Source organism: Arthrobacter sp. NPDC058127, assembly GCF_042884555.1.
GTDB lineage: Bacteria > Actinomycetota > Actinomycetes > Actinomycetales > Micrococcaceae > Arthrobacter.
This window is the reverse complement of sequence record NZ_JBHVTT010000005.1, coordinates 113,398-298,583: the sequence shown is the minus strand read 5'-3', so window position 1 is coordinate 298,583 and position 185,186 is coordinate 113,398. Positions and strand designations below refer to the sequence as shown.

The following is a 185,186-nucleotide window of genomic DNA, read 5'->3' as shown; positions in this document are numbered from 1 at the left end:
GCCGCCAAGGCCGAGCGCCGCGGCTGGTCCGTGGGCTACGTGGGCAACGCCGCCGAAGTCTTCCCCGAACTCCTCGCCCGCCACAAGGCCGGGGAGATCAGCATCGACGTCGTGACCGACCAGACCTCCGCGCACGACCCGCTCTCCTACCTGCCCGAAGGCATCACCGTGGCCGAGTGGCACACCGAGGCCGAAGCGGACCCGGAAGGCTTCACGAAGAAAGCCCAGGCCTCCATGGCCCGGCACGTCCAGGCCATGGTCGAGTTCCAGGACGCCGGGGCCGAGGTCTTCGACTACGGCAACTCGATCCGCGACGAGGCCCGCAAGGGCGGCTACGGCCGGGCGTTCGAGTTCCCCGGCTTCGTCCCGGCCTACATCCGGCCCCTGTTCTGCGAAGGGCTGGGCCCGTTCCGCTGGGTCGCGCTCTCCGGTGACCCCGAGGACATCGCCGTGACCGACGCCGCGATCAAGGAACTGTTCCCGGAGAACACCCACCTGCACAAATGGCTCGACGCCGCCGCCGAACGCGTCGAGTTCGAAGGCCTCCCGGCCCGGATCTGCTGGCTGGGCTACGGCGAACGCGCCAAGGCCGGGCTGCTGTTCAACCAGCTCGTCGCCGAGGGCAAGGTCAAGGCCCCCATCGTGATCGGCCGGGACCACCTGGACTCCGGCTCCGTGGCCTCCCCCTACCGGGAGACCGAGTCCATGAAGGACGGCTCCGACGCGATCGCGGACTGGCCCCTGCTGAACGCCCTGACCGCCGCGTCCTCCGGCGCGACCTGGGTCTCCATCCACCACGGCGGCGGCGTGGGCATCGGCCGCTCCATCCACACCGGCCAGGTCTCCGTCGCCGACGGCACCGAGCTCGCAGCGCAGAAACTCGAACGCCTCCTCACCAACGACCCCGGCATGGGCGTCATCCGCCACGCCGACGCCGGCTACGACCGCGCCATCGAAGTCGCCCACGAACGCGGCGTCCGCATCCCCATGAACCCTTAAATACATTGATTGCTCCGTAACCGTCGTTTTGACCCACCAAAACGACACCTACGGAGCAATCGATGAGAAAGAATCACTCCCATGATCGAAATCGACGGCAACCGGCTGCACCTGAGCGACATCGCGGCCGTGGCGGGTGGCGGGACAAAGGTGACGCTGGCGCCGTCGGCCGTTGAACGGATGGCTGCATCCCAACGGTCCGCTCGTGCGACGGCGCTGTCCCGTCCCGTCTACGGGCGGTCCACCGGCGTCGGGGCCAACCGCTCGGTGGCGCTGGATGCCGGGGACAAGGACCTCAACGTTCACGGCTTGAACCTCCTGCGCAGCCACGCCGTCGACGCCGGACGGGTCCTTGACCGGGAAACCGTCAGGGCGATGCTTGTCATCAGGCTCTCCCAGCTTGCTGCGGGATCGTCCGGCATCAACCCGTCCGTGGCCGACGCAGTTGTGGACATGCTCAACGCCGACGCTTTGCCCGAGGTGCGCGAATTCGGCGGAATCGGCACCGCGGACCTGCCCGCGTTGGCGGGAACGGCGCTCACCCTCCTCGGCGAGCGCCCCACGATGGACGGCAGGCGGGTCCCCGCACCGCTGGAAACGTGGGCCACCGAAGATGCGCTTCCATTCATCAGCTCCAGCGCGCTCACGATCGCCCAGGCAGCACTCGCCCACCAAAGGCTCTCCACAATCGTGGAAAACCTGACCACGGCGAGTGCCCTGTCGTTCGCGGCAATGTCCGGGAATCCCGAGGCATTGAGCCCTGAAGTCGCCCGGGCAGCTGATTCGCCTGCAGTCACCGAGATGGCCGGGGTGCTTCGCGGCCTCGTGGAAGGAAGCGGTGAACCGGCGAGGATCCAGGACCCCTACTGCCTGCGCACCCTGCCGCAGGCCCTCGGCTCAGTGGTGGAGGAGCTGGATGCGCTCGGCACTCTTTTGGAGCGTTTGGTGGTGGCCGGTCATGAAAACCCGCTGGTGTACGGTTCCGCGGAGGATGGCAGCAATGGAGTAGCCCATCACGGCCTGTTCCAGATGACCAGCCTCGCCCGCCGCATGGATGCCCTGCAATTGGCCATCGGTGCGGCGTGCGCAACGAACCTTCGGAGGATCAGCCTGCTGTGCGATCCTGCGTACACCGGGCTCCACCGATTCCTTGCGGGCGACGACGCTGGCCAGTCCGGCGTCATGATGCTGGAATACGTGGCGGCGGCAGCGGTGGGCCGAATCCGAGCCAATGCACAGCCCGTGAGCCTGCAAACGGTGGTCCTCTCGCTGGGCGCCGAGGAAGATGCCAGTTTCGCGAGCGTGGCCAGCTCCCACATGGATTCCACCGTGCGGGCGCTTTCAACGGTGGTTGGCATCGAACTCCTTTGCGCGTCGCGGGCGCTCAGACTGCAGGGCAGGACACGGGAAGAGTTCGCGAGTCCACGGTTCCGAAAGGCCTTCGACGCCGGGCTTTCGTTGCCCGCCGACGTCCAGGACCGGGATCTGCGGCCCGATGTCGACGCCGCGGTCCACCTGACCGTGCTTCCCGAATTCGGGCGCTAAGCTTGCTTAGCTATGGACTGCCGCCCCGGACGGGCGTAGCTTAATATCCAAACACCGCACTGGGGAGGTGGAGTGTTTGGCCGGGTCTCTGGGGCGCCATGGCTTTTCCGTGGTACGCCCTGTCCTTCTTGCCGTTTTCGGCGCATTGGCATGGTCGCTTTGGCTCGCAGGTCCTTCGCAAGCCACAAACGTCCTGCCGGCGATCCCGGCCGCGCCCTCAGTTTCCACAGTTACGACCGTTCCGCTGTCGTCGGTTTCGCTGTCCCCGGCCCCCTTGCCCGATCCGATCGGGCCCGTGGCCCACAGCCTGTCGTCCGTCATTCCAAGTCCGACGCAGGTGACTGCCCTTCCCGGAACCGTGTTCAACCAGCTGTCGGGCTCTACGGTGGCTCCTCTTGTCACCGGGCTCACCGATCCCACGAGTTCCTTGGTTGATACGGCGGTCGGCACAATTCCGGCATTGCCCGGGCTGCCTTCGGTACCGCAACTGCCTTCAGTGCCGGCCTTGCCGCCGTTGCCGCCGTTGCCGCCATTGCCTGGTGTCCTGGACCCTCCGGGAATAGGCCTTCCAATCGGCGCAGTCCCGGCCGTTCCGTTGATGGCTCGGACCGGCGAACTCGCGGCGGCTGATCCCACATCCCTCCGTACCGGCACGCTTTCGCCGGCCGCCGGACGGGGAACGGCAACGAGCCCAAGCATCCCCGGATTCCTTCTGGCCGATCTTGTTGTCCTGCCCCCGGCAATGCTCGCGACGACGGAAATGTCGCCGGTTCCGGGAGGCCCTCCGCCCGGCAAACAGGTCCCTCCGGCCGCGCCCCAACAAGAGTCTGGCTCGACGCCGGAATCGCAGGGCGGCTCGGCCGCCTACGGCGCGGCAGACCTCCCGGAACAGCGTGCACTGGCACCGCCCTTCCACACCGCCCCCGTCCCCGATGGCGGGCAAGCCCCCGCAGCCGAACCTGCATTCGACCCGGGGTCAACTCCCGACTGAACAGGTCGCCCCTGCCTCATGGCAGGCACGACCACCTGCGCTAAACAGCGCAAGACCAAGTTTCAGTCAGGAGAAGACCATGCAAGACGCAATCTGTGCCACGAAGACATCAACCGGCCGAATCATCGGCAATTGGCCGGATCCTATGTAGAAGGGAGGTATCTATAGCAAGCATCGCGACAGGCGCTCAGCGCCCAAAGGGAACAACGACGCCGGCCGTACAGTCAGTCTGACTGCACGGCCGGCGTCGTTGTTCTGAAGGTATGGCCAAGTCCTTCTAGAACAGGCCGCCTACCACAGCCTGGGTGAGCTGGTGGAAGATGTCGGTGCGGGCGGGGATATCACTCTCGTCCTGGCCCTTGGTGTAGACCACGAACGCGTAGGAGTTGGTCCCGTTGGTGAGGATGCTGGCGTCGTGGAGTTCGTCGTCGAGCAGTCCGTACTTATGGAAAACAGTGATTCCGGCCGGCACTGCGGCGGGGATGAGTGATTCGTAGTTGGTGTTCTGCATGTAGGACAACAACTGCGCTGTGTCCTGTTGGTCCAAGAGCTTCCCGTTATAGAGGCCGGCCATGATGCTGGCCATTTCGCCTGGAGTCAGGGTGTTGTTCTCCGGGTCATAGCTGATCCCGATCGACGTGGCGTAAGCCTGCAACTCCGGGTGGCCTATGGTGTCCATGATCAAGGACCACGAATCGTTGTCGCTATCCTGGATCATTTCCTTTATTTGGAACCCGGAGGTGTAGTCCCCCAAGGGATCGTCAAGGGACGCTGCGCCTGTTTCGACCAGGTGGTAGTACGCAACAGCCGACAGGACCTTGGCAGTGCTTGCTGCCTCGAACGGCTCCTGAACCCCGTATTGGTGCGTCGATCCATCAGACAGATCAATCAGTGCGACGCCGATCTGGTACCCGTTGTTGGCGTCGATGATCGCATTGATTTGGGCATCAAGCGCGGGGGTCACAGTTCCTGCCGCCGTCGGGGCTGGTGCGGCGGCCACGGGGGTAGCAGGGGCCACCGGGGTAGCAGCGGTAGCCGGGGTGGGAGCGGCAGCCGCCGTCGTCGGGGTTGCCGCCGTCGTTGGCTCGGCCGCCGCCGGGCCATCCGCGGGAGCCGTCGGGGCCGAGACGAAATCGGAAGCGGAGCGGGCGTGCGCAGCTGAATAGACCGTGGCCGTCAGGGTCAGGGCCAGAATGGCCGCGAAGGCTGTCAGCAAGGCCGATCGACGTCGGCGGGGACTCCAGCGGTTCCACCGACTTCTCTTTCGTCCGGACCCTTGGCCGGGACGACGGGGCTCTTGCTCTTCCATAATGAAGCAACCGTAGCTACTGCAGCTATGTAAGAGCTATGAAAATCCTGTCCGTCAGCAACGTGTCGCCTGGGTGAATATCAGGCGTCGCGGATGGGTGAGCCCAATACTGTGAAGCGGGTGCCGCCCATCTCTCCGGACAGCATCGGCATTGCCTCAGCTATGGCGGCCCGGACGGTGTCCAGCTGCAGCGATCCTTGGTGCGCTTCAGCCGATTCCCAAAGCTCGCAGACAAAGACGGTGTCCGGTGATTCTTCGTTGACGCCCACCTCGTAGAGCAAGCAGCCCGCGCCCCGGAGCTCCGGTTTCGGTCTGAGCAGGATAGCGACGACGGCGTCGCGTTGGCCGGGTTTCGTGCCGAGACTTCCCACGTTTGCAAAGGTCATGCGCCCATTGTGCTTCATCCCTCCGACGTTATTGAGGAATGGAGTATCGGCGGACAAAGTTCTTGAGGATCTTCATCGGTTCGGTCGCCCTGAACTTGCGGGCATCCGCCATCAGCTGTTCCGCGGCATCTGGCGGGAAGTATCCTGCGTAGCGGTAGGTGTCGATCCGGGTGACGAGCCCCTCGGCGTCGAGCTCCGGATGGAACTGTGTGGCGTAAAGGTTCCTCTTGACCCGGAACATCTGTACCGGGCAGGCGGCCGAACCGGCGAGTAGCACCGCGTTCCCAGGCAGGACCGTGCAGGCTTCCTTATGGCCCGTAAAGGCGACAAAGCGCTCGGACATGCCTTGAAGGAGCGGGTCTTGGAGGCCCTCCGCTGTGAGTTTGATGGTTACCCCGCCGAGTCCTTCACCGTAGGTACGGTCGATAACCGCCCCCTGGTGAAGCCCCAGGGTTCCGACCCCATAGCAGGCCCCCAGAAAGGGAAAGTCGGCGGCAACAATCCTGTCCAGCAGCTGCGCGAGTTCCTTCTCCACCCGTTTCTGTACCAGGCTCTTGTGCTCTGGTGGATCGCTCGAAGTGAAGGGGCTGCCACCCACAATCACGCCTGAATAGTCGGAGAGCTCGAACGGCGGGAGAGGCGCCGCCTCCATTCGAATGCGTTGCAGCTCCTCGGGAGCAAGCCCTCCAAAACGAAGATACGCCTGGTACTCTTCCTCGGCGGCGGCGTCTTCGGCACGAGACGCGAGCAGGAGAAACGGCTTCACAGGCTAAGTGTGCGCGCGGAGGCCGTGACGCGCCAGCGTTCGGCTGAAACATCCCCTTTGCTTGCGGTGAGCCGCCGTTCACGTGGAAGAAATGTCCGGATTTCCGTCCGCGTGGAAGGTTTTCACCTTCTTCCACCATGGATTCCGCGGAATCACGGGGATCATGGGTGCCCGCTCCGGGCGGCCTCGCGGCCGTGCGGAGGCGGCGTTAACATTCCCGAAACACTCCCGTCATGCGTTCTTCACGCCAAGCCAAGTTATGTAACGTCCCCGCAATTTTTCCTCGCATTGCTTGAAACACGGGACCGGAAATATTGGGCGGGGGAAGAACGGGGCGACGCTGCGGCGGCCCTGCTACGGCATTCCGATCAGAAGGGAAGCGCACGTGAATATCACTGCGGAAAACGTTTGGGTGATGGTGTCGGCGGCACTTGCACTGCTCATGACCCCGGCACTCGGCCTCTTCTACAGTGGCATGACCCGGGCCAAGGCCTCCCTCAACATGATCATGATGAGCTTCATCTCCGCCGGCATCGTAGGCGCCGTGTGGATCCTGTGGGGCTACTCGATGATCAGCGGGAAGAGTGTCCTGGGGATATTCGGCAATCCGTTCAGCAGCTTCGGCTCGGCGGACCTGGTCGGTTCCACCGATCTCATCAAGCTCGGCTTCAGCGCTACCTTCGCTATCGTCACCGCGGCCCTGATCAGCGGCGCCATTGCCGATCGCGCCAAATTCACTTCCTGGGTCATCTTCGTCCCCATCTGGATCACCCTCGTGTACTGCCCCTTGGCTTTCATGGTCTGGGGCGGCGGCCTCCTGAGCCCCGGCGGAGCCATCAGTTCGGTCTTCGGCCAGGTGATCGACTTCGCCGGTGGCACAGTGGTGGAAATCAGCTCCGGCGCCGCCGCGTTTGTCCTGGCATTGATTCTGGGCAAGCGCCACGGCTTTGGAAAAGACCCGAACCACCGCCCGCACAACCTCCCCTTCATCATGCTTGGCGCCGGCCTCCTGTGGTTCGGCTGGTTCGGCTTCAACGCCGGCGCGGCCACGACGTCGGCGCAGGCCGGCTTGATCTGGGTCAACACCCTTGTTGCCCCAGCGGGGGCCATGCTCAGCTGGTTGGTCACCGAGAAGATCCGGCACGGCCACCCCACATCCTTGGGTGCCGCATCCGGCGTCGTTGCCGGCCTCGTGGCTATTACTCCGGCCTGTGCCAACGTGGCTCCCGCCGCAGCCCTTGGCCTGGGACTGGTGGCTGGAGCTGCCTGCGCCGTGTTTGTCGACCTGAAACACAAGTTCGGCTTCGACGACTCCCTCGACGTCGTGGGCGTCCACCTCGGTGGCGGGCTTGTCGGAACGCTCGCCCTCGGATTCATCGCGCTGCCGGTGAACGGCAAGGGTGGAGGATTGTTCTACGGCGGCGGACTCCAGCAGCTCGTGGCGCAGATCGTCGCCATTCTTGTCACCCTTGCAGTGTCCGGAATCATGACGGCAATCATTGGCCTGGTCATCCACAAGACCGTTGGTTTCCGGGTCAGCCACGAGGCGGAGCTCGCCGGGGTGGACTTGTCCGAGCACGCCGAGACGGCCTACGAATTCGGTGGCATGTCCCGGAGCCACTTCAACGCCCTCCCGCACGCCGCTGTCCTCCCCCACGTCAACATCCCGGTTGCCGCTGCGCCCGTCCCGGCTTCAGCCCGAGCCGCGGCCGCCGCTGCGGCCCCCGGGGCCACAGCCGCCGTCGAGCGCCAGCGCGAAAAGCAAGCGGACCCCGCTTAGCGGTAGCAGGCATTTCCGCGGCCGCGGGGGGCGCGTACGCTCAATTTGTGGATATCGTCGATTTCCTCTCTGACCGCCTGAATGAGGACGAGGCTGCGGCGCGGAAACTCCTGGGCGACCGTTCCGTCTCCGAAGCGGGCAAATGGTACGAGCGACGCCTTCTCCTGGAATGCGAATCCAAGAGAAGGCTGCTCAGCATCGTGGAATCCGCACGGCAGACGGCCCTGGCCACGATGGTTCGCGGCACGCTTGGGGATACCCCGCAGTGGATCCCGGAATCGATCGAATGGACCACGAAATCGTTGAATGCCCTCGCGCTGCCCTACTCGGACCATCCGGACTTCGAGCCGGAATGGCTCGCGGGGACGTAGCTGGTTGGCGTTTCCGCGATCCAATCTTCATGTAGAAATCGGCAGGATCTTGCCGAAACGGCGCTTAGGCTGTCCCATAGCAGCCTAAATCATCACTTTCGGCAGCATCTTGCCGATTTTGGCATATTGGTTCAGAATGGATCTAAGAAATAGCCAAATCGGCAACATCGTGCCGGATCATCGGAGACTCGTGGAAGACCTAGCGGCCATTGCGGCCACCATACGGAATGCACGCAAAGAGGCCGGAATCACGCAAGCAGACCTTGCCGACCTTGCCGGGACCTCCGAAAGGACCGTGCGGGCGATTGAGACGGCCACCGGAAATCCTTCGCTAGGGGCCGTCGTGGCAGTAGCGAACGCCGTAGGCCTGCACATGGCGGCGGGCTAATGGTCGAGGACTTTCAGGAGTTGAAGTTCGTCCGTGCAGCGGACGTTCACAAAGGCGGTGTCCTGGCGGGCCGGCTTGCCCGCACTGACCACGGCGGGGTCATTTTTTCCTACGTGGCGGAGTACCTGGCTTCCGGCCGGCCCGCCGTTGCCAGTTCCTTGCCCTTGACGGAGATTTCCGTGGAGACTCCCGCCGGCGCCCTTCCGCCGTTCTTCGCCGGCCTGCTCCCCGAGGGGCACCGGCTTAGCGTGCTCAGGGACGCCACCAAAACCAGCCTAGACGACGAACTCACCCTCCTGCTCGCAGTCGGAGCCGATGCCCCCGGGGACGTCCAAGTGGTCCCTGCCGGCGAAATTCCAGTGGAACCGGCACCCCTGGCCGACACGTCCAGGCCCGAGGAACTGGACTTCGCAGCACTTGCCAGCGCAGTGGACCGCCATGCCATCCCCGGCATCCAAGACAAGGCAAGCGCCTCCATGCTGACCACGCCGCTGTCACTCAGAGGTCAACGGTACCTACTCAAACTCGACCCGCCCAACCATGCACACTTGCTAGCGAATGAAGCGGTGCATCTCTCCGCCGCCAAGGACCTCAAGATCCCTGTAGCGAAGAGCCGCATCATCACCGACATGCACGGGTTGCCTGGGTTGCTAGTGGAACGCTTCGACCGTGTCCGGGACAAGGACCACATCTGGGTGCGCTTGCCCATGGAGGACGGAGCCCAGGTCATGGGCCTGCCACCGGCTTCCAAGTATTCGGTGACATCGGAGGACGTCTCTGCTGCGCTGGCCGGGCGGTGCAAAGCCCCACTCGTGGCGAGCCGCAATCTGTACCTGCAGTTTGTCTTTGCTTGGCTGACCGGGAACGGCGACCTCCATGCCAAGAATCTATCGATCCTCGCGGGCCGGCAGGGAAGATTCGTCATGGCCCCGATCTACGACATTCCATGCACCTTGCTGTACGGAGACGACTCGCTCGCGTTGCCGGTGTCCGGGAAAACCAAAAACCTCAAGGCGAAGCACTGGGCCGATTTTGCCGCGGCCCTCGGCTTGCCACAACGCGCTGCCACCGCCGCCAATGCATTGGCCCTGTCAGCTTCTGGAAAGGTCAAGTTGGAGGACCTCTCGTTCACCGGGTCGCCGCTCCGAGGTGCCCTGCGGGAATTACGGTTCCGGCGAGGTGAGCTGGAGGGCTGACTGGCGCCTCGGGAAGCATTGCCTACGCTGGCTTAGCCACGTGCAACCTAGCATGGGCCACCAGCTGAGTGGTCAGGGGCGAGGCGTCGTTCCGAAGCCAGACCAATACCGTGGGCACAGGATAGGACACTCCGGCAAACGGGCGCCACACGACGCCGGGCGGATCACCGGGCACCACCTGATGCGGCGTTTTTAAGGACACACCAAGCCCGGCAGCCACCAGGCTCATGCTGGTTGCAATACTTGGCGACCAGCGGTGTGGGCCAGGGATCATGCCGCCGTCCATCATCAAACCCAGTACATGCTCGCGAACGTCGGGGTCGCCGTCGCGCTGCAACCAGATCAATGCCTGGCCGTTTAGATCCGTGGGACTGATCGCCGTCAAGCTTGCCAGCGGGCTACCCGACGGAACAGCCACACCCATAGGTTCCGTCTCCAAGGTCAGCACCCCTAGGCGTTCATCTCGGGGTGGCACTGCATGAATGAAGACCGCATCAAATTCCCCGTCAAGAAGTTTCAAGACCCCTTCCCTCGCCGCCGCGGCTTTGATGTCTACTTCCGGCCCGGCCCCGTCCGTACCAAGACCGCTGAGCAGGGCTGCAAGCAGCGGGTATGCCACCCCTACGGCTACGCCCAGTTTGAGCGCGCCGCGCTGAGGACTGCGGATCTCTTCCATTGCTGTCAACGCGGCATCGTGAGCTTGAATGATGTGCTCCGCTTCCTCTTGAAGGCGGCGGCCGGCATCTGTGAGCGAAACGTGGTTGTGTGTTCGGTCGAGGAGCCTGAGCCCGAGCGATTTTTCCAAAGCCTTGAGTTCCTGGCTCAGCGCGGGCTGGGCGATGTGGAGCCTGACGGCGGCTTTGCCGAAGTGCAGTTCCTCGGCCAACACAAGGAATCGCCGGAGTTGGCGGATCTCCATGTCCCATCATAAAAATTTGTGATCGTCCGAGTCCATAGCCGTCTTGGACGCCGGAGGTCATCCGGGCGTCCAATGAAAGGGAAGGATAACAGCGATCGGAAGGGTGAAGACGATGCGCACCATTGAAGGGACAGCCTTGGTAGAGACCAACGGCACCACAATTCACGTTGAGGTATCAGGCCACGGGTCTCCAGTCCTCTTGGTTCCCGGCGCCGCCGGTGACGCCCGGCAGTACTCCGATCTGGCCCGGCTATTGGCCGAAAACCATAAGGTCATCTCCTATGACCGTCGGAACAATGCTCGCAGCCCCCGGCAAGAGGATTGGGAGAAGACCTCGGTTGAGCAGCACGCCGCCGACGTTGTTGCCCTACTGGAGGCGCTCGGGACCCAGCCATGCGTTGTGTTTGGAAACAGCACCGGGGCACTGATAACGCTGGCTGCCGTCCTGAAGGCTCCCAAGCTCTTTTCCGGGGCAGTCCTGCACGAACCAGCCCTCATGGGCGTTCTGGCCAACCCCAATGACGCCATGGCCACAGTGCAACCTGTTATTGCAGCCGGCACGGAAGACGGAGGGCTCGCCGGCGGAGCCGAGGCCTTCATCAGGTTCGCGGCAGGGGATGCCGCTGCCCTCCTGCCGCCAGACTTCTTCGAAGCACTCCGGAACAACGCCAGGGTCCTGCTTGAAGGGGAGTTCGGTGCCTTTGCGTCTTGGCGGCCCGAACCGGCAGCCTTGGCAGAACTGACCGTGCCACTGGCCGTGCTCAGTGCCGAGCAGACAGCACCTTTCTTCGTAGAAGCCGCCGAGTGGATAGCTTCCCATGCTGGCATCAGTCGCCGGACTGTGCCTGGCGGACACATGGGCTTCCTAGACCACACGCCGGAGCTGGCCAAGGCGATCGATGAGATGTTTTCGGCAGCTACTCAAAACGGCTAGGAGGGTGGCCGCCTCCGCTGTTTCGCTCACAGAAAGCCTCGCGCTTAGTGCGTCGTCCCGAACTTTGTGTTGTACCGGTACATGAACGCCGCCATCGCATCCCGATTGACAGCTAGATACGGACGATAGGTCTTGCTTCCATCGGACTCGGTCCAACCCGTGCTGATGCCGCTGTTTGCGAGCCAGGTGATCTGCTTGTAGAACGGGTTGTCAGTAGCGACGTCGGTGAATGGTGAAGTCGCCGGCGCTGTGAAGGCCGGGCTACCCGCGAGGCGGTACATGAAAGCTGCCATGGCGTCACGGTTGACCGCCAGATATGGCCGGTAGGTTTTGCTTCCGTTGGCTTCCGTCCAGCCGGTACTGATGCCGTTGTGTGCGAGCCAGGTGATCTGCTTGTAGAACGGATTGTTCGTGGCAACGTCCGTGAATGGCGATGTCGCCGGAGGGGCGAACGCCGGGCTGCCCATCAGGCGGTACATGAAGGCGGCCATTGCGTCCCGGGCTACCGCCGTCAGGGGGTTGTAGTTCCTGGACCCGTCGGTTTCGGTCCACCCAGTGGAGATGCCACGGGACCCGAGCCAGTTGATTTCAGTCGTGAACGGATCACCGGAAATATCCGAGAAGATGGGGCCCGGGTTGGTAGCGAAGTCGGCCAGCTGGGTGAGTGTGCCGTTGAAGACGTCCTGGTCGCCGGGAAAGATGCCTGAATCGGAGTTCTGCCACAAGGTGTAGTCCGGCCAACTGGCCGGTAGCGGTCCGGGGTCAGTCGCCCAGGACGAGAGATGCAGGGGGTGGTTCCCGAATCCGGCCGCGCCTCCGGTACAGTCAGTCCACCAACTGGTGGAAGTGTAAATGGCAGGCAGGCGCCCGGTCCGGGAGAGGATGGTCGTGGCGAAATCGGAGATCCAATTCACCATCTCACCTTGGCTCAATCCGTAGCATTCGCTTCCATAGGGATTGGGTTCCAAGTCCAGCAAGGCAGGGAGGGTCTTCCCGTCCGGGGTCCAAGCCGCGCCGCTCTGCAGAAAGTAGCTGGCTTGGTCCGCTCCGGACGACGAAGGGTCCGGCAGCGCGAAATGGTATGCGCCGTGCAGGAGTCCGGCGTTTGCGGATCCCGCATATTGGGTTGCGAAGTACGGGTTGGCGTAGCCAGTTCCCTCGCTCGCCTTGACATAGGCGAACTTGGCGCCATTCGTGGCCGCGGTGTGCCAATCCACATCGCCTTGGTGGCTGCTGACATCCATTCCCGGCACGCCGGAAGCTACCGAAGCGGGCGCTACGGCCTGGGCAGACATCCGCATTGGCGCGGTGGGCTCATGACTGCGGATCGTTGAACCCATCGCGTGGTCATTCGAGGTACTTGACGTCGCGGACGGGGATGGAGATGGGGTAGTCGTCGCGGAAGCGGCGCCTGCTCCAGGCGCGCCGAGAACGATGCCCGCCACGAGAAGAGCTACATACCCGGCCATGCCCTTCCGGATACCGCGCCGAACGGGATTCTGCCGCTTGGGAGCGCGCGGGATCGACGCGTTCATTGGAATTTCCTTCCGTTTTGGCAACGGAAGAGACCCGCGCCTGCCACCAAACGCCCGCAGGAGCGGACGTCACGGATACTATCAGCTCAAATCAAGACGAATGACAAACAGGCGGGGTCCGCCGTGCGGGTCCTGCCCTCTCAGACAACGACGACGGCGGCGCTCCCGACAGTGCCGGCCGGCACCAGGACTACCTGGCGAAAATGCGTGGGCCACTTCCCCTGTCAAAGAATTAATCCAGAATCTATTCTGTTGATGGACCGGTACATTTGCGGTCCATCAGGCCACCGGCAAGTCCCGGGAAGCCCATCCCGCTCCGGGGGCCGTCTCTATGAGGAGGCGTCCATGTCAACTCCCGATGTGCCGACCCGGGGGCCGGCAAGGCCCGGCCCGTATATTGCGGCCGGAATCCTGCTAGCAATCGCCATTCTGGTTCCGCTGTTCGTTCCGGCGTATTCGATTGATCAGCCCCGGTTAGCTGGCATGCCGTTCTTCTATTGGTACCAAATGCTCTGGGTTCCGATCACTGCGGGCATGGTGGGCGTCTCCTACCGGCTGGTGACCAAGGAGGACCGCCGTCGCCGCGAGGCAGCGCGGGGCGCACGCACTGAGGAGCAGGAACAATGAGCGCGCTCACCGTCCCGCTGGCGACCACAGCGGATCGGCCAGTCAACGGCGTTGCGCTCACCGTCGTCGTCGTCCTCTTTATCCTGGTGGCGGTGCTGGGCTTCTTCGCGGCGCGTTGGCGCGCTGGCAAGGAGACGGGCCTGCACAGTCTCGATGAGTGGGGCCTCGGGGGCCGCGGTTTTGGAACCTGGGTCACGTGGTTCCTCCTGGGCGGGGACCTCTACACGGCTTACACCTTCGTGGCCGTGCCGGCGGCAATGTGGGCAACCGGTGCCGTGAGCGGATTCTTCGCGGTGCCGTACACGATCGTGCTCTACCCGATCGTGTTCCTGTTGATGAGCCGTCTGTGGTCGGTCTCGCACCGTCATGGGTTCGTCACGCCGGCTGACTTCGTGGGCGGGCGCTACGGCAGCAGGGCACTGACGGTTGCGGTGGCCCTCACAGGCATTGTCGCGACCATGCCCTACATTGCGCTGCAACTGGTTGGCATCAAGGCGGTGCTCACCGTGCTGGGCCTCGGCAGCGCGGAGAATGTGCTGCTGACTGACTTGCCGCTGATCATCGCCTTCGTGGTCTTGGCCGCTTACACCTACACCTCGGGCCTTCGGGCGCCGGCGCTTATCGCCGTCGTGAAGGATCTGTTGATCTACCTCGCCGTCATCGTTGCTGTGATCTACCTGCCGATCAAGTTCGGCGGCTGGGACAACATCTTTGGTGCAGCCCAGACGAAACTCGACGCCATCAGTCCGGCCACAGGCAAGCCGGCCGGCGTCTTCATTCCGGGTGCCGCCAGCTATTCGGCGTACTGGACGCTGGCTCTTGGCTCGGCGATGGCGCTGTTCATGTACCCGCACTCGGTCACCGGAGTCCTGGCGACCAAGAGCAGGAACACCATCCGCAAGAACGCCGCGGTCCTTCCGCTGTACTCGCTCATGCTGGGATTCCTTGCCCTCCTGGGTTACGCGGCAATCTCTGCGGGCACCAAGCCCATTGACCTGAACGGTGCAGTCAATCCGCAATTGGTGGTTCCCCAGTTGTTCCTGGATAATTTCCCCGCATGGTTTGCAGGGATCGCTCTGGCGGCTATCGCAATCGGCGCCTTGGTCCCGGCCGCAATCATGTCGATCGCTGCCGCCAACCTGTTCACCCGCAATATCTACCGCGACCTGATTCGGCCCGACGCCGACCCGCGGCAGGAAGCGAAGGTCTCCAAAATCGCCTCGCTCGTAGTGAAGTTCGGGGCGCTGATCTTCGTGATCGCGATGGACCAGTCGGCCGCCATCAATATGCAGCTCCTCGGTGGTATCTGGATCCTGCAGACCTTCCCGGCGATCGTGGCAGGGCTCTACACCCGATGGTTCCACCGCTGGGCGCTCTTCGCAGGTTGGGTAGCCGGCATCATCTACGGAACCGTCGCGGCGTACAACGTGGTCAATCCAGTGACGAAGGCGAACTTCGGTGGTTCCATCGCCCCCATCCCAGGCACCAACGTGCAGGTCTACATCGCGGTCGTAGCGTTTGCCATCAACCTCATTGTTGCTGCCGTCCTGTCGCTGGTGTTCCGCGCAATGAAACTCCCCGACGGGAAGGACATCACCCGGAACTCGGACTACGGAGCTGACGAGGACGACCCCAAAGTTGCCCAACTCCAGCGCGAGTACCCGCTGGGCGAAACAGGAGGCGGCACGTTCTAGCTGGATCTGTGCACTAGCTGGATCTGTGCACTAGGGCTTCATCGACAACCTTGCCACGTCAGCGATATCCCGCGGCGTCGTCCGGCAGCACCCGCCAATGAGGCGGGCCCCGAGGTCGCGCCAGGCGCCAACCCCATCGGCGAGGCTCGACGGACCCCCGGCCCTTGCCCCGGCGACAGGTCCCCACGTCTTGGTGACGGCGTCGTAACTTTCGCCCGAGTTCGGGTACGCGAGCAGCGGCTTGTCCGTGGCATTGCGCAGGGCCTCAAGCGCCGGGGAGACCAAGTTCAACGGCACGCAATTCACGCCGATCGCCGCCACACGCGGCTGGGTTCCACAAAGCGCCGCCACCCGAGCAAGGGGCGTGCCGTCGCTGATGTGTCCGCCGTCCCGAAGCGTGAAGGAGAACCAGGATTCGACGTCGAACTCTTCCACGAGCGCCAAAAGGGCCTCAGCCTCCGCGAAGGACGGCAGCGTTTCACAGGCGAGCAGGTCCACCGAGGCCTCCACAAGCGCCGCAATGCGGGGCCGGTGGAACTCCTTGAACTCGCGCTGGGTGAGGACGTAGTCGCCCCGATATTCTGAACCGTCGGCGAGAAAGGCGCCATAGGGACCGATAGATCCGGCAATCAGCAAGGGCCCAGCCCCCGGGTTTTCCGCCAAGTGCTCGCTCCGAGCCTCGTCCGCCAAGCGAACGCTTAAGGCCACTAGCTCCAAGGCTTCCGCCTCGGCAATGCCGCGCCGGGCAAATCCCTGGGGCAGGGCTTGATAGCTCGACGTGATGGCGATTTCGGCGCCGGCGTCGAAATAGTCGCGATGTACCTGCTTGATCAGCTGAGGTTGTTCCAAAAGGACCTTGGCCGACCATAGCGGATCGTCCAAATCGCAGCCGCGTGCTTCAAGCTCGGTGGCAAGTGCGCCATCCACTGTCAGGTTTGCACCCGAATCAAGCATGCAGGACAAGCTGATGCTGTGGCTGCTCCTGCTGTCCATAGCTTGAGCCTACGATCCTTCCGGTGGGTTTGCGCAGGCCTAGGCTGACTGGCGTAGTTCGCGTTGGTGGCGCCCGCGAAACAGGTCCCCGAAATAGTGCGCAGCCATGACGGGCGGGTCTCCATTCACATGGGTTCCTGGCAGGGGTGGGGCTGTTGATCGGTAGGTGTGTCCGGTGGGGGTGCGGATGTCGAGGACATGCCGTGTGCCGGGGTGGGTTCGTGCTGTCCAGCCGGGGAGTTCCTTGGTGTGGTTGCAGGCTTCGCACAGGCCCGCGCCGTTGGCCAGGCTGGTGGGTCCTCCGTCGTGCCAGGGGATGATGTGGTCGAAGTGCCTGATCGGTGCGTCGCAGTAGGGGGTTCGGCAGGTGTCGTCGCGGGCTTGGATGAAGCGCCGCAAGCCGGCCGGGAAGAGCCGGGCCCGGGAATCGGCGGCGACAAGGTCTCCGGTTCCGGGGGCGGTGAAGAGACGCCGCAGCCAGACCTTGAAGGCCCGGTCCTGGCCGGACTGGCCGGGACGCGGTCCACCAAGTGCGGGCTGGCCGGGCGCGGCGTGCTCGTTCCCGAGCCGGCCGGGCGCGGCTGTGCCGTGGTTCCCGGTGAGGAGTTCCCTCGCCCAGCCGGCGGGCACGATCCCGTAGCCCGGCAGGCGGGCCGGTTCACTCTCGCCCTGGAGAAGGGTCCGGTCGGTCATGACGAGCTGGACTTCAACACCGCTGATCCCTGCGGTGGTGCCGGTGGTGCGTTCGACGAGGGCGTCGGCCATGATCTGTCCCCGGGTCCGGGCGTCCCCGCCGGAGCGCAGCGAGTCTGCATGCCGGGTCAGGGCCGCGTGCACGGCCACGCCCTGCGCGACCGGAAGAAGCGCGGTCAGATAGGTCATCGTGTCCGGTGCCGGGCGCAGGCTCACGTGCCGTTCGGTGGCGGCGTGGCTGGCGCGCTGGGTCACGGAACGGGGGTCCCGCCGGTAAGCCGCGGCCCGGGCCGCCGCGATGATGGCCTTGTCCCCCACCCCGTCGAAGGTTCCGGTGTCGGCGGCCAGTTCCTCGTCCACCGCGCAGCGGTCCTCGGCGGACAGGCAGGCTGTTTCCTTCACCAGCAGGGTCGCCCGCCATTCGGTGAACTGGCCGGTGTCCAGGGCGGCGAGGGTGTGTGGCATTTCGGTCACCAGCGCCTTCGCCAAGCCGAACAGCCGTGATCCGCGGGCGGGGGATTCCCTCCGGGCCAAAGCAATTTGAGCTCCGACGCCGCGGCCGCGTTCCTCGGCGGGCACACCTGCCGCCGCGTCGGCGCTGCGCTGGGCGGCATCGAACGCGACGGCAATCCGGGCCTGCGCAGCGGCGGCCGCGGACTTCAGGTCCTCAAGGGCACGCAACTGGTTGATAAATTCGGCGCTTTCAATACCGGGCCGAAGGGAGCTCACCACATCGATCAGGTCCCGCAGCCGGACATCCGGCACGGCAGCATCCGGAACTGTGCCGCCGCTTGGCGCGCCCGTCCAGATCAGCTGCGTTCCCTGATTGCCGTCCATAAGAAAAGCCTCGCAGGGACCACTGACATTATTAGGCTGGAGAACCGCGCCCAGGCGAAAATCTTGAGAAGCAGCCGGACTTTTTGGGGCGGGCCAGCCCCCGATAGCCCAGACCGCCGCCCAGCCAGAGGAGCCGCACTGTGGACACTCGAAAACTGAAGTACTTTCTAGCCGTCGTCGATCACGACGGGTTCAACCGCGCCGCCGAACACCTGCTGATCGCGCAACCTTCGCTTTCCCAGACCATAGCGAGCCTGGAGAAGGAACTCGGCGTTCCGCTGTTCCACCGCATCGGCCGCCGGGCAGTCCTCAGCGAAGCCGGCAAGGAGCTGATCGGCCCGGCCAGACTCGTCATGCGGGATCTCGACGCCGCACAATCAGCGGTCCAGTCACTCCAGGGGATCAGGAGCGGCCGACTCGACATCATCACCATGCCGTCCCCCGGCATCGAGCCGCTGACGTCCATGATCGCCGCCTTCACCAAGGTCTACCCCGCAGTCCGGCTCAACATCAGTGCCGCCTTCACTCCCGAAGAAGTGATCGAGTCAGTCCGGAACGGCAGCTCCGAGATTGGACTGGCCGGCTCGCCTACGCCGATCCTGGTCCCCGGCGTCCAGGTCCTCGAACTCGAAAAGCAACCGCTCATCTTGATCGTCAACCCGCGGGCCGACACCTTCGGCGCCGAGCAAACGGCAATCCAACGGGAGGATCTCGGAGGCCAGCGCATCATTGCCAGCCAGCGAGGCTCCCTCATGCGTTGGCTCGTCGATGATGCCCTGGCGCACGGCGTAGAGGTGGAGATCGTTGTCGAAGTCGCCCACCGGACCTCCATATTGCCCCTCGTTCTGGCGGGAGTCGGGCACGCGGTGATGCCGTCGTCGTGGGCTCCTACCGCGCATAAAGCGGGGCTGCGCACCCTGCTCATCGAACCGGTGAGCCATCTGGACGTCGCGGTCCTCAGCCGCAAAGACAACCTCACCCCCGCGGCCAAGGCGTTTTTGAAGGTCGCTGCGGAACACACCGAGCGCACCAACGGCCAAAATCAATAGGCGCTGCCTATCAGTCGTATCGAAACTAAGTCTTGGACGCCGCCTACCCGCCGCCCGTCTACTTGAAGAGGAAAGCAGTGTGACTCTGCTAACAAACTCAACGAGGAGGTAGGCATGAGCGCCACCCAGAAATTCAGCATCGCATCGATCCCCGCAGACGGCGTCGGCAAGGAAGTTGTCTCGGCAGGCCGCCGCGTCTTGGACGCCCTTGCTGCGAACTCGAACGGCAAGTTCGCCTTTGAATGGACCGAGTTCCCGTGGGGCTGCGGCTACTACGAGAAGACCGGCCAAATGATGGACCCCAAGGGCCTGGACGCCCTCAAGGACTTCGACGCCATCTACTTCGGAGCCGTCGGCTGGGAGAACGTCCCGGACCACATCAGCCTCTGGGGTTTGCGCCTGAACATCACCCAGAACTTCGACCAGTGGGCCAACATCCGCCCCGTCAAGTTCCTCCCCGGCATCGAGTCCCCGCTCCGCAAGGCTGACAACACCGAGCTCGACTGGATCGTTGTCCGCGAAAACAGCGAAGGCGAATACGCCGGACTCGGCGGTCGCAACCTGAGCGGTCGCGGCCCGGGCAACGAAGTGGCGCTGCAAACCGCGCTGTTCACCGAGAAGGGCTGCGAGCGCATCATGCGTTTCGCGTTCGAGCTCGCCCGGACCCGCACGGTCAAGAAGGTCTCGTCCGTCACCAAGTCCAACGCCCAGCAGTACGGCATGGTCCTCTGGGACGAAACCTTCAATCGCGTCGCCCTCGATTACCCGGACGTCCAAACTGAAAGCGTCCTGGTTGACGCAATGAGCGCCAAGTTCATCCTCCACCCGGAGGAACTGTCAGTGGTGGTCGCGTCCAACCTGAACGCCGATATCCTCTCGGACCTCGGTTCCGCCCTCGCCGGCAGCCTCGGCCTCGCCGCGAGCGCCAACCTGAACCCGGAGCGCCGCTTCCCCAGCATGTTCGAACCAGTCCACGGTTCCGCGCCGGACATCGCAGGCAAGGGCATCAGCAACCCGATCGGCGCCATCGCCAGCGCCGCCCTGATGCTGGACCACTTCGGCCTGCGCGAAGAAGCCCGCTTGGTCGAGGCGGCCATCGAGCAGACCACCGCCGCCGGGTACTTGACCCGCGACGTCGGCGGCGAAGCCAACACGGACGACGTCACCGAAGCGATCATCAAGGCACTTACGCACACCCTCGCCGCTGTCTAACGCGGAGGTCCCTTCCCAACGCTCGCAAGCTCGCGTCGGGGCCCTCGGGACGCCGCTTACCCTTTCAGCATTCTCCAGAGATTTTCCACAATGAGGTAGGAATCATGGGACACACATCAACCGCCGGTCATCCGACTCCGGCACCCAAAAAACGCTGGTACCGGCAACTGTATTTCTGGGTTCTGACCGCCATTCTCATTGGCGTCCTGCTCGGCTGGCTCGCGCCGACTGCGGGCATTGCCATGGAGCCGATCGGGACCACGTTCGTCAATGCGATGAGGATGCTCATCGGCCCGATCGTCTTCCTGACCATCGTCGGTGGGATCGCGAGCGTCGCGGACCTGAAGAAGGTCGGGATGACGGGCCTGAAGGCCCTCACCTACTTCCAGCTCGGCACCATTTGTGCTTTGGTGTTCGGCCTGGTGGCGATCAATATCTTCCGGCTCGGCGAGGGCGTCAACGCCACTGCCGGCACCATCAAGACCACCGATGCCGCCGCCAAACTCATCGACGCCGGGGCGCACCAGGAATGGTGGCAGTTCCTGACCAACATCATCCCCACGAGCATCGTCCAGCCTTTCATTGCGGGCGATATTCTCCAGATCATCTTCATCGCGGTAGTCTTCGGGATCGCGTTGAACGCGCTGGGCAAGCTCGGCGCGCCGGTGCTCGACGGCGTGCAGCGGCTCACCGGCGTGATGTTCAAGATCCTGGGCTTCATCATGAAGGCCGCGCCGCTGGGTGCCTTCGGTGCCATGGCGTTCGCGGTCGGCAAGTACGGTGTGTCCTCCTTGACCAGCATGGGCGGGCTGATCGCACTCTTCTATGTCACTTCGATCCTCTTTGTGGTGGTGGTCCTCGGCTCGGTCATGGCGTTCCTGAAGCTGAACATCTTCACGATGATCAGGCACTTCAAAGAGGAATACTTGATCATTCTGGGCACCTCGACCGCCGAACCTGCGCTGCCGGGCCTGATGCGCAAACTCGAGCACGCCGGCGTCAAGAAAGAGACTGTAGGGCTCGTTGTCCCCACCGGCTACAGCTTCAACCTCGACGGCGCAGCGATCTACCTTTCCCTGGCCGCCGTATATATCGCCCAAGCGACCAACACGCACCTGAGCATCGGCCAGCAGTTGGGCCTCATCGCCGTCATGCTGCTTACGTCCAAAGGTGCTGCGGGCGTCGCAGGCGGCGGCTTCATCGCCCTCACCGCAACGTTGGCCACCATCGGTACCATCCCGGCCGCCGGCATCATGCTCATCTTCGGCATCGACAAGTTCATGTCCGAATGCCGTGCCCTCGTCAACTTCACCGGCAACGCTGTCGCCACGCTGTTCATCGCCTGGTGGGACCGCACCCTCGACGCCGACCGCGTCCGCCGCGTCTTCGCGGGCGAAGTTATGGAGCCGATTCAGGTTCCTGAAGTTCCGCCGCACGCTGCCGCCGTCGAGCCTTTTCAGCCCGCTGAACGCCGCCCGGCTTACTCGGACTCCATCTGACATGGCGAACGCATCCGCCCCGAAGACCGTCCTCATCGCGCCCGACAAGTTCAAAGGCAGCCTCACCGCCAGCGAGGTGGCGGACGCCCTGGCAGTCGGGCTGCGTTCCGTCGGAGCGGTTCGGTGTGAGCTGCTACCGCTGGCGGACGGAGGTGACGGCAGCGTCGATGCCGCCGTCGCCTCCGGGTTCGCTCGCCACGCTTTCGTAGTCCCCGGCCCGACCGGACAGCCCGTGCAGGCGATCATCGCGTTCGACGGCGTCACTGCTGTTGTGGAAGTAGCGAACACTTGCGGTTTGGGGCTGTTGCCGGACGGACGTCTTTTGCCGCTCGATGCGTCGAGCCGCGGTTTTGGCGAGGCTGTTCTCTTTGCCCTCTCGTTCAGGCCGGCGCGGATCGTCCTGGCACTCGGAGGCAGCGCCAGCACCGACGGAGGAATGGGCATGCTCACCGCCCTGGGCTACCGCTTCCTAGATGCCTCCGGCTGTTCTTTGGAGGGCAACGGGCGGAATCTTGGCCTTGTTCATTCTGTGGATGCGCCTCCTGGGCTGATTGGTGTGGAGCTGATTGTCGCGAGCGATGTGCATAACCCGCTCTGCGGGCCGGACGGTGCGCCGGCCGTGTTCGGTCCGCAGAAGGGCGCATCGCTTGCGGATGTTGCAGCGCTCGACGCCGGTCTGACGCACTTTGTCTCTGTGCTCACTTCGGGCGGGTTTGAGAGTGCGGCTTCCCTTGCCGAGCATCCCGGCGCCGGAAGCGCCGGCGGGGTCGGCTTTGCGTGCATGTTGCTTGGCGCTTCTCAAGTTTCCGGGGCGGACTACTTCCTGGACCTCCTGGACTTCGACGCCCGGAAGGAAGGGTGCGACCTTGTGGTGACCGGCGAGGGCAGCATCGACGAGCAGACCCTCGCCGGAAAGCTGCCGGCCGCCGTCGCGCGCCGCTCGGGCACCCGGCCGATCATCGCCGTCGCGGGCCGCTCGTTGCTGCCGCGGGAGCGGTGGTCCGAGATGTCGCTCTCGCGTGTCTACACACTGACGGACTACACGGACCGGGACTCGTCGAAGGATCCTGGGTTTTCGGTGGAACTGCTGCGGCGGATCGGGCGGGAGATTGGGGAGGGGTTGGAGTGAGGTACTCCCCCCAACCACCTCTCGCCGTGCAATCCACTGCGCGATATGTTCGGAGGGTCTCGAACTGAGTTGTAAGAGCCTTGTCACCGGACTGGCCGAGCGAGGCTTGGTCTTCGTCCCTGCACGAAGGAGCACTCCATGACTGACACCAAACCGGTCCTCGTCGTCGGCGGCACTGGCCATGTCGGCGGCAAAGTGGTCGATGAACTGCTCGCAAGGGGAAAGAGCGTCCGGGCGTTGGTCCGGCCAGGATCGGACGCGAGCAAGCTCGAGGCCAAAGGTGTCGATATTGCCCGCGGCGACATGCTCGACCTTGACTCTCTCGTCGCCGCTATGACAGGGGCCGACGCCGTTATCACCTCTGCGGCCGGGTACACCCGCCGGGACAAACGGGCCTTGGAGATCGACACGACCGGCAACACCAACCTAGCCGTCGCTGCGAGCCGGACGGGTGTCAGGCGATTCATTCTGGTCAGCATTCTCACCTCGGACCAGACACCGGACGTCCCGCATTTCTGGCACAAGAAGCTCACGGAAGACAAGCTGGAGGAACTGGGTGTCCCGTTTGTCGCACTTCGCCCCGGCGCGTTTCTCGACCAGATCACCCAGATGGGAGGAGACCCCTTCGAGAAGAAGCGCCTCACGTGGTTCGGCACCAAGACCGTCCCGCTGACCTTCGTGCTCACCTCCGACCTCGCCTGCTACCTCGCAGCTGCTGTCGACGCGGACATCGCCGACGGCGAGCGGATCGACATCGGATGGGACCGAGCTGTCAGCATGCAGGATATCGCGGACCTCGCGTCGACTTTTGCGGGTGAGCAAGTCCGCGTGCGCTCGATGCCGGCCGGGTTGGTTCACGCGCTCGGCGCGCTAATGGGACCTTTCGTCCCTATGGTCAAGGACATGAGCTCCATGCTCGCATGGTTCGAGACCGGCAAATACGTCGCGGACACTTCGCGCCAAGCCGAAGTATTCGGACCGGTCCCGACGGCGGAAAACGCGGTCGCGCGGTTTGCTCGGAGTCTGGGGCACTAGGGGGAGCTACAAGTCTCTCAGCGAGGAATCCGCGTCGAGCCGAGCGAGTCTTGCGACGTGGCCGATGGCTCCAAGGCACAAGAACAAGGGCACGCAGAAGAGTGCTCCGAGCACGAGCAGCCAGTTGGGCATTGCCCACGCAGCCACCGGCAGAAGGTCGAGTTGCAGGCCGCTGAAGACCGCCGTTCCTACGATGGAGCAAAAGGTTCCCAGGAACGCCCCAACCAGGCCGATGATGAGACCCACTACTGCCAACTCGACCATATAAACCCCTGCTATCGAGGCCCCCGACCAGCCGATGGCCTTGAGAAGACCCACCTCGCGGGCCCTCTGCTTTATCCAGCTGCCACCAACGGACACTCCAACCCCGAGGCAGAAGATGATCAGGAACCCACCGATCACCCAACTGACAAGGGCGAGAAGCGCAAACAGTCCTGACAAGGACCGGATTTGGCCCGCAACGCTGTTCACCGAGTATCCGAGGGCTCGAACTTGGTTTTGCACGTTGATCACTTCGTCTGCTGAGTCAACGCGAACATATGCGCGGGGATAGGTTAACCCTTTGGCATTTGGCCGAGCGTTGGCGAGTGTTGACTTGAGTAACTCGCGAGATACGTACGCGGCCTGCGCGCCATCCGTGCCCGGCGACGAGTTGTCATAGATTCCTGACACGCGGAGAGAAACGGAAACGGGTTCTCCGTTGCCGGGGCCGATTTCCTTCGTGTACACGAAGCTCATTACCTTGCCGAGCAGCTGAGCGTACTTCTGACCCTGTCCCCTGTCGGGGAGCAGGATCTGGCCTACCCCAGGGCCGTCTCCGGGCACGTCTCCGAGCAGTACTTTTGGGGCGATGCCACTGATAAATGGCGTCCCCATGAATGCACCGGGGTTGTTCTGAGATGGCCAGTTCGCCGGATCCTCGATGGCGAGGTCAATTTGCGCCCAGCCGGAGGACCCCACCACGTGATCGATTTGGTCGAACCGGGACAACGAGTCGTCGGTGATCTCGCGAGCTGAGTCTGGACCGACCGATGTCACCTCAACGTAATTCAGGGCGGAGTTGGTGGTGATCTTGTTTGAGTATGAACTTATGCCGGCCCCGACGATGCTGTCGGCGAAAATGAATACCGCGATGCCAAGACTCATCAGGACCGCGAGTGGCCTCAATTTCGATAGAGAAAGCCGCACTGACCTCGCAGCAAGGATTCTATTTCTGTTCACGGAGCAACTCCTTCATAGGAAGCTGACGGTGGGCCACCTGCTGGAAGACTTGGTCGTGGGAAGCGACGAGGACACCGCACCCGCTGTTGGCGCCCGTTCGCATGGCCTCGAGGATGGCTCCAGTGTTTGGCGCGTCAAGACCCGAACTTGGTTCGTCCGCTAGTAGCAGCAATGGTTCGTTGATCAGTGCGCGGCAAAACGCGACTCTTTGTTGCTGCCCGCCGGAAAGCCTCTTCGCTTGCCGGTCGGCGACCGCCCCCAGACCGAAGCATTCCAACTGTTCCGTAACCGTTGCGCGTGTCATGGGCTGGCGGCTGGCAAGGAGGACATTTTCCAACGCCGTAAGTTCGGGCAGTAGGTTGCTGCTCTGAAAAACCATTCCAATTTCGTTCGCGCGAATGAGACTCGCCGTCCGCGACGACGCATTGGTTCTGTCGTCACCGTTAATCCACACTTTGCCGGCATCGGGGGTCGACAGAAGTCCGGAGATATTCAAGATCGTTGACTTCCCCGAACCTGACTCACCTCGCAGCCAGACGATTTCACCTGCCTCGACATTCAGGCTGATTCCAGGAAGGACTATTTGTCGATTCCCGCGTTCATCTGCAAAAGACTTGGCGATGTTCTCAAGACGCAGTACCGAGGTCACTTGTTCTCCCCGAAGTCGTAGGCACCCGGGACCGCGATCATGGCCGCCGAAATCGAGAGGCTACAAGGTGACGACTTGCCTGCTTCCATCCGATACAAGGACGGGAATTCTTTGCAGCCTTTCAGAGTCCGGAGTTTCTCGGCCGCCTTGTCGAAGTCGTTTGATCCAAGTCCGGAGCGACTTGCGTTCGTCATCGCGGTCAACGCCCGAAAATAGTTCAGGCCGTTTCCTTTGGGTGAATCGATGAGCTGCGGGAGGGCGGACTGGGCGGCCGGAAACATTGATCTCACTTCTTCACTGTTTGAGAAGTACATGGAGTTGGAGAGCGCCATCAGAGCGCCGGAGAGTAGGTCTTCAACTCCGGGGTCTGCATCGAACGCCTCCAGTCGCGCCAACTGGGCACTGGGCTCAAGCTGCACCAGCACATCCACCAAGTCGATGTACCCGCTGAGATTTGCCAATGTCACGACGGCCGGAAGCGCTGCCTTTCCCCGCTCTATGACCGGACCGTAACTTCCCCAGGACGAAGAGCCGGAGCGCTTCAGCGCCACAAGCGCCTTGAGCTGAGAGACGAGGTCGGTTTCGGACGCCTTCAGAACCCGTTCCAGCTCGTCTCGGGTTCGCTCACTTGCGACCGCTGAAAAGCTCGTGTCGAGCAGTCTCGCGGCAAGATACGTCCCATGGACCGACCCTTTGGCGAGAGTTGATGAACGGATAAGTCCGGTCTTCTGGTCGACCCTGGGCGCAATACGGTATTTGACAAGTCGCTGCGCCTCGCTGTGCGCGTTCAGCAATTCCAGGGAACGCAGCATTGACGCGATCAGCGCGTCATCATGCACCTGGTTTGAATCCAAAAGCCTAACGATATGGTCTCTAGCATCGCTGGGAGCGACCAGATCCTTTCTATGAGTTACTCTCGCTTCGAGAGCGGCTTGAAAGTCAAGGGTTGACTCATAGTCGCCAGGGAGCTTCATGGAATCCACGTTCTTCAACGCTCGTTCCAATTCGCTGGGCTTCTCCTTTTGCAGAGCCGAATAGGAATCGAAGAGACGCCACAAAAGATAGGGCTTGTTCGTGATCGAGTTGACGTCGATTGCGCCAAGCCGCACGAGCGCTTCTTCCACAAAGGACTTTCTAGCGATCGCGGACCAGCCTTGCATCCTACCGATATCGATCCAAAACCAGAGGGCGGCGATTTCCGCGCCTATATCCTGTTGTCTCGGAGGCATCGCGTCATTGGCCAATCTCTTCTCCAATTCGGCAGGCAAAGCTGCGCCGGCAGCCCTAATCAGCTTGAGCGCCGACCAGAGGGTCGGTAGGTCAGCTGTGGACTGCTCGCTGAGTACTTCACGGACAGTCCTATTGGCGTTGTCCGCGGCCAGCAGGTAGGAACCAAGGTCCTCGGAGTACAACGCAGTGGTGTACAGATCTCCACGCTCTTGGCCCTCCCCTTCGGGCATCCTTATGAGACCGTTGATTCCCTCGAGCTTCTTCAAGTCCTCTTGTATGGCAGACACATCGTTAGTCGGCGCGGAGAGACCGGCACTGCAGGCAGTCAGGCAAAGCATGGCCACGATTAGCGCCGACAACAGTTTGGCGCTTCGTGTGTGCTGCAACTTTTGACGGCATATACCTAGGCTTCTTGTCATGACTGCAGTGCCGATCTCTTCGTTATACGCGCGCGGAAGCAGTGCGCAAATTGCCGTAGTAGTAAGCGGTGGCCGCCACATCCGCACCTAGGTAGAAGGCCCCCCAACCCATGCAGACTGTGCCACTCAGATAGGATCCACGAGCACCGTTACTATTGGTCCACTGAAGTGTCGCCGGGTTGCTGGTTCCCGATCCCGATACGTTGACACCCTTGATACTGATGGACCCAACTCCGTACTGGTAGAACGATGTCGTATTGCGGATCCAATTTGGTGATACGTTCATCACCGCCGACGAGGAAAAACTCCCACAACCGCCATTTGAAACCGGCTGGATCCACATATTTGCCGTGATCGGCTGCCCGTTATCGAAATACGCCGTGCCCGATGCGCTAGTGGCCTGCGCTCCGGACGCGGCCCCAATTGCCAAAAGAGCCGTCAGTGCTCCTGCTGCCATTGCCTTCCTTGCATTCCTAACCATTTTCATTCGATTCCCCATTCTCAATTACCGGCCGGTCTTGGAATTCCGGCCGCTTTTCTGGTCAGACATGAATATCGAACATGTTCTCCGCCCTGAGTCGATCGCACGGAACGAGTCCGGGATCGCGGCTCGCGAGTCTTTTACTTCACGTACGGAGGAGCCCGTTGCCGGCCCCAGATCAGGCGCGCCACGAACATGACCACCGCGAGCCCCGGCGCGAGAACGAACAGCCTTCGCATCGCCGATGCCTAGAGACGACTGACGGATTTGTTTTCGGAGGCCTCCGCGTCGACGACGAGAGACATGGTTCCAAGACCGATCGCGCCGATTGTCCAAAGCCATATCGGAAGCGACCCGGGGAAGCCAACGGTCGCCGCTCCCGTGAAAACGCCACTACCCATCCCGCTGATCGCGAACAGAGCAGCATCGCGCTTCGGACTCGGCTTTGTTGTGAGCACTAGAACCAGGGCGAGCGCGCCAACAGCCAAGGAGGTCCAGGCAAGCGGTGGTGTCTTCGTTTCGTGGAGGAGCCCGACAATAGCGCTGCCAGCGACATACGTGAGCACGAAACCAGTGCCCGTCCTGCGGATAGCTGATGAAAAAATCATTTTCGGAACCTTTCTCGGAGTCTGGGGGCCGAGCGGGCGTAGCAAAGGGGGTAGCTGCGGCCCTTGGGGGCGACAGGGGGCAACTTAGGCTTCGCATGCGCGTTCGCTTCGTCTGTACGCTTCGAAAATGTCTTTTCGGGCCCAGGCAGCAACAAGGGCTGCGTGGCATACGAACTCGATGCAAACCACCGGGACGATAACCCAGCTCGACACGCCGGTTCTGGCGAGTGCACCGAACATCACGACGATGAGGACGGCACTAGCTAGGTTGAACCAGCGTCGACCGGGAGTTGCGTTCACTGCCGTCAGAAGTTCGTCTAGGTAATAGAGCATTTCGATCCATTCCGAAGGCCGCCGTCACCGGCAAGAACCGCTCGCGGAGCGGCACGCCGCAGCCCTGATCGCATCGGGCGCGATGATCGCAGTAGCACGGGCTGGCATTGCCGCGAGGACTTCCCGAGCAATCAAGACGCGCTTTTCCATGAATCCCCCAATGTCTTCTAAGGTTCGGATCCGAGTTCGAAACCCGTACACGAAGGCTAAGGGCGAAAATCGCGACTCAGTGCTGGAATCGGCAAATTAAGTGGTGCCGCTGACGAATCTAAGTGGTCAAACATGGCAACACGTAGACGGAAACGTGGCAACACGTAGACGGACACACAAGCCTTCCTTATGCTCAGGCCAACGTCCGTTTAACCTAACGCCCTCCACACCCGGTCGGGGAACACGATCTGGCCTTTCCCAGGGAAGTCTCCAAGGCAGCAGTCCCACTCCGCCGCCGCCCACCCCAACGTCGGGTCGAGCGTCAAACTGAAATCCCTCACGCCGCTGATACCCAATACCGCGCGTTCTCGGCTATGTTTTCATCGTCATGAAAGTCGGGCTGGTCAATCAGCGCCCGTGCCGCGGCAATCGATCCCTGGACACCGGGTGGGGGTCAAGTCCGAGGACTTAGGGCGTCCTAGTCCTTTTTCCGACGAGACTTAAGCCAGTGGCTCGCAAAGTCAGATAGGGCTACGAAGCCAAGCGAAAGGGCAAACGCAAGGGCGACCGTCAGTGCCTCCCGAATTACATTTCTGCCAGTCCACAAACTGTTGTTGACAAGCATCAAAATGATCGTCATGAGCCCAGCCTTTCCGAAGCGCGATCTCCACGCTTTTTCGTTCGGGCCTTTCGAGCCTTCCATCCGTTACCTCTTCGGACCGAGTTGAACAATGCCCCATGAAATTGCACCGGCAGGTTCGTTTTGGACCCGTTGCGCTAGGGGCTCGAGAAATGGAGGAAAGCAGAACTGATGCATCCGCCGACCGGTTCATGTACACGGCTTTGAGCGTCGGATTGCTTGCTTTGATGCACCAGGGTGATGGCTTCGTTAGGCACAGCCCTCCCAACGCCCCAAACGCCGCGCGCCAGAACAGATACAAGGGAGCAAAGGAAATCATCAATCGGCAGACGCTAGGGTTCGCTCTCTGTTTGGCGATACGCCGCTATGGCGTCTTTGCGGGCCCACCTGACAACAAGAGCGATGTCGAGGACGAAAGACGCGCAAAAGTAGGCAACAAAGACGGGAAATGGTGCTCCAGCGACGAACAGGGCGCCCGCGATCACGATGAAGACGACGCCGCTGATCAAGTTGTATCGACGCCGACCCGGAGTCGCATTCATCGCCGTCCTGAGCTCGTCTAGGTAGTAGAGCATGTCCCTCCTCTCCGATGGCCAACATCACCGGCAATATCCGCCGGTGTAACGGAAGGCCATCGCACCAATCGGGGCACGGGTGTCACTGCCCGTTTCTTTCGATCTTTGATGCCCTAGCATCACGCACGAACTTCCACAGCGAAAAAAGTGAAGCCGCCCCGAGGACTACTGCGGAAACGATGCTCCACGGTGAGTCGCCGCGAATGGTTGAAAATATGTATGCGGAGTAGAAACCAAAGACAAGCGCGAGTAGAAGCCAAATGATCGGGTTGCTTTTCACTGTGGATTCCTTAGCCCGTGGACGCCCGTAATCCCCCGGTCATCAGCTGCGGCCATAGTATGTTGCTCACCCAGCTTCATCCCCAACCCCCAATAAGTTGTGCGTCGCACTGATCTTCCAGAGAGGCCCTCCGATAATCGGTTGCTCGGGGACCGTCCTTGTGAAGCAGGCTAACGCCAGAAAGGCCGTCTCGGTGTAGAAAAAGGGGGAACTCAGTGCTGGGAGACCGGAATCTCAGTGTGAAATCGAGCAATCTCCGTGTGGTCGGTGACGCTTCTCCGTGTAAATCGAGGGTGAACACGGAGAGAGGTGTCGTCAGCCGGCCGGGATCGAGTCAGTTCAAGCTAGACCCAACCAAACCGGCTCACGTCCTCCGCACCATCGCACGCGTAGCTACCCCCTTGTACTCCAGCGCTGTGAAGCCGAGGGCTCGAAGAAACCGGACTTCCTTCGGCTTGCTGGCCACCGCAAGTATCGGCGTTCCCGGGGGGAGAGCCAACATGAGGGCCTTCCTGGCAAAGGGCACGCCTGAACCCCACGCAACGTCGTCGTGCTTCGTAAGGCATGCAACGTTGTAGGCCTGTTCGCTCGAGGAGGCATTCCATGCCTTCACAGCCGCATTAGCGCGGCGCATATTCCTCGACAAAAGGAAAGGGAGCGCGATGAACGCCGGAATCAGCCAGATCAACACAAGCACGACAAGAACCGAATATGCGATCATCCCGAATGTCGGAAAGATGCCCCTTAACACGCTGACGAGAGCCAAAGCGCCAAGGCCTCCCCACAGCACCGCGCCGGAAGAGCGAGCAGGGCGTCCAACAGGTATCACCAGGAGAAGTAGCTCAAGGTCGGCGTGCCAGACCTGGCCGGCTCGAACTAGCCGAACCATGCTGCTCCGGTAGCCGAAGAAACAGGCCGCAGCAAGCAATTCGCGAAGCGGCCCTTTCACCTGCGCTGCGCCAGCCCACGAAATGATCCCCGCCAACCACGACACGTCGGACCTCGTAGCCAATCGCGGCGTTCCAAGCCCCGCATCTTCGCGCAGCGAGCGCGCCTGATGTTCCGTCATCTGTATTCCCCCAATATTCATCAAGTAAGGCGCCAAGACCTCGCATCGCAAAGCATCCTAACCGTTGCAGCACGCCGGCAGCCCCCCTCCCAACCCACCCAACCCCGCCACTTGGTATCCCAAACCGCTCCCGCCGGAAGACCCCCTTGACTCCCACCCCCTCGTTCCCTAAACTTTTCATAAAGCAGAATCTAAATTCCACAAAGCGGAAATCAACGAAGGCGAACTAGCCCAAGAGAACAAGCCAAGCGGAAGATGGATCCCAAGCCCTCCCCCGGAAGGACACCTACGATGACGTACACAGTGAACTGCTCCATCCTCCTGACGGAGCTGCCCCTGCTCGAGCGCCCCGCGGCCGCGAAGGCTGCCGGCTTTGACGCCGTCGAATTCTGGTGGCCTTTTGAGACTTCCGTCCCGTCGGACGCCCAGGTCACCGAGTTCGAGAACGCCACCAAGGACGCTGGCGTTCAGCTCACAGGCCTGAACTTCAACGCCGGCAACATGCCGGGCGGCGACCGCGGCCTTGTTTCCTGGCCCGCCCGTTCCTCCGAATTCCTGGACAACATCGACGTCGTCGCGGGCATCGGCGAGCGGCTCGGCTGCAAGGCCTTCAACGCCCTCTACGGCAACCGCGTGGACGGCGAATCGGCCGAGAAGCAGGACGCCATCGGGGCCGAGAACCTGGCCAGTGCCGCGGAAGGCGTCGCACGCATCGGCGGCACCGTCCTCCTTGAACCGGTCAGCGGCGCCCCCAAGTACCCGCTCCTCAAGGCCGCCGACGCCCTCAATGTGATCGCCCGCGTCAAGGAAGAATCCGGCGCCACGAACGTCAAGCTCCTCGCCGACTTCTACCACCTGGCAGTCAACGGGGACGACGTCGCAGCCGTCATCGAAAACCACGCCAAGGACTTCGGCCACATCCAGATCGCCGACAACCCCGGCCGCGGGGCTCCCGGAACCGGCGAGCTTCCCCTCGGCGAATGGATCGCCCGCAGCCGCGAACTCGGCTACGAAGGCTACATCGGCCTCGAATACAAGGAACCGCAGGAAACGGCGTTCAGCTGGGCCATCCGCCAGCGCGCCACCTCCCACTAGTCCCCGCCCGCCCAACTGGGTAGCAATTGATGTCGTTTAGAGCCCTCAAAACGACATCAACTGCGAGCTAGTTGGGTCCAGCACACCTGAGCTAAAACAAAGACTTCAGTAAGGAAAATCATGAGCAACGTTGCAGTTATCGGACTCGGAATCATGGGCCTCCCCATGGCCATCAACTTGGTCAAGGCCGGCCACACCGTCACCGGTTTCAACCGCAGCCAGGACAAGATCGACAAGCTCGTCTCCGAAGGCGGCAAGGGTGCCACGAGCATCGCCGACGCCGTCAAGGACGCCGACGTCGTGATCACCATGGTGCCGGACTCCCCCGACGTCGAAGGCGTCGTGAGCGGCCCGGACGGTGTCTTCGCCAACGCGAAGCAGGGCACCCTCTGGATCGACGCGAGCAGCATCCGCCCGGACGTCGCCGCCCGCCTCTCGGCAGACGCCGTCGCAGCGGGCATCCGCCCGCTCGACGCACCGGTTTCCGGTGGCGAACAGGGCGCCATCGACGCCGTCCTGTCCATCATGGTCGGCGGCGACGCAGCCGACTTCGAAGCAGCACAGGATGTCCTCAACGCCGTCGGCAAGACCATCGTCCACGTCGGCCCCTCCGGCTCCGGCCAGACCGTCAAGGCAGCGAACCAGCTGATCGTGGCCGTCAACATCGAGGTCCTCGGCGAGGCTATCGCCTTCCTTGAGGCCTATGGCGTGGACACCGACGCAGCCCTCAAGGTCCTCGGCGGCGGCCTGGCCGGCTCCAAGGTCCTCGACCAGAAGGGCCAGAAGATGCTCGAGCGCAACTTCGACCCCGGCTTCCGCCTTGCCCTCCACCACAAGGACCTCGGCATCGTCACCTCAGCAGCCCGCGAAGCCAACGTCGCAATCCCGCTCGGCGCCGTCGTCGCACAGCTCGTCGCCGCCACTGTCAACCAGGGCGACGGCGGACTCGACCACTCCGGCCTCTTCAAGCAGGTCCTTCAGCTCAGCGGTCGCAAGTAAAGCCAAGCGCTAAGTAGGCCACCCGCCCCAAAGGGCGGAAACAAGCGAAAACCAGCAGCCGGCGTCGGGCACTTCCGACGCCGGCTCCCCCAGACACACCCAAAAATCCGCCCGTAGCGGGCACCAAAGCTTTCAAGGAGCACACCATGACGAAGATGCGCACTGTAGACGCAGCCGTCGCCATCTTGGCAAAGGAAGGCGCCATCGAGGCGTTCGGACTGCCAGGCGCGGCAATCAACCCCTTCTATTCCGCGATGCGGGCACACGGCGGCATCCGCCACACCCTGGCCCGCCACGTTGAAGGCGCCAGCCACATGGCTGACGGCTACTCCCGTGCAGCGGACGGAAACATCGGCATCTGCATCGGCACCTCGGGCCCCGCAGGAACGGACATGATCACCGGCCTGTACGCAGCCTGGGCAGATTCCATCCCAATGCTCTGCATCACCGGCCAGGCCCCGGTTGCCAAGCTGCACAAGGAAGACTTCCAGGCCGTGGACATCGAGTCCATTGCCAAGCCGGTCACCAAGATGGCCATGACCATCCTGGAACCGGGCCAGGTTCCAGGCGCCTTCCAGAAGGCTTTCCAGCTGATGCGTTCCGGACGTCCCGGCCCGGTCCTGCTGGACCTGCCGTTCGACGTGCAGATGGCCGAGATCGAGTTCGACATCGACGCTTACGAGCCCATCGCCGTCGAAAAGCCGAAGGCCAGCCGCAAGCAGCTGGAAAAGGCACTGGACATGCTCACTGCAGCCGAGCGCCCGCTGATCGTCGCCGGTGGCGGCATCATCAACGCCGGCGCCTCCGCACAGCTGGTTGAGCTGGCGGAGCTGCTGAACGTTCCGGTCATCCCCACCCTGATGGGCTGGGGAACCATCCCGGACGACCACGTGCTGATGGCAGGCATGGTGGGCCTGCAGACCTCGCACCGCTACGGCAACGAGACCATGCTGGCCTCGGACTTCGTCATCGGCATCGGCAACCGCTGGGCCAACCGTCACACGGGCGGCCTGGACACCTACACGGCCGGCCGCAAGTTCGTGCACATCGACATCGAGCCGACGCAGATCGGCCGCGTGTTCTCGCCGGACTTCGGTATCGCGTCCGACGCCGGTGCGGCGCTGGACGGGCTGATCGAGCTGGCACGCGAGCGCCAGGCCGCCAAGTCCCTGCCGGACTACTCCGCTTGGGTCGCCGAGTGCACCGCCCGCAAGGGTTCCCTGCAGCGCAAGACCCACTTCGAGAACGTCCCGATCAAGCCGCAGCGCGTGTACGAAGAGATGAACAAGGCCTTCGGCAAGGACACCACCTACGTGTCCACCATCGGCCTCTCGCAGATCGCCGGCGCACAGTTGCTGCACGTCTTCGGCCCGCGCAAGTGGATCAACGCCGGCCAGGCCGGTCCCTTGGGCTGGACCGCCCCGGCCGCCCTCGGCGTCGTTCGCGGCAAGCCGGACGAGACCGTTGTTGCCCTGTCCGGTGACTACGACTTCCAGTTCATGATCGAAGAGCTGGCCGTTGGCGCACAGTTCAACCTGCCGTACATCCACGTGGTGGTGAACAACTCGTACCTGGGCCTGATCCGCCAGTCGCAGCGCGGCTTCAACATGGAACAGAACGTGTCCCTGGCGTTCGAGAACATCAACTCCCCGGAAACCAACGGCTACGGCGTGGACCACGTCAAGGTTGCCGAAGGCCTGGGCTGCAAGGCGATCCGCGTGGAGAACCCGTCCGACCTGCCTGCCGCGTTCGACAAGGCCAAGGCACTCATGGACGAGTTCAAGGTTCCCGTTGTGGTCGAAGTGATCCTGGAAAAGGTCACCAACATCTCCATGGGTGTTGAAATCAACGGCGTGAACGAGTTCGAAGAGCTGGCCGAGCGCGGCGAAGACGCCCCCACTGCGATCATCGCCCTGCTGGACTAGTAAGTATTGAAGGAGGTACGGAATGCGTGTGGTCATAGCCCCGGACAAGTTCAAGGGATCGCTGTCAGCTCCCGAGGTCGCCAGCCGCTTGAGCGCCGGACTGCGGGCAGGTTTCGCCGCTGGCCGCGCAGCGGCGAGTTTGCCAGCCGAGGGCTTTGAAACCACGCTCATTCCAGTGGCCGACGGCGGCGAGGGGACTCTCGACGCCGCCGTCGGCTCCGGCTTCACCCGCCGCAGCGCCACGGTCACCGGCCCCACGGGCCACCCGATCACGGCCGAATTCGCAGTCCGCGGCGAGGAAGCCGTCATTGAAATGGCGGCGGCCTCCGGACTCGCGGTACTGCCGGGCTTCGGCGACGGCAGCGCCCCGAACACCGAAACGGCCAAGAGCTCCACCAGCCTGGGTACGGGCGAACTCATCCGCGCCGCCCTGGACCTCGGCTGCCGGCACATCATCCTCGGCGTCGGCGGCAGTGCCAATACCGACGGCGGCGCCGGCGTGCTGCAAGGCCTCGGCGCGGTCCTCCTCGACGCCGAAGGTAACGAACTCCCCGGCGGCGGCGCGGCACTGGCCCGCTTGGACCGGATCGACTTCTCGAACCTCGATGTCCGTTTGGAAGCCACCGAGGTCGTCCTGGCGTCCGACGTCGACAATCCCCTTTTGGGCCGCACCGGCGCCGCCGCGATCTTCGGACCGCAGAAGGGCGCGACGCCGGACGACGTCGCCTCGCTCGACGCGGCTCTGGCCCACTTCGTCCAAGTCCTCGCCACCGAGATCGGCCCCGAAGCGAAGGACGCCGCACAGGCACCGGGCGCGGGCGCGGCAGGCGGCGTCGGCTACATTGCCATCGCGGCGCTGGGCGCGGCACGCAGGCCGGGCATCGACGTCGTACTCGAATTCACTGAACTCGAGCAGCGGCTGGCAGGCGCCGACCTGGTAATCACTGGCGAAGGCAGCCTCGACGAACAAAGCCTGCTCGGCAAAACGCCCATGGGCGTGGCGCGGGCGGCGGCGCGTTCCGGGATCCCTGTGATTGCCGTCTGCGGCCGCAGTACGCTGAGCCCGGAACAACTTTCGGAGTCCGGTTTCGAGTCGGTCCACGCGTTGACCGAACTCGAATCCAATGTAGAGAAATGTATAGCTGAAGCAGGGCCGCTGCTTGAAGAATTGGGTAAGCACATCGGCGTGCGCCTCTCTGAAAAAGCGGTACCCACCCATGACGCAGCGCGAACCGAGACCAAGGAGCAACTCCATGTCTGAAGAAACCACCACGGCACACGGCCCGTTTGACCTGGTCATCCGCGGCCAGCGCATCCTCACCACCGCCGGCATCACCGCCCGCGAAGTCGGCGTCCGGGGCGGCAAGATCGTCGCGATTGAACCGCTGGGCAACGGGCTCTCCGGCACCGAGGTGATCGAGCTCGGCGACGACGAAACCCTCATCCCCGGCCTCGTGGACACCCACGTGCACGTCAACGAGCCCGGCCGCACCGAGTGGGAAGGCTTCGCCTCCGCCACCCGCGCCGCAGCAGCCGGCGGCGTCACCACCATCATCGACATGCCGCTGAACTCCATCCCGCCCACCACCAACGTGGAAGGCCTCAAGCTCAAGCGCGAAGTTGCCGAGGACCAGGCCTTCGTGGACGTCGGATTCTGGGGCGGCGCCATTCCGGGCAACAAGAAGGACCTCCGCCCGTTGCACGACGAGGGCGTCTTCGGCTTCAAGTGCTTCCTCCTCCACTCGGGCGTGGACGAGTTCCCGCATCTCGACGCGGACGAGATGGAAGAGGACATGGCCGAGCTCAAGTCCTTCGACTCCCTCATGATCGTCCACGCCGAGGACTCCCACGCGATCGACCACGCACCCCACCCCGGCGGCGCGCACTACTCCACGTTCCTTGCTTCCCGCCCCCGCGGCGCCGAGAACAAGGCGATCGCCGAAGTGATCGAACGCGCCCGCTGGACCGGCGCGCGCGCCCACATCCTGCACCTCTCGTCGTCTGACGCGCTGCCCATGATCGCTTCGGCAAAGCGCGACGGCGTGCACCTCACCGTGGAGACCTGCCCGCACTACCTCACGCTCATGGCCGAGGAAATCCCCGACGGCGCCACCGCCTACAAGTGCTGCCCTCCCATCCGCGAGGCCTCCAACCGCGAGCTCCTCTGGCAAGGCCTGCAGGACGGTACGATCGACTGCATTGTCTCGGACCACTCGCCGTCGACGCTTGACCTGAAGGACCTGGAAAATGGCGACTTCGCAGTGGCCTGGGGCGGCGTCTCCTCGTTGCAGCTCGGGCTCTCGCTGATCTGGACCGAGGCACGGCACCGCGGCATCTCCCTCGAGCAGGTGGTGTCCTGGATGTCCGAGAAGCCCGCAGCCTTGGCCCGCCTGCACAACAAAGGCCAGCTCGCACTCGGCTACGACGCCGATTTCTCCATCTTCGCGCCCGACGACGCGTTCGTCGTCGACGTCAAGAAGCTCAAGCACAAGAACCCGATCACGCCGTACGACGGCAAGGCGCTCTCCGGCGTCGTACGCAAAACGTACCTGCGTGGCAGCGAGATCGACGGCCGGACGCCCAGCGGCAAGCTGATTCGCCGCGGCGGCGTGTAAGGCCAAGCCATGGCCGTCAACGTCCATGCCCCGTACGGGCAACTGCCCGCACGGCTCAACGCCTCGCGGCACCAGCCCGCCCCCCGGCCTTCCGGGCTTCGGCCCGGACTGGTTCGGCCCGGGATGCTTCCGCGCGGCCTGGCCGTGTGGGTACAGCCCGGCGAAGGCCACGAGATCGATCCCGAGGTTTGGGCCCGGGCCGCGGAAGCGGTCCTGGCCCGGGCCCGCAAACTTGCTCCGGGGGCGGAAGTCCTCCTTTGGCCCGCCGCCGGAGCTGCAACGTCCGATGATTCTTCCGGCGTGTCCGACGGTGCGGAAGCGCCCGACGCCGGTTCGGCGTCGGAGGCGTCCGACGCCGGAAACCGCCCCGCCGCTGCCAACCCGCCGGTGTCCCTGGCCGGCCGACGCAGCACCGTGGCAGTGGACCTGGCCGCGAACACCGTCCTCCTCGATGGGGTCCCTGTCAGCTTCACGGCAATGGAACACAGCCTCCTCCGCTACCTCGTGGAAAACCTGTCCCGACCCATCCCACGTGAAGAATTGCAACGTTTTCTGGAGTCACTTGACTGTCCCGGCGCGGCATTTCGGTCCATCGACGTGTATGTTGGACGCGTCCGGCGCAAGCTGGGCTCAGCCCGCCATGTCATCGCCACAGTGCGTGGAGGCGGCTACCAGTTCGTGCCCGGACCAGGCTCTACAGTCCGCGGACCCGCGGAATACTGCATCTAGGCAGCCCGTTACACCTATAGATTGATCGCCGGCCACGGCGGTTGCCCGACAAGTCAAGGATCGCAACATGACCCAGAAACTCCTCGCCGGAACCCAGGCCCCCGATTTCGCGCTGCTTAACTCCGAAGGCCAGAAGGTCTCGCTGTCCGATTACCGCGGACGCAACGTCATCGTGTACTTCTACCCGGAAGCCGCCACCCCCGGCTGCACCACCGAGGCCTGCGACTTCCGCGACAGCCTGTCCAGCCTGCAGTCCTCCGGATACGAAGTCCTGGGCATCTCGCCCGATGCCCCGGAAAAGATCGCACACTTCGCCGGCGACTATTCCCTGACCTTCCCGCTCCTCTCCGACGAAGACCACGCCGTGGCCCTCGCCTACGGTGCCTGGGGCGAGAAGCTCGTGAACGGCGAAGTGGTAGACGGACTGGTCCGCTCCACCGTAGTGCTCGACGGCGAGGGCAAGGTCAAGCTGACCCAGTACCAAGTCAAGGCCCAAGGCCACGTAGCAGCCCTGAAGGCCGAACTCGGCCTGTAACGCTCGCTCACATATCGGGCCGTCCGGCGTGACGCCCGCTCACCTATAACGGCTCCCCGGCGGACGCCCGCCCACATATGACGACTCCCGGCCCGACGCTCGCTCACCTATGACGACTCCCGGGCGGACGCCCGCTCACAAGTAACGGCTCCCGGCCCGACGCCCGCTCACAAGTAACGGCTCCCGGCCCGACGCCCGCTCACAAGTAACGGCTCCCGGCCCGACGCCCGCTCACAAAAGTGGTCAAATAGTGAATCCTCCAGCAGCTCATCTGCTGGAGGATTCCGCTATTTTCCGGCCATATGTGAGCGAGCGTTTGGGATTTGGTCGTCATATGTGAGCGAGCGTCCGGATTAGCTACTGCCGGCAGTATTCCACGCCTCTTCGGACACGGGGATCCACCACTCGCGGGCCTTGCCTGTCCCGATGTATTCAGGCCAGCGGAAATCCGTCGGCGCGCTGAAATCGGCAGGAAGCAGCGGCGCCACGGCACCGCGGCGGCGCTTCTCGGCGTCGAACTCTGCCTTTGCCTTCGCCAGCACGTCCGGAGAAGTCAGCAGGTCCAGCACCATGCCGGCAATCATCTTGCCCGTCGCCGTGATGGTGGGGTCGATCGTCTCCGGCATTCCGCCCATCGCGGTCATGGCCCAGCCCGGGTATGGAGTACCTTTCTCATCCGGCGCCAAGGTGGGCCGCGCCGTATAGAAGCGGATGGTGGGTGCGTACCAGGTCATTTCAACGTAATCATCGCTGGTCCAGTTCTGCTGGGTTGCCGGGATGTGCCGGCGCAGCTCTGCTTCGGCGCCCTGCGGGGTGATGAGCTCGGCCGTTGCTGGATGGAACGGATTTTCCATGGGTTCCACTCCACACGAGGCTTGGATCTCTCGTCCGATCTTCCGGGCCCGCTCATCCAAAACCGGCGCGCCAACAGCGGCGATGTTCTCCCAGGCCACCTGCGCGACGGTGTGGTTCGCGATGCCCGGACGGTTGCGCGCCACCCAGCGCGAACTAACGCTGCAATGCGATGCAGCCGCGGCGAGTTCCGCGTTGCGATCCAACACGGCGAGCACGGAGTCGGCCTCGGCGAGGCCCGGGCAGCGCCAGGAGTACTGGATCTGGGCGAGTCCCGCAGGCTGGTTGTCCGCCGTCGCCTGCCCGGCGGTGAGGATCGCTTCCGACAACGACCAGCCACCCGCCTGCGGCAGCATCGAATCCTGCGTCGTCTTGGTCAGCGAGAACATCGTGAACAGCGCGGCGTCCGCTCCGGGAGCCCGGGCGGCGGAGTGCGACGACGGGATGGGACTGTCGCCGTAGGTGTTGTTCCAGCCCTCCGGGCTGTCGCACGTGAAAGTGTAGATCTTGCTGTAGTACGAACCGCAGTGAGTGTCCCAACGCGCGGTGTTGCACAGGGGCATCATGTAGAACGGGTGGTACGAGATGATGGCGTCCAGATTGTCGTAGTAGCCGCGGAGGCCGTGAACAACCTTGGATCCCTGGACCTTTTCGGCCGGCTCGCCCGTGTAGACCAAGGTGCCCGGAATGTCATGCCGCTCCATTGCATCTTTCGCCGCGAGGAAGCCCGCGAGCGTCGAGATGCCCAAGGCGGAATGCGGATCCGTATGGCCCGGGGCGAAGCGCGACATGCCCGTTCGTGGTTCCCTCTTAGTGGACGCCGCCTGGCAATTGCCCGGGATGGCATCGTATTCGGCATAGCCAAGGATCCGAGCGCCGGGACCGGCGGGGCTTGTCCACTCGGCGGCGAATGCGGTGGGCATGCCCCCGCTGCCTTCCTCCACGGTAAAGCCATGTTCTCGCAGCGTCCTGACGTACCAGGCGCAGGACTCGTACTCGCGCCAGGCTGGTTCGGCCAGTTCCCAAATATTCGTGTGCCAGGCGGAAAGCTGCTCTTTCTGCTGTTCCACCCACTCCCATGCAGTGCCCTTCAACTCAGCATTCTTGACCGTCTCGCTCATCGTGTTCCTTCCTAAAGTCATGCAGATCCAAAACCGTTCCGCCCCACGCGCTCGCCCCCGGGCGACCCTCGCTCACCTATAGGGGCTCGCTACCGGACGCTCGCTCACTTGCTTGAAGAAAGTGAGCGAGCATCCGCCCAAAGGGCGTCGTAAGTGAGCGAGCGTCGCAAGGGGGGGTGGGGGCGTTGCGGGGGCTAATCGATGCTCACGTGGATGAGGCTGGGCCCCTTGACGGCGAGCGCCTGGGTCACAATCCCAGCGAGCTCGTCGAGGGATTCCACGTTGAACGCCGTCAGACCGAAACCCTCAGCCAGCCGCACCCAGTCCGGCTGCGTCAGGTTCACGCCGACCGGAGCCAGGTCCCGGTCCTCCATGTTCTGCCGGATTTCGCCGTAGCCGCCGTTATTGACGCAAATGATGGGCAGGTCCACGCCCTGTTCCACAGCGGTGATGAACTCCTGTACGGCGAACATGAGCGCGCCGTCGCCGATCAACCCCACCACCGGACGATCCGGATCGGCCACCTTCGCGCCAATCGCGGCCGGCAGTCCATAACCCAACGTGGCGTACGCAGGCGTGTACAAGAGCTGATGCGGCTTCTGAACGGGGAAGAAGGACGTGGTTCCGAAATAGGTGACCTGCGAGGAATCGCCCGCAATAACGGTGTCGGCCGGCAGCGTGGCCGCGAGGATCTCGTTGATCCGTGCCAGCGCGGGCGCCATGGAACGGGCTTCCGTCCGCAGTTCGGCGCGCAAAGGGTCGAGTTCCGGGGCGGAGGCGGGCTCATGTCCGGCGAGCGCTTCGAGCAGTTGGGGTACGACGGCGGACGCGTTGCCAAGGAGCTCAACGTCCGGCGCAACGTTGCACTGCAGTTGGGCGGGGTCGATGTCGATCCGGATGCACGAACCCTGCGGCACGATCTTGCCGCCCCACAGCTCCGATTCGCCCACCTTGGAGCCGATCACCAGCAGCGCGTCGGAAGCGTTGCACAGGTCTTGCGCCGCTGCGAGCCGGATCTCCGAACCGAGGGACAAAGGGTGGGCTTCGGGAATAGCGCCCTTGCCATTGATCGTGGTCACCACGGGGGCTTGCAAGAGTTCTGCAAGTTCGAGCAACGCGCCGCCGGTTCCGAGCGAACCGCCCCCGGCCAGGATCACCGGGCTGAAAGCGCGCCGGAGGATGTCCGCGGCGGTGGCGACGGCGTCGTCGGCTGCTGTTTTCGGCGCACCCAAAGGGCGGGCCTCGAGCGCGGCGGGGTCGACGTCGGACGCCCCCTCCAGGACGTCCAACGGGATCTCGATGTGGACGGGACGCGGCCGCCCGTGCGCGAAGAAGGCAAAGGCTTCGTGGATCAGCTCCACGGCTTCGCTGCCGCTGGACACACGCGTGCTGCGCCCGATCAGGGCGCGGACGGCGCCGGTGGGGTCCTTGGTTTCGTGCAGCAGACCGATGTCCGAAAACTCGCTGCCGCGCGGCGCGCCCGGGGACAGAATGATCATGGGCCGGGACTCGCAATACGAGGTGGCCGCAGCGGACATCGCGTTCAGCAGTCCGGGCCCGGACGTGGTGATCACGACGCCGGGAAGCCCCTTGAGCTGGCTCCATCCGTCGGAGCCGTACCCGGCTCCTTGCTCGTGGCGGGTGGTGACGGGGCGGATGCCGAGCGGCTCAAGGTGCCGATAGAACTCGAGGTTGTGGGTGCCGGGGATCCCGAAGATCGCGTCGATCCCGTAGTTCCGCAGCGTGGTCATGACGGCGAGGCCGACGTTGTTGGTGGGGATGGAACTGGTCAAGGTTGGAGTCCTTAAATCGTGGCCTAGAGAACTTTGGAGAGGAACGCCTTTGTTCGCTCGTGCTGGGGGCGGGAAATGATCTCGTTGGGATCGCCGGCTTCGACAATGACACCGCCGTCCATGAACGCCACGACGTCCGCCACCTCGCGGGCAAAGCCCATCTCGTGGGTCACGACGATCATGGTCATGCCGTCGCGAGCCAGGGCTTTCATGACGTCCAGGACTTCGCCCACGAGTTCGGGGTCGAGTGCGGAGGTGGGCTCGTCGAAGAGCATGAGGTCGGGCTTCATGGACAGCGCCCGGGCAATCGCGACGCGCTGCTGCTGGCCGCCGGAGAGCTGGGCCGGATAGTGGCCCGTGCGGTCGGCGAGGCCCACTTTGGCCAGTAGTTCATGGGCTTCGGCCTCGGCTTGGGCCTTGGGTACCTTGAGGAGTTTGACGGGACCCATCATCACGTTTTCGAGGGCTGTCATGTGGCCGAAGAGGTTGAAGGACTGGAACACCATGCCAATACGGGAACGGCGCCTATTGATGTCCTTCTGGTGGGCCTCGATGAGCCTGTCGCCGTGGACTTCGTAGCCGATCATGCGGCCACCCACCAGGATGGTTCCTGAGCTGGTGGTTTCGAGGTGGTTGACGCAGCGGAGCAGGGTGGATTTGCCCGATCCGGAGGGGCCGATCAGGCACGCCACTTGTCCGGATTCGACCGTGAAGTTGATGCCTTTGAGGACCTCCATGCCGGAGAAATCCTTGTGCACGTTGAGGAACTGGACTTCAGACATTGCCGCTACGCCTTTCGTGCCTGGATGGTGTTGCCGCGGGAGTACCGCTTCTCAATGCGGGCCTGGACGAGCGAGAGGATGGTGGTGAGCAGGATGTACCAGAGGCTCGCCACGATCAGCAGGGGGATCTGCTGGAGGTTGCGGGCATAGATCTGCTGGGTGTTGTAGAGCAAGTCCCCGACGCCGATCACGATCACCAGCGACGTGGTCTTGAGCATGGAGATCGTCTCGTTGCCTACCGGCGGAAGGATGATCTTCATGGCCTGCGGGATGACCACGTGGCGCAGGGTTTCCATCCGGCTGAAGCCCATGGCGTGGGAGGCCTCGGACTGTCCCGCGGGAACACCCATCAGTCCTGCACGAACGATTTCGGCCATGTAGGCGCCTTCGTTCAAGCCCAAACCCAGGATGCCGGCCACGAACAGCGGCAGGACGTCGTTGGTGTTCCATTCCACCAGCATGGGACCGCCCGGGATCCCGATGCCGATGGTCGGAAAAAGCACCGCGGCGAAGCCCCAGAAGAGCATCTGCACCAGGAGCGGAGTGCCGCGGAAGAACCAGATGTAGGCGCCGGCCACGCCGCGGAGGAGCACGTTGTCGGACATCCGCATGACCGCGATCACCAGGCCGATCACGAGTCCCAGGACCATGGCAATGACCGTGAGTTCGATCGTGGTCAGGAGGCCGTCGAGGATGCGGACATCGAACAGGTACTTGGCCACGGTGGGCCAGCCGAAGCCGGGGTTGGTCACAATGACGTACGCGCCCATGAGTGCGAACAGTCCCACCACCACCATGGCGATCAGTTGCCCGGGCCGTTTGCGCTTGAGGACAGGCCGCGACGCCAGCTCCGCGAAGTCATGCCGTGCTTCGGCGGTGCTCGGCAGCTCAGACACGGTCATGACCCCACCGTCGGGTTGACCTCGGACTTGGTGATGATGCCGGACTTGAGGTTCCAGGCATCCATGATCTTGGCGTAGGTGCCGTCGTCCATGAGCGACTGGACCGCGGCCTGGAATGCCTTGGACAGGCCGCCGTCGTCCTTGGGGCTCACGACGCCGGACAGGGACGGTTCCACGAGGATGGAGTCCACGGAGGTGAAGGCGTCCGGCTGCAGCTGGGCGTAGTACCCGGTCAGCGCATTGTCGGCCACGAGTGCCTGGGCGCGGCCCGATGCCACGGCTTGGTTGACGTTGTCTTGCTGGGGCAACAGGAGGGAAACAGGCTTGTCCTTGCCGGCGTCGGCACACTTCTTATCAAAGGAGGGGAGCACGTTCAGGGCCTGGGTTGTCCCGGTCTGGGCAGCAACGGTCTTGCCGCAGAGGTCCAGCTCGGACTTGATGCCCAGCGGATTGCCCTTTTTGACCATGACGGACGTTCCTCCGCGCATGTAGCTGACCATGTTGACCTTGTCCTTGCGCTCCTCCGTGATGGAAAACGCTGCCCAGGAGGCGTCGTAGCGCCGGGCTTCGATACCGGCGAGGATGCCGTTGAAGTCGGCCTTTTCGATGTTGATCGAGACGCCCATCTTCTTCGCGACGGCCAAGGCCATGTCCGGCTCCAGTCCGACGATCTTGCCATTGTCGTCGGTGAAGTCGATCGGGGCGTAGGTGGGGTCCGTGACGAGGGTCAACGAGCCCTTGCTCTTGATCGCGGCCGGAAGGAGCGCCTGAACCTTGGAATCTGTTTGCACGGCCTGCGCGAGTTCCTGGCCGCTCTGGCTGCTTTGGCCGCTCGCCGATGCGTTGCCGGATACAGTAGCGGCCGCACCTTCGGTGTTGGAGCAAGCCGTTGTCAACGCCAGGAAACTGATGGCTGCCGCTGCAACGAGCGAGCTTTTCACGCCTTTGCGCATCATTTGTGAATCTCCGGTTCGAGTCGGGTTGAAATAACAATATGTTCAACTTATTGTGAGATGAGTAACAACGCGTGTCAAGGGACCATGGCAACATCGTGGAGAGATGACTACGGGCACCCACAAGGCGCCCCAACTGGACCAGCGCGACCAGACAAACGAAGGAGCAACGGCATGAGCGAGACAAACCCGGGCCGCCGCACGCGAAGCGTCACGGCGGAGGCCATGGCAGAACGCCGGCAGAGCATTCTGCAGCACGCCTCGCAGGTAATCTCCCGCGAGGGTGTGGAGGGCTGCTCCTTCGCCGAACTGTCGGAAGCTTCGGGTTTCAGCATCGGCATGATCCAGCACTATTTCCGGCACCGGGAACGGCTCATTGGCGCCGCGGTTGAGTACCGGATCGACGAATCCCTCGCCGAATGGCAGCGCATCTACGATCACGGCAGAAACGCCGTGGAACGCCTGCACGACCTCTTGACGTTCTCCATCCAGAGCGACACCCCGTTCGAAGAAGCCTGGGGCTTCTGGCTGCAGATATACGCCGCTGCCCACAAGAACTCAGAGATCAGGGAAAGCGTCGCAGCAGTCTGGACTTCATGGCGGGGCTTGTTCGTCCGGGCGCTCGAGGAGGCGGTGGACGAGAAACTGCTCCAACCGGCCCTCGATATCGACGAAGTGGCTACCTTGCTTCTGGCCACGATCGATGGCCTCGCGATCCAGTCCTTGAACGGGGTCCACAGCTTCTCACCTGCGGAGATGATCGAGACCCTGCACCGCTTTGCCGCCCGGGAGTTCGGCATCGACGCCGACGAATTCATCCATAAGAAGCGCTCCAAACTCGTGGACGCGCACTAAGACGCGCGCCAACTCGCGCCGGGAGAAGGTGCGCGAGTTGCGCACCGCAACGCGCGCCAACCCGCGCGCTGGAAAGGACCATCTGTGGGGGAACATCACGACGCCATGGCCGCCGAGGCCGTGGAGTTTTGCAGCACCTTGATCCGCATCGATTCCACCAACACCGGCGATCCCGCCACCATCGGCGACGGCGAATCGCGCTGCGCCGAATACGTCCAGTCGTTGCTCGCGGAATTCGGCCTCGAAGGCCAGGTCCTCGAAAAAGCTCCTGGCCGGGGCAACCTCGTAGTAAGGATGAAGGGCAGCGACCCGGAGGCGCCGGCCCTTCTGGTGCACGGCCATACCGACGTCGTCCCCGCCAACATTGCGGACTGGACCGTGGACCCGTTCTCCGGCGAGGTCAAGGACGATTTCGTGTGGGGTCGCGGTGCCGTGGACATGAAGGACATGGTTGCCATGACCGTGGCCGCCGTCCGCCAATTGCGCCGCGAAAACTTCGTGCCCCAGCGGGACATCGTCTTTGCGTTCGTGGCCGATGAGGAAATGGCCGGCGAGTTCGGTGCCCAGTTCCTGGTGGATGAGCACCCTGAACTGTTCCACGGCGTCACCGAGGCTATCGGCGAAATCGGCGGCTTCTCCCTTCAGCTTCGCGACGACCTGAGGCTCTACCTGCTCGGAGTCGCGGAAAAGGGGGTCGCTTGGGCGACGCTGACCGCGCACGGAAGCACAGGCCACGGTTCCATCGTGCCCAACGAAAGCAACGCCGTCGCGCGCCTTTCTTCTGCCCTGTCACGAATCTCGGAACACAAATGGCCGGTGGTCCGGAGCGCCTCGCTCTCCGCCTTGGTGGAGCAGTTGGGCGAGGCCCTCGGCCGGCCTTTGGATGGCGAAAGGCTCGACGACGAACTCGCCTCTCTCGGTTTGCTCGCCGCCATGCTCCTCCCGGGCTTGCGTACCAGCGCCGTCCCGACCCAGTTCCATGCCGGCTACAAGACCAACGTGGTTCCCGGGACTGCCACCGCCACGGTTGATTGCCGGATCGCCCCGGGCACCGATGACGAGTTCAAAGCGCAATTCATGGAGCTGTTGGGGCCCGGCATCGAGGTCAGCTGGGAAGAGGGGCGTTCGCTGGAATCACCCGCCCACGGCGCCCTTCTGGACGCGATGCGAGCGGCCATCACCGCCGTCGACCCCGCCGGGAAGGCCCTCCCGTTCGTCATGTCCGGAGCCACCGACGCCAAAGCTTTCTCCCAGCTGGGCATCAATTGCTACGGTTTCTCGCCATTACGGCTTCCCGAAGGCTTTGATTTCGCGGGCATGTTCCACGGCATCGACGAACGCGTCCCCGTCACGGCCATCCACGCAGGCACCCGTATCCTGCACCAGTTCCTCAGCGCACAGTAACCACCACGCAGTCCGGGGCCGCATCGAAGCGGCCACCCACCAACACCGAAGGACCACCATGACCCTCACCACAGAGCTGTCCCATACCGGCCGGATGGCCAAGCGTGCGGCCGGCTTCCAACCCTCCCCCGTCCGCGCAGTCTTCGATGTTTCCATGCAGCCGGGCATGATCTCCCTCGCGGGCGGCAACCCCTACCTGCCCGTCCTGCCGATGGAGCGCATCGCCGCCATGGCGTCCGACGTCGTCGCTCGCCGCGGACTGGAGGCCCTCCAGTACGGCTCGGGTGCGGGAACAGAGGAACTGCAGGCCCTGATCTGCCAAGTCATGGAACTCGAAGGCATCAACACGTCGCCGGAAAACGTGCAGGTCACCGCGGGCTCGCAAATGGCACTGGAACTCGTGACCAAGCTCTTCTGCGATCCCGGGGACGTGGTGATCGCGGAAGGACCGACATATGTGGGCGCGCTCGGCGTGTTCGAAGGCTTCCAGGCCGAAGTGGCCCACGTGGCGATGGACAACGACGGCGTCGATCCCGACCGCCTCCAGGACGTCATTTCCGGGCTCAAAGCCGCCGGCAAAGCCATCAAGTTCTTCTACACGGTCCCCAATTTCAACAACCCGAGCGGCATCAGCCTTTCCCTCGGGCGGCGGCAGCGCGTGGTGGACATTTGCCGGGCCGAAGGCGTGCTGATCGTCGAGGACAACCCCTACGGACTGCTGAGCTTCGACGGCACGCTCAAACCCGCCATGCACTCCCTCGACCCGGACAACGTGTTCTACCTCGGCTCGTTCTCCAAGATCTTCGCCCCCGGCCTGCGCGTCGGCTGGGTGGTGGCACCCCGAGAGGTGCGCGGCCGCCTCCAGATCGCCTCCGAAGCCACCACCATCTGCCCCTCGGTCCTGAGCCAACTGGTAGTGGAGCAGTACATCAGCAGCTTCGACTGGCGGGACCAGATAGCCGCTTACAGTGCCGTCTACGCCTCCCGCTGCAAAGCCACCCTGGACGCCTTGGCCGCCTACATGCCCGAGGGTACCCAGTGGACCAGCCCGAGCGGCGGATTCTTCACCTGGGTAACCCTGCCCGAGGGCATCGACACCGATCAAGTGCTCGCCGCGGCCATCGAGGCGGGAGTCGTGTTCGTGCCCGGTAGCGCCTTCTATGCCGACGGCGGTGGCAGCAACCAGCTCCGCATCGCCTTCTCCTACGCCCCGGAAGATCAGCTCACCGAGGGTGTCAAGCGCCTGGCTGAGGCTATCCGCCGGGCCTAAGCCCTGCCCACCCATTGTGAGGCACCCAACTGACTCGCAGTAAGTGTCGTTTTCAGCCCTGAAAACGACATTAAGTGCGAGCTAGTTGGGCCAGCCGTCAAGCAACACGAAACCCCGACGTCGGCACTCACCGTGAGTGCCGACGTCGGGGTTTATCTGTGGCTACTTAGCCCGCGTACACCCGCACGCCGTTGACCCAGGTCTCCAGAACCTCGATGCTGCTGATGTCACCTTCGTGCGCCTCAAGGGGGTCGGCGGCCAAGATCACGAAGTCGGCCAGCTTGTCCGGCTCGAGGGAACCAAGGTCCTTCTCGCGCCCCATGGCCCGCGCACCGTTGATGGTGTGTGCACGGAGGGCCTCGACGACGTCGATCTTAAGATCGTCCGAGCCCAACTGGACGCCGGAGCGGGTCTTGCGGGTCACGGACGTCTGGATGGCTTCGAGCGGACGGGGATCGGCCACGGGAGCGTCAGAGCTCATCGTCACGGGGACCGCTGCGGCCACGAATTCGCCGAGGGGGTTGAAGCGCTCGCCCGGGGACCCGATGGCATCTGTGACCCCCGGACCCCAGTTGTAGTAGTGCTGCGGCTGGTTGACGGGCATGATCCCGAGCTCCGCCATTTGGCCGATCTGCTCCAAGGTGGGCAGTCCGCAGTGCTCGATCCTGTGCCGGTGGTCGTCCCGCGGCGACACCGAAAGAGCCTCGCTGACGGCGTCGAGCACCAACTGAATGGCTGTGGGCGATTGGGCGTGGGTCGCCGTCTGCAGACCGGCACTGTGCGCCTTGGCGACGAGGGCGCGGTACTCTGCCGGCTCGTGGTAGAGCGAACCGGTGCGGCAAGGATCGTCGCGGTAGCCCTCCGGGAAGTACGCAGTCCAGCCGCCCAGGGTGCCATCGGCGTAGAGCTTGATCCCGGCGAAGGAAAGGAGGGAATCCCCGAACTTGTCCACGAGACCCAGTTCCAGGACCTCGTCGAGGAGGCTCGACAGGAAATACGCGTTGATGCGCGTCACGAGTTCGCCGCGCTCCACGAGATCCAGGTAGGCGCCAAATTCGCGCTTGGTCACCTGCGCGTCGCCGATGGTGGTCACGCCGTGGCTGAGGAACTCGCGTTGGGCGTGCAGCAGCTGGGCGCGGTGATGTTCCTTGCTGTCCCCGAGGTGGAAGTTCGGTCCGTGGTGCCCCAGCTTGACGCCTTCCACCCCTGTGAGGATGTCGCAGGCGGCATCGGAGAGTTCGCCCGTCAGCTCGCCGTCAGGGTCCCGGAAGAAAGTTCCGCCCGGCGGGTTGGGCGTGTCGCGGTCCACTCCCGCCTTCGCGAGCACGTACGAGTTCACCACTCCGCCGTGGCCGCTCGCGTTCATGACGTACACCTCGCGCGTGGTGGAAACGGTGTCGAATTCCTGCCGTGTGGGGTGGCGCTGCTCGGCAAGGTTGCGGTGCTCGTAGCCATAGCCCCTGATCGGGGTGTCCCCCGGATTGTCGTCCGCCGCCTTCGCCAGCAGTTCAAGCATGGTGGGGATGTCCGGCGCCGCCTCGGGACCGCAATCCACCCAGGACAGCAGTTGTCCGTACATCAGGGGATGCGCGTGCGGATCGATGAAGCCGGGCACCAACGTACGGCCACGGAGGTCGACGACGTCGGGCACCGCCGTCGTGAGCTTGAGCGCCGCGTCGCGGCACTCCTGTGGCGTTCCGACGGCGGCAACACGGTTGCCGATGACCAGCATCGCCTCCGCGATGGAGTTCAGGGAGTCAACGGTCCGGACGCGACCGCCGAAGAACAACGTTGCGGCGGGGGCTACGGGGGAAGTTTCATGGGATGCCAGGAATGACATGGGAATGACCTTTGCGTGTTGAAGTTTGCGGTACGGCCGGAACTCAGCGGGCGGGTGCCAGCTCGAACAACGGGGTGTCCGGGACTCCGCTGCGGGCTTGGGAAATGACGTTGTGCGCCTGGATCCTGACGTATTCGGCCAGCGTGTACTCCGAGAGGAAGCCGACATGGGGCGTCACGAGGATCCGCGGGTGGCCCATGAGCGGGTGGTCGGCAGGTGCCGGTTCGACGTCGAGCACGTCCAGCGCTGCTCCACGGATGTGGCCGGAGTCGACGACGGCACGCAGGGCTTCGTCGTCGATCAGCTGCCCGCGGCTCACGTTCACCAAGTAACTGCCCGGCCGCATCGCGGCGAGGCTTCCGGCGTTGATGATGTGCCGGGTTTCCTCCGTGAGCGGCATGTGCAAGGACACGACGGCGGATTCCGCCAGGACTTCTTCCAAGCCAGTCCGGCGGATGCCTGCCTTCGCGAGCATCTCCCTGGTAGCCGGAGTGTCCGGGAGGTAGGGATCGTAGCCGACCACCTCGCCGAAGACTCCGGAGGCGAGCTCTCCGAGGCGGCTGCCTATCCGCCCGAGTCCGATCAGCCCAAGCCGCTCCTGGCTGAGCCGGAACACTGTGCTGTCCGGGCGGGCGTTCCAGTCCCCCTCGGCCACGCGTTCCTGGAAGAACGGGATTTCTCGCGTGACGGCGAGGGCAAGCGCCAGCGCGTGCGAAGCGACTTCCTCGGTGGCCACACCGGGAAGGTTGCTGACCCAAATGCCCCGTTCCTTGGCTGCATCGAGGTCAACGTTGTCTGAGCCCATTGAGACCAAGGCGATGATCTTCAAGCCCGGAATGGCGTCCATGACCTCCGCGGTGACCGTCGCGTAGCCCACCAGGAGGGCTTCCGCGTCCTTCGCCTGCTCCGCGATGACCGCGGGATCCTGGGTGCCAAGGTACCGGACGTCGTAACCGTTTTCTTCCAGGAGCACGACGCCGGCGGAGTAATCGAGGTCTTCCATGTCCGTGTAGACGGCGAGGGGGCGATGCTTAGTGGACATGGCTCAAGAACTTCCTCGTGCGTTGGTGCTGGGGGTTGTCGAAGAACTCGTCCGGGGTGGCTTGTTCCACGATCACGCCGCTGTCGAACAGGGTCACTTCATCGGCCACGCGGCGCGCGAAACGGACTTCGTGGGTGACCACGATCATGGTCATGCCGTCGTTGGCCAGGCTCTCCATGACGTCCAGGACTTCGCCCACCAACTCGGGGTCCAGGGCGGACGTCGGTTCGTCGAAGAGGAGCACGTCCGGGTTCATCACCAGGGCGCGGGCGATGGCCACGCGTTGCTGCTGGCCGCCGGAGAGCTCCGAAGGGAAATGCCCGGCGCGATGCGAAAGACCCACGCGCTGGAGCATGGCCATGGCCTGTTCCTCGGCTTCCTTGTGATGGATGCCCTTGACGGAGGTCAGCCCGAGCATCACGTTGCGGCAAGCCGTCAGATGCGGGAACAGGTTGAACTTCTGGAAGACCATGCCAATGTTGCGGCGTTCCTTGGCGAGTTCGCGTTCGGGGAGGGCCACGGCTCCGCTTGCTTTCTCACGGACACCGATGCGCCGCCCGCGGAGCCGGATCTCGCCGTCGTCGGCTGGCTCGAGGAGCGCCATCAGGCGCAACATCGTGGACTTGCCGGAACCGGAGGGACCCAGCACTGCCTTGACTTGTCCCTGGCGGATATCGAACTCGACGCCGCGCAGGACGTTCTGGTCCTGGTAGCTCTTGTGGAGGTTCCGCACGCTCAGTACGGGGTCGTTGGTGGACCAGGTTTCCGGCATGGGTTCCGGGCCGCTGTGGGTCATGACTGCACTCCTTGGCCGACTGGTTCCAGGATGGAAGGCTTCTTGGATTTGGACCGTGACGTCCAGACGAATTTCTTTTCCACATAGCTTTGGAGAAGCGTCAAAAGGCTCACGATGATGAGGTAGTAGACGATTGCCGCGGCGTAGTACTCGGCGTAGCGGAACGTGATGTTCACTCCCACCTGCGCCGTGGTGAGGAGTTCCTGCAGGGAAATCACGGAGGCCAACGAGGAGAACTTCACGAGGCCGATGAACTCATTGCCCGTGGGAGGCAGGGCCGTGCGGATGGCCTGCGGGAGGACAACTTTGAGCATGACCTTAACCGGCGACATCCCAAGCGCCCTGCCGGCGAGGGCCTGCCCTTCGTCGATACTGAGCAACGCCGAACGGATGATTTCCGCCATGAAGGCCGCTTCCACGATGCCCAGGCCGATGAACGCGGCAATGAACGGGGAGAACCAATCCTGGCGCAGGACTGGGAAGAGCTGCGGCAAGGCGTTCCAGATGATGAGCAGCACCAGCAGTGCCGGGATGGCACGGAAGAACCAGGTGTAGATTCCTGCGACGCCCTGCGCGATCCGGCTGCGGGAGGTGCGTCCCAGGGCGACAGCGAAGCCGATGGCCGTAGCCAGGATAAGTGAAAGCACCGCGACGGCGACGGACAGGAAAGCCCCGGACAGGTAGCTCGGATTCACGAGTTGTTGGACGAAGATGTTGACGTCGAATTCCATCACCAACTCCTTTCGTGTGGGGCGGAGGCCGCAGGGCTGTTGCGGCCTCCGCGGGGAGGATGGCTAGGGGACGTCGACGATCGTGGGGTCGAGCTTGTTGTCCTTCGCGATCTTGCCGAGGGTGCCGTCCTGGTGGAGTTCCCTCAGCGCCTGCGCGATGGCTGGAGACAACGGATCGTTCTTGCGGGTGAACACGCCGAAGGTGGTGTCGGCCGGAAAGACTCCGGGGGCCACCGTGAGCTTGCCTTCGTTCTGGCTGGCCATGTAGGCGGCCGCCACATTCGTCTCGATCAGGGCCTCGGACTTGCCGTTGAGGACCGCCAGGACTGTTTCAGCGGTCTTGGGGTATTCGGTGAGCTTGGGCTCGTCCTTGCCGGCTTTCTTGCACTCATCCTTGAGCGCACTGATGCGGGCGGCGTTGGACGAAGCACTCTGCGCTGCCACCGAGTGACCGCACAAGTCCAGTGCTGTCTTGTAATTCCCGGCGCTGCCCGGGGCCGAGAGGATCGCGGGACCGGCGTTCATCACGGCTGAAGCGTCGGCGACATCCAGGCGGGCCTTGCTCATGTACAGGCCACCGAAAATGGCATCGCAGCGGCGGGTCTGGAGCCCCGGCATGAGTCCGTCGAATGTGGTCACCTCGAACTTGGCATCGACGCCCCAGTGCTTGGCGAGCGCGCGGGCGGCATCGGCGTCGAACCCTACGATGTCGCCGCTGGAACCGTTGGCGTAGTACTCCAGTGGCGCATATTCGGGGTCGATACACAGGGTGAGCTTGCCGCTCGTGGTGAGTCCCTTCGGCGCGGTGGCGGATGCTTGCCCCGTGGAACTGGGGGAAGCTGCGGCGGAGCAGCCGCTCAACAGCAGGGCCAACGCAGCGGCCGCCAAGGCGGGCTTCGTGAACTTGAGCATGTGCAGATCTCCAATTGAACTGTTGGGGTCGCGTGGGAACGCGAGTCGGAGTACGCCGATGTGGCGCTGATCACGATGCTAGCGAAAAAATCGATCAATTCAAGCGAATCAGTTGTTTAATACTGATATGACACAGTTTTTGTACTCACTTTGTGATTTTCTGATCCAAATCACTTGCCTATTGCTCGACTCGTGAAAGTATTGAGTACGACGGCGGCGCTCGGCTCGCCGGGGCGCCGCAGCTTCGCTAAGCACCCGCTGCCGCGGCCCAGAGACAAGGCGGTTATTGTGAAGACCATGCATGATCTGGACGACAGGCTGATCCGCCTGCTGCAGGCCGATGGCCGCGCCTCGTTCAGCGAGCTATCCAAGCAACTGGGCGTAACGCGCTCCGCTGTGACGGCCAAGGTCAATGAGCTAACGTCCTCCGGAGAACTGCGGATTGTCGCGGCAGTCCATCCGCGCCTGCTGGGCCTGACCGCCGTCGCGCACATCTCCATCCACCTAAACGGTTCCGCACGCTCGGCCTTGGAGAAGCTGAGCCAATTGGACGGCGCCGTCTTCGCCTCCCTGACCACGGGCAAATACGGCATCATCGCCGAACTCCGCCTGCCCACGGTGGAAAGGCTCTACGAAGACGTCGAGGCCATCCGCCTTTGCGAAGGTGTGGCTGGCGTCGATGTCCTCATGTACAAAGAGGTGGTCCGCAGCCTCTTCCTCGGCAAGGAGCCGCCGGACCCCCGTCTCGAGCTTGACCAGGCGGATCTGCTCCTCATGAGCGAACTGCAGGTGGACGGCCGACTCGGTTTCGAGGCCCTCGGCGAACGGATCGGCCTTTCGGCCAGCGCCGCCAGGATCCGGGTCCTTCGCCTGCTGGAAGCCCGGGTCATGCAGATCGGCCCCATCCGGAGCCGCTCCGGTTCTTCACGGTCCATGGCCTTTGGCTTCGGAATCTCGACAGCAGCCGGAACCGAGGAGGCAGTCGACTTCTTCTCGGCGACGCCAGGAGTGGAGTTCATCGCCAGCTGCCTCGGCAGGCACGACCTCGTGGCCACCGTGGGCGTCAGCTCGCTGGACGAAATGTACGACATCCTGGACAAAGTGCGTGCGATGGACTCGGTGGCAAGCGTGGAATGCTGGTTGCACTTGAAGATCGTCCAGGAACGATACGCCAAGCCCCTCGACAAGATGCTCGCAACCAAGGCCCAATCCAACGGCCACTAACCTCTCCCGACGCTCGCTCACAAACAAGACCGTTTGGTGTGACCCTCGCTCACGTCTAGCGTCTCCCGGGCCGACGCTCGCTCACATAGGCTTTCGCTATCGCTTCTTCCAGCGCGCCAAGGACGAGCTTGACCGATGCCCTGTTAGCGTTCGGACCCATCATGCCGATCCGCCAAACCGTCGAGGTAAACGCTCCCGCCCCGGAGCCGATTTCCATACTGAAGTTCTCCAGAAGGTAAGCGCGGACGGCAGCTGAGTCCACGCCGTCGGGCACTTTGACCGTGGTGAGGCTCGGCAATCTCGAACCCTCCGCGGCAAACAGCTCGAGACCCATCGCTTCGAGGCCGTCGCGCAACTCGGCCCCGGCCGCGCGGTGCCGCGCTTGAACAGCCGCGAGCCCCTCGGCCAAGATGCGGTCAAGTCCCGCCTCTAGCCCCGCGATCATGGTCACTGGCGCCGTATGGTGATACGTCCGGCTGCCACTCGCCGCGCCAACATACCCACCCAGAAGGCCGATATCCAGGTACCACGAACGCGGCTCCTTGATGCGCCGCTCGAAAGCGCGCTCGGACACCGTGAACGGGGACAAGCCAGGGGGCGCTCCCAAACACTTCTGCGTCCCGGCATACCCGACGTCGATCCCCCAGTCGTCAGCCAGAAGTTCCAGCCCGCCGATGGACGTCACCGCGTCCACGATCAATAGCGCGTCGCCCTTGCCAGCGCCAAGCGGCGCGACGTCGGACAGGACACCTGTGGAGGTTTCGGCATGGACGGCGGCAATCACCTTGGGATGGGGGTGCGCGGCGAGAACCCGCTCCGCATCCACGGGCTGGCCCCATTCATGGTCGACGCGAACTACCGTGGCCCCGCAGCGCCGGGCAACCTCACACATTCGCTCCCCGAAAAGCCCGTTGACCGCAATTACTGCCACGTCGCCGTCGGACACTGTATTAACAAAGGCAGCCTCCATGCCGCCGGAACCAGTAGCACTCAATGGCAGGGTGCGGGCGTTCCGGGTCCCCCACACCGACCGAAGCCCGGCGCACGTCCGGTCCAGTCGCTCTATGAACACCGGGTCCAGATGCCCGATCACCGGATACGCCAACGCCGCGGTCACTTCCGGATAGCAATTACTGGGACCCGGTCCGAACAGATACCGGGAAGTCAGGACCTCTGGCATGGCGGAACTCCTTTGGCTCGTTGCTGACATTGTCCACCAGACGGCAAACGTGAGCGAGCGTCTCGGTAGAAGCCACCAAACGTGAGCGAGCGTCTCGGTAGAAGCCACCAAACGTGAGCGAGCGTCTCGGTAGAAGCCACCAAACGTGAGCGAGCGTCGCAGGGGGCAGGGCGAGTCGGGAGGACCGGGGTGCGGTATTCTCTTGACACCACGGCAGTCATTGGATTCACTATTACGTATGCTGAAATAACAGTTCCATGATGTGGAAGACCTGGAGTGCGGAGGCGCACAGGTCCATCCGGCAGGAATCGCCGGAGTTCCGCATAGCCAACACCATGGATGCCAGCACTCGCACGAGGAATGAACAAGCATGCAGCTTGAAGTATTCAACAGCGTGGACCGTGCGGACGCCATCGACGTCCTCCGCCCATGCCTCGACATCCAGCGTTGGGTGGAGCACGTAGCAGATGCGCGCCCGTTCAGCGGCTTGGACTCCTTGCTCGATTTCGCCCGGGAAACCGCCGAGCCGTTCACGTCGGACGAAGTGGCGGCCGCGATGGCCCACCACCCTCGGATCGGCGAACGGCCCAAGGCACAGACCACCGAAGCCGCGATGTCCCGCTCCGAACAGGCCGGCGTCGACCCCGGCGATGACGGCGTCGTCACCGCCCTGGCCGAAGGCAACCGCGAGTACGAGGCCAAGTTCGGCCGCGTCTTCCTCATCCGCGCAGCAGGACGGACAGCCAACGACATCCTGGCCTCCCTCCACGAGCGCCTGAGCCATACCGCGGAAGAAGAAGACGTGATCGTGGCCGGACAATTGCGCGAAATCGCATTGCTGCGCCTTGCCGGCGTCATCAGCGAAGGAGTGCCCAGCAAATGAGCGTTTCCCAGATCACCACCCATATCCTGGACACCGGTTCCGGTCGCCCGGCGGCCGGCGTCGCCGTCGTTCTCTCCGTGCGCGACGGCGACAACTGGAGGCACGTGGCTAGCGGCACCACTGACGCGGACGGCCGGATCAAGGATCTGGGCCCTGAGCGGGTCGACGGCGGCAGTTACCGCCTGAACTTCGCGACCGGTCCGTATTACAAAGCACAGGGCGTGGACACCTTTTTCCCGGAAGTGGACTTGAGCTTCACGGTGTCCGACGCCGGCGAGCACTACCACGTGCCGCTCCTGCTCAGCCCCTTCGCGTTCTCCACATACCGGGGAAGCTAGCCCGTCGGTTGCTCCCCACCGGCCGGCGAGGAGGCCGGTGGGGAGCAATTGACGGGAACCTTCTAGTCGATCGGGGTGACGTACGCTCCCGAGATTCCGCCGTCAACCATGAAGGTCGAAGCGGTAATGAACGAGGCGTCGTCGCTTGCCAGGAAGGCGACCGCAGCGGCCAGTTCCTCGGGCTCCGCGAAACGGCCCAAGGGCACGTGGACCAAGCGCCGCGCGGCCCGCTCCGGATCGGAGGCGAAGAGTTCCTTCAGCAACGGGGTGTTGACCGGTCCTGGGCACAGCGCGTTGATTCGCACCCCCTTGCGCGCGAATTCGACGCCGAGCTCACGGGTCATGGCCAGCACGCCGCCTTTGGACGCGCTGTAGGAGATCTGCGAGGTTGCCGCACCCATCACAGCCACGAAGGACGCGGTGTTGATGATCGAGCCCTTGCCCTGCTCCAACATGTACGGCAGCGCGTATTTGCAGCAGTAATAGACGCTCGTCAGGTTGACCTCCTGGACCCGGCGCCAGGCGTCGATGCCGGTGTCGAGGATGGATGCATCGTCCGGCGGCGAAATGCCCGCGTTGTTGAACGCGATATCCACGCTGCCGTAATGGCTCTTGGCGGCGGCGAAGAGGTCGATGACTTCCTGCTCGTCTGTGACGTTGACCTTTACGAAGATGCCATCGACGGCGGCCGCGGCTGCTTCTCCGGCAGCCGGATCGATATCGGCGATGACCACGTTGGCACCCTCCGAGGCGAAACGCTTTGCCGTGGCCAAACCGATCCCGCTGCCGCCGCCGGTGATGACGGCAGTGCGGTCCTTGAGTCGGTTTGAAATGAATTCGGTCATGGTGATCTCTCCTTGAATCATGGGGCTTCCAAAGTTGGTGGGTTCAGTGCGCGATGAAGACGTTCTTCACTTCGCTGAATGAATCGAGGGCATCGGGACCCAGTTCGCGGCCCAGGCCCGATTGCTTGAAGCCGCCGAACGGCGTCGAATACCGGACTGAAGAGTGGGAATTCACCGAGAGGTTTCCGGCATCCACCCCGCGGGCCACGCGCAAGGCCCGCCCAATGTCTTGGGTCCAGATCGATCCAGAAAGGCCGTATTCGGTGTCATTGGCAATCCGTACCGCGTCCGCCTCGTCGTTGAAGGGAACGACGACGACGACAGGTCCGAAGATCTCCTCACGCACCGCCGGATCGTCGAAGGAGTCGGGTGCCAGGACGGTGGGCGGGAACCAGAATCCCGGCCCTTCGGGCACCTCGCCTTGGAAGGCTATGGGCGCTCCCGAAGGCACAAAGCCTGCGACGGTTTCCCGTTGCCGGGCGGAAATCAAGGGCCCCATGACCGTGCTCTCATCCGCCGGGTCGCCGACTTTGACACCCCGGACAGCAGGCTCCAGGAGCTCGAGGAAGGCATCGTAGGCCGATTTTTCCACCAGGATCCTGGATCTGGCGCAGCAGTCCTGGCCGGCGTTGTCGAACGCGCCGCCGGGTGCTGCGGCAGCAGCGGCGGGAAGGTCGGCGTCGGCGAACACGATGTTCGCGCTCTTCCCACCCAGTTCGAGGGTCACGCGCTTCACTTGGTCGGCACAACCGGCCATGATCTGCTTGCCGACCTCGGTGGACCCGGTAAAGACGACCTTTCGCACCGCGGGGTGGGTGACGAAGCGCGCCCCCACCACGGAGCCCTTCCCGGGGATGATCGTCAGCACGCCGTCGGGCAGGCCGGCCTCGCGCGCCAACTCGCCGAGCCTCATCGCGGTCAGCGGCGTAAGTTCCGCGGGTTTGAGTACCACCGTGTTGCCTGCCGCGAGTGCCGGAGCGAAGCCCCACGCCGCGATCGGCATGGGGAAATTCCACGGCACAATGATGCCGACCACGCCCAGCGGCTCGTGGAACGTCACATCGAGGCCTCCGGCAACGGGGATCTGCCGCCCGAAGTGCCGCTCGGGAGCCGCCGAGTAGTAGCTGATGACGTCGCGCGCATTGCCCGCTTCCCAGCGGGCGTTGCCGACCGTATGCCCCGCGTTGCGGACTTCCAGTTGCGCGAGGTTCTCCAGATCGGCGTCGACGGCGGCCGCGAACCGGCGCAGGAGCAGTGCACGGTCCGACGGCGACACTTTTCGCCAGGTCTCAAAGGCGGCGGCCGCGCGGGCAATCAGCGCGTCCGTTTCGGCGAGGGATGCCAGCTCAACGGTTTGAAGGAACTCTTCGGTGGCCGGATTGATGATGTCAAAAGTTGTGGCACTCACGCCCAGCTCTTTTCTGTCGCTTTGAATTCCGTCGATGGGTCGAGGCGCTCAGCGTAGAGTTCCCCGTCCCGGTACCTTCTGGCGGCCTCAATGAATCCTTCGAAGAGGCGCACGTCGGAAGGATTTTGTTCCGGATGAAACTGAACGCCCAACGCCCAACTTCCCTGGGTCGATTCGACGGCCTCGACCGTTCCATCCGCCGCACGCGCGGTGACGCAAAGGCCTTCGGCAACCCGGTCAAGAATCTGGTGGTGATAGACCGGAGCCGATGCCTTTTCGCCTAGTAGTTGCGCGCTGATGCTGCCCGGCTGCGTGCGGAACTCCACCTCCCCGTAGACTCCGGGAGCAGGTTGGTAGTTCGCCTCGGGCAGCACGTCCGGCACGTGCTGGATGAGGTTTCCGCCCAGGGCCACGTTGAGGATTTGCGCGCCGCGGCAGATCGCAAAGAGCGGAATGCCCTTCTCCAAGGCCGCCAACGTCAAGGCGATATCGTGCTCGTCCCGCTCGGGCTGGCTGCGAGTGCTCGGGTGGGGCTCGGCGTCGTAGTTTCCGGGGTCGACGTCGGCGCCCCCCACGACGATGAGGCCATCCACGAGGTCAAGGACCGAAGTGTCGGTGCCGATAGGCGGCAGCAGGAGAGGCGTTCCGCCGGCCGCTACGACGGCCTCCAAATATGTTGCCGGCAGCACGGCTGCCTGCGCGTCCCAAACCCCCCATTTCGCGTTCTGAAGATAGGTGGTCAACGCGATGCGGGGAGGCCGGTGTGAATCCGGTGCAGGAGCAGGTGTTTCGGTCTGAGTCATCGCCTACAGCCTTTCGAAGCCGCGGCGGAGCTCCCAGTCCGTGATGGCGGACTCAAAAGCTGCCAGTTCGACGTCGGCGTAGTTCACGTAGTGCCGCACCACTTCCTCACCGAACACTTCCTTGGCGATCACGGAGTTGGCGAACAGATCCCGGGCTTCCCGCATCGTCGTCGGAACGGTGGGAGCGCCCGAAATGTAGGCGTTGCCGGTGGTTGCCGGTTCGAGTTCGAGCTCATTTTCGATTCCGTAAAGGCCGCCGGCAAGCATGGCCGACAGTGCCAAGTACGGGTTGACATCGCCACCCGGCAGCCGGTTTTCCAGCCGTGCGCTCTGCCCATGCCCCACGAGGCGCACGGAACAGGTGCGGTTGTCGAGGCCCCAGGCCACCGCCGTCGGAGCGAACGAGCCTTTGACGAACCGTTTGTAGGAGTTGATGTTGGGAGCGTAGAAGAGCGTGAATTCCCGCATCGTGGCAAGCACGCCGGCGATGAAGTGGTCGTAGGTCTTGGTGCGGGCGCCGGTGGCCTTGTCCCAGAAGACCAGCTCGTCGTCGAGCCCGCGAAGGGACAGGTGGATGTGGCAGGAATTGCCCTCACGCTCGTTGGGCTTGGCCATGAAGGTAATGGATTGGCCCATGTCATGGGCGATGTCCTTGGCCGCGGTCTTGTAGACGGAATGGTTGTCCGCCGTAGTGACCACCTCGTCGTACTTGAAGGCGATCTCGTGCTGGCCGAAGTTGCATTCACCCTTTGCGGACTCCACTGTCATGCCGGCCGCGTACATCTCGTTCCGGATCCGGCGAAGCAGGGGTTCAACACGGCCGGATCCCAGGAGCGAGTAGTCCACGTTGTATTGGTTGGCAGGCGTGAGGTGCTTGTAGTCCAGGTCCCACGCTTGCTCGTAGGAGTCGTTGTAGACCACAAACTCAAGCTCGGTTCCTGCAAGTGCCTTCCAACCGCGCCCAGCCGCCTTGGCCGTCTGGCGCTTGAGCATGGCGCGGGGTGAAACTGAGACCGGGGTGCCGTCGGTCGTGGACAGATCGCACTGGATCAGCGCACTCCGCCCTCGCCAATCTGCGCCTTGAGTTGCTCAACGGTGAGCATACGGTCATTGCGAGGGTGAACTGTGGTATCTACAGTTTTCGAAATGTCGTTCGGATTGTCGTTCATCGTGGTGCTCATTTCAGTAGTCCCTTGAGTAGTGCGGCGGTGGATTCGCAATGCAATTCCATGACGCTTCGGGCCGCTGCAGGCTCGCCGTCGAGGATGGCCTGCACTATCAATCGATGTTCTTGGTTTGAATGTTCGATGTTCCGTTGCAGGAAAGGGATTTCCGCCAGGAATTCGTGGATCTTGGTCTGGATGGTGGTGCTGGCTTTGTTCAGTTCGGACGACCCCGCAACGGCTGAAAAGGCCAGGTGAAGGCGGGCGTCCGCTTGCCTGTATTCCACCGGTGAACCCGCGTTTTCAACCTCGGCCAGGGAATCAATCAGGAGCTGGCGCTGATCCTCGCTGAGCCGCATCGAGGCCGCCCGCTGGCAGGCCCCGGGTTCAATCACGGAACGGAAGATGAGGATGTCGCTGATTTCCCCCTGCCGGTCCTTGTTGTCGAGGCGCTCCGGCGGCCGCGCGTTGCCAACCGGTTCCACGATGGTTCCGCCGCCCCTCCCCCGGACAGTCGTGACGAAGCCCGCTGCGCGCAACGCACTGATCGCTTCCCGCAGGGTGGCCCTGGAGACCTGCATGCGCTCGGCCAAGTCGCGCTCGGGCGGGAGGCGCTCGCCGGTTTTGAAGATCCCCAACTGGATTGCCGATCCCAAGTGCTCGACACACGATTCGAAGGCCATGTGTCCGCGTACGGGAAGCAAGACCGTCTCCAGCAGGGGGGATTCAATCGGTTCGGCGAACAACATGGTGGCCTTCCTTGTTGGGAGGCCACCGGCGGAGAACCGCCGGCGGCCCGCGAGTGTTGCTAGTTGAGCAGCTTATCCGCGTCGATCGTCAGGTGCTCCTGCTCGGCACTCGTCATGAACGTCCGACGCCCCGTGGTGTACCACAGCACGGTGGCAAGGAGGAAGACGACCACGACGGCGATCGGCGCGTAGTTGAAGGTGTCGATGGTGATATCTGCGACGGGCGGAAGAACGAAAAGAATCACAATGATGGCGACCCACACAATCGCTACCCAGTTGATCATGGGACTCCATTTCCCGAGGTGCCACGGGCCCGGTACGAAGTCCTTGTTGAGCCTGCGGAGCAACACCGGGGTGATGTACGCGATGTAGAGGCCAATGACGGCCACGCTCGTCACGGCAAAATACGCGGTTGTATTGAACAGGGCGGGGGACGCGAGCACAATCGCGCAGCCAACGCAGAGCCAGATTGAATTTGTCGGGGTGCCACTCCGGGCGTTGACTTTGGCCCAGATGCGGGAGCCTGGCAATGCATTGTCGCGGGAGAAAGCGTAGGTCATGCGTGAGTTGGCGGTCACTGACGCCATGCCGCAGAAGAACTGTGCTCCCACCACGATGGCGAGGAGGAACTTCGCTACGCCGGGGTTGCCCAGCGCATCCAGGAAAATCTGTGCGGGCGGCAAGCCGGTCGGCGTAGCGCCAAGGGTGGTCAGGCCGTCCTCTGAGCCGTTCGGGATCGCCGCGACGAGTGAGTAGAGCAGAATCCAGCCACCAATGATGGAGATGACGACGCTCATGACAATCCCCTTCGGGGCCGCGATGGCTGCGTTCTTGGTCTCTTCGGCAACGTGGGCCGAGGCATCGTAGCCGGTGTAGGTGTACTGCGACATGAGCAGGCCCATGAGGAAGACATACGGCCCGAAGGTGAAGCCTGTTTCGTTGTGCCAGGCGGTCATCGTCCAGTCGAAGGACTGGTGGCTCGTGGGCATGATCCACAGTGCCGCCACGATGATTGCTACACCAACAATGTGCCACCAGGCGGAGACATTGGACAGGAAACTGACAATCTTGACGCCGAAGCTGTTGAGCAGGGCGTGGATGACCATGAGGACGACGAACAGCGCGAACGTACCGCCAGGGGTGGGCTCGACGCCGAAAGTCAGGGCCGCGAAAGCCATCATTGTGGTGGCGCAGCCGAAGTCGATCGCAGCCGTGACGGCCACTTCACCGAGGAAGTTGAACCAGCCGACGTACCAGGCCCAGGCCCTCTTGTTACGTTTGGCGAGCCTGCCCGCCCAGAAATACAGGCCACCGGCTGTGGGGTACCGGGAGCAAACCTCGGCCATGGAAAGGGCCACGCACAGGACCAAGAGACCGACGATGGGCCAACCCAGGTTGATGGCAGCCGGGCCGCCGGACTTGAGCGCAATGCTGAAGGAGGTGATGCAGCCAGCCAAAATCGAAATGATGGAAAACGAGACTGCGAAGTTGGAGAAGCCGGACATGCCGCGATGTAGCTCTTGCTTGTAGCCAAGCTCGGCGAGCGCCGCAGCATCTGCGTCTTGCACAGCCTGCACCTTCGCTGCCGTAGAACGATCACTCATGATTATTCTCTTTCTAAACGGAAGGGGGGGGAACGGGCCGACACCGCTCGCATCGATAGTGACCCACTTCACACCAATCTGTCAATGGTCTGACTTCAGACCACAAACCAACCTTCTCGAACGCTAAGCTGGAAGGCATGGTTTCTGAGGGTTCGAACGCCGACGGCACGTCACAAAACAGCACGTCACACAGCAGCACGGCACACAACGCCGCGCCACAGGACAGCGCCACCGCGGAACGCCGCGGGATCACGGTCCGCCGTGCGCCGAAGTTTGTTCCATTCATGGGACTCGGCGGGGTCCTCGGCATCATCGTCGCCGCATTCGTGGCCTACGGGATCCCGGGCGACGAGAGTTTCGACACCGGGGCGGTGTTCGGGTTCTTCCTTGTGAGCTTCGCCGCGGGTGGCGTGCTGCTGGGCGCCATCGCGGCCCTCGTCCTCGACAAGCTCAGCGTGCAGCGCTCCCGGCGTGCCGTCGTCGAGTCTGTACCCAACCCGACAGACGACGCCGAGGCATAGGATCCCGGTCACAATGTCGCGTGAGGGAAAGTACCACGCCAACATCATGCGACAATTGACCAGTGGCACGTGGCGACGGAAAACTTTCTCATGATCTTCTCCCCGACGAAAAAGGACCTCAGGACGCTTGTGGCGTCTTCGGGGTCTGGGCGCCGGGCGAAGAAGTAGCAAAACTCACCTATTACGGGCTGTATGCGTTGCAGCACCGCGGACAAGAATCGGCTGGTATTGCTACCAGTGACGGCAAACGCATCAATGTCTACAAGGACATGGGCCTCGTGTCCCAGGTCTTCGACGAGACAACCCTGAACACCCTCACCGGGCACCTTGCCGTCGGCCACTGCCGCTACTCCACCACCGGAGCAAGCCACTGGGCCAACGCACAGCCCACCTTGGGAGCAACGGCCACAGGCACCGTTGCCCTCGCGCACAACGGCAACCTGACCAACACCGCTGAGCTCCGGGAAATGATCCTCGAACTCAACGGCGGTCAGCTGACCGGAGAAATGAAGCAGGGCAACACCTCGGACACGGCCCTGGTCACCGCGCTCCTCGAAGGCGAAGAGGGCAAGACCCTCGAACAAACCGCGCTTGAACTGCTTCCCAAGATCCGGGGCGGCTTCTGCTTCGTGTTCATGGACGAAGGCACCCTCTACGCCGCCCGCGATACCTTCGGCATCCGCCCCTTGTGCCTTGGCCGCCTCGAGCGCGGCTGGGTTGTCGCCTCGGAGCAGTCCGCCCTCGCAACCGTCGGCGCGAGCTTCATCCGCGAGATCGAGCCCGGCGAGTTCATCGCCATTGACGAGAACGGCGTCCGTTCCCAGCGTTTCGCGGAAGCGACGCCGGCCGGTTGCGTATTCGAGTACGTCTACCTTGCGCGCCCCGACGCTGCGATTGCCGGGCGCTCCGTGTACGAGTCCCGCGTGGAGATGGGCCGCCAGCTGGCCCGCGAAAACACCCAGGTAGCGGACATCGTCATCCCGGTCCCCGAGTCCGGAACCCCGGCAGCGGTCGGCTACGCCGAGGAATCCGGCATCCCGTTCGCGCACGGCTTCGTCAAGAACTCCTACGTGGGCCGCACGTTCATCCAGCCCTCGCAGACCTTGCGCCAGCTCGGCATCCGGCTCAAGCTCAACGCCCTCGAATCCGTGATCCGCGGCAAGCGCGTGGTGGTGGTGGATGACTCGATCGTCCGCGGCAACACCCAGCGCGCCATCGTCAGGATGCTCCGCGAGGCCGGCGCCGCTGCCGTCCACGTCAAGATCTCCTCCCCGCCCGTCCAGTGGCCCTGCTTCTACGGCATCGACTTCGCGTCCCGCGCTGAACTGATCGCCAACGGTGCCACCATCGAGGAAATCTCCCAGGCCATCGGAGCCGATTCGCTGGCTTACATTTCCGAAGACGGCATGATCGGCGCCACCCAGCAGCCGCGCGAACGCCTCTGTACCGCCTGTTTCACCGGCCAGTACCCCATCGCACTTCCGGGTTCGGACAAACTGGGCAAGAACCTCCTGGAGCGCACCGACCTCGGCGGGCTGCCGACGTCGGGCATCTCCGCCGAAGCCGTAACCGCGGACTCGGACGACCCGGCCAACAAGCCCGGTGCCACGGGCTGTGATCCCGGACCCGACGCCGAGTTTGAGAACCTGCTGACCGACGCCGATAAGAAAGAGTCTGTATGACCTCCGCATCCTCCGCCGCTGAGAACACAACCGGCATCACCTACGCGTCCGCCGGCGTCGACGTCGAAGCGGGCGACCGCGCCGTCGAACTCATGAAGGACGCCGTCAAGGCGACCCACAACAGCTCGGTGCTCGGCGGCGTCGGCGGCTTCGCCGGCCTGTACGACGTCTCGAAGCTGCTCACGTACAAGAGGCCGCTGCTGGCCACGTCCACGGACGGCGTCGGCACTAAGGTTGCCATCGCCCAGGCCATGGACATCCACGACACCATCGGCTTCGACCTGGTCGGCATGGTGGTGGACGACATCGTGGTGGTGGGTGCAGAGCCGCTCTTCATGACCGACTACATCGCGTGCGGCAAGGTTGTCCCCGAGCGCATCGCGGACATCGTCCGCGGCATCGCCGCCGCTTGCTCCGTGGCGGGCACTGCCCTCGTGGGTGGCGAAACCGCTGAACACCCGGGCCTGCTAGGTGAGCACGAGTACGACGTCGCCGGTGCGGCTACCGGTGTTGTCGAAGCCGACGCCCTGCTTGGCCCGGACCGCGTCCGCGCCGGCGACGTCGTGATCGGCATGGCTTCCTCGGGCCTGCACTCCAACGGCTACTCCCTGGTCCGCCGCGTGATCAACCACGCCGGCTGGGCCCTGGACCGCCAAGTCTCCGAACTCGGCCGAACCCTGGGCGAAGAACTGCTGGAGCCCACCCGCGTCTACGCCGCCGACTGCCTGGACCTCGCCCGCGCGTTCCCGGTCAGCGGCCTGGCTACTGCGCCGGCCGTCCACGGCTTCAGCCACGTCACCGGCGGTGGCCTCGCAGCCAACCTGGCCCGCGTCCTGCCGCAGGGCCTCGTGGCCACGGTTGACCGCGCCACGTGGGAACTGCCGGCCATCTTCAAGCTGGTCTCCGAGCTCGGCAATGTGCCGCTGGCCGACCTTGAGCGCACGCTCAACCTCGGTGTCGGCATGGTGGCCATCGTGTCCCCCGAAATCGCCGACGCCGCCGTGGCCCGCCTCAACGAACGCGGCCTGCCGTCGTGGATCATGGGTACCGTCGAAGCGGACTCCGACTCGATCATCAAGAGCGGCCCGGACTACGTCCAGGGCGCCAAGGGTGTCGACGGCGGGGCCGTGCGCCTCGTGAACGCCTACGCCTAAAGGTTCTTAAGCCAAAGAGTGCCCACCCAATTGCCGATCCGGCAGTTGGGTGGGCACTCGCTTTTGCTTAGGAGCTTTCGCCGGCCATCACGCTGAAGGCCGCTCCGGCAGGATCGCCGAGAACCGCCATGCGGCCGATGCCGGGCACATCGAAGGCAGGCGCGAAGACCTGGGCTCCGAGTTCAACAGCCTTCGCCACGGACTCGTTGACGTCAGCCACATTGAAGTAGGTCATCCAGAACGGCGGCATACCCTCCACGGGCTGCTTCATGGCGCCGGCCACGGACTTCCCGTCCACAACAAGCTGGGTGTATTCCTGCAGGTCGCCGGCCGCGGCCGTCTCGCTGGAGCACCCCGTCACGGATTCGTAGAACGCCACGGCCTTGGCGACGTCGTTTGTTTGCAGCTCGCTCCAGACCACCGTGCCCGGTTCATTGACCAACCCGGCGCCGTGGTGGTTTCCTGCCTCCCAGAAACCAATCTGAGCACCCGTCGGATCGGCGGCGAAGAACATCCGCCCGCTCCCGTTGGGGACGCTGTCCGGCGGGAAGAGGATGTTGCCGCCTGCCGCCGTCGCGCGCTCAGCGGCTTCATCGACCGAGTCGACGGCGAGGTAGTTGGCCCAGAAGGACGGCGCCCCGGCCGCAGCCATGTCCGGCATCTGCTGCATCAGGCCCGCCACATAGCGGTCCTGCAGCTTGGCCATGTAGTAGGTCATGCCGTTGCCGGCATCCATCGCGTCCAATTCCCAGCCGAACAGATCACGGTAGAAGGCCTTGGAAGCCTCGATGTCCGACGACGACAGGTCCACCCAACACGGAGTTCCCTGCTTGTAGCTATCAACCTGCGGCATTGCTATCCCTTCGTTGAGTAGCCTTGAGCTTAGGCGTGAACTGCCCGGCCCGTGAAAGCGACCAAGCGCTCCAGGCTGGACGCCGTCTCGGCGACTTCCTGGGCCGGGGCGAAGCTCCCGCTGGCGCGGACCTGCTCGCTGATGGTGTTCTGCGAGAGGACCTCGACGTAGTCGGTGAGCTCATCCGCCACCGACACCTCGAGGCCCAAGGCCTTGGAGAAGTCCCAAGCGTGCACCAGGAACTCGAGGTTGAGGATGGAGGCGACTATCGTGGCCGGCAGTTGTGCGAAGCCCATGTCGACCGTGCCTTCGAGACCGCGGCGGTAGAAGGCTTCCAGCGTCGGTTGGGCGAGGTCGGCGATGCGAACCTCAGGCGACTTTCCGGCGTCGTCGGCTACTTCGGCGCCCAAGGCCTTGGCGATGTTGGCAATTGAGCCGGCAAGGTGGTCGAGCAACTGCGAGACGTTGAAATCGGCGCACGGAGTCTGGGTCCGCGCGTCGGCTTCCGTGACGCGCGCCAGCACTCGCTGCACGATGGCAAGCGTGGCGTCCGCGGAGGTGAGCTCATTGAGATCGGCAGGGGCAGCTGCCCATTCGTCGGCACCGGCGTCGCCCGTGGAGGCCTCGGCGAGGAGACGGTCGAGGTAGTGGTTCCAGCCCTCGGCGTGGCCTGCAAGAGCTTCCGGAGTCGGAAGGCCTTCGTGCACCAAGCGCACGGAGGTGCCGCCGTCGGCCGGCTCAAGGGTGATGGCTACCGTGGAGACGTTGTCCGCCGGCGCTTCGGGCTGCTCCCAGCCCCAGGTGAAGACGACGCGCTTGCCCGGCTCGATTTCGGTGAACGTTCCAGCCGCGTGGTGACCCGGGGTGATGGTCCAGCGGTACTCGCCGCCAACCTTCAGGTCGACGCGGGCGGCAACGGCCTGCCAGCGGCGGAGGCGTGCGGGCTGCGTGATGAGTTCGAACGCCTGGTCGACGTTGAGGGGAAGAAGAACGGTCTTGTCGTAAATCATGGTGATTCCTCTGTTGTTTGAAGGCGGTCGGTGGTGAAGTTTTGTGCGTCAGCGAGGAGCATGTCCAGCTCAGCGGTCCAGAACTGCTCAAAAAGCAGCCGGAGTTCCCTCATCCCGGCATTGTCCAAGCGGTAGAAGCGGTTGCGTCCCTCTTTGCGGGCAGCAACGAGGCCTACCTGCTCCAGCAACAACAAGTGCTGCGAGACGGCGGATCTGCTCACCGTGAATTCGCCGGCCAGCTCGGTCACGGTGCGCTCGCCCGCCGCAAGCAGGTGCAACAGACGCCGCCTATTCGGCTCCGCGGCAACTTCCAGTCGGTCGAGCATGATTAATACGTTAGCCATCACTAACGCATATTGTCAATCTTTTCCGAGAGCGCACTATCAACAACTACAGAACCGCGGACAAGAACGCCTTGGTCCGCTCGTGCTGCGGGTTGCCGATGACCTCTTCGGCGGGACCTTCCTCAATGATCCGGCCGCCGTGCATGAACACCACGCGGTCCGCCACGTCGCGGGCAAACCCCATTTCGTGCGTCACAACAATCATGGTCATTCCCGTCCGGGCCAGGTCCTTCATCACCCTGAGGACTTCGCCCACCAGCTCCGGATCCAGCGCCGACGTCGGCTCGTCAAACAGCATCAGCTTCGGCTGCATGCACAGGGCCCGGGCGATCGCCACCCGCTGCTGCTGCCCGCCCGAGAGGTGCCGCGGATAGGCCTCCGCCTTCTCCGACAGACCCACCTTCTCCAACAAATCCAACGCCCGACGGCGGACATCCGCCTTGCGCTGCTTGAGCACCCTGAGCGGGGCTTCCATCAGGTTCTCCAGCACAGTCATGTGCGGGAAGAGGTTGAAGTGCTGGAAGACCATCCCGATATCGGTGCGGTCCGCGCAGATTTCGTTGTGGGACTGTTCGTGGAGCTTGTCGCCTTTGATCCGGTAGCCCACGGCCCTGTCCGCTACCCACAACAGCCCGCCGTCGATCTTCTCCAGGTGGTTCACGCACCGCAGGAAGGTGCTCTTCCCGGAGCCCGAGGCTCCAATCAGGCAGACCACCTCGCCGCGTTGGACGTGGAGATCGATTCCCTTGAGGACCTCATTGTCGCCGAAACTCTTGCGCACGCCTTCCGCGCGCACCAGCGGAAGCGCTTCCGGCGCCTTCCGGCTTTCCTTCACGTCGATGGTCATGACTGGCCGCCCTTTCCTGAGCGTTGTTTTCCTGAACCCTGTTTTCCTGCGTCCTGCTTTCCGGTGCCCTGCGCGGAGTGGACCCTGAAGAATTTCCGCAACCGCTCGGCGGCGGTCGGCGGGACGGAACGGGACGTTCCTCGCGCGAAGTGCCGCTCCAGGTAGCCTTGGCCCACCGTGAACACCGTGGTGACGATGATGTACCAGATGCTGGCAACCAAGAGCAGGGGGACAACCTGGAGGTTCTTCGAGTAGATGATCTGGGCGGAGTACAGGAGCTCGGGGACAGCCAGGACACTGACCAGCGACGTCATCTTGAGCATGCCAATGAACTCGTTGCCCGTGGGCGGGATGATGACCCGCATGGCCTGGGGCAGGATCACCCTGGTGAGGGTCTGGATGCGGGACATGCCGAGGGCACCCGCGGCTTCGCCTTGACCTTGATCGATGGACTGGATTCCTGCCCGGACGATCTCCGACATGTAGGCAGCCTCGTTGAGGCCCAGGCCAAGGATCGCCGCGGCGAGGGGTGTGATGATCTGGTTGGCGTCGAGGCTGACGCCGGGGATACCAAAGGTGATCTCCGGATACAGCGCCGACAAGTTGAACCAGAACAACAGCTGGACCAGGACGGGGGTGCCTCGGAAGATCGTCACATAGGCGCTTGCCGAGGCCTTGACCACGGGGTTTGCCGAAAGCTGCATGACCGCAAGCACTACGCCAAGCCCCACCCCGACAGCCATGCAGACAACCGTCAGGAACAGGGTGATGCCGATCCCGTTGACTATGGCAACGTCACGGAAATACAGGGCCACCTTGTCCCAGCCGAAACGGGGATTGCTCACCGCGGAAACAAGCAACAGGATCACGACGGCGCCTACCGCAGTGCCAGCCACCCATCGCCAGGGGTGCCTGGCCGAGACCACGGTGAACTGTCCGCGGTCCGTTGTTCCCATCTTGGGGACGGTGATCACGGTGCTCATTTCGCACCACTCGCGTCCACGGCATCAGCGCTGATGGTCACCGAGTCCGGGATTCCGTACTTCGCATTGATCGCCTTGTACGTGTCGCCAGCGATCAGCGCCCTGACGGCCGCGACGATCGCCTTGGTCAGGGGCGAGCCCTTGGGCATGGCGATACCTACCGGCGTCGGTTCGAAGTCCTGGTTGCCGGCGAGCTCGAAGGCACCGCCGCAAAGCTTGCTTGCGTAACCCATGCCAACAAGGCCTGAGAGGACGCTGTCCACGCGGCCGGAGATGAGTGCCAGGTTGGCTTCGTTCTGGGAGGGAAACAACTGGATGTCGATCGGCGCTTTGCCAGCGACGACGCACTGCTTCGAAAACGCCGGAAGGGTCTCGATCCCTTGCGTGGTCCCCTTTTCGCCACCCACCTTCGTGCCGCACAGCTTCATCGCGTCGAGGGCCAGCTTCTTGGGGTTGCCGGCCTTGACGGCAAGGCCGGAGCCGCTGCTTTGGTAGGAGGCGAAATCGGCATTCATCTTACGCTCGGCCGTGACATTGAAACCCGAGATGCCGACGTCGTACTTGTTGGAGCTCACGCCCGGGAGGATGGTATCGAAGGTCGCGGGAACCATCTTGACTTCGAGCCCCAGCGTCTCGCCGACTGCTTTCGCAAAGTCCGCGTCCCAGCCGACAACCGTCTTGCTGTCAGCCGCGTAGAACTCATAAGGCGCGAAGGTGGGGTCGGTGCCGACCACCAATGTCCCCTTGGCCTTGACGTCCGGGGGCAAGAGATTCGCGGCGGACTTGTTGAAGGGCGCCGCCGGAATCGCAGCGTCCTTGCCGGGAATCGAACTGGCGGCGGCTTCCTTGCCGGCGTCGAGTGAAGCCGTGGTGCAGCCGCTGAGCCCGACGGCGGCGGCCAGCAGCAGAGCGGATGTGGAGATGTATCTAGGACGGTTCATGATTGCCTTTCTCATAGCTTGTTCCGTGGTCAACGGCGATGTTGACCACAGTGGTGCCGACATTGACGAGGGCGGGATGCCGAACGATTGCGACCACCCCGTCAATGGGTGCAAAGAAGTCTTTTGGTGGACGCTCGAGTTCTTCCACTGAGTGAACCCGGGCCACGAGGTCTCCGGCCACAACTTTCTGGCCAAGTTCGACCACCGGCTCGAGGATGCCTGCCATCGTGGAATGGACCGCGGACTGGGCAGTGAGTTCGACCCACTGGATCGGGGCTCCGGTCTCCGGAAGCCCGGCGACCTTGAGCACGCCCCAGTGGCCAAGCAGCGAACGTAGCCCCTTCCGGGCCCTGTTGAGGATCGCCAGGGACACGGTTCCCCTGCCGCCGAGTTCGGTCGAGATCATCGGCACGCCCGCCTGATCGGCCGCGCCGCTGATGGAGCCCGCCTTGAGCATGGGCTTCACCGCGACGGAATAAGGGGCATTGAACGCGGCCACCGCCGCCGTCTTCTCAGCCCACAGCTCCGGCGTCGGTCCTTGGTAGACGAACGCGGACGGAACATACTCCGAGGCAATTCCACCGGAGTGGATGTCCATCACAAAGTCAGCCATGGGGATGAGTTCTTCGGCCACAATCGAGGCGATCTGCAGGGCCGGTCCGCCGTCGGCACGGCCCGGGAGGGCACGGTTCAGATTGACCCGGTCCACGCTGGAAACACGTCTTCCTTCGCGGACAGCAGCGATGTTGAGGGCAGGCAGAATGATCAACCTCCCGGTCACCTCATCCGGGTTCAAGGTGCGGATGAGTTCCTGGAGCAGGATCTGGCCTTCATATTCGTCACCATGCGTACCGGCGATCAAGAGGACCGTGGGGCCGTCCCCACCGCTCAGGACCGCGATCGGCGAGGGGATGACAGCGGCGTCGTTCTCGTTGTCCGAGTGTTCGATCTCCAGGTAACCCAACCGCTTGCCGACGGCGGCAAAATCAATGCCGGGTATGCGTGGAATGTGCAGGCTCATAGGGCAACTTTCATCGGGGTTGGTAGGATTGGATTCACTGTATACAGTGAATCCTGTGATGTAAAGCACGTAGGATTGAGCAAGTTTTGATACCGAAAAGGGGATGAGGCGAATGGCCGCGCAAGCTGCCAAGGGGATGCGGCCACTGAGCGAGCACGTCTACGACAGGATCAGCAATGAGATCGTCAACGGCGTGGTCGAGCCTGGCGCTCCCCTGGTCCAGGAACAACTGGCCGAAGAATACGGCGTTTCCCGGACGCCTGTCCGCGACGCCCTGAACCGCTTGGTCCACGAAGGACTCGCCACTTTGGTCCCAGGCGCAGGATATTTTGCGACGACACTGACCCGCTCAGCTGTCGAGGAAGTCTACGAGGTGCGCAAGGCCCTCGAGATCATGGCCATCAGGCAGTGCGGGGCCAAATACACAAACCTGCAGCTCGCCCGGCTCGAACTGCTTATCGCCGAGGGTGCGGCAAGCGCGGACCCCGAGGAACTCTTTACCGCGACGCGGGCGTTCCATTTGGGCCTGGCCGCGCCTGCCCCCAACGGATTCCTGCTGAAAACGCTCGAATCCGTCTGGGACAACCCCGTTCAACGGCTCATCAGCCGCTCGTATCCCTTGGACGACGCCAAGCTTGAGCGCGTCGCGGACGCCCACCGGAAGATCCTGGCTGCAGCCCGCGCCAACGACCTCGAAACCCTGATCCCCTTGCTGGATCTGTGCCACGAGAAGGACTGACCGGCAGAAGGAGACGAAAAAGGCCCGTAGCGCACGCCGATTATGGCGCGCCCTACGGGCTAGATCGTTTTGGGTGGCATCCGGGGATGCCAAATGACTTCGTGTACGACGGCGGTACGCAACTCGATGCCGAAAGGCACCTGATTGTTGCTACAGCTATCCGATGCGGCGGGTGTCTACCTCGTCGTCATCGTCTTCCAAGTCCTGTGCGTACTTGTCCTCGTAAGCCGAGTAGTCCGGCTCCGGCGGATCATCCGCGAATCGGCTCGTCGCACGACTTGATGGCCCGGTCAGCTCGCGCTGAAGGGCAGAATAGTCAGTGTTCGGGGAGTAGTACTTGATGTCCCGAGCCTGCTTGGTAGCTTTTGCCTTTTGACGGCCGCGCCCCATGGCGTGACCCCCTTTTGTACTTGGACCGGAGGTGGTCACCTTGGCTATCGGTGAGGCCCCGGAATGTTTGGTCAATTTGTCGTATGTCTAGATTACATGCTTTCTGGAGCAACTGCTTGCCACGACCTTCGCGAAAGCGGCGTCACAGTTCCACCTGGCAGCATCACCGTTCATTGGCATGGAAAACTTGGGTAGAGTCGCCCTAATATCGGGCCGCACGCATGAAAGGCGCAATCTCAGACATGGGCCAGGACAACACCATCCCGGGCAACAACGGTACAGGCGACAACGAGTCGCCGGTAGACCCTGGTTCCCCCCTGCGGAGCGCCCTGGACGCCATAACGCGGTATCGGCTCATCATTGGCGGAATTGTGCTGGCCGTGCTGATCCTCATCGGCGTAGTGATCTGGATCCTCGTCGGGGCCTTGGCCAACCGCCCGGCGGCCGCGCCCGTCCCGGCACCGTCCACGTCCACCAGCCGCGGCCCCCTCCCGGCTGACATCGAGGCAAGGGATTACCAACTGGGCGATTGCTTCGCCGATTTCGACTCCAATGCAATCCACGCCAAGGTGGTGGACTGCACCACCGACCATTCGGCCCAGCTGGGCGCCATCTTCCGGTACAAGGCTGAGGACACCTTCCCCGGTGCCACTGCCTTGCGGGACAAAGGCCGCGAAATCTGCCGCGATGTGATGCTCAACGAGGCCTCCACCAAGTACGCACTCCTGCAGCAGAACGTGTACCCGAGCGCCACCAGCTGGGACAACGGCGACCGCCGCGTGGACTGCTTCATCGTGGTGAACTCGGGAAACACACTCAAGGAATCCGTGCTGCAGAAGTAGCTAGTCCTTCCGCCTCACCGTCAGGCCGCTACCCGCCGGAGCCCCGCCGTCGGGACCCGTCAAAGCTTCGAGCCCCTCGATGGTGAGTTCGTCGACGTCGGCCGCGGTGTCCACCATGACCGTGTCGCCGTCGGCGATCTGTCCGGCGAGGATCTCCTTGGCCAAGCGGTCGCCGATCTCGCGTTGAACCAGCCGGCGCAGCGGACGGGCACCGTAGGCCGGATCGTAACCGGACATCGCGAGCCAGGCCCGTGCGCCGTCGCTGACCTCAAGGGTGAGCCGACGGTCGTGCAGCCGCTTGGTCAGCTCGTCCACGTGCAGCTCGACGATCCTCGCGAGCTCGTCCACGGTGAGTGCATCAAACAGGACAATCTCATCGAGCCTATTGAGGAACTCGGGCTTGAAGGACGCGTTGACCACGGCCATGACCGCATTTCGCTTCGCCGTGGCGTCCAGGGTTGGATCCACGAGGAACTGGCTACCGTGGTTCGACGTCAGAACCAGGATGGTGTTCCGGAAGTCCACGGTGCGGCCCTGCCCGTCGGTGAGGCGACCGTCGTCGAGCACTTGCAGGAGGATGTCGAACACTTCCGGGTGGGCCTTCTCCACCTCGTCGAGCAGGATTACGGAGTACGGGCGACGGCGGACGGCTTCAGTAAGCTGGCCGCCTTCCTCGTAGCCCACGTATCCGGGAGGGGCGCCGACCAGCCGGGCCACGGAGTGCTTCTCCCCGTACTCGGACATGTCGATCCGCACCATGGCGCGTTCGTCGTCGAAAAGGAAATCGGCGAGTGCCTTGGCGAGCTCCGTCTTACCGACGCCGGTGGGGCCAAGGAACAGGAACGAACCCGTGGGTCGGTTGGGGTCGCTGATGCCCGCACGGGCGCGGCGGACGGCATCGGAGACGGCGGCCACGGCCTTGGACTGGCCGACCAGCCGCTTTCCGATCTCCTCTTCCATGTGCAGCAGCTTCTGGGATTCTCCCTGGAGCATGCGGCCGGCAGGGATGCCCGTCCAGGCCGAAATAACCTCGGCGATATCGTCCGCCGTGACTTCGTCCGCGACCATCAGGGCGGGCTTCGCTTCACCCCGCGCTTCCCGGGCGGACTCTTCCTCGGCTGCTGCGCTGAGCTCGCGCTCCAACGCGGGCAGTTCGCCGTAGAGAATACGCGAGGCAGCCTCAAGGTCGCCCTCGCGCTGGTACTTTTCGGCGGCCGAGCGCAATTCGTCGATCTTCGCCTTGAGGTCGCCAACACGGTTGAGCCCGGCCTTCTCGGATTCCCAACGGGCGTTCAGCGCCCCCAGGGCTTCCTTCTTGTCCGCCTTGTCCGCACGGAGCGCAGCGAGGCGTTCGATGGAGGCCGCATCAGTCTCGCGCTCGAGGGCCAATTCCTCCATCGTCAGACGGTCCACGGCACGGCGAAGCTGGTCGATTTCCTCGGGAGCCGAGTCGATTTCCATGCGCAGCCGTGACGCAGCCTCGTCCACGAGGTCGATCGCCTTGTCCGGCAACTGGCGGCCCGAGATGTAGCGGTTGGAGAGCGTGGCGGCGGCTACCAAGGCGGAGTCTGCGATGGCTACCTTGTGGTGGGCCTCGTAGCGTTCCTTGAGGCCGCGGAGGATACCGATGGTGTCCTCGACGCTCGGCTCACCCACGTAGACCTGCTGGAAGCGGCGTTCCAGGGCAGGGTCCTTCTCCACGTTCTCGCGATACTCGTCCAGGGTGGTGGCGCCGATAAGGCGCAGCTCGCCGCGGGCCAGCATCGGCTTGAGCATGTTGCCCGCATCCATGGCGCTCTCACCGGTGGCACCGGCACCCACCACCGTGTGGATTTCGTCGATGAAGGTGACGATCTGCCCGTTGGAGTTCTTGATCTCCTCCAGCACGGCCTTGAGCCGTTCCTCGAATTCGCCGCGGTACTTCGCGCCGGCCACCATGGACGCGAGGTCCAGCGCGATCAGGGTCTTGCCCCGCAGGCTTTCCGGGACGTCGCCGGCCACCATGCGTTGGGCGAGGCCTTCGACGACGGCGGTCTTGCCGACACCGGGTTCCCCGATGAGTACGGGGTTGTTCTTGGTGCGCCGGCTCAGGACCTGGACGACTCGCCGGATTTCGCTGTCCCGACCGATCACGGGATCCAGCTTGCCGGAGCGAGCGACGGCTGTGAGGTCCATGCCGTATTTCTCGAGCGCCTGGAAGGTGTTTTCCGGGTCTTGCGAGGTGACTTTCCGGTCGCCGCGGACACCCGGCAGGGCGGCGAGGAGCGCTTCATGGGAGGCACCGGCGTCGCGCAGTAGCTTCCCCACGGCATCGCTACCGGCAGAGAGCCCCAAGAGGAGGTGCTCTGTGGACACGAAGGAGTCTCCGAGTTTCTCGGACTCGTTCTGGGCGGCCTGGATGGCCTGCATGGAAGGACGCGAAAGCTGCGCTTGCTGCACGGAACTGCCCGACGACGACGGCAGGGCCTTGATGGCCGAACTCGCCTGCACGCTCACGGCATCCGGGTCCGCTCCAGTAGCGCGCAAAAGTGCTACCGCGACGCCCTCGCGCTGGTCCATGAGCGCTTTGAGCAAGTGGGCTGGCTCCAGCTGCGGATTTCCGGCGGTGGAGGCGTTCATGGCCGCCGCGGAAAGAGCCTCCTGGCTCTTGGTGGTGAATTTGACGTCCATGGAAGAGCTCCTCTCGGGAAAGACGACTATTTCTCAAAGTTGAGTCTACTATGCTCAACTTTGGCGAATTGTCCTTCCTGCTCCATGTTTGCCGACGGCGAAACTGCTGTCCATAGCCTTCTCCGCTTACCTTGAAAAGCCCCTCGCTGTTTGCGATCCCTAACCCTAGGATCAGGTGTGACCGGGTGGAACACCGCCTGGCGAGCATGAGGAAAAGGACACGCAATGAAGAAGTTCGTAGTTCTCTACAATGCACCGCAATCGGCGGAATCGATGATGGCTGACAGCACCCCTGAGGCAGCAGCAGAAGGCATGAAGCTGTGGATGGACTGGGCCGCGAAGGCTGGCGATGGGCTTGCCGATCTTGGCACACCCCTCGGTGGCGGCAAAGTGGTTGGGAACTCTGGAGTATCCGATGCAGAGACCGGCGTGGGCGGTTACAGCGTCCTCCAAGCCGAAGACATGGACGGAGCGCTGAAGCTCCTCGAAGGCCACCCGCATTTCCTCATGGCCCCCGAAGCCTCGATCACCGTCTACGAAGCGCTCGACGTCCCGGGCATGTAAGGCAGCACCCGCCGTCGAAATCGTGGGTCCGGGCCGCGCGCTGCGTGCCGGAACGCAGCACTCGGCCCGCGCCCACGATCCCGGCAAAGCGCCGTACGATATGCACATGGCACCCTTCACAGTCACTCGCAATGCGCTGATCCCCGCCGCACCCGCCGACGTCTTCCCCTTCGTCAACAACTTCCACGAGTGGACCAAGTGGTCTCCGTGGGAAGCCGTGGACCCCAAGCTGAACCGGAGCTATTCCGGCAACGAATCCGGCGTCGGAGCAAAGTATGCCTGGAGCGGCAACAACAAGGCCGGCACCGGAACCATGGAAATCGTCGGCTCGGAGGAGCCCGGCAAGATCGACATCCGCCTCGAGTTCACCAAGCCGATGAAGGCAGTCAATCCCACAGGGTTCACGTTCGTGCCCGAAGGGGACGGCACCCGCGTCACCTGGACCATGACCGGTGAGAACAAAGGCCTCGGCAAAATCTTCGCTTTGTTCATGAACATGGAGAAGATGGTGGGCGGCGACTTCGAAAAGGGTTTAACCGCTCTCTCTGCGGTAGCCACCCGGAAAAACTCCTAGTTCCCTGGCGCGGGCCATGGCCGTCTATGTTGATCCGCCGCTGTGGCCCGCGCACGGGACCGTGTTTTCCCACCTCGTCTCGGACACCTCGCTCGAGGAGTTGCATGCCTTCGCCGGGGCCGCGGGAATTCCCGGGCGTGCCTTCGATGGCGACCACTACGACGTCCCGGAACGCCGCTACCAGGATCTCCTCTCGGCAGGCGCCATCCCCGTGGAGGCGCGCATTCTTGTGCGGAAACTGATCGCGAGCGGTTTGCGGATCCCCGCCCGCCAACGCAGCAAGGCGCTCACCGTACCCTTGCTGGAGCGCTGGAATTCGGCTCTTCCAGGACATGAGGAGCTGGGTTTTGAGCTCCTCGAACGCTGGGGCGAGGACCATCGGAAATACCACAGCCGCACGCATTTGCTGGCGGTCCTGGAAGCCTTGGATCTCCTCACCGAACCCGGGCCGCCCGCGCGCTCAGTGACGTTGGCCGCCTGGTTCCATGACGCCGTCTACGAGGGAATCGCAGGGCAGGACGAAGAGCAATCGGCCCGGCTGGCCGAGGACCGCCTGGCTCTTGCGGGACTCCCGGAACCGACGATCCACGAAGTTGCCCGGCTGGTCAGGCTGACCTCCACCCACAGCCCCGAACCGGGAGACCGACTCGGCGCCCTCTTGTGCGACGCCGATCTCTCCATCCTCGGCGCGGAACCAACGGCTTACGCCCGCTACCTTGCTGCTGTCCGCGAGGACTACGCCCACGTCAGCGATGCCGACTTCGCTGCCGGCCGGGCCGCCGTCGTCCGCCATCTGCTCGCCTTGGATCCACTCTTCCACAGCGAACGCGCGCGGAGCCTGTGGCTGGATGCCGCCCGCCGCAACCTGGAGGCCGAACTGTCATGAGCGCGCCAGGGACGGTGCACCGGCAGCTTCCGTTCACCGTGAGGTTTGAATGGGGGCTCGACGGCGCCCGTGCGGTTGCGTCCGGAGCGGACCTCGCCGTCGTGGTTGACGTCCTCACCTTCACCACATGTGTCAGCGTCGCCGTCGACCGCGGTGCCATCGTGTTCCCCTACGCGTGGAAGGACGCCGGGGCCGAGGACTTCGCCGCCCACCACGACGCCCAGCTGGCTGGTCCGCGGGGTGGAGGCGGATTGAGCCTCTCGCCGTCGAGCCTGCGGGATGCGCGGTCGTTGAGCCGCGTCGTGCTGCCATCGCCCAACGGCTCTTCGATCGCTTATGAGCTCGCCCAGGAAGTCCCGCTCATCGCGGCCGTGTCTCTGCGGAACGCAGCCGCCACCGCCGAGTGGGTGGCCGCCGAACTCCCTCCGGATTTAGTGGTGACGGTGATCGCGGCCGGTGAACTGTGGCCAGGCGGCTCCCTCCGGCCCGCCCTGGAAGATCAGATCGGGGCCGGCGCCTTCATTGCCGGACTCACTGCCGCCGGGCGGGGCGGCTTCACGCCGGAAGACGGCAGGGAAGGTTTCTCGCCGGAGGCTGATGCGGCGATGGCTGTTTTCAACGCCGTCGAGCCGCGGCTCCATCACGCGTTGCGGGATTGCTCCAGCGGCCGGGAGTTGATCGGTACAGGGCACGCGGACGACGTCGAGATTGCCGCCGAACTTGACGCCGGGACCGCCGTGGCCCTCTTGAGGGACGGCGCGTTCCAGCAGCCCTGAGTGCACTTCGGTGCGGTTTCCGAAGGGGCTTGCGCTTCCACTACTTAGCGATACTATGTACCAGTAGCTAGTAACACTGAGTAGTGAAAGGAGGTGTCCGATGGGCAGGCAAATGACGGAGATGCTCAAAGGGACCCTCGAGGGCATCGTTCTCGCCCTCCTGACCGGGAATCCCGCGTACGGGTACGAAATCACGACGCTGCTCCGAGGCCAGGGCTTCACCGAGATCGCCGAGGGCACCGTGTATGCGCTGCTCGTCAGGATCGAGCAAAAAGGCCTTGTCGACGTCGAGAAACGGCCGTCCGAGAAGGGCCCGCCGCGCAAGGTCTATTCGCTCAACGAGCAGGGCGAAAAGGAACTGGACGAATTCTGGAATACGTGGAGTTTCCTGTCCGAGCGACTGGAACAGCTCCGAAAGGGAGGAAAGTGAACATGGCCGCAGGGTGGATCGAGCAGCTTACGGGATCGCTCGAACAGAAGAAGCAATACCGGCAAAACAAGGCACGCGTGGAGCAGCTTCCCGCGGACTATCGCGCGGCGGCGACCGCGCTGGAACGGTACCTGATGTACTTCGGTGCCATCACCAAGGGCGATGTGCTGCTGCGGATGCTCGGGGACCTCACCGATCTCTTCGAACAGAGCGCCGCAGACGGGACGCCGATCCGCGACATCGTTGGTGACGACCCCGTGGAGTTCGCTGAAACGTTCATACGCAACTACACGGGCGGGCAGTGGATCAACAAGGAGCGTGAACGCCTCGTCAAGGCAATCGACGCCGCTGCCGGGGACGATGGGAGGGAGGGGGAATCATGAGCAATGGCTCCACCACCCGCGAACCCGCGATCCGCGTGCAGGGCATGGAAAAGTCCTACAAAGAGCTGCACGTGCTGCGCGGCGTGGACTTCGACGTGGAACCGGGCAGCATCTTCGCCCTTCTCGGCTCCAACGGAGCGGGAAAAACCACGATGGTGAAAATCCTGTCCACACTGCTGAGTCCGGACGCCGGCACGGCCACCGTCAACGGATTCGACGTCGTAACCCAAGCGCTGCGGGTCCGGGAATCCATCAGCCTCACCGGACAATTCGCAGCAGTCGATGAAATCCTCTCCGGCCGGGAAAACCTGGTGCTTGTTGCCAGGTTGCGGCACCTGAAGGACCCCGGCCAAGCGGCGGATGATCTTCTGGCGCGCTTCAACCTCTCCGAGGCAGCATCCCGAAAAGTGTCCGCGTATTCGGGGGGCATGCGCCGTCGCCTTGACATCGCCATGAGCCTGATCGGCCAGCCCGAGGTGATCTTCCTCGATGAGCCGACCACCGGGCTCGACCCCGAAGCACGCATCGAAGTGTGGCAGGTAATCCAGGAGCTCGCGAATCAGGGCACCACTGTTCTGCTCACCACACAGTATCTCGACGAGGCCGAACAACTCGCGGACCGGATCGCCATCCTTCATCAAGGGCGCATCATCGCGAACGGGACTCTCGCCGAGCTCAAGCAACTACTCCCACCGGCTAAGGTCGAGTACGTCGAAAAGCAGCCCACCCTGGAGGATATCTTCCTTGCACTTGTGGGGAACCAGGGCAAGGTCGCGTCAAGTAAGGACCAGTCATGAGCACACACTTCTTTGGAGACACGTCCGTCTTGCTGGGCCGCTCCATGCGCCACATTTTCCGCAGCGCGGACACCATTATCACCACCGCGATCACGCCGATCGCCCTCATGCTGCTGTTCGTCTACGTGTTCGGCGGAGCCATCAAGACCGGCACCGAGAACTACGTCAATTACCTGCTGCCGGGAATCATGCTGATCGCGATCGCATCAGGCATCGCTTACACCGCCGTTCGCTTGTTCACCGACATGAAGAGCGGCATTTTCGAGCGGTTCCACTCCATGCCGATCGCACGATCATCCGTGCTGTGGGCACATGTGCTGACCTCCATGGTGGCCAACGGTCTCTCCCTCGTGATCATCGTGCTGGTGGCCTTCCTGATGGGATTCCGCACATCGGCAAGCCTGCTGGAGTGGCTCGCCATCATCGGAATCCTGGCACTGTTCACCCTCGCACTCACGTGGCTCGCCATCATCGCGGGCCTGACAGCGAAGTCCGTGGACGGCGCCGGCGGGTTCTCCTATCCGCTCATCTTCCTGCCGTTCATCAGTTCGGCTTTCGTCCCCACGGCCACCATGCCGGGTCCCGTGCGCGCCTTCGCCGAGAACCAGCCGGTCACGTCGATCGTCAACACGATCCAGGATCTGTTTGAACAACGGCCGATCGGAAGCGACATATGGGTAGCCCTCGCATGGTGCCTCGGCATCCTCGTTCTCGCGTACTTCTTCGCCGCAGCCGCCTACCGACGCAGGATCAGCTAAGCAACTGCGACGGCTGAAGGCGGATCTCGGAACCGTAACGGCTGGCCCCGCCGGTAGCGGTTCGGTTCAGAATATCTGGCGGATATTGGTCTTCGCGAGGTCGATGAGCTGGTCGCCGCGGCCGGAGAGTACCGTCCGGATCGCGTAGAGCGTGAAGCCCTTGACCTGCTCGGCACTGATCGCCGGCGGAATGGACAGTTCCTGCCGGGCCGTGCGGACATCGATGAGGGCCGGACCGTCGTGCGCGAAGGCTTCAGCCAGCCCCGCCTTCAACCCGGAGGAGTTGTCCACCCGGATTCCGCGGATGCCCAGCGATTCTGCCAGTTTGGCGAAGTCCGGATTCTCGAGCTCAGTGCCGAAATTGACGAATCCGGCGGCCTTCATTTCGAGCTCGACGAAGTTCAGCGAGGAGTTGTTGAAGACCACGACTTTGACGGGGAGCTTGTTCTGCACCAAGGTGATCAGCTCGCCGAGAAGCATGGTCAGGCCGCCGTCGCCGGCCAGGGCCACCACCTGGCGCCCGGGGTACGAGGCGGCCGCACCGATTCCGTGGGACAGGGCGTTGGCCATGGTTCCGTGGTTGAACGAGCCGAGCAGCCGGCGTCGGCCGTTCATGCTCAGGTACCGGGCGGCCCACACGGTGGGGGACCCGACGTCGCACGTGAAAACCGCATCCGGGGCCGCCACCTCATCCACGAGCCTGCCCACGAACTGCGGATGGATGGGCTGGCCGTCCTTCGCCGGAGAGGCCAGGTCGTCGAGTTTTGCACGGGACTTGGCGTAGTGCTTGAGGGAGGCTTGGAGGTGCGTTCGTCTTTTTTTGGGCTCGATCAAGGGCAGGAGCGAGGCCGCAGTGTCCTTAACCGTGCCCACAAGGCCAAGATCGATCCGGGAACGCCTGCCGAGTTGCTCGCCCCTGATATCCACCTGGATGATCTTGGCATTCTCCGGGTAGAACTGCTGGTACGGAAAATCGGTGCCCAGCATAAGCAGGGCTTCGCAGCTCTCCATCGCGCGGTAGCCGGAGCTGAACCCCAAGAGGCCCGTCATGCCGACGTCGAAGGGGTTGTCGTACTCGATGTGCTCCTTGCCGCGCATCGCGTGGACGATCGGCGCGCCCAGCGCGTCCGCCAGGGCCATGACCTCGGCGTGCGCACCCGCGGTGCCGGCACCGGCCAGGATAGTGACTTTGCCTGCCGCGTTGAGAATGTCAGCTGCTTCGGCGAGCTCCCGGGGGTTGGGCCGGATCTCCGGCCGGGCGGCCCGGATCACCGCTGTCCGGTTGCTCTGCGCCTCCGCGAGGGCGACATCGCCGGGAATCACGACGACGGCGACGCCCCGCTTCTCGACGGCCGTCCGCATGGCGATTTCCAAGACCCTGGGCATCTGGGAAGGATGGGCGACGTGCTCGACATAAACGCTGCACTCCTGGAACAACTCCTGGGGATGTGTCTCCTGGAAGTACTGGCTGCCGATCTCTTCGCTGGGAATGTGGGCGGCGATGGCCAGCACGGGGACCCTTGACTTGTTGGCATCGTAGAGGCCGTTGATCAGGTGCAGGTTGCCCGGGCCGCAGGATCCGGCGCACACCGCGAGTTCATCCGTGAGGCCCGCCTCGGCCGCGGCCGCCAACGCCGCGGCTTCTTCGTGCCGGACATGCACCCAACGGATGCTCTGTTCCTCCCTCAGCGCGTCCGTAAATCCGTTCAGCGAATCCCCGGGGATCCCGTAGACGCGCTGGACGTTGTTGGCTTTGAGGGTGGCGACGATGTTCTTGGCAACGGTGTTCCTGGCGGCGGACATGGACTGTTCCTTTCGAGGGGAGGCAGTGCAGACACGGCCTACGCTACTCCGGAACAGTCCATGGCGTCTGATACCCGACGCGGGGTTTCGGGTGGCCGGCGTTGCCGCGCTAGCGGTACGTGCTGACGAAGGGGCGGTTGCTAGGCACGATCTGCTTGCCCAGCGGCATGAGCGATACCGGAATGAGCTTCAGGTTGGCGATGGCCAGCGGGATCCCGATGATCGTGATGGCCATGGCGAACGCAGTGACTACGTGCCCGATCGCGATCCAAATGCCCGCAACCAGCAACCAGATGACGTTGCCCAGGAGCGTAAAGACGCCCCCGCTTCCCGGCTTGTCCACGACCATGCGGCCAAACGGCCACAGGGTGTACGAGGCAATCCGGAACGACGCGATGCCCCACGGGATGGTGACGATCAACAAGCAGCAGATAATTCCGGCCATGAAATAGCCCAAGGCAAGGACGAAGCCACCGAAGACGAGCCAGATGATGTTGAGCAGCGTTTTCATATTTCCCATTGTCCCTTGCGGGACGCGGGCGGGGCCTAGGGGTTCGCCCTGAAATCCCCCTGATTTATGGTTTCCCGGCGTCCAGGACCGCTGACAAATCGAACTTCACGGGTTCCTCAAGCTGCTCATAGGTGCACGACTCCGGATCCCTGTCCGGCCGCCACCGCACGAACTGCGTTGTGTGCCTGAACCGCTCCCCTTCCATATGGTCGTAAGCCACTTCCACAACGAGTTCTGGCCGCAGGGGCGTGAACGACAGGTCCTTCCCTGCGCTCCAGCGGCTCCCTTCGGCGTTGCGGGGTGTCCGGCTGCCTTCCTCCTGCTCGGCCGATGCCCAGGGATGCCCATCGAACCCAGTCACGAGGGGTTGGAGTTCGCCGAACAGTTCCTTGCGCCGCTGCATCGAGAAGGAACCCACCACGCCCACGTTGGAAAGCCGGCCGCCGTCGTCATAAAGCCCCAACAAGAGCGAACCAATAAGGTCGTCACCGGTCTTATGAACCCGGTAGCCGGCCACGACGCAGTCGGCGGTCCGCTGGTGTTTGACCTTGAACATCACGCGCTTGTCCGGTTGGTAGGTACCATCCAGCGGCTTGGCGAGCAGGCCGTCCAGGCCTGCGCCCTCGAACTGGCTGAACCACTGCTCCGCCGTTCCCTTGTCCCGGGTTGCCGCGGTGAGGTGGATGGGAGCGGCGGCGCCTGCGAGTGTTTTTTCAAGCGCTGCCCGCCGTTCGGCGAAGGGCCGTCCCGTGAAGTCCTCATCGCCAAGGGCGAGCAAGTCGAAGGCCACGAATTTCGCCGGCGTCTGCTCGGACAACAGCTTGACCCTGCTGGCTGCCGGATGGATTCGTTGCTGGAGGGCTTCAAAGTCCAAGCGGTCACCGGATCTGCCGACCAGGATGATCTCGCCGTCGAGGACGCAGCGTTCGGGCAGGTTTGCCTTCAACGCCTCGATGAGCTCCGGGAAGTACCGGTTCATGGGCTTCTCGTTGCGACTACCGATTTCGACGTCGTCACCGTCACGAAAAACGATGGAGCGGAAACCATCCCATTTAGGCTCGTAGCTCATGGCGCCGTCCGGGATGGCGCCAACCGCCTTGGCAAGCATGGGTGCGACAGGGGGCATGACTGGCAGCTGCATGAAGCCATTCTTGCCGCGGCACCGGGACCGCGCTACCTGTTCATTCGCTTAAGTGGATAAAGGATTACTTGCAGTTGGCGCTCAGCCAGGTCGTAACGGGAGCCATCGCTTTTTCGAACTTGCCGCTCGAGTAGACGGTTTGGTCCTTCAAGCCGGCGATCGCAGTGTCCTTGAGGTTGGTGAAATCAGCCTTGAGCGCTTCCGGGACCCGATCCGCCGTGGCGGTGAGCTCGGCCTTGTATTGCTCCAGCTCGGCCGTCTTTCCCTGCGCCGCAGACATTGGCAGCAAGGAAGCGCCAGTGGCTTCTTTGGAGATGGTGGAGCACATTTCGGCTGCCGAGGCGAAGCCCCCGAATGGCCCCGATGAGGGAGTCGGGCTTGCGCTTGCGGTTGCGGAGTCCCCGGCAGAAGAGGACGACGGCGTGCCCGCCGCGGTGGAGCCCCCTCCCTGTGTGGAGCAGCCGGACAGCGCCAGTGCGGTGAAGAGCGCGATTGTCAGGTATCGGATAGGGCCGTTAAAAGGTTTGGAAAGGATTTTCAAAAGGTCGCATTCTGCTTGATCGTCTGTCTCCGGAACCGTTCGGTCTCCAGAGCAATGGCATTCTGTCCCCGCCGTGGAGTGTAGCCCGAATGGGCACCGACCTTCCAAGTTGACTTCGGGCCCCTTTTGGACCGCTCCCCTATTCCCGCACCAACAAAGCGTCCAGTTTGGTGAACGAGGTGCCCCATCCGTCTCTGGTCATTTCCACCCATTCGTCGGAGTCGAAGGGGCCCTGGGTGAGATGAAGCCGCGTGCGGCCGCCATCCAGCACCTCAAACTCAAGGTGCATTTCCAGCAGAAGTGTGATCCCGGCGTCGGGCTCTGCCTTTTGGGTGGCGACCAGCAGGGCGGGCGGGTCGTATCCGGTGATGACCGCGTCGATGGGTGATTCCTTGGCGACGCCGTCCTCGTCCCAGGTCATGACGAGCTGCCAGGCTCCGCCCACCCGGGGGTCGACGGTTATCCGGTCGCGCGGCGAATCCACCCCGACCGGCCCGAACCATGCGGCGAGCTGATCGGGGTCCACGAAGGCTTGGAAGACGAGCTCGCGTGGGGCATCGAAATCGCGGGTCATGGTGAGGATGTGCTGTTCCGTGTTCATTGCTTGGCTCCTGGATCCTTCGAATCGTGCTGAATCTTGCGCAGGTGGGCGTCGAGGCGGATAAAACTGGCATCCCAGAAGCGCCTGTATTTGTCCATCCATTCGGTGGCTTCGCGCAGTGGTTCCGCTTCTAATTTGGAAGACCGCCATTGCGCATTCCGGCTCCGGCTGATGAGCCCTGCGTTTTCCAGGACCTTGAGATGCCGGGAGACGGCGGGCAGGCTGATGTCGAACGGTTCGGCAAGCTCGTTCACTGTGGCCTCACCCTCCGAAAGCCGGGCCAGAATGGCCCTTCGGGTGGGGTCGGCCAGTGCCGAGAAGATGAGACTGAGCCGGTCTGTGGACATCGCTAGCGCCTTCGTATTTAACACATCGACTAATTAGCCGATGTGTTAAATATGCGACCCCGGATGGCGGCTGTCAAGGGTTTCTTGCGACGCTCGCTCACCTTCGGGGGCAAAACCGCGGACCCTCGCTCACATCATCGGAGCGAGCGTTCGGGTGGGGGCGTCAGGCTTTTGCGGCTCGGACGAAGGCGCGCACGAGGTCGAGGTCCTTCACGCCACGCGAGGACTCCACGCCGCTGGACACGTCGACGCCCCAGGCCTCGGCTTCGAGCGCCGCGGCACCAACGTTGGACGGGGTCAATCCTCCAGCCAACAACCAGTGGCGTGCACCCAGGCCCAGATTCCGGACCGAGGAATAGTCCCACGCCTCGCCTGAACCTGGTACTGCGGCGTCGATCAGGAGAAGTTCCTCGCCCCACTCCTCGAACTCGTCCGGAGCGGCACCCATGGTGACGGCCCGGATGAGCCGCATGCCGGCGTCGTGCACGGTCTTAACGTCTTCCGGGGAGCGGCTTCCGTGCAGCTGGACCCATTCGAGGCCGGCCTCGCGCGCGGTTGCGACGGCATCGGTCGCTGCCTCGTGACGGAAGACTCCGACGGCGGTCACACCGTCCGGTACATGGACCAGCAAGTCTCGGGCACGGTCAGGCGATACTTCGCGTGGACTCTTCGTCAGCACGAAACCCACGGCGTCCGCGCCGGACTCGACGGCGGCCTGCACGGATTCAGGCGTGCTCAAACCGCACACTTTGACGAACATTCCGCGCCTCCAACCGTTTACCTCCCTACGACGTTAGCAAGGGCCCGCGGGATTGGTGAACCGCGTCAAGATTGCACCGATGTTACGCAAGCGCTCAGCCTGCCGACGGCGGGCTCGGGCTAGGCTGGAGCGCATGGAGATCATCCGCTTTGCCGAGCTCAAACCCGAACCATGGCGCAACGGAGGCGGGGTGACCCGCGAACTCGCCAGCCATCCGAAAGCAGCGTCCGCGCAAGACGGAGCGTGGGACTGGCGGGTCAGCATCGCCGACGTCGGATCGGCCGGCGATTTCTCGACGTTCCCTGGCATGGAGCGAGTCCTCACAGTGATCGACGGCGAATTGCTGCTGCTCACGGTGGATGGCGAAGAACACCCGCTGGAAAAGTATCGGCCTTTCCGGTTTTCAGGCGAAGCGGCTTCGGCCAGCGCACTCCCCACCGGCAACATCCGGGACCTCAACGTGATCGCCCGGGCCGGCGAATTCAAGGGCTACACGTCCATCATCGAGCTCTCCAAGAAGCGTGCACACCCGGTATTCGAAGGCCAGTTGGCAGTCCTTTTGGAGGGTAAGGCTTCGGTGAGTCCCGGCGCGGAGCCTGCGGAATCGGCTTTGTCCGCGGAGGTCTCGGACGGCTCCGAGGGTGGAACCGCCGCCGTCGCGCCTGCGGAGTCCGTGGAACTCGCCCGCTACGACGCAGTAGTGGGTTCCGACACCCGCAGCCCGGAAATCCTGGGCCGTGGATTCCTCGCAGTCATCTCCATCGACCGCGTGGAGCACGCGCACTCCTAGATCCCAGCACCGGACATGTCCCTTGGTGAGGCTCGCCACCAAAGCTGGCCACCCGGCGTCGGGCTTTGCTAGCCTCGAAGGAAGGCCCGCACAGGGACCTCCGGACGACGGTTCAGTACCCGGCACGCGACAAGACTGGCCAAAGGACCTGTCATGTCGTGGTTAATCCTCATTCTGTCCGGAGCGCTCGAGGCCGTCTGGGCGGCCGCACTCCACCGCTCCAAAGGCTTCCGCAAACCGCTGCCCTCCGCCGTCTTCCTCGTCACCGTGGTCGCGAGCACCGCAGGCCTGGCCTTCGCGATGCAAACCATTCCCACCGGAACCGCGTATGCGGTGTGGGTAGGAGTCGGCGTCGTTCTTACAGCGGCTTACGCGATGATCACCAAGGTTGAGCGCCCGACGGCGGCTCGGCTGCTCTTGCTCGCCGGGATCGGCGTGTGCGTGGTCGGCTTGAAGGTGGTGGCGTAGCGATGAACGCCAAGTTTGCATGGGCCGTTCTGCTGGCCTCCGCCGTGCTCGAAGCTGTGTGGGCGACGGCCCTCGGCCTGTCCGACGGATTCAGCCAAGCCGTCCCCACCGTGGTCTTCGCCGTCACCGCGACCCTCAGCATGATCGGCCTCGGCATCGCGGTGAAGTGGATTCCGCTGGGCACGGCCTACGCCGTCTGGGTCGGGATCGGCGCGGCGCTGACGGTCGGCTGGGCGATGGCCACCGGCGTCGAACCAGCCAGCCCGCTCAAGCTGCTATTCATCGCGGGAATCGTGGGTTGCGCAGCCGGGTTGAAGGCCCTTCCCACGGAGAAGCGTGAAGAAGTGGCCGAGCCCGCCCGGCGATGAGCGCGGAATACTCCCCCGCCCGACGGAGTTGCCAGCAGTGAGACGAACACTCGGCGAAGGAGAAGCACGATGAGCCCGGAAACCACGAATGTACAACTCGGCGACGGCCTGGCCGTGAGCCCCCTTGGTTTCGGCGGGATGGCATTGACCCCCGTGTATGGCGAAGTGGATCCCGCCGAATCCCTCAAGACGCTGCACCACGCCGTGGATGCCGGCATCAGCTTCATCGACACCGCGGATATTTACGGCGCGGGCGACAACGAGGAACTGATCGCAAAGCTGCTGAAGGACCGACGCGACGAGGTCCAGTTGGCCACCAAGTTCGGCATCGTGGGCAACCCGCGCGAGGGCTACACAGATGTCCGGGGAGACACCGCGTACGTGGCCCAGGCGGCGGAAGCAAGCCTCCGTCGCCTGGGCGCCGATGTCATCGACCTCTACTACATGCACCGCCGCGACCTCCGCGTTCCGATTGTGGAAACCGTGGAGGCCATGGCAGAGCTTGTCCGGGCAGGCAAAGTCCGGCACCTTGGCCTGTCTGAAGTGACAGCCGAGGAGCTGAGGGAAGCCAACGCCGTGCACCCGATAGCCGCCGTGCAGAGCGAGTGGTCAATCTGGAGCCGGGACGTTGAGCGCAACGTCGTCCCGACTGCGGCAGAGCTCGGTGTGGGCTTCGTGCCCTATTCGCCGCTTGGCCGGGGCTTCCTCACCGGAACCGTCAGCGCCGATCAACTCGGCGAGAACGATTTCCGGCACCGCATCCCCCGTTTTGCGGACGACGCACTCGACGCCAACCAGGCGGTTGTTGCCGCGGTGCGTGCCGTGGCCGCCGAGCTGTCCGAGAGCACCGGCCGGGATGCAACTCCCGCCCAGGTAGCTCTGGCTTGGCTTTTCGCCAAGGGCCGCCGCCTTGAGCTCAGCGTGGTCCCCATCCCCGGCACGCGCAAAGCGCAACGGATCGATGAGAACCTGGGTGCCTTGTCGCTCGAGTTGAGTGCCGCCCAACTGGACGTGCTCGACGGCGCCGCGGACGCCGTCGTCGGCTCACGGTCCGCGGATCCCACCTGGGTTTCGCAGGGCCGCGAGTAGTCGGTGAGCCGCAGGCGGCTTCCGTAGAGTGGACGAATGGACTCACTCATTCATTCACTGCGTGATATCACCATCCGGCGAATCTCGGTCAGCGAGATGAACAACAACGTGTACCTGCTCACCGCAAAGGCAAGCGGCGCGCAGCTCCTGATCGACGCCGCGGACGACCTTCCGGCGGTCCAAGCAATGCTTGCGGAGTCGGTCGCCGACGCCGCATCGCCGCCGAAACTGGCCCTCATCGCCACCACCCACCAGCATTGGGACCACGTCCGTGCGCTCCCCGGGTTGGTGGAAGCTACGGGCGCGAAGACCTCGGCCGGAGTGGACGACGCCGACGCGCTGCCTGTGCCCGTGGATGTTCCGCTGCACCATGGCGATGTGGGGAACTTCGACGGTTTCGACATCACCGCGGTGCACTTGCGCGGCCACACTCCGGGTTCGATCGCCTACGTGTACCTGGACCCGGAAGGGCCATGGAGATCCGACCACACTCGGTGCGGAGCGGCCACACCTTGCGGAATGGCGCGAGCGCGGGTGGTAACCTTAGCGGCCGCGGCGCTCGTTCGACGCGGGAGCCGAGGCACGGCGCGGGCCGCTGCGGGCCGGACGGCCGGAACCCGAGTTGCCTGAGCCAGAGCCGTACGAGCCGCCGGAGTTGCCGCCCGTGTTCGAGGACCACACAGCCTTGTTGCCACTGCTGCGCGTTGAGGTTGCGGACTCGGTGCGCGGAGCCGACGCCGAGCGGTTGCCAGCGGCAGCACGCTGACCTGTCGCCGGACGGCCGCTGCGACCACCCTGCGCACCTTGGCCACGAGCACCAGGAACGTCGTTGCGGTGACCGGCTGCTGCGTTGCCGCGTCCACGTGAGCTGCGGGCGACGTCGTCGTTCGCGGCTGCGCGGCGCTCGGCGCGGTTGATGTCGGTGCGTACGGGCTCGGCCGAAACCTTGCCGCGGCCACCGCGACCACCACGGCCACCCGCAGTGGGTGCAGCCTGTGTGGAGCGACGGGCGCGTTTGCGCTGGGCATTGGCACCTGTGGAGGTACCGCCGCCCGGCTGCTGGGTCTTCGCTGCGAGCAATGCCGCACGGGTGCGCGGGTCAACCTTGTCGGCGACCTCGCCCACGAGCTCGGCAACCAGCGGGGAGTTGGCCGTGACGCGTTCGAACGAAACGTCGACGCCGGCAGCCTTCATGAGCTTCTTGACGTCGGACTGCTGCTCGGGGAGCGTCAGCGTGACCACAGTGCCGTCGGAACCTGCGCGGGCCGTACGGCCGGAGCGGTGCAGATAAGCCTTGTGCTCTGTGGGCGGGTCAACGTGGATGACGAGTTCGACGTCGTCTACGTGCACGCCGCGGGCAGCGACGTCGGTGGCCACCAGGACCCGGACCTCACCGCTGGAAAACTCGGCGAGGTTGCGGTCACGGGCATTCTGCGACAGGTTGCCGTGAAGGTCGACAGCGGGGATACCGCAGTCGGTGAGGGTCTTGGCGAGCTTGCGTGCGTGGTGCTTGGTCCGCATGAAGAGGACGCGGCGGCCGGCGCCGGAGGCCAGCTCCACGATCAGCTGCTTCTTGACGGTCTGGTCGTTGACCACCAGGACGTGGTGCTCCATGGTGGTCACCGCGGCCTGCGGGTCGTCCACGGAGTGGGTCAGCGGGTTGGACAGGTAACGGTTGACCAGCTTGTCAACACCGTTGTCCAACGTCGCGGAGAAGAGCAGGCGCTGGCCCTGGGTGGGGGTCATGTCCATGAGCTTCTTGACCACCGGGAGGAAGCCGAGATCGGCCATGTGGTCGGCCTCGTCCAGCACGGTGATCTCGACGGCTTCGAGGGTCAGGATGCGCTGGCGGATGAGGTCCTCAAGGCGGCCCGGGCAGGCGATGACGATGTCGACGCCGGCGCGCAGCGCCTTTTCCTGGCGGGCCTGGGAGATGCCACCGTAGATGACCGTGGTGTTCAGGCCCATGGCCTTGGCCATCGGTTCGATGGTGGCGTTGATCTGTGTGGCCAGCTCGCGGGTCGGCGCGAGGACCAGTCCCATGGGGCGGCCGGGCTTGCGGAAGTGCTTGGCTTCGCGCTCGGCGAGACGTGCCACGAGCGGGATAGCGAAAGCGATGGTCTTGCCGGAGCCGGTGCGGCCACGGCCCAGGACGTCGCGGCCAGCGAGCGTATCCGGGAGGGTCTTGACCTGGATGGGGAAAGCCTCTTCGATGCCATCTGCAGCGAGGGACTCGGCGATGGCCTTGGGCGTGCCAAGGGCAGCAAAAGTAGTCATGTGTTTCGGGTCTTTCTGGCGGTGTCCAACGGACATCGTCCCCCGACGCCGGTTGGGCCAAGGGTTCGCCGAGGAAAAAGTCAGTGATCGACCGGTAGGCAATAAGCCGTGGCCGGGACCAGAGAAAACGCGTTCATCGACGCAGGATGTGCCTCTCACATGAAAAAAGCCCACTTCCCAAGTTTGGAACTACGCCAAATTCGGGGACTAAGCGGGCATCACTGCACATCAAGTAGATCCATTCTAGCATCCGCGAGCAGCCCACCCTTCCACAGGGGTCTTCTGGCCTGGCCGTTGCCTCGCGGCGCACGTCAGGGCAGGCTTGAGCCATGACGCACCAGCACGACGGCGGAGCCCACCTTCACAGCGAAATCCACGACAGCGGAGCCCACCTTCACAGCAACCCCGACCAGGACGCCGACCCGGCGCAGTTTTGGGACGAGGTCTACCGGGAGAAGGCGAAGAGGTGGAGCGGTAATCCCAATCCGCAGCTGATCGCCGAAGCCAAGCGACTGGCTCCCGGCACCGCCCTGGACCTGGGCTGCGGAGAGGGCGCGGACGCCATCTGGCTCGCCGAGCATGGCTGGTCGGTGACCGCGGTGGACGTCTCCGCCGTCGCGCTTGAACGGGCAGAAGCCCACGCCGAAGACGTCGGGCTACAGGGCCGGATCACGTGGCTGCAACGGAACTTCGGCTCGTGGCACCCTGAAGGGGGCTTCGACTTGGTGTCCTCCCAATTCCTACACTCTCCGCTTCTTCCGTGGCGCGATTCCCTTGCCTCTGCCGCGGCAGCGGTGGCTCCCGGCGGCGCTTTGCTGGTGGTCGGGCATCATCCGGATGGCCTGACTCCGTGGAGCGGGCACAAGGATATGAAGGACAAATTCTTCACTCCCGAGGACTTGGTGGAGGCGCTCACGCGCGGCCCGGGCTCGTGGAGGATCAATGTTGCCGATTCCAGGGAGCGCGGGGTGACGGGCCCTGAGGGCCAGCACGCCACCACCATCGACAGCGTGCTCCGGGCCACCCGGACGTCCGAGGCCCGCACGCCCTAGGCCCGCACGTCGTCCGCCTCCGCGGCGGGGTGGGCCTCCGCGTCCCCCACACGTTCAGCGCCCGAAGAGCGCCGAACGGCAACCCGCGGCGAAATGATGAGTCCGACTATGGCGATGCTCGACGTCAGTACGAACACCCCCGCGAACGAGCCCGCCGTCGTCGTCAGCGCACTGAAGACGAGACCCGTCACGGCGAGCGAGAGGGCGCCGCCGAGGGAATCGGCGATGGACATTGCAGAACTGTTGAAGCCTTGATCCACCGGCTTGGAGAGTGCCAGGGTCATGACGCTCAACCGCGGGTACATCAGGCCCATCCCGGCGCCCGCGAACAGCCAGCCCGCAATCGCCACTGCGGCGGGCCACGAAAACACCGTGGTCACGAGGACGATTGCCACCGAACCGAGCACCAGCGCAGACCCGATCTTGATTGCAAGGGCATTGCCAAGCCGGGAACCCATGCGGCCCTGGACGGCGGATGCCCCTGCCCAGGCGATCGCCGATCCCGTCAGCGCGAGTCCGGCAAATGCCGGAGAGAACGAGTATCGCTCCGTGAGAAGGTACGGCACGTAAACCTCGGTACCGAAGAAGGCTGCGGAAGCAACGCCTCGCATCAAAATGACGCTCGGCAATCCGCGGTGCGCGCCGAGCGTGCCGTGCGGAACCAGCGGCCGCACTGCCAGCATTGCGATGACGAGCGCGACGGCGGCAATCACCCAGCCGACGCCGGGCACCTGCCCGGAGAGGTTCAGGCCGAGAACCGCAAGGGCTGCGAGCGCGGCCCATCCCATGCGGCCGAATGCCCAGGGAACGTTGGCGCCCTCAGGCTTTGCCTCACCGGCGGCCTCCTTCGGGGAGTCCGCTTTCGGTGAGCCTGCCTCCCGTGGGTCCGGCGTGGAACGCATGCCCCGCATGGCGGGGAGGATCATTGCCAAGGCCGGAACAACGAGGCCCACGACGCCGAGGAACACCCAGTGCCAGCTGCTCAACTGGGCAACCACGCCGGCGGCGAAGGGACCAATCATCGAAGGAATGACCCAAGCCGCCGAGAACGCGGCAAAGACCTGGGCATGCAATCGGGCGGGGTACACCCGGGCGATCACCACATACAGCGCCACGGTCATCGCGCCTCCGCCGAGGCCTTGGACGAGCCTGCCGGCCACGAGCATCGGCATGGAAACCGCGGTACCGGCGATGAATAGCCCGGCCGCGAACAGCGCCACGGATGCGTACAGCGGGGCGGCCGGACCACGCCTGTCCGCCCAGTTTCCTGCGGCGACCATGCCGATCACACCCGTGGCGAGCGGCCCGGCGAACGCCAATGCATAGAGTCCGGCACCGTCCAGCTCGCGGCTCACTAGCGGCATGATGGTGGTGACGGCCATTGATTCGAAAGCTGCCAGGAAGACCAACGCGCAGGCACCTGCTGTCGCCAGGAGATAGGGGCGTTGCAGTATGCCGGCTGTCGCGTCGTGGCTTGTCATCATCCCAGCCTAGAACTACGGTCGCGTTTATACAGTCGTGTTTATTTTGTGTCCCGTCGGCGTCTTTGACAGCTCAATCGCCCATGCTGCTCGGTGTAGAACGCTGGCCAGCGTCGCCTGGAGACGGACCAGTCGCCTGCGGGTGCGTCCGGGTGGTCGTGGAGCGATAACGGGGGCATTGGGCAATGCGCTGAGTGCTTCATGGTTGATGGAGTTGACGACTACGCAAGCCATCATGAGGGAAAAATCCATGGTTCTCTTCTGTCGTTTGTTGCACCGAAATGCCCGTTCTTGCCTGGCATCTTTCGGGTCGCGGTTTCTTTCGGGTGGCGGTTAGTGGGTTTCTGGAGCGATTCATCCGGAAACCGGTTTCGTCGAGTCCCTGCAGACGACGTTATGCGGCGCCGGGAACCATGTCAGCAGCTGTGCCGCTCCCTGGTTTTCCTAGGACTGAGCGACCTACCTTCCCTATGGAAAGCCCGAATCCGGCGGCGGAGAATTGAAGGCATGGGTCAGAGTGCAGAGTTTGGAAAATTCCTGAAGGCAATGCGGTCACGGCTGACGCCCGAGCAGGCCGGAATCAGCGCCAGTTCCGGTGCCCGCAGGGTCCCGGGTCTGCGCCGTGAAGAGATCGCCCGGCTTGCTGATGTGAGTACCGACTATTACACAAGGCTGGAGCAGGGCCGCAACATCCACCCCTCCCGATCGGTGCTTGACTCCGTGGCGCGGGCGCTGCACTTGGATCCGGGCGAGCATGCGCACATGATGGACCTCTTGCAGAATTGCGCATTGTCCGAGCGTCCGCCCGTTTCCGGGCAGCGAGTACGGCCTGCCCTGCACCAGCTTCTCGACGCCGTGGGCAATGTGCCCGCCCTTATCCTCGGCCGACGCACTGATGTTCTGGCCGGAAACCGTCTCGCCATCCTCCTGCTTGCCGATTTCCCCGCGATGCCCCCAACGGAACGGAACCTGACCCGGTGGATCATGCTGGATCCGCTCGCACAATCGCTCTTCCGGGATTGGAAGACTGTGGCATCTGATGCAGTGGGGTCCCTTCGCGTGGACATCGGGCGCCACCCCAACGACGCGCAGGCAAGTCAACTCGTTGGCGAACTCGCGGTGTCCAGCGAGCACTTCCGCAAGTGGTGGGCAGGGCACCGGGTGGCAAAAGCATCGGCGAGCATTGTTCGGCTCCACCACCCCGTCGTCGGGGACTTGGAATTGAACGTCGAAGACCTCACACTGCCCGACGATCCGGATCAGACGCTAAGGGTGTATTCCGCCCCGCCGGGTTCCTCGTCAGCGGATTCACTCGCGTTGCTCGGCAGCTTCGGCGCCGGAACGGGCACTCCTGAAGCTGCACAAGCAGCCGAAGAAAGACGCGGGTCCGACGCCAGCAAAACCCCCTGAACAAACGCCTGCACATAAGCCCCGGGTCCGATGTCCCGCGCCCGATGTCCCCTCTCCATCTCCGTATCCAAGGGAAATTAGATTGATGAATTACAACCCCACGCAGGACCGCTATGCTTCGATGCCGTACCGAAGGGTGGGGCGAAGCGGTCTGAAACTTCCGGCGGTCTCACTGGGCCTCTGGCATAACTTCGGCGACGACAAGCCCTTTGAGACACAGCGTGCCATCCTTCGCCGCGCTTTCGACCTCGGAGTCACACACTTCGATCTCGCCAATAACTACGGTCCGCCCGGTGGCAGTGCCGAAACGAATTTCGGCCGGCACCTCAGAGACGACTTCAAGCCGTACCGCGACGAACTCGTCGTCTCGACCAAAGCTGGATACCACATGTGGCCCGGCCCGTACGGGGAATGGGGATCCAGGAAATACCTGCTCTCAAGCCTGGACCAGTCTCTCGAGCGCATGGGCCTGGACTACGTGGATATCTTCTACAGCCACCGCCCGGACCCCAACACTCCCCTTGAGGAGACCATGGGAGCGCTCGACACCGCGGTTCGATCTGGCAGGGCGCTGTACGCGGGCATTTCCTCATACTCCCCGGAGAAGACCCTCGAAGCAGCTGCCATCCTCCAGGACCTTGGAACACCATTGCTGATCCACCAGCCCTCGTACTCAATGCTCAACCGCTGGACCGAACACGGCTCCCCCAACTTGTTCGAAACCCTTGAGCAGGTGGGCGCAGGAGCCATCGCGTTCTCGCCCCTTGCGCAAGGATTGCTGACCTCCAGATACCTGCAGGGCGTCCCGGAGGACTCCCGCGCGGCCGCGGGCAAGTCGCTCGTGGACACCCAGCTCTCGGAGGAGAACCTGGCCCGGATACGGGGCCTCAATGAGATCGCGGCGCAGCGTGGGCAGACGCTCGCCCAGATGGCCATTGCCTGGGTGCTGCGCCCGCAGAACAAGGGAATCCCGGTCACATCGGCTCTGATCGGCGCCAGCAGTGTCCGGCAACTGGAGGACAATTTGGCGGCAACCTCAGGTCCCGACTTCACCAACGACGAGTTGGACAATATTGACCAATTCGCCGTCGAATCGGACATCAACCTTTGGGCCAAGGCCCTCCAGGCCTAGCTGTCCTACCCGGCACGGCGAGTCACGCCGTCGTCGTCCATTCGATCGCGGGGAGCAGTCCGCCGGCGGCGGTGGGTACGACGGCGCCCGTCGCCGTCGAGTCCGGGTTCAGCATCCACCCGACTCGCTTGGCCGTGCTCAGCATCACGACGCTTTCAACCAGTTCGATCCTCGGGATGCGCTGCTGGATGGCGAGTTCCATCTCCATGACCTCAGCCAGCGAGCGCAGCCACATGATGATCACAAAGTTGGTACTGCCAGTGGTGGAGGCCGTGAACCTGACGTTCCTGACGGCCCGTAGTTCGGCGGCCGCGGCCTCGTGCTGGCCTGCTGGAACGTTCGCGAACCACTGGCACGTCATGGGATAGCCCGAGAATTGCTGGGCGATTTCGCAGCGGAAGGACAGCATCCGGCTCGCGAGCACCCGGCCTAGCTGCCGCTGCACCGTGGCTGGGTGCCGTCCCAGGGCGCGAGCGATCTCCGCGGCGGAGGCCCTTCCGTCCCGGGCGAGGAACGGAAAGAGTGCCATATGGCTCTCCGGCAGCGGGGTGACCTGGGCGTAGGGGGCGGACGGATTGAGCGCTTCCGGCCCGGCGAGGGCGCGCAGCGCCTGCTGCTCCGCCCTGCTCAGGACGTTGAGCCGCCACGCATAGCCGCTCGTGTGGATCCGGGTGCAGAGCGAGGTCCGGTACTTGGTGAGCCCCCGGATTTCCTTGAGCTGGGGCAATAGCCGGCTGCTGAACTCCCCCAGGTCCTGGGTGATCACGGTCAGCATGAGGTCCCGGTTGCTGGCGGCCTCCTCAACCGTGATGATCTCCGGGATGGCAGCGAGCGCGGCCGTGACCTCGGGCCGGAGGTGCATTTCGCAGTCCACGTCCAACAGGGCAAGGCAGGCATGCTTGGGGTCCCCCATGAGGTGCGCCGTGGTCCAAGCGGCTCCGGATTCGCGCAAGCGGTCCCATCGGGAGGCCAACGTGGTGGCATGGACGCCCAGGACCTCAGCGGCGTCGGACCAACTGATCCGCGGCGAGATCTGGAGGGCGTTGATCAACCGGAGGTCCTCTTCACTGAGCTCCATCAGCGATCCCTTCCTAAATGATGCGTGATTCCTGTTAATTCTGGCACAATCGTGAATTTTTTCAGGGCTTTGGAAGATTGTGAGGCTAGTCACTCCACAATGGCTATGGATACCTACCAATCGTTCAGGAAACAGGAGAACAGATGTCGATCGCCTCAGACGCCAAAGAGATGCAGGGAGAAATCGCCCGGTTCCGCCACGAGCTCCATCAGGAACCGGAAATCGGCCTGGACCTCCCGCGCACCCAGGAAAAGGTGCTCAAGGCGCTCGACGGACTCCCGTACGAAATCACCCTTGGCGAGAGCACGACGTCGGTCACCGCGGTCTTGCGCGGCGGCGCGGCGCACGCTTCAGCGGACAAGCCAACTGTGTTGCTCCGCGCCGACATGGACGGCCTTCCCGTCCAGGAGCGCACCGGCGTCGAGTTCTCCTCGAAGATCGACGGCGCTATGCACGCCTGCGGCCACGACCTGCACACGTCCATGCTCGCCGGAGCGGCAACCCTCTTGGCCGAGCGACGCGATCAGTTGGCGGGCGACGTCGTCCTGATGTTCCAGCCGGGCGAAGAAGGCTTCGACGGCGCGGGCCACATGATCCGCGAAGGCGTCCTGGACGCCGCAGGCCGCCGTGTTGACGCCGCGTACGGCATGCATGTCTTCTCATCCTTGGAGCCGTACGGCCAGTTCTGCACCAAGCCGGGCGTCATGATGAGCGCCTCGGACGGACTCTTCGTCACGGTCCTCGGTGCCGGCGGCCATGGCTCGGCGCCGCATGCGGCAAAGGACCCCGTGACCGCGGCCGCGGAAATGGTGACGGCCCTGCAGGTCATGATCACGCGGCAGTTCAACATGTTCGATCCCGTAGTACTGACGGTTGGCGTGCTGCAGGCAGGTACCAAGCGCAATGTCATCCCCGAATCCGCGCGCTTCGAAGCCACCATCCGCACGTTCTCGGAAGCCTCCCGCAACCGGATGATGACCGCGATTCCGCAGCTTCTCAAGGGCATTGCCTCAGCGCACGGCCTGGAGGTGGACGTCGACTACCGCGGCGAATACCCCATGACCGTCACTGACGAGGACGAGACCCACACGGCCGAGAACGTCATCTCGGACATGTTCGGCGATTCCCGGCTCTCCCGCTGGGCCACGCCGATGAGCGGCTCGGAGGATTTCTCCCGGGTCCTGGCCGAGGTTCCGGGAACCTTCGTGGGCCTCAGCGCCGTGCCGCGGGGCGTGGACCACACCACCTCACCGTTCAACCACTCCCCTTACGCCACGTTCGACGACGGCGTCCTGTCCGATGGTGCGGCGCTCTACGCAGAGCTCGCGGTCTCCCGCATCGCCACCCTCGCCGCCGCCAACTAACCACCACCCCAAACCTTGGAGCAAGACATGACCGCAACCGTAGGCGCTTCAGCCACAGCCCAGGTTCACAAGTCCCATCTGCGAACCCTCGTCGGTACCGGCATCGGCAACGCCGTCGAATGGTACGACTGGGCCATCTACGCCACGTTCTCGCCCTTCATCGCCAGCGCGCTCTTCAGCAGTGCCGACCCCACCTCCGCGGTCCTCTCCACCCTGGCGATCTTCGCCGTCGGATTCGTGGCCCGGCCGTTCGGCGGCTTCGTCTTCGGCTGGATCGGCGACCGGATCGGCCGCAAGACGTCCATGACCATCGCCGTCGGCCTCGCGGCCGTCGGAAGCCTGTTGATCGGTATCGCCCCGACATTCCAGGCCGTTGGGGCCCTGGCATCCGTCATGCTCTTGGTGGCCCGCCTCATCCAGGGCCTCGCCCACGGTGGCGAGCTGCCGTCGTCGCAAACGTATCTGTCCGAAATGGCACCCAAGGAAAAACGCGGCTTCTGGGCGACCCTCATCTACACCTCCGGCACCGCGGGCATCCTCGCCGGGACCCTGCTGGGCGCCATCCTGACCGGTGTGCTGAGCAAGGCCGACATGAACGCGTGGGGCTGGCGCGTCCCGTTCCTGGTTGGCGGCGCCCTGGGCATCTATGCCTTGGTCATGCGGGCCAAGATGAAGGAGACCGAGGCGTTCGAAGCCGAAGCACCGAAGGAAAAGCGCGAGCCCATGTGGCCGCAAATCGTCAAGTACCGCAAGCAGGCCTTGCAGGTTATCGGGCTGACCGTCGGCCTCACCGTTGTCTACTACATCTGGGGCGTCGTGGCACCGAGCTACGCGGCCAGCACGCTCAAGATGGACCGCGGCGCAGCCTTGTGGGCCGGGGTCATCGGTAACGTCGCGTTCATCGCGTCGTTGCCGTTCTGGGGCAAGCTGTCCGACCGCATCGGCCGCAAGCCCGTGCTGATCGTGAGCTCTGCCGGTGCCGCATTGCTGCACTTCCCCATGACGTGGCTCCTGAAGGATTCGCCCTGGCAGCTGGCCGTTTCGATGTCTGTGATGTTGTTTTTCATTGCCGGCAGCGCCTCGATTGTCCCGGCCGTGTACGCCGAACTGTTCCCGACCAAGATCCGCACCGTCGGTGTCGGCGTCCCGTACTCCATTTGCGTTGCGGTCTTCGGCGGGACGGCCCCGTACCTCCAGACGTGGCTCGGCAGCATCGGCCAGGCCAACCTGTTCAACGTCTACGCCGTGATCCTGCTGGCCATCGGTATCGCGTTCGCCTTCATGATCCCGGAAACCAAGGGCAAGGACCTGACGCACTAACCGCCCGCGTTCTGACCCAACTGGCTCGCAGTTAATGTCGTTTAGAGGCCTGATAACGACAACAACTGCGAGCTAGTTGGGCTTGTGGGGACGAGTTAGGTGAGCTGCGCCGAGATCTGCCGGGAGGCGGCTTCGGCGAGGCGCTTCAGGAAGCCGTCGCCTTCGCCTACCACCTCGTCCACAGCATCATCTTCGAGGAGTGCGCGCGCTCCGATCCGTTGCCGCTCGCTCAGCTCGGCCGCCAGGGACGTGTCCCCGTGCACGATGATGCTGGCACCTTCCGGCGGCAGCGGCGCGAGCCAGGCGTTCTCGGCCGCCACCGTGCGGCGGGCAGCCGCAAGAGCGAGCGCGCCGCCACCGGTCCCCTCGCCGAGGAGCACGGCAACGCTTGGCACGGTCAGTCCGAGCATTCCCGCAATGCAATCGGCGATCCCGCCCGCGATCGCGGACTCCTCGGCCCGGACCGAAAGCTCGGCCCCAGGAGTATCCACCACCGTCACGAGCGGCAGACCCAGTTCCTCCGCGAGGCGCATTCCCCGCCGCACCTGCGCCAAACCCGCCGCGTCGAGGACGTTCCCCGCCCGCTGGGCTGCGCGGTCCTGGCCAACGACGACGACCGGCCGGCCCTCGAGTTCAGCCAGCACGACGGCGGTGCTCGCCGAAGCTGCCCCTCGGCCCGTGCCGTGCAAGCGGACGAGGCGGCCGAACCCGCCGTCGAGCAGTTCCACCAGCCCGGGACGCCCAGAGTCGCGTGTCCTCAGGACGGAATCCCAACTGGACATGTCCCCCGGGTTTGGGTCCCCAGTGGACATGTCCCCCGGTCTAGGCGCAAAACCGGCGCCTTCCCACGATCCCCGGGCAGCAAGAATCCCCAGCACCTCAGCGGCAAGGTTCCTGAATCCCGGTGCGTCCAACACGGCGTCGACAGTTCCACGAGCGAGAAGATGCTCGCTCCTCTGGACGCCCTCCGGGAACGCTTGTCCGGTGAGTCCGGCGTAGACCTTGGGACCCAGGAAGCCAACGAGCGCACCCGGTTCGGCCACTGTGACGTGACCCAACGATCCCCATGAGGCGAAGACGCCGCCTGTGGTCGGGTGCCGGAGGTACGCCAGATAGGGCAGTCCAAGACGCTTGTATGCCGTGAGGGCCTCCGTGATCCGCACCATTTGCAGGAACGCGAGGGTGCCTTCCTGCATGCGGGTACCCCCTGACGCGGTAGCGGCCACGAGCGGCAGACTGCGTCGGCCTGCTTCTTCAATTGCCGCGACGATCCGCTCGGCGGCGGACGTCCCGATCGAGCCGCCGAGGAAGGCGAACTCACTGGCCAGGACGGCTACAGGAATTCCATCCAGTGTCCCCTCGCCCGTGAGCACGGACTCGTCCGCACCGCTACGGTCGCGGGCCCGGGCCAGATCCGCGAGGTAGGCAGAATCAGCGCCCGGCGGTACAGGGACCGGCCGGTCCCAATGGCGGAAACTGCCGGCGTCGAGGAACTGTTCAACAAACTCCGTCCCGCCAAGGCGGCGTTGCCGGTGTCCCGCCGGGCTCGGTTCCGGGCGCGCGGCCTCCGCGAGCGCCGTCACGACGCCCTCGAAGCAAGCAACGCGCCGCCGGGCAATGCGTCGCCGGGCAATCCTGCGCCGTCAAGCCATGCCCGGACGGCGTCGTCGTGCTCTCCGAGCCTTGGGGGTGCGGAGTGCCGCAACCTCGTGGTCTCGGTGCCGTCCTGCTGGAAGAAGCGCAGCGGCGATCCCGGGACCTCGATACGTCCCAGCGTGGGGTGCTGGAGTTCAAGCGCCAAATGCTGGCTCCGCGTCTGTTCCCAAGCAAAGACTTCGTCCAGGGAGCGGACCCGGCCGCCCGGCACCCCGGCCGCTTCAAGCCGCGCGAGCAGCTCTTCGGCGTCGGACTCCGAGAACACGGCTTCGATGGCTTCGATCAGCTCGGCCCGGTGGGCTACGCGGGACTGATTGTCGCGCCAGCGTTCGTCGTCAACGGGAAGGCTGAACTCCCCCGCAAAGCGGCGCCACAAGCCTTCGGATCCCACGGCAATCTGCACAGCACCGCCTGCACAACGGAACAGCCCATACGGCGCGATCGAGGGATGGTGGTTGCCTTGGGCCTGCGGAACCTCGCCGCCCACCGTCCAACGCGTGCCTTGGAAAGCGAGCACGCTGACGATCGAAGACAGGAGCGAGGTGCGCACTATTTGGCCACGGCCCGTGCGCTCACGTTCCAGGAGGGCCGCCAACACACCGCAGGCGCCGTGGATTCCGGCCAGGACATCGCCGATAGGTACGCCAACGCGCTGCGGGTCGCCGGGCCCCGAACCCGTGAGGGACATCAGCCCCGCTTCGCCCTGGGCAATCTGGTCGTAACCGGCGCGGTGCCCCTCGGGACCGTCGTGGCCGAAGCCACTGATCGCGAGGACCACGAGCCTCGGATTCAACTTTTCGAGGCTCGCCGGGTCGAAGCCGAGGCGGTCCAGGGTTCCCGGGCGGAAGTTCTCCACGAGGACGTCTGCCCGCCGCAGCAGTTCGCGCAACGCGGCCTTGCCTTCTGCCGCCTTGAGGTCGAGCCGGATGGACTCCTTGTTCCGGTTACACGACAGGAAGTAAGTGGACTCGCGGCCCTCCGGAGTGTCCACGAACGGCGGCCCCCAACCGCGGGTGTCATCACCGCCGTCGGGATTTTCCACCTTGATGACGCGGGCGCCAAGGTCACCGAGCATCATGCCGGCGTGTGGACCGGCAAGGGCACGGGAGAGGTCGACGACGAGCTTCCCGGCGAGCGGTCCTTTGTGGTCTTGCTTGTGGCCGGGGTATTCGGGCTGCGTCATGCTTCGACTCCCACCGTGCTGTGTCCCTCAACCGCGCTGTGTCCCGGAACCGGGCGCTCGACGTCGTCCGCTCGCTCAGCCGGAACCTGCGGAAGGCGACGGCGGCGGATAAGCTCCGCGACCGCGAGCACCACAAGGTTCGGTGCGAGGGAAATGAGGCCCGAATCGACGCCGCCCGTGGGGATGTTGCCGAAGGTAATGACGGCTACCGTGAGCGTGCCCACGATGATGCCGAGGTTGACTGGAACGGCGCCGATGCGCACCTTGCGGCCGATCGCGATGGCGACGGCGGGAGCGAGCTGCGTGAGGCCACCGTAGGTGAGCAGGAGCAGCGCTCCGATGTCCGACTTCGCGAGCCCGAACGCCAGGGCCAGTCCGACGGCGAGGGCGACCACCACGTGGTTGATCCGGAACCGCAGCTTGGGGTTCTTCACGGACAGCAGGTTGTTCGAGACAAGCGAGGAAATGCCCATTGCGATCGCGCCCGCCGGAACCATGGCGGCGGCTGCGCCGCCGATGGCGATGATCGCGATCAATGGCTCGGGCAGGGTGTGCTGGGCGATGCCCAATAGGACAAAGTTGCTCTTGGTCTTCGGATCGAGGACCAGCGTGGCGGCGATTCCGGCTGTGATCGGGATGAGCAGCAGGAACTGGTAGACCGCAAGCCATTTGACGTTGTCCCGCAGCACGGCACCGCTTTTCGCGGCAAGGACCGGCGGCCACAAGTGCGGGAAGGTGTTGAGCCCTGCGCCGATGCTTGTCACGATAACGGAGGTTACCCAGAAGGTCGCGTCGAAGCCCGGGCGGCTGATGGTGAGGTAGCTCGGGGCGGTATCCATGACCTTGGCGAAGATATCCGGGATGCCGCCAATACCCGCCACCACACCGGCCAACACGATGACCAGGGCGGCGAGCATGGCGAAGTCCTTGAAGACAGCCACTTTGGCGAGTCCCCGGATACCCGCCCAGATCACGAAGACGACCACCAGCACGCTGGCCACGGCCATGCTGTAGCCACGCGCCGATTCGCTGCCCGTAGCGAGCTGGACGATCAAGCCGAGCCCGGTGATCTGCAGCTGCAGGTACGGGATGAGGAAGACGGCACCCACGAGGGCCACGGTCTTGCCCAGGGCCTTGCTATTGAACCGGTCCTGGAAGAAGTCCGCCATGGTCAGGTAGCCGCGGTTCGCGCCGAGCTCACGCTGGCGCGGAATCACGAAGTATTGGACGATGCAGTTGATGGTCAGGTAGGCGACGGCGAAGAGCGCGGCAACGCCGCCACCGAACGCGATTCCGGCGAGGCCGAGGAAGCTGAAGGTGGTCAGCGATTCGCCCGCTTGGAGGAACCAACTGGTCCAGCGGGGCAAGTCCCGCTTGCCGACAGTCCAACTGGAGAGTTCTGTCTGGCGTCGGCGGCCCGCGATACCGAGGGCGCCGATGCCGACAATTCCGATGATGATGGCGACTGTAAGCATCAGCGGGCCCTTCTTTCGGTGATCGGGGCAGGGCTGTTGGTTGCGGCGCTTGTTGAAGCGGCGTTTGCCAAGGCGCTTTGCTCGGCTTCAAGACGATCGAGTTCGGCACCGCCTTCGCGGAGGTACGTGTGCTCCACAATCTGGAGGGCGACGATCGTGGCGACGATCATGAGGCCCATCCAGACGATCGCCGACGGGAGGCCAAGCCATAGCGTCGGCGTGGAAACGAAGGGCAGGAACGGTGTGATGATCATGCCGACGATGGGGACTGAGGCAATGGTCAATCTCTTGGGGGATGCCAGGGTAGTGCTCATAGAACTGCAGCTCCTTGGGGGCGAACGGATGAGCAGGAAGAGATCTTCTCGAAGGCGGAAGCCAGGCGGAGGAGGCGGGCGTCGCTGCCGCGCGCTCCGACCATCTGGAGGCCGACGGGAAGTCCGGCGGGGGTGAACCCGGCCGGAACCGACAGGGCAGGGAGGCCCAGCGGGGTGAACAGGTACGGGGCACGCATCCAGTCGAGGTAGTTCTGGAGCTGTTGCCCGTCGATCTCGGTGGGGTATTCGAGATCGACGTCGAACGGGACAATCTGGGAGGCAGGCGCGATAACCAGGTCGTAACGCTCAAAGAATCCGGCCGCCTTGCGGATCAGGCGGGTCATTCCTTCCTCGGCGCGGACGACGTCGCGGCCACTGAGCCGGCCACCTTCACGGATGTTTCCGGCCAGGAAATGGTTGAAGGCATCGGGCTCCGCGGCAAGCTGCTCTCCCCACATCGAGTCGAAGGAGGCTGCGCGCAGTACGCGGAACACTTGCTCGGAACCGTCGAGGTCCGGGCAGTCCAGCTCCACGTGTGCGCCGAGGGCCGCGAGTGCCGCCGCCTGCGGTTCAATGACGTCGAGTACCTCGCGGCTCACCGGGATCCGGCCGCCGAGCGTAGGGGCGAAGGCAATGCGCAGACCGGAAAAATCGGCCGGGGACGGTTCGGCGGCAAGGCTTGCTGGGCTTGCCAGGCTGGGCGGGAAAACGGAATGGGGATCATCCGGGGAAGCGCCTGTCATGACGTCGAACAAGAGCGCGGCGTCAGCCGCCGTGCGGCCCATTGGTCCGGCCACGGCCAATGGGAAGAAGACGTTGTTGCCGTCGGTGTTGGGGACCATGCCTGGAGTGGGACGCAGGCCGACCACATTGCAGAACGACGCCGGGTTGCGGAGGGAGCCGCCCATGTCGCTTCCGTCGGCGATCGGCTGGAAGCCCCCTGCCAGGGCCGCCGCAGCACCGCCGCTGCTGCCCCCGGCGGACTTGCCGGGGTCGTACGGGTTGCGCGTTGCACCGAAGACTCGGTTGAAAGTGTGGGATCCAGCGGCGAACTCGGGGACATTGGTCTTGCCCACTCGAATGGCTCCGGCGTCGAGGATGCGCTGGACGTGCAGATCATTTTCCTCCGGAACGTGGTCCCGGAAATGCGGGTGCCCGAAAGTGGTGCGCATCCCCGCCGTATTCGCGGTGTCCTTGAAGCTGATGGGCAAGCCGTGGAGTGGCCCAATCGGCTCCCCGGCCATGATCTTGCGATCGGCTTCCGCTGCGGCCGCCCTGGCGCCCTCTTCGTCGAGGGTCACCACCGCGTTGATCAAGGGGTTGAGCTTGTCGATCTGTTCCAGGTGCGCGTCAAGAACCTCGGTGGCAGACACCTCCCGGGAACGCAGGAGCCCAGCGAGCTCCACTGCCCCACGGTAAATCAAGTCGTTTGTCATGATTCATATTGCCTTCATATAGTTTCCTTTTGAGTCACTTCTTTGTCTCAAGTGGAATTAATGAACCACAATAGTGGGACGAATCACATTTGGCTAGAGGTCTCCGTAAGGTTTTTTGATGCGCGGGGCATCCGGTTCAGGGCAGGAGTGAACCAAGGTGGGAGGATCGGGTTTCTAAATGATTCAGTCGAGGGCGGGCATGCGCACGCCACCGCGCTTGTACGCCCGCACCACGAGGGAACTGCGCACGGCCAGGGCACGTGCGGCCCATGGGGACGACGTGAGGAAATCGCGCAATTCGTCCAGGCTCGCGAGGGTGACGTCGGCCATGAGCTGGAATTCGCCCATTGCCATGACCGCATAGCGGACCCCGGGAGCTTCAGCGAGCAGCCGGCCAACCTCGACGGCGTCGGCCGGGGCAGTGCGGACCCAGACTACGGCTTCGATTGGAAGGCCGATATCCGCGGGCTCGACGATCGCCCGGACACTCAGCGTGCCCTCTTCGAGAAGGGTGTTGAGCCGTCGGCGCACGGCCGGGGCGGAAAGCCCCACGGCTTCCCCGAGCTCGGCGACCGGAACGCGGCCGTCAGCCACGAGGATCCGCACAAGGTGGGAGTCGACGTCGTCGAGCACTCCATTCACGCTCGGTCGGGACGGCGGAGGAGGCACTTCCTGGAGCGCGGCAGTTTCCTCTGCGGTGACCGGACCCGGGTGCCATTCAGCCACCGTGCGGAAGTACTCCATGACGGGCGACGCGCTCACCTGCACCACGCCGTCGAGGGCTGGGAGTTCCTCCAGCACAAGGCTCGAGAGGCGCCCCGGACGGGCCTGCACTTCGAACAGGAGACGAGTCGGCCCGGTGAGCGCATAGACGAAAATGGCGTCCGGGTCGCCCGAAAGCTCCTCCGCGATGGCGAGCAACCGGGAGGGCTCGCAATGAACTTCCACAAGGTGGGTGGGGCCAAGGGTCACCAGGCCGGCCACGCGCACGATGCTCGAATCCAGCAGTGCGATGCCGCGGCGGGTCACCGTGCTGAACGGCTCGCCCAGGACCTCGGCGATCCGCCGCCAGGAGGCACGGCCATTGACCTGGAGAGCGCCGACAATCCGCCGATCGAGCCCGTCCAGCTCGCGCGAGGGTGCCAGCATGACCATATACCCGATTATGCCGCCTCGCTGCGTTCCCTCCCCAACTGGCTCGCAGTTGTTGTCGTTTAGAGGCCTGATAACGACAACAAATGCGAGTTGGTTGGGTCAGCTGACGTAGCGGTTCCGGCCGGCGCGGAAGCCAAAGAAGCCCGCCAGGGATCCCACCACGAGGAACAGGATGCCGGCCGCCGCGAACCCACCGGTCGCTTGATGCAACTGGCCGACCATCAGGGTTCCCGTGGAACCCAGGCCATAGCCGACGCCCTGCATCATGCCGGAAAGATGCGCCGCGGTGTGGGAATCGCGGGTACGCAGCATGATCATGGTCAACGCCACGGCGGTGAGGCTCCCTTGCCCCAGTCCCAACAGCCCGGTCCACACCCAAATCAGGTCCGTGGGGCCGAAAATACTCAAGGCGAAGCCGCCGCCGGTCATGAGCGCCACCACGGTGTTGATGACGCGCTGGTCCTTGAACCTGGCCGCGAGCCCAGGAGCGATGAACGAACCAAGCATCTGCAGCACAATCGACACGGACACGATCAAACCGGCTGTCCCGCCGTCGATCCCGCGATCACGCAGGATCGGCGCCAACCAGGCGAACACGCTGAAGGACATCATCGCTTGCAACACCATGAAGATGGTGACTTGCCAGGCGACGGCGGAACGCCAGACGTTCGTACCGCCGTCGGCCGCGTTGTGCCGGACGGGATGCTGGCGGATCGCGAGCGGCAGGAAAAGCAAGAGTACGACGGCGGCGGGCAGCGCCCAGAACCACAGCGCCGAAGTCCAGTGTCCGGCCGCGGTAAAGACGGGATAGGTGAAACCGGCGCCAAGCGCGGCAGACGCGCAAATCGCCGTCGTATATAGCCCGCCCATGAGCCCAAGGCGATGCGGGAAGTCACGCTTGACCACGCCGGGCAGCAACACGTTGCAGAGGGCGATCGCGGCGCCGCACGCCGCAGTTCCGACGAGCAACGCGGGCAAGTGCCCGGCGCCGGCGAGGTCCACGGGACGGATCAGCAGCCCGGCTGTCAGCACAGCCATCGCGCCGAGCAAGACCCTCTCGGCACCGAAACGGCGGGCCAGGATCGGCGCCAGCGGCGCGAAGACACCGAGCAAGGTCACCGGCACAGTGGTGAGGACAACCACCGCCCAGCCCGGCAGCCCGGCGTCGGCGGTGACTTCCGGAAGGACCGCCGAAAAGCTCGAGAACACCGTCCGCAGGTTCAGCCCGATGAGCACAAGGCAGATCCCCAGGAAGACGAGTCCGCCGCGCGTCCTGACCTGGGTGGGCTCGGCGGCGGGAAGCTCGTCGATTTCGGCGTCGACGAGGATCTCGGGAACGGCGAAGTGTGGCTTGGTGTTCTTTGGGGCGCTTGAAGCGGGGGTCACCAACCCATTCTGGCAGTCACCCCCGTGCGCCGGCGCCTCGTGACGGGAGCGTACGCAGGTTCCGCGGCGGGGCTTTGACCGTGCAACTGTATTCTGGAGGAGATGAGTGAAACCCCAGAATCCCCTGAATCACCGCAGTCTTCGCGCCCCGTGACCCCAGGCAGCCAGGCCTCCTTCGGCACCTATGGCGGCCGGCCGGTCAGTTTCGTGCGCCGCGGGACGCGGCTTCAGGGTCGGCGCCAAGCGGCGTGGGAAGAGCACTCGGACCGCTGGGCCATCCAGGTTCCGCGGCATGTCGCCAACACGTCCGTGCACCCGGACTACGTGTTCGACGCCGAAGCGGAGTTCGGCCGCAAGGCACCGCTGATTGTTGAAATCGGTTCGGGACTCGGCGACGCCGTATGCCACGCGGCCGAAGAGAACCCGGACAAGGACTTCCTCGCCGTGGAGGTCTACACCCCGGGCCTGGCCAACACGATGATCAAGATCAACAGTCGCGGCCTCAGCAACGTCCGCGTCGTGGAAGCCAACGCCCCGGAGGTCCTGGCCACCATGCTGCCTGCGGGGTCAGTGAGCGAGCTCTGGGTCTTCTTCCCCGACCCCTGGCACAAATCTCGGCACCACAAACGCCGCCTTATCCAGCCCGCGTTCGCCGAACTCGCCGCGAGGTCCCTCAAAAAGGGCGGCTTGTGGCGGATCGCCACCGACTGGTCCAACTATGCCGTCCACGTCCGTGAGGTCCTGGCCGGTTCAACCGAGTTTGAAAACCTGCACGACGGCGAGCGGGCCGGCGCGGACAGCCCCCTCACCCAAGTGTGGGAATCGGGAGTCGAAGCCATGGTGGGCGGGGCCCCCGTCAAGGAAGGCCGGGCACCGGTCAGCACCGAGCACACCGGCCCCAACGAGGGAGTGGACCACGTGGGCGGATGGGCTCCGCGCTTCGACGGCCGCATCCGCACCAGCTTCGAAAACAAGGCCCACGAGGCCGGACGCATGATCTTCGACCTCAGTTATCGCAGGATCTAGCTTCATAGGTTCTTTGCGTGCCGCACGGGCACCGGATACCATGTGAGACGTGTCACCGAAAGGCGGCACATGCTTATGATCTGCGGCGGGAGAGCCCTGCCGGTACGTTTCAGCAGGCGCCGTAGGAGCAAATCCTCCCCAGGAATCTCTCAGGCCCATGTACCGCCGCGGCAAGGCAACTCTGGAAAGCAGCCCGGGAAACCGGACTCACCGACGGTGCAAGCGTCCAGCCGCGAGGCAGGACGCGGAAACTCTCAGGTCCAATACAGAGCGGGGAGGAACCGAATCATCGTGGTGCGTCCGCGCCACCTGAATTATGGAGTTCCTCATGACCCTGGCACCTGAAGGCCGTAAGCTGCTGCGCGTTGAACAGCGCAACAAAGCCGTCCCGGTCGAACGCAAGCCCGAGTGGATCAAGGCCAAGGTCCAGATGGGACCGGAATTCGTGGGCCTGAAGAACCTCGTGAAAAAAGAAGGCCTGCACACCGTCTGCGAGGAAGCCGGCTGCCCGAACATCTTCGAGTGCTGGGAAGACAAGGAAGCGACCTTCCTGATCGGCGGCTCCGAATGCACCCGCCGCTGCGACTTCTGCCAGATCGACACCGGCAAACCCTCCCCCGTGGACATGTTCGAACCCACCAAGGTCGCCCGCTCCGTCCAGGCCATGAACCTGCGCTACGCCACCGTCACCGGCGTCGCCCGCGACGACCTGGCAGACGAAGGCGTCTGGCTCTACGCCGAGACCGTCCGCAAGATCCACGAACTGAACCCCGGCACCGGCGTCGAACTGCTCATCCCCGACTTCTCCGGCAAACCCGAACACATCCAGGCGATCTGCGACTCCGCCCCCGAGGTCTTCGCGCACAACGTCGAAACCGTGCCCCGGATCTTCAAGCGCATCCGCCCCGCGTTCCGCTACGACCGCTCCCTGGACGTCATCACCCAGGGCCGGGCCCACGGGATGGTCACCAAATCCAACCTGATCCTGGGCATGGGCGAAACCCGGGAAGAGATCTCCGAAGCCCTTACCGACCTGCACGCCGCGGGCTGTGACCTGATCACCATCACCCAGTACCTGCGCCCCTCCGAACGGCACCTGCCCGTGGACCGCTGGGTCAAACCCCAGGAATTCGTCGAACTCGCCGCCGAAGCCGAGGAAATCGGCTTCCTCGGCGTCATGTCCGGCCCCCTGGTCCGCTCCTCCTACCGCGCCGGACGCCTCTGGGCCACCGCGATGCGCAAAAAAGGCCGCGAAATCCCCACGCACCTGGCCCACATCGCCGAAGGCATCCAGGACTCCGGCACCACCCGCCAGGAAGCCCGCACCCTCCTCGCACACCACGCGACGGCCTGATCCGCAAGGAGCCAGCATGTTCCCCACCCGGATTGAAATCATCCCCTCAGACGGAATCGTTGAGAAAGTCCAGGCCGCTGTGCCGCTTTCCACAACGCTCACCGTTACCTGCCTGCCCCACCACGGCATCGCGCGGACCATGGAGGCTTCCATCAAGCTCAGCCTCCTCGGCTACAACGTGATTCCGCACCTCTCGGCACGCGGGCTGGAGCACCGGGCGCAGCTTTCCGGCATCCTCCGGGACTGCGAAACCGCCGGGATCACGGAAGTCTTCGCCATCGGCGGAGACGGACCTCTTGGTGCCGGCCCCTATCGATCAACCCTTCCCCTCTTGGCAGACATCGCAGAGTACTCCGGCGGCAGCATCACAGCGGGCATCGCCGGTTACCCCGAGGGGCATCCTTCCGTGAGCGGGCTGGACTTGCTCGACGCCCTGCTGGCCAAACAACACCTGGCCACGCACGTTGTCACGCAAATGTGCTTCTCCGCCCCGACGATCCTCGACTACGCAGCACTCCTGCGCCGGGAAGGCGTCGAGCTGCCGGTGTGGGCAGGCGTGGCCGGGGCCGTTCCCCGGACCAAACTGCTGGCCCTGGCGGCCCAGATCGGCGTCGGGACGTCCCTGAAGTTCCTCAGCAATAAAGGAACACTTGCCCGGAAGCTCCTAGGCGGGGACAAGTACTCACCGGAAGGCCTCGTTTCCGAGCTCATGGCGCACCCGGATGGTGTCTCGGGAATCCATCTCTACAGTTTCAACCGACTGGACATGCCCGCCTGGGAGCGAAACGATCTGCCAGATCCTGAGGCCAGAGAAGCAGCATCCGCCTAGCCGCATAGGTCCCGGAAACCCCTAGCTCCCCGGGACCGAAATCACGGCGACCGTCTTTTGGTTGTCATCGCGCAGTTCCACGCCCGAAATCCCGGCGAGCTGGACCGGCGTCGCACCCGTGACCTTGATGTGGCCGCTGGACGTCGCGGTCCATCCGCAGGCCATTTCCTCCGTGCCGTCGCGGCCCTTGACCCACAGGTACATCGTGCCTTGCGGCGGCATGCTGTGCCCTTCCAGCTGAAGCTCGGTCCCCCACGCCTTCCTGACGAGCCCCACGGTGAGCTGCAGGCCATTGTCCGTCTGCACGGAGTAGCTGGCGTCCGGCTTGGGTGGCTGGTTCAACACGGGACCCGCCAATATGCCCACCCCAAGGCAGGCCGCGGCGACGGCACCCACCAGAGCCGTCCACCGCCGTCGGGATTTCCGTCGCCGTGCTGCCATTTTCAGGAGAATCGGCTGCGGGAGCCTTTCCGAAAAAGCCCCTATAAGTGAGCGCGCGTCGGAAGGGGCAGCGGCGGAAGGCTCGACGGCGGGGCGCCCGGCGGCGAGCGCGACGGCGTCGGGCACGGGGACGGCGTCGAGGAGGGCCGGGAGGCTCTCCAGTTCCCCCAGCTCGAGCCGGCAATCAGCGCAGCTTGCCAAATGCTCCTCGAAAACCCGGGCCTCGGCGGGCTCGAGTCCGCCGAGCAAGTAGGCGCCCAGCAATTGGTGAAGTCCTGTTTCGTTCACCGCTGCACCCCCATTTCGTCGAGAATCGTGCGAAGCGCCCTGACGGCGTAGAAGGCCCTGGATTTCACCGTTCCGCTGGGGATGTTGAGCCTCAGCGCGGCCTCGGTCACCGTGAAACGTTCGTAATGCAGGGCTACCAGGACCTCCCGGTGTTCGGTGCTGAGCCTCAGGAGCGCTTCCTCCATAAGGACCCGGTTGAGGAGTTCATCCACTCGCTCGGTGGCCTCCTCCGGGTCCGCCATGTCTCGTTCGGCGGCCTCTGCCGGGCGCCGCTGGGCCTTGCGGTAGTTGTCGATGATGACATTGCGGGCAGTGCGGAACAAATAGCTCCGCAGGCTGCCCGTGATCTGCGGGGCGTGCTGCCATACGCGAAGAATGGTTTCCTGCACTACGTCCTCGGCCAAGTGCGCGTCGGGCGTGCAGCTCAACACGAAGCGGCGCAAGGCTGTGCCGTGGTCGCGGTAGATCGCGGCCACCACGTCCTCGTCGAGCGGCATCGGCGCCTCCTTGGTGCTCGGCTTCCCCTTCTCCTGCGATACGACGTGCCCGCCACGAAAAAGGTTCAAGCCCTGTGAACCATTCTTCACCCGGCGGCGTCGTACGGGTTAGCTTCCGGCACGTCCATGACCGGTCCAAGCGAAGGAGCAAACCATGAAGAAGCAACTCGGCACCGGGCTCGGAATTCTTGCTCTGGCCATCGCCCTCACTGCCTGCGGAGGAAGCCCCGGCGCATCCTCCACATCCTCAAGCGCAACCAGTCCCAGCTCCGCGGCGTCGAGTTCAAGCGCTCCGGCGTCGAGCACTCCTGCCGGCGCGGCGGAACTGAAGACGGCGTCGTCGAGCGTGGGCGAGAGAGTGGTTGCGGCGAACGGCAAGAGTGTCTACGTCTTCTCGAAGGACGTCAAGGATTCCGGCAAGAGTGCCTGCACCGGCGGCTGCGCTACCCTCTGGCCCCCCGTGACAACGACGTCGGCCACGCCGGCGGTTGATGGGGTGAGCGGAACCATCGGCACCATCCCCACGGCAGACGGCAAGATGCAGATCACCATCAATGGGATGCCCATCTACTTCTACTCCAAGGATGAAGATTCCAGTGACACCTACGGCCAAGGCGTGGGCGGTGTCTGGTCTCTGGTCAGCCCGTCCGGTTCCATGGTGACCCCGAGCAGCAGCACCCCAAGCGGCAGCAGTATGGGCTACTGAAACCCTCGCTCACCTTTGAACCCCAAATGGCAAACGCTCGCTCAGATCTCTCCGGAGCGGCCGGCAGATCTGAGCGAGCGTTTGTCCAAAAGGCCTCAAAGGTGAGCGAGCGTCCTCCCCGGAAGCCTTAAAGGTGAGCGGGCGTTTTAGGCGTCCTCGAACTCTTCAGCGTCCTCGAACTCCACCGCGGCGATGATCTCCTTCGTCTCAGGGTGGATCATGAAGGCTTCGTCGTCCTCTTCGATCATGATGTAGTTGCCGTGGTCCGTGGCGAAGTGCCAGGCGAGGACCGTCTCGCCGTCGTGCTCGTAGTTGGGATCGCCCATGGTGATCTTCTCGAGCTGGTAGCCGGCAACGTCGCACAATTCACGGATGATGAGCTCGAATTCAGGGGCGTTCTCGAGTTCGGCTTCGGCGGCCTCGGCCTGGCGCTCTTCGAGGTTCGGGATGAGGGCTACTCGCTCGGCGATGTGTGCCTTCAGCTGTTCCTCGTCCAGGTAGAGCACACCGTCCTGGCTGCGGAGCCACGCTGCGTTGAGTTCGATAATGTCTTCGGTTTCCAGGAGGGATTCGAATTCGCCGTCGAGGGCCTCGAGCTCGGCAACGGCTTCGGGTGCCACTTCGGACTCGTCAAGGTCGCCGTCCAGGTAGGCCTCGGCGTCGTCCTCGGACAGCGCGTCGAATGCCGCGGCGGTGCGGTTGAACAGCTCAAGGTGGCCTTTGGCACCCATCCCTTCGAGGCCTTCGCGGACAAACGCATCCACCTCTTCGCGTTCCGGGACCGTGAAGACGTACTGGGCGAAACCGCCAGCGAGTGCCTGGGTCAGGTAGTAGTCCACAAAGTAGCTGCGCAGGGCGTTGGTAGCGATTTCCTCATGGTTGAGGAGCTCCTCGTACATCTCGTTGACCACGGTGACGTTCGCGTCCACAACGTCTGCGTTGTCGGCCTCGATGCTGTCCTTCGTCAGAACTGTTACGTACCTGAAGGTGGTCTCATTGCTGGTCATGGGATTTCCTCACTGCTTGGAAGCTTGTGCTGCTCCGGACCCTTTCAACGTACGCGGGGGCGGTTGTCGGGCAAGCTAGGCAGAGGTGAACGTCCGGCAAAGTTTCAGGGCTGCTCCGTGGGCCCTAGGATTCATAGATAGCCTCCTGCCGAAAGTAGCCTTAACGAATGCCTTCCCATTCAGACGATTCCTGGGAACTGGCGATTCAGACACCCGCCATTAACGACCGCTCCCTCGCGGCCGGCCTCGCATATGCCATGGGAAGCCGGGTCAGCGGCATCACTTTCGACTCCGCCACGGGTCTGATGATGGGCAAGGTCAGGGGCAGCGGCCCATCTGCGTATTCGACGTCGGCCAAGCTGGTCCGTAAGCCCGGCGGCTGGAGCTGCACTGTGGGAGTGTGCAGTTGCCCCGTCCGCAAGGACTGCAAACACGTGGCCGCCCTGCTCTTCGCCGCCGAAGACCATCCCGCCGTGCGGGCACAGCTGCTCAGCGCGCCCGCGTTCGGACAGACGGCCCAGCCTGGGACAGCCGTGCAGCGCCCGGCCTGGGAGCAGGCACTCAGCAAGCTCATCGCCACTCCGGGGACCACCCCGCAAGGCCAGGGCCTCCCCTTGGCACTGGCGTTCGAGGTGGAAGAACCGGCCCCGCACTTCTCCTACACAGGCCGGCGGGATCCTCTCCGCAGCGTGCGCCAGCTCAAGGCCCGCCCGGTGATGATGGGGGCCAAGGGCAAGTGGATCCGGGGCGATGTTTCCTGGACCAACCTGAACTACCTCGGCTACAAGCGCGAGTTCAACGAAGCCCATATCGACTGGATGCAGAACTTCCTGGCCGCGCATTCCACCGCTGACTACCGGCAGCTCACGTCCAGCATGTGGATGCTCCTCAACGAGTTCGCCGGCAAGAACCTATGGAGCCTGCTGGCCGAAGCCTCGAAAGTCGGGGTTTCCCTCATCCACTCCGGCGGGACCGAGCCGATCCGCATTGCGGCGGATCCCGCCGTCGTCGGGCTTGACCTGAGCCGGCCCGACGACGGACTGCAGCTGGCGCCGTCGGTGACCTTGGGCGGCGACGCCCTTGATCCGGCGGCCTTGGGCTTGATCGGACGCCCGGCGCATGGGTTGTTCTTCACGGGCCCCGGCGAGGGGCACTTGCCCGGCGTACCGGCACCCGGGAACCTCATCACTCTGGCCCCTTTGGAGGGCGGCGAATCGCAGGAACTCCTCGATTTCGTCATGGGCGCATCCCGGCTCCAGATCCCGGCGAAGGACGAAGAACGATTCCTCACGGCGTTCTATCCGAAACTCAAGCAGTCCACGCGGGTCACGGCAGCGGACCATTCCGTTGAGTTGCCGGTCCTCGCCGTGCCCATGCTGTCCCTGCTGGCGAACTACGGCTCCGACCACCGGGTCCGGTTGCACTGGGAGTGGCACTACAAGGCCGGTAAGCTCGTGACGGCCCAGCCCCTCTGGCGGCACCCGGACGACCACGGCTACCGCGACGACGCCGCGGAAGCCCGGATCCTGGAGTCCCTGGGCCGGCCTTGGGATGTGGTTGCCGCGCTGGGCGAGTCGCCGAGCGGCGGTTGGGGGGCTCCACGGCTGGCGCCCTCGGTGGCTCTTGATGGCCTGGACACGCTGGCCTTCACCGAGGAGGTGCTTCCCCGCCTCCGCGAGCTGCCCGACGTCGTCGTGGATACCTCCGGCGAGATCGCCGACTACCGCGAGGCCACCGAAGCTCCCGTCGTCTCCATTTCGACCAAGGCCACCGACAGCCGCGACTGGTTCGATCTCGGCATCGTCATCACGCTCGAGGGCGAACCTGTGTCCTTCGCGGCGGTGTTCTCCGCCCTCGCGGCCGGCCAGAGCCGGATGCTGCTGCCCAGCGGCGCCTACTTCTCGCTGGACCTGCCCGAACTGCACCAACTCCGCGCGCTGATCGACGAAGCCAGGTCCTTGCAGGACAACCCGGACCGGCACGGCACCCTGCAGATCAGCCGTTTCCAGGCCGGGCTCTGGGATGAGCTCGCGCAATTGGGGATCGTCGACGAGCAGGCGGCCGCATGGCGCGAGGCCGTGGGCGGATTGCTCGACGACGGCGTGACCGGGCTGCCGCTGCCGGGCTCGCTCGATGCCGAGCTGCGTCCGTACCAGTTGGAGGGCTTCAACTGGCTGAGTTTCCTCTACCGCCACAGCCTGGGTGGCGTCCTGGCCGACGACATGGGCCTCGGCAAGACAGTGCAGGCGATCGCCTTGATGTGCGCGGCAAAGGAGCACGCCGAATCCGGCGCGGGTGGGGCGGGTGGCTCGGGTGGCGGCGCTCCCTACGCCCCCTTCTTGGTCGTTGCCCCCACCAGCGTCGTGGGCAACTGGGCCGCAGAGGTGCAACGCTTCGCGCCCGGCCTGAGCGTGAAGACCATCGGAGAGACCTTCGCCAAGAGCGGCGCGGATCCGCAGGAATCCATGGCCGGGACCGACGTCGTCATCACCTCTTATGCGCTGTTCCGGATCGACTACGAGGCCTACGCCGCCAAGGAATGGGCCGGGCTCATGCTCGACGAAGCCCAGTTCGTCAAGAACCACCAGTCGAAGGCCTACCAGTGCGCCCGGAAGCTCCCGGCATCCTTCAAGCTGGCGATCACAGGAACGCCGCTTGAGAACAACCTCATGGAATTCTGGGCGCTGACCTCAATCGTGGCACCAGGGCTGTTCTCCAGCCCGCGCCGCTTCGCGGAGTACTACCAAAAGCCGGTCGAAAAGAACGGCGACAAGGGCCAACTCGCCAAGCTCCGCCGTCGGGTCCGCCCCCTCATGATGCGCCGCACCAAAGAGCAAGTCATCAAGGACCTGCCGCCCAAGCAGGAACAGGTGCTCGAAGTGGTGCTCAACCCGCGGCACCAGAAGGTTTACCAGACGCATCTGCAGCGTGAGCGGCAAAAGATCCTTGGGCTCATCGACGATGTCAATAAGAACCGCTTCACCATTTTCCAGTCGCTCACCCTGCTGCGGCAGTTGAGCCTGGATGTTTCCCTGGTGGACGAGTCCTTGTCCGCGGTGCGCTCGTCCAAGCTGGACGTGTTGTTCGAACAGCTGGAGGACATCGTGGCCGAGGGGCACCGGGCGCTCATCTTCAGCCAGTTCACGGGGTTCCTGGGCAAGGTCCGGGAGCGGCTCGACGCGGAGGACATCGAGTATTGCTACCTCGACGGCAGCACGCGGAACCGGGCCGACGTCGTGAGCGAATTCAAGAACGGTGCAGCGCCCGTGTTCCTCATTTCCTTGAAAGCCGGCGGCTTCGGCCTGAACCTGACCGAGGCCGACTACGTGTTCCTGCTGGACCCGTGGTGGAACCCCGCCTCCGAAGCGCAGGCCGTAGACCGCACCCACAGGATCGGGCAGGCGAGGAACGTCATGGTCTACCGATTGGTGGCCAAGGACACCATCGAGGAAAAGGTCATGGCGCTCAAGACCAAGAAGTCGCAGCTGTTCGCGGATGTCATGGAAGGCGACGCCCTGGCCGGTGGCGCGCTGACGGCGGAGGACCTGGCCGGGCTGTTCGCGGAGTAGGGTCGCCCTGAAGCAACCGTTTCGACGTGGCCTAGTCTGGACCGCATGGCTATCATCCACAGAGCGACCCTGAGTCCCAGCAAACTTGAACTCATCGAAAAGTACTTGCCCGTTCAGCCGTGGTTCACCCAGGACGGCTCCGCACCGCCCGAGCTGCTCGGAGCGTACCGCTTCGATGATCCGGACGGCGAAGTCGGCCTCGAGACCCACCTGGTCTCCCACGGCGGCAAGGTCTACCAGGTTCCCCTGAGCTATCGGGGTTCGGAATTACCCGGCGCGGAGGACTCGCTACTCGGGACCATGGAACACTCCGTGTTGGGCACGAGGTGGGTGTACGACGCCTGCGCCGATCCCGTCTACGTCACTGCCCTTGCCACCGCCTCCTCACTGGACAGCGGGAAGCCGAACAGTTCGTGGACGTGGACGGCGTGCTGGAGCCACGCAAGAGTTCCGTCGAGGCCAAGGGCAGCGGAACTCCCGGTAGCGAAGTCCCTGCACTGACCCCGGCAGCCCCGATTACCGAACACAGCGTCACCAGCATCGACGCCGGTGAGCTCACACTGCTGGTGAACCGTGTCCTGGATCTGGGGACCCAGGGTTCGGAAGATTCGGCTGCCCTTCGGGGCACGTGGGCCGGACAGGAAGCGACGGTGCTGCTGGCGTCCCTCTCGCAGCACTAGAGGACTACTCCCCCGGTCGCGGCCGCCACACCACAACTGCCTGGGACCGCGCCCGGGGGCGCTGCCCGCGGGCCAGGCTGACGACGTCGCCCGCTGCTCCCGCGGCGAAAACGCGGGCCTCCATCGGGCTCCGCCGGCGCTGCAGTTCCTCGCTCAACTCGGCAACGCGGAACTGCAGCGCGGCCACCTGGTTTTCGAGCTCAAGGATTCGCTTGATGCCCTCGAGGGACACGCCCTCGTGGGAGAGCCGCTGGACCTCGCGCAAACGGTCGATGTCGCGCTGGGAGTAACGCCGCGACTTGCCCGGGGCACGGCTCGGCGACACGATGCCGAGGCGGTCGTACTGGCGCAGGGTCTGCGGATGCATGTCAGCCAGTTCGGCCGCGACGGAGATGACGAAGATCGGCTGGTTGATGTCGATGCCCATGCCTACGTCCCCTCCCATGTGTTCTGCCGCTACAAGCGGGCCTTGGCGGCCAGGTCGTGGCGGGGATCGGCGTCGGCAGTGGCTGCGGCGAATGCCTTGACGGCCTCCTCGGCCTCTTTGTTGAGGTTCTGCGGGACGGCGACGTCGATCGTCACCAGCAGATCCCCGGTCCCCTTCGATGTTTTGACGCCTCGTCCCTTGACGCGGAGCGTGCGCCCGGAAGGCGTGCCGGCCGGGACGCGGACGGTGACGGAGTCGCCGTCGAGCGTCGGCACGTGGATGTTGGAACCCAAAGCCGCCTCCGCGAAGGTGACCGGCACATGGATGCGGATGTTGTCGCCGTCGCGGTTGAAGAAATCGTGGGGCTTGACGTTCACCGTGATGATGAGGTCCCCGTTGCCGGCGGCACCGGGGTTGCCCTTGCCGCGCTGACGGACCTTCTGGCCGTCCCTGATGCCCGCCGGAATCTTCACGTCGATGACGTTGCCGTTGCTTTCGCGCAAGCTCACCGTGGTGCCGTGAATGGAGCCGGCAAAGGAAATCGAGGTGGATGCCGTGCGGTCGCTGCCTTTTTGGGGAGCGCGCTGGAAACCGGTCTGTCCGCCGCCGAAACCGCCGCCGAAGAGATCAGCGAACTCGGGCGGGATGCCTCCAGCACCGGCAGGCTGGCGCGCGCCGCCGCCGAAAAGCCCTCCGAACAAGTCCTCGAAACCGCCATTGGCCGGCCCGCCGCGAGCTGCTCCCGGAGCGAAGCGTGCCCCGCCCATGGCGCGAATGGCATCGTACTGCTGGCGCTCCTCGGCATCCGAGAGCACCGAATAGGCCTCCGAGATGTCCTTGAACTTCTTTTCCGCAGTAGCATCCCCGGAATTGGTATCCGGATGGTACTTCCGCGCAAGCTTGCGGTACGCCTTCTTGATGTCAGCGTCAGAGGCGTCCTTGGCGACACCAAGGATGGCGTAAAAATCCTTCTCAACCCAGTCCTGGCTGGCCACTCGGCTTCTCTCTTTCGTTTCCGTGTTCGGTTGCGTGCGCTACGCGATGCATAGGCCCCCGCCCCTTCGCGTGGCGGCTAAGTCCTACGGACTTCAGCCGCCACGCTCCGGCAGGCCCGATGCCACTCCCGGGGCCTATGCATCGCTTCGCGCCTGCTGTCATCTCACCTGAGGCGAGCTTACAGCGGGCGCGAAGCCGGATATGGGGCGGCGGTGTGGAGGGCACCGCGAAGCGGGCACCGCCCCATATCCGGCGAAGCGCCAAGGTGAGCACACATAGCGCGGTGAGAACCTCAGGCCGGCACAGCCACAATCACCTGGGCCGCGCGCAGCACGCGGTCGCCGGACCGGTAGCCGGAGCGCAGCACTTGGCTGACGGTGTCTACTTCGATGTCCTCGCCCGGTTGCTGGATGAGGGCTTCGTGGATCGTGGGGTCGAAGTCGACTCCGGTTTCCGCGATGCGCTCCAAGCCGTACGTCTTCAGCGCGTTCTCCAGTTTGGCTGCGATCGCGGCGAACGGGCCGTCCACGAGGTCGCCGTGCTGGCGGGCGGCGTCGACGTCGTCCAGCACCGGCAGCAGGGAGTTCAGGACGCCGATGACGGCCATTTCCCCTGCGACGGCGCGGTCGCGTTCGACGCGCTTGCGGTAGTTGACGTACTCAGCCTGCAGTCGGAGGAGGTCGTTGCGGAGTTCCGCGGCCTCTGCTTCTGCAGCGGCTCCGGGGGCTACCGACTCTTCAGCCGGAACCTCCATGCCGTTGAGGATTTCCTCAGCCTGGGACAGGGCGTCGCCCTCGGCGGCAGCGGCGTTGGAATCAGCTGCCGATCCTTGGGCGTGGCGGGCGGCCCCGGTCTCCGGGTCAACCTTGCGGTTGTCCCGAATGACCGGCTTGTGCTGCTCGTTGCCCTCGTTGTTGGAAGGTGAGTGCTCTGCGTCGTTGCCGTGGTGAGGCATGCTTACTTCTTTTCGTCTTCGTCGATGATCTCGGCGTCGACGATGTCCTCGTCGGCAGCCTTGGCATCAGCGTGAGCGCCTTCAGCACCTGCGGCGCTGCTTGCGCCGTCCGGGGAACCGGCCTGCGAGTAGATCGCTTCGCCGAGCTTCGACTGCGAGTGCTGCAGCTTCTCGAAAGCGGTCTTCACTGCTGCGTCGTCGGTGCCCTCGAGGGCCTTCTTGAGGGCGTCGACGTCGGCCTTGACCTCGGTCTTGACCTCTTCAGGCAGCTTGTCGTCGTTTTCGGCGATGAGCTTGTCCACGGAGTAGGCGAGCTGCTCGGCAGTGTTGCGGGTGTCGGTAGCCTCGCGGCGGGCCTTGTCCTCGGCTGCGTGTTCCTCGGCTTCGCGGACCATGCGGTCGATGTCTTCCTTCGACAGCGCGGTGCCGCCGGTGATGGTCATCGACTGCTCCTTGCCGGTGCCCTTGTCCTTGGCGGAGACGTGGACGATGCCGTTGGCGTCGATGTCGAAGGTGACCTCGACCTGGGGGACGCCGCGCGGTGCCGGAGCGATGCCGGTCAGTTCGAACGTGCCCAGCGGCTTGTTGTCGCGGGTGAATTCACGCTCGCCCTGGAAGACCTGGATGGCCACGGACGGCTGGTTGTCGTCAGCGGTGGTGAAGGTCTCGGAACGCTTGGTGGGGATGGCCGTGTTGCGCTCGATCAGGTGCGTCATGACGCCGCCCTTGGTTTCGATACCGAGGGACAGCGGGGTGACGTCGATCAGGAGGACGTCCTTGCGCTCGCCCTTCAGCACACCGGCCTGGAGGGCTGCGCCAACGGCGACAACTTCGTCCGGGTTGACGCCCTTGTTGGGCTCCTTGCCGCCGGCAAGTTCCTTCACGAGGTCGTAAACGGCGGGCATACGGGTGGAACCGCCCACGAGAACGATGTGGTCGATTTCGGAGAGCTTGATGCCGGTCTCGGCGATGACGTCGTGGAACGGCTTCTTGGTGCGCTCGAGCAGGTCCTTGGTGAGGTCCTGGAACTTGGCGCGGGTCAGCTGCTCGTCCAGGTGGACCGGGCCGTCGGGGGTGACGGAGAGGTACTGGAGGGAGACGTTGGTGCTGGTGGAGGAAGAGAGTTCCTTCTTGGCCTGCTCCGAAGCCTCGCGCAGACGCTGCAGGGCGATCTTGTCCTTGGAAAGGTCGATGCCCTTGATCTTGAGCTGGTTCAGCAGGTAGTCAACAACGCGCTGGTCCCAGTCGTCGCCGCCGAGGCGGTTGTCACCGGCCGTGGCGCGGACCTGGATGGTGGAGAAGCCGTCTTCGTCCTTGCCGACTTCCAGCAGGGAGACGTCGAACGTTCCGCCGCCGAGGTCGAAGACCAGGATGAGTTCGTCTTCCTTGCCCTTGTCCAGGCCGTACGCAAGTGCAGCGGCGGTGGGCTCGTTGACAATGCGGAGGACGTTCATGCCGGCGATTTCGCCGGCTTCCTTGGTGGCCTGGCGCTCGGCGTCGTTGAAGTAGGCCGGGACGGTGATGACAGCGTCGGTGACCTTTTCGCCGAGGTAGCTCTCGGCGTCGTTCTTCAGCTTCATGAGGATACGCGCGGAGATTTCCTGCGGCGTGTACTTCTTGTCGTCGATGGCAACGGACCAGTCGGTGCCCATGTGTCGCTTCACGGAAGCGATGGTGCGGTCGATGTTGTTGACGGCCTGGCGCTTGGCAATTTCACCAACCAGGACTTCACCGGACTTGGAGAATGCAACGACCGACGGCGTGGTGCGTCCACCCTCGGCGTTGGCAATGACGGTGGGCTCGCCACCTTCGAGAACAGAGACGACGGAGTTGGTGGTTCCGAGGTCGATACCTACAGCGCGTGACATATGTTGCTTCCTTTCAATGAAACCGGGTTGAGCGTTCTTCACTCAACTGTACTCAGGCCCCGTTCGATGTCAATCCAAAGTTGAGTCGAGTACGCTCAACTTTGCGGATTCACGGCCAAGGAACCCCGGAAACACGGAGATTTACGCGCGATTTCGCCGTGGGAGAACGCCCGTCGTGTCAGGCGGCATCGGCTTGTAGACCCATGCCACCAGCACCACGGAGATGATCATCAGGAGGAACCACGAGACAAGCTTGTCCGCCGACACCAAATGCCAGCCGTCCAACTGGCTCGGATACAGCCAGGCGTGCGACCAAGTGGCGATGTTCTCGGCAATCCAGATAAAGAGCGCCACCAGCAGGAACGCGACGACCAGTGGCATCCGGAACCGGCGCCGAAACACCCGGAAGTGCATGACGCAGCGACCATAGATCACGACGACGGCGGCCAGCAGGACCCAGCGGGCATCAACGGTGTAGTGGTGCGAAAAGAAGTTCACATAGATTGCCGCAGCCAGGACCGCAGTGATCCAACGCCGCGGATACCGGGCGAAGCGCAAGTCGAAAACCCGGTAAACCCGCACCATGTACGAGCCGACCGCCGCATACATAAAGCCGCTGAAGAGCGGAACGGCGCCGACCCGCAGCACGCCCTCAGCCTCATAGGACCACGAGCCGACGCCGGTCTTGAACAACTCCATGACCGTTCCTACCAAGTGGAAGAGCACGATCACCCGGAGCTCGCGCAAGGTTTCAAGCCTCGTGGCCACCATCAGGATTTGGATCACGACGGCGGCGATCGTCAGGAAATCGTTCCTCGCGAGGCCGGCTTTGGCCGGGTACCAGAGGTGCGCGCCGAAAATGACGGCAAGGAGCGAAGCGCCGAAGATGCACGCCCAGGCCTGTTTGAGGCCGAAGACGGTGAACTCCGTGAGCCTGGACCGGAGTCCTTGGTCCGACGCGCCGACCAGGAATCGGCTCGCACTCCCGTCGATAAGTTCCTCTACCGCGGTGAGCTCACGCATGGGCGTCTACTCGCCAAGGCCGGTCTCGCCAAGGCCAAGCTCGCCCGGTCCGAGCCGACCAAGATAGTAGTTTTTCGGCCAATGCCTGACTTTTTCCGGCAGCCTTGGATAAGCCGCCGCCAAGAGCCGGATGGTGCCGTCGAAGCTGCGTCGATGGCGGGGCTTCCACGGAAGTCCGAATCCCGCACGAAGCTCCTCAGGCAGCAGGCCCGCGGTCAACAACCGGACCAACGGCATGCTCAAGCGCATCAAGAACGGTCCGCTCGTGGGGTACAGGAGCTCGTGGGCCACCCTCAAAGCGGCTGCATCCGGTTCGAGGTTCCGCAGGGATTCGTCCAAATAGCGCGCGAAGGCCGGGCGGTCGGCAGGCCAGAGCTCCGCGGGAAGCTGCAACGCTGTCCCGATCCGCGCATACTCACGGTAAATACGATCGGCAGTGTCGTCGTCGAGGGCTCCATGGACCTTTTCGTAAACGGTGACGGCGGTGTCATAGAGGGTCGCCACCACCCAGAGCTGGGATTGCGCGTCGAAGGCGTTGTACCCCGCGGTGGAATCGTCCGCCGTCCGTCGAACCGGGGCGTGCGCACGATTCACAGCTCGGCGCACCGCTGTCAGTTGCTGTTCCGAGCCGTAGATAACGGCGTAGACGTACGTCATGGTGGCGCGCAGCCTGTCCAGCGGCCGTTCGGCGAAATTGCTGTGCTCCGCGACGCCATGACCGACCGCGGGATTGGCGATCTGCATCAGGATGGCGCGGCCTGCTCCGGCGAGCAAAACGCCCTCCGCACCGATGTCAGAAAGTCCACGGGCCATGCAGTTACTGTACCTTCGCGCACCGTCTTTCATGCACGGTTGCGAGGGCGGCTACAGCCCCACGATCCCCTGCAGGACCTCGAGCTGGTGCTCAAACAGCTCGTCGCGCGCGGCGAAGGTGTCAGCCCCGTATTGGCCGAACACCTCGAAGCTGACCGCCCCGAAAACCGACGTCCACACCAGCACACCCCGGGCCAACGCGGGTTCGGGAACAGTCACGCCCAGTTCGGCCCGGATGGCCGCTAGGTCTGCGGCAAGGGCAGAAGGAACGGCGACGGCGGGCGCCACTTCGGCGGCCAAGGCACCGGCGCGGTAGGCGGCGTCGAAGATCCCCACCATCCGGTAAATCACCCGCGTTCCGGGTTCCGTAGTGCGCTCTGCGGGCGCCTGGTATCCGGGCACCGGGCTGCCGAACAGGAGGGCATACCTTGCCGGCTCGCGCAGGGCCCACTGGCGAACGGCCCGCCCGAGCGCCAGGAACCTGCCACGGTAGTCGTCCCCCGGGAGGGCATCGACGGCGGCATCCACTTCGTCGCCCAGCTCGCCGTAAGCGTCAATCAGCAGGAGGGTCAGAAGTTCGTCGCGGCTCTCCACATAGCGGTACACGGCGGAGGACACCACGCCGAGATCGCGGGCGACCGCCCTCAGGGACAAACCCGCGGCGCCATGCAAGGCAAGGTGCTGGCGGCCCAGCCGGATGATGTCCGCCACGGTCTGGGCCCGGGCCCGCTCGCGGGGCGTCGCTTGTTTGGCCACTGCGGCGGAAGGGAGGTCCATGCATCCAGCATGCCACAAAGGAGAGCACTGACAACAAATGTGAGCAGTGCTCTTGACATGCGATTCAGCAAGGTTCATTCTGAGTTCAGAGAGCACTGCTCTCTGAACTCAGGTTTCCACCAAGAGGAACTCGGTTCCCAGCCAGAAAGCGAGCAACACCATGTACGTCGTCACAGGAGCAGGCCCCGTCGGATGGACCATCGCCGAGCAACTCGCGGACCGCGGAGAGCAGGTGCGCGTCCTGACCCGCTCAGGCGGCGGCCCGGACCACCCGCTGATCGAAAAGCTCCGCGTGGATGTCTCGGACCCGGCCAAGTTGGCGCAAGCCTTCGACGGCGCCACGGCCGTCTTCCACTGCATCCACGGTTCTGCCTACCGGGCCAAAGCCTGGGCGGCCGAGCTTCCAGGAGCAGAGCGCGTGGTGATGGACGCCGCGGCGGCGGCGGGCGCCGTCGTCGTCTTCCCTGAGAGCCTTTACTCCTATAGCGAGCCGGACAAGACCATCACCGAAAGGAGCCCGCGGGAAGCGGCCGGTGGCAAGCGCGGGATCCGCTCCGCCTTGCTGAAGGCCCGGCAAGCCCACCCGGCGAATACCGTCAGCGTGGTGGCGGGCGATTTCTTCGGGCCGCGGGCCCGCATGGCGCATGCCGGCGAGCGCATGGTCCCCCTGGTCCTCAAGGGCAAGCCGGTCCAGGTTCTCGGAAGCGCCAAGCAGCCACACTCTTTCACCTATGTCCCGGATCTTGCCGCAGCCATGATCGCCGCGGCCCAAAAGCCCGAACTCTGGAACTCAGTGCTGCACGCCCCCACGGGACCGGCAATGACGATGCGGGAAATTGCGGGAAACTTCGCACGCTCGGCTGATCTTCCCGAACCGAAGCTGAGTGTGGTTCCAGGCTGGCTGCTCCGGACCCTTGGCCTGTTTTCAACCGACATGCGGGAGCTGGCCGAAATGCTGTACCAGTTCGAGCGGCCGTTCGTCATGGACTCCACTGCGAGCCAGACCAAGCTCGGCCTGCAACCGACGCCGCTTCCTAGCGCGATGGCGGCGACCGTGGCCTGGTGGCGGGATCAGGAAGCCGTGGCCGCCCGCTGAGCCAAACCAGAACCATCGAATGGAGTTACGCCTGTGATCCCAGTGACTCGCAGGCCACTGCGGGAGTAACCTATAGCACATCGGCTGTGCTGGACCACTTTGTGGGACTGGGGTGTCACCGTGGGTGTTGTGAGATCGTCGTTGACCGAGCTCCTCGGGATACTTTCGGACGCCGTTTCGCCCGAGCGTGTCCGCTTCGACGACGGCTCCGAACCGCCTTCCGGTCAACCAAGCGATGCCGCTGTCACCGTCCACGCCGTCGCCTTGAACCGGGTTGGCCGCTCCCGGCGTGAAGGCCCGCTGCTGGACCTCGAGCTCAAAGTTGCCGTGGAATGCCACGGCCCCACGCAGCTGGACAACATGGAGAAACTCCTGCTGGCCCTTGAACAAAACACCCAGTACTCGGTGGTCTCCAGTGGCGAATTCCAGCCGGACGAATACGATTCCGGCATCCGCCAAGGCCTCGGTTTCCTGATCCGCGTCCCGGTGGGGATACGGCTCGACGAGCCTTTCGGACCGCCTGTCACTGAACCCCTCATCGCGTCCACCACAGTGGCCCGCCGGATCCACGGCCGGCTGGTCGACGTCCACAACAAGGGCATCCCCGATGCCTACATCCGCCCGCATTCGTCCGCCGCCGCCGTCGTGAGCGATCCCACCGGCCATTTCGAGGTCCTGGCCTCGGCAGACGAACTCCAGCACTTTGTCGTGGCAGTCCGCGGCACTGAACGTGAAGTCTCAGCAGACACGAGCAGCCTGCCGGTCATCATCCGGTGGGAGTGAAAGGGAGCACACCATGGCGAATTACCAGGCGCCGGGAGTGTATGTACAGGAAGTGCCCAGCGGTGCCCGCTCGATCGGACAGGTCAGCACCAGCATTGCCGGTTTTGTAGGAGTTTCACCGGACCCGTCGGCGTATCCGGACGAAGCAAGGGTTCTGGACAACTGGACCCAGTTCGTGGACCAATACGTCGGCAAATCCACGCAGGGCACACCCCTGTCCAACGCCGTCTTCGGATTCTTCGCCAACGGCGGGAGCCGCTGCTATGTGGTCAACATCGGTTCCGGTAGCAGCCTCACCGGCACCGCCGCGAAGCCCACCGGCGTGACTCTGTTCGAGGCGATCGACGACATCTCCATGGTGGCCGCCCCCGGATACAGCGACGCCGAAGCGTACGCGGCGCTGCAGGCCCATGTGGAGCATCCCTTGCGGCAGGACCGCATGGCGATCATGGACACCCCGGAGAAAGTGGACGACGTCGGAGCCCTCACCCGGGCGGCTACTTCCGGCGTGCCGGACGCCCCGAAGCCGAGCGACGGTGAATCAGACGACAAAGCCGATGCCGACAAGACAAAGACCGGGCGGGCGACCGGCGAGGACGCGATCGGAGCGCCCCAATCCCCCGGCGGCTACACAGCGCTGTACTTTCCGTGGATCGTCATGACCGATCCGGTGTCCGGCAAGAAGGTGACTCAACCGCCGTCGGGCCATGTTGCCGGAGTGTGGGCCCGCGTGGACGCGACGCGTGGTGTCCACAAGGCCCCCGCGAACGAACCCATCCAAGGAGCGCTGGACCTGGTCCGGCGGGTCAGCCGCGGCGAACAGGAAGTACTGAACCCGGCCGGGGTGAACTGCATCCGCTATTTCCCGGGAGAAGGCATCCGCATCTGGGGTGCCCGGACCAAGGCACCCGAGGCAAGCGAATACCGCTACGTCAACGTCCGCAGGCTGACCAACATGATCAAGGAATCCGTGGCTGACGGTACGCGCTGGGTGGTCTTTGAACCCAACGACCACACCTTGTGGAAGTCCATCCGACGCGACATCGGCGCATTCCTGACCAACGTCTGGCGGGACGGGGCGCTGTTGGGCACTACTCCCCAACAGGCCTTCTTTGTGAAATGCGATGAAGAGACCAACCCGCCCGAAGTCCGCGATGCGGGGCAGGTTGTCACCTTGATCGGCATCGCACCCGTCAAACCCGCCGAGTTCGTGATCTTCAAGCTCATGCAGTCGGCAGACAACACCAGCGAGACAGAGAGCGCAGGAGCCTGAAATGAGCACGCAGCCAAGCACGCCAGCCCCTGCTGCCCAACCCGGGAACGTGGTGGACCCCTACCGCGCCTATAACTTCAAACTGGTCATCCAGGGCGTGGTCCAAGGACACTTCACCAAGGTTGAAGGGCTTGGGCTGAAGATCGACCGCATCTTGTACCGCTCCGGTGGCGAGAACAGCACGGTCCGGGTCATCCCCGGCCAGGTCGAGTACACCCCGGTGACCCTCCGCTATGGGCTGACCGACTCCACCGAAATGCTCCAATGGCTGTTCAAGGCCGTCGATGGACGTGTGGAGCGGCGCAACGTCTCCATCGCCATGCTCAACGACGCCGGCTCGGTGGAGGTCCGCCGCTGGAACTTGCTCGGCGCCTGGCCATGCGACTGGTTCGGGGCCCCGTTGGATGCCCTCGGCAAGGACCTGGCCATCGAATCCCTCAGCATCGCGTACGACCGCTTGGAGCTCGACGATGCCCGCGCTCCCGTGGCTTGACGGGAGGCGGCCCCGGAATCCGTGGCGTCATAAGGCGGCGCGGCGGCTGCGGGAACTCGCGGAAAGGCTCGAACGGCCGTCGCAACTTGATGCCGAAGCTGATGCCGGGGCTGCCGTTGTTGAAACAGGGCGCATCCTTGGGACTGGGCGAATCGTCGAGACTGGGCGGGCGGTCGGAACGGAGGGCCCGACGCCGGCTCGAAGACTGGACACGTCCGGCGCACCGGAGCATTGGGTCCAGTTGCTCCGCGACGCCGGCCTCGTCGCCGATCCGAACCCTCGCTCACATATACCCCCCACCAACCCCAACCCTCGCTCAGATCCGGGCGTGTCCAGCCCCAACCCTCGCTCACATCCGGGCGAGTCCAGCCCCAATATTGTCAGCGAGACCGGGGCCGCAAGCCCGGCCCGGAACAGCGCCCTGGGGCCCGTGCCCCGTACGCTCCCCCGCTTGATGCTCGGCTCGCGACTGCAGAGGCCCACATCCACGGGCTCCCTGCCGGACCGTGCCGCCGGAAGCGCAGCGACCATTTCCTGGCCACACCTCGCGCCGCTGGCAATCCCCGTAGACGAGGCAACCATCGATGCCCCAGTAGCCCCCGCGGTGGAGGCCGTATCCCCACACGCTCCGCAGTCAATGCGCCCGGTGCTGAGACTTCGTGGAATCCCGCTGGTCATCGCCACGGACCGGCCCGCCACTCGACAAGTAGTTTTTGAACAAGCAGTCCCAACTCAGGCAGCCCTTGAACAAGCTGAGCAGCGCCAGGAAGCCCCAACACGCTCCAGCAAGACCAGCCCGCCTAACCCAATCACGGCTCAGCCGGCCACAACGCCCCTGCACCAACCGCCAGATGCTGCGCGCGCCGTCGTCGTCCTCCCAGAGCACCCGCGCCCGGAGCACCTGCGCCCAGGGCACCCGAACGCAGAACGCCAAGGCCACCCGAGCACGACGCCGGAGCGTGCCCCCTCGGCACCAATAACCGGAAACTGGCCGGAATTGGCCCCACGCCCCGCGCCCCGGCCCGCCGCGGAAAGAGCAACAACAGAAGAGATGGCCCGCGCCGCCCGACTGAGCAACGAACAATTGGCGGTCTGACATGGAACGCGTCGCTTTCCTGATCGAGGACACCGGGGAACACCTTGGGTGCCTGCTCAATCCGGAAACCGTAGTCATGTCGCGAACCGCGGGCGTGGAGCCTCGGCGCTCGGCAGGGGGCAAGCTGACCGGAACGGGGCTCGCGGACGATCCCTTGCTCTTCACGGGAGGCGGACACACCGAGCTTCGCTTGGATCTCCTGTTCGACGTCGACCTCGCGCCGGCGTCGCTCCATGTGCAGGACGTGCGCCAGATGACGCGGCCCATCTGGGCGCTCGCAGAGAACTCGGCCGAGGTGGAGAGGCAACGCCGGCCGCCGTCGGTCCGGTTCGTGTGGGGGCGCGCATGGAACGTGCCCGGGATCGTGACCGAAGTAGCGGAGCGTTTCGACCGCTTTTCGCCGGATGGCTCCCCCTTGCGTTCGTGGATGCGCATGGTATTTGTGCGGGTCGGGCAGAGCGCTGACGAGGAAGGCGGCGAGAACTACGAGCTCGCCCAGCGGCTGCCGGCGGTGGACCTGACGGCGCCGCCCGTGGATACGCTCGCGGTGGGCGGCGACGGCAGTACGGACAGGAATGCAACAGCGCCCGACGGCGGCGAGCTGGTTCCGGAGGTTCCGCCCGGTGAGCTGGGACGCCTCAGCCTGGCCGCCTTTGGCACGCCGCTGCTGTGGAAGTTGCTGCTGGAGTACAACAACATCGACGATCCCGCGCACTTCAACGGCCCCCTCGCCGTTCCCCCGGTTGGCGAGGCGCCATGAGGCAGCTCCAAGGCTTGCCGGAACTCATTGTCACCCTCGGGCGGCGCCGGCTCTCCGCGTCCGAAACCGCGGCGATCATCTCCGTGCAGGTCCTCAGCTCGCTCGCCAGGCCGGCCCAGTGCCTCATCAGCTGGCGCCCCGGTCCGGGACGCTCCGCGACAGCGCGCGGCGGAGTGGACCCCGCGCCGGGGGATGCGCTGCGCGTGGAACTCGGTGGCCAGCGCACTCCGCTTTTCGTGGGCGAAGTGACCGTGGTGGAACACAGCTACGGCGCAGATCTTTCGCAGGAAGTCCGCGTCCGTGCCTACGACGCCCTGCACCGCCTCAGGAAACGCCAGTTCACCCGATTGCACAGCGACGTCGACCTCGCCGGGTTGGCCCGCACACTTACCGAGGGCACAGGGCTGCAAGTGGTAGGCGGCGCAACCCGGCTGGGTGAGGTGTACCAGTGTGCCCGCTCAGACTTGAGCCTGTTGGTGGAACAGAGCGCCCGGGCGGGTGCGTATCCCGTGGTCGATGGCGACGTCCTGAGACTTGGCGATTTGTCCGGCGAAGGCGAACCTATCGAGCTGGAACTTGGCAGCAGCCTGCATTCGGCCGAGGTGGAACTAAGCCAGGAGCCGGCGTACCTCGGGGCCAAAACCACAGGCTGGCGGCCCGACGACGCCTCGGTGCAGGAGGCCTCAGCCAGTACCAGCGACGCGAAAGCCAACGTCGCCGCAGACCCTGCGCTCCCGAGCGTCGGCGCGGGCGGCGATCTCCTGCGCGACAACGAGGCCCTCGCGTCCCAATCCGCAGCCCACGGCTTGGCCCAGGCGGATCTCGACGTCCGGATGGCCGGGCAAGTCACCGCAGTCTTCGTGGCCGACGGCGATCCGCGCCTCCGGGCGGGCCGTCGGGTTCGCGTGCGCGGACTCGCGACGTCGCTCGAAGGCACCTACGCGATTGTCACTGCCACCCACCGGCTGGACAACACGGGCTACGAAACCACCATCGCCACGCGTCCCCCGGAAGCCCCTCCCGTCCGGCGTCCCGACGTCTTCACCCTTGGCACGGTCCTGGATGTGGAAGATCCGGAGGGCCGCGGCCGGGCACGGGTCCGGCTCCCCGCATATCCGCCGCTGGAGTCAGCCTGGGCGCCGGTCCTCACAATGGGAGCCGGAACAGGGAAAGGTTTCGTGGTGCCGCCAGCCGCGGAGGACACTGTGCTGGTCCTGCTGCCTGCCACGGATCCGGCGCAGGCCATCATTCTGGGCGGTCTCTATGGCCGCGAACAGACCCCGGACAACAGTGTGAACTCGCCTCGGGATAGCCGGTACGCCTTCCGGAGCGCTGACGGCCAGCAGATAGTGCTCGACGGCGGCAATCGCACCGTCAGCTTCACGGACGGACATGGCTCAACGGTGGAACTCGGGCCGGACAAGCTGTGCATCACCGCGGCTACGGACCTGGTCCTGGAGGCACCGGGTAAGGCTATGAAGATCCGGGCCAAGACCGTCGATTTCGAGGAGGCCTGATGCCGAAGCTCCTCGTCAAGGAAGCCATCCTGCGCTGCGGACACGACGGGAAAGTGGAAAACGTCCCTTCCCAGCAGTGGGTCCGCGTTGCCGGCTCGCCGGTTTTGGTCGACAACGATCCGCAAGGGCGCGACATCAGCATGTGCCCCAACGTAGGCCTCAACATCAAGCCCTGCAACAAGACACTGCAAGTGATCAAGGGATATTCGGGCTTTGTCCGGATCGGCGGCAAAAGGGTCTGCCTGGACACCGTGGAGGGCTACACGGACGGCACCCCGCCGGGTGCCGTCAAGTACACGGTCCGGCGGCCGGGCCAGGAATCCGTGGCGGCGGGATCATGAGAGGCGGCGAATCGTGAGCGTCCCCAGGTACAAGTCGGTGGCCTTCGTGCACCCGGATTTCGATGCCGCCACCGGCCATCCCGGCTTGCGGCTGACGCCCGACGGACGGCTCGCTACCGTCACGGACGCAGCTTCGGTCCGTCAGGCCCTCCTCCTGCTGCTGAGCACCAGGCCCGGCGAGCGCGTCAACCGGCCCACCTACGGCTGCCATCTGTTCCGGCTCGCTTTCGCGCCCGCGGATGACACCACGGCAGGCCTGGCCATCCATTACGTTGCCCGGGCCGTGGAGCAATGGGAGCCCCGGATCACCGTTCTGTCCTTGGATGCCTCCCGGTCCCCCGAAAGCCCTGAAGTGCTGGAGGTCCGGTTGCGGTACCGGGTCCGGTCCACCCAGCTCGAGGACCAGCTCGCCATCGCCCTGCCCGTTGATTCCGGAGGTGCAGCATGAGTATCCCCGTCCCGAATCTCGATGACCGCAGCTTCGCGGACCTCGTTGCCGGCGCCCGCGAGCGCATCCAGCAGATCGCCCCGGAGTGGACTGACCTCTCCGTCCACGATCCCGGCATCACCATCCTCGAGGCTTTCGCTTACCTCACGGACACTCTGATGTACCGGCTCAACCGGGTGCCGGAAAAACTGTATGCGGTCTATTTGAACCTGCTTGGCACCAGCCTGTACCCGCCCAGCACGGCCGAAACCATCCTCGAATTCACGCGGGCGTCGGCGGGAAGCGCTACTGACAACCAGGACATCCGCATCCCTCGCGGGACCCAGGTCAGCTGCCCGCCAGGCGTGCCCGGCTCGCCGCAACCGGTATTCACTACGACGACGGCGGCCGTCCTCGCGGCAGGCCAGTCCAGTGTCCAGGTCCCGGCAGCCGATGTCACCTTGTACGACGCCGTCCCCATCGGCGTCGGAACCGGTCGCCCGGGCCAGAGCTTCGTCATTCCCAATGCGCCGATCGTCTCCGGGGCTGGCCTGTCCATCGCCGTCGAAGTCCCCTCCGGCACCCAGCTGAGCAGTGGCGAAGCCGTCCTGGTGGACGGCAAGCCTTTCCGGTTTTGCCGCGAAGTCGAGGCCTTCGCGGACGCCGGCCCGGACGAGGCCCCGGTCCGGATCGACCGGAGTGCCGGCGTCGTGATGTTCGCATGGTGGGACGAGGAGTCCGCAGCCCGGACAGCAGTTGTTCCCGGCCCGGGTGCCGGGGTGCGCGCCTGGTACCGCGGCGGCGGCGGTCAGCGCGGCAATGTCGGGGCGGGCCAGTTGACGGTCATGCGCGCCCCGATCCCCGGGGTAAAGGTCAGCAACCCGGAACCCGCGACCGGAGGCCGCGACGGCGAATCCCTGGAGAACGCGCTGCGCCGGGCCCCGCAGGATTTCCAGGCCCGTGACCGCGCGGTCACGGTGCGGGACTACGAGGTCCTGGCCATGCGCCATGGCGGTGTCGCGCGGGCCCGTGCGTTCACGCGGCGGGACATCTGGGCCTTCGCCAGACCGGGCGAGGTGGAGGTGGTGCTGGTGCCGTTTGTCCCGGGCGCTTCCGAAGAAGGCGCGGCAGCCCCTGTTCTCGTGCGCGCCGCCGAGCTGACTTCCCAGGCACGTGAAAGCGTCCGCCTTGAAGTGGAACAGTACCTGCGCCGCCGCTCCACCGTGGGAGCAGAGCCTGTGGTCCGCTGGGGTCTCTACAAACAAGTGCTGGTGGACGCGAGGATCGTGGTTCGCCCTGATGAGGACGCCGATGCGGTGAAGTCCAGGATCGTGGGCCGGCTCGCGGAGGGCATCAGTCCGCTCAACCCGGGTTCTTCCAACTATGGTTCGGGCTTCGGCAAGCCGTTGCGCGTCTCCAACCTCTACCGGGCGATGGAGGAGGCCGAACCCGGGGTCCAGTACGTGGACCGGGTACGGCTCGAAGTGGACAAGGTTCCGGATACCGATGCCTTGGCGCTGGTTCAGGCTGAAGGACAGGACAACACGTGGTTCGTGGCGCAGGACAGTACCCTGTTCCGCACGACCAACTCCGGCGATGGCTGGGAGGCGTGTGCCGAATTTGGCTCGGAGGCGGCCAGCGAAGCGGTGAGGTCCGTCGCGCCTTTCCGCTCTCCGGCGCCGGGCCGCTTCGGCGGAGCTGGCTATGGCCCTGGCGGTTTCGGTCCCGGGCAGCATCCCGGCATGGTGGCGGTCAGCACCGTGACCCCCGCGGGCTCGCGCATCTACGTCAGCGAGGACCTCGGCGAATCGTGGCGGCGGGCCGCGGAACTGGGATTCGTCGTCGCGGATTTGTGCTGGGTGGACCGGCAAGGGGTCCCGGTGCTTCTGCTCGCAGGCGAGCATGGCCTCTACGAGCTGCCGATGGGTGAGGGTGCTATCCCGGTCCAGAACGTGGTGGATTCCACCCAGCCGGATCGCGGCTTCTACGCGGTGGACGCCTTGGTGGACGTCCGCGGCCGGACCGGCGTGGTGGTGGCGGCGGAGGCCTCCGCGGGCGTCTGGCTTTCCCCCGACGCCGGGGCTGCCGGCAGCTTCAAGCAGATCAGGGCGGCGGGCGAGGACATCCGCTGCATGACCATCCAGTACGACGGCGGCGCGAGCTACGTCTGGCTGGGACGTTCCGTTCCCGAAGGTACAGGGAGTGGCTGCCTCCGATTGAAGATCGATGAACTCGCGCGCACCCAGTTCGATGACGCCCTCATGGCTTCCTGGGAACAATTCAGCGCGGGCTGGACAGGCGGAAGCTGTTGGGGCGTGCATGTGATGGGCGATGCAGCGTACGCCGCCACGCAAAGCGGAGGCGTGTTGCGCCTTCAGCTCGGCCAGGCTTCCGCACAGTGGAGTGTCCCTGATGTGAACTGCGGGCTGCCCCTCAGGGACCGGACTCGTTTCGAGCCGGTCCGCGCTGTGTCCGGCAAAGTGCACGACGACGGTTCGCCGCTTGTGCTCGCGGCTGGCCCCAAGGGGATCTACCGGAGCACGGACAACGCCTTGTCCTGGGCGAGCTGCACGCGGCGGATGGTTGACGACGTCGTGACCCTTCCCGAGACGTGGCTGTTCTCCTCGGGCGAGCACCGGATCGACGTGGTGCGTGGCAATGGTTGAACCCGTACCCCGTAACTCTCCTCTGCTGAAGGTCCTTCCCGAGATCTACCAAGTAGCGGCGGAAACCAGCACGCCACTGCAGGCCCTGATCGCGGTGGCCGAGGACATGCATCGGCCCGTCCGTGATGTCTTGGACCGCATCCACACCGTTCCCGATCCCGGCCGCTCGCCGTCGTCGTTCATTCCTTTCCTGTCGCGGTGGGTGGACCTTGACTGGTTGACCCTGCCAAGCCCGGAGTCCGTGGACTCCGCGGCGGCGGGAGTCCCAGTGGCCAGACAGCGGGACTTGATTGCGTGCGCCGCCTCGTTGTCTGCGCGCCGGGGCACCGTGGACGGTCTCACCCGCTTCCTGCAACTGGCCACCGGGGTCCCGGGATTCGCCGTCGAATCCGTCCCGGGCGAGTTCCACATCAAGGTTCTGGTCCCTGCGGCTGCCGCCGGGCACGTGGAGCTGGTCCGCAGGATCGTCAAGGGAATCAAGCCTGCCCACGTGACGGACGAGATCGAGGTGGTGGGCACGTGAACGGGCCTGTGCCGTGAACGACGGGAACCGGAAGCCCCTCATCGTGGTGATCGTGTGCGGTGTCATCGCTGCGCTCGTGCTGGTTTTCGGCGTGAGCTGCGGCGGCGGGAACAACAACGCGGCGGCCAGTTGGCAGTCGGGCTTCTCGCAGGCTGCCAAAGGAGGCACCCTCGCGGCCTCGGATCTCGTAGGCCCAGGCGGCCAGTGTTCGGCGGCGGCAACGCAGCTGCTCGTGGCGGGAAGCTGCGTTTTCGAGGTCAAGAAGTTCGGGGGTCTGTTCGATCTGGGCAGCCCCACCAAGCGTGCCCGGCTGGCTCCCCAGCAAGCAGTCACCGTGACGCTCCTGGTGGAGGGCACACGAACAGAACAGGATGTCTCTGCCGGGGACACTGTCAGCCTGACCTTCGGCACCTCCGGGGGTCAGCTGGGGATCACGTGCCGCGTTGTTGGCACGTGTGCGCTGAAGCTCCTGGAAGCAGGAGGATGAGTTCATTGCCCGAAAGGCGGTTGTTGCATGAGCACCATCACCATGACGCTGAGTTCTCCCACGGTGGAAATCAAGGACGGCAAAGGTTCCCTCACGGTGTCCGTGACCAACGGAGCTCCCGGCCCCGAACGCGTGGTGCTCGGAGCATTTCCCGGAGTGGAAAGCACACCGCCGTCGCCGACGTACGCCACCATCCCCACTCCGTTGCGGACCATCGCAGCCGGAGCTACCGAGCAATACCTGGTCAATTTCGACACCGCCGGTGCCGCGCCAGGCTCTTATCCGGTGAAACTGATCGCCTACTCTGCCGACGACGCCCCTGAGGACTATGCCGACCAGGCCCACGTGGTGACGCTGACCGTCACCAAGCCCGCCGAAACGCCCAAGCCGCGCCCTGGATTCCCGTGGCTGTGGGTGATCGTCGGCGGCGTCGTGCTGTTGGCGGCTATTGGTGGGGTGATCTGGTTCCTCCTCAAGGACGTCAATGTGCCGGACGTGAAAGGCAAGCCGCAGGCAGAGGCGGTACAAATCCTCAAGGACGCCGGGTTCTCCACAGCCACCACGGACAAGGAAAGCGATCAGACCGCCGGGACGGTGGTCACCCAGTCTCCGGAGGCCAACAAGTCCGCCGGGCGCGGTTCCACCGTCAACCTGGAGATCGCAACGCCGGTGAAATCGGTGGTGCCTGCGGTCCTGGGCTTGCGGATCGAGAATGCCCGCACAGCCTTCCAGACCGCAAAAATCCAACTTGATTTCACCCAGGGTTCCACGTGCACGTCCTCGTCCGGATTCTTGCAAAGCTGCGTGGTTGTTGGGGTGAATCCCGATGTGGGGAGCAAGGTGAACCAGAACGCCCTCGTCCTTGTCCGCACTGAAATACGGCAAAACGTCATCATCGAGCCGAATCCCATCAACATTTGCATGGTCCAGCCGCAGGTCTGCGCGATCAAGCAATAGGGCGCCCTTGGTGCCGCGTGTCATCCGGTGCCGAAAACGGTGCCGCCCGTGAAATGATCAACCATGCGTCCGATGCAGCACTCCAGCAAACTACAGAACGTCCGCTATGAACTCCGTGGGCCCATCCTCCAAGCGGCCAAGACCATGGAGGCCGAAGGGCACCGCATCCTCAAGATGAATCTTGGGGACACCGCGCCCTTCGGGCTGGAAGCTCCGGAGTCCGTTGTGGTGGACATGATCCACCACCTCCGCGGAGCCCAGGGTTACAGCGATTCCAAGGGCATCTTCACGGCGCGGACAGCCATTTCGCAGTACTACCAGACCAAGAACCTGATGAATATCGGCGTCGAGGACATCTTCATCGGCAACGGCGTCAGCGAACTGATCTCCATGACGCTGCAGGCCTTCCTGGAGAACGGGGACGAGGTCCTCATCCCCGCGCCGGACTATCCGCTGTGGACGGCCACCGTGACGCTCACGGGCGGCAAGCCGGTGCACTATCTCTGCGATGAGGGCCAGAACTGGTGGCCGGACATGTCCGACGTCGAAGCCAAGATCACCAAGCGCACCAAGGCAATCGTCATCATCAACCCAAACAACCCCACGGGCGCGGTATACCCCCGCCACGTCCTGGAGCAGTTCGCGGCACTGGCGCGCAAGCATGACCTTGTCCTGTTCTCGGACGAGATCTACGAGAAGATCCGCTACGAGGACGCAAAGCACATCCACACGGCGTCCGTGGCAGACGACATCTGCGTCCTGACCTTCAGCGGCCTTTCCAAGGCTTACCGCATGCCCGGCTATCGGGCCGGCTGGGTCGCTGTGACCGGCCCGCACGCGGCAACCGCCGAATACCGTGAGGCGCTGGAGCTCCTGGCTTCCCTCCGGTTGTGCTCCAACGTTCCGGCGCAGCACGCCATCCAGACCTGCCTGGGCGGCTACCAGAGCATCGAGGAGCTCATCAGGCCAGGTGGCCGGCTCCGGGAGCAACGGGATCTGGCCTTGAAGCTCCTCACGGCAATCCCCGGCGTGAGCTGTGTACCGGCAGCCGGTGCAATGTATTTGTTCCCACGGCTGGACCCTGACGTCTATCCGATCGAGAGTGACGAGAAATTCGTCCTCGACCTCCTACAGGACCAGAAGATCCTGGTCTCCCACGGCTCGGCTTTCAACTGGCCCACCCCGGACCACTTCCGCTTCGTCATCCTGCCGTCCGTCCGTGAGATCGAGGAGGCCGTCCGCAGGATCGCGACCTTCCTGGCCGCCTATCGGAACCGGCCTCAAGAGTAGGGCCTTTTTCAGTCCCCCGCCGAGCCGCTGACCCGCAGCGCGTTGATGATCGCCGGGATCGAGCCAAGAAGCATGATCAGGGCCCACACCAAGGCAACCACCACGGTAATGAGCGCCCAGAACTGGTCCCCGATGGACACAAGTGGGCCGGGGAGGAAGCTGTGGATGATGCCGAGGATGACCTGCAGGAGCACGGATACCAAGAGCAGCACCACGAGCCCGGTGACCTTCAGGAATTTCGGCTGGCTCAGAACCAACAGCACCGCGAAAACGATCTTGAGCAGCAACAGGAGGGCAAGGATCGCCGCCGCTTGGCTCGTGGGAAAACTTCCCCATAGCGCCAGGTAGGCAATGGTCCCGAAGGGTGCAGCCACGAACAGCCCGAACATCAGGAACAATTTCGCCAAGGCGAGGAGGGCCGTGAAGAACGCGCCCACCACCCAAAGAAGCGTGACAATCAAGGTGACAATGCCTTGGATTCGTCCGTAAACCCTGAGCTCCATGATCAGGCTGAGTCCGAGCATCACCACGGTGAACAGCAACAGCCCGTCCAGGAACGCAAGGAAACCGATCCCTGCGCCCGGTGGAGCAGCTGATGCGCGTTGGGTTTTTAAGAAGACGTCGATCGGGACGCCGAGCTTGTCCGCTTCGTCAGGCGAAACGGGTTCGACGGCGGTACCTCCGAGGAGGATCGACAAGCCGATTTCAGCCAACACGACGACGGCGAAGACGGCCACTGCCGCAACGAAGAACGGGCGGCGCAAGGCATCCGGGGATGGTCCGTCGCGCAGCCCGCCGAGGCCCGTTCCGCGCCCCAGCTGCGACCCCTGACCCCACCACGCTGGCGCCATGGGTCCATTGTGGCAGGCAGGGGGTTGAAAACAAGGTTTAGCCCAAGTTCCGCCCGCTTTCCACTCCATCGGGGTAGCGTTTCCCTATGAACGAGCAGAAGCCTGAAGACGTCTACACACACGGCCATCACGAGTCCGTCGTACGCGCCCACGCCTCCCGCACAGCCGAGAACTCTGCTGCGTTTGTCATCCCGCATCTCACCGCCGGGACATCGGTGCTCGACGTCGGATGCGGGCCTGGGAGCATCACTTGCGACTTCGCGGAGCTGGTGGCTCCCGCGAAGGTCGTCGGGCTCGACCGTTCCGCCGAGATCGTGGCCCAGGCTGCCTCGCTCGCGGCCGAACGTGGTGTGGAAAACGTGGAATTCGTGACGGGAAACATCTACGATCTGGACTTCGAGGACGAGACCTTCGACCTCGTCCATGCCCACCAAGTCCTGCAGCACCTGACCGACCCCGTGGCCGCGCTGCGCGAGATGCGGCGCGTCGCCAAGCCCGGCGCCATCGTTGCAGTGCGCGACGCCGATTTCCACGGCATGAGCTGGTACCCGGAAGTCCGCGAGCTCGACGACTGGATGGAGCTCTACCAGAAGATCGCCCGACGGAACGGAGCGGAGCCCGACGCCGGGCGGCGGCTCGTGTCCTGGGCGCAGCAGGCGGGCTTCACCGACGTCGCGCCCTCCAGCAGCAACTGGCTGTACGCCACCGCGCAGCAGCGCCGCTGGCAGTCGCGGGTGTGGAGCGAGCGGGTCCTGCACTCCGCCTTTGCCGAGCAAGCGCTCGAATACGGGCTTGCCAACGAAGCTGACCTGGCCAGGATCGCCGCCGGTTGGCACCGTTGGGGCTCCACTGATGATGGCTTCTTCCTGATCCCGAACGGGGAAGTCATCGCACGGGCTTAGCGGCCCCAAAAGTTTCTTAAGATTTTCCAGCAACCCATGTCGAAAACGGTCCCGCAGTTCCGACCCATGAATGAAAGCGCCCACACGGAGCGCCGCTCACAAGGAGTTCGAGATGAAATACATGATCATGATGTTTGGTTCTGCCGAGGGCATGATGGAGACCGCGGATCCCGAATGGATCAGGGAAATGATCGGGTTCATGATCCAGATCGACAAGGATCTCACCGATTCCGGCGAGATGGTGTTTAACGCCGGGCTGGCCGACCCCGGCACTGCCAAGCTGGTCAAGCAGACGGATGGCGGGGTCATCACCACCGATGGACCTTTCGCCGAAGCCAAGGAATCCCTCATCGGCTACTGGGTAGTGGACGTCGCCAGCGAGGAACGGGCCGTCGAAATCTGCTCCAGCATCGTGAAGTACGCGCCGGTCGTCGAACTGCGCCGCGTCCAGGACGCGCCGCCGGAGGTCTAGCGCTTGGCCGAACTTTCCGGGGAATCCACGTTCGAGGACCTGCTGCGCACCCTTGCACCGCAGGTCCTTGGCGTGCTCGTCCGCAGGCACGGCCAATTTGCCGAGTGCGAGGATGCCGTCCAGGAAGCCCTGCTCGAGGCAGCATTGAAATGGCCCGCCTGCGATGTCCCGGATAACCCCAGATCCTGGCTGCTCACGGTCGCCACGCGGCGTTTGGTGGACTACTGGCGCAGCGAAAGTGCCCGGCAGGCTCGCGAACAACGCGCGGCGGCCTTGGAACTGCCGCCTCGCGAGGAGCCTTTCTCAAGCAGCGACGCGGACGGGTCGGAAGAAGACACCCTCACCCTCCTTTTCCTGTGCTGCCACCCCGCCCTCTCTGCACCCTCGCAACTGGCACTGACATTGCGGGCAGTCGGAGGGCTCACGACGGCGGAAATCGCCAGCGCGTTCTTTGTCCCGGAAGCCACCATGGGCCAGAGAATCAGCCGGGCCAAGCAGAGCATCAAGAAAGCCGGAGCCCGTTTCGAACTTCCGGAAACGGGCGATCGAAAGGCGCGGCTCGGCGTCGTACTCCACGTCCTGTACCTGATCTTCAACGAGGGCTACGCGGCAAGTTCCGGCCCATCCATGCAGCGCGAAGACCTCACCGCGGAGGCGATCCGCCTTGCGCGGCTCCTGCAGGGGCTTCTTCCGGACGAACAGGAGGTGGGCGGGTTGCTGGCCCTCATGCTCCTCACCGATTCGCGACGCCGGGCGAGGTCCCTCCCGGACGGTATGCTCGTACCGCTCGCTGAGCAGGACCGCGGGCTGTGGGACACGGCGCAGATCGCCGAGGGGCTTGAACTCTTGTCAGCCGTGTTGGGCGCTGGGCATCCGGGGCCCTATCAGCTGCAGGCCGCCATCGCTGCAGTCCATGCCGAGGCGGCCTCCGCGGACCAGACTGATTGGTCCCAGATCCTGGCGTTGTACACGGTCCTTGAAGCCATGGCTCCAAGTCCGGTGGTGTCGCTCAACCGGGCAGTGGCCGTGGCCATGGTTGATGGGCCGCGGGCGGCGCTTGAGCTGCTGGATGGGCTTGGGACTGGACTGGGAGACTGGCACAGGCTCGACGCCGTTCGCGGGCACCTGCTCGAAATGTCCGGCGACCTTGCGGGCGCCCGGGAATGCTTTCTTGCCGCGGCGAAGAAGACCGGAAGCCTTCAGGAGCGGCAGTATCTTCTGGTGAAGGCGGCCAAACTCGGGCAGTTGTCCACATAGCTCTACCCAAGACTCGTCGTGATTGGGCTCGACGCCGAGATGCAGCTGGAAAGCATCCGGGTTGTCACGGAGTCCATTGAAGGCAGCCTGAAGACGCTCTGGTAACCGCTCGCCCGGGCGGCGCATCAGCTCGTCCGGGCGGCGCATCAGCTCGTCCGGGCCCGGCTTCCTGCGGGCATAAGCTGGATTGGTGCAAATTTCGCTTTGGCTGGCCCTGGTAGGCGCCGGCACCCTGATCAGTTTCACTCCCGGCGCCGGTGCCATCTCCACCATGAGCAATTCGCTCAACTCCGGATTCCGCCGCTCCATCTGGGGAGTGCTGGGCCAACAGGCGGCACTGATCATCCACATCCTGATCGTTGCGCTCGGCGTAGGTGTTCTGGTCTCGAGCTCACCCGTGGTCTTCAACGTGATCCGCTACACCGGGGCGGCATATCTCGTGTACATGGGCATCCGGCAATTCCTGCACCGGCCGGACCTGGACAAGGAAAAAGTGGAGGCCCGGCGGAACGAGCCGGCGTGGTCCATGTTCCAGCGAGGTATTTGGGTCAACTTGCTCAATCCCAAGGCGATCGTTTTCTTCCTGGCCTTCATGCCGCAATTCATCCGCCCCGAGCAGCCGCTGATTCCGCAGTATCTGATCCTCAGCACCACGATCGTTTTCATCGACATCTGCGTCATGTGGTTCTTCTTCGCCTTGGCAGCCCGTTCTTTCCAACGGTTCACGCACAATGAGCACGGACAAAAGGTCCTGAACCGCACATTCGGCGTGCTCTTCATGTCCGTGGGTGTGCTGCTCGCCGTCATCCACTAAAACAATCGTTCGTTATCGGGCAGGCCGCCAGCCGGCTTGGACCAGCGCGCTTCGGACCTTGGCTACGGCAGCTTTCGCATCGTTGAACATGTGGCGCTTTGAGATCCGGACCTCCGTCCAGCCCAGCGCCTCATACCGTTCCGAACGGCTGATGTCCCGCACCACTTGTGCTTCGTTGCCGTGGCCCTCGCCCTCGTATTCGATGCCGATTTTGTACTTCTTGTACGACAAGTCAGGCTGCAGGAACCTCCCGCCGTCCTCGGCCTCAACCGGCACATTGAGTGCGGGTTCCGGCAGGCCTGCCCTCACGATCGCCAGACGGAGCAATGACTCCTGCGGCGAATCCGAGCCTATCCGGATCAGTTGGATGGCTATTTTGGCTTTGCGCAACCCTCTCTTGCCTTTATGGCGATCGATCATTCGCTGAAGATCCCCAAGAGTGCACAGCGGCGCGTCCCGCCCTTCGAATTCAACCCGCGGTATCCGCACACAGCTGTCCCCCATGACCACCAATTCGTCCATGGTCAGTATCTCGGCCATGTCCAACCAGGTGCGCTCCACAGTGGTGACAGGGACGCCATCAACCGTAGTGACCTCGTCCGCATAGAGCTTCATGCGGTGCACGACGACGTGTGGCCGGTTGAGATGGGCAGCACCCTCGGGGCGGATCACATGGAACATTTGCGCTGGCCCCTTCTGGCGACGTCGCGGCAAGCCAAGAAGTTCTGCCGCTGTGAGGTGGGATGCGGCGCATCGCTCATTGACCTCGACGAACGGGCGCACGCGGACGCACAATGGGAGCTCCGCCGTCGGGCTCTCGGAACGGATTCCCTTTCCGAGCCCCGTCAAAGAGCTATGCCGCAAACGCCTTGCGCTAACACCTTCTCGTACCGCTTCTACGACCGTGAAGGGCCGACTCGCGAGATTCGCCGGAAGCCGGCGTGCCGTTTTCATGGACCCATCAGAACAGAAAACAACCCACCCTCGCTGAAGTTATCCACACCCTCCATCGATTGCTCCAGAATTGTCGTTTTGGAGCCTCAAAACGACAATTACTCAGCAATCGACGGGGAAACCTACCCCGTGGAGGCGCGCACCACCAACGAGCTCTCGAGTGTCAGCTGCGGCTGTTCCAGCTCACGGCCTTCCATCAACCCCCGGAGCTGCTCGCCGGCCTTGAGTCCCAGCGGAGTGGCCGGCAGATGCACACTGGTCAGGCTCGGGTTGCTCGTGGCTGAATACGGCAGGTCATCGAAGCCGGCGACAGCGAGTTCCGCCGGAATCCGGACACCGGCCACGCGGGCTTCCTGCAGCACACCGTACGCGTGGGTGTCCGTTCCGCAGACGACGGCGGTGACCCCGGCGCGCTGCCAGTCCGGCCAGGCGGCAGCGAAGGCAGCCGCTGCAGCGCCGACGTCGATGGTGGTACTGATGATGTGGGCGTCCGCAACGGAAATACCGCAAGAATTTGCCTCATCCAAGAACGCCGCCCGGCGCACTTCGAACGTGGCCGTGCCCGTCACGCTGTCCACGTAGGCGACTCGCTTGTGCCCGGAGGCCGCAAGATGCGCGGCCAATTCACGGGCGCCATGGGCAACGTCGAGATTCACGGAAGGAGCGTAGGCTTCAAGCCCGGGGGCATCGAGAAGGACCAAGGGCCCGGCGACGGACAGGTCCTCCAGGAAGGCCGCGTTGGGCGCATCCACCAGCAGCCCGGCAGGGCGAAGGGCCAGGAGCTTTCGGACGTCCTCCGCTCGGGGGAACTCACCGGCGTCGGTCACGGAGAGCAGCAGCTGGTACTCGGAGCCGAGCGATTCCCGGACTCCCGCGATGACCTTGGCGAAAAAGGGGTTGGAAATGTCCGGCGCCACCAGGATCACAATCGAGCTCACGCCCTTGGCCAAAGAACTTCCGATCCCATCCACTACGTAGCCGAGTTCGGCGATGGCCTGGCGGACGCGCGAAATGTTGTCTTCGGACACCCTGCCCTGGGTTTTCCCGTTGGCAACCAGGGACACCGTCGCAGTGGAGACCCCTGCCAGGGAGGCCACCATCGACGCAGTGACGCGCTGCGTACGGCTTGGGGCCCGATGCACTGGTTCCGCGGATTCCATACAACGATCGTAGTCGGAATCCGCCTCCTGCCGTGCCGCAAGGCATCAAGCGCTTGACGCACTTTGCGTTAAGCGCTTGACGTAGCACGCAAGCCAGTGCCAGAATTCCCCTGAATGCTTTAGCGCCCTGCCTCGGCAGGCCCCAATGACGTGGAGATGAACATGGACCCCAACACCATGACCCGTGAACGCAAGAAGATCATCCTGGATTGCGATCCCGGGCATGACGACGCCGTGGCCCTACTGCTGGCCCACGGCAACCCGGACATCGAACTGCTCGCCGTCACCACGGTGGTCGGCAACCAGACCCTCGAAAAGGTCACCCGCAACGCCCTCTCGGTGGGCACCATTGCTGGCATCACGGGTGTCCCCTTTGCCGCCGGCTGCGACCGTCCGCTGGTCCGCTCCATCGAAACCGCACCGGACATCCATGGCGAAACCGGCATGGACGGCCCCGAACAGCCCGGGTCCACCATCGAGCTGGACCCGCGCCACGCCGTCGACCTCATCATCGAAACGATCATGGCGCACGAGCCGGGCACCGTCACCCTCGTCCCCACTGCGGGACTCACCAACATCGCCATGGCAGCCCGCAAGGAACCACGCATCGTTGAACGTGTCAAGGAAGTCGTCCTCATGGGCGGCGGCTACCACGTAGGCAACTGGAGCGCCGTGGCGGAATTCAACATCATCATTGACCCCGAGGCCGCACACATCGTCTTCAACGAAAAGTGGCCCGTTGTGATGGTTGGTTTGGACCTCACGCACCAGGCCCTGGCCACTCCCGAGGTCGTCGAGAAGATCGCTGCCGTGGGCACCAAGCCTGCCAAGTTCGTCATGGAACTGATGGAGTTCTTCACCAAGACCTACAAGGACGCCCAGGGCTTTGACTATCCTCCGGTGCACGATCCCTGCGCCGTGGCCTACGTCATCGACCCCACCGTGATGACTACCCGCAAGGTCCCCGTCGACATCGAACTGCAGGGCAAGCTCACGCTTGGCATGACCGTGGCCGATTTCCGCGCCCCCGCACCGGCCGACTGCAACACCTCCGTCGCCGTCGACCTCGATCACGAGAAATTCTGGAACCTCGTCACCGACGCGATCATCCGCATCGGCGAGCCCGGCGAGCCCGACGGCGGCGCTCCCGCTACCGTCGCAAGCCAACCCGCCCCCAGCATCGCAGGAGAGGCCAAGTAAATGACCACCCTCATCAATGAAACCAAGACCAACCGCGGCAATGTCGCGGCCCTCATGGTCGCCCTGCTGGCCGCCTGCGTGGCCTTCCAGCTCAACGCTTCAATGCTCAGCCCGGCGCTGGTGACCATGGGCAACGAGCTTCACACGGACCAGGCGGTCATCGGCCTCTCCCAGACCTGGTTCTTCACGGCCGCAGCCCTGTTCTCGCTCTTCCTGCCGCGCCTGAGCGACATCGTCGGACGCAAGAAGATCCTCCTCGGCATGATGCTGCTGATGGCCGTCGGCTCGGTCATCGCGGCCATGGCACCGGACGTCACCTGGCTCTTCGTGGGCCGCATCATCCAGGGCGTCAGCGGCCCCACCGTGCCGCTGTGCCTCATCATGCTGCGCTCCGCCGTCAACAACCCGCGCAAGTACGGAGCCCTGATGGGCCTCATCACGGCAGTCAATGGCGGCGTAGCCGGTGTCGACTCCTTCGTGGGCGGTTACTTCGCCGAACACTTCGGATTCCGCAGCATCTTCTGGCTCATGGTTGGCCTCGCAATCGTGGCAACAGCCTTGATCGCCATCCTTGCCGGCGAGAGCAAGCCTGCCGCCGGGACCGGCATGGACTGGCTGGGCGTGTTCTTCATTGTCATCGCGGTGGGCGCACTCCTGACAGCCCTCAATGAAGGATCCAAGCTGGTCGGCGCCTTCTCTTCCGGAACGCTGATGCTGGCCATCGGACTGATTGTGGTCGCCGCCGCTGCGTTCGCCGCCTTCTGGACAGTGGAGAGGCGCTCCAAGCAGCCGATGGTGGAAACGATCCACCTTCGCCAGCGTTCCACCTGGGCGCCACTGCTGACCACCACCCTCGCCATGACCGGCATCTTCGCAGTCATCAACGGCCTCGTCCCGGCCTACGTCCAGGCCGCGGCACCGGGATTCGGGGTAGGCCCCACCGAGATGTCGCTCATGATCCTCACGCCGTATGCCCTCCTCGGCTGGGTGTTCGGACCCATCAGCGGCCGGCTCGCCCCCGTGCTCGGCTACACCAAAGTCCTGCGCATCGGCATGCTGGGCAGCATCGCGGCCCTGGCGATCATCGCGTTCCTCGGACTCAGCAGCCTTCCCCTCATGATCGTGGGAACGGCCTTGCTCGGCATCATGTACGCCGGTACGGTCAACATCATGCTCAACGGACTCGGAGTTGTCCTCTCCCCCGCCGGCAACCCCGGCTTCCTGCCCGGCATGAACGCCGGAGCCTTCAACCTCGGCGCCGGCCTGAGCTTCCTCGTGTTGCCGGCCGTCCTTGTGGCCACCTCGGCGCTCGGCGACGCCAAGGCCTCGTACTTGACAGTCGTCGTCGTCGGCCTGGCCATCACGGTTGCCGCCTTCGCGGCGTCGCTGCTCATCCCCAAGCCCCTCGAAGCCGAGGTTGAAAAGTGAACCGCAGGATCGTGGTCGTCGGGTCCTTGAACGCGGACCTGACCATCTATTGCGAGCGGCTCCCGCTCCCGGGCGAAACCGTCCACGGTAACGGTTTCGCGGTCAATCCCGGCGGCAAAAGCGCCAACCAGGCCGTCGCGGCGAGCAAGTTGGGCGGCACGGTGAGCCTGATCGGCGCGGTCGGAAACGACTCCAACGGCGCCATGCTCCTCGCCTCCGCGGAAGGGGCCGGCGTGGACGTTTCGCGCGTCCGCCGTTCCGCGGATGTGGCCACCGGCGTCGCGGTTATCGCGGTGGACGCGAACGGTGAGAACAACATCATCATTTCGGCCGGGGCCAACGGAACGCTCGCTCCGGCGGACGTCCCGGCGGACGCTTTCGGCGACGCCGCGGTGCTCTGCCTCTGCCTGGAGGTCAGCCTTGAGACCGTGGAGGCTGCCGCCAAAACAGCGCACGACGCCGGCGCAACAGTTCTGTTGAACCTCTCGCCGTACGCCGAGATCCCGCAAAGCCTGGCCGCGTTGAGCGATGTCCTGCTCGTGAACGCCCACGAAGCCTCGATGTTCCTGGGCGACGCCGAGATGCCCCACCCGGGCGCCCACGCAAGCGCCTGGGAACCGGTTCGAAGCCAGTTCGCCGAGCGGGGGCTGGAGCGGGTCCTCGTTACCCTAGGCTCCCATGGCTCAGTGGTGCTGGATTCCCTCGCCGCGTCCGGGGAACAGATCTCCCGGATCGCACCCACCAAGGTCAATGCGGTGGATACGACCGGCGCAGGGGACGCCTTCACGGGCGCCGTGGCTGCCCGCCTCGCCGCGGGCGAAACCTTGGCCGAAGCCGCAGCGTTCGCTTCGGTTGCCGCAGCGCTCGCCACTACCAAGAAGGGCACCCAAGCCGCGTACCCCGGCGCCGAGGAAGTCCTGGAGCACTTGCGGATTTCCTGACTCAGCCTGTCCTTCTACGCCTCCACCAGCGACTTTACAAATTCTATGATTCTGACTAGCCAAGACGGGGTGGGATCCTCCATGCTTGCTCCATGTACTCAGCGTCGAGCCCATACCGCATCATCACCGTCTGCACGGGAAACATCTGCCGCTCACCCATGGCGGAACTGATGTTGACCGAAGCGTTCGACGCCGGAGGGCTCGGTGGAGCGGTTGTTGTGGACTCCGCGGGAACTACCTCCTACGAGGCAGGGCACCCCATCGATCCACGTGCAGCCCGGGTCCTTTCGGCACACCGCATCGGCTCCGAAGGACACGTTGCCAGGAGCTGGCGCCAGGAGTGGTTCCGGGAGCGGGACCTGATTTTGGCCCTCGACGTGGATCACTATGGGTGGTTGCACGAGGCCGCCCCGGATTCGGAAACACTCGCCAAGATCCGGATGCTGCGCAGTTTCGACCCGTCCGTAGCAGGCCGGAGCACCCTGGACCTGGGCATCGAGGACCCCTGGTACGGGGGCCACCACGATTTCGACGTCACCTGGGACCTCATCCGCGCGGCCGTTCCAGGCATCGTCGCCCACACCCGGGACGCCGTTGCCGCCAGGCAGCTCGCACAGCACCACGACCCACAGCAGGTACGCTCTATTTCATGACCCCAGCACCCGTGATCATCGCCATCGATGGCCGGTCCGGCGCGGGAAAGACCACTCTCGCCGTCGAACTTGCCGCCCGCCTCCGCATGCATCACAAGGTGTCGCTGTTCCATCTCGAGGACATCTATCCGGGCTGGAACGGCCTCGCCGCGGGAATCGAACGGTACGTCACCACGGTCTTGGAACCGCTGCGGCGCGGCGACGCCGCCGAGTGGGTCAGTTGGGACTGGGAGAAACACTACGACGGCCGCAGCCACGTCACCCTGCCTGCCGAAATCGTCATTGTCGAGGGCGTCGGGGCAGCCGCGAGTGCCGCCCGGCCCATGCTGGACGCCGTGGTCTGGGTGGACGCTCCCGACGACGACCGCCGGCATCGTGCGATGGCCCGGGACGGCAGCAGCTACGAACCGTTCTGGGACAGCTGGGCGGCGCAGGAGGACGAGTGGCTGGAGACCGACGACATCCTCGACCACACGGATGTCAGGGTGCTGAACCGCGCGGACGGAAACGCCCCGGACGACGCCCTGCAGGCGCTGAGCTACCTCTCTTCGCTCTCCCCCGTGCTGGCTCCCGAGCTCTCGGCGCGCCGCGGATTGCAGCTCAAGGCCGAACGGATCGACGCCACGCCGGACGCCGCTGACCTGTTCCAAGCGCTGTACGCCAAGTCCGCCAATGCCGTCTGGCTCGATTCCTCCAACACGTCCGCCAACCGGGACACAGTCAGCGACGCCGGATCCCCCAACGCCGCGGCCGAGCGGAGCCGCTTCAGCATCCTCGCGGACGACGGCGGTTCATTCGGTCAGGCTGTAACGCACAGTTCCGGATCCACCCGGCTGAGTGCCGGATGCGCCACCGTGGAGACCACCGGTCCCTTCTTCCGCTGGCTGGACACCGTGTGGGGCCGCAAGGCCTTGAGGGCACCGGAAGGCTATGACTGCGAATTCACGCTCGGTTGGCTGGGGTACCTCGGCTATGAACTGAAGCGGGAGACCGGTGGCAGCGATGTCAAAGCCGGCACTCCGGATGCGGCGTTGCTCTTCGCCGGCCGGGCGGTGGTGATCGACCACCGTGACGAAACAGTGTGGCTGCTCGCCATCGATGCCCCAGACGCCGGCGATTGGCTTGGGCTTGCGCGCGGGGCCGTGCTGTCTGCGGCGTCGGCACCCCAATCGGCCACCGCGCCGAGGCACCCGGCCGGGGATCCCGCCGTCGGGAGTTCCGCAGTGGCACTTGAGTTCTCCAGCCGCGACACCGAGGACGAATACAAAAGCAAAATCACCGAAGCCCAGAACCAGATCGCCGAGGGCAACACGTACGAGGTCTGCTTGACCACCACCGTGACCGCCTCGGATCCCGGGCTGGACCCGTGGGAGAGCTACCTCGCGCTGCGCAAGCGCAACCCGGCGCCGTTCGCGAGCTACTTGCGGTTCGGCGATCTGACGGTCGCGAGTACCTCGCCGGAGCGCTTCCTGCGGATAACTTCCGACGGCGGCATGCGGGCCGAGCCGATCAAGGGCACCAGGGCGCGGGCCAACGATCCGGTCATCGACGAGGCGCTGCGCCGTGGCCTTGAATCCTCGCTCAAGGACCGTGCCGAGAACATCATGATTGTGGATTTGCTCCGCAACGACCTCAGCCATTTCGCCGTGCCCGGATCGGTGACCGTCAGTCGGTTGTGCGCGGTGGAAAGCTACGCCACGGTGCACCAGATGGTGAGCACCATCGACGCACGGCTGCGACCCGGAGCACCGCGGGCCGAGGCAGTGGCGGCCGCGTTCCCTGCCGGGTCCATGACGGGCGCCCCGAAGATCAGCACCATGGACATCCTTGACGGCTTGGAGTCCGGACCGCGCGGCGTCTATTCCGGCGCGATCGGGTACTTCTCCCTCAACGCGGCGACGGATCTCGCCGTCGTGATCCGGACCTTGGTGATGGGTCCCGACGGCGACGGCGGACGCACGCTCAGTCTCGGCGTCGGCGGCGCCATTACGGCGGACTCGACGCCCCAGGACGAATACGAGGAAATCCGGACCAAGGCGTTCGGCGTGCTCTCCGCCCTGGGCGCGGAGTTTCCCACTACCTGAGAATCAGTCGTGTTCTTCCGTCCTGGCGCGGACCGTCCGGGGATCGTTGCGGGTGATCGTGTAGTAGATCAGGCTGGCGAGGATGGCCCCCACGAACCATGAATACGGGCCCAGGCCCGAGCCTCCCGGGAGGAAGGTCTGCAGTGCCGGGACCAGCGCCAAGACACCCGCGACGACGGCGGCCGGAACCAGCGCGGCAATGGCCTTGAGGTTCCAGCCTTTGGTGTAGAAGTAGAGGCCGTTCTCGTCCTCGTGATACAGGTCCGAGACCTTGCACCGCTGGTGCCGGATGCGGAAGAAGTCCGTGAAGATGACCCCGAACAGTGGACCGAGCAACGCGCCGAGGCCGCCCAGGAAATACACGATCACCACGGGGCTGCTGAAGAGGTTCCAAGGCAGGATCACAATTGCGAGCACCGCGCTGATGAGGCCGCCACGGCGGAAGTCGATCCGGTGCGGGGCCACGTTGGCGAGGTCGTAGGAGGCTGAGACGAAGTTGGCCACCACATTGATGCCGATCGTGGCCACGACGAAGGTCACGGCGGCGATGATGGTGATCCACGGATTCTTGATCGCCTGGACGATCGCCACAGGATCGGTGATGACCTTGAACATGTCCTGGCCACGGTACTGGTCCGTGGTGAAGTAGGACGCCGCGCCGGCCGTGACAACCACGGTGACCAGGGCGAAGGCGATGAAGTTCACCGGCAGGCCCCAGAAGTTGCCACGCAGGATGGTCTTCCGGTCCGGCGAGAACCGGGAGAAATCGCAGAAGTTCAGGAGAAGCGCCGCGAAGTAGGTAACTGTCAGGGCGATGGCCGAGAAGAACTGGGTCAAGGCGGCCGGGCCGTCCAGAGGCGCTACGCCGGGGATCGAGAGGCTGAACTTGTTGCCCGCCTGGGTCAGGATGTAGATCGCGAGCGCGAACATGGCCACCCAAATGGCAGGACCGGCCCAGTCCTGGAACTTCCGGACCGTCTCCATGCCACGCCTGATGACGAGCAGCTGGACCGCCCAGAGGACCAGGAAAGCCGCCCAGCCGAGCGGCGTCAGGCCAAGGATGCGCGGCACGTCGGGACCGTCGAGCGAGGTCAACTCGGGCCACACGGAAAACAGCAGCACCAGCACGGCTTCCGAGGCGAGCCAGGTCTGGATGCCGTACCAGGCGATCGCGATAAGTGCCCGGATCAGGGCAGCCAGGTTCGCTCCGAAGAGGCCGAACGACATCCGCGCGAGGACCGGATACGGAACGCCCGTTTTCTGCCCGGCCGTCCCGGCAAAGTTCATGAGGAAGTAGACCAGGGTGATGCCGAGGACCAGGGCCAGGAAGACCTGCCAGCCCACCAGTCCGGTGATGAAGAGGCCTGCCGCGAAAGTGTAACCGGCGATGCTGTGGACGTCGCACATCCACAGGGCGAAGAGGCTGCGAACCCTCCAATTGCGTTGCCGCGCCGGTGCGAGGTCCGCGTTCCATAGCCTGTCGCTGACCAATCGGCCTTCGGCGAGGATCCGGACTTTCTCAGGGTATTCGTCTCCCGGCTCAGGCAGTGCCTGCACAGCCGGGGACTCGTTTTTCCGCGCCATGACGCCTCCGAAGAACGCTTCCAAACATGCTTGGAATTACAGAATCGCCCCATTGCGGCCGGAAGGAAAGCCCTCTTGGGAGTGCCCGCACCCCAAGCATTAGCATTGGTCCCACTACGTCTTACTAGGAGGGTGCATGCCGTACATCGTTGACTTCGAGAATGTTTCTACTGTCGGTCTGGAATCGTCTCCCGTTGCCGAGGCGCTTGCCGGGTTGCGTGCCAACGAGGGCCGCTATTACCGGAACAAGTACGACCATGCCTTCACAGTGAGCCCTGCGGGCGAGGTTCCGGAGGTGGTCGAGCGGGTGAGCCGTATCCTGAAGGACGAGCGTGACATCGTCATCAGCTCCCGCCCGCTGGAAGCGACAGCCTTCGAAGTCGACGGTTTGCGGATGGCCTACGTTTTCTACGAGTCGGGGCTGTCGATCAACGTCATGTACAGCATCGATGCCGGCGGAAAGCGGGCGGTCGGATTCAAACTCGCCGAAGGCATGGAGATTCCGGAAGAACTCGCGTCACGCTTCAAGTTCGCTCGCCAGAAGTCAAAGTTGGCAGGCGTTATCCGCGGCTCGTTTTTCGTGATCAAGGGCGAGTACTAGCAGTCGGCGGAGGCAGCCAGCTCATGCCCCGAGGTTCAACATTTCGACGTAGCGGTCGATCATCATGTGTTGGCCCTTGATCTGGGAGATCAGCTCCGGGCTGGCGATCTCGCCGTCGGGCAGTTGTCCCGAGCCGCCGGACGGTCCCAACGGAAGGATGATGACGGGCTTCGACGGCGTGTAAGCGGCCAGTTCCGCGGAGCCCTCAATCTGGGCTTGGATGTTCTTGGCAACCACGGCGGCCTCGCGCCCAGCGACGCCGGCTTTGTTCACGTCGATCGCCGAAATGTCGCCCAAGGCGTACACGTTCTCGAAGCCCACGACGCGGAGTTCGGAGGTGACGTCCAGGTAGCCCTCGGCGGTCCGCGCGGCAAGCAGGTCTCCGGCCGCATAGTCCGTCTGCGGAGCTATTCCGTAGCAGCGGAACCAGATGTCTGCCTCAATGGCAGTACCGTCCGTGGTGTTGACCGTGAACGTGGCGAATTCACCCGCAGGAACCGGAGGCAACTGCACCAACGCGCTGCCCATGATTCGCCGAACGCCTATCTCATCCAGCTGCCGGTTGACCTCGGTCCGCAGCCGCGGATCGTACGGTCCGGGAAGGATGTCCGGCGCCAGGTCCACCAGCACAATGTCTTTGTCCGGCCACGCGGAGGCGATCTCGCCGGCAAATTCAAGGCCTACCGCCCCGGCGCCCAGCAGCATCACCCTGTCCGCGCGTTTGAGGTCATCATGTGCGGCTTGGTAGCGGCCGATGGCGTCGGTGGTGACCAGTCGATCACTCTTGGCCGGGAAGGGATAGCTGGAACCGCTCGCGAGGACGATGTAGTCCGGCGCCAGGCTGGCACCCGAAGCCAACTCGACGGTGTGCCCGTCCACCCGGACAGCGCGGTCCCGGAGTACCTCACCATGCGCCAGCAGGCGGTCATAGGGAAGGAACATACGCGGCAGGAAATCGGTTTGGACCACAGATCGGAGGGCCGCAATGTTGTGCACGAAAGCGTCCTTGGGCTCCACCAACGTAACGGTCGCATGTTCGTCCAGCGCCTTGGCCACGGAGATCCCGCCGTAGCCTCCGCCGATAACCACCACAGTGGGGTGCTGAGCCTGGTCATTCATGGCAACTCCCTTATGTAAGAAGCTCACGCTGCTCGGCTTGTGCCGCTCAGATCGTTTATGAGTCACAACGATTTCGAATGGTCAATAATTTCCTCAGTGATAAGATTTTCCTGATGAGTTCTTCGGCAGCGGGAAAGCAACTGGGGTTCCTCTTGGCGCGCCACGGGCGCATCATGAATACGCGCCTCCGCCAGGCGCTGGACTCCTCCGGGCTCAGTCCAAGGCATGCCGTGCTGCTGTGCCGGCTTGACGAGTCCGGGCCGCTCAGTCAGCAGGGCCTCATCGATATCCTCTCCATCGACGCAAGCGGACTGGTGGCGGTGCTGAACGACCTTGAGCGCGAAGGGCTGGCGGAGCGCCGCCGCGATCCCGCGGACCGCCGTCGCCATATCGTTGAAATCACTGCGGAAGGCAAGCGCGCGGTGGCGTCGATTGAAGTTGCTGTGGCCGACGTCGAGCAGGAGGCCTTTGCCGGATTCTCCGCCGATGAGCTCCAGCAACTCCATGGGCTGTTGTCGAGGATCCACGCCGAACCCGCGGATGAGGCCTGCGCCGAGGACTGAGCCCTACTGCAGCGTGGCGGTCAACCGCGCAACGTTGTCCACGTATTTGGCAAGCATCGGCCGGTGCAACCAGTCCTGCAGGGTCAACTCCCCGCACATTTCCCGGTAGCTCGACTCCACGGAGCGCATGCTGTCCACGGCTTCGGCGCCGAGTAGCATCACGGACACCTCCATGTTGAGCGAGAAGGAGCGCATGTCCATATTGCTGGAGCCGAGGACTGCCACTTCTTCGTCGATGGTGAAATGCTTGGCGTGCAGCACGTATGGCGCGCGGTAGAGGTAGATCCGTACCCCGGCTTCGAGGAGCGCCTCGTAGTAGGAGCGCTGCGCATGGTGGACAAGGAACTGGTCGCCTTTCTCAGAGACGAAAAGCTCCACGTCGACGCCTCGCTGGGCCGCCGTCGTGATGGCATACAGCAGCGAATCGTCGGGCACGAAGTACGGACTGCAAATCGAGATTCGGTGCTGGGCCGAGTAAATCAACGTGTTGAACAGGCGCAGGTTGTTTTCCGTGACAAACCCCGGGCCGCTGGGAACCACCTGGGCTGTCATCCGGCCGGGTGTTGCCTGGACCGCGACCTGCAGTTGATGTTCGAGGGATTCATCGGTTTCGCTGAGCCAGTCAGTAGCGAAGACAACGTTGAGGGTCGCAACGATCGGCCCCTCCATCCGCGCCATGAGCTCCACCCATTTACGCCCGGCGCGTCGGTGCTTGGGGTTGTTGTAGGAAGGCTCGATCAGGTTCTGGGAGCCGGTGAAGGCAATTTCGCCGTCGATCACCAGGATTTTCCGGTGGTTCCGCAAATCCGGACGGCGCCACTGGCCGTGGATGGGCAACAACGGCAACATGCGGCGCCACTGGATCTGGCCGCGCTTGAGCCTGCGGACCAGCTTTCGGTAGCCCGGGATCCGCAGCGTGCCGATGTGGTCGAACAGAAGGCGGACATTGACGCCGCGCGCGGCTGCATTTTCCAACTCAGTGAGGAGTTCGTCCGTTACCGAGTCGCTGCTCATGATGTAGAACTCCGCGTTGACGAACTTCTTGGCCCCCCGGACCGCTTCCGCCATCGCCTTGATGGATTCCTCGTAGCCGGGGATCAGCTCCACGGAGTTGCCGTCCACCATCGGCAGCGAGCCGAGGCGCTGGTTCAGTTCACCAGCCGAGGTCACCCATTCCGGTCCCGAGTATTTGCTGACGACGTCGGCGAGCGCCGACGTGCCGGCGCGCACCCGTTCGTTGACTTCCTCCTGCTGTTCACGACGACGGCGGGACAAGCGGAAATTGCCGAACAACAGGAACAGGACGAAACCGACTGACGGAACGAGGAAGACGGCCAGGAGCCAGGCCATGGCCGTGGTGGGACGGCGGTTTCCAGGAATAACGCCGAGCAGCACGACCCTCAAGATGATCTCAACGATGGCCCACGCGCTGAGGAGCCAGGTCCACTCGATCCCGAACTGAAAAGGAAACAGCACCCCACACCCCCACGGTCAAACAACCAATCAAAGAACTAGCAGTCAGCCCAGCCTATCTGGCGCACCCTTCCCAACTGTTTGTCCTGCGGGCCAGCACTAAGCTGGAAGCATGACTTTACCTGCCTCGACGGTCCTCGTTTTCCTGGATCCAGCGTTCGAAAACGGCCGCATCGCCGATTCCAGCCAGCCGCAGCTCATGGCAACCGACCTGGGCGCCACCCGAGGCGACGGCGTCTTCGAGTCGCTGCTCGCCGTCGAGGGCCGTGCGCGGAAGGTGCAAGCGCACCTGAACAGGCTTGAGAGTTCAGCCCGCGCACTCGACCTCAACATTCCTGAGCCGGACGTCTGGCGCCGTGCGATTGACACCGCGATCACCGAATTCCGCGACGCCTTCCCCGCGCCAAGCCCGGCCGAGGACGAGGTTGTCGTCAAGCTTCTGGTGACGCGCGGCGTTGAGGGCGCTTCGACTCCTACGTGCTGGATCCAGGCTTCGCCGTCCCCCGCGGGCAGTCGCCGGCAGCGCGAGACGGGCATCGACGTCGTACTTCTTGACCGTGGCTTCGACACGGAAGCGGGCGACCGCGCCCCCTGGCTGCTGCTCGGCGCCAAGACTCTGTCCTACGCCGTGAACATGGCCGCGCTGCGCTACGCGCACAAGCAAGGTGCGGACGACGCGATCTTCACCTCAACGGACGGGCGTGTCCTGGAGGGCCCGACCTCCACGGTGTTGCTGGCTCACGTTGAAACGGTCGACGACGGCGCCGGCTCGGTACGCACCGTCAAGCGCCTCATCACCCCGCAACTGGACAGCGGCATCCTGCCGGGCACGTCCCAGGACGCGCTTTTCACCAAGGCAAAGGCAGCGGGCTGGGAGCTCGGCTACGGCCCGCTGGTTCCGCAAGACCTGTTCGACGCCGACGCGGTGTGGCTGATCTCGAGCATCCGGCTCATCGCGCCCGTCAACCATGTGGATGGCAGGGAGATCGGCACCCCGGCAATGCGCAAACAGCTGACGGCCGAGCTCAACGAGCTGTTCGCGGGGATCGAGTAGGGTTTTCGCGACTGCTACTGGCTCAGGATCTGCTCCCGCAGGATGTCTGCGTGTCCGCAGTGTTGCGCGAGCTCGCGGAGCATGTGGAGGTACACCCAGCGCAGCGGAAGCGGGCCACGTCGGTTGCCGTTGAGCATGTCGTCGAGCCCCAAGGACGATGTCGCCTGGCGCGATGCTTCGCATGCCTCGCGGTGTGCCTGCTGGATTGAAGCGACGGTGTCGCCGTCATCGAGGATAAACGACTCGTCCGGCGTCGAAGGGATGCCGATCTCGGCACGGGAACGGCATGTGATGGCTTCGTCGAACCAGACCTTCTCGACGAAGGTCGCGTGTTTCACGAGGCCGAGCAAGGTGGTCCGGGACGGCACCAATGACCGCCGGGCCTGTTCCTCCGTCAACCCATTCAAGGAGTCATTGAGCGCGCGCCGGTGCTCGTCGATGAGTGCCTCGAATTGGATCCGGATTGGCTGGTTGAAGATGTCCTCGGCAAGCGTCACTGTTGCACCTATGTTTTCCGTCAAGCAGGGATTCAGTCAGGATCGACGTGATCCGAGCTTAGCCGGGGAATAGACTCCGTTCATGCGTCTGGCGATCATTGGAGCGGTTCTGCTTGCGGCCGGTGCCGTGGCGATCGCCACGGGCGCCCTGCCTTTCGCCGGCCTCGCGGCACTCGTGGATCGGGTGGCTCCGATTCTGCTGTTCGTCGTCGCGATGACCGTTGTGACTGAGCTGTGCAGTGAGGCCGGAGTCTTCCTTTGGACCGCCCGCCGGCTCCGTTATTGGGGCCGCGGATACAGCATTCTTTTGTGGCTGTTCCTGGCGGTCTTCGCGACGCTCAGTACCGTCTTCCTGTCTTTGGACACGACGGCGGTATTGCTGACCCCGGTGGTGGTCAGTGTGACGCGGCAAGCCGGGCTGCCGGCGCTGCCCTTCGCACTGACCACGGTGTGGCTGGCCAACACGGCAAGCCTGCTGCTGCCCATTTCCAACCTGACCAACCTTCTGGCCCAGCACAGCCTTGGCGGTATTACTCCGGGCGGGTTTGCCGGCCTGATGTGGGCCTCCTCCCTTGCGGCCGTTCTCGTACCCCTGCTGTTCATCGGGATCGTCTTCCGGCGGGATCTGCGCAACCGCTATTCACGGATCCCGCTCGGGCGGATCAGGCCGGATCAGCCAGCCGGCGCCGAATCCAGGCCTGCGGCGGACCGGATTCTGCTCGGGTGCAGCGCTGTGGTGCTGGTGTTGCTGCTGCCTGCCTTGGTGTCCGGGATCCCGGTATGGATCCCGGCCCTGGCCGGGGCCGTTGTGCTGGGCGTGGTGTTCGCGTTGCGGCGCCGGCGTGTTCTCAAGGTGTCGCTGATTCCTTGGTCCTTGTTGCTGTTCGCTTCCGGCCTCTTTCTGGTGATGGAAGCAGCCAGGCACCTGGGGGCTCCCGTGTTGCTGAGTCAGCTGGCCGGACAAGGCCAGGGCTTCATGGATTTGATTCGGCTTGCCGCGACGGGCGCCGCCGGTTCCAATGTCCTCAACAATTTGCCTGCCTACCTGCTGGCAGAACCGCTCGCCGGGACACCCGCGCGGATGGCGGCGTTGCTGATCGGAGTCAATGCGGGCCCGATCATCACCCCCTGGGCGTCGCTGGCCACCCTGTTGTGGCACGACCGGCTAATGCGCATGAACGTGCTGATTACGTGGAAGGGATATGCGATCTTCGGACTGATCGTTGCGCCTCTGACGGTGTTCGCGGCGGTGGCGGTGCTGGCAGCCACCGGACAGTGAGCGCGTTCGGCGCGTGCCGGAAACGGAGCCTATCGCCGGGTGCGAAGAATCGCGACAGAATATAGAACAGCTCGGGCGGTAGCACCGGGCCCGTACGAGAAGGATCTACCTCATGCTCAGTCTGCAGGACATCGATAACATCGTCCTCAACGGAGGGATTGTGGTGGACGCCGACGGGGAAAAAATCGGCTCAGTGGAACAAATCTTCACCAGTGGTGATTCCGGGGATCCTGTCTTTGTCACTGTGCGGACCGGCTTGTTCGGCATGTCAGAGTCTTTCGCCCCGCTTTCCGGGGCCAGCCTGGAGAATTCGGTGATCAGGGTGGCCTTCGCCAAGGACAAAGTGAAGAACGGTCCGCGCATCGAGAGCGACCGCGGCGTGATCACGGAGACGCAGGAACAGGAACTCTACAGCTATTACGGGCTCGTGACCGAGGAATCCAACGATGCCGCCATGGGAACCGGTCGCGAGGATGCCGGGCTCAAGACGGTGGACACCGCGCCCGGGGAGAACGCACCGGAGGGGTCTCGGCAGATCCCGCAGCCGCCGCACCTGCGCGGTGGCCCGCCACCCCCGCATCCGCCGCACCTGCACAAACATGTACCCAGGCCCCCGCATCCCGGCCCACCCCCGCCGCATCGGCCACCTGGGACCGCGCCGGAACCGGGACACCTTCAATAGCCGCGGCCTGCTTGCCGGAGGATTTCAGCCGCCGGCCGTGATCCTTACCGCGGCGACTCCGCCGCCGGTAGACGCGGCGGAAGCGCCTGCATATGCCCGCATCACCATGACCTGGACAGTGACCGGCCCTGGCTGCAGCTGAACAACGCGAGCATAGGGAACAGAGCAATCGAACGTCTGGTCCTGCGGGGCCAGGCCGGTCCGTGGATCCTGGGCGATGACCAACTGGACGTCCGAGGCGCCAACACAGGCTGCGGTCACGGTATACGGGCCTGCGTCCTCCACCCTCGCAGTCTTTCTAATCCCGCTGACGGGGCCACCCACCGTGCCTGAATCCTCCAGGATCACCGCTCCGGAAGCAGCCCCGAGAAGTTGCTTGGCGGCAACGAGGTTGCTGGCTTCGAGCGCAACGGTTGCCTGATCCTTAGTGGGCAACTGGACCCGTGGCGGGGAACTCCGCGTCGGCCCGGCGGCCGGCTGCGGATCGCCGGCGTCGGTATATTCGCAGCCGGACAAACCGGCCGCAAGCAGCAGCCCTACCAGTAATACCCCTACGGTTTTGGTTCCCCAATGACCCACCATGGATCCGAGTGTAGCGGGCCAGGCAATTTAGCTTGCCGAACTCTATTGTGCCGCCATGGCGGCAGTAGTTAACTAGTCCCGTGAACTCTGCTGGGGAAGGGTGATCTGCCTCTCGGCCCAGCGGGCACCTGGTTTCACGGTGCCGTGGAATCAGCAAAGTTGATGGAGGGCATCATTGTGAGTGCAGTTTCTTCGTCCCAGAATTTCAATCACGGTTTTCCCACGCCCGGACCCCAGGATCCCTCGCCCCAGAAGGTCATGGATCATGTTTTCTTCCTCTCCGAGGGGGAATGGAAAAAAGTCCGCGAAGAAGAGCAATTCGACCACATCGTCATCGGCAGCGGGTTCTGCGCCTACGCCTTTGCTGAGCGGACACTGACAGTCAACCCGCACGCACGGATCCTGATCATTGAACGGGGTCCGTTTTTCTTGCCGCAGCACTTCCAGAACCTTCCGCTGCCTTACAAGGAGACCCTGGGGGGCCTCTCGGAGACCTTCCCGTGGACCTTGGCGGCCGCCACGGCCACCCAGCCGCCAGGCAAGATTTCCTGGCAGCACGGCATGGTCCCTTTCTACGGCGGACGCAGCATCATGTGGAGCGCATGGTGCCCCCGCCCCGAGGAAGATGAAATGCGGGGCTGGCCGCGGGCAGTGATGGACGCCGCCAAGTCGCACTTCACGTCCGCGGAAGACCTGCTCAACGTGGTTTCGGCGGACCAAATCGACGCCGGTCGGTCGGCCGCCGTCGTCGATCTGATCAACGACACCCGGCCCGTCTACGGAATCATGCAGAAAGCCCTCCAGGAAAGGCTTGAGGCGGGCCTTCACAAGATCGATTCCGCCACCCGCAGCATGCCGGCCCCGCTCGCTGCGGCGACCGGCGCGACGTCGGGCGTGGACTTCGCGAAGTTCTCGACGCCGGCAGTCCTCCTTGAACTGACGGACAAGCAAGCGGCACTTGAGGCCCAAGGCAAGGGCGCCGCTCTTCGCATGGTCACGGACTGCACCGTGTTGAGCGTGCTCCAGCAGGACGGACGGGCTACGGCGTTGAACACCAACCGCGGCGTGGTGAACGTCGGCAACGCCAATCTGGTCTTGGCCATGGGCACTCTTCCGCCGGCAACCCTGGTCCTGAATTCCTTCCCGCAGGTCCAGGGCGCCGGTGGGCACTTCAGCGCCCACTTCATCACCTCGGTGGTGGCCCGGGTTCCCCGCGAGGATTTTGATTTCAGCGAACAACTCGGCGAGTTGGAACTGGCGGCCATCTATTTGGCGGGCAAGAGTCGGGCCGGAATGCAGTACCACGTGCAGCTTTCGGTCCTCTCCGACCGTTGCCCGGACAAGAACGCCCAGAAATCCGAACGCTACGCTCCCGACGTCGTCGCCACGGCTTCGCTCGCCCAGCTGCGGTCCTCGGAGGACTATTTGGTGTTCGTCTGTGCCGTCCTCGGCGAACTGGACAAAAGCAACCCGGAGAACCATTTGCGGCTCTCCGGCGGCGGGGACCCCACCTGCAACGTCACCTTGCAGGTGTTGGCCAACTCCACCGACGACGACACGTGGGACACCATGGACGAGGGAACCTTCCAGATGCTGGAGCGGGTCCTGTCCCCCGCAGGTGCGGAGCGCGTCGAATACTGGCACGGAGATCCCGACGCCGGAACCTGGGGTGCCGAGCGTCCCGCCATCCCGGAGCGCCGTGTGCCGGGCTTGGTCCACGAAAGCTCAAGCCTGCCGATCGGCGAAGAGGAGGACGCCGTCGTCGGGACCGACTACCGCCTCAACGGTGTGCGGAACGTCTTCGTCACCGGCGGAAGCCTCTGGCCCACCGGCGGTTCCTGGAACCCCACCATGACAATGGTGGCCTTGGCGCAAGACCTCGCCGAAAGACTAGAGGCCGACGGCGGAACGGCGGCTGCGCCATGACTGTCGCCCCGGCGTTGGACCCGGCGCTCCTTCCCACAGTTCCGCCCATGAGCGTCGCCGATGTGCTGGACCGGCAGGACGGCGTGTACTGGGTGGTGAAGGACGCGAATTCGGTCTTTCTGTGGGTCAACCAGAACTTCGCGGACCTGGTGGGCATGAGCAAGTCGGAGCTGATCGGGCACCAAGACTCGCGCGCGGAACACGTTGCCCACGACAAGGAAGTGATGGCGAGCGGAAAGCCGCTGCTCAACTTTCACGAAACCATCGCCGTCTCCAGCAAGGAGGGCGGCATGGTGAATGTGGACATCGTGACCCAAAAAGGGTTGCTGCGTGCCCTGGGCAGCAAGGACATCATCGGGATTACCGTCTGCTTCTCGCTGAAGTATCCGGTCACATGAGTGGATTCGCCGAGGACTGGATCAAACAGCTGGACATGTCCCCCGCTAGCGTGGGCGGCTGGTTCGCGCCCGCGCTCGTGAGCAACGAGGATATCGCCGGTTCGGCGCTGCCTCCGCGCTTCGGCGTCGACCATCCGCTCTACAGCTCCAACTGGTACCTGCTGGAGGCGGGGGAGGTCCTCCAGTTGCACGCCCTCAAGCAGGACGAACTGTGGTTCTTCCATTTGGGGACACCAATCAGGCTGCATGTCTTCTCCCGGGAGCTGGGCTATCAGGACTTTGGGTATACCGAGGCCTTGTTGGGTCCGGACCCGGAAGCAGGCGAGACCTTGCAAGGAGTTGCCCCCAACTCCACCTGGTTCGGTGCCGAGTTGGCCGGACCGGGGTTCGCCTTGGTCAGCTGCAGCCTCTCACCGGGATACGAGAGATCGGACTCCACGAAACCAACGGCTCGGGACATCGAGTCGCTCGTTTTGAGGTTCCCTGGGCATGCCGAGCTGATCCTGCGCCTGGCGGCGGTATAGCCGGTTGGCGACGAGGCTAGGAGGAATGCCCGGATAAAACGTCTGGTGCGCCGGTTCTGGGGCCGGCGCACCAGGCTTCTCCCCCAAGTGACTAGCAGTTGTTGTCGTTCTGAGCGCCCAAAACGACAACAAATGCGAGTGAGTTGGGCTTCTCAGGATCCGATCGGAGACAGTGCCCGCACCAGGCCGAAGAGGTCCTTGGGGTCATCGGGGTTGGCGACGAGGTCGATCTCTTCGAAGAACTCCGAGCCGTCAACGGCATCGCGGAGATACCGCAAGGCGGAAAAGTCCTCGACCGCGAAGCCCACGGAATCGAATATCGTGATCTGGTCCTTGGAGATCCGGCCCGGCGCGTGCCCGCCCAGGACCTGCCAGAATTCGGTGACGGGAAAATCGGCGGACATTTGCTGGATCTCGCCTTCAATCCTCGTCTGGGGATCGTATTCCACAAAGACGTCACCGAGTTCCAGGATGGCAGCGTCGAGTTCGGTCTTCCCTGGGCAATCGCCTCCGATCGCGTTGATGTGAACACCGGGCGAAACCTGGTCTGCTGTCAGGATCGTGGCATTGGCCTTGTCCGCCGTGCATGTGGTGATGACGTCGGCGCCCTCAACTGCGTGCGCCGCCGAAGCTGCGATGGTGATGTCGAAGCCGAGGGGAGCCATGTTCCGGACGAACTTTTCCATCGCAGCCGGATCCGTGTCCCAGATCCTGACCGTGTTGATACCCAGGGCCGCCCGGAAGGCCAGCGCCTGAAACTCCGATTGGGTTCCGGTTCCGATCATCCCCATGATCCGGGCGTCGGGGCGCGCGAGTTTCTTCGCGACCATTCCGGACGTGGCCGCCGTCCGCAGCGCTGTCAGCACAGTCATCTCCGCAAGGAACGTCGGGTAGCCGTTATGGACGTCGGACAGCACACCGAAAGCTGTCACGGTCTGGAAGCCGCGCGCGGGATTCGAAGGGTGTCCATTTACATACTTGAAGCCGTATGTTTCGTGGTCGCTGGTGGGCATCAGCTCGATGACGCCAAATGGCGTGTGACTTGCCACCCGCGGAGTCTTGTCAAAAGATTCCCACCGCTGGAAGTCGTCCTCCAAGTACTGGATCATCTCCGAGATGATGGCCTCCGGGCCCCGCCCGGCCGTCCAGCGAACCATATTGCGGACATCGACAAAGCGCGTCATGTGCGCTCCTTTCCCTCATAAGCACTGTTGCTACGAGGCTACGGAGCGGCGATATGCATCCACAATTGCCAAAGTACGTACTTTTCATTGAAAATCTGTACAAAATGACGACCGTTATTGCACTTAATGCTTAAGTGGCCTGCCGACGTCACGTGAGCGGTTATCGCAGGACTGAGCTGAGCAAAAGACTCGTCTCACTATTGACGATCCCCTCGATGCCGCGGATCCTGCCCAGCACCTGGTCAAAATCGCTGAGGCTTTCCGTGCGTAGCTCCGCCACGAGGTCCCATCCGCCGTTCGTGGTGTGCAGCGCCCAAATCTCGGGAAGTCCCCGGAGCTGGCGAATAACCTTGTCGGCAGACCTTCCCTCCACTGCAATGAGCGCAATAGCCCGAATCGCAAGTGGATCGACCTCGTCGCGCACCCTCGCGGTAAAACCAACGATGGTTCCGGAGGAGACAAGACGCTCGAGCCGGCTATTCACAGTGGCCCTGGCGACGCCCAACGTGCGCGCGAGGCTGGCCACGGACGCCCTGCCGTCCTCCCTCAGGGCAGAGAGGAGCTGGCGGTCAAGATCGGTGAGTGCTGCCATAAAGATAAACGTATCGCCCATTCCCCAAGCGGGCCTGAGTCCGTAGGGTATCGACATGAGCATCTACATCAGCCCCGACTCTGCTGCATGGTCGCTGACGGCCATGGCGACTGGTGCGTCAGCGGGATCAATCGATGATGCGAATGGCATGTCCAACTTGGTGAAGGAAATCTACGAGACCGAAGGTTTCGAAGCCCTGTCGGGTGTTGTTTTTGCCTTGGCTCATCACAACAGCCTCTCGCTGCATGCACTCGCCACGGCCACCGGGATATCCGTCCACGAGTTGCTGGAAATCCGGAAGCATCAAGGTTCCACTTTTCATCACTCCCCCACAGGGGTAGGGTCACGGCTCGACGCCCTCCCACCCCGGATCCAGGCGAGCCTGGAACCGCTGCCCGATGAAACCGAATCCTAATCCCCACTGGCTCCCAGTCTTCGCAAGCTCAGCCCGGGGCCCTCGCCAGCGTGGGCCCACCCACTGGCTCCCAGTCTTCGCAAGCTCAGCCCGGGGCCCTCGCCAGCGTGGGCCCACCATCCACAGCCGTCCGGTTACGGAACATGACGACGGCCGGTGCTGCAGGGCGCCGTCGTGGATGTTATTTTTCTTCTTGAGTAATGAGTACCAGCGCGAAGCCCTGACTTGCTGGTCGGCAACCCTCTCTCCGGCGGGGTGCCTCAGGTGACTACTCGGCGTATCGACACTTTCGAACTGCAAGCGTGACTGAGGAGCACCAATGCCTGAACCCACCGAAGAAAAACTCTCCTACCGTCTCGTCACGGGCCCTGACACCAAGGAATTCTGCGAGCGGATTTCCACCGCCCTCGCAGAGGGATATGTGTTGCACGGCAGTCCGGCCGCGACCTTCAACGGCACCGACGTGATCGTGGCCCAGGCTGTCGTCCTGCCCGCGGCGATCGCGAGCGCGGATGCCGCAGTTGCCAATGCAGTAGACCAGCTTGATGAAGAGTTCGACGGCGAGGGCCACGCATGAGCTATGCAGGCGACCTCAGCCCGCACGACGCCTGGGCCAAGCTGGAACAAGGCGCCATCCTGGTGGACGTCCGAACGGAAGGCGAGTGGGCACACATCGGGATCCCGGACACCAAAGCCACCGAGAACGATCCCTTGTTCATCCAGTGGAACCTGGCCGGCGGGATCCCCAACTCACGCTTCATCGACGATCTGAAGCAGCAGGCTCCCGAAGCGGACGGCACCGAATTGGTCTTCCTCTGCCGCTCCGGCCAGCGTTCCATCGCCGCTGCGATCGCCGCAACGCAGGCCGGCTACACCGCCTACAACGTCCTTGAGGGCTTTGAGGGCGAACCGGACCGCTACGGCGAGCGAACCGTGAACGGCTGGAAAAACCGCGGACTTCCAACGAACCTGGGGAACATCTAAGTGACTTTCAATCCTGACGCCGCCGGCTGGGGCCCTGACACCCAGGCAGTCCGCGGCGGCCTTGACCGCACCAACTTCCAGGAAACGTCCGAGGCCGTCTTCCTGAACTCCGGCTTCGTCTACGAATCCGCCGCAGCTGCAGAGCGCGCGTTCACGGGCGAGGACGAGCGCTTCGTCTACTCCCGCTACGGCAACCCCTCCGTAGCCACCTTCCAGGAGCGCCTCCGCCTGCTCGAAGGCACCGAAGCGTGCTTCGCGACGGCGTCGGGCATGTCCGCAGTCTTCACCGCCCTCGGTGCGTTGCTGGCTGCCGGTGACCGCGTGGTTGCCGCCCGCTCGCTCTTCGGTTCCTGCTTCGTCATCCTCAACGAGATCCTGCCGCGCTGGGGTGTCGAGACCGTCTTCGTCGACGGGCCTGACCTGGACCAGTGGCGTGCTGCCCTGTCCGAGCCGACAACCGCAGTGTTCTTCGAGTCGCCGTCGAACCCGATGCAGGAAATCGTGGACATCGCCGCGGTGAGCGAGCTGGCCCACGCAGCCGGCGCTACCGTCGTCGTCGACAACGTCTTCGCCACCCCCTTGCTGCAGCGCTGCGGCGAGCTCGGCGCAGACGTGATTGTCTACTCGGGCACCAAGCACATCGACGGCCAGGGCCGGGTCCTTGGCGGAGCAATCCTGGGCACCAAGGAATTCATCGACGGTCCCGTCAAGCAGCTCATGCGGCACACCGGGCCGTCGCTTTCCGCGTTCAACGCCTGGGTCCTGACCAAGGGCCTGGAGACGATGGCGCTGCGCGTCAATCACTCCTCGGCATCTGCGTTGCGGATCGCCGAATGGCTTGAGGAACAGCCGGCCATCAGCTGGGTCAAGTACCCGCTCCTGAAGTCGCACCCGCAGTTCGAGCTCGCCGCGAAGCAAATGAAGGCCGGCGGAACCGTGCTCACCTTGGAGCTGCTCCCCTCTGCCGGGCGATCGGCAAAAGAGGCCGCCTTCGCGCTGCTGGACGGGCTCGCCGTCATCGACATCTCGAACAACCTGGGCGATTCGAAGTCCCTTATTACCCACCCCGCCACCACCACGCACCGCGCCATGGGTCCGGAAGGCCGCGCGGCCATTGGCCTGAGCGACGGCGTCGTGCGGCTTTCGGTGGGCCTGGAGGATGTGGACGACCTCATCGGGGACCTGGAGCGGGCCCTCAAGCAGGTCTAGCCGGGCGCCGGGTTAGCCCGGCGCTTCGCGCCAGTCCTGGCGCACCCAAGTGAGGACGGGTTGCGGCTTGGTGTCGCTCTCGTCCCGCTCTGAGCGCATCGTGATCTGAACAGCGTGCTCGACGACGGCGGCCAGCCCGGCGGCGTCGGGCGCGCCCCCGTTGCTCTCGCTCCAGCGCTCAGCGACACCACGCTGTTCGATGGCGCCGTTGCCACGGCCCAGGATCGCTGCCACTCCGGTTTGGACCAGGTCGAATTCACCCTGCTCGGCCAGCACAGGTTCCAGATACTCCACCAACGACCAGACGACGTCCGCGGCGGGCTCCGGGCGGAACGTTCCGAAGTCCAGCAGCTCGGTGCGTAGTCCAAAGTTGCTTGCCTGCCAGGACGCCATCCGCAAAAGCGCCGTGGGTACGGCCGCCGGCTCTATTCCGGCATGGTACTCACGAACAGAAGTCTCGACCAAGGCCCTGACGAGCACTGCGAGGAGCGCCGCATCCTCGGCCCGTAGGCAGACATCGGCCACCCGGACCTCCACTGTGGGAACGTGCCGGGAGAGCCTGGCGTCGAAGTAAACCATCCCCTCGTCGAGCAACACTCCCGTTTCGATGAGCCTCCTGACAACCCTCCGGTAAGCAGCCAAGGAACCGAAGATGGCCGACGGCCCCGAGGACGGCCAGCGGTTCCATGCCTGCGTCCGGTAGCTCTCAAAACCGGTGGCCAGCCCCCGCCAGTAGGGTGAATTGGCGCTGATCGCGGTGAAGACGGCGAGCTTGTCCCGGATGCGGTCCAGGACCATCACACCTTCCTCGGGGGACTCGATCGAGGTGTGCACGTGGAATCCGCAGGTGAGCTGTTCGTGTGCGGTGATGCCGAAGCGTTCGAGCATGATGGCGTACCGGGGATCCGGAGTGGTGTGCAACGCGGCGTCCACGGGCGATGTGGCCAACGCGGCGATCCTTGCGCCGTGGCGCCGTGCGGCGTGGCTCGCGAGGCCCCGGGCCCTGCGGATCTGGTGCAAGAGCTCCGCGTAGCTGCGGCATGGCCGGGTCTGGGTTTCGATCTGCTCAAGCTTGAGCTCGTGGCTTAGGCCGGTATCGGGACCGTCGATCTCCTCAAGGGCAGGCCCGATTTCGGGGCTGCCGTTGCCGTCGAGCGCGGGGCCGTCGTGGGGTGGGTCATGGTGGCCGGAGCCATCGCGGCCTTCGGGGCCGTCCTGGGCGGGGCCCGAGAGGAGCGCGTCGGCAAGGGCGAGCGGCTCGCCGGTCACGGGATCGACGATCAGCAATTCCTCTTCCACACCAAAAGTGCGCACGGATCCATTGTGCGCCATGGCGGCCTTGCGGAGACAGATCGGGATTTTGCGGCACGCCCGAATGATTCTGCTGGAAGTCCGAATCGTGCAGAATCCGACGCGCGTCAGTCCTGGAAGTACTCGATCTTGGCACCAATAGTGTTGAGCCGCTCGGCCAGGTCCTCGTATCCGCGCTCAATCACATAGATGTTGCGTAACTCGGACGTGCCGCGGGCCGCCAGCATGGCCAACAGCAGGCAAGCTGCGGGTCGGAGTGCCGGGGGGCATCCGACTTCCGCGCCGCGCCATTTGGTCGGACCATTGACATAGATGCGGTGCGGATCGAGCAGTTGAACCTGGGCACCGAGCTTGTTGAGCTCGGTCAAGTAGATCGCACGGTTCTCGTAGACCCAGTCGTGGATCATGGTCTGTCCCTCGGCATTGCCTGCGATGACCGCGAAGAACGGCAAGTTGTCGATGTTCAGCCCTGGGAACGGCATCGGATGGATCTTGTCCTCAGGCGCACGCAAGCGTGATGGCTTGGTGGTGACATCCACCAAGCGAGTCCGTCCGTTGCGCGCAAAGTATTCGCCGGAGATGTCGAGCTGCTGGCCCATCTGCTCAAGCGTGGCAAGTTCAATCTCCATGAACTCGATGGGGACCCGGCAGATGGTGACCTCCGAGTTGGTCACGATGCCCGCGGTGATCAGGCTCATGGCTTCGATCGGGTCTTCCGAAGGGAAGTATTCAATGTCGACGTCGATCGCCGGGCGGCCCGTGATCTTCAGGGTGGTTGTCCCGATGCCGTCGATCACCACGCCGAGCCTCTGCAGGTAGAAACAGAGGTCCTGCACCATGTAATTGGGGCTGGCATTGCGGATCACCGTGGTACCGCTGCGGTGTGCGGCGGCCATGATGGCGTTCTCGGTCACGGTGTCGCCGCGCTCCGTGAGCACGAAGGTGCGGTGGTCGCCGTCGGCAGGTGGGGCCTGTACCGAATAGAAGCCGGCCTTGGCCTCCACCGAGAGCCCGAACTGCCGCAACGCCTGCATGTGCGGTTCCACGGTTCGAGTCCCGAGATCGCAACCGCCGGCGTAGGGCAGTTGATATGAGGCTGCCTCATCGAGGAGGGGGCCGAGCAGCATGATGACGCTGCGGGTGCGGCGTGCGGCCTCCACGTCCATGGAGGCGAGGTCAAGGGTCTCCGGGCGGCGGATGCGCAGATCGTTGCCGTTCAGCCAGGTGCACTCGACACCGATGGAGGTCAAGACCTCGACGATCCGGTTGACTTCTTCGATCCGGGCAAGCCGGCGCAAAGTGGTGGTGCCGCGATTGATGAGGCTCGCGCAGAGCAGGGCGACGCCGGCATTCTTGCTGCTGTTGACGTCCACCGAGCCGGAGAGCGTGCGTCCGCCCTCCACACGCAGGTGGGTCATCTGCCGTTTGCCGACCTTGACGATAGTTCGCCCGAAGATCGACTCAAGGCGCTCGATCATGCGTAGGCTGAGGTTCTGCTTGCCCTGCTCCATACGGGCAATGGCACTTTGGCTGGTACCCAGTTCCGAAGCGAGCTGTCCCTGTGTCCAGCCCTTTTCGCCACGGGCGTCGCGAAGAAGGAGACCTACATGTTCGGCAGTCGGTTGCGTCATGACTAATAAATATCACGGATGGTCTACGGACTGGAGGTTTTGTGACACAACACGCCGATTATGCTGGAGAATAGTCGTCTCGTGCGATATGCGTGGTCCAAAGCCTGCGTGTTGCGTTTGCTCGCGGCCACCAGAAGCCAGCCACTCGTCCACCCAAGTAACTCGCAGTAGTTGTCGTTATGAGGCCCCAAAACGACAACAAATGCGAGTCAGTTGGGCTGCTTCAGCCAGACGAAGTGCCACGTCCCTGCCCATTGGGCCGCGAGCACGGCTGCGGCCGCAATGACCAGCCCGCCAGCGAGAACCCAGACGTCCAGGCGGCTGTAGGTGGATTCGCGTGCCCAGGTCCGCCGTCCGCCGCCGAAGCCCCGCGCCTCCATGGTCACGGCCAAGCGGGACGCCCGACGGATCGCCTGGACCAACAGCCCGAAGCTTTGGCCGAGCATGGCCTTGAACCGTTGCGGCGGGCTCCCGTGCGAGCCGACACCCCGCGCGCGCCGTGCCATGCCGATGGTCTGCCATTCCTCCGCCATGAGCCCGACGAGCCGCAGCGCAGCCAAGGTGCCCAAGACAAAACGGTGCGGCAGTTTCGCCTTCTGCGCCAAGGCATCGGCAAGGTCGGTCGGATCGGTGCAGCTCATGAGGAGGATGGCTGGCAGCGCGATGGCCAGGCCACGCAGCATGAAGCCGAGTCCCAGCTGAAGTGAGCCTTCGCTGATAGACCAGATCCCGACGTCGAGCAGTATCCTTCCGCTGTCCGCCGACAGGATCGCGGTGCTCCAACCTCCGAGCGCGGCCGCGATAATCAAGGGCCAGCCGCGCTGCCAGAGCAAGCGCACGGTGAGCCCCGCGAGGGGGAACAACGCCAGTTCGCCGAGGAGCGCGGTCGAGGCTGACACCAAGTCGATGGACAACGCCAACACCAGGGTGATCAGGAAGACCGACACGAACTTGGCCAGCGGATTCGCGCGTGTCAGGAGGGCATTGTTGCCGCGCAGGGTCAGTGCGTCCCTCATGCCGCACCCGCTTCCTGCCGGGCGCCGCCTTGGAATGCAGGCTCGAGCCGCATCTCGGCGCCGCCCAGGACGGAGCTGAATTCCTGGTCGTGGGTCACGGAAACCACGGATGTGCCGGCGTCGAGCAGTTCCGACAGGAACGACGCAAGCTCAGCCCACGTGTTCGCGTCCTGGCCAAAAGTAGGTTCGTCCAGCACCAGGACGCGGGGATGCGCGGCAAGCACGGTGGCCACCGATAGCCGGCGCTTTTCGCCGCCGGAGAGCGTGTACGGATTGGCGTCCACGAGATGCCTCAGGCGCAGCCGCTCCAGCAACTCGTCCACGCGCTCCTCGCCATGGCCAAGGTGCTTGGGGCCGAACATGAGCTCGTCGAGCACCCGGCCGGTGACGAACTGGTGCTCGGGCTCCTGGAACACGGTCCCGATGCGGGAGATCAGCTGCTGGGCCTTCCACTTGAACGGGTCAGTGCCGGCACCGTCGCTGAGCCCGACGGCGGCAGTCACCGCCCCGGACACCGGCGCCAACAGCCCCGCAAGAGTCAAAGCGAACGTCGATTTTCCCGCGCCGTTGGGGCCAGTGATGGTCAGCGCTCGCCCGGCGAACACTTCGGCGTTGAGTCCGGCCTGCACGGGAAGGGGCGGGATGGTTTTGAACCCCCGGCGTCGTGACCGCTCGCGGGACACCGCGAGCTCCTGGGTGGCGAGCAGTAGCTCTCCCGCGTTCCTCGCCGCGGAGCTCCACGCCCCGTTCCCCGCCCCGGAGCCGGCCGCCGTTCCGGCGCCTGTTCCCGAACGTGGCCGGGTGGCCGGCACGTACCCGGGCACCCAAACGCCCGCAGCAGTGAGCATGTCCCTTGCTTGCGCCAGAACGGTGTCCGGATCGCCGTCCAGGAGCACCGCCGGCGTCGAGACTCCCGTGGAGGAGGAACTGCCCGGCTGGAGCACCACGATCCGGTCCACAAGGTCTTTCCAGACCGAAACCCGGTGCTCCACCACCACCAAGGTGGCGCCCGTCTTGTCCAGGCAGCGGCCCACGGCATCGCGGACCTCCAACACTCCGGCCGGGTCCAGGTTGGCGGTCGGTTCGTCCAGGAGGATCAAGCCGGGCCGCATCGCGAGGATGCCGGCCAGCGCAAGGCGTTGTTTCTGCCCGCCCGAGAGGGCCGACGTCGGGTGGTCGAGCGCAAAGTTGCCGCTCGCACTGCCACCGGCACTACGCCGCAGCCCGACGTCGTCGAGCGCTTCATGGACCCGCTTCCAGATTTCTTCCCGCGGCACGCAAAGGTTTTCGGCGCCGAACGCGACGTCGTCGCCCAGCCGGGAAAGCACCACCTGGGTTTCGGGGTCCTGTTGCATGAGTCCGGCACGGCCCCGCTGGGCCTTCGGCGAAACACCATCCACGAGCAACGAACCGGTCTCGTCGGCGTCGTCCCCTTCCTCGCCCAACACGCCAGCCAGGGCATGCAGGAGGGTCGACTTGCCTGCGCCCGAGGGGCCAAGCAGCAGAACACGCTCGCCGGGACGGATGTCCAGGTCGAGGGCGTGGATGGCCTGCGTGGTGCGGCCGGCGTGCCGCCAGCCCCAGCCTTGCGCGGAAATGGCGGCGGGTCGCACCACGGCAGAGGTGCCGGAATCAGGACTGGGCATCAGGAAAAGACGGGCTCCGAAGCGGCCTTGCGGGACGCGAACGCGCTCAGCACACCAGTCTTGGCCAGGCCGCGGGTAGCGATCCAGGACAGGGCACCGGCAATGACGGCCCCGGAGATCGTGCAAAACACGATGTACGCGAGCTTGTCGACCGGTTCGTAGGCGATGTTCCAGCCCCACGGCAGGAAGGAGTCGTTCAGACCGCAGAACAGGCCCGCACCGGCACCGGCCAGCAGGGACACAGGCAGGTTGAACTTCTTGTACATGAAGGCCAGGAAGATGAGTTCCGCACCGAGGCCCTGGAGCAGGCCCGAGATCAGCACCGTGGTGCCGTACTGCGAACCCATGATGAGCTCACTCGTGGCGGCCACTGTTTCGCAGAAAATTGCCGCACCGGGCTTGCGGACGATGAGCATGCCCAAGACTGCCGGAATCATCCAGCCGCCGGCGATCAGGCCGCTCAGGGGCGGGTAGCCGGCGGACATAGGCGTGGCGACCAGAGCCATCTGGTCCCATGCCCAGAAGATCACGCCACCGGCGATCGAGATCAGTGCCGCCACAACAATGTCCACGACGCGCCAGTTGTAACCAGGCTTGGTGAGGCCCGGCCTTGCAGAAATACCAGTCATTTTGTCCTCCTGAGGAACAGGAGGGGAAAGTGTTCCCCGGTTGCCTGCGAGCGGCCTCCGCCGCGCCGGTTCCGGACACTATGAGAACTCGACTCCCTTGCGCCGGTACTAGCCGGATCAGGTTCGAGGGTCTGCGGCTGTCCGCACTCTCAGCGCCCGTCCTCCGTGCCGCATTGCTGCGAGCCCGACGGCGGCGCTCCCCTGTCGTTATCAATCCACCCTTTTGGGCGTGGTTCAGTTTACACCTTGGAGGGGTTGCGGGCGCGGCGGCAAAAAGCGTTCCGACGGATTCCCCTGGATCATTTGCCGGGCGAGCGCAGTCCGGCCCGGAATGGCGCGGGCGGCCACAGAAACTGGGAGAATGATCCAGCAGAATGTGACACAGCAAGCGGGCAAAGGAGCGGTCTTGGCAGGCATGGGCGAAGCGAACAGCACCACAGTGGCCGAACCGAGGCTCGCCGCGAGCGTGATCCTGCTCCGGGATGCCGCAGTTCCTGGGCGCTCTGGAGACGCGGCGCAGGCTTTGGAGGTGTTCGTCCAGCACCGGGTGTCCACGATGGATTTCGCTGCCGGAATGGTCGTCTTCCCGGGCGGACGAGTGGACCAGGCGGACAGCTCCGGCTGGGACTTCACGGACGACGTCGTCGAGCGCCACGCCGCCGCATGGCACCGGAGCAGCATCGCCGTCGAGCCTTCCTCCGCCCGGTTCAACGCGGGCCGGGTACTGGCGGCCGCGCAGCGTGAGGTGTTCGAAGAGGCCGGGCTGAAGCTCGACGCCGCCACCCTCCGCCCATGGGCCAACTGGGTCACTCCGCCGGACCAGCCCAAGCGCTTCGACACGTACTTCTACCTTGCTTGCCCGGTTTCCGGAGCCGAGCCAAGGCACCAGACCACGGAAGCGTCATCGTCCTTGTGGATGCCGGTCCGCGGAATCCTGGATGCCGAAGCCGCCGGAACGCTCAAGCTCATGCCACCCACGCTGGCGCTACTGGATGAGCTCCTCGCCCTCGGCACGGTGGAAGCGGTGCTGGCCGAAGACCGTGACATTGTTCCCGTGCGTCCAAAGCCGGGAGCCTTGCAGGAGTTCTTCCGGCTGAGGCGCCAAGCCCCATCCGTTGCTCCGGAACTGCCCTGAAGTGGGGTTAGGCTGGGGACGGTCCTGTTTCCACCCGCAAGGAGTCCCGGAATGAACCTCCTCATCAAACTGCTCGGCACCGGCGTGAGCATCGGCGCAGGCTTTGTCGGCACCAAGCTCGTCAACGCGCTGTGGGAAAAAACCACGGGCAACAAGCCGCCCAAGGGACACGACGACATGGAGACGAGCCTCCGCTCAGCGCTGACCTTCGCCCTGATTTCGGCAACTGTCAGTGCCGTCATCCAGGTTCTCGCCGGCCGGAGCACCCAGCGCGCCATCTCCCGCTTCTCGAAGACGCAGGACATCGTCTAGGCTGACGGCCCGCCGTTGACGCCGTTAGGACCTGCGCTCCCGCCGTTGCGGGCGTTCCCAGCGTGGGGCATTGCCGAGCCCGCTTCTTGAGCTTTCTCCGCCGCCCGTTGACCGGCAGCCCGCAGCACCACGGCCTCGAGTTCGTCTGTGCTGAGAAGCTCGGGGTGGAGGTGCTTGGTCCGGTACCCTGCCCGGCCCACCATGTGTGCGGACACGGGCACAGTCAGCAGTTGGAAAATCCAAGCGACCGCGAGGACCGGCCAAACCCACCATTCGCGCATCTGCAGCCCCATGGCCGCCAAGACAAGGAACAGCCCCAGCACTTGGGGCTTGGTAGCTGCATGCATGCGGCTCATGAGGTCCGGGAACCGCAACAGTCCAATTGCCGCGCCCAATGACATCAGGGCACCAACAATCAGCAGTACCGCGGTGACGGCATCGATGACGGCGTCCGCTCCGGTGGCGTTAGGAGTCATTGACTTGTCCCCTCCGGTCGGCCACGAAGCGGGCCACCGTCACCGATCCGATGAACCCGATCAGCGTCAGCGCGACGAGCAGCACGAGGTTGTTGAGGTGCCTGTTGACGGCCATGTCGATGGCCAGCGCGGCACCCAGTATGGCGAGCAGCACGTCTGAGGCGAGCACCCGGTCCAGCAATGAAGGCCCGACGGCGATCCTGTAGATCGCGCCTGCCGCCGCGAGGCTAAGAATCACCGCCGTGACGATCAGCACGATGTCTTTCATGAGCCGGCTCCCCTCGTTGCAGGCCAGCCTTCGGCCTGGAGTGCGTCCAATTCCGTGCGGGTACCCATGATCCGGATCAACGAGGCCTCCGTGTCCTGGACTTCCTTGCGCAGCTTGGCGGTGTCCACATCGTTGCGGACATTGAGCCCGTGGATATAGAGCGTGGACGTCGAGCGGTCCACCTCCACCACCAGGGAACCCGGAATCAGCGAAATCACGTGCCCTGTTGCGGTCACCATGAGGTCGGAGTGGCTACGCAGGGGAACCGCGACGACGGCGTTGGTTACCGAGGGGCCCCGGAAGGCCGCCAAGTACATGACCTGGAAACTCGCGGCCACCACTTTGCCAAGGAACACGACGGCGAAAGGAATGGCCCGCAGCACGTTGAATCGTCCGCTGAGCTCCACTGGAGGCAAGTAGAAGACCCTGGCTACCACCACCGCGATCAGCGCACCGAACACCAGGTTGCCGGGGCTGAAGTCCCGCCAAAGCGCACCCCAAACGACCACCAGCCAGACCAGCAGGGGCAACTCGGTGCGGAACGAAATCCGCTTGCGGCTCACTTGCCACCTCCCTGCGGTACGGCCCCGGTGGGTGCGTCACCCTGCGGTGCCGCGATTCCTGGAACTTTGGCATTCCCGCCGAGCACGGAATGGATGTACGCGGTACGGTCCAGCATCTGTTCCGCGGAGTTTCCGGCCAATTGGAACAGCGGACCGGCGAAGACTGTCAGCGCCACGCCAAAGACCACGAGCGCGGCGGTTGGCCCCACCATGGTCCGCGGAAGCAGCCCGACGGCCGCCGTGTCTTTCAGGACGGCGGCAGGGTAATCCGCATCCTCCGGTTTCCGCCAGAAGGCGCGGTTCCAGACGCGCGCAATTGCCAGCAACGTCAAGAGACTCGTGACCACGCCGCCCACCACCAAGGTAATGGCCAGTGGCGTCCCCAGGGCAATGCCTGCCTGGAGGAGTCCGAGCTTCCCCAAGAACCCTGAGAAGGGCGGGATTCCTGCGAGGTTCATGGCCGGAATGAAGAACAAGAGCGCGAGGAGCGGAGACAGCTTTGCGAGCCCACCGAGCCTGTCCACGGAGGAGCTCCCACCGCGGCGCTCAATCAAGCCAGTCACCAGGAACAAGCTCGTTTGGACCGTGATGTGGTGGGCCACGTAGAAGACGGCGGCAGCAAGCCCGGCAACGGAAGACATGGCCAGCCCAAACACCATGTAGCCGATGTGGCTGACCAGGGTGAAGGAGAGTAATCGTTTGATGTCGCTCTGGGCTATGGCACCGAGAATGCCCACCAACATGGTGAGGAGTGCAACCACCATCAACGGGGTATTCAAAGTATCGCCCGGGAAGAGGAGGGTCTCCGTCCGGACCATGGCGTAGACACCCACTTTGGTGAGCAAGCCGGCGAACACGGCTGTGACCGGTGCTGGCGCCGTCGGATACGAGTCCGGCAGCCAAAAGGACAGCGGGAACACGGCGGCTTTGATGCCGAATGCCACGAGCAGCATGACGTGAAGCAGGTTCCTGGTGCCCGGATCCAGTTCGGCCAACTTGATGGCGAGATCCGCCATGGTGATGGTCCCGGTGGCCCCGTAGATCATCGCGATGGCGATAAGGAACAACACCGAGGACACGACGGAAACCACCACGTACGTGACCCCGGCGCGGATGCGCGGACCGGTGCCGCCCAAGGTCATGAGCACGTAGCTCGCCGTCAGCAAGATCTCGAAGCCGACGTACAGGTTGAAGAGGTCACCGGTGAGGAAGGCATTGGAGACGCCGGCCACCAGGATCAGGTAGGTCGGGTGGAAGATCGAGACCGGTGCCTCGCGGTCGCCGTCGGCCATGCCTTGGCCGGTGGCATAGACGAGCACGGCGAGGCTGATGACGGAGGAGACCACCAACATGAGCGAGGAGAACTGGTCTACCACCATCACCACGCCAAACGGCGGCTGCCAGCCGCCCAGAGTGACGGACGCGGTGCCTGTAGTCCATACCGAGGCAAGGAGCCAGCATTCCAGGAGCAAGGTAAGGGACAACAAAGCGATGCTGACCGCGCGTTGGGCCAGCGGGTTCCTGTTCAGGGCGAATGTCAGTGCGGCACCGAGGATGGGAAGTACGACGGCGAGCGGCGCCAGGCTGGCGATGTTCACAGGGGGCCTCCTTCCTTGGCAGCTTCGGTGACTGCCGTGACCGGGAATTCGGATGTTTCCTCGGGAACCACCGAGTCGTCTTCGGCGTCAAAGCTGGGTGTCTTCGCGACGCGCCGGTCTTCGGCATCGTCCTGGATATCGTCCTGGCGTGCCAACGCCCAGGTCCGGTAGATGATGCCAAGCATGAATGCCGTCACCGCGAAGGAAATCACGATCGACGTCAGGATCAACGCTTGCGGCAAAGGATCGTTGTAGTCGCGCGGATCCGTCGATTTGTTGAACAGCGGGGCAAGTCCGGCATAGCCACCCGTCGCGAGGATCAAAAGGTTGGTGGCGTTGGCCAGGAGCATGAGCCCCAGGAGGACGCGGGTCAGGCTGCGTTCCAGGATCAAATAGATACCACAGGCGTAGAGCACTCCCATGACGATCAACAAGGTCAAGTTGACGCTCATGGGGTCCCTTTCCCGGGCGAGGTGGTTGCCGACGCTGCAGTGCTTGCCGCCGTCGCAGTAGCCGCACGGGCTTCCGGTCGGGCGTCCCCTGAACCCCCCGCGTCTCCGCTGGCGGTCTCTTCGAAGTGTTCGTCGATCTCGGCACCCAAGCTCCGCAGCACGTCCAGGGCAAGGCCTACGACAACGAGGTACACGCCGATGTCGAAGATCGTGGAGGTCACGAACTTGATGTCACCGAATAGCGGCAGCCAGAACTCGATGATGGCACTTTGGAACACTTGACCGCCCAGAAGCAACGGCACGAAGCCCGCCGCGGCCGCCGTCGCAAGCCCCGTTCCCAGCAGCATGCCGGCGCTGATCGGTGCGGCTTCCCGCAGCTCGAACCGTCCGCCGGCCAAGTATCGGATGGTCAGGGCGAGCCCGGCAGTGAGTCCGCCGGCGAAGCCGCCTCCCGGAAGATTGTGTCCCGCCAGCAGCAGGTACACGGAGAAAACGATCATCGAGTGGAAAATCAGCCGCGTGACCACCTCGAAGATGATGGAACGCCGTTCGGGTGCCAGGGTTCGGCCGGCCACGAGCCAGGGGTCTGTCAGGCTGCCCGCGAACTTGCGGACGAGTGCCAGCGAGGCGTCGTCGCGCGAACTGCCCCCGGCGGCGGCGCGCCTTCCCACAGTGCCCTCGGGAATCGTGGAGGCCTTGTTGAGGCGCTCCCCCCTGCTTCGGACAAAGATCAAGCTCGCGACGCCGGTAGCGGCGATTGCCAGCACCGAGATCTCACCGAACGTGTCCCACGCCCGGATGTCCACCAAAGTCACGTTGACCACATTGAGTCCCCCGCCGCCCTCGTAGGCCAGCCGGGGGAAGGAGAGCGACACAGGCTCGGCGATGCGTGCGCCCATCGCGTAGATCGCCACGAAGATCATGGTGACCGCGAACGCCACGCCGATAATGACGCGAACCACCCGGTATTTGCCGCCGGTGCGGTCCCGGAGCTCCGGAGGGAGGCTTCGCATCGCCAGCACGAAGGCCACCAGGATGATGGTCTCCACCAGCATTTGCGTCAAGGCGAGGTCCGGTGCTCCCTGCAACGCGAACATGAGCGCGATGCCGTAGCCGGTGACGGACACCATCAGCACGGCGAGGAAGCGCTTATTGGCGCGAACTGCGGCCAGCGCGCCAACAACGATTCCTGCCGCGGCGATGAGCTGAAGCGGCGAATTCGGGTCGATCAGGAAGAGACCGCCCGGGAGCGGCTTGTTGGCCACGATAAGTGCCGTGAGCGGGACGGCGAAAGCCACCGTGAGAATGACCGCCAGGTAGAAGTAGAGGGAACCGCGCTGCGTGCGCCCGGTGACCCACACGGCGACGTCGTCCAAGGCCCCGATGGTGCGCTGGTAGGCACGATCGCCATCCACCCAGTCCGGGACACGGCCCTGCGCCCGGGACACGAGGTTACGGGCGTAGAACATCACGACGCCGGCCGCGAACGTCAGGGCGGTCAGTCCCAAGGCGGGCGTCAGTCCGTGCCACAGCGCGAGGTGGCTGGCGCTGGCTGCGTTTGTTGCGGTTGCGCTTGTTCCGGCAGCGGGTTCCACAAAAAGCGCCGCAT

180 protein-coding genes, 3 pseudogenes and 4 riboswitches (1 of these 187 running past the window's edge) are annotated in these 185,186 nt (G+C 64.2%); of the genes and pseudogenes, 94 read left to right on the top strand and 89 right to left on the bottom strand.

The window, feature by feature from the left end:
- From hutU to ACFVTG_RS10640, 3 genes are all read left to right on the top strand, one after another.
- Window positions 1-999: urocanate hydratase (hutU, locus tag ACFVTG_RS10650; protein ID WP_390280207.1), on the top strand; the 999-nt coding region annotated here is incomplete at its 5' end.
- A gap of 81 nt (window positions 1,000-1,080) precedes the next feature.
- Window positions 1,081-2,544: an aromatic amino acid ammonia-lyase gene (locus ACFVTG_RS10645; protein WP_390280205.1), complete on the top strand. Its 1,464-nt coding sequence runs from the start codon at window positions 1,081-1,083 to the stop codon at window positions 2,542-2,544.
- Window positions 2,545-2,653: 109 nt separating this feature from the next.
- A complete protein-coding gene (locus ACFVTG_RS10640; protein ID WP_390280203.1) occupies window positions 2,654-3,535 on the top strand; it encodes a hypothetical protein in 882 nt (293 codons plus the stop codon).
- A gap of 277 nt (window positions 3,536-3,812) precedes the next feature.
- Here the strand turns inward: ACFVTG_RS10640 and ACFVTG_RS10635 are convergent, their stop codons facing one another.
- The 3 genes from ACFVTG_RS10635 to ACFVTG_RS10625 form a co-directional block, all read right to left on the bottom strand.
- Window positions 3,813-4,751, bottom strand: a complete 939-nt coding sequence (locus tag ACFVTG_RS10635; RefSeq protein ID WP_390280201.1) for a serine hydrolase — start codon at window positions 4,749-4,751, stop codon at window positions 3,813-3,815.
- Window positions 4,752-4,924: 173 nt separating this feature from the next.
- Window positions 4,925-5,230, bottom strand: a complete 306-nt coding sequence (locus ACFVTG_RS10630) for a putative quinol monooxygenase (protein ID WP_284752996.1) — start codon at window positions 5,228-5,230, stop codon at window positions 4,925-4,927.
- 28 nt (window positions 5,231-5,258) lie between these two features.
- A complete protein-coding gene (locus ACFVTG_RS10625; RefSeq protein ID WP_284752995.1) occupies window positions 5,259-5,996 on the bottom strand; it encodes a glutamine amidotransferase in 738 nt (245 codons plus the stop codon).
- 385 nt (window positions 5,997-6,381) lie between these two features.
- On the opposite strand from ACFVTG_RS10625, the gene ACFVTG_RS10620 reads away from it, so the two are divergent.
- The 4 genes from ACFVTG_RS10620 (at window position 6,382) to ACFVTG_RS10605 (ending at window position 9,731) form a co-directional block, all read left to right on the top strand.
- Window positions 6,382-7,776 (top strand): ammonium transporter, encoded by a 1,395-nt coding sequence (locus ACFVTG_RS10620; protein WP_390280199.1) that lies wholly within the window; start codon window positions 6,382-6,384, stop codon window positions 7,774-7,776.
- A 47-nt stretch (window positions 7,777-7,823) separates the two neighbouring features.
- Window positions 7,824-8,147: a DUF6221 family protein gene (locus ACFVTG_RS10615; protein ID WP_284752993.1), complete on the top strand. Its 324-nt coding sequence runs from the start codon at window positions 7,824-7,826 to the stop codon at window positions 8,145-8,147.
- Window positions 8,148-8,283: 136 nt separating this feature from the next.
- Window positions 8,284-8,535 carry a helix-turn-helix transcriptional regulator gene (locus ACFVTG_RS10610; RefSeq protein WP_390280197.1) on the top strand — a complete coding sequence of 84 codons (252 nt, stop codon included), beginning with the start codon at window positions 8,284-8,286 and terminating at the stop codon, window positions 8,533-8,535.
- Window positions 8,535-9,731 (top strand): type II toxin-antitoxin system HipA family toxin, encoded by a 1,197-nt coding sequence (locus ACFVTG_RS10605; protein ID WP_390280195.1) that lies wholly within the window; start codon window positions 8,535-8,537, stop codon window positions 9,729-9,731. The genes ACFVTG_RS10610 and ACFVTG_RS10605 overlap by 1 nt, the downstream gene beginning before the upstream one ends.
- A 22-nt stretch (window positions 9,732-9,753) precedes the next feature.
- On the opposite strand, the gene ACFVTG_RS10600 is transcribed toward ACFVTG_RS10605, so the two are convergent.
- Complete coding sequence (locus ACFVTG_RS10600; RefSeq protein WP_390280193.1) at window positions 9,754-10,650, bottom strand: LysR family transcriptional regulator; 897 nt, start codon at window positions 10,648-10,650, stop codon at window positions 9,754-9,756.
- A gap of 112 nt (window positions 10,651-10,762) precedes the next feature.
- Here ACFVTG_RS10600 and ACFVTG_RS10595 point away from each other — a divergent pair, with 112 nt between their 5' ends.
- Entirely contained in the window at window positions 10,763-11,584 is an 822-nt protein-coding gene (locus ACFVTG_RS10595) for an alpha/beta fold hydrolase (protein WP_390280191.1), read from the top strand.
- A gap of 44 nt (window positions 11,585-11,628) precedes the next feature.
- Here the strand turns inward: ACFVTG_RS10595 and ACFVTG_RS10590 are convergent, their stop codons facing one another.
- Complete coding sequence (locus tag ACFVTG_RS10590) at window positions 11,629-13,119, bottom strand: lysozyme (RefSeq protein WP_390280189.1); 1,491 nt, start codon at window positions 13,117-13,119, stop codon at window positions 11,629-11,631.
- 345 nt (window positions 13,120-13,464) lie between these two features.
- Between ACFVTG_RS10590 and ACFVTG_RS10585 the strand changes: the two genes are divergently transcribed.
- Both ACFVTG_RS10585 and mctP read left to right on the top strand, forming a co-directional pair.
- Window positions 13,465-13,746: a DUF3311 domain-containing protein gene (locus ACFVTG_RS10585; RefSeq protein WP_284752988.1), complete on the top strand. Its 282-nt coding sequence runs from the start codon at window positions 13,465-13,467 to the stop codon at window positions 13,744-13,746.
- Window positions 13,743-15,440, top strand: coding sequence for a monocarboxylate uptake permease MctP (gene mctP / locus ACFVTG_RS10580; RefSeq protein ID WP_390280187.1), 1,698 nt, complete (start codon window positions 13,743-13,745; stop codon window positions 15,438-15,440). The genes ACFVTG_RS10585 and mctP overlap by 4 nt, the downstream gene beginning before the upstream one ends.
- Before the next feature lie 30 nt (window positions 15,441-15,470).
- Here mctP and mmuM read toward each other — a convergent pair whose 3' ends face one another.
- Both mmuM and ACFVTG_RS10570 read right to left on the bottom strand, forming a co-directional pair.
- The gene (mmuM, locus tag ACFVTG_RS10575; protein ID WP_390280185.1) at window positions 15,471-16,433 is read right to left on the bottom strand and encodes a homocysteine S-methyltransferase; all 963 of its coding nucleotides are present in this window, start codon (window positions 16,431-16,433) and stop codon (window positions 15,471-15,473) included.
- A gap of 39 nt (window positions 16,434-16,472) precedes the next feature.
- Entirely contained in the window at window positions 16,473-17,963 is a 1,491-nt protein-coding gene (locus ACFVTG_RS10570; RefSeq protein ID WP_390280183.1) for an HNH endonuclease, read from the bottom strand.
- Between the two features lie 140 nt (window positions 17,964-18,103).
- On the opposite strand from ACFVTG_RS10570, the gene ACFVTG_RS10565 reads away from it, so the two are divergent.
- The 5 genes from ACFVTG_RS10565 (at window position 18,104) to ACFVTG_RS10545 (ending at window position 23,887) form a co-directional block, all read left to right on the top strand.
- Entirely contained in the window at window positions 18,104-19,012 is a 909-nt protein-coding gene (locus ACFVTG_RS10565; RefSeq protein ID WP_390280181.1) for a LysR family transcriptional regulator, read from the top strand.
- 114 nt (window positions 19,013-19,126) lie between these two features.
- A complete protein-coding gene (locus ACFVTG_RS10560) occupies window positions 19,127-20,224 on the top strand; it encodes a tartrate dehydrogenase (protein ID WP_284752983.1) in 1,098 nt (365 codons plus the stop codon).
- A 104-nt stretch (window positions 20,225-20,328) separates the two neighbouring features.
- The gene (gene dctA / locus ACFVTG_RS10555; RefSeq protein ID WP_390280179.1) at window positions 20,329-21,723 is read left to right on the top strand and encodes a C4-dicarboxylate transporter DctA; all 1,395 of its coding nucleotides are present in this window, start codon (window positions 20,329-20,331) and stop codon (window positions 21,721-21,723) included.
- A gap of 1 nt (window position 21,724) precedes the next feature.
- Complete coding sequence (locus tag ACFVTG_RS10550) at window positions 21,725-22,852, top strand: glycerate kinase (RefSeq protein ID WP_390280177.1); 1,128 nt, start codon at window positions 21,725-21,727, stop codon at window positions 22,850-22,852.
- Between the two features lie 138 nt (window positions 22,853-22,990).
- Window positions 22,991-23,887, top strand: coding sequence for an NAD(P)H-binding protein (locus ACFVTG_RS10545; RefSeq protein ID WP_390280175.1), 897 nt, complete (start codon window positions 22,991-22,993; stop codon window positions 23,885-23,887).
- A gap of 6 nt (window positions 23,888-23,893) precedes the next feature.
- Here ACFVTG_RS10545 and ACFVTG_RS10540 read toward each other — a convergent pair whose 3' ends face one another.
- From ACFVTG_RS10540 to ACFVTG_RS10510, 7 genes and pseudogenes are all read right to left on the bottom strand, one after another.
- Window positions 23,894-25,108, bottom strand: a complete 1,215-nt coding sequence (locus ACFVTG_RS10540) for an ABC transporter permease (protein WP_390280173.1) — start codon at window positions 25,106-25,108, stop codon at window positions 23,894-23,896.
- Between the two features lie 157 nt (window positions 25,109-25,265).
- Window positions 25,266-25,757 (bottom strand): annotated as a pseudogene (locus ACFVTG_RS10535) (ABC transporter ATP-binding protein); the annotation flags it as partial.
- Window positions 25,754-27,253, bottom strand: coding sequence for a hypothetical protein (locus ACFVTG_RS10530; RefSeq protein ID WP_390280171.1), 1,500 nt, complete (start codon window positions 27,251-27,253; stop codon window positions 25,754-25,756). The gene ACFVTG_RS10530 and the pseudogene ACFVTG_RS10535, both read right to left, overlap by 4 nt.
- Before the next feature lie 175 nt (window positions 27,254-27,428).
- Complete coding sequence (locus tag ACFVTG_RS10525; protein ID WP_390280169.1) at window positions 27,429-27,863, bottom strand: hypothetical protein; 435 nt, start codon at window positions 27,861-27,863, stop codon at window positions 27,429-27,431.
- Between the two features lie 272 nt (window positions 27,864-28,135).
- Window positions 28,136-28,495 (bottom strand): hypothetical protein, encoded by a 360-nt coding sequence (locus ACFVTG_RS10520; protein WP_390280167.1) that lies wholly within the window; start codon window positions 28,493-28,495, stop codon window positions 28,136-28,138.
- A 1,455-nt stretch (window positions 28,496-29,950) separates the two neighbouring features.
- Window positions 29,951-30,193, bottom strand: coding sequence for a hypothetical protein (locus ACFVTG_RS10515; protein WP_390280165.1), 243 nt, complete (start codon window positions 30,191-30,193; stop codon window positions 29,951-29,953).
- A gap of 644 nt (window positions 30,194-30,837) precedes the next feature.
- On the bottom strand, window positions 30,838-31,542 hold the full coding sequence (locus ACFVTG_RS10510) for a hypothetical protein (RefSeq protein WP_390280163.1): 705 nt from the start codon (window positions 31,540-31,542) through the stop codon (window positions 30,838-30,840).
- A 291-nt stretch (window positions 31,543-31,833) separates the two neighbouring features.
- Here ACFVTG_RS10510 and ACFVTG_RS10505 point away from each other — a divergent pair, with 291 nt between their 5' ends.
- The 7 genes from ACFVTG_RS10505 (at window position 31,834) to bcp (ending at window position 39,440) form a co-directional block, all read left to right on the top strand.
- Window positions 31,834-32,637 (top strand): hydroxypyruvate isomerase family protein, encoded by an 804-nt coding sequence (locus ACFVTG_RS10505; protein ID WP_390280161.1) that lies wholly within the window; start codon window positions 31,834-31,836, stop codon window positions 32,635-32,637.
- A 120-nt stretch (window positions 32,638-32,757) separates the two neighbouring features.
- A complete protein-coding gene (locus tag ACFVTG_RS10500) occupies window positions 32,758-33,636 on the top strand; it encodes a 2-hydroxy-3-oxopropionate reductase (protein ID WP_390280159.1) in 879 nt (292 codons plus the stop codon).
- Between the two features lie 146 nt (window positions 33,637-33,782).
- A complete protein-coding gene (gcl, locus tag ACFVTG_RS10495; RefSeq protein WP_284752971.1) occupies window positions 33,783-35,561 on the top strand; it encodes a glyoxylate carboligase in 1,779 nt (592 codons plus the stop codon).
- A gap of 22 nt (window positions 35,562-35,583) precedes the next feature.
- On the top strand, window positions 35,584-36,822 hold the full coding sequence (locus ACFVTG_RS10490) for a glycerate kinase (RefSeq protein WP_390280156.1): 1,239 nt from the start codon (window positions 35,584-35,586) through the stop codon (window positions 36,820-36,822).
- Complete coding sequence (gene allB / locus ACFVTG_RS10485; protein WP_390280154.1) at window positions 36,815-38,176, top strand: allantoinase AllB; 1,362 nt, start codon at window positions 36,815-36,817, stop codon at window positions 38,174-38,176. The genes ACFVTG_RS10490 and allB overlap by 8 nt, the downstream gene beginning before the upstream one ends.
- Before the next feature lie 9 nt (window positions 38,177-38,185).
- A complete protein-coding gene (locus ACFVTG_RS10480; RefSeq protein WP_390280152.1) occupies window positions 38,186-38,905 on the top strand; it encodes a winged helix-turn-helix domain-containing protein in 720 nt (239 codons plus the stop codon).
- Window positions 38,906-38,972: 67 nt separating this feature from the next.
- On the top strand, window positions 38,973-39,440 hold the full coding sequence (gene bcp / locus ACFVTG_RS10475; RefSeq protein ID WP_078107485.1) for a thioredoxin-dependent thiol peroxidase: 468 nt from the start codon (window positions 38,973-38,975) through the stop codon (window positions 39,438-39,440).
- A gap of 353 nt (window positions 39,441-39,793) precedes the next feature.
- On the opposite strand, the gene ACFVTG_RS10470 is transcribed toward bcp, so the two are convergent.
- The 5 genes from ACFVTG_RS10470 to ACFVTG_RS10450 all read right to left on the bottom strand — a co-directional run bounded on the left by ACFVTG_RS10470 (window position 39,794) and on the right by ACFVTG_RS10450 (window position 45,846).
- Window positions 39,794-41,413 carry an amidohydrolase gene (locus ACFVTG_RS10470; RefSeq protein ID WP_390280150.1) on the bottom strand — a complete coding sequence of 540 codons (1,620 nt, stop codon included), beginning with the start codon at window positions 41,411-41,413 and terminating at the stop codon, window positions 39,794-39,796.
- Between the two features lie 194 nt (window positions 41,414-41,607).
- Window positions 41,608-43,206, bottom strand: a complete 1,599-nt coding sequence (locus ACFVTG_RS10465) for a thiamine pyrophosphate-binding protein (RefSeq protein ID WP_390280148.1) — start codon at window positions 43,204-43,206, stop codon at window positions 41,608-41,610.
- A 23-nt stretch (window positions 43,207-43,229) separates the two neighbouring features.
- Window positions 43,230-43,988: an amino acid ABC transporter ATP-binding protein gene (locus ACFVTG_RS10460; RefSeq protein WP_390280145.1), complete on the bottom strand. Its 759-nt coding sequence runs from the start codon at window positions 43,986-43,988 to the stop codon at window positions 43,230-43,232.
- A 5-nt stretch (window positions 43,989-43,993) separates the two neighbouring features.
- Window positions 43,994-44,890, bottom strand: a complete 897-nt coding sequence (locus ACFVTG_RS10455) for an amino acid ABC transporter permease (RefSeq protein WP_284752964.1) — start codon at window positions 44,888-44,890, stop codon at window positions 43,994-43,996.
- Complete coding sequence (locus ACFVTG_RS10450) at window positions 44,887-45,846, bottom strand: ABC transporter substrate-binding protein (protein WP_390280143.1); 960 nt, start codon at window positions 45,844-45,846, stop codon at window positions 44,887-44,889. Before ACFVTG_RS10450 ends, ACFVTG_RS10455 begins: the two co-directional genes overlap by 4 nt.
- A gap of 171 nt (window positions 45,847-46,017) precedes the next feature.
- Here ACFVTG_RS10450 and ACFVTG_RS10445 point away from each other — a divergent pair, with 171 nt between their 5' ends.
- The 3 genes from ACFVTG_RS10445 (at window position 46,018) to ACFVTG_RS10435 (ending at window position 49,372) form a co-directional block, all read left to right on the top strand.
- The gene (locus ACFVTG_RS10445; protein ID WP_284752962.1) at window positions 46,018-46,698 is read left to right on the top strand and encodes a TetR/AcrR family transcriptional regulator; all 681 of its coding nucleotides are present in this window, start codon (window positions 46,018-46,020) and stop codon (window positions 46,696-46,698) included.
- A gap of 84 nt (window positions 46,699-46,782) precedes the next feature.
- Window positions 46,783-48,102 (top strand): M20/M25/M40 family metallo-hydrolase, encoded by a 1,320-nt coding sequence (locus tag ACFVTG_RS10440; RefSeq protein WP_390280141.1) that lies wholly within the window; start codon window positions 46,783-46,785, stop codon window positions 48,100-48,102.
- Window positions 48,103-48,160: 58 nt separating this feature from the next.
- Complete coding sequence (locus ACFVTG_RS10435) at window positions 48,161-49,372, top strand: PLP-dependent aminotransferase family protein (RefSeq protein WP_390280139.1); 1,212 nt, start codon at window positions 48,161-48,163, stop codon at window positions 49,370-49,372.
- Window positions 49,373-49,538: 166 nt separating this feature from the next.
- Here ACFVTG_RS10435 and ACFVTG_RS10430 read toward each other — a convergent pair whose 3' ends face one another.
- The 5 genes from ACFVTG_RS10430 to ACFVTG_RS10410 all read right to left on the bottom strand — a co-directional run bounded on the left by ACFVTG_RS10430 (window position 49,539) and on the right by ACFVTG_RS10410 (window position 54,693).
- Complete coding sequence (locus ACFVTG_RS10430) at window positions 49,539-51,212, bottom strand: amidohydrolase (protein ID WP_390280137.1); 1,674 nt, start codon at window positions 51,210-51,212, stop codon at window positions 49,539-49,541.
- A 43-nt stretch (window positions 51,213-51,255) separates the two neighbouring features.
- Window positions 51,256-52,254, bottom strand: a complete 999-nt coding sequence (locus tag ACFVTG_RS10425; protein WP_390280135.1) for a C-terminal binding protein — start codon at window positions 52,252-52,254, stop codon at window positions 51,256-51,258.
- Complete coding sequence (locus ACFVTG_RS10420; protein WP_390280133.1) at window positions 52,244-53,050, bottom strand: amino acid ABC transporter ATP-binding protein; 807 nt, start codon at window positions 53,048-53,050, stop codon at window positions 52,244-52,246. Before ACFVTG_RS10420 ends, ACFVTG_RS10425 begins: the two co-directional genes overlap by 11 nt.
- On the bottom strand, window positions 53,047-53,781 hold the full coding sequence (locus tag ACFVTG_RS10415) for an amino acid ABC transporter permease (RefSeq protein WP_390280131.1): 735 nt from the start codon (window positions 53,779-53,781) through the stop codon (window positions 53,047-53,049). The genes ACFVTG_RS10420 and ACFVTG_RS10415 overlap by 4 nt, the downstream gene beginning before the upstream one ends.
- Window positions 53,782-53,844: 63 nt before the next feature.
- Entirely contained in the window at window positions 53,845-54,693 is an 849-nt protein-coding gene (locus tag ACFVTG_RS10410; protein WP_390280129.1) for a transporter substrate-binding domain-containing protein, read from the bottom strand.
- Between the two features lie 297 nt (window positions 54,694-54,990).
- Between ACFVTG_RS10410 and ACFVTG_RS10405 the strand changes: the two genes are divergently transcribed.
- Window positions 54,991-55,917 carry an Lrp/AsnC family transcriptional regulator gene (locus ACFVTG_RS10405; RefSeq protein WP_390280218.1) on the top strand — a complete coding sequence of 309 codons (927 nt, stop codon included), beginning with the start codon at window positions 54,991-54,993 and terminating at the stop codon, window positions 55,915-55,917.
- A 55-nt stretch (window positions 55,918-55,972) separates the two neighbouring features.
- Here ACFVTG_RS10405 and ACFVTG_RS10400 read toward each other — a convergent pair whose 3' ends face one another.
- Window positions 55,973-57,097, bottom strand: a complete 1,125-nt coding sequence (locus ACFVTG_RS10400) for a pyridoxal-phosphate-dependent aminotransferase family protein (protein WP_390280127.1) — start codon at window positions 57,095-57,097, stop codon at window positions 55,973-55,975.
- A gap of 370 nt (window positions 57,098-57,467) precedes the next feature.
- On the opposite strand from ACFVTG_RS10400, the gene uraD reads away from it, so the two are divergent.
- Both uraD and uraH read left to right on the top strand, forming a co-directional pair.
- Window positions 57,468-57,980 (top strand): 2-oxo-4-hydroxy-4-carboxy-5-ureidoimidazoline decarboxylase, encoded by a 513-nt coding sequence (uraD, locus tag ACFVTG_RS10395; protein WP_390280125.1) that lies wholly within the window; start codon window positions 57,468-57,470, stop codon window positions 57,978-57,980.
- Window positions 57,977-58,318, top strand: a complete 342-nt coding sequence (gene uraH / locus ACFVTG_RS10390) for a hydroxyisourate hydrolase (protein WP_265979873.1) — start codon at window positions 57,977-57,979, stop codon at window positions 58,316-58,318. The genes uraD and uraH overlap by 4 nt, the downstream gene beginning before the upstream one ends.
- A gap of 62 nt (window positions 58,319-58,380) precedes the next feature.
- On the opposite strand, the gene ACFVTG_RS10385 is transcribed toward uraH, so the two are convergent.
- The 7 genes and pseudogenes from ACFVTG_RS10385 to ACFVTG_RS10355 form a co-directional block, all read right to left on the bottom strand.
- Window positions 58,381-59,163 carry a 3-oxoacyl-ACP reductase gene (locus ACFVTG_RS10385; RefSeq protein ID WP_265979871.1) on the bottom strand — a complete coding sequence of 261 codons (783 nt, stop codon included), beginning with the start codon at window positions 59,161-59,163 and terminating at the stop codon, window positions 58,381-58,383.
- Window positions 59,164-59,206: 43 nt separating this feature from the next.
- The gene (locus ACFVTG_RS10380) at window positions 59,207-60,571 is read right to left on the bottom strand and encodes an aldehyde dehydrogenase family protein (protein ID WP_390280122.1); all 1,365 of its coding nucleotides are present in this window, start codon (window positions 60,569-60,571) and stop codon (window positions 59,207-59,209) included.
- Window positions 60,568-61,374, bottom strand: a complete 807-nt coding sequence (locus tag ACFVTG_RS10375; RefSeq protein ID WP_390280121.1) for a gamma-glutamyl-gamma-aminobutyrate hydrolase family protein — start codon at window positions 61,372-61,374, stop codon at window positions 60,568-60,570. The genes ACFVTG_RS10380 and ACFVTG_RS10375 overlap by 4 nt, the downstream gene beginning before the upstream one ends.
- A gap of 3 nt (window positions 61,375-61,377) precedes the next feature.
- Window positions 61,378-62,430: pseudogene (locus ACFVTG_RS10370) on the bottom strand (glutamine synthetase family protein); the annotation flags it as partial.
- The gene (locus ACFVTG_RS10365; protein ID WP_390280119.1) at window positions 62,424-62,555 is read right to left on the bottom strand and encodes a hypothetical protein; all 132 of its coding nucleotides are present in this window, start codon (window positions 62,553-62,555) and stop codon (window positions 62,424-62,426) included. The gene ACFVTG_RS10365 and the pseudogene ACFVTG_RS10370, both read right to left, overlap by 7 nt.
- On the bottom strand, window positions 62,552-63,286 hold the full coding sequence (locus tag ACFVTG_RS10360) for a FadR/GntR family transcriptional regulator (protein ID WP_284752949.1): 735 nt from the start codon (window positions 63,284-63,286) through the stop codon (window positions 62,552-62,554). The genes ACFVTG_RS10365 and ACFVTG_RS10360 overlap by 4 nt, the downstream gene beginning before the upstream one ends.
- Window positions 63,287-63,345: 59 nt before the next feature.
- A complete protein-coding gene (locus ACFVTG_RS10355) occupies window positions 63,346-64,890 on the bottom strand; it encodes an amino acid permease (protein ID WP_390280117.1) in 1,545 nt (514 codons plus the stop codon).
- Between the two features lie 137 nt (window positions 64,891-65,027).
- Here ACFVTG_RS10355 and ACFVTG_RS10350 point away from each other — a divergent pair, with 137 nt between their 5' ends.
- The 3 genes from ACFVTG_RS10350 to purM all read left to right on the top strand — a co-directional run bounded on the left by ACFVTG_RS10350 (window position 65,028) and on the right by purM (window position 68,247).
- On the top strand, window positions 65,028-65,411 hold the full coding sequence (locus ACFVTG_RS10350) for a hypothetical protein (protein ID WP_284752947.1): 384 nt from the start codon (window positions 65,028-65,030) through the stop codon (window positions 65,409-65,411).
- A gap of 62 nt (window positions 65,412-65,473) precedes the next feature.
- Window positions 65,474-67,093: an amidophosphoribosyltransferase gene (gene purF / locus ACFVTG_RS10345; RefSeq protein WP_284752946.1), complete on the top strand. Its 1,620-nt coding sequence runs from the start codon at window positions 65,474-65,476 to the stop codon at window positions 67,091-67,093.
- A complete protein-coding gene (gene purM, locus ACFVTG_RS10340) occupies window positions 67,090-68,247 on the top strand; it encodes a phosphoribosylformylglycinamidine cyclo-ligase (protein ID WP_390280114.1) in 1,158 nt (385 codons plus the stop codon). The genes purF and purM overlap by 4 nt, the downstream gene beginning before the upstream one ends.
- A gap of 67 nt (window positions 68,248-68,314) precedes the next feature.
- Here purM and ACFVTG_RS10335 read toward each other — a convergent pair whose 3' ends face one another.
- The 7 genes from ACFVTG_RS10335 to ACFVTG_RS10305 form a co-directional block, all read right to left on the bottom strand.
- Window positions 68,315-69,100 (bottom strand): VOC family protein, encoded by a 786-nt coding sequence (locus ACFVTG_RS10335; protein WP_390280112.1) that lies wholly within the window; start codon window positions 69,098-69,100, stop codon window positions 68,315-68,317.
- A gap of 29 nt (window positions 69,101-69,129) precedes the next feature.
- Window positions 69,130-70,110 (bottom strand): TIGR03086 family metal-binding protein, encoded by a 981-nt coding sequence (locus tag ACFVTG_RS10330; protein ID WP_390280110.1) that lies wholly within the window; start codon window positions 70,108-70,110, stop codon window positions 69,130-69,132.
- Window positions 70,107-70,436: an ArsR/SmtB family transcription factor gene (locus ACFVTG_RS10325; RefSeq protein ID WP_390280108.1), complete on the bottom strand. Its 330-nt coding sequence runs from the start codon at window positions 70,434-70,436 to the stop codon at window positions 70,107-70,109. The genes ACFVTG_RS10330 and ACFVTG_RS10325 overlap by 4 nt, the downstream gene beginning before the upstream one ends.
- Window positions 70,437-70,500: 64 nt before the next feature.
- Complete coding sequence (locus tag ACFVTG_RS10320; protein ID WP_390280106.1) at window positions 70,501-71,301, bottom strand: amino acid ABC transporter ATP-binding protein; 801 nt, start codon at window positions 71,299-71,301, stop codon at window positions 70,501-70,503.
- Window positions 71,298-72,284: an amino acid ABC transporter permease gene (locus tag ACFVTG_RS10315; protein ID WP_390280104.1), complete on the bottom strand. Its 987-nt coding sequence runs from the start codon at window positions 72,282-72,284 to the stop codon at window positions 71,298-71,300. The genes ACFVTG_RS10320 and ACFVTG_RS10315 overlap by 4 nt, the downstream gene beginning before the upstream one ends.
- The gene (locus ACFVTG_RS10310; protein WP_390280102.1) at window positions 72,281-73,225 is read right to left on the bottom strand and encodes an ABC transporter substrate-binding protein; all 945 of its coding nucleotides are present in this window, start codon (window positions 73,223-73,225) and stop codon (window positions 72,281-72,283) included. The genes ACFVTG_RS10315 and ACFVTG_RS10310 overlap by 4 nt, the downstream gene beginning before the upstream one ends.
- Complete coding sequence (locus ACFVTG_RS10305; RefSeq protein WP_390280100.1) at window positions 73,212-74,246, bottom strand: succinylglutamate desuccinylase/aspartoacylase family protein; 1,035 nt, start codon at window positions 74,244-74,246, stop codon at window positions 73,212-73,214. Before ACFVTG_RS10305 ends, ACFVTG_RS10310 begins: the two co-directional genes overlap by 14 nt.
- Window positions 74,247-74,358: 112 nt before the next feature.
- On the opposite strand from ACFVTG_RS10305, the gene ACFVTG_RS10300 reads away from it, so the two are divergent.
- Entirely contained in the window at window positions 74,359-74,985 is a 627-nt protein-coding gene (locus ACFVTG_RS10300) for a GntR family transcriptional regulator (protein ID WP_284752937.1), read from the top strand.
- Window positions 74,986-75,141: 156 nt separating this feature from the next.
- Here the strand turns inward: ACFVTG_RS10300 and ACFVTG_RS10295 are convergent, their stop codons facing one another.
- Window positions 75,142-75,375 carry a DUF3073 domain-containing protein gene (locus ACFVTG_RS10295; protein WP_028265518.1) on the bottom strand — a complete coding sequence of 78 codons (234 nt, stop codon included), beginning with the start codon at window positions 75,373-75,375 and terminating at the stop codon, window positions 75,142-75,144.
- A 221-nt stretch (window positions 75,376-75,596) separates the two neighbouring features.
- On the opposite strand from ACFVTG_RS10295, the gene ACFVTG_RS10290 reads away from it, so the two are divergent.
- Window positions 75,597-76,217, top strand: a complete 621-nt coding sequence (locus tag ACFVTG_RS10290) for a septum formation family protein (protein ID WP_390280098.1) — start codon at window positions 75,597-75,599, stop codon at window positions 76,215-76,217.
- Here the strand turns inward: ACFVTG_RS10290 and clpB are convergent, their stop codons facing one another.
- Window positions 76,218-78,887, bottom strand: coding sequence for an ATP-dependent chaperone ClpB (gene clpB, locus ACFVTG_RS10285; protein WP_390280096.1), 2,670 nt, complete (start codon window positions 78,885-78,887; stop codon window positions 76,218-76,220).
- A 225-nt stretch (window positions 78,888-79,112) separates the two neighbouring features.
- On the opposite strand from clpB, the gene ACFVTG_RS10280 reads away from it, so the two are divergent.
- The 8 genes from ACFVTG_RS10280 to ACFVTG_RS10245 all read left to right on the top strand — a co-directional run bounded on the left by ACFVTG_RS10280 (window position 79,113) and on the right by ACFVTG_RS10245 (window position 84,055).
- On the top strand, window positions 79,113-79,451 hold the full coding sequence (locus tag ACFVTG_RS10280; protein WP_390280093.1) for a hypothetical protein: 339 nt from the start codon (window positions 79,113-79,115) through the stop codon (window positions 79,449-79,451).
- A gap of 106 nt (window positions 79,452-79,557) precedes the next feature.
- Window positions 79,558-80,025: an SRPBCC family protein gene (locus tag ACFVTG_RS10275; protein ID WP_059389922.1), complete on the top strand. Its 468-nt coding sequence runs from the start codon at window positions 79,558-79,560 to the stop codon at window positions 80,023-80,025.
- A 16-nt stretch (window positions 80,026-80,041) separates the two neighbouring features.
- Window positions 80,042-80,911, top strand: coding sequence for a DUF4031 domain-containing protein (locus ACFVTG_RS10270; RefSeq protein ID WP_332602937.1), 870 nt, complete (start codon window positions 80,042-80,044; stop codon window positions 80,909-80,911).
- Window positions 80,908-81,687: a 2-phosphosulfolactate phosphatase gene (locus ACFVTG_RS10265; protein ID WP_390280091.1), complete on the top strand. Its 780-nt coding sequence runs from the start codon at window positions 80,908-80,910 to the stop codon at window positions 81,685-81,687. The genes ACFVTG_RS10270 and ACFVTG_RS10265 overlap by 4 nt, the downstream gene beginning before the upstream one ends.
- A 100-nt stretch (window positions 81,688-81,787) precedes the next feature.
- Window positions 81,788-82,117, top strand: coding sequence for a PadR family transcriptional regulator (locus ACFVTG_RS10260; protein ID WP_059389920.1), 330 nt, complete (start codon window positions 81,788-81,790; stop codon window positions 82,115-82,117).
- 2 nt (window positions 82,118-82,119) lie between these two features.
- Complete coding sequence (locus ACFVTG_RS10255; protein ID WP_390280089.1) at window positions 82,120-82,500, top strand: DUF1048 domain-containing protein; 381 nt, start codon at window positions 82,120-82,122, stop codon at window positions 82,498-82,500.
- The gene (locus tag ACFVTG_RS10250) at window positions 82,497-83,297 is read left to right on the top strand and encodes an ABC transporter ATP-binding protein (protein WP_284752929.1); all 801 of its coding nucleotides are present in this window, start codon (window positions 82,497-82,499) and stop codon (window positions 83,295-83,297) included. The genes ACFVTG_RS10255 and ACFVTG_RS10250 overlap by 4 nt, the downstream gene beginning before the upstream one ends.
- Window positions 83,294-84,055, top strand: coding sequence for an ABC transporter permease (locus ACFVTG_RS10245; RefSeq protein WP_390280087.1), 762 nt, complete (start codon window positions 83,294-83,296; stop codon window positions 84,053-84,055). The genes ACFVTG_RS10250 and ACFVTG_RS10245 overlap by 4 nt, the downstream gene beginning before the upstream one ends.
- A 66-nt stretch (window positions 84,056-84,121) precedes the next feature.
- On the opposite strand, the gene poxB is transcribed toward ACFVTG_RS10245, so the two are convergent.
- The 7 genes from poxB to ACFVTG_RS10210 form a co-directional block, all read right to left on the bottom strand.
- Entirely contained in the window at window positions 84,122-85,858 is a 1,737-nt protein-coding gene (gene poxB / locus ACFVTG_RS10240) for a ubiquinone-dependent pyruvate dehydrogenase (RefSeq protein WP_390280085.1), read from the bottom strand.
- Between the two features lie 109 nt (window positions 85,859-85,967).
- Complete coding sequence (locus ACFVTG_RS10235; protein ID WP_390280083.1) at window positions 85,968-86,369, bottom strand: YccF domain-containing protein; 402 nt, start codon at window positions 86,367-86,369, stop codon at window positions 85,968-85,970.
- A 64-nt stretch (window positions 86,370-86,433) separates the two neighbouring features.
- Window positions 86,434-87,510, bottom strand: coding sequence for an ATP-dependent DNA ligase (locus tag ACFVTG_RS10230; RefSeq protein ID WP_390280081.1), 1,077 nt, complete (start codon window positions 87,508-87,510; stop codon window positions 86,434-86,436).
- Between the two features lie 64 nt (window positions 87,511-87,574).
- Window positions 87,575-88,051 carry a hypothetical protein gene (locus ACFVTG_RS10225; protein WP_390280079.1) on the bottom strand — a complete coding sequence of 159 codons (477 nt, stop codon included), beginning with the start codon at window positions 88,049-88,051 and terminating at the stop codon, window positions 87,575-87,577.
- A 139-nt stretch (window positions 88,052-88,190) separates the two neighbouring features.
- Window positions 88,191-88,652, bottom strand: a complete 462-nt coding sequence (locus tag ACFVTG_RS10220) for an SRPBCC domain-containing protein (protein WP_390280077.1) — start codon at window positions 88,650-88,652, stop codon at window positions 88,191-88,193.
- Window positions 88,649-88,999 (bottom strand): metalloregulator ArsR/SmtB family transcription factor, encoded by a 351-nt coding sequence (locus tag ACFVTG_RS10215; RefSeq protein WP_284752921.1) that lies wholly within the window; start codon window positions 88,997-88,999, stop codon window positions 88,649-88,651. The genes ACFVTG_RS10220 and ACFVTG_RS10215 overlap by 4 nt, the downstream gene beginning before the upstream one ends.
- Window positions 89,000-89,162: 163 nt before the next feature.
- On the bottom strand, window positions 89,163-89,759 hold the full coding sequence (locus ACFVTG_RS10210) for a phosphoribosylanthranilate isomerase (protein WP_390280075.1): 597 nt from the start codon (window positions 89,757-89,759) through the stop codon (window positions 89,163-89,165).
- A gap of 133 nt (window positions 89,760-89,892) precedes the next feature.
- On the opposite strand from ACFVTG_RS10210, the gene ACFVTG_RS10205 reads away from it, so the two are divergent.
- The 5 genes and pseudogenes from ACFVTG_RS10205 (at window position 89,893) to ACFVTG_RS10185 (ending at window position 93,015) form a co-directional block, all read left to right on the top strand.
- On the top strand, window positions 89,893-90,549 hold the full coding sequence (locus tag ACFVTG_RS10205) for a HutD family protein (RefSeq protein ID WP_390280073.1): 657 nt from the start codon (window positions 89,893-89,895) through the stop codon (window positions 90,547-90,549).
- Between the two features lie 78 nt (window positions 90,550-90,627).
- A riboswitch (guanidine-III (ykkC-III) riboswitch) is annotated at window positions 90,628-90,693 on the top strand.
- A gap of 9 nt (window positions 90,694-90,702) precedes the next feature.
- Window positions 90,703-91,017: a multidrug efflux SMR transporter gene (locus ACFVTG_RS10200; RefSeq protein ID WP_284752918.1), complete on the top strand. Its 315-nt coding sequence runs from the start codon at window positions 90,703-90,705 to the stop codon at window positions 91,015-91,017.
- Window positions 91,018-91,019: 2 nt separating this feature from the next.
- A complete protein-coding gene (locus ACFVTG_RS10195; protein WP_390280071.1) occupies window positions 91,020-91,385 on the top strand; it encodes a DMT family transporter in 366 nt (121 codons plus the stop codon).
- Window positions 91,386-91,454: 69 nt separating this feature from the next.
- Window positions 91,455-92,474, top strand: a complete 1,020-nt coding sequence (locus ACFVTG_RS10190) for an aldo/keto reductase (RefSeq protein WP_390280069.1) — start codon at window positions 91,455-91,457, stop codon at window positions 92,472-92,474.
- Window positions 92,475-92,510: 36 nt separating this feature from the next.
- Window positions 92,511-93,015: pseudogene (locus tag ACFVTG_RS10185) on the top strand (MBL fold metallo-hydrolase).
- A 2-nt stretch (window positions 93,016-93,017) separates the two neighbouring features.
- Here the strand turns inward: ACFVTG_RS10185 and ACFVTG_RS10180 are convergent.
- Complete coding sequence (locus tag ACFVTG_RS10180) at window positions 93,018-94,751, bottom strand: DEAD/DEAH box helicase (protein WP_284752914.1); 1,734 nt, start codon at window positions 94,749-94,751, stop codon at window positions 93,018-93,020.
- 329 nt (window positions 94,752-95,080) lie between these two features.
- Here ACFVTG_RS10180 and ACFVTG_RS10175 point away from each other — a divergent pair, with 329 nt between their 5' ends.
- Complete coding sequence (locus ACFVTG_RS10175) at window positions 95,081-95,803, top strand: SAM-dependent methyltransferase (RefSeq protein ID WP_390280067.1); 723 nt, start codon at window positions 95,081-95,083, stop codon at window positions 95,801-95,803.
- On the opposite strand, the gene ACFVTG_RS10170 is transcribed toward ACFVTG_RS10175, so the two are convergent.
- Window positions 95,800-97,284, bottom strand: a complete 1,485-nt coding sequence (locus tag ACFVTG_RS10170; RefSeq protein ID WP_390280065.1) for an MFS transporter — start codon at window positions 97,282-97,284, stop codon at window positions 95,800-95,802. The genes ACFVTG_RS10175 and ACFVTG_RS10170 overlap by 4 nt on opposite strands.
- Window positions 97,285-97,791: 507 nt before the next feature.
- On the opposite strand from ACFVTG_RS10170, the gene ACFVTG_RS10165 reads away from it, so the two are divergent.
- Together ACFVTG_RS10165 and mgrA are read left to right on the top strand one after the other, a co-directional pair.
- Window positions 97,792-98,694, top strand: a complete 903-nt coding sequence (locus ACFVTG_RS10165) for a helix-turn-helix transcriptional regulator (RefSeq protein ID WP_390280063.1) — start codon at window positions 97,792-97,794, stop codon at window positions 98,692-98,694.
- Between the two features lie 85 nt (window positions 98,695-98,779).
- On the top strand, window positions 98,780-99,826 hold the full coding sequence (mgrA, locus tag ACFVTG_RS10160; protein WP_284752910.1) for an L-glyceraldehyde 3-phosphate reductase: 1,047 nt from the start codon (window positions 98,780-98,782) through the stop codon (window positions 99,824-99,826).
- 22 nt (window positions 99,827-99,848) lie between these two features.
- Here the strand turns inward: mgrA and ACFVTG_RS10155 are convergent, their stop codons facing one another.
- Complete coding sequence (locus ACFVTG_RS10155) at window positions 99,849-100,904, bottom strand: Lrp/AsnC family transcriptional regulator (protein WP_284752909.1); 1,056 nt, start codon at window positions 100,902-100,904, stop codon at window positions 99,849-99,851.
- A 143-nt stretch (window positions 100,905-101,047) separates the two neighbouring features.
- On the opposite strand from ACFVTG_RS10155, the gene ACFVTG_RS10150 reads away from it, so the two are divergent.
- Window positions 101,048-102,268: a M20 family metallopeptidase gene (locus ACFVTG_RS10150; RefSeq protein WP_390280061.1), complete on the top strand. Its 1,221-nt coding sequence runs from the start codon at window positions 101,048-101,050 to the stop codon at window positions 102,266-102,268.
- A 27-nt stretch (window positions 102,269-102,295) separates the two neighbouring features.
- Window positions 102,296-103,588, top strand: a complete 1,293-nt coding sequence (locus ACFVTG_RS10145) for an MFS transporter (protein ID WP_390280059.1) — start codon at window positions 102,296-102,298, stop codon at window positions 103,586-103,588.
- Window positions 103,589-103,683: 95 nt separating this feature from the next.
- On the opposite strand, the gene ACFVTG_RS10140 is transcribed toward ACFVTG_RS10145, so the two are convergent.
- The 7 genes from ACFVTG_RS10140 to ACFVTG_RS10110 all read right to left on the bottom strand — a co-directional run bounded on the left by ACFVTG_RS10140 (window position 103,684) and on the right by ACFVTG_RS10110 (window position 112,193).
- A complete protein-coding gene (locus tag ACFVTG_RS10140) occupies window positions 103,684-105,171 on the bottom strand; it encodes a carboxyl transferase domain-containing protein (RefSeq protein WP_390280057.1) in 1,488 nt (495 codons plus the stop codon).
- The gene (locus tag ACFVTG_RS10135; RefSeq protein ID WP_390280055.1) at window positions 105,168-106,427 is read right to left on the bottom strand and encodes a CaiB/BaiF CoA transferase family protein; all 1,260 of its coding nucleotides are present in this window, start codon (window positions 106,425-106,427) and stop codon (window positions 105,168-105,170) included. Before ACFVTG_RS10135 ends, ACFVTG_RS10140 begins: the two co-directional genes overlap by 4 nt.
- Window positions 106,424-107,902 carry a sodium:solute symporter family protein gene (locus ACFVTG_RS10130; protein ID WP_284752904.1) on the bottom strand — a complete coding sequence of 493 codons (1,479 nt, stop codon included), beginning with the start codon at window positions 107,900-107,902 and terminating at the stop codon, window positions 106,424-106,426. The genes ACFVTG_RS10135 and ACFVTG_RS10130 overlap by 4 nt, the downstream gene beginning before the upstream one ends.
- A complete protein-coding gene (locus tag ACFVTG_RS10125; RefSeq protein WP_390280052.1) occupies window positions 107,902-108,216 on the bottom strand; it encodes a hypothetical protein in 315 nt (104 codons plus the stop codon). Before ACFVTG_RS10125 ends, ACFVTG_RS10130 begins: the two co-directional genes overlap by 1 nt.
- Window positions 108,213-109,652 carry an amidase family protein gene (locus ACFVTG_RS10120; protein ID WP_390280050.1) on the bottom strand — a complete coding sequence of 480 codons (1,440 nt, stop codon included), beginning with the start codon at window positions 109,650-109,652 and terminating at the stop codon, window positions 108,213-108,215. The genes ACFVTG_RS10125 and ACFVTG_RS10120 overlap by 4 nt, the downstream gene beginning before the upstream one ends.
- Window positions 109,653-109,835: 183 nt before the next feature.
- Window positions 109,836-110,807: an Lrp/AsnC family transcriptional regulator gene (locus tag ACFVTG_RS10115; RefSeq protein WP_390280047.1), complete on the bottom strand. Its 972-nt coding sequence runs from the start codon at window positions 110,805-110,807 to the stop codon at window positions 109,836-109,838.
- A 99-nt stretch (window positions 110,808-110,906) separates the two neighbouring features.
- Window positions 110,907-112,193 (bottom strand): MFS transporter, encoded by a 1,287-nt coding sequence (locus tag ACFVTG_RS10110; protein WP_390280045.1) that lies wholly within the window; start codon window positions 112,191-112,193, stop codon window positions 110,907-110,909.
- A gap of 102 nt (window positions 112,194-112,295) precedes the next feature.
- On the opposite strand from ACFVTG_RS10110, the gene trmB reads away from it, so the two are divergent.
- The 3 genes from trmB (at window position 112,296) to ACFVTG_RS10095 (ending at window position 115,402) form a co-directional block, all read left to right on the top strand.
- The gene (trmB, locus tag ACFVTG_RS10105; protein WP_390280043.1) at window positions 112,296-113,219 is read left to right on the top strand and encodes a tRNA (guanosine(46)-N7)-methyltransferase TrmB; all 924 of its coding nucleotides are present in this window, start codon (window positions 112,296-112,298) and stop codon (window positions 113,217-113,219) included.
- Window positions 113,220-113,295: 76 nt separating this feature from the next.
- Window positions 113,296-113,394, top strand: a riboswitch (glycine riboswitch).
- A 153-nt stretch (window positions 113,395-113,547) separates the two neighbouring features.
- Window positions 113,548-114,573, top strand: a complete 1,026-nt coding sequence (lipA, locus tag ACFVTG_RS10100) for a lipoyl synthase (protein ID WP_390280041.1) — start codon at window positions 113,548-113,550, stop codon at window positions 114,571-114,573.
- A gap of 16 nt (window positions 114,574-114,589) precedes the next feature.
- Entirely contained in the window at window positions 114,590-115,402 is an 813-nt protein-coding gene (locus ACFVTG_RS10095) for a methylenetetrahydrofolate reductase (RefSeq protein WP_390280039.1), read from the top strand.
- A 21-nt stretch (window positions 115,403-115,423) separates the two neighbouring features.
- On the opposite strand, the gene ACFVTG_RS10090 is transcribed toward ACFVTG_RS10095, so the two are convergent.
- Together ACFVTG_RS10090 and ACFVTG_RS10085 are read right to left on the bottom strand one after the other, a co-directional pair.
- Window positions 115,424-116,131, bottom strand: a complete 708-nt coding sequence (locus ACFVTG_RS10090) for a zf-HC2 domain-containing protein (protein ID WP_390280037.1) — start codon at window positions 116,129-116,131, stop codon at window positions 115,424-115,426.
- Window positions 116,128-116,628, bottom strand: a complete 501-nt coding sequence (locus ACFVTG_RS10085) for a sigma-70 family RNA polymerase sigma factor (protein ID WP_284752887.1) — start codon at window positions 116,626-116,628, stop codon at window positions 116,128-116,130. Before ACFVTG_RS10085 ends, ACFVTG_RS10090 begins: the two co-directional genes overlap by 4 nt.
- 154 nt (window positions 116,629-116,782) lie before the next feature.
- On the opposite strand from ACFVTG_RS10085, the gene ACFVTG_RS10080 reads away from it, so the two are divergent.
- Entirely contained in the window at window positions 116,783-117,334 is a 552-nt protein-coding gene (locus ACFVTG_RS10080) for a hypothetical protein (RefSeq protein ID WP_284752886.1), read from the top strand.
- A gap of 146 nt (window positions 117,335-117,480) precedes the next feature.
- On the opposite strand, the gene ACFVTG_RS10075 is transcribed toward ACFVTG_RS10080, so the two are convergent.
- The gene (locus ACFVTG_RS10075) at window positions 117,481-118,341 is read right to left on the bottom strand and encodes a hypothetical protein (RefSeq protein ID WP_390280035.1); all 861 of its coding nucleotides are present in this window, start codon (window positions 118,339-118,341) and stop codon (window positions 117,481-117,483) included.
- A gap of 167 nt (window positions 118,342-118,508) precedes the next feature.
- Between ACFVTG_RS10075 and ACFVTG_RS10070 the strand changes: the two genes are divergently transcribed.
- The 3 genes from ACFVTG_RS10070 to ACFVTG_RS10060 are packed head-to-tail and all read left to right on the top strand — an operon-like array spanning window position 118,509 to window position 122,590.
- Entirely contained in the window at window positions 118,509-121,910 is a 3,402-nt protein-coding gene (locus ACFVTG_RS10070; protein ID WP_390280033.1) for an SNF2-related protein, read from the top strand.
- Between the two features lie 45 nt (window positions 121,911-121,955).
- A complete protein-coding gene (locus tag ACFVTG_RS10065; RefSeq protein WP_390280031.1) occupies window positions 121,956-122,411 on the top strand; it encodes a hypothetical protein in 456 nt (151 codons plus the stop codon).
- The gene (locus ACFVTG_RS10060) at window positions 122,339-122,590 is read left to right on the top strand and encodes a hypothetical protein (protein ID WP_390280219.1); all 252 of its coding nucleotides are present in this window, start codon (window positions 122,339-122,341) and stop codon (window positions 122,588-122,590) included. The genes ACFVTG_RS10065 and ACFVTG_RS10060 overlap by 73 nt, the downstream gene beginning before the upstream one ends.
- 4 nt (window positions 122,591-122,594) lie before the next feature.
- On the opposite strand, the gene ACFVTG_RS10055 is transcribed toward ACFVTG_RS10060, so the two are convergent.
- The 7 genes from ACFVTG_RS10055 to ACFVTG_RS10025 form a co-directional block, all read right to left on the bottom strand.
- The gene (locus ACFVTG_RS10055; RefSeq protein ID WP_269995195.1) at window positions 122,595-123,017 is read right to left on the bottom strand and encodes a heat shock protein transcriptional repressor HspR; all 423 of its coding nucleotides are present in this window, start codon (window positions 123,015-123,017) and stop codon (window positions 122,595-122,597) included.
- Window positions 123,018-123,046: 29 nt separating this feature from the next.
- The gene (locus tag ACFVTG_RS10050; protein WP_284752868.1) at window positions 123,047-124,012 is read right to left on the bottom strand and encodes a DnaJ C-terminal domain-containing protein; all 966 of its coding nucleotides are present in this window, start codon (window positions 124,010-124,012) and stop codon (window positions 123,047-123,049) included.
- 293 nt (window positions 124,013-124,305) lie between these two features.
- A complete protein-coding gene (locus ACFVTG_RS10045) occupies window positions 124,306-124,968 on the bottom strand; it encodes a nucleotide exchange factor GrpE (RefSeq protein ID WP_390280028.1) in 663 nt (220 codons plus the stop codon).
- Window positions 124,969-124,970: 2 nt separating this feature from the next.
- The gene (gene dnaK / locus ACFVTG_RS10040; RefSeq protein ID WP_390280026.1) at window positions 124,971-126,836 is read right to left on the bottom strand and encodes a molecular chaperone DnaK; all 1,866 of its coding nucleotides are present in this window, start codon (window positions 126,834-126,836) and stop codon (window positions 124,971-124,973) included.
- 141 nt (window positions 126,837-126,977) lie between these two features.
- Window positions 126,978-127,859 (bottom strand): DUF817 domain-containing protein, encoded by an 882-nt coding sequence (locus ACFVTG_RS10035; protein WP_390280024.1) that lies wholly within the window; start codon window positions 127,857-127,859, stop codon window positions 126,978-126,980.
- A gap of 6 nt (window positions 127,860-127,865) precedes the next feature.
- Window positions 127,866-128,672, bottom strand: a complete 807-nt coding sequence (locus tag ACFVTG_RS10030) for an oxygenase MpaB family protein (RefSeq protein WP_390280022.1) — start codon at window positions 128,670-128,672, stop codon at window positions 127,866-127,868.
- 51 nt (window positions 128,673-128,723) lie between these two features.
- On the bottom strand, window positions 128,724-129,449 hold the full coding sequence (locus ACFVTG_RS10025; protein WP_390280020.1) for a TetR/AcrR family transcriptional regulator: 726 nt from the start codon (window positions 129,447-129,449) through the stop codon (window positions 128,724-128,726).
- A gap of 160 nt (window positions 129,450-129,609) precedes the next feature.
- On the opposite strand from ACFVTG_RS10025, the gene ACFVTG_RS10020 reads away from it, so the two are divergent.
- From ACFVTG_RS10020 to ACFVTG_RS09960, 13 genes are all read left to right on the top strand, one after another.
- The gene (locus ACFVTG_RS10020; protein ID WP_390280017.1) at window positions 129,610-130,545 is read left to right on the top strand and encodes an NAD-dependent epimerase/dehydratase family protein; all 936 of its coding nucleotides are present in this window, start codon (window positions 129,610-129,612) and stop codon (window positions 130,543-130,545) included.
- A gap of 120 nt (window positions 130,546-130,665) precedes the next feature.
- Complete coding sequence (locus tag ACFVTG_RS10015) at window positions 130,666-131,328, top strand: hypothetical protein (RefSeq protein WP_284752862.1); 663 nt, start codon at window positions 130,666-130,668, stop codon at window positions 131,326-131,328.
- A gap of 13 nt (window positions 131,329-131,341) precedes the next feature.
- A complete protein-coding gene (locus ACFVTG_RS10010) occupies window positions 131,342-132,601 on the top strand; it encodes a phage tail sheath subtilisin-like domain-containing protein (RefSeq protein WP_284752861.1) in 1,260 nt (419 codons plus the stop codon).
- A gap of 1 nt (window position 132,602) precedes the next feature.
- Window positions 132,603-133,094 (top strand): phage tail protein, encoded by a 492-nt coding sequence (locus ACFVTG_RS10005; RefSeq protein ID WP_284752860.1) that lies wholly within the window; start codon window positions 132,603-132,605, stop codon window positions 133,092-133,094.
- A gap of 1,097 nt (window positions 133,095-134,191) precedes the next feature.
- Window positions 134,192-134,950: a hypothetical protein gene (locus tag ACFVTG_RS10000; protein ID WP_284752859.1), complete on the top strand. Its 759-nt coding sequence runs from the start codon at window positions 134,192-134,194 to the stop codon at window positions 134,948-134,950.
- On the top strand, window positions 134,947-136,467 hold the full coding sequence (locus ACFVTG_RS09995; protein WP_390280014.1) for a phage baseplate assembly protein V: 1,521 nt from the start codon (window positions 134,947-134,949) through the stop codon (window positions 136,465-136,467). The genes ACFVTG_RS10000 and ACFVTG_RS09995 overlap by 4 nt, the downstream gene beginning before the upstream one ends.
- Entirely contained in the window at window positions 136,467-136,808 is a 342-nt protein-coding gene (locus tag ACFVTG_RS09990; protein WP_390280011.1) for a hypothetical protein, read from the top strand. The genes ACFVTG_RS09995 and ACFVTG_RS09990 overlap by 1 nt, the downstream gene beginning before the upstream one ends.
- Before the next feature lie 13 nt (window positions 136,809-136,821).
- Window positions 136,822-137,256, top strand: a complete 435-nt coding sequence (locus tag ACFVTG_RS09985) for a GPW/gp25 family protein (protein ID WP_390280009.1) — start codon at window positions 136,822-136,824, stop codon at window positions 137,254-137,256.
- Window positions 137,253-139,901 (top strand): baseplate J/gp47 family protein, encoded by a 2,649-nt coding sequence (locus ACFVTG_RS09980; RefSeq protein WP_390280007.1) that lies wholly within the window; start codon window positions 137,253-137,255, stop codon window positions 139,899-139,901. The genes ACFVTG_RS09985 and ACFVTG_RS09980 overlap by 4 nt, the downstream gene beginning before the upstream one ends.
- Window positions 139,894-140,424 (top strand): phage tail protein, encoded by a 531-nt coding sequence (locus ACFVTG_RS09975; protein WP_284752854.1) that lies wholly within the window; start codon window positions 139,894-139,896, stop codon window positions 140,422-140,424. The genes ACFVTG_RS09980 and ACFVTG_RS09975 overlap by 8 nt, the downstream gene beginning before the upstream one ends.
- A gap of 13 nt (window positions 140,425-140,437) precedes the next feature.
- Complete coding sequence (locus ACFVTG_RS09970; RefSeq protein WP_390280005.1) at window positions 140,438-140,911, top strand: hypothetical protein; 474 nt, start codon at window positions 140,438-140,440, stop codon at window positions 140,909-140,911.
- A 27-nt stretch (window positions 140,912-140,938) separates the two neighbouring features.
- Complete coding sequence (locus tag ACFVTG_RS09965; RefSeq protein ID WP_390280003.1) at window positions 140,939-141,868, top strand: PASTA domain-containing protein; 930 nt, start codon at window positions 140,939-140,941, stop codon at window positions 141,866-141,868.
- Window positions 141,869-141,931: 63 nt separating this feature from the next.
- Window positions 141,932-143,158, top strand: a complete 1,227-nt coding sequence (locus tag ACFVTG_RS09960) for a pyridoxal phosphate-dependent aminotransferase (RefSeq protein WP_390280001.1) — start codon at window positions 141,932-141,934, stop codon at window positions 143,156-143,158.
- A gap of 8 nt (window positions 143,159-143,166) precedes the next feature.
- Here the strand turns inward: ACFVTG_RS09960 and ACFVTG_RS09955 are convergent, their stop codons facing one another.
- Window positions 143,167-144,009 (bottom strand): hypothetical protein, encoded by an 843-nt coding sequence (locus ACFVTG_RS09955; protein WP_390279999.1) that lies wholly within the window; start codon window positions 144,007-144,009, stop codon window positions 143,167-143,169.
- An 86-nt stretch (window positions 144,010-144,095) separates the two neighbouring features.
- Between ACFVTG_RS09955 and ACFVTG_RS09950 the strand changes: the two genes are divergently transcribed.
- From ACFVTG_RS09950 to ACFVTG_RS09935, 4 genes are all read left to right on the top strand, one after another.
- Window positions 144,096-144,911 carry a methyltransferase domain-containing protein gene (locus ACFVTG_RS09950; RefSeq protein WP_234751019.1) on the top strand — a complete coding sequence of 272 codons (816 nt, stop codon included), beginning with the start codon at window positions 144,096-144,098 and terminating at the stop codon, window positions 144,909-144,911.
- Between the two features lie 112 nt (window positions 144,912-145,023).
- Window positions 145,024-145,383 (top strand): YciI family protein, encoded by a 360-nt coding sequence (locus tag ACFVTG_RS09945; protein ID WP_390279997.1) that lies wholly within the window; start codon window positions 145,024-145,026, stop codon window positions 145,381-145,383.
- Between the two features lie 3 nt (window positions 145,384-145,386).
- A complete protein-coding gene (locus ACFVTG_RS09940) occupies window positions 145,387-146,640 on the top strand; it encodes an RNA polymerase sigma factor (protein WP_390279995.1) in 1,254 nt (417 codons plus the stop codon).
- Window positions 146,641-146,830: 190 nt separating this feature from the next.
- Window positions 146,831-147,454, top strand: a complete 624-nt coding sequence (locus ACFVTG_RS09935) for a LysE family transporter (RefSeq protein ID WP_269995229.1) — start codon at window positions 146,831-146,833, stop codon at window positions 147,452-147,454.
- Between the two features lie 12 nt (window positions 147,455-147,466).
- On the opposite strand, the gene ACFVTG_RS09930 is transcribed toward ACFVTG_RS09935, so the two are convergent.
- Window positions 147,467-148,135, bottom strand: coding sequence for a hypothetical protein (locus ACFVTG_RS09930; RefSeq protein WP_390279993.1), 669 nt, complete (start codon window positions 148,133-148,135; stop codon window positions 147,467-147,469).
- A gap of 395 nt (window positions 148,136-148,530) precedes the next feature.
- Complete coding sequence (locus tag ACFVTG_RS09925; protein WP_390280215.1) at window positions 148,531-149,508, bottom strand: LacI family DNA-binding transcriptional regulator; 978 nt, start codon at window positions 149,506-149,508, stop codon at window positions 148,531-148,533.
- 222 nt (window positions 149,509-149,730) lie between these two features.
- On the opposite strand from ACFVTG_RS09925, the gene ACFVTG_RS09920 reads away from it, so the two are divergent.
- The 5 genes from ACFVTG_RS09920 to pabB all read left to right on the top strand — a co-directional run bounded on the left by ACFVTG_RS09920 (window position 149,731) and on the right by pabB (window position 155,874).
- A complete protein-coding gene (locus ACFVTG_RS09920; protein WP_390279991.1) occupies window positions 149,731-150,768 on the top strand; it encodes a nucleoside hydrolase in 1,038 nt (345 codons plus the stop codon).
- Window positions 150,769-152,196: an MFS transporter gene (locus ACFVTG_RS09915; protein WP_390279990.1), complete on the top strand. Its 1,428-nt coding sequence runs from the start codon at window positions 150,769-150,771 to the stop codon at window positions 152,194-152,196.
- Window positions 152,193-153,137 carry a ribokinase gene (locus tag ACFVTG_RS09910; RefSeq protein ID WP_390279988.1) on the top strand — a complete coding sequence of 315 codons (945 nt, stop codon included), beginning with the start codon at window positions 152,193-152,195 and terminating at the stop codon, window positions 153,135-153,137. Before ACFVTG_RS09915 ends, ACFVTG_RS09910 begins: the two co-directional genes overlap by 4 nt.
- A gap of 92 nt (window positions 153,138-153,229) precedes the next feature.
- A complete protein-coding gene (locus ACFVTG_RS09905) occupies window positions 153,230-153,790 on the top strand; it encodes a low molecular weight protein-tyrosine-phosphatase (RefSeq protein WP_390279986.1) in 561 nt (186 codons plus the stop codon).
- Complete coding sequence (gene pabB, locus ACFVTG_RS09900) at window positions 153,787-155,874, top strand: aminodeoxychorismate synthase component I (protein ID WP_390279984.1); 2,088 nt, start codon at window positions 153,787-153,789, stop codon at window positions 155,872-155,874. Before ACFVTG_RS09905 ends, pabB begins: the two co-directional genes overlap by 4 nt.
- A 3-nt stretch (window positions 155,875-155,877) precedes the next feature.
- Here pabB and ACFVTG_RS09895 read toward each other — a convergent pair whose 3' ends face one another.
- The gene (locus ACFVTG_RS09895; RefSeq protein ID WP_390279982.1) at window positions 155,878-157,458 is read right to left on the bottom strand and encodes an NCS1 family nucleobase:cation symporter-1; all 1,581 of its coding nucleotides are present in this window, start codon (window positions 157,456-157,458) and stop codon (window positions 155,878-155,880) included.
- Window positions 157,459-157,594: 136 nt separating this feature from the next.
- Here ACFVTG_RS09895 and ACFVTG_RS09890 point away from each other — a divergent pair, with 136 nt between their 5' ends.
- On the top strand, window positions 157,595-158,059 hold the full coding sequence (locus tag ACFVTG_RS09890) for a phage tail protein (RefSeq protein WP_390279980.1): 465 nt from the start codon (window positions 157,595-157,597) through the stop codon (window positions 158,057-158,059).
- 21 nt (window positions 158,060-158,080) lie between these two features.
- Here the strand turns inward: ACFVTG_RS09890 and ACFVTG_RS09885 are convergent, their stop codons facing one another.
- A complete protein-coding gene (locus tag ACFVTG_RS09885; RefSeq protein ID WP_390279978.1) occupies window positions 158,081-159,178 on the bottom strand; it encodes an FAD-dependent oxidoreductase in 1,098 nt (365 codons plus the stop codon).
- A 113-nt stretch (window positions 159,179-159,291) separates the two neighbouring features.
- On the opposite strand from ACFVTG_RS09885, the gene ACFVTG_RS09880 reads away from it, so the two are divergent.
- A complete protein-coding gene (locus tag ACFVTG_RS09880) occupies window positions 159,292-159,741 on the top strand; it encodes a MarR family transcriptional regulator (protein WP_284752837.1) in 450 nt (149 codons plus the stop codon).
- Window positions 159,742-159,744: 3 nt separating this feature from the next.
- Here the strand turns inward: ACFVTG_RS09880 and cls are convergent, their stop codons facing one another.
- Complete coding sequence (gene cls / locus ACFVTG_RS09875) at window positions 159,745-161,217, bottom strand: cardiolipin synthase (protein ID WP_390279976.1); 1,473 nt, start codon at window positions 161,215-161,217, stop codon at window positions 159,745-159,747.
- 109 nt (window positions 161,218-161,326) lie between these two features.
- Here cls and ACFVTG_RS09870 point away from each other — a divergent pair, with 109 nt between their 5' ends.
- Window positions 161,327-162,268: an aminodeoxychorismate lyase gene (locus ACFVTG_RS09870; protein ID WP_390279974.1), complete on the top strand. Its 942-nt coding sequence runs from the start codon at window positions 161,327-161,329 to the stop codon at window positions 162,266-162,268.
- Between the two features lie 14 nt (window positions 162,269-162,282).
- On the opposite strand, the gene ACFVTG_RS09865 is transcribed toward ACFVTG_RS09870, so the two are convergent.
- Entirely contained in the window at window positions 162,283-162,789 is a 507-nt protein-coding gene (locus tag ACFVTG_RS09865; RefSeq protein WP_390279972.1) for a DinB family protein, read from the bottom strand.
- A 58-nt stretch (window positions 162,790-162,847) separates the two neighbouring features.
- Between ACFVTG_RS09865 and ACFVTG_RS09860 the strand changes: the two genes are divergently transcribed.
- Both ACFVTG_RS09860 and ACFVTG_RS09855 read left to right on the top strand, forming a co-directional pair.
- Window positions 162,848-164,044: an SLC13 family permease gene (locus tag ACFVTG_RS09860; protein WP_390279971.1), complete on the top strand. Its 1,197-nt coding sequence runs from the start codon at window positions 162,848-162,850 to the stop codon at window positions 164,042-164,044.
- A gap of 112 nt (window positions 164,045-164,156) precedes the next feature.
- Window positions 164,157-164,726 carry a PRC-barrel domain-containing protein gene (locus ACFVTG_RS09855; RefSeq protein ID WP_390279969.1) on the top strand — a complete coding sequence of 190 codons (570 nt, stop codon included), beginning with the start codon at window positions 164,157-164,159 and terminating at the stop codon, window positions 164,724-164,726.
- 24 nt (window positions 164,727-164,750) lie between these two features.
- Here the strand turns inward: ACFVTG_RS09855 and ACFVTG_RS09850 are convergent, their stop codons facing one another.
- A complete protein-coding gene (locus ACFVTG_RS09850; protein WP_390279967.1) occupies window positions 164,751-165,308 on the bottom strand; it encodes a hypothetical protein in 558 nt (185 codons plus the stop codon).
- A gap of 177 nt (window positions 165,309-165,485) precedes the next feature.
- Here ACFVTG_RS09850 and ACFVTG_RS09845 point away from each other — a divergent pair, with 177 nt between their 5' ends.
- The 3 genes from ACFVTG_RS09845 to ACFVTG_RS09835 are packed head-to-tail and all read left to right on the top strand — an operon-like array spanning window position 165,486 to window position 168,156.
- Entirely contained in the window at window positions 165,486-167,234 is a 1,749-nt protein-coding gene (locus ACFVTG_RS09845) for a GMC oxidoreductase (RefSeq protein ID WP_390279965.1), read from the top strand.
- Window positions 167,231-167,632 (top strand): PAS domain-containing protein, encoded by a 402-nt coding sequence (locus ACFVTG_RS09840; RefSeq protein ID WP_390279963.1) that lies wholly within the window; start codon window positions 167,231-167,233, stop codon window positions 167,630-167,632. The genes ACFVTG_RS09845 and ACFVTG_RS09840 overlap by 4 nt, the downstream gene beginning before the upstream one ends.
- Entirely contained in the window at window positions 167,629-168,156 is a 528-nt protein-coding gene (locus tag ACFVTG_RS09835; protein WP_284752828.1) for a cupin domain-containing protein, read from the top strand. The genes ACFVTG_RS09840 and ACFVTG_RS09835 overlap by 4 nt, the downstream gene beginning before the upstream one ends.
- A gap of 152 nt (window positions 168,157-168,308) precedes the next feature.
- On the opposite strand, the gene ACFVTG_RS09830 is transcribed toward ACFVTG_RS09835, so the two are convergent.
- Together ACFVTG_RS09830 and ACFVTG_RS09825 are read right to left on the bottom strand one after the other, a co-directional pair.
- On the bottom strand, window positions 168,309-169,340 hold the full coding sequence (locus ACFVTG_RS09830; protein WP_390279961.1) for an ornithine cyclodeaminase: 1,032 nt from the start codon (window positions 169,338-169,340) through the stop codon (window positions 168,309-168,311).
- A 160-nt stretch (window positions 169,341-169,500) separates the two neighbouring features.
- Window positions 169,501-169,932: an Lrp/AsnC family transcriptional regulator gene (locus tag ACFVTG_RS09825; RefSeq protein ID WP_284752826.1), complete on the bottom strand. Its 432-nt coding sequence runs from the start codon at window positions 169,930-169,932 to the stop codon at window positions 169,501-169,503.
- 55 nt (window positions 169,933-169,987) lie between these two features.
- Here ACFVTG_RS09825 and ACFVTG_RS09820 point away from each other — a divergent pair, with 55 nt between their 5' ends.
- From ACFVTG_RS09820 to ACFVTG_RS09805, 4 genes are all read left to right on the top strand, one after another.
- On the top strand, window positions 169,988-170,347 hold the full coding sequence (locus ACFVTG_RS09820; protein WP_284752825.1) for a hypothetical protein: 360 nt from the start codon (window positions 169,988-169,990) through the stop codon (window positions 170,345-170,347).
- Window positions 170,348-170,543: 196 nt separating this feature from the next.
- A riboswitch (SAM riboswitch) is annotated at window positions 170,544-170,656 on the top strand.
- 10 nt (window positions 170,657-170,666) lie between these two features.
- Entirely contained in the window at window positions 170,667-170,924 is a 258-nt protein-coding gene (locus ACFVTG_RS09815; protein ID WP_269995262.1) for a DUF1737 domain-containing protein, read from the top strand.
- Complete coding sequence (locus ACFVTG_RS09810; protein ID WP_284752824.1) at window positions 170,921-171,331, top strand: rhodanese-like domain-containing protein; 411 nt, start codon at window positions 170,921-170,923, stop codon at window positions 171,329-171,331. Before ACFVTG_RS09815 ends, ACFVTG_RS09810 begins: the two co-directional genes overlap by 4 nt.
- Window positions 171,332-172,540, top strand: coding sequence for an O-succinylhomoserine sulfhydrylase (locus ACFVTG_RS09805; RefSeq protein ID WP_390279957.1), 1,209 nt, complete (start codon window positions 171,332-171,334; stop codon window positions 172,538-172,540).
- A gap of 12 nt (window positions 172,541-172,552) precedes the next feature.
- On the opposite strand, the gene ACFVTG_RS09800 is transcribed toward ACFVTG_RS09805, so the two are convergent.
- From ACFVTG_RS09800 to ACFVTG_RS09780, 5 genes are all read right to left on the bottom strand, one after another.
- Window positions 172,553-173,854, bottom strand: a complete 1,302-nt coding sequence (locus ACFVTG_RS09800; protein ID WP_390279955.1) for a glutamate--cysteine ligase — start codon at window positions 173,852-173,854, stop codon at window positions 172,553-172,555.
- A 104-nt stretch (window positions 173,855-173,958) separates the two neighbouring features.
- Window positions 173,959-175,482, bottom strand: a complete 1,524-nt coding sequence (locus ACFVTG_RS09795) for a UDP-N-acetylglucosamine 1-carboxyvinyltransferase (protein ID WP_284755216.1) — start codon at window positions 175,480-175,482, stop codon at window positions 173,959-173,961.
- Window positions 175,483-175,691: 209 nt separating this feature from the next.
- Window positions 175,692-176,498 carry an energy-coupling factor transporter transmembrane component T gene (locus ACFVTG_RS09790; RefSeq protein WP_284755217.1) on the bottom strand — a complete coding sequence of 269 codons (807 nt, stop codon included), beginning with the start codon at window positions 176,496-176,498 and terminating at the stop codon, window positions 175,692-175,694.
- Window positions 176,495-178,144: an ABC transporter ATP-binding protein gene (locus ACFVTG_RS09785; protein ID WP_390279953.1), complete on the bottom strand. Its 1,650-nt coding sequence runs from the start codon at window positions 178,142-178,144 to the stop codon at window positions 176,495-176,497. The genes ACFVTG_RS09790 and ACFVTG_RS09785 overlap by 4 nt, the downstream gene beginning before the upstream one ends.
- Entirely contained in the window at window positions 178,144-178,773 is a 630-nt protein-coding gene (locus ACFVTG_RS09780; protein WP_345448478.1) for an ECF transporter S component, read from the bottom strand. The genes ACFVTG_RS09785 and ACFVTG_RS09780 overlap by 1 nt, the downstream gene beginning before the upstream one ends.
- Before the next feature lie 76 nt (window positions 178,774-178,849).
- Window positions 178,850-178,986, bottom strand: a riboswitch (TPP riboswitch).
- Window positions 178,987-179,134: 148 nt separating this feature from the next.
- Between ACFVTG_RS09780 and ACFVTG_RS09775 the strand changes: the two genes are divergently transcribed.
- Window positions 179,135-179,908: an NUDIX domain-containing protein gene (locus ACFVTG_RS09775; protein ID WP_284755223.1), complete on the top strand. Its 774-nt coding sequence runs from the start codon at window positions 179,135-179,137 to the stop codon at window positions 179,906-179,908.
- A gap of 51 nt (window positions 179,909-179,959) precedes the next feature.
- Window positions 179,960-180,220, top strand: a complete 261-nt coding sequence (locus tag ACFVTG_RS09770; protein ID WP_284755224.1) for a DUF4235 domain-containing protein — start codon at window positions 179,960-179,962, stop codon at window positions 180,218-180,220.
- Here ACFVTG_RS09770 and mnhG read toward each other — a convergent pair.
- The 6 genes in view from mnhG to ACFVTG_RS09740 are tightly spaced (each overlapping or abutting the next) and all read right to left on the bottom strand, a layout consistent with a single transcriptional unit that may run on beyond the window.
- On the bottom strand, window positions 180,217-180,696 hold the full coding sequence (gene mnhG / locus ACFVTG_RS09765) for a monovalent cation/H(+) antiporter subunit G (protein WP_390279951.1): 480 nt from the start codon (window positions 180,694-180,696) through the stop codon (window positions 180,217-180,219). The genes ACFVTG_RS09770 and mnhG overlap by 4 nt on opposite strands.
- Complete coding sequence (locus tag ACFVTG_RS09760; RefSeq protein ID WP_059389843.1) at window positions 180,686-180,964, bottom strand: monovalent cation/H+ antiporter complex subunit F; 279 nt, start codon at window positions 180,962-180,964, stop codon at window positions 180,686-180,688. The genes mnhG and ACFVTG_RS09760 overlap by 11 nt, the downstream gene beginning before the upstream one ends.
- Entirely contained in the window at window positions 180,961-181,527 is a 567-nt protein-coding gene (locus ACFVTG_RS09755) for a Na+/H+ antiporter subunit E (protein WP_390279948.1), read from the bottom strand. The genes ACFVTG_RS09760 and ACFVTG_RS09755 overlap by 4 nt, the downstream gene beginning before the upstream one ends.
- Complete coding sequence (locus ACFVTG_RS09750; protein WP_284755228.1) at window positions 181,524-183,125, bottom strand: Na+/H+ antiporter subunit D; 1,602 nt, start codon at window positions 183,123-183,125, stop codon at window positions 181,524-181,526. Before ACFVTG_RS09750 ends, ACFVTG_RS09755 begins: the two co-directional genes overlap by 4 nt.
- Entirely contained in the window at window positions 183,122-183,577 is a 456-nt protein-coding gene (locus tag ACFVTG_RS09745; protein WP_059389840.1) for a Na(+)/H(+) antiporter subunit C, read from the bottom strand. Before ACFVTG_RS09745 ends, ACFVTG_RS09750 begins: the two co-directional genes overlap by 4 nt.
- On the bottom strand, window positions 183,574-185,186 hold the 3' portion of the coding sequence (locus tag ACFVTG_RS09740; protein ID WP_390279946.1) for a Na+/H+ antiporter subunit A. 1,489 nt of this gene lie beyond the right edge of the window; the window shows 1,613 of its 3,102 coding nt (coding positions 1,490-3,102); its start codon lies beyond the right edge, outside the window; the stop codon is at window positions 183,574-183,576. Before ACFVTG_RS09740 ends, ACFVTG_RS09745 begins: the two co-directional genes overlap by 4 nt.

Bases quoted from the DNA above. Each gene is read 5' to 3' on its own strand.
- ACFVTG_RS10560 (WP_284752983.1), top strand. From the start codon at position 19,127: ATGAGCGCCACCCAGAAATTCAGCATCGCATCGATCCCCGCAGACGGC.
- ACFVTG_RS10470 (WP_390280150.1), bottom strand. From the start codon at position 41,413: ATGAGCGAGACGGTCAAGAATGCTGAGTTGAAGGGCACTGCATGGGAG.
- ACFVTG_RS10310 (WP_390280102.1), bottom strand. From the start codon at position 73,225: ATGAACCGTCCTAGATACATCTCCACATCCGCTCTGCTGCTGGCCGCC.
- ACFVTG_RS10335 (WP_390280112.1), bottom strand. From the start codon at position 69,100: ATGCCGCAGGTTGATAGCTACAAGCAGGGAACTCCGTGTTGGGTGGAC.
- ACFVTG_RS10325 (WP_390280108.1), bottom strand. From the start codon at position 70,436: ATGCTCGACCGACTGGAAGTTGCCGCGGAGCCGAATAGGCGGCGTCTG.
- ACFVTG_RS09925 (WP_390280215.1), bottom strand. From the start codon at position 149,508: ATGGTGGCCTCCCTGGCAGGGGTCTCCACTGCGACGGTGTCCCTGGTT.
- ACFVTG_RS09825 (WP_284752826.1), bottom strand. From the start codon at position 169,932: ATGGCAGCACTCACCGATCTTGACCGCCAGCTCCTCTCTGCCCTGAGG.
- ACFVTG_RS10210 (WP_390280075.1), bottom strand. From the start codon at position 89,759: ATGTTCGTCAAAGTGTGCGGTTTGAGCACGCCTGAATCCGTGCAGGCC.
- mgrA (WP_284752910.1), top strand. From the start codon at position 98,780: ATGAATTACAACCCCACGCAGGACCGCTATGCTTCGATGCCGTACCGA.
- ACFVTG_RS10600 (WP_390280193.1), bottom strand. From the start codon at position 10,650: ATGGAGATCCGCCAACTCCGGCGATTCCTTGTGTTGGCCGAGGAACTG.
- mmuM (WP_390280185.1), bottom strand. From the start codon at position 16,433: ATGGACAGCAGGAGCAGCCACAGCATCAGCTTGTCCTGCATGCTTGAT.
- ACFVTG_RS10355 (WP_390280117.1), bottom strand. From the start codon at position 64,890: ATGAGTGATCGTTCTACGGCAGCGAAGGTGCAGGCTGTGCAAGACGCA.
- lipA (WP_390280041.1), top strand. From the start codon at position 113,548: ATGACCCTGGCACCTGAAGGCCGTAAGCTGCTGCGCGTTGAACAGCGC.
- ACFVTG_RS10055 (WP_269995195.1), bottom strand. From the start codon at position 123,017: ATGGGCATCGACATCAACCAGCCGATCTTCGTCATCTCCGTCGCGGCC.
- ACFVTG_RS09785 (WP_390279953.1), bottom strand. From the start codon at position 178,144: ATGCCCAGTCCTGATTCCGGCACCTCTGCCGTGGTGCGACCCGCCGCC.
- pabB (WP_390279984.1), top strand. From the start codon at position 153,787: ATGACCCCAGCACCCGTGATCATCGCCATCGATGGCCGGTCCGGCGCG.
- ACFVTG_RS10165 (WP_390280063.1), top strand. From the start codon at position 97,792: ATGGGTCAGAGTGCAGAGTTTGGAAAATTCCTGAAGGCAATGCGGTCA.
- ACFVTG_RS10170 (WP_390280065.1), bottom strand. From the start codon at position 97,284: ATGACAAGCCACGACGCGACAGCCGGCATACTGCAACGCCCCTATCTC.
- ACFVTG_RS10375 (WP_390280121.1), bottom strand. From the start codon at position 61,374: ATGACTCAGACCGAAACACCTGCTCCTGCACCGGATTCACACCGGCCT.
- ACFVTG_RS10115 (WP_390280047.1), bottom strand. From the start codon at position 110,807: ATGGTCATGCTGGCACCCTCGCGCGAGCTGGACGGGCTCGATCGGCGG.
- ACFVTG_RS09850 (WP_390279967.1), bottom strand. From the start codon at position 165,308: ATGGTGGGTCATTGGGGAACCAAAACCGTAGGGGTATTACTGGTAGGG.
- ACFVTG_RS09775 (WP_284755223.1), top strand. From the start codon at position 179,135: ATGATCCAGCAGAATGTGACACAGCAAGCGGGCAAAGGAGCGGTCTTG.
- ACFVTG_RS10490 (WP_390280156.1), top strand. From the start codon at position 35,584: ATGCGTGTGGTCATAGCCCCGGACAAGTTCAAGGGATCGCTGTCAGCT.
- ACFVTG_RS10010 (WP_284752861.1), top strand. From the start codon at position 131,342: ATGGCGAATTACCAGGCGCCGGGAGTGTATGTACAGGAAGTGCCCAGC.
- ACFVTG_RS10605 (WP_390280195.1), top strand. From the start codon at position 8,535: ATGGTCGAGGACTTTCAGGAGTTGAAGTTCGTCCGTGCAGCGGACGTT.
- ACFVTG_RS09815 (WP_269995262.1), top strand. From the start codon at position 170,667: ATGCCTGAACCCACCGAAGAAAAACTCTCCTACCGTCTCGTCACGGGC.
- ACFVTG_RS10385 (WP_265979871.1), bottom strand. From the start codon at position 59,163: ATGACCGAATTCATTTCAAACCGACTCAAGGACCGCACTGCCGTCATC.
- ACFVTG_RS10195 (WP_390280071.1), top strand. From the start codon at position 91,020: ATGAACGCCAAGTTTGCATGGGCCGTTCTGCTGGCCTCCGCCGTGCTC.
- poxB (WP_390280085.1), bottom strand. From the start codon at position 85,858: ATGTCCGCCGCCAGGAACACCGTTGCCAAGAACATCGTCGCCACCCTC.
- ACFVTG_RS10255 (WP_390280089.1), top strand. From the start codon at position 82,120: ATGGCCGCAGGGTGGATCGAGCAGCTTACGGGATCGCTCGAACAGAAG.
- ACFVTG_RS10270 (WP_332602937.1), top strand. From the start codon at position 80,042: ATGGCCGTCTATGTTGATCCGCCGCTGTGGCCCGCGCACGGGACCGTG.
- ACFVTG_RS10410 (WP_390280129.1), bottom strand. From the start codon at position 54,693: ATGCTCAAGTTCACGAAGCCCGCCTTGGCGGCCGCTGCGTTGGCCCTG.
- dnaK (WP_390280026.1), bottom strand. From the start codon at position 126,836: ATGTCACGCGCTGTAGGTATCGACCTCGGAACCACCAACTCCGTCGTC.
- ACFVTG_RS10445 (WP_284752962.1), top strand. From the start codon at position 46,018: ATGAGCGAGACAAACCCGGGCCGCCGCACGCGAAGCGTCACGGCGGAG.
- ACFVTG_RS10260 (WP_059389920.1), top strand. From the start codon at position 81,788: ATGGGCAGGCAAATGACGGAGATGCTCAAAGGGACCCTCGAGGGCATC.
- ACFVTG_RS10295 (WP_028265518.1), bottom strand. From the start codon at position 75,375: ATGGGGCGCGGCCGTCAAAAGGCAAAAGCTACCAAGCAGGCTCGGGAC.
- ACFVTG_RS10450 (WP_390280143.1), bottom strand. From the start codon at position 45,846: ATGATGCGCAAAGGCGTGAAAAGCTCGCTCGTTGCAGCGGCAGCCATC.
- ACFVTG_RS10585 (WP_284752988.1), top strand. From the start codon at position 13,465: ATGTCAACTCCCGATGTGCCGACCCGGGGGCCGGCAAGGCCCGGCCCG.
- ACFVTG_RS09840 (WP_390279963.1), top strand. From the start codon at position 167,231: ATGACTGTCGCCCCGGCGTTGGACCCGGCGCTCCTTCCCACAGTTCCG.
- ACFVTG_RS09895 (WP_390279982.1), bottom strand. From the start codon at position 157,458: ATGGCGCGGAAAAACGAGTCCCCGGCTGTGCAGGCACTGCCTGAGCCG.
- ACFVTG_RS10430 (WP_390280137.1), bottom strand. From the start codon at position 51,212: ATGTCATTCCTGGCATCCCATGAAACTTCCCCCGTAGCCCCCGCCGCA.
- ACFVTG_RS10035 (WP_390280024.1), bottom strand. From the start codon at position 127,859: ATGCGTGAGCTCACCGCGGTAGAGGAACTTATCGACGGGAGTGCGAGC.
- ACFVTG_RS10315 (WP_390280104.1), bottom strand. From the start codon at position 72,284: ATGAGCACCGTGATCACCGTCCCCAAGATGGGAACAACGGACCGCGGA.
- ACFVTG_RS09795 (WP_284755216.1), bottom strand. From the start codon at position 175,482: ATGACGCAACCGACTGCCGAACATGTAGGTCTCCTTCTTCGCGACGCC.
- ACFVTG_RS10230 (WP_390280081.1), bottom strand. From the start codon at position 87,510: ATGCAGCTGCCAGTCATGCCCCCTGTCGCACCCATGCTTGCCAAGGCG.
- ACFVTG_RS09975 (WP_284752854.1), top strand. From the start codon at position 139,894: ATGGTTGAACCCGTACCCCGTAACTCTCCTCTGCTGAAGGTCCTTCCC.
- ACFVTG_RS10125 (WP_390280052.1), bottom strand. From the start codon at position 108,216: ATGAGCACTACCCTGGCATCCCCCAAGAGATTGACCATTGCCTCAGTC.
- mnhG (WP_390279951.1), bottom strand. From the start codon at position 180,696: ATGACTCCTAACGCCACCGGAGCGGACGCCGTCATCGATGCCGTCACC.
- ACFVTG_RS09830 (WP_390279961.1), bottom strand. From the start codon at position 169,340: ATGACGCGCTTTGTCGATGTCCGCAATATGGTTCGCTGGACGGCCGGG.
- ACFVTG_RS10520 (WP_390280167.1), bottom strand. From the start codon at position 28,495: ATGATTTTTTCATCAGCTATCCGCAGGACGGGCACTGGTTTCGTGCTC.
- ACFVTG_RS10220 (WP_390280077.1), bottom strand. From the start codon at position 88,652: ATGAACACGGAACAGCACATCCTCACCATGACCCGCGATTTCGATGCC.
- ACFVTG_RS10435 (WP_390280139.1), top strand. From the start codon at position 48,161: ATGACCCTCACCACAGAGCTGTCCCATACCGGCCGGATGGCCAAGCGT.
- ACFVTG_RS10545 (WP_390280175.1), top strand. From the start codon at position 22,991: ATGACTGACACCAAACCGGTCCTCGTCGTCGGCGGCACTGGCCATGTC.
- ACFVTG_RS10350 (WP_284752947.1), top strand. From the start codon at position 65,028: ATGGTTTCTGAGGGTTCGAACGCCGACGGCACGTCACAAAACAGCACG.
- uraH (WP_265979873.1), top strand. From the start codon at position 57,977: ATGAGCGTTTCCCAGATCACCACCCATATCCTGGACACCGGTTCCGGT.
- ACFVTG_RS10400 (WP_390280127.1), bottom strand. From the start codon at position 57,097: ATGCCAGAGGTCCTGACTTCCCGGTATCTGTTCGGACCGGGTCCCAGT.
- gcl (WP_284752971.1), top strand. From the start codon at position 33,783: ATGACGAAGATGCGCACTGTAGACGCAGCCGTCGCCATCTTGGCAAAG.
- ACFVTG_RS09820 (WP_284752825.1), top strand. From the start codon at position 169,988: ATGAGCATCTACATCAGCCCCGACTCTGCTGCATGGTCGCTGACGGCC.
- ACFVTG_RS10460 (WP_390280145.1), bottom strand. From the start codon at position 43,988: ATGTCTGAAGTCCAGTTCCTCAACGTGCACAAGGATTTCTCCGGCATG.
- ACFVTG_RS09810 (WP_284752824.1), top strand. From the start codon at position 170,921: ATGAGCTATGCAGGCGACCTCAGCCCGCACGACGCCTGGGCCAAGCTG.
- ACFVTG_RS09835 (WP_284752828.1), top strand. From the start codon at position 167,629: ATGAGTGGATTCGCCGAGGACTGGATCAAACAGCTGGACATGTCCCCC.
- ACFVTG_RS10505 (WP_390280161.1), top strand. From the start codon at position 31,834: ATGACGTACACAGTGAACTGCTCCATCCTCCTGACGGAGCTGCCCCTG.
- ACFVTG_RS10275 (WP_059389922.1), top strand. From the start codon at position 79,558: ATGGCACCCTTCACAGTCACTCGCAATGCGCTGATCCCCGCCGCACCC.
- ACFVTG_RS10280 (WP_390280093.1), top strand. From the start codon at position 79,113: ATGAAGAAGTTCGTAGTTCTCTACAATGCACCGCAATCGGCGGAATCG.
- ACFVTG_RS10005 (WP_284752860.1), top strand. From the start codon at position 132,603: ATGAGCACGCAGCCAAGCACGCCAGCCCCTGCTGCCCAACCCGGGAAC.
- ACFVTG_RS10150 (WP_390280061.1), top strand. From the start codon at position 101,048: ATGTCGATCGCCTCAGACGCCAAAGAGATGCAGGGAGAAATCGCCCGG.
- ACFVTG_RS10420 (WP_390280133.1), bottom strand. From the start codon at position 53,050: ATGACCCACAGCGGCCCGGAACCCATGCCGGAAACCTGGTCCACCAAC.
- ACFVTG_RS10360 (WP_284752949.1), bottom strand. From the start codon at position 63,286: ATGTTGTTCGCCGAACCGATTGAATCCCCCCTGCTGGAGACGGTCTTG.
- ACFVTG_RS10290 (WP_390280098.1), top strand. From the start codon at position 75,597: ATGAAAGGCGCAATCTCAGACATGGGCCAGGACAACACCATCCCGGGC.
- ACFVTG_RS09990 (WP_390280011.1), top strand. From the start codon at position 136,467: ATGCCGAAGCTCCTCGTCAAGGAAGCCATCCTGCGCTGCGGACACGAC.
- ACFVTG_RS09955 (WP_390279999.1), bottom strand. From the start codon at position 144,009: ATGGCGCCAGCGTGGTGGGGTCAGGGGTCGCAGCTGGGGCGCGGAACG.
- clpB (WP_390280096.1), bottom strand. From the start codon at position 78,887: ATGGACGTCAAATTCACCACCAAGAGCCAGGAGGCTCTTTCCGCGGCG.
- ACFVTG_RS10200 (WP_284752918.1), top strand. From the start codon at position 90,703: ATGTCGTGGTTAATCCTCATTCTGTCCGGAGCGCTCGAGGCCGTCTGG.
- ACFVTG_RS10025 (WP_390280020.1), bottom strand. From the start codon at position 129,449: ATGGACCTCCCTTCCGCCGCAGTGGCCAAACAAGCGACGCCCCGCGAG.
- ACFVTG_RS09890 (WP_390279980.1), top strand. From the start codon at position 157,595: ATGCCGTACATCGTTGACTTCGAGAATGTTTCTACTGTCGGTCTGGAA.
- ACFVTG_RS10455 (WP_284752964.1), bottom strand. From the start codon at position 44,890: ATGACCGTGTCTGAGCTGCCGAGCACCGCCGAAGCACGGCATGACTTC.
- ACFVTG_RS09965 (WP_390280003.1), top strand. From the start codon at position 140,939: ATGAGCACCATCACCATGACGCTGAGTTCTCCCACGGTGGAAATCAAG.
- ACFVTG_RS10080 (WP_284752886.1), top strand. From the start codon at position 116,783: ATGAAGAAGCAACTCGGCACCGGGCTCGGAATTCTTGCTCTGGCCATC.
- mctP (WP_390280187.1), top strand. From the start codon at position 13,743: ATGAGCGCGCTCACCGTCCCGCTGGCGACCACAGCGGATCGGCCAGTC.
- ACFVTG_RS09855 (WP_390279969.1), top strand. From the start codon at position 164,157: ATGCTCAGTCTGCAGGACATCGATAACATCGTCCTCAACGGAGGGATT.
- ACFVTG_RS10265 (WP_390280091.1), top strand. From the start codon at position 80,908: ATGAGCGCGCCAGGGACGGTGCACCGGCAGCTTCCGTTCACCGTGAGG.
- ACFVTG_RS09870 (WP_390279974.1), top strand. From the start codon at position 161,327: ATGACTTTACCTGCCTCGACGGTCCTCGTTTTCCTGGATCCAGCGTTC.
- bcp (WP_078107485.1), top strand. From the start codon at position 38,973: ATGACCCAGAAACTCCTCGCCGGAACCCAGGCCCCCGATTTCGCGCTG.
- ACFVTG_RS09880 (WP_284752837.1), top strand. From the start codon at position 159,292: ATGAGTTCTTCGGCAGCGGGAAAGCAACTGGGGTTCCTCTTGGCGCGC.
- ACFVTG_RS10415 (WP_390280131.1), bottom strand. From the start codon at position 53,781: ATGGAATTCGACGTCAACATCTTCGTCCAACAACTCGTGAATCCGAGC.
- ACFVTG_RS09980 (WP_390280007.1), top strand. From the start codon at position 137,253: ATGAGTATCCCCGTCCCGAATCTCGATGACCGCAGCTTCGCGGACCTC.
- ACFVTG_RS10205 (WP_390280073.1), top strand. From the start codon at position 89,893: ATGGAGATCATCCGCTTTGCCGAGCTCAAACCCGAACCATGGCGCAAC.
- ACFVTG_RS10320 (WP_390280106.1), bottom strand. From the start codon at position 71,301: ATGACCATCGACGTGAAGGAAAGCCGGAAGGCGCCGGAAGCGCTTCCG.
- ACFVTG_RS10190 (WP_390280069.1), top strand. From the start codon at position 91,455: ATGAGCCCGGAAACCACGAATGTACAACTCGGCGACGGCCTGGCCGTG.
- ACFVTG_RS09860 (WP_390279971.1), top strand. From the start codon at position 162,848: ATGCGTCTGGCGATCATTGGAGCGGTTCTGCTTGCGGCCGGTGCCGTG.
- ACFVTG_RS10145 (WP_390280059.1), top strand. From the start codon at position 102,296: ATGACCGCAACCGTAGGCGCTTCAGCCACAGCCCAGGTTCACAAGTCC.
- ACFVTG_RS09945 (WP_390279997.1), top strand. From the start codon at position 145,024: ATGAAATACATGATCATGATGTTTGGTTCTGCCGAGGGCATGATGGAG.
- ACFVTG_RS10630 (WP_284752996.1), bottom strand. From the start codon at position 5,230: ATGACCTTTGCAAACGTGGGAAGTCTCGGCACGAAACCCGGCCAACGC.
- ACFVTG_RS10480 (WP_390280152.1), top strand. From the start codon at position 38,186: ATGGCCGTCAACGTCCATGCCCCGTACGGGCAACTGCCCGCACGGCTC.
- ACFVTG_RS10000 (WP_284752859.1), top strand. From the start codon at position 134,192: ATGGAACGCGTCGCTTTCCTGATCGAGGACACCGGGGAACACCTTGGG.
- ACFVTG_RS09790 (WP_284755217.1), bottom strand. From the start codon at position 176,498: ATGAGGGACGCACTGACCCTGCGCGGCAACAATGCCCTCCTGACACGC.
- ACFVTG_RS10595 (WP_390280191.1), top strand. From the start codon at position 10,763: ATGCGCACCATTGAAGGGACAGCCTTGGTAGAGACCAACGGCACCACA.
- ACFVTG_RS10175 (WP_390280067.1), top strand. From the start codon at position 95,081: ATGACGCACCAGCACGACGGCGGAGCCCACCTTCACAGCGAAATCCAC.
- ACFVTG_RS10610 (WP_390280197.1), top strand. From the start codon at position 8,284: ATGGATCTAAGAAATAGCCAAATCGGCAACATCGTGCCGGATCATCGG.
- ACFVTG_RS10095 (WP_390280039.1), top strand. From the start codon at position 114,590: ATGTTCCCCACCCGGATTGAAATCATCCCCTCAGACGGAATCGTTGAG.
- allB (WP_390280154.1), top strand. From the start codon at position 36,815: ATGTCTGAAGAAACCACCACGGCACACGGCCCGTTTGACCTGGTCATC.
- ACFVTG_RS09885 (WP_390279978.1), bottom strand. From the start codon at position 159,178: ATGAATGACCAGGCTCAGCACCCCACTGTGGTGGTTATCGGCGGAGGC.
- ACFVTG_RS10065 (WP_390280031.1), top strand. From the start codon at position 121,956: ATGGCTATCATCCACAGAGCGACCCTGAGTCCCAGCAAACTTGAACTC.
- ACFVTG_RS10155 (WP_284752909.1), bottom strand. From the start codon at position 100,904: ATGGAGCTCAGTGAAGAGGACCTCCGGTTGATCAACGCCCTCCAGATC.
- ACFVTG_RS09770 (WP_284755224.1), top strand. From the start codon at position 179,960: ATGAACCTCCTCATCAAACTGCTCGGCACCGGCGTGAGCATCGGCGCA.
- ACFVTG_RS10510 (WP_390280163.1), bottom strand. From the start codon at position 31,542: ATGACGGAACATCAGGCGCGCTCGCTGCGCGAAGATGCGGGGCTTGGA.
- ACFVTG_RS09915 (WP_390279990.1), top strand. From the start codon at position 150,769: ATGACCACCCTCATCAATGAAACCAAGACCAACCGCGGCAATGTCGCG.
- ACFVTG_RS09780 (WP_345448478.1), bottom strand. From the start codon at position 178,773: ATGACTGGTATTTCTGCAAGGCCGGGCCTCACCAAGCCTGGTTACAAC.
- ACFVTG_RS10045 (WP_390280028.1), bottom strand. From the start codon at position 124,968: ATGCCTCACCACGGCAACGACGCAGAGCACTCACCTTCCAACAACGAG.
- ACFVTG_RS09905 (WP_390279986.1), top strand. From the start codon at position 153,230: ATGTACTCAGCGTCGAGCCCATACCGCATCATCACCGTCTGCACGGGA.
- ACFVTG_RS10075 (WP_390280035.1), bottom strand. From the start codon at position 118,341: ATGACCAGCAATGAGACCACCTTCAGGTACGTAACAGTTCTGACGAAG.
- ACFVTG_RS10250 (WP_284752929.1), top strand. From the start codon at position 82,497: ATGAGCAATGGCTCCACCACCCGCGAACCCGCGATCCGCGTGCAGGGC.
- ACFVTG_RS10645 (WP_390280205.1), top strand. From the start codon at position 1,081: ATGATCGAAATCGACGGCAACCGGCTGCACCTGAGCGACATCGCGGCC.
- ACFVTG_RS10030 (WP_390280022.1), bottom strand. From the start codon at position 128,672: ATGGCCCGTGGACTTTCTGACATCGGTGCGGAGGGCGTTTTGCTCGCC.
- ACFVTG_RS10305 (WP_390280100.1), bottom strand. From the start codon at position 74,246: ATGAGCCTGCACATTCCACGCATACCCGGCATTGATTTTGCCGCCGTC.
- ACFVTG_RS10245 (WP_390280087.1), top strand. From the start codon at position 83,294: ATGAGCACACACTTCTTTGGAGACACGTCCGTCTTGCTGGGCCGCTCC.
- ACFVTG_RS10570 (WP_390280183.1), bottom strand. From the start codon at position 17,963: ATGGACGGCAATCAGGGAACGCAGCTGATCTGGACGGGCGCGCCAAGC.
- ACFVTG_RS09995 (WP_390280014.1), top strand. From the start codon at position 134,947: ATGAGGCAGCTCCAAGGCTTGCCGGAACTCATTGTCACCCTCGGGCGG.
- ACFVTG_RS10405 (WP_390280218.1), top strand. From the start codon at position 54,991: ATGCATGATCTGGACGACAGGCTGATCCGCCTGCTGCAGGCCGATGGC.
- ACFVTG_RS09920 (WP_390279991.1), top strand. From the start codon at position 149,731: ATGGACCCCAACACCATGACCCGTGAACGCAAGAAGATCATCCTGGAT.
- ACFVTG_RS10425 (WP_390280135.1), bottom strand. From the start codon at position 52,254: ATGTCCACTAAGCATCGCCCCCTCGCCGTCTACACGGACATGGAAGAC.
- ACFVTG_RS10215 (WP_284752921.1), bottom strand. From the start codon at position 88,999: ATGTCCACAGACCGGCTCAGTCTCATCTTCTCGGCACTGGCCGACCCC.
- ACFVTG_RS10525 (WP_390280169.1), bottom strand. From the start codon at position 27,863: ATGGCAGCAGGAGCACTGACGGCTCTTTTGGCAATTGGGGCCGCGTCC.
- ACFVTG_RS09960 (WP_390280001.1), top strand. From the start codon at position 141,932: ATGCGTCCGATGCAGCACTCCAGCAAACTACAGAACGTCCGCTATGAA.
- ACFVTG_RS10550 (WP_390280177.1), top strand. From the start codon at position 21,725: ATGGCGAACGCATCCGCCCCGAAGACCGTCCTCATCGCGCCCGACAAG.
- ACFVTG_RS10120 (WP_390280050.1), bottom strand. From the start codon at position 109,652: ATGACAAACGACTTGATTTACCGTGGGGCAGTGGAGCTCGCTGGGCTC.
- ACFVTG_RS10235 (WP_390280083.1), bottom strand. From the start codon at position 86,369: ATGAAAACGCTGCTCAACATCATCTGGCTCGTCTTCGGTGGCTTCGTC.
- ACFVTG_RS09950 (WP_234751019.1), top strand. From the start codon at position 144,096: ATGAACGAGCAGAAGCCTGAAGACGTCTACACACACGGCCATCACGAG.
- ACFVTG_RS10085 (WP_284752887.1), bottom strand. From the start codon at position 116,628: ATGCCGCTCGACGAGGACGTGGTGGCCGCGATCTACCGCGACCACGGC.
- purM (WP_390280114.1), top strand. From the start codon at position 67,090: ATGACCTCCGCATCCTCCGCCGCTGAGAACACAACCGGCATCACCTAC.
- ACFVTG_RS10020 (WP_390280017.1), top strand. From the start codon at position 129,610: ATGTACGTCGTCACAGGAGCAGGCCCCGTCGGATGGACCATCGCCGAG.
- ACFVTG_RS10070 (WP_390280033.1), top strand. From the start codon at position 118,509: ATGCCTTCCCATTCAGACGATTCCTGGGAACTGGCGATTCAGACACCC.
- ACFVTG_RS10180 (WP_284752914.1), bottom strand. From the start codon at position 94,751: ATGACTACTTTTGCTGCCCTTGGCACGCCCAAGGCCATCGCCGAGTCC.
- ACFVTG_RS09930 (WP_390279993.1), bottom strand. From the start codon at position 148,135: ATGTTCCATGTGATCCGCCCCGAGGGTGCTGCCCATCTCAACCGGCCA.
- trmB (WP_390280043.1), top strand. From the start codon at position 112,296: ATGAGTGAAACCCCAGAATCCCCTGAATCACCGCAGTCTTCGCGCCCC.
- ACFVTG_RS10330 (WP_390280110.1), bottom strand. From the start codon at position 70,110: ATGATTTACGACAAGACCGTTCTTCTTCCCCTCAACGTCGACCAGGCG.
- ACFVTG_RS09745 (WP_059389840.1), bottom strand. From the start codon at position 183,577: ATGAGCGTCAACTTGACCTTGTTGATCGTCATGGGAGTGCTCTACGCC.
- ACFVTG_RS10365 (WP_390280119.1), bottom strand. From the start codon at position 62,555: ATGAGCACCACGATGAACGACAATCCGAACGACATTTCGAAAACTGTA.
- ACFVTG_RS09760 (WP_059389843.1), bottom strand. From the start codon at position 180,964: ATGAAAGACATCGTGCTGATCGTCACGGCGGTGATTCTTAGCCTCGCG.
- uraD (WP_390280125.1), top strand. From the start codon at position 57,468: ATGCAGCTTGAAGTATTCAACAGCGTGGACCGTGCGGACGCCATCGAC.
- ACFVTG_RS10500 (WP_390280159.1), top strand. From the start codon at position 32,758: ATGAGCAACGTTGCAGTTATCGGACTCGGAATCATGGGCCTCCCCATG.
- ACFVTG_RS10515 (WP_390280165.1), bottom strand. From the start codon at position 30,193: ATGCTCTACTACCTAGACGAGCTCAGGACGGCGATGAATGCGACTCCG.
- ACFVTG_RS10590 (WP_390280189.1), bottom strand. From the start codon at position 13,119: ATGAACGCGTCGATCCCGCGCGCTCCCAAGCGGCAGAATCCCGTTCGG.
- ACFVTG_RS10130 (WP_284752904.1), bottom strand. From the start codon at position 107,902: ATGCTTACAGTCGCCATCATCATCGGAATTGTCGGCATCGGCGCCCTC.
- ACFVTG_RS10135 (WP_390280055.1), bottom strand. From the start codon at position 106,427: ATGACGCAGCCCGAATACCCCGGCCACAAGCAAGACCACAAAGGACCG.
- dctA (WP_390280179.1), top strand. From the start codon at position 20,329: ATGGGACACACATCAACCGCCGGTCATCCGACTCCGGCACCCAAAAAA.
- ACFVTG_RS10300 (WP_284752937.1), top strand. From the start codon at position 74,359: ATGGCCGCGCAAGCTGCCAAGGGGATGCGGCCACTGAGCGAGCACGTC.